This window comes from Bradyrhizobium sp. NDS-1 (genome assembly GCF_032918005.1).
Classification (GTDB): Bacteria; Pseudomonadota; Alphaproteobacteria; order Rhizobiales; family Xanthobacteraceae; genus Bradyrhizobium; species Bradyrhizobium tunisiense.
On sequence record NZ_CP136628.1, the window covers coordinates 6,478,526 to 6,707,784 of the forward strand.

The window sequence follows — 229,259 nt, forward strand, 5'->3', positions numbered from 1 at the left end:
GGTAGCGAGGTGCGCCTCGGCGGCGGTGTCGACTGCGACGGCGGCGGCATCGGCGTTGCACTGTCGAAGGACGACAAGTCGGCGATCGTGCGGCTCGAAGGTGTCAGGGTCTGGCAGAACAACAAGCCGGACGACGAGGCCGAGCATTCGCTGACGGCCGGCGCCGACGACAAGATCTTCCGGCTCGACCGCGCCGACAACAGCGAGTGCGCCTCGCTGGTGGCGGACCGCAAGGATCTCGCCGCGCTGCGCTCGAAGTGATATCTGTTCGGCGTCCAGTCGAAGGGAGATCGCCATGAACCGCCGAAACATCCTGTGGAGTGCCGTCTCGGCTTTGGGCGCGGCCTTTGGCGTCTCGCGTGCGCAAGCGGCCACGGAAGCCGGCGCGGGCAACAAGCTCAAGGTGGTCTACCATCTCAGCGACGCCGAGAAGGTCAATTTCGTGCTCGGCAACATCCAGAACCACTTCGACGGGGTCGGCGGCCCCGAGCATGTCACGATCGCTCTTGTCATCCACGGGCCGGCGCTGAAGGCATTTCACTGGGCGCAGGCCAACCCCGATGTCACCAAGCGCATCGGCGACTTTTCCAAAGGCGGCGTCGAGCTCGCCGCTTGCGGCAACACGATGAAGGTGCAGAACGTCACGCTGACTGATCTGTTGCCCGGCTTCGTGAGCGCGGAGCAAGGCGGCGTGGTCCGCATCGTGGAGTTGCAGTCCCAGGGGTATTTGTACTTGCGACCGTAGCCGTGTGCACGGGGCACCCGTATCTCCCCGTCATGCGAGCGCGGCGAAGCGATCCAGAATGCCACCGCCGAGCCAGTCCGGATTGCTTCGCCGCAAGGGCTCCTCGCCCATGCGGCGGGGCGAGCTGCGCGCGGTATGATCCTTTCCCTCGTTCGGACTTGACTCACCCATAACTCCACAGTTATGAATTAATCCATAACTTCCTGGTTATGGATCTCCATGTCTCCCGCCCCCGATCTCCTGTTCAGAACGCTCGCCGACCCCACGAGGCGGGCGATCTTCGAGCGGCTTTGCCGCGAGGGCGAGCAGACGGTCGGGGCGCTGACGGCGCGATCGGGCGTTTCCCAGCCCGCGGTCTCCAAGCATCTCGGCGCGCTGAAGCAGGCCGGCCTCGTACGTGACCGCCATGAAGGACGGCAGACCCATTACAGCGCGCTGCCCGGTGCGCTCGATCCGCTGATCGACTGGACCAGCCAGATGGCCGGCTTCTGGCAAAGGCGGCTCGACGCACTCGACGATCTCCTGAAGAGGATGGACCAATGACTGAAACTTCAAACGAGACGCGCTCCGTGGTCGTCGAGCGCGAATTTGCCTTTCCGCCCGAGCGGCTCTGGCGCGCGCTGACGCAGCCGCATCTGATCGAGGAATGGCTGATGAAGAACGACTTCAAGCCGTCAGTGGGCCATCGTTTCAACCTGCGCGGCGAATGGGGCGGCGTGCTGGACTGCGAGGTACTCACCATCGAGCCGCAGAAGAGCCTCGCCTATACATGGAATTTCTCGCATGAGGATTCCGCCTTCGACCTCAAAAGCGTCGTGACCTTCACGCTGACGCCGACGAGCGCAGGCACGCATTTGCGGGTGGAGCAGGCGGGCTTCGGCCCGACGCAGAAGCAGGCCTATGGCGGCGCGCACGCCGGCTGGAAGCAGTTCTTCAACAAGCTGGACGAACTGCTCGCGCGGGCCGACTAGCTCCATCCGCTTCCATTCCGATCAATATCAACGGAGGTCCCTAGTGAGCACGCATATGTGGGTTCGGCAGATTCATCGCTGGCTGTCGATGGCTTTCACGATCGCGGTCATCGCCAACATCGTGGCGATGACCGTGCAGGTCCAGGCCGTGTGGATCGGCTTCCTGGCACTCATCCCGCTCATTCCGTTGCTCGCGACGGGGCTCTATCTGTTCGCGCTGCCTTATCTCGGCCGGCGTGGCGGCGCGCACGGTGAGGCAGGCTCGTGAAGAAGGCGGCAGCGAAGAAGAGCAGCGCGAAGGAAACAGGCGCAGCGTCAGCCTCGAAACTGATCGACGGCAGGATCAGGGAGCTCGGCGATTGGCGCGGCGAGATGCTGGGGCGGATCCGCGACCTGATCAAGCAGGCCGATCCCGACGTGGTCGAGGCGTGGAAATGGCGCGGCGTTCCCGTATGGGAGCATGACGGCATCATCTGCACCGGCGAGACCTACAAGGAAGTGGTGAAGATGACCTTTGCCAAGGGCGCGGCGCTGGAGGATCCGGCGGGCCTGTTCAACTCCAGCCTCGACGGAAACGTGCGCCGTGCGATCGATATTCGCGAAGGCGACAAGATCGACGCGAAGGCGTTGAAGGCGCTGATCCGTGCGGCGGTGGAGCTGAATGCGAGCAAGAAGCCGGCGAAGAAGCGGCCGGCGTAGAACAGCCATCGCGCAGCCACGAACGCCTTCCTTTTCCCCTTGTGGGAGAAGGTGGTGCGAAGCGCCGGATGAGGGGTATCTATCGGCACTGAGAGTGCGGAGAGATACCCCTCACCCAAGTGAGCTTGTATCTGCCGGCGTCGCTGCCCTCTCCCACAAGGGGCGAGGGCACATCAATGCGCATCGCTCCGTGTGGCCGGCCGCCTCAAGCCACCGCCGCCGCAATCGGGCGCGGGCTCACGACGTATTCGCGCAGGACCTTGTCGTTGGCGTCGACCTCGATCAGCGCGACGTCGTAGGTCCAGAGATCGGCCAGATGCTGCAGCACCCGCTTGGCATCGGTCTCGTTGAGCTGCGAGCCCTTGATGACGTGATGGTGCAGGATCAGGCGGCGATCGCCGGAGAGATCGACGTCGACCACCTCGATGTTGGCGTCGATGTAGCCGACATCATGCTGCCGTGCCAGCTCGCGGCGAACGCGGCGGAAGCCGCGCTCGTCATGAATGGCATCGACCCGGATACCGGCGCGCTCTTCGGGATCGTCATGCAGGTGGAACATGCGGAAGTGCCGCATCAGCTTCGGGCTCAGGAACTGCGCAATGAAGCTTTCATCGCGGTAGTTGGCCCAGACGTCGCGCAGCACGCCCATGACGTCGTTCTTGCCGGCGATATCGGGAAACCATTCGCGGTCCTCGTCCTCCGGACGGGTAACGATGCGCTCGATGTCCTGCATCACGGCAAAACCGAGCGCATAGGGATTGAAGCCGGAGAAGCGTGGGTCGTCGAATTCGGGCTGGAACACCACGTTGGTGTGCGAGCCCAGGAATTCCAGGAAGTTTCCGTCGGTGATGCGGCCCTGCTGGTGCAGCTTGGTCATGATGCGATAGTGGACGTAGGTCGCCGTCCCCTCGTTCATCACCTTGGTCTGGCTCTGCGGGTAAAAATACTGCGCAATGTGGCGGACGATGCGGAGCAGCTCACGCTGCCACGGCGCCAGACGCGGCGCGCTCTTTTCCAGGAAGTAGAGCAAATTCTCCTGCGGCAGGCCGAGCAGCTTGCGGCGGCGCTCGATGCTGAGCGCAGAGCGGGTCTTGCTCTTGCCGGCCGGCACGGTGCGCCAGAGATCGTTGAAGACCTCTTCCTCATGCTGACGGCGGCGCCCTGCTCGCTTTTCCTCGGCGCGCAGATCGAGCTTCTTCTTGCCGGGATAGCGGTCGATGCCGTGCGACATCAGCGCATGCGCGGCATCCAGCGTGCGTTCGACCTCGACGCGGCCGTAACGCTCCTCGCATTGCATGACGTAGTTCTTGGCGAAATCGAGATAATCCAGGATGCCGTCGGCATCGGTCCACTGCTTGAACAGATAATTGTTCTTGAAGAAGTGGTTATGGCCGAAGGCGGCGTGGGCGATCACCAGCGTCTGCATCGTCGCCGTGTTCTCCTCCATCAGGTAGGAGATGCAGGGCGAGGAGTTGATGACGATCTCGTAGGCGAGCCCCATCAGGCCCTTGCGATAGGACGCCTCGTGGTACGCAAAATGCTTGCCGAACGACCAGTGCTTGTAGAACAGCGGCATGCCGACCGACGAATAGGCGTCCAGCATCTGCTCGGCGGTGATGACCTCGATCTGGTTCGGATAGACGTCGAGCCCGAGATCCTTCAGCGCCACCTCCTCGCAGGCATCGGTGATGCGCTGCAAGGTGTGGAAATCCCAATCCGCGCCTTCGAACAATCGTTCCGTCATGGAGCGGCTTTCTCCTGGGCAGTCTCGCGACGCTGAAACAAATCGTGGAACACCGGAAAGATCTCGCTGCGTTCCGAGACCTTGCGCATCGAGAGCGGTGCGCCGCTGTTGCGCAGACGCTCATAGAGGGTCCAGAGCGAGGAATCGGAGAGATCGAACGCGCTGCCGCCGGATTCCCCGACCTCGAGATAGGCGAAGAACTGGCAGACCGGCAGGATCTTGTCGGTCAACAGCATGCCTGTGAGCTCGCCGTCGGAATAGGAATTGTCGCCGTCGGAGGCTTGCGCGGCATAGATGTTCCAGTCAGACGGGTTGAAGCGCTCGCGCACGATCTCGTGCATCGCCTGCAGCGCGCTGGAGACGAGCGTGCCGCCCGAGGCCGGCCCATAGAAGAAGGTCTGCTCGTCGACCTCCTCGGCGCGGTCGGTGTGGCGAATGAAGACGATCTCGACATGCTTGTAGCGGCGCTTCAGGAACACGTAGAGCAGCATGTAGAATCGCTTGGCGAGATCCTTCATGTGCTCGGACATCGAGCCCGAGACGTCCATCAGGCAGAACATCACCGCCTGCGCCACCGGCCGAGGCACCGTCTCGAAGCGGCGGTAGCGGATGTCGAGCGGATCGATGAAGGGAATGCGCTTGGTCTTCGCCTTCAGCTTTTCGAGCTGGTCGAGCAGCTCCAAACGCTCGTCCTCGTCGGTGCATGCGGCGATCGCGGCCTCCAGCTCTTCGACCTCCTCCTTGCGGGGACGCTTGAGCGCGATGCGGCGGGCCAGCGCCAGCTTCACCGTCCGGCTCACCGAGATGTTGGCGGGCGAGCCCGAGGTCGTGTAGCCGGCGCGCTGGATGCCCTCGCTCTCGGTCTGCGCGATCTTGCGCTTGGCGAGATCCGGCAGTTCGAGATCGTCGAGGAAGAGATCGACGAACTCGTCACGGCTCAGCACGAAACGGAAGGCGTCCTCGCTGTCGCCTTCGCCCGGGCCCGAATCCTTGGCGCTGCCCTGGCCGGAGCGCTGGAGGTAGTCGCCCTCGATGAACTTCTTGTTGCCGGGCAACACCATGTCGCGCGTTCCGCCCTCGCGGCGGAAGCGCGGCTCGTGCATGCCGTCGAGGGGGATCGTGACTTCGCCCCCCTCCAGGACGTCCTTGATGTCTCGTTCCTGCGAGGTCTTCTTGACGGCGCCCTGCACCAGGGACTTGGCCCGACGCAAGAACCGCTGGCGGTTCTCAAGACTCTTGCCGCCTGGATTCAGGCGCCTGTCAATAATGTGAATGGGCACTTGACCATTCGCCTCCCATTCCGCCTCAACCGGCCTGCTTCACACGCATGTACCATTCGACGAGCCGGCGAACCTGACGCTCGGTGTAGCCGCGCTCCACCATGCGTGCGACGAACTCGCCATGCTTCTTCTCCGTCTCGCCGTCCTTCTTCGACCCGAAGGAGATGACCGGAAGCAGATCCTCGACCTGGGAGAATATCCTCTTTTCGATCACGTCGCGAATCTTCTCGTAGGAGGTCCAGGTCGGATTTTTGCCGCCGTTCTGGGCCCGCGACCGTAACGAGAATTTGACAACCTCGTTGCGGAAGTCCTTGGGGTTGGCGATGCCCGCCGGCTTCTCGATTTTCGTCAGCTCCTGGTTCAAAAGCTCGCGATCCAGCAGCTGGCCGGTGTCGGGATCCTTGAAATCCTGGTCCTCGATCCAGGCGTCGGCATAGTCGACGTAGCGATCGAACAGATTCTGGCCGTAATCGGAGTAGGATTCCAGATAGGCCTTCTGGATCTCGTTACCGATGAACTCGGCATAACGCGGCGCGAGATCCGCCTTGATGAATTCGAGATAGCGCTTCTCGACTTCCTCCGGCAGCTGCTCGCGGCGGATCGACTGCTCCAGCGCGTACATCAGATGCACGGCGTCGGCGGCGACCTCCTGCGGGTCGTGGTTGAAGGTCGCAGCCAGGATCTTGAAGGCGAAGCGGGTGGAGACGCCGTCCATGCCCTCGTCGACGCCGGCGGCGTCGCGATATTCCTGGACGCTGCGCGCCTTCGGATCGGATTCCTTCAGGCTCTCGCCGTCGTAAACCCGCATCTTGGCGAACACCGTGGAATTCTCGTGCTTGCGCAGGCGCGACATCACCGAGAACCGCGCCAGCGTCTCCAGCGTCGAGGGCGCGCAAGGCGCCGACGCGAGCTCGGAGCCCTGGATCAGCTTCTCGTAGATCTTCTGCTCCTCCGTGATCCTCAGGCAGTACGGCACCTTGATCACGCAGATGCGGTCGATGAAGGCTTCGTTGTTCTTGTTCGCCTTGAAGCTCGCCCATTCGGCCTCGTTGGAGTGCGCCAGGATCACGCCGGTGAACGGAATCGCGCCGATGTTCTCGGTGCCGATATAGTTGCCTTCCTGCGTCGCGGTGAGCAGCGGGTGCAGCATCTTGATCGGCGCCTTGAACATCTCGACGAACTCGAGCACGCCCTGGTTGGCGCGGTTGAGGCCGCCGGAATAGCTGTAGGCGTCGGGATCGTTTTGCGCGTAGGTCTCGAGCTTGCGGATATCGACCTTGCCCACCAGCGAGGAGATGTCCTGGTTGTTCTCGTCACCGGGCTCGGTCTTGGCGATGCCGATCTGCCGCAGCCGCGACGGCTGGATCTTTGCGACGCGGAACTGGGAAATGTCGCCGCCGAAGGCTTCCAGCCGCTTGTAGCACCACGGGCTCATCAGTCCGGTCAGACGGCGGCGCGGAATGCCGTATTTCTCTTCCAGCATCGGCCCGAGCTGATCGGGGTCGAACAGGCTGAGCGGGCTCTCGAACACCGGCGAGAGTTCATCGCCGGCCTTGAGCACGTAGATCGGATGCACTTCCATCAGCGACTTCAGCCGCTCGGCAAGCGAGGATTTGCCACCGCCGACCGGCCCGAGCAGATAGAGGATCTGCTTGCGCTCTTCGAGACCTTGCGCGGCATGGCGGAAGAAACCGACGATGCGCTCGATGGTTTCTTCCATGCCGTAGAAGCCGGCGAAGGCCGGATAGGTGCGGATCGTGCGGTTCAAAAAAATACGGCCAAGGCGTGGGTCCTTGGCCGTGTCGATCGTCTGGGGTTCGCCGATGGCAGCTAGCAGTCGTTCGGCCGCGTTCGCGTATTTCATGGGATCGCTTCGACACGATTCCAGATATTCCGCCATCGACATGTCGTGCTGGCTTCTCGCCTCGAACGACCGAGCGAAAGCGTTGAATAGAGAATCGTTGTACATGATCCCTCTCCGCGTGAGTTCCGCTACAAGCTGAAACGAAAGCAGTTACCGGACCGTTCCTCAGGCCGTTTCGAATCAGCGTGAGCACATGACGATCATTGGACACCCGGGTGCCGACACGACGCAACGCACAACGTAGGCACTCGATGAGTTACGAACAGGCACCTGCCTGTAATTTGTGCGAATCTCTGTCTATATTGGCTCATTTCCAGAAATTGTCACTTGGTCGCAACATCCGGGCGATACCGGGGATGAGGCCATCCGGCGCTGCAACATAGATATCGACGAGCGGCGATCTTATGACGCTTGTACGGCGAAGCCTTGGGTGTCTTTGAAGCCCTGGGCGCCTTGGGTGCCGCGTTCATCTTCCTGCTGCAATGCGGTGCGCGGACTGCCGACGGCATTGTGACAGTCGCGACAAGCGCGCAGCAATGTATCAAAATCGGTCGCCAGGCCGTCCGACCGGATGACGATTCGATTGTTCTGCGCAAGGCGCGCCAGATTGCGGATGCTGCAGAGCTGCCGCTGCAAGCCCTGCGTCGGCGTCAGCACGACCATGTTGTGACCGTCGCGTTGTTCAGCCGAAATCTCCGCGATCGAATCCCACGGCAGAAATTCATTGCCGATGCGGAGATCGCGGATGCCGTAGGGCGTGACCACCACCACCGGTCCCCGCTCGGCGGGGAGCATCCAGATCAGCCGGATTGTGATCAGGGCGAACACCACGACGCCGACAAATCCGGCCATCACGTCGTACTCGCCAAGACCATCCCACCAGTTGAAGGCGAGGCTGGCACTGAGCAGGGTCATGGCAAAGCCCGCCGCGACCAGCAGTCGCAGCGAGGTCGTACAGGAGCCGATTTCGAGGTCGGGCGATGCGTCGACGCATCCGGCCGGCGGCGGACTGTTGGCGACGGCGAACGCGACACCGTCATTTTGAGCCTGCATGCTTTTCCCCAGCGTGGCCATTCGCGGCCAGCCACGTACCAGACGGATCGGAATCCACCGATGGCCCTCAACGCAGCCACCGGTTGATAACCAAGCGGCCGACGTTACGCAACAAGACCGGCCGAACCTCGGCCAACGACTTTTTACGCAACAACGGCTGCTGCCGCCGGATCGCCATGATCGCGACGGAGTTACACCGGAGGGTATGACGCCTGTACCCTTGATTGGTTCCCTCCCGGGAGCATGTAAGTTAGAGGATAGCGCGTCAGGACCGGCGCGGAAACCCCTCGCCCGCAGGCTTGGAGATAAATAGGCATCATGAATCCCGTCAAAGAACTGGAAAAGCACGGCCAGGCCGTCTGGCTGGACTTCCTCGCCCGCGGCTTCATCGCCAAGGGCGACCTGAAGCGGCTGATCGACACCGACGGCGTCAAGGGCGTCACCTCCAATCCCTCGATCTTCGAGAAGGCGATCGGCAGCTCGGACGAATACGACGCCCCGATCGGCAGGGCGCTGAAGCGCGGCGACCGGAACGTGGCCGATTTGTTCGAGGCGGTCGCGGTCGAGGACATTCAGAACGCCGCCGACGTACTGCGCCCGGTCTATGACCGCCTCAAGGGCGGCGACGGCTACGTCAGCCTGGAAGTCTCGCCCTATCTCGCCATGGACACCGCCGGAACCGTTGCCGAGGCGCGGCGGCTCTGGAAGGACGTGGCCCGCAAGAACCTGATGGTGAAGGTGCCGGCGACGCCCGAGGGCCTGCCGGCGATCGAGACGCTGATCAGCGACGGGATCAGCATCAACATCACGCTGCTGTTCTCCAAGGCGGTCTACCTGGAGGTGGCCGAAGCCTACATCGCCGGTCTCGAAAAATACGTCGCCGGCGGCGGCGATCCCTCTCACGTCGCGAGCGTGGCGAGCTTTTTCGTCAGCCGCATCGACTCGGTGGTCGACAAGCAACTCGACGAGAAGATCGCCCGCGCCAACGATCCATCCGAGAAGGAGCGGCTCGCCGCGCTCAAGGGCAAGGTCGCGATCGCCAACGCCAAGGTCGCCTACCAGGATTACAAGCGCCTGTTCTCGGGTCCGCGCTGGGACAAGCTCGCCGCCAAGGGCGCCAAGCCACAGCGCATGTTGTGGGCCTCGACCGGCACGAAGAACAAGGAGTACAGCGACGTTCTCTATGTCGAGGAGCTGATCGGCCCCGACACCATCAACACCGTGCCGCCGGCAACGCTGGACGCCTTCCGCGACCACGGCACGCCGCGCGACAGCCTGGAAGAGAATGTCGACGACGCCAGGCGCGTGCTGGAAGAGCTGGAGCGCTCCGGCATCTCGCTCGATGCGATCACCGAGGAGCTGGTCAAGGACGGCGTGAAGCAATTTGCCGATGCCGCCGACAAGCTCTACGGCGCCGTCGCCCACAAGCGCGCGACCGTACTGGGGCCCGCACTCGACCGCCAGTCTCTCTCGCTCGGCGAGGGGCTCGGCAAGACGGTCGCCAAGAGTACCGAGGAATGGCGCGCATCGGCAAAAATCCGCAGGCTCTGGCAGCGCGACAAGTCGGTGTGGACCGGCGCGGACGAGGACAAATGGCTCGGCTGGCTCGACAGCGCAGCCAAGGCCGACATTGCCGACTACGAGGACTATGCAGGCCGGGTGAAGGGCCAGAAATTCTCCGACGCCGTCGTGCTCGGCATGGGCGGATCGAGCCTCGGGCCGGAGGTGCTGGCCGAGACGTTTGGCAAGAAGCCGGGCTTTCCGAAGCTGCACGTGCTGGATTCCACCGATCCGGCGCAGGTGCGGGCGATGGAAGCGAAGATCGACATCGCCAACACGGTGTTCATCGTCTCCAGCAAGTCCGGCGGTACCACCGAGCCGAACGCGATGAAGGACTATTTTCATGAGCAGGTCGCCAAGGCGGTCGGGCCGAACTCGAAGACCGGCCACCGCTTCATCGCGGTGACCGATCCGGGCTCGTCGCTGGAGAAGGCGGCCAAGAAGCTGAACTACGCCCGCATCTTCCATGGCGAGCCATCGATCGGCGGACGCTACTCCGTGCTCTCGCCGTTCGGCCTGGTGCCGGCCGCAACGGCCGGCATCGACGTCAAGACCTTCGTCAAGCACGCGCTGGCGATGGCCCGCTCCTGCGGCCCGGACGTGCCACCGAGTGAGAACCCCGGCGTGCAGCTCGGCCTCGCCATGGGCCTCGCCGGCCTCGAAGGACGCGACAAGGTGACGATCCTGGCCTCGAAGAAGATCGCCGATTTCGGCGCCTGGGCCGAGCAGCTGATCGCGGAATCGACCGGCAAGGAAGGCAAGGGCCTGATCCCGATCGAGGGCGAGCCCCTGGGCGATCCCTCAGTGTACGGCAACGACCGATTCTTCATCGATATCCGCATCGACGGCGAGGCGGACGCCGCCCACGACTCCCAGCTTGCCGCGATCGAAGCGGCCGGCCATCCCGTGGTGCGCATCGTCATGAAGTCGATCGAGCATCTCGGCCAGGAGTTCTTCCGCTTCGAGATGGCAACGGCGGTGGCGGGCTCGATCCTCGGCATCAACCCGTTCGACCAGCCGGACGTGGAAGCGGCCAAGATCAAGACCCGCGAGCTCACCGCGTCGTTCGAGAAGACCGGCGCGCTGCCGAAAGAAGAGCCGGTGGTCAGCACCGACGAAGCCGATCTCTATACCGACGAGGCGAACGCCACGGCGCTCCGCGCCGCCGGCGCCAACGGCGATCTCACCTCCTGGCTGAAGGCGCATCTGTCGCGATCGGGCGACGGCGACTATGTCGCCCTGCTCGGCTACATCGCGCGCGACAAGGCCACGATCGACGCACTCCAGGCCATGCGACTGGAGGTGCGTGAGAAGCGTCAGGTCGCGACCTGCGCCGAGTTCGGACCACGCTTCCTGCACTCGACCGGGCAGGCCTACAAGGGCGGGCCGGACAGCGGCGTGTTCCTTCAGATCACGGCAGACGATGCCAAGGACTTGCCCGTGCCCGGTCAGAAGGCGAGCTTCGGCGTGATCAAGGCGGCACAGGCGCGCGGCGATTTCGACGTACTCACCGAGCGCGGCCGACGCGCGCTTCGGGTGCACCTCAAGGGCGGCCTCAAGAAGGGTCTTGCGGCGCTCAATGCCGCGCTCAACGACGCGCTGAATTAAGGGAATATTGCAAATGCAACTCGGCATGATCGGCCTCGGCCGAATGGGCGGCAACATCGTTCGCCGCCTGATGCGCCAGGGACATTCGACCGTGGTCTATGACAAGGACGCCAAGGCCGTCGCGGGCCTTGCCGCCGACGGCGCGGTCGGCTCGGCGACGCTCGAGGAATTCATCTCGAAACTCGAACGTCCCCGCACCGCCTGGGTGATGCTGCCTGCGGGGCGCATCACCGAGACCACGATCGAGACGATCGCAGCCGTGATGCAGGCAGGCGACGTCATCATCGATGGCGGCAACACCTTCTGGCAGGACGACGTCCGCCGCGGCAAGGCACTGAAGGCGCGCGGCATCCATTATGTCGACGTCGGCACCTCCGGCGGGGTCTGGGGGCTCGACCGCGGCTATTGCATGATGATCGGCGGCGAGAAGCAGGTGGTCGACCGGCTCGATCCGATCTTCGCCGCGCTTGCGCCCGGCGCCGGCGACATTCCGCGCACGGAGGGACGCGAGGGCCGCGATCCCCGCATCGAGCAGGGCTACATCCATGCCGGCCCCGTCGGCGCCGGCCATTTCGTCAAGATGATCCACAACGGCATCGAATACGGCCTGATGCAGGCCTATGCCGAAGGCTTCGACATTCTCAAGAACGCCAACATCGACGCCTTGCCCGCGGATCATCGCTATGATTTCGATCTCGCCGACATCGCGGAGGTCTGGCGGCGCGGCAGCGTGATCCCGTCCTGGCTGCTCGACCTCACCTCGGCTGCGCTCGCCGACAGCCCGCAGCTCACAGAATATTCCGGCTTCGTCGAGGATTCCGGCGAGGGACGCTGGACCGTGAACGCGGCGATCGACGAGGCCGTGCCGGCCGAGGTCCTCACCGCGGCGCTCTACACACGTTTCCGTTCCCGTCGGGAACACACCTTCGCCGAAAAAATTCTCTCCGCGATGCGCGCAGGGTTCGGCGGCCACAGGGAGCCGAAGCAACCGGGTGCTTCGAAACCCAAATAAGCGTAACAAGCCAAGGCCAATCATTCGTGACAAAAGACCCGCAAGCCAAGCGCAAGCCGGAAAATTGCGCCTTCGTCATCTTTGGCGTGACCGGAGACCTCACCCATCGGCTGGTGATGCCGTCGCTCTACAATCTTGCCGCCGACAACCTGCTGCCGGAAAAATTCTGCGTCGTCGGTGTGGGCCGCAAGGCGCAGTCGGATGACGAGCTGCGCGACAGTCTGATGAAGGGCCTGCGCGAGTTCGCCACCCGCCCCGTCGACGACGTCGTCGCGAAACAGCTCCTGCAATGCGTGACCTTCGTCGAAGCCGATCCGAAGGATCCGCCGTCGTTCGATCGCCTGCGCGAGCACCTGGATTCATTGGAATGCTCCGAAGGGACCGGCGGCAACAGGCTGTTCTATCTCGCCACCCCGCCCGCCGCATTCGCGCCGACCGCGCGCGAGCTTGGCCGCACCGGCCTGACCAGGGAGAACGGCGCCTGGCGGCGCCTCGTGATCGAGAAGCCGTTCGGCACCGACCTCGCCTCGGCGCGCGCGCTCAACGCCGAGCTGCTGAAGATCATGGACGAGCACCAGATCTACCGGATCGATCACTATCTCGGCAAGGAGACGGTGCAGAACATCCTGGTGCTGCGCTTCGCCAACGGCATGTTCGAGCCGATTTGGAATCGCAACCACATCGACCACGTCCAGATCACGGTCGAGGAGAAGCTCGGCGTCGGCCATCGCGGCGGCTTCTACGATGCCACCGGCGCGCTCCGCGACATGGTGCCGAACCATCTGTTCCAGCTCATGTCGCTGGTCGCGATGGAGCCGCCTGCGCGGTTCGACGCGCATTCCGTGCGCTCCGAGAAGGCGGAAGTGCTCACGTCGATCCAGCAGCCGAGCCGCGACGAAGCGCTGAAGAACTCGGTCCGTGCGCAATATCTCGCAGGGCGCGTCGGCGACGAGGAGATCCCGGACTATCGCAAGACCGAGGACGTCACGCCCGGCAGCACCACCGAGACCTTTGTCGCGCTGAAGCTGATGATCGACAATTGGCGCTGGGCCGGCGTTCCCTTCTATTTGCGCACCGGCAAGGCGCTCGGCCACAAGCGCACCGAAGTCGCGATCAAGTTCAAGCAGGCGCCGCTGTCGATGTTCTCAGGCACGACGGTCGACCGCTTGTCGCAGAATTTCCTGACCATCGGCATCGCGCCGACCGAAACCATCGAGCTGCAGTTCAACGCCAAGATTCCGGGGCCGAGCGTGACCATCGATGGTGTCGAGATGAAGTTCCGCTACGGCGACTATTTCCGCGCCGATCCCTCGACCGGCTACGAGACGCTGATCTACGACTGCATGACCGGCGACAACATTCTGTTCCAGCGCGCCGATGGCATCGAGGCGGGATGGCAGGCGGTGCAGCCGTTCCTCGACGCCTGGAAAAGCGCGGGCACCAACGGCATCGAGACCTATGAGGCCGGCAGCGATGGCCCTGCCTGCGCCGACGAGCTGCTCAGGCGCGACGGGCGAAGCTGGCGGAAGTTTTCGTGATGGCAGCGGCGGACCAGCCGAAGCTGATCGTCACGTCCGACGCACAAGCGCTGGCGCAGGCCGCGGCGGAACGGGTGATGGCGCGTATCGCCGCCAATCCTGGCCGCATTGCGATTTGCCTCACCGGCGGCTCCAGCCCGAAGAAGCTGTATCAATTGCTCGGCAGCGATGCCTGGCGCGACAGGATCCCGTGGGAGCGCGTGCATTGGTTCATCGGTGACGAGCGCTTGGTCGACGAGGGCGATCCGCTCAACAACATGTCGGTCGCGCGCGCGAAGTTTCTCGACCGCTATGCGCCTCCCGGCCATGTCCATCCGATCCCGACGATGGTTGAAACTCCCGATCGCAGCGCGGAGGCCTATGCGCGCGAGCTGCGAGCCTTTTACGGCGCCGAGAACCTCGATCCGGCACGGCCGCTGTTCGACCTCGTTCTGATGGGTGTCGGCCCCGACGGCCACACTGCCTCGCTGTTTCCCGGCTTCCCCGAAATCGAGGAGACTGAACGCTGGGTCATCGGAGTGCCCAAGGCCAATGTCGCGCCCTTCGTGCCCCGGGTTTCGCTCACCCTGCCCGCCCTGGCCTCCTGCCGCGAAATGCTGTTCGAGATTGCCGGGCACGACAAGCAGCCGATCTTGACGCGCATGCTCAATGGCGAGACTCTGCCGGCGTTACGCGCGCGCTCGAACGGCGAGACCGTCTGGCTGGTCGATAGGGCCGCGCTTCCGGAGGGCATTTGTGGCGGGCGTTGAAGCACCTTGTGCATTGATCGTGATGGGCGTGTCGGGCTCGGGCAAGAGCACGGTTGCGAAGGCGCTGGGCGAGCGGCTCGGCTGGCGCTTCGAAGACGGCGACAGCTTCCATCCCGCGAGCAATGTCGAGAAGATGCGGGCGGGCCATCCGCTCACCGACGAGGACCGCTGGCCCTGGCTCAACGCCATCGCCGACGAGATCGGGCGGGTCTGCGGAGATGGCGGACACATCATCATCGCCTGCTCGGCGCTGAAGCACACCTATCGTGACGTGCTGCTGCGCGGACGCGACGACGTGCGCTTCGTTTTCCTGAAGGGCACGAAAGAACTGATCGCCGAACGGCTCGCGCAACGCAAAGGCCATTTCATGCCGCCCGAGCTATTGAAGAGCCAGTTCGACACGCTGGAGCCTCCGGAGGCTGGGGAGCACGTCATCACTGTTTCGATCGATGAAACCGTGGAGGCGATCGTGGATGGCATCGTGCGGCAACTGAAACTGGGCCGCGCGAAACGCTGAAACAAGAATAGTTAGGTCCTGCCATGACGCAAATCTCACTGGTCATCTCCGACGTCGACGGCACGCTGCTGACCAAGGACAAGACGCTGACGGAGCGCGCGAGGAGTGCGGTGCAGCGATTGCACCAGGCCGGCATCGGCTTCACCATCACCTCCAGCCGTCCCGCCATCGGCATGCGCTTTTTGATCGAGCCGTTGGCGCTGTGGCTTCCGGTCGGTCCGTTCAACGGCTCCTCGATCGTCGATCCCGAGATGAGGCCGGTCGAGCAGCATCTGATTCCGCCGGGTGCGGCGGAGCGATCCTTGCAGATCCTGCGCGAATTCGGCGCCGACATCTGGCTGTTCACCACCGACAAATGGCTGATCGACAACCCGGACGGCAAGTACGTCGCGCATGAGCAGCACACGATCCGCTCCGATCCGACCATCGTGGCCGACTTCTCGCCTTACCTTGCCAGTGCCTGCAAGATCGTCGGCGCCAGCGCCGATGCAGCCGGCCTTGCGGCGTGCGAGAAGGCGATGCAGGAAGCGCTCGGCGCTGAGGCCACCGCCGTGCGCTCGCAGACCTATTATCTCGACATCACCCCGCCCGGCTTCAACAAGGGCACCTTCGTCAAGGCGATGGCCAAGCGCTTAGGGATTGCCACCGACGCCGTCGCCACCATCGGCGACATGCAGAATGACCTTGCAATGTTCGCCGTCAGCGGCACCTCGATCGCCATGGGCAACGCCGCCGACAACGTCAAGGACCAGGCCACCCACGTCACCGCGACCAACGAGCAGGACGGTTTTGCGGAAGCGATGGAGATGATCCTGAAGCGGAATGGGGTGAGCTAGCTGAAGTGTCACGCGCTCGTCCAAGTCGCTACTTCGACCGCTGCATCGCAGGCTTCTCGCTCTTTTGCCTTGCCGCCGACAGATTATGAGCGGTGTTGATCAGCGCGATGTGGGTCAGCGCCTGCGGGAAATTTCCGGTCTGGCGGCGAGCGACTGAATCGTATTCCTCGGCCAGGAGGCCGACATCGTTGGCAATGCCGGCCACACGGTCGAGCAAGCCTTGCGCCTTGTCGAGATCGCCCGACAGCACATGGGCATCGGCCAGCCACAATGTGCAGGCCAGGAACGCGCCTTCGAGCGGCGGCCGCCCCGCGGGCAATTCGCGCGGATCGTGCCGCAGCACGAAGCCGTCGCGCATCAAGCGTGTCTCCACCGCCGCGATGGTGCCGCGGATGCGCGGATCGTCCGCCGGCAGGAAGCCAACAGAGGGCAGCAGCAACACGCTGGCATCGAGCAGTTTCGAGCCGTAGGATTCGACGAAGGCGTTTTCCTCCGCGTCAAATCCCCTGTTGCAGACGTCACGATGAATGGCCTCTCGCAAGGCGCGCCAGTGCAGCAGCGGCGCCTTGAAGCCGAAGGTCTCCGCGCTCTTGATGCCGCGATCGAAGGCAACCCAGGTCATCACCTTGGAGAAGACGTAGTGCTTCGGCTGCCCGCGCCGCTCCCAGATGCCGTGATCGGGCTGGTCCCACACTTCGGCGAGATGATCGAGCACGGCGCATTCCAGCGCCCAGGTCTCCTCGTCGAGCTGGAGCTTGGCCATGCGCGACTGGTGGAAGGCGTCGATCAACTCGCCGTAGACGTCGAGCTGAAGCTGCGCGTGCGCGGCATTGCCGACGCGCACCGGACGGGCGCCCTCATAGCCATCGAGCCAGCCTGCCTCCCATTCCAGGAGCCGCCGCTGGCCCCAGATGCCGTACATGATCTGCATGTTCGCCGGCGAGCCGGCGGCCGCGCGCAACAGCCAATTGTGCCAGGCCGACGCTTCCTCGGTGTAGCCCGAGTTCATCAGCGCCAGCAGCGTGAAGGTGGCATCGCGCAGCCAGCAGAAGCGATAATCCCAATTCCTGCTGCCCCCGAGCTTCTCCGGCAATGAGGTGGTGGGGGCTGCGACGATGCCGCCGGTCGGGTTGAAAGTCAGCGCTTTCAGCGTGATCAGCGAGCGCATGATCAGGTCGCGATAGTCGCCGTCGCGGGTGCAATGGCCGCACCAATCCTTCCAGAACTCCTCGGTGTCCCCAAGCGCGGTCTCCGGATCGATCGGCGCGGGCGGGTCGAGATGCGAGGGGCCGTAAGTCAGCACGAACGGCACGGTCTCGCCGGCCTTCGCCTCGAAGTCGGAGACCGTGGTCAGGTCCTCGCCGCGGGTTTTCACCGGCGTGCGCAGCACGGTCATGTCCTGGCCGGCGATCGCCATCAGGGAATGATCGATCCGCCGCACCCAGGGAATGTCCGCGCCGAAACCGAAGCGGATGACGAGCTCCATCCGCATCTTCACCGTGCCCTCGAGGCCGCGCACCAGCCGCACGATATCGGACGCCTTGCCGCGCGGCGGCATGAAGTCGATCAGCGCAATGGTGCCGCTCTTCGTTTCGAAGCGCGTCTCGAGGATGAGGGTGTCGCCGAGATAGCGACGCGAAATCCTCACGATTTCGTCGCTCGGTGCGATCAGCCAGCGGCCGTTCTTGTGGTTGCCGAGGATGGCAGCGAAGCAGGCGTCGGAATCAAAGGCCGGCCAGCACAGCCAGTCGATCGAGCCGTTGCGCCCGACCAGCGCCGCGGTCTCGCAATCACCGATCAGCGCATAGTCCTCGATCTTCTGTGACAATGTCGTGCGAGCCTGAGAAGTCCCCTTCCGATCAACTACCGCCGTTCAATGAACGTTCCCGGGTTGCCGCTCGCAAGGCCGTGAGGTCGACCTTGGAGGCGATCTTGTCGAGCGCGACGGGAAGGCGCTGGCGCCAGTTCGGATGTTCGTCGATCGTGCCGGGAATGTTGGGCTGGTCGATCACGCCGAGCAGATCCTCCATCGACACCGCGAGCAGCCGCGACGGAGTGCGCGACAGGAACGCCAGCACCGAATAGAGGTCATTGGCCTTGATGCCGTTCTGGCGCAGGATCTCGTCGAGCCTGCCGAGCGCGTCCCAGCGCGCCTGGTCGTTCTCGCCGGGATCGAGCCCGAGCGAGCGCTTCATCTTGAGATCGCTGAAGGAGCGCCAGCCGGCATAGGTCGACAGGTCATGTGTGTTCAGCGTGACCAGCGCATTGGGCCGGTAATGGTCGACGTTGCGGAAATGGCCGGCATCGTCGCGCTCGAACATCATGACGAGATAGGACCAGATGCCGAAATCCTGCATCATCTCGCGAAAACCTTCCGGCACGGTGCCGAGGTCCTCGCCGATCACGATGCATTTGTGGGCCGCGCTCTCGCGCGCCACGGCTCCGAGCAGCGCCTCGAACGGCATCTGCACATAGGCGCCGTTGTCAGGCTTGAAGCCGCGCGGCACCAGATAAAGCCGCTTCAGGCCGAGTACGTGGTCGAGCCTGATGGCGCCGGCATGGCGCATCGAAGCCGCGAGCATGTCGGCGAACGGCACGAAGGATTGCGCTTCGAGGCCGCCGGCGTTGAAGCCGGCAAGGCCCCAGTCCTGGCCGACGGTGTTGAGCACGTCGGGCGGCGCGCCGACGGCGAGATGACGCGAGATCGCCATCTGCTCGTTCCAGGCATCGAATCCGTTGGACTGCACGCCGACGGCAACGTCGAGATAGAGCCCGACGCGCATGCCGAGCTGGCTGGCGAGCTCCTTGGCCGCATGCAACTGGCTGTCGGCCGTCCATTGCACGAACTCGACGAACTCGACCTCGCGCTTGTCAGGGCCGTTGCGCAGCCCTGCGCATTTGGCCTCGTCCGGCTGCTGCCATTCCACCGGCCATTCCCACCACGGCGCGGCGAAGCGATGGCGCAGCACCTCGAAGCAGGCAAAGCGCGACAACAGCGGTGCGCGGGCAGCACGGAAGGCGTCGAACGCCTTGCGGCGCGCTTCGCTCGCGCTCGTCACAAAGCTGCTAAAGGCGGCGCGCAGGGCCAGCCATTTCAGCGCCGCCATGTCGGCATAGGGCACGCGATCGCCTTCACGCAGACGGGCGGCGGTTGCGGCCGCGTCGGGAACGAGGTCCGCGGAGAATTCGGGGATGGCCTCGACATCGATATAGAGCGGATTGAGGAACAGCCGGCTGTTCGGCGAATAGGGGCTGCAATCGGCCGGCTGGTCGTCGAACAGGACGTGCAGCGGATTGAGCCCGACGCCGTCGGCCCCGAGCTGCTTGGCGAGCCGCACCAGATCGGCAAGGTCGGTGAAATCGCCGATGCCCCAATTGCGGTCCGAGCGGACGCTGTAGAGCTGCACGGCGAGCAGCCAGCCCCGGTCGAAATCGCCGCCGAAGGCCCGCTCGGGCGCCACGATCATCGGCACCTCTTCCGTCACACCTTCGGCATCGGTCAGTGTCAATCGGTGATAGCCGAGCGGCAGGCCGGCGGGCCAGGCGATCACGGGCTCGCGGGTCTCGCCTTGAGCGATCGATTTGCCGTTGGCGGCCAATGTCCATTTCAGGGGCGGCGCGCCAATGGCCGCCAATTCGGTGCGCGGGTGTCCGAGCGCGCGAACCACGACCGGCCCGCTGACGAAACGGTAAACCCGCTTCTCCGGCAGGGCATCGAGGATCGATTTAAGGGCCACGGGGTCTGTGACCCGCAGCTTCCCCAAGGCATCGACGAATTCGGATTGAACGCCCTTGATCCGGGCTTGAGCTAAAAGATCCATTCGGCACGCAGCTTGCAGGCCACCCGGTTGCCGGGGGCATCCATTTTAACGAGGCAGCGGAAGACGTTAGTCTGGGGCAACTCACAGACCCTGCCTGCCGTTCCCAGGGGGAACTAATGACACACAAGCGGCTTTCTATATAGGTATCAAGCGTAGGTTCCCGACAAGGGAAACGGGCTCCTGCTTTCTTGTCAATGGCATCACCGTGAACAAGACAATTCAAACTGTCGAAAGTGCCGCAGCCGGCAGCGCTTTCCTCATCGAAGACGTCTATCCCGCGATCGATGGCGGCCGCTTCGCCGTGAAGCGGATCGCGGGCGAACGGGTCGAGGTGTGGGCCGATGTTTACCGCGATGGCGAGGCCGTGGTCAGCGCCGCGCTGCTCTGGCGTCCTGAGCAGGACCGGGACTGGCGGCGCGAGCCGATGATCCATCATGGCAATGACCGCTGGTCCGGTGCGTTCACGCCAGCCGAGCCCGGCCACTACGTCTATGCGGTCGAGGCCTGGACCGACGAGTTCGCCACCTGGTCCCATGGGGTCGTGCGCAAGCAGCGAACCGGCGCCGATGTCAGCCTCGATGCCATCGAGGGTGCCGGGCTCCTGACCAAGGCGCACGGCGCGCCGCAGGCCGCAGCAGAGATCATCGTCAGGCAATGCGAGGATTATCTTCAAACCGGCGACGTCACCTCGCTGCTTGCGACCGAGCTCGGCGATGCCATGGCCGAGAGCCAGTCCCGGCCCGACCTCACCCGCTCACAGCCCTTCCTGCTGAGCGTCGACCGCGACAGGGCGCGGCTTGGCGCCTGGTATCAGATGATGCCGCGCAGCCAGAGCCGGATCCCCGGCCGGCACGGCACGCTCCGCGACTGCATCGCCCGCGTGCCCGATATCGCGGCGATGGGTTTTGACGTGCTCTATTTCACGCCGATCCACCCGATCGGCCGTCACCGCCGCAAGGGTCGCAACAATGCGCCGGTGGCGACCGAAGGCGAACCCGGCTCGCCCTATGCCATCGGAGCCGCCGAGGGCGGCCACGATGCATTGCATCCCGAGCTCGGCACCATCGAGGATTTTCGCGCGCTGGTCGCAACCTGCCTGGAATACGGCGTTGAGCTGGCGCTCGATTTCGCCGTGCAATGCTCGCCGGACCATCCTTGGCTGACGCAGCATCCGGAATGGTTCAAATGGCGGCCGGACCGCTCGGTGCGGACGGCGGATGGACCCTATTCCGACATCGTGATCCCGGATTTCGCCTCGGTCGACCGCGTCGGCCTGTGGAACGCCTTTCGCGATGCCATGCTGTTCTGGATCGACCATGGCGTCACCATCTTCGCCATCGACAACCACGACACTGCGCCGATTGCGTTCTGGGACTGGCTGATCCGCGACATCCGCCGCCGGCATCCCGAGGTGATCCTGTTCTCCAAGACCTTTGCGCGGCCGAAGCTGATGAAGGGCCTCGCCAAGCTCGGCTTTGCGCAGTCCTTTACCTATTTCCCCTGGCGCACCTCGCGCTGGGAGCTGGAGCAATATCTCGGCGAGCTGACGCGCTATCCCGAACGCGACTTCTACCGCCCAAACTTGTTCGTCAACACGCCCGATTTGCTGCCCTATCATCTCCAGGGCGGAGAAGCCTGGGCGTTCAAGTCACGCGTCGCGCTGGCGGCGAGCTTGTCGGGCAGCTACGGCGTTTACAGCGGGTTCGAGCTGCTCGAACACGAGGCGATCCCCGGCCGCGAGGAATATCTCGATTCCGAGAAATACCAGATCAAGCAGCGCGACTGGGACAAGCCAGGCAACATCAAGGACTACATTGCAGCACTCAATCGCATCCGCAACGACAACGCCGCGCTTCAGCAGACCGCGAACTTGCGCTTTCTCGGCATCGACGACGGCGAGACGATCGCCTTCGTCAAGGAGGCGGCCGAGCCCGCCAACACGGTCGTGATCGTGATCGCGCTCTCAGGCCACGCGCGCGAATGCTGGCTGCCGCTCGGCGACGTCACGGTTGACGCCGGCGGGCAGCGACACCATGTGACGACACTCGAAAACCTCCTCACCGGCGAACGGTCCCGCATCGAGTGGGGCGGGATCAGGTTGCACATCGATCCCGACCGCGATCCGGCGCATCTGTTCCGCTGCCTGGCGTAAGGGGCCACGCCATGAATGTTCTATCTTCCGTCGACACCAAGAAGGCCGAGTCTGCCGAGGTCGTGGATGAGCTCTGGTACAAGGACGCCATCATCTACCAGCTCCACGTCAAGGCCTTCGCCGACAGCAACAATGACGGCATCGGCGACTTCGCAGGATTGACCGAGAAGCTGCCCTATCTGCAGGAGCTCGGCGTCACCGCGCTGTGGCTGTTGCCGTTCTACCCCTCGCCCGGCCGCGACGACGGCTACGACATCGCCGATTACGGCTCGGTCAATCCCGATTTCGGGACGATGAAGGACTTCAAGCGCTTCATCCAGGAAGCGCAGAAGCGCGGCTTGCGCGTCATCACAGAGCTCGTCGTCAACCACACCTCGGACCAACACAAATGGTTCAAGCGCGCGCGCCGCAGCCATCCCGGCTCGAGCGCCCGCAACTGGTATGTCTGGAGCGACACCGACCAGAAATACCAGGGCACGCGCATCATCTTCACCGACACCGAGAAGTCGAACTGGACCTGGGATCACGAGGCCGGGGCGTTCTACTGGCACCGGTTCTTCTCGCACCAGCCGGACCTCAATTTCGACAATCCGCGCGTCGTCAGCGCGCTGATCCAGGTGATGAAGCGCTGGCTCGATGCCGGCGTGGACGGCTTCCGCCTGGACGCGATTCCCTATCTGTGCGAACGCGACGGCACCAACAACGAGAATCTCCCCGAGACGCACGCCATCATCAAGCGTCTGCGCCACGAGCTGGACTCCTACTCCAAGGGCAAGCTGCTGCTCGCCGAGGCCAATCAATGGCCCGAGGACGTGCAGGAATATTTCGGGCGTGGCGACGAGTGCCACATGGCCTATCATTTCCCGCTGATGCCGCGCATCTACATGGCGATCGCCCAGGAGGACCGCTTCCCGATCACGGACATCCTGCGCCAGACGCCGGACATTCCGGCGAGCTGCCAATGGGCGCTATTCCTGCGCAATCATGACGAGCTGACGCTGGAGATGGTCACCGACGTCGAGCGCGACTATCTCTGGACCACCTACGCCAACGACCCCCGCGCCCGCATCAATGTCGGCATCCGCCGGCGCCTCGCGCCACTGATGGACAACGATCGCCGCAAGATCGAGTTGATGAACTCGCTGCTGCTGTCCTTCCCCGGCACGCCGATCATCTATTACGGCGACGAGATCGGGATGGGCGACAACATCTATCTCGGCGACCGCAACGGCGTGCGCACGCCGATGCAGTGGAGTCCGGACCGCAATGGCGGCTTCTCCCGCTGCGACCCGGCCCGCCTCTACGCGCCGCTGATCATGGACCCGGTCTACGGCTACGAGTCGGTGAACGTGGAGGCGCAGTCGCGCAGCCTGTCCTCGTTGCTCAGCGCCACCAAGCGGCTGATCTCGGTGCGCAAGTCGACGCTCGCCTTCGGCCGCGGCACCATGACCTTCATCCGCCCGGCCAACCGCGCCGTGCTGGCCTATGTCCGCCAGTATCACGACGAGGTGATCCTGTGCGTCGCCAATCTGTCGCGTGCCGCGCAGGCGACCGAGCTCGACCTGTCGCCGTGGAAGGACCGCATCCCGCAGGAGATGCTCGGCCGCACCCGCTTCCCCGCGATCGGCGAGCTGCCTTACATGATCACGCTGGGGCCCTACGGCTTCTACTGGTTCCAGCTCCAGGAGCGCGACAAGTCCGAGCCGGTGACGCCGCGCGCGGTGCCGGAGTTCGAGACGCTGGTGGTGCCGGTGAATTCCAACTGGGTATCGCTCGCCCGCGAGCGCGGCGTGTTCGAGCGCGACGTGCTGCCGGGCTTTTTGTCACGGACACGGTGGTATCCCGAGCACAATCCCAAGCAGATCAAGACCACGCTGACCTCGGCCGTGCCGTTCTGCGACATCGGCGACAACAGGCCCTGGATCGCGTTCTTTGAGAGGACGGACCAGGACGTCGCACGTCGTTACGTGCTCCCGATGCAGATCGAGTGGGTGCGCTTCGATCGGGAGCGCTTCAACCCCAAGGCGCTCGCTGCCGTGCGCCAGGGTGCACGCGAAGGCACGTTGCTCGACGTCGCGACCGACCAGATCTTCATCGGCCTGTTCCTGCGCAACCTGTCGCAGAACCTGGTGGTTGAGGAGAACAATCTGCGGCTCGAGTTCAAGGCCACCAGCCGGTTCGCCGACTACACCATCAAGGAGCCCGAACGCATCCGCGCGATCGAGCAGTCGAACAGCACTGCGCTGGTCGACAACCAGTACGTCGCCAAGCTCTATCGTCAGCTCGAGAGCGGCATCAATCCCGAGATCGAGATCGGCCATTATCTGACGGAGGTCGCGCGCTTTGCCAATACGCCGGCGCTGCTCGGCAGCGTCGAGCTGGTCGAGGGCGATCAGCGCAGCGCGCTGGGCGTGCTGCATGCCTATGTCGAGAACCAGGGGGACGGCTGGACCGTGACTACGGGTTATCTCGATCGCTATATCGACGAGCAGCGCGTGTTGTCGGCGGGCGAAGCACCCCGCGAGACGCAGGAGCAGGCGCCCTATCTGCATTTCATCGCGCAGATCGGTAGGCGGCTCGCCGAGATGCACGTCGCCCTGGCCGCGGCGAAGACGAAGGATCTCGCTCCGGAGCCGGTCGGCCCTGCGCACGTCAAACGATGTGTGTCCGACCTCAAGGCGCGGGCCGAACGGGTTTTCGAGCGGCTGGCGGACATCCGCGACGGCTTGCGGGAGGCGGACCGGCCGCTGATCGACCGGCTCGCCGCAGTGCGCACGACCCTGCCCGACCACCTCGATGCGCTATTGCCTTCCGGGATCGGCGGGCTGAACATCCGTCATCATGGCGACTTCCGCCTCGGGCAAACTCTGATCGTGAAGGACGATATCTTCATCATCGACTTCGACGGCGACCCGCGCCAGCCGCTGGCCGATAAGCGGCGCAAGCTGCCCGCCGCGCGCGACGTTGCCGGCCTGATCCGTTCGATCGATGTTTCGGTCAACGCAGCGCTGAGCCGCGCGCTCACGGGAGCCTCCGACGAGCAAGGCCGGCTCACGGCCGCGCTCGACGAATGGCGCGAGCGCGCCGCCGCAACCTTCCTGTCCGCTTATCGCGACGCCATGACCGACCGGCGGCTTTGGCCGGAAGATCCGCAATCCGCGGAAGGCCTGTTGAGGTTCTTTTTGCTTGATCATGCGTTCAATGAAGTAGAGTACGAGCTGTCCCACCGGCCTGAGGGGCTCCATGCGCCGCTGACCGGACTGCTTCGCATTCTGTCCAGCACCGAGAGCGAAGCCCATGCCTAAACTGCCTGCCGAGGCCTACGCGATCATCGAGGGCCGCCACTCCGACCCCTTCCACTATCTCGGGCTGCACCCCGAAGGCGGCAAGAGCGTGGTCCGCGCGTTTCTGCCCGAAGCCTCCAATGTCGAGGCGGTCGGTGAACATGGTGAAGTCGCCTCGCTCGACCGCGTGCACGATGCCGGGCTGTTCGTCGGCGCCCTGCCCAACGGCTCCAAGCACTATCAGCTCCGCGCAAAATTCGGCGGCAACGTCGTCGAGTTCGAGGACGCCTATCGCTTTCCGCCGATCCTGACCGATTTCGACCTTTACCTGCTCGGCGAAGGCACCCACCAGCGCCTCTATGACAAGCTCGGCGCTCACCCGATGCGGCACGAAGGCGTCGATGGCATCGGCTTCGTCGTGCTGGCGCCGAATGCGCGGCGCGTGTCCGTGGTCGGCGATTTCAATTTCTGGGACGGGCGGCGCCATCCCATGCGGGTGCGCGGCGCCGGCTATTGGGAATTGTTCATCCCGCATGCCAAGGCCGGCGATCACTACAAGTTCGAGATCATCGGGCCGCATGGCCATCTGCTGCCGTTGAAGTCGGACCCCATGGCGTTCGCCAGTGAAATGCGGCCGAAGACGGCCTCCATCGTGTTCGACGAGGCGCATCTGCCGCGGCCGCGCCCGGCACCCGACGGCATCAACGCGCTGTCAGCGCCGATGTCGATCTACGAGGTTCATCTCGGCTCATGGCGCCGCAAGAACGGCGAGGAATGGCTGACCTATCGCGAACTGGCCGAGCAGCTGCCGGCCTATGCCCGCGACATGGGTTTTACCCATCTCGAATTCCTGCCCGTGAGCGAGCATCCGTTCGACGGCTCCTGGGGCTATCAGCCGACCGGCCTCTATGCGCCGACCAGCCGCTTCGGCACGCCGGAAGATTTTGCCGCCCTGGTCGATGCCTGCCACCGCGAAGGCGTCGGCGTGTTGCTCGACTGGGTACCCGGGCACTTCCCGGACGATCCGCACGGGCTCGGCAGTTTCGACGGCACCGCGCTGTATGAGCACGCCAACCCGCTTCAGGGCCGTCACCTCGACTGGGGCACGCTGATCTACAATTACGGCCGCACCGAAGTGACGAACTTCCTGGTGTCGAACGCCCTGTTCTGGCTTGAGCGCTACGCCATCGACGGGCTGCGCGTCGATGCGGTGGCATCCATGCTCTATCTCGACTACAGCCGCCCGCCGGGCGCGTGGGTTCCAAACCAGTATGGCGGCCGCGAGAACATCGAGGCCATCAACTTCCTGCGCCGCTTCAACACCGAACTGTTCGCCCGCTTCCCGCAGGCCACCACGGCTGCGGAAGAATCCACCGCCTGGCCGCAGGTCTCGCGCCCCGTCGAATTTGGCGGGCTCGGCTTCGGCTACAAGTGGAACATGGGCTGGATGCACGATACGCTGAACTACATCAGCAAGGATCCGATCCACCGCAAGCACCATCACGGCGACATCCTGTTCGGCCTGCACTACGCCTTCTCGGAAAACTTCATCCTGCCGCTCTCGCACGACGAAGTCGTGCACGGCAAGCGCTCGATCCTCGGCCGCATGCCCGGCGACGAATGGCAGCGCTTTGCGAACTTGCGCGCCTATTACAGCTTCATGTTCGGCCATCCCGGCAAGAAGCTGTTGTTCATGGGCGCCGAAATCGCACAGAGCCGCGAATGGAATCACGACCAGTCGCTCGACTGGCACTTGCTCGAGTACAAATACCATTCCGGCATCCAGGCACTGATCCGCGACCTCAACCGGCTCTACCGCGCGGTGCCGGCGCTGCATCAGATGGACTGCGACCAGGCCGGTTTCGAATGGCTGATCACGGACGATGCCAATCGCAACGTATTCGCCTGGCTGCGCAAGGGATTTGACGAGCACGCCCGATGCATGGTGATCGTCAACTTCTCGCCGAACGTCTACCAGAACTATCGGGTCCGCGTTCCCTTTGGCGGCAAGTGGAAGGAAGTGCTCAACTCGGATTCCGCCCATTATGGCGGCAGCAATGTCGGGAACATCGGCGAAGTCCATGCCGAGGGCGGCGAAATCCGCCTCACCATTCCACCGCTCGCCGCGATCTTCCTCGTTCCGGAAAGCTGACACATGCGCCTGACTGCTGGATCGCCCGCACGCCTCGGCGCAAGCTGGGACGGACGCGGCACCAATTTCGCGCTGTTCTCCGCCAACGCACAGAAGGTCGAGCTCTGCCTGTTCGACACCCAGGGCCGCCGCGAGCTCGAGCGCATCGAACTGCCGGAAAAAACCGAGGACGTCTGGCATGGCTATCTCAACGACGTCTCGCCCGGTCAGCTCTACGGCTATCGCGTTCACGGCCCCTATGAGCCCGAGCACGGCCATCGCTTCAACGCCAACAAGCTGCTGCTCGACCCCTATGCCAAGCGGCTCTCGGGACGGCTGGTCTGGAGCGATGCGCATTTTGCGTACCGCACCGGGAGCCCGCGAGAGGATCTCTCCTTCGACCGCCGCGACAACGCGCGCGGCATGCCCAAGGCCGTCGTGGTCGACGAGACCTTCAACTGGGGCCGCCGCGAGATCCGTCCCAACATTCCCTGGGAAGACACCGTCATCTACGAGGCTCACGTCAAGGGTCTGACGCAGAAGCGCGACGACGTGCCGCCGAACCTGCGAGGCACCTATGGCGGCCTGTCCTCGCCGGCGATGATCGAGCACCTGAAGAAGCTCGGCGTCACCACGGTCGAGTTGCTGCCGGTGCACAGCTTCGTCGACGACCGCATTCTGGTGGAGAAGAAGCTCGTCAATTACTGGGGCTACAACACGCTGTCTTTCTTCGCGCCCGAGCCGCGCTATGCCCAGGACAACGCGCTCGACTCCTTCCGCACCACGGTGGCGCGCCTGCACGATGCCGGCATCGAGGTGATGCTCGACGTCGTCTACAATCACACAGCCGAGGGCAATCACCTCGGCCCGACGCTATGCTACCGCGGCATCGACAACGCCTCCTATTACTGGCTGAACCGCCAAAACCCGCGCTATTACGACGACTTCACCGGCTGCGGCTCGTCGGTGAACCTCACCCATCCGCGCGTGCTGCAGATGGTGATGGACTCGCTGCGATACTGGGTCGAGGTCTGCCATGTCGACGGCTTCCGCTTCGACCTCGCCACCACGCTCGCGCGGGGCCCGAACGGCTTTGATCGCGGCATCTCATTCCTGACCGCGATCCGGCAGGATCCGGTGCTGGCGACCGTCAAGCTCGTCGCCGAGCCCTGGGACCTCGGCCTCGGCGGTTACCAGGTCGGCGCATTTCCCTCGCAATGGTCGGAATGGAACGATCGCTATCGCAGCGCCATGCGCCGCTACTGGAGCGGCGAAGGCAGCCTGATCGGTGACATTTCCAGCCGCATGACAGCGTCCTCCGACTTGTTCAACCATGACGGACGGCGGCCGCGCGCAAGCATCAACCACATCACCGTCCACGACGGCTTCACGCTCGCCGACCTCTTCAGCTACAACGAGAAGCATAACGCGGCCAACGGCGAGGACAATCGCGACGGCTCCAACGACAACCACAGCAACAATTGCGGTGTCGAGGGCCCGACCGACGATCCTGAAATCATCGGCCTGCGCCGCCAGCTTCGCAAGAACGTGCTCGCCTGTCTGATGCTTGCGCAGGGCGTTCCACTGATCCTCGCCGGCGACGAGGTCGGCAACTCGCAATCCGGCAACAACAACGCCTATTGCCAGGACAACGAGATCGGCTGGGTCGGCTGGGACAATCTCGGCAAGGAGGGCGACGACATGGTCGATTTCGTCGCTCATCTTGCCCAGATCCGCCGCCGGTTCTCGCAGCTTCGCAGCCATCGCTGGCTCGACGGGCGGCCGGCGGACGGCCTCTCCTACGGCGCGCTGTGGTTGACGCCCGCCGGCGACGAGATGACAGAGAACGACTGGAAATTCCCGGAAGGCAGGTTTCTCTCCTATGTGATGGGACCGATGGAACCCGGTAGCGCCGCGATCTTTATCGTACTGAACGCCGCCCCCGAAGAGATCACATTCAAATTGCCCAAAATGACCGAATACAAAAGCTGGCAGCAGATCCTGAACACGACGGATGCCAAGCTGAACACGATCGACTTCCCGCCCGGAAGCGACAGCAAGGCGCCGCCACGCTCCGTGCTCGCCTTCGCGGGGGCGCTATGAGACCATCCTTCGGGGCGAAGCCGACGAAGGACGGCGTGTCGTTCCGGCTGTGGGCGCCCGCCGCGCGCCGCGTCGACCTTCTGCTCGACCGAAGGCACGCGATGCAGCGCCGCCAGGATGGCTGGTATGTCGCCGATATTGCCGGCCTTCCCGTGGGCAGTCGTTACGCGTTCAGGATCAACGACGAACTCGACGTGCCCGATCCGGCTTCGGCTTTTCAGCCCGAGGATGTGTTCGGCCCGAGCGAGGTGATCGATCACGATGCCTTTTCATGGCGTGCGCGGGACTGGCGCGGTCGCCCGTGGGAAGAAACGGTGCTGATCGAGACCCATGTCGGCACCTTCACGCCTGCAGGTTCTTACCGCGCCATGATCGATAAGCTCGATCATCTCGCGGCAACCGGCATCACCGCGCTGGAGCTGATGCCGCTGGCCGATTTCGCAGGACGCCGCGGCTGGGGCTATGACGGCGTGCTGTGGTATGCGCCCGACAGCGCCTACGGCCGCCCCGAAGACCTGAAGACGCTGATCGACGAGGCGCATCTGCGCGGGCTGATGGTGTTCCTCGACGTCGTCTACAATCATTTCGGCCCCGAAGGGAATTATCTCGGCCGCTATGCGCCGGCCTTCTTCACCGACGCGCACACGCCGTGGGGCAGCGCGATCGACTATCGCGTGCCGCAGGTGCGCGCGTTCGCGGTCGAGAACGCGCTGTCCTGGCTCGGCGACTACCGTTTCGACGGCCTGAGGCTGGATGCCGCAAACCACATCATGGCGATCCCCGGCGAGCAGTCGATGCTGCAGGACCTCAGCGTCGCCGCCGGCGAGCTCGCCAAGGCGACGGGGCGGCAGATCCATCTCGTGCTGGAGAACGGCGACAATCGCGCCAGCCTGCTCGACGCCGCGCAGAATCCACCAAACGGAAAATATCGCGCGCAGTGGAACGACGACTATCACCACGTCTGGCACGTGATGCTCACGGGCGAGCTCGCCGGCTACTACGCGGATTATCAAACGCCGCGCCTCGATCTGGCGCGCGCGCTGGCGTCCGGCTTCGTCTATCAGGGCGAGGTCTCGGAGTTCTGGGGCAAGAAGCCGCGCGGTGAGCCGAGCGGCGAGCTGCCGCCGGCGACCTTCGTCAACTTCCTGCAGAACCACGATCAGATCGGCAACCGTCCGCTCGGCGATCGGCTCGAAAGCCTGGCATCGCCCCAGCAGATCGAAGCCGCGCTCGCGGTGACCCTGCTCGCGCCGATGGTGCCGATGCTGTTTCAGGGCGAGGAATGGGGCTCGACGGTGCCCTTCCCGTTCTTCTGCGATTTCCAGGGCGGACTGGCCGACGCCGTCCGCAAGGGTCGCAAGCAGGAATATGCCTGGGCCTACGAGAAATACGGCGAGGAGGTGCCCGACCCGCTCGATCCGGCCACGCTGCAATCCGCCATGCTCGACTGGACCGGCCGCACTGCGGGGCAGGACGCACGGCTCACCCTGGTGCGGCAACTGCTCGCGGTTCGCCGCAAGGAGATCATGCCACGACTGAAGGGAGCGGCTTTCGGCGAGGCCAATGCTGCCGACAACGGCCTGCTCACCGCGCATTGGCGCATGGGGGACGGCTTGACTTTGGGCCTGACCGCCAATCTGTCGGACCAGGAGATCACGTCCGATGTCAGCGCCGGCAGGCCGATCTGGGGCGGTGAAGCCGGCGAGCGGCTTCCGCCCTGGTCGGTGGTCTGGCGCCTCGGAGGTTGACATGCCTCCCGCCATTCCTCTCGCGACCTACCGGCTTCAACTCACCGCCGATTTCGACTTCGACAAGGCAACCGCGGTCGTTCCTTACCTCAAGGCGCTGGGCATCACGCATCTCTACGCCTCGCCGGTGATGAAGGCCCGCAAGGGCTCGACCCATGGTTACGACACCGTCGATCACGGCCTGTTCAATCCGGAGCTCGGCGGCGAAGCCGGCTTCGCGCGGCTGAGCGAGGCCCTCAGGCAAAACGATCTCGGCCTCATCATCGACTTCGTGCCCAACCATGTCGGCGTGCATTTCGCCGACAATCCCTGGTGGCTGGACGTGCTGGAATGGGGCCAGGCCTCACCGCACGCGGTCTCGTTCGACATCGACTGGGATCAGCTCGCCTACCGCGCCCGCGGCGGCGTGCTGCTGCCGATCCTCGGCTCGTCCTACGGCGAGGCGCTCGAGCGCGGCGACATCGAGCTGCGCTATGATCCGGATCAGGGAAGCTTCTCCGCCTGGTATTTCGAGCATCGCCTGCCCATCGCGCCCGAGCGCTATGGCGAGATGCTGCGCATGATCGTGAAGGAAGCCGATGCCGCCGAGACGGAGGCCGGTCAAAGCCTGCTCGCGCTCGCGGCGCGCTACACTGGATTGCGCCGACCCAACCGCAAGGAAGCTCCCGCCTTCAAGTCGGAGCTCAGGGAGATCGGGGGAGCCGCCGGGATCATCGCACGCGGCCTTGCAGCCTATCGGGCCGCCAAGGATCGCCCCGCGCAGACGCTGGCGCTGCATCATTTACTGGAGCGCCAGCATTACAAGCTCGGGCATTGGCGGCTCGCCTCCAGCGACATCAACTATCGCCGCTTCTTCGACGTCAACGGACTGGCAGGTCTGCGCGTCGAGGATGCGAGCACATTTGCCGCCACGCACCGGCTGGTGAAGCAGCTCATCGTCGATGGCAAATTGCAGGGAATTCGGCTCGATCACATCGACGGCCTGCGCGATCCTGCCCAATATTGCCAGCGCCTGCGCCGGCTGGTGCGCGACGCGCAAGGCAACACGAAGCCGTTCTATACGGTGATCGAGAAGATCCTGTGCGAGCACGAACGCCTGCCACACTTCGCCGGCGTCCAGGGCACCACCGGTTATGAATGGATGAACGTCATCACCCAGGTTCTGGTCGACGCCAAGGGGCTGGCGGCGCTGGACGAGACCTGGCGGCAGATCAGCAACCGGCCGCCGCGGCTTGCGCCTTACGTCAAGGACGCCAAGCGGCGCGTGCTGGAGACGCTGCTCACCAGCGAATTCACCGTGCTGACGCGCCTGCTCGCCCGCATCGCCAACGGGCATTACTCGACCCGCGATTTCTCCGCCGACAGCCTGCGGCAGGCGCTGGAACTCTATGTGCTGCATTTCCCGGTTTACCGCACCTATCTGACCCACAGCGGCCCAACAGCCCCCGACCGCAAGCTGATCGACGACACCATCGCGCGCGCCCGTTCGGAATGGTTCGCCGCGGACGAAGGCATCTTCGATTTCCTGCGCGACGCGCTGACCATGGACCTGCTCAAGCCCGGCCGCCCGCCACACAGCGTCCCGCGTGTCCGCCGCTTCGCGCTGAAGGTGCAGCAATTCACAGGTCCCGTGATGGCGAAGTCGCTGGAGGACACTGCCTTCTACCAGTTCCACCGGCTGCTCGCCCTGAACGAAGTCGGCGGCGATCCCGCCAGCAACGGGCTCACCATTCCCGCTTTCCACGAGGCCCTCCAGGCCCGCGCCAAGGAATGGCCGATGGGAATGACGGCAACCGCCACGCATGACACCAAACGCGGCGAGGACGCCCGCGCGCGGATCGCGGCACTCAGCGAAATTTCCGGCGAATGGACCAGCGCGGTTTCGCGGTGGAAGGTGTTGAACGCGCCGCACCTCGCGCTCCACGGCAATCTCCGCGCGCCGTCGGCGACGTTCGAGTACATGCTCTACCAGACGCTGCTCGGGGCCTGGCCGCTGGGCGAGACGATCGATGCCGGCTTCGTCGAGCGCATCCAGGCCTATGCGCTGAAGGCCGCGCGCGAGGGCAAGGAGGAGACCAGCTGGCTCAATCCGCACGAGGCCTACGAGAACGGCGTGAAGAGCTTCGTCGACAAGATTCTCGACCCCGCGCTGTCAGGCGAATTCCTGGAGGCGCTGCAAACGCTGGCGCGCCGCCTCGCACTGCTCGGCCTGTTGAATTCGCTGACCCAGCTCACCCTGAAGGCGACGCTGCCCGGCGTGCCCGACTTCTATCAGGGCACCGAGTTCTGGGACCTGTCGCTGGTCGACCCGGACAACCGTCGCCCGGTGGACTTTGCCGCGCGGCATGCGGCGCTGGGCGCGCTGGAAGATCCGGATTGGCGGGGCCTGATCAAGAGCTGGCCGGACGGCCTGATCAAGCTGGCCTGGACACGGCGCCTTCTCAAGCTGCGCAACGAACTCGCCGACGTTTTCGCTCAAGGCGACTACGAGCCGCTGGCGGTGCGCGGCGCACATGCCGATCATGTCATTGCCTTCGCCCGCCGCCACGGCCGCGCTGCCGCAATCATCGTGGTCGGGCGTCATTTCGCACCCTTCACGCAAGCGGGGCGGGAGTGGCCCACGCTCGAGGGATTCGACGCGACCGTCGATGTCACGGGCTATGCTGCGGCGGGTTTTGCCGGCAACGAGCTGCCGCTCTCGCAGGCCTTCCGTGATTTTCCCGCCTCCGTCATCGAGGCCCGCACGGCGGATGCCATCAGGCGCGCACGGCCCCGCGTGCGCGCCTGAATTACTTTCCCTCGCCCTTGGTCAGCAGCAACTGCCCGCGCTTCTTGATCGTGGCCTGCGCCATCTCGGCAAAGCGCTGCAATAGCCAGGGCAGCACCACCTCGACCCGGACCTGATCATCGCCGACGTCGACCTGACCCGTCGCGACCTGTCCGAGCGCGCGGATTCGGAAATTCATCGTGTCTCCGCTCCACCGCTCCTCCTCAACCTGCATCACCGGAATGCTGGCGGCGGCGCGGCCAAGCCCGGTCTTGAGCCGGCGCACCGCCTCCTCGCGGCCGAGACGGTGCGGAATTGAAACGACAAGCGGTGCTGACATGGCTCGGCCCTGTGAGACTGATCTCACATAATCATGCCGGCTGGAACGTCAAACGTTCCATGCAACCCGATCCTGCAACCGCTGTTTCCATGGTCGGAACTTTAAAACCTGCGGCAAGTTGCCCTCGCACCACGGGACAGGTGCAAACGACCCTTTCATCAAAGGGCTGGAGGAGATTCGCATGTCAATCGGTACGATCATTCTGATCATTTTGGTCATCGCCCTGCTTGGCGGCTTCAGCGGCATCGGCGGCGGCCCGTTCTATGGCACCGGCTATTACGGCGGCGGCGGCCTCGGGCTCGTCATCGTCATCCTGCTGATCCTGCTGCTGATGGGAAGGATCTAGCGGCACAACGAGGATTGCGTAGGGTGGGCAAAGGCGCTCTCGCGCCGTGCCCACCTATTCGTCGCAAAGAAAAAGATCGTGGGCACGCTTACGCTTTGCCCTCCCTACGAGAGTTGCGCCCAGCAAGGACCTACTTCATCTTCCCCGCGAGTTTCTTGATCGCGGACTTGATCGAAGCGGCCGCATCATCATAGCCCTCCCACGCCTTCGACCGCGGCAGCGAGCCCGGCACGGTTCGCACCGTATATCGCTTCGGATCGAGATCGCTCTTCACCTGGGCCCAGGTGACCGGCATCGACACCGTGGCCCCCGCGCGCGCCCGCGGCGATAACGGCGCCACTGCCGTCGACATGCGATCGTTGCGGAGATAGTCGAGGAAGATCTTCCCCTTGCGCAGCTTCTTCGACATGTTGAGCAGATAGCGCTCAGGATCGTCATCGGCCATCCACTGGCAGACGCCTTGCGCGAAAGCCTTGGCTTCCTTCCAGCTCACCTTGTCGCGTGCGCCGTGGCGCAGCGGCACGACGACGTGCAGGCCCTTGCCGCCCGTGGTCTTGCAGAAGCTCTCCATGCCGATGTCGATCAGCCGCTGCCGCATCTCCTTGGCCGCCTCGACGACGTCGGCGAACTCGACATCCGGCGCCGGATCGAGATCGAACACCAGCCGACCCGGCGTATCATAGGCGTCTGGCGCGCAGTTCCAGGGATGCAGCTCGACGCCGCCGATCTGTGCAACGGCGGCAAGCCCTTCAACGCGATCAATTTGCAAATAGGGTTTACGATCGCCCGAGACCTTGGCCAGTTCGTGCAAATTCGAGGTGCCCTGCATGGCATGGCGCTGGAAGAACGTCTCGCCACCGATGCCGTCGGGCGCCCGCACGATCGAGCACGGGCGGCCCTTCAGATGTTCGATCATCCAGGTCCCGACCGCCTCGAAATAGCGGGCGAGATCAAGCTTCGTCACGCCCTCGCCATCTCCGACATCCGGCCACAGCTCCTTGTCCGGCTTGGAGATGACGACGCCCATCACCTTGGCCGTGCCAGCGTCCTTCGATCGCTTGGCCGCCTTCGTCGCGCGCTTTCTGGCCGTGGGCTCGGCGAGCTCGGTGTCGACGGGCGTCTCCGCCTCGACCTCCTCGGCGGGCTTGTCCTGCCGCAGGCCCTTGAACGCCGCCTGGCGAATATTGCCGTCCGCGGTGAAGCCGGCGAACTCGATCTCCGCGACCAGCTCCGGCTTCAGCCAGTGCACCTCGCGCGTCTTCTTCGGGGCATTCTTGCCGCCGAACGGGCTATCCTTCGCCGCCATCGCCTTCAACGACGGCATGATGCGCTTGACCTTGTCGGCGCCGAAGCCGGTGCCGACCATGCCGACGAAGGCGAGATGATCGCCGCGCTGCACGCCCGCCATCAGGGAGCGGAATTTGCCGTTGGTGGTCTTGTAGCCGCCGATCACCACTTCGTGGCCGGCGCGACATTTCGATTTGACCCAGCTCTCGGTGCGCCCCGAACGATAGGGCGCATCCAGCTTCTTCGACACCACGCCTTCAAGCTCGAGCTTGCAGGCCGATTGCAGCACCGCGTCGCCGCCGCTCTCGAAGTGCTCGACATAGCGGATCTGGGTCGATTTCCGCTTGCTCTTCTCCAGCAACTTCTTGAGCTGGGCCTTGCGCTCGCCGAGCGGCAGCCGGCGGTAATCCTGGCCCTCGGCGAAGAGAAGGTCGAAGGCAAAGAAAATCAACTCGTCGGTCTTGCCGTCCGACAGCGCAGCCTGCAGCGAGGAGAAGTTCGGCGCGCCATTGTGGTCGAGCGCGACGATCTCGCCGTCGATCATCACGTCCGGCAGCGCAGCCGCTTCCTTGGCGATGGACCCGAACTTTTCCGTCCAGTCGAGGCCCTTGCGCGTCTTGAGCGTCGCCTCGCCGTCCTCGACCCGGAGCTGCACGCGATAGCCGTCGAACTTGATCTCGTGGCACCAGCCCTCGCCGGCCGGCGGCCGCTCCACCAGCGTGCAGAGTTGCGGCGCCACGAAGTCCGGCATCGCCGCAACCTTCTTCGCATTCGTCGCCGTCGTGGCCCTTTTCTTTGCCGCCTTGGCTTTGGAGATCTTGTCGGCCTTCAACATCGCGCGCGGCGCCGGCTTGATCGCACGCCCCTTCGCCTCGTCAGCCCGATTGGATTGCCAGACCGCGTCGGCCTTGGTCCTGGCACCTTTCGCCAGCATGAACGGTTTTGGCGCGCGGCCCCTGCCTTCGGCGATCTGCTCCATCGCACGGCCGGAGGCGACCGATCTGTCCTCGTCGAGAATGTCGTTGTCCTTGCCCTCGCGGACAAATTCGTCGCGGTGCTTGATCAGGAGCCAGTTGGTGCGCTTCTCGCCCCCGCGGTTGCGCATGCGCACCAGCACCCAGCTGCCGTGCAGTTTCTCGCCATGCAGGGTGAACTTCAAATCGCCCTTCTTGAAGCCATGCTCGGCGTCTTCCGATTCCCAGGTCCCGCGGTCCCACAGCATCACCGTGCCGCCGCCATACTGTCCTTCCGGAATCGTGCCTTCGAAATCGCCATAGTCGAGTGGATGGTCTTCCACCTCGACCGCCAGCCGCTTGTCGTGCGGGTCGAGCGAGGGTCCTTTCGTCACGGCCCAGGACTTGAACACGCCGTCGAATTCGAGCCTGAGATCGTAGTGCAGCCGGCTCGCATCGTGCTTCTGGATCACGAAGCGCCGCTGCTTCGATGACGTCACTGCGGTCTTGCCCGACGGCTCGGGCGTCTTCTCGAAGTCACGCTTCTGTCGGTAAGTGGAGAGTTTTTGCAGCACGACCGGTCCCGCTTCTCTTTCGGCGTTCAGCCTATCACGGCCAAAGTCCCACCCGGAACCAAAACCCAACGGGAGGGTTGGGGTTCCAAATCGCCTTGAGAACGCTGGAGAATTGCATGGCCCCCCGCGCCTATTGGAAGGGAACGTTGAAGCTGTCGCTGGTCGGCTGTCCCGTCGTGCTCTACCCCGCGACAACGTCAGCCGAGAAGACGCGATTTCACCTGATCAACCGCGAGACCGGGAACCGGCTCAAGCAGCAGATGATCGATGCCGAGACCGGCGACATCGTCGAGAGCGACCAGAAGGGCCGCGGTTACGAGCTGCGCAAGGGCAAATATGTCGAGATCGAACCGGAGGAGCTCGAGGCCGTCCAGATCGAGAGCAATCACACCATCGACATCGAGAGCTTCGTGCCGAGCGAGGAGATCGACCAGCGCTATCTCAACCATCCCTATTACATCGCGCCCGATGGCAAGGCCGCGGTCGATGCGTTCGCGGTGATCCGCGACGCCATGAAGGACCAGGAGCGCGTGGCGCTCGCCAAGATCGTGCTCACCAACCGCGAACACATCATGGCGATCGAGCCACTCGGCAAGGGCCTGCTCGGCACCACGCTGCGCTTTCCCTACGAGCTCCGCGACGAGGGTGAGTTCTTCGGCGACATCAAGAGCCCGAAGATCACCAAGGACATGGTCGAGCTCGCCGGCCACATCCTCCAGACCAAGGCCGCGCATTTCGATCCCGGCAAGTTCAAGGACGAGTACGAGACCGCGCTGAAGGCGCTGGTGAAGCGCAAGGCCAGCGGCAAGACAATCGAACCGCCTGAGCGCGCGGAGCGACCGAGCAACGTGGTCAACCTGATGGACGCACTGAAGCAGAGCCTGAAGGGGCGTGGCGGGAAAAAGACGGCGGCCAAGTCCCACGCGCGGCGGACGACCGGGCGACAACGCGCCGCGCGAAAGACGCACCGATCGACCGCGCGGCAGAGGAAGGCGGGATAGCTTGTCATTCCGGGGCGATGCGAAGCATCGAACCCGGAATCCATCATCCCAAATGCGACGAGCGGAGAAATGGATTCCGGGCTCGCGCCAAGGGGCGCGCCCGGGAATGGCAGCGAGACTAATCCCCCGCCCTCAACCGATACCCGATCCCCGTCTCCGTCAGCACATATTGCGGCCGTTCCGGATCTGCTTCGATCTTCTGCCGGAGCTGACGGACGTAGACGCGTAAGTATTGCGCGTCGGTCAGCTCGTCCCAGAGTTCCCTCAGCAGGAAACGATGGGTCAGCACCTTGCCGGCGTGCTGCACGAGCACGCGCAGAAGGTCATATTCCTTCGGCGACAGCTTGACGTCACGATCGCCGACCTTGACGATGCGGCGGACGAGATCGACCGAGAGATCGCCGGTACGGAATACCGGACGCTCTCCCTGGACCTGAAGCTGATGCCGCAGCGCGGCGCGCAGGCGGGCCAGCAGCTCGTCCATGCCGAACGGCTTGGTCAGATAGTCGTCGGCACCGAGATCGAGCGCCTGCACTTTGCCGGCCTCGTCGCCGCGGCTCGACAATACCACGATCGGTACGGCCTCGTTGCGGGCGCGGAGGGTGCGCAGCAGTTCATGCCCCTGAACGTCGGGCAGGCCGAGATCGAGAATGATCAGCGCCGGCTCCTCAACGAGCTTCTCCAGCGCAATCTTGCCGTTCGACGCCTCCAGGATTTCATAGCCTTGCGTCGTCAGCCCCATCCGCAGCAATTTGCGGATCGGCGGCTCGTCGTCGATGACCAGGACCTTGATCGGCGCAGCGCTCATGCGGCGGTATCCAATGCGCGGCTTAGTGCCGGAACGGGAAGACGGATGGTGAGGACAGCGCCGCTGCGGTCGCTGCGGCTCGCGGCCGAGATCGTGCCGCGCATCGCCTCGACGAAGCCGCGCGAGATGGCAAGGCCAAGGCCCGTACCGGGGCGGACATGGTCGCCCTTCTGCACGCGGTAGAACTTGTCGAACACGCTCTCGAGCTCGTCCGGCGGGATGCCGGCCCCCTCGTCCGAGATCTCGAGCACGACATGATCGCCGTCGCGCCGGCCGCGGATCGAGATCGTGGTGTCGGGCGGCGAATATTTGGCGGCGTTGTCGAGCAGGTTGAACAGCACCTGCTCGAACAGCACGGCATCGAGCTGCAGCATCGGCAGATCGGCGGCCAGCACCAGCTCGACCTTGTGGTCTTCAAGGATCTTGGCTGCCCTGCGCAGCGCGCTGCCCACGATCTCGCCGAGATCGTGCAGCGCCGTGTTGGGCACGACGGCGCCGGATTCGAGCTTGGTCATGTCGAGCAGGTTGGCGATGAAGCGGTTGAGCCGCTCGGATTCGTCGATGACGGTGGCGAGCAGGTCGCGCTTCTCGGCGTCGGACAAGGCCGCGGCGAGATCGCGCATAGTCGAGGCCGCGCCCAGCACCGAGGCGAGCGGTGTCTTCAAATCGTGCGAGATCGAGGTCAGGAGCGCGGAGCGCAAACGTTCGGATTCGACGGTGCGCTTGACGCGGTCCATATCCTCGACCAGCAGCACGCGCTCGATCGCCAGCGCACCCTGATCGACCAGCGCATCGAGCAGCCGGCGCTGGTCCGGCGTCAGCAGCGGCCCGCTGCGGTCGTCGTCGATGCCGATGACGCCGATCGGGCCGCGCCCCGTACGCATCGGCAGGAACAGCCGTTTTGCACCGGGCAACGTATCCGAGCCACGGCCGGCGGGGCGGTCGTTGCTCCAGGCCCAGTTGGCCGCGGCGAGATCAGCCTGGTCGAGCTCGTCTTCGGGCGGATAGCCGGATTTCACCGTGAGCAAGCCTTCTTCCGGCAGCAGAAGCACCACGCGGACCTTCAGCATCAATGCGATCTGGTAGGCTGTCGCCCACAGCACGTCGTCGAGCGTCGCGGTGCCCGCGAGCTTGCGACTGAAAGCGTAGAGGTGCTCGGACATCCTGATCCGGCCGATGGCGGCGTCGGCTTGCGTGCGCACGCGCGCCGCGAGATTGGAGATCAGTATGGCGATCAACATGAAGAAGAAGAACGCCGCAACGTTGGTCGGATCGGTGATCGTGAAAGTGTAGACCGGCGGAAGGAAGAAGAAATTGTAGGCAAGCGAGGCTGCAATGCTGGCAAGCAGCGACGGCCACAATCCATACCGCACCGCGACCGCAACCACCGCGGTCAACAGCACGAGGTCGACGTTCTCGATGCCGAACCGCGGCTGGAGCAGTACGGCGGCGCCGAGGCCGATCAGGACGATGCCCAGCGCCTTCAGATGGGGCAGCGGATTGAACGGCTCGGATCGCGCAGCGGTCTGTACCGACGTCTTGGGCGCCCCCTCGGCCGAAAGTTCTTCGCCCGGGATCACGTGAACGCTGATATTGCCCGCGCGGCGAACCAGGTCATGGACGACAGAGCCGCGCGTCATCTCGAACCAGCGCGAACGGGTGGACTTGCCGATCACGATCTGGGTGACGTTGTTGCCTTGCGCGAAGCCGACAACGTCATCGGCGATACGGCGGCCGGCGGCCGGAATGGTCAGCGCCTCGCCGCCGAGCGATTCGGCGAGCCGCAGCGTATCGGCCAGCCGGTCGCGCTGCTCGTCGGACAGTTGCAGGGATCGCCGCGTCTCGATCGATATCGCGGTGAACGGCGCATGCAGCCGGTCCGCCAGCCGCTTGGTGTAGCGCACGAGGCCAGCCGCGCGCGGATCCTCGCTGACGCAGACGAGGATGCGCTCGCCCGCGGCCCACGGCCCGGGAATCGCATTCGCCTGCATGTGGGTGAGCAGCTGTTCGTCGACCCGCTCGGCGGTGCGCCGCAAAGCGAGCTCGCGCAAGGCGGTCAGATTGCCCGGCGAGAAATAGTGCTCCAGCGCCCGCTCGGCTTGCCGTGGCACATAGACCTTGCCCTCTTTCAGGCGCTGGATCAGATCGTCGGGCGTGAGGTCGATCAGCTCGATCGCATCGGCGCGGTCGAACACGGAATCGGGCACCGTCTCGCGCACCCGGACATGGGTGATCTGGGCAACGACGTCGTTCAGGCTCTCGATGTGCTGGATGTTGACGGCGGTGTAGACGTCGATGCCGTGGGACAGCAACTCCTCGACGTCGAGATACCGCTTGGGATGGCGGCTGCCGGCCGCGTTGGTGTGGGCGAGCTCGTCGACCAGCGCGATCCTTGGCCGCCGCGCGATCACGGCATCGAGGTCCATCTCCTCCACGATCTGGCCGCGGTAGTCAAACTTCTTGCGCGGGACAACTTCGAGGTCGCGCACCAACGCTTCGGTCTCGGCGCGGCCATGGGTCTCGACGAAGCCGACCACGACATCGACGCCGGCCTTGCGCTTGGCGTGGGCGCTCTGCAGCATCTCGTAGGTCTTGCCGACGCCGGGGGCGGCGCCGACGAAGATCTTCAGCTTGCCGGTCGCATCCTCCTCCCGGCGCGCTGCCTCCAGCAGCGCCTCCGGGGACGGACGTTGTTCGGGATCGCGGCGCTCTCGGACCATCTTTCCAATATAATCATCTGGGCACGGCGAGCCTAGACCGCTACTTCGCCGCCGCCCGATCGAGCGCGAGATTCAGCGCCAATACGTTAACCCGGGGTTCGCCGAGCAGGCCGAGCAGCCGGCCCTCGGTGTTCGCAGCAACGAGCTGCTTGAGCACGTCCTCCGGCAGATTTCGCGCCTTCGCCACCCGTGGCACCTGGAATTGCGCCGCTTCGGGCGAGATATTCGGATCGAGACCGCTGGCCGAGGTCGTCACGAGATCGACCGGCGCCGGCCGGTTCGGATTCTCAGCCTCGCGCTTCTCAACATCCTCCTTCAGCCGGTCGGCCAGCGCCTTGCTGGTCGGGCCGAGATTGGAGCCGCCCGAATTGGCGGCGTTGTAGGGAGCCGACACCGTCTTGGTCGCATCATTGGGGTCCGGGGCCAGGGTTGCCGACGGGCGGCCGTGGAAGTACTTGTCGTCTCTGAACTCCTGCCCGATCAGGGTTGAGCCGACGACCTTGCCGTCCTTCTCGATCAGACTGCCCTCTGCCTGCGCCGGAAACAGCGCGCCGGCGATGGCGGTCATCGCCAGGGGATAGGCCAGACCCGTGATGGCGGTGAGAACCAGGAGGAGGACGACGGCGGGGCGGATTTCTCTGAGCATGTTAGGTCTCCGATTTCTTCGTCATTGCGAGGAGCGAAGCGACGAAGCAATCCAGGCTGTGGGCTGAGGAGGCATTTCTGAATTGCTTCGCTGCCCTCGCAATGGCGGGGTTAGGCCAGGTGCAAGGCGGTCACGACGAGATCAATCGCCTTGATACCGATGAAGGGAATGACGATGCCGCCGAGGCCGTAGATCAAGAGGTTGCGCCGCAGCAGCGCGCCGGCACCGACGGCGCGATAGGCGACGCCTTTCAGCGCGAGCGGAATCAGCGCGATGATGACGAGCGCGTTGAAGATGATCGCCGACAGGATGGCGCTCTGTGGGCTCGACAGGTTCATGACGTTGAGCACGGTGAGCTGGGGGTAGAACGCGAGAAACATCGCCGGGATGATCGCAAAATACTTGGCGACGTCGTTGGCGATCGAGAACGTCGTCAGCGCGCCGCGCGTCATCAAGAGCTGCTTGCCGATCTCGACCACCTCGATCAGCTTGGTCGGATTGGAATCGAGGTCGACCATGTTGCCGGCCTCGCGGGCGGCCTGGGTGCCGGTGTTCATGGCGACGCCGACATCGGCCTGCGCCAACGCCGGCGCGTCGTTGGTGCCGTCGCCGCACATGGCGACCAGCTTGCCCTTGGCCTGCTCGTCGCGGATCAGCCTGAGCTTGTCCTCGGGAGTTGCCTGCGCCAGGAAGTCGTCGACGCCGGCCTCCGCCGCGATCGCCGCCGCCGTCATCGGATTGTCGCCAGTGATCATGATGGTGCGGATGCCCATGCGGCGCAGCTCGGCGAAACGCTCGCGGATGCCGCCCTTGACGATGTCCTTGAGCTGGACGATTCCGAGCAGCTTGCCGTCCCTGGCGACAGCCAGCGGCGTGCCGCCGGCCTTCGATATCTCGTCGGCGATCGTCTGAAGCTCGCGGCCGGTCTCCGAGAGCGTCGCGGGCTGGATGGCACGGGCGGTGTTGCCTGAGGCCAACGCCAGCGGCGCGCCGCCGCCGACATAGTTCAGCATGGCATCGACCGCGCCCTTGCGCACGGACGAGCCGCCGGCATCGACGCCGCTCATGCGGGTCTGTGCCGTAAACGGGATGAAGGTGGCGCCAAGCTCGGCCATGTCGCGGCCGCGGATGCCGTATTTGTCCTTGGCCAGCACGACGATCGACCGGCCCTCCGGCGTCTCGTCCGCGAGCGATGCGAGCTGGGCCGCGTCCGCAAGCTCCTGCTCGGTGACACCGCGCAGGGGACGGAACGCGGTCGCCTGCCGGTTGCCGAGCGTGATGGTCCCGGTCTTGTCGAGCAGGAGCGTATCGACGTCGCCGGCGGCCTCGACGGCGCGGCCCGACATCGCCAGCACGTTGAAGCGCACCAGACGGTCCATGCCGGCAATGCCGATGGCGGACAACAGCGCGCCAATGGTGGTCGGGATCAGCGTCACGAACAGCGCGACCAGCACGACCACCGAGATCGAGCCGCCGGCATAGGCCGCATAGCTCGGGATCGTCACGGTGGCGAACACGAAGATGATGGTGAGTCCGGCAAGCAGGATGTTGAGCGCGATCTCGTTCGGCGTCTTCTGCCGCTCGGCGCCCTCGACCAGCTTGATCATGCGATCGATGAAGGTCGAGCCCTGGGCTGCCGTGATGCGGACGCGGATCCAGTCCGACAGCACCTGCGTGCCGCCCGTGACTGCAGAGCGGTCGCCGCCGGATTCGCGGATGACGGGAGCGGACTCGCCGGTGATGGCGGCCTCATTGACCGATGCGACGCCTTCGATCACCTCGCCGTCCGAGGGAATCGTGTCGCCCGCCTCGACCAGCACGAGATCGCCGACCTTCAGGCTCGTGCCCGGCACGAGCTCGAAGGCGGCGCCGGCGCCGGTCAGGAGCTTGGCCTGGCTTTCGGTACGGGTCTTGCGCAGCGTCTCGGCCTGCGCCTTGCCGCGGCCCTCGGCCACCGCCTCGGCGAAATTGGCGAACAGCACCGTGAACCAGAGCCAGACGATGATCTGGAAGGTGAAGCCGAGATTGTTCTCGGCGGTGACGAGGTCGCGCAGGAAGATCAATGTGGTCAGCGCAGCGACGATCTCGACCACGAACATCACGGGGTTCTTGATCATCAGTCGCGGATCGAGCTTGGTGAAGGAGGCGCGAATCGCGGGCACCACGATCCTGGGATCGAGCATTGCCGACGTCGGCGCCTTTTTGTGCGGATTGGTCGTATCCATGGCGGTCACTCCAGACGATCAGAACAGGTTGCCGGCGTTCATCGCCAGATGCTCGACGATCGGACCGAGCGCGAGTGCCGGGAAGAAAGTCAGGCCGCCCACGATCAGGATGACGCCGACGACGAGGCCGACGAACAGGCCGCCGGTGGTCGGGAACGTGCCCATGGACGGCGGGATCGATTTCTTCGCCGCGAGCGACCCCGCGATCGCCATCGCCGGCACGATCATGAAGAAGCGACCGACGAACATCGCGCTGGCGAGCGTGAGATTGTAGAAGAGGGTATTGCCCGTGAGACCTGCGAAGGCGGAGCCGTTGTTCCCGGCCGCCGACGTATAGGCGTAGAGCACTTCGGTGAAGCCATGCGGTCCGGCATTTGCCATCGAGGCGACGGCTGCCGGATAGACCACACCGACGGCGGTCCAGCCGAGGATCATCAGCGGCAGCACCAGGATGGCCAGCATCGCCATCTTGACCTCGCGCGCCTCGATCTTCTTGCCGACATATTCCGGCGTGCGGCCGACCATCAGGCCTGCGACGAAGATCGCGAGGATGACGAACAGCAGCATGCCGTACATGCCGGCGCCGACACCGCCGACGATGATCTCGCCGAGCTCGATGTTGATCAGCGGGATCATGCCGCCGAGCGCTGTGAAGCTGTCGTGCATGGCGTTGACGGCGCCGCACGAGGCAGCGGTGGTGATGACGGCGAACAGCGAGGACGCAACGATGCCGAAGCGGACCTCCTTGCCCTCCATGTTGCCGCCGGTCAGGCCCAGCGCGTGGAGCGTCGAGGTGCCGCTGGCCTCCGCCCAGTAGGTGACGGCAACACCGGCCAGGAACAGCACGCCCATGACGGCGAGGATCGCCCAACCCTGGCGCTGGTTGCCGACCATGCGGCCGAACACGTTGGTCATCGCAGCTCCGATCGCGAAGATCGACAGCATCTGCACGAAGTTCGACAGCGCGGTCGGATTCTCGAACGGATGCGCGGCGTTGGCGTTGAAGAAGCCGCCGCCATTGGTGCCCAGCATCTTGATCGCGACCTGGGATGCCACCGGGCCGACCGCGATGGTCTGCTTGGCGCCTTCAAGCGTAGTCGCCTCGACGTAGGCTCCCAGCGTCTGCGGGATGCCCTGCCAGACCAGGAACAGTGTGTAGACGACGCAAATCGGCAGCAGCACGTAAAGTGTGCAGCGTGTGACGTCGACCCAGAAATTGCCGACCGTACGCATCGACGCACGCGAGAAGCCGCGGATCAGCGCCACCGCCAACGCGATTCCGGTTGCCGCCGACAGGAAGTTCTGATGGGTCAATCCGAGCATCTGGACGAGATAAGACAGCGTGCTCTCGCCGCCGTAGTTCTGCCAGTTGGTGTTGGTGAGAAAGGAGATCGCCGTGTTGAAGGAAAGGTCCGGAGCGACTGCGCCCTGCCCGGCCGGATTGAAGGGCAACACGGCCTGGAGCCTCATCACGCCGTAGATGACGAGGAAGCCGCCGACGTGGAACAGCAGCATGGCGACCGTGTAGGTCATCCAATGCTGCTCGCGCTTCTCGTCGACACCGCATATCCAATATATGCCGGCCTCGATCGGACGCAGGACGGGCGACAGGAACGTCCGCTCGCCGCCGAACACCCGCGTCATGTACCAGCCGAGCGGTTTTGTGAGTGCGACGATGATGATGCAGAACACGATGATCTGGAGCCAACCGACCATAGTCATGGAATCAACCCTTCAAGCTTGGTGCCTGCCACAGCAGCGGCAGGAGCACCGTCAGCAGGCCGGCGACGAGCACGGCGTCGGCCAGCAGCAATTCGACGAGCAGCAACACGGGTCAGAACCGCTCGGGCCGCAGCAGCGCGTAGGTGAGATAGGCCAGCAGGCCGAACGAGACGGCGCCGGCGAGCGCATAATCGAAGATCATGATCCGCGTCCTCAAAGCCGTTCGCAGGCGAAGGCGTAGCCGATCGCGAGCGCAAAGAAGCCGCATCCCAGCGCCAGCATCAGAATGTCCATCATGGCGATACTCCTCGTTGCACCCAGTTTTGGCGCAACTATTCCTCAGGCTCGGACGGGCAGTTCGTAACCAGACGATCCATGCAACCTCGGCGCCCGGCCGGATCTTCACCACGCTGAAGTGCCACCAGGGGCATAGGTTTTCGAGATGAGGGCTGTGGCGAAGTTATAGGAATCTCATAAAGACTGGCGCAGACGACGCGTTGACCCGCACCCGCAAGGCGCCCGGCCCGCTGCGTCCCTCAGCCACCTCTCCTGACGCCCGTGATCACGCTTGTCGCGCGCGGGCTCGGCGTCTAGCTCCTCGCTTCGCTCTCGATCAGCCGGGCCAATTCCGCCGCCGTGACCTCGATCGGCCGACCGCTGCGCTCGACGCGGGCCTGGATCAGCGCACCCTGGAGCGCCGAGGTGCAGAGCACGGCCAGCGCTTCGGCGCGGGATCTGCCGAAGCCGTCCGCGACCAGCTTGTCGCGCAGGATCGATATTCGCGCCGCGTAGGCCTTGCGACCGGCATCGGACACGGCACGTTCGCGCGGTGCCAGCTCGAGCAGCACGGTCGTGATCGGGCAGCCATTGCGAAAGCCGGAGCCCTGCATCCAGCCCGCCAACAGTCTTGCATGGGCACGCAAGAGATCGGCGGTCGAGCCGCATTCTTCCGCGAGCTTGGCGACCGTGGCGGCGACGCGGCGGCCCGCCTCCTCCACCGCCGCCACCGCGATCGAGGATTTTCCGTCCGGAAAGTAATGGTAGAGCGATCCTTTTGGCGCACCGCTGACGTCGACGATGTCGTTCAGCCCGGTCCGGGCGAAGCCCTGGCGGCGGAACAGCGTCACCGCGGCATTGATGATGGGCTGGCGGTGTCTTGGCACGGCCGGCATGGCGTCCTCCGGTGAAAATTATATTGATTGGTCTACATCAGCCTTCGACAGTCAAGCCGTAACCACAACAAGGAGCGGTCAATGGCCAAGGCAGTAAGCTACCAGTTGGAGGACGGAGTCGCGCGGATCGGGCTCGACGACGGCAAGGTCAATGTGATGTCGGCCGCGATGCTGGCGGAGATCGGCGCCGCCTTCGACCGGGCCGAAGGGAAAGCCGAGGTCGTGGTGCTGCGCTCGGCACGGCCCGGCATCTTCTCTGCCGGCTTCGATCTCAAGGTCTTCGCCTCGGGCGATGCCGCCAGGAGCCTCGAAATGGTCCGCGCCGGCGCGGAGCTTGCGCTGCGGCTGATGTCGTTTCCGCATCCGACGATCGGCGTGATGGAAGGCCACGCATATCCCATGGGAACGTTCCTGCTGCTCGCCTGCGACGTCAGGCTTGGCGCGCGCGGGCCGCATCGCATGGGGCTGAACGAGGTCGCGATCGGCATCGCGCCGCCGAGCTTTGCCATCGAACTCGCGCGCAGCCGCCTGCATCCGGCCTGGCTCAGCCGCACCGCGGCGCTCGGTGAAATGTACGAGCCGGAGGAGGCGCTGACCGCCGGCTTCCTCGACCGCGCGGTTGCACCGGAAGCCATCGAGGGCGCGCTTGCGGAGACCGTCGCCGCGTTGCGAGCCATCCACAAGCCATCACATGCGACCGCGAAGAAGCGCCTGCGTCAGGCCACGATGGACGCGATGCGTATTGCGATCGACCGTGAATTGACCATGGCTGCCTATGCGGCAAGCAACCGGGCCCGCAGCGCGGTGGCAATGCCCGGCTGACGTCAGCTGGCCCTGCGGAAACCACCCAGCCGATCTGGCGCAACTCCAGGGAACCGTGTAGATCGGTTTCATGAGCAGCAACGTCAACGTCGTCACCCACCCCTTGGTCCAGCACAAGCTCTCCCTGATGCGGGAGAAGGACCGTTCGACCAAGAGCTTTCGCGAGATCCTGAACGAGATCGGGATGCTGCTCGGCTACGAGGTGACGCGCGATTTGCCGCTGGAGCTGGTGGATATCGAGACGCCGATCGCGGCGATGCAGGCACCCAAGATCGCCGGCAAGAAGCTCACGCTGGCGCCGATCCTGCGCGCCGGCGTCGGCTTCCTCGACGGCATGCTGGCGCTGATGCCCTCGGCGCGCATCGCCCATATCGGGCTCTACCGCGACCCCGAGACGTTGCAGGCCGTGGAATATTACTTCAAGGCGCCGCAGGATCTGTCCGACCGCACCGTGATCCTGATGGACCCGATGCTGGCGACCGGAAATTCGGCCTGCGCCGGCGCCTCCCTGCTCAAGGCGCGCGGCGCCCGCGACATCCGCTTCGTCTGCCTTCTGGCCGCGCCCGAGGGCATCGCGCAGTTCGAGAGCGAACATCCGGACGTGCCGATCTGGACCGCTGCGATCGACGAGCGGCTCAACGACCACGGCTATATCGTGCCGGGCCTCGGCGATGCCGGCGACCGGATGTTCGGTACCAAGTAGACAGATTTGCGCGGTCGGGTTACTCCGCTTGCCATGAGTGCCTTGCCATGAGTGCCAACGCGTTTTCGCTGCAATCGCTGATCCGGCTGGAGCCCGCCGCCGATCCCGCCTTCGTATTCGACGACACGCCAGTGTCGCGCGCCGGGTTCTCCGATAGGATCGAGCAATCCGCGGCTTGGCTTGCAGCACAGGGCATCGGCAAGGACGACGTGATCGCGGTCTGGCTGGTCAACCGGATCGAATGGCTCACGCTGCTGTTCGCCGCCGCCCGCCTTGGCGCCGTCGTCGCCGCTGTCAACACGCGCTACCGCAGCGGAGACGTCGCGCATCTGCTTCGCGTGTCGGGCGCGAGGCTGCTGGTGGTCGAAGCCGCTTTCCGCTCGATCGATTTTGCCGCAATCCTGGCCGACCTCGCCAAGGACGAGGTGCCCGCGCTACAACGGCTCGCGGTGATCGGCGCGGATGCGATCCCGGCGCATTGGCCCTGCGTGCGTTTCGACGCCTTCGACAGGGCTTATCCTCCCGCCCCGCCGGCTCAGGACGATATCGACCTGCCTGTCCTGCTCTACACGACGTCGGGCACCACCAAGGGACCGAAGCTCGTCGTGCATTCGCAGCGCACGCTGGCGAGCCACGCCGTCGCCGTTGCCAAGGCGCTCAGGCTCGATCCGCAGCGTCACGCGCTGCTGGCCATGCTGCCGTTCTGCGGCACCTTTGGCATGACGAGCCTGCTCGGCTTCGTCGCGGCGGGCGCGACCGTCCACGTGCTCGACGCCTTCGAGGCGGCACCGGCGCTGAGGATCCTCAGCGCGCACAAGATCACGCATTCGTTCGGCTCGGACGAGATGTTTCGCCGCATCCTCGCCCTCACCGACGCGCCCCGGCCGTTTCCGCATCTCGAACTCTGCGGCTTCGCTGCGTTCCAGCCCGGCTGGCGCGAGCTGGCCGCGGAGGCCGAGACCCGCGGCCTGCCACTGTTCGGCCTTTACGGGTCGAGCGAGGTCCAGGCCTTGTTCTCGATCGCGCAGCCTGGTGATGCCTTCGCCGACCGCATCGAGGGCGGCGGCTGGCCGATGTCACCTGACACGAAAGTGCGCGTGCGCGACACCGAAACCGGCGAGCTTGCGCCGTTCGGCGTTTCCGGCGAGATCGAGATCAGTGCGCCGTCACGCTTCCTCCGCTATTTCAACAATCCGGAGGCGACGCGGGAGGCGATCACCGCCGACGGATTCTTCCGCACCGGCGACATCGGCCGGCTGCGCGGCGACGGCTCCTTCGTCTACGAGACCCGCGCCGGCGATGCCATGCGGCTCGGCGGTTTCCTCGTCGCGCCCGGCGAGATCGAGGACGAACTCAAATCCTGCCCTGGCGTTACCGACGCCCAGGTGGTCGCCGTCGATCTGAAGGGCCAGGCGCGCTGCGTCGCGTTCGTGATCCCGGCGAAGGAGCCATCGATGCCGGAGACGCTGATCGCGCACCTGCGCGACCGGCTCGCTGGCTACAAGGTCCCGGCGCGAATCTATGTCGTGGATGCCTTCCCCGTCACCGACAGCGCCAACGGCGTGAAGATCCAGCGGGCCCGGCTTCGCACCATGGCGATGGAACGGATCGCTTCCGAATAGCTGTTCGCGCCGCAAGAGCCGTTCAGTAGGACTTGGCGAGGCCGAGGACCTTCTCCGCGATGAAGCTGAGCGCGAGCTGCGGGCTGACCGGAGCGATGCGCGGGATCAGAACCTCGCGCAGATAGCGCTCGACATGGAATTCCTTGGCGTAGCCGAAGCCGCCATGGGTCATCACCGCCTGCTCGCAGGCGTGATATCCGGCCTCGCCTGCGAAGTATTTCGCGGCGTTCGCGCCAGCGCCGCAGGGCAGGCCCTTGTCGTATTGCCAGGCCGCCTGCATCACCATCAGCCAGGCCGCCTCGAGCTCGACCCAGTTCACCGCGAGCGGATGCTGGATGCCCTGGTTCTTGCCGATCGGCCGGTTGAACACCACGCGCGTTTTGGCGTACTCGGTCGCACGCGACAGCGCGAGCTTGCCGAGCCCCACGGCCTCGGCAGCAATCAGAATGCGCTCCGGGTTCATCCCTTCGAGGATGTACTGGAAGCCCTTGCCTTCCTCGCCGATCCGGTCCTCCATCGGGATTTCGAAATCCTCGAAGAACAGCTCGTTGGAATCGACGATCTTGCGGCCCATCTTCTCGATCTCGTGGACCTTGATCTTCTGGCGATCGAAGTCCGTGTAGAACAGGCTGAGGCCGTGGGTGGGCGAGCGCACCTCCTCCAGTGGCGTGGTGCGCGCCAGCAGCAGGATCTTGTGCGCGACCTGCGCGGTCGAGATCCACACCTTCTGGCCGTTGACGATGTAGCGGTCGTTCTTGGCGACCGCGCGGGTCTTCAGCTGGGTGGTGTTGAGGCCGGTGTTGGGCTCGGTGACGGCGAAGCAGGCCTTCTCGCGGCCCTCCACCATCGGCGGCAGCATGCGCTTGCGCTGCTCCTCGGTGCCGAACACGACGACGGGATTGAGGCCGAACACGTTGATATGGACCGCAGAGGCGCCGGACATGCCCGCACCGGATTCCGCGATAGTCCGCATCATGATCGCAGCTTCAGTGATGCCGAGTCCCGAGCCGCCATAGGCTTCCGGCACGCAGATGCCGAGCCAGCCGGCGTCGGCTAAGGCCTTGTGGAAGTCGTGCGGGAAGCCGCCGTCGTGGTCCTTCTTCAGCCAATAGGCGTCGGGAAAGCCCTCGCAGATCTTGGCAATGGCGTCGCGAATGGCTTCCTGCTGATCGGTGAGCGCGAAATCCATGGTCTTGATCTCCCTTCGCCAAGCGTCTTTAGCTCGAAAAACTGCATGCAGATACGTGAATTTGCCCGCGAAGTGTGTCTACCATGCATGGGGTCATGCGGCGCAACGCAACGAGCGCGCCGTTATTTCGCAGGGAGGAAACCGCGATGGCCGGACTTTATTTCGAGGAGTTTTCCGTGGGCCAGGAGTTCAGGCATCCGCTGACCCGGACCGTCACGGAGATGGACAACACCATGTTCAGCCTGCTGACGCTCAATCCGCAGCCGCTACACATCGACGCGCATTTCGCCGAGAAGACCGAGTTCGGCCAGCGCATTTTCAACAGCCTTTACACCCTCGGCATCATGATCGGCATGACGGTCTATGATACGACCATGGGGACCACCGTCGCCAATCTCGGCATGACCGACGTCACCTTTCCAAAGCCCGTCTTCCATGGCGACACCTTGCGGGCAACGACAAAGGTACTCTCGTTGAGGGAATCCAAATCGCGCCCGAGCGCGGGCATCGTCGAGTTCGAGCACCATGCCCTGAATCAGAACGACGAAATCGTCGGCAAATGCCGCCGCATGGCGATGATGCACAAGAGGCCGGTCTGATGCGCTCGATGCTGTTCGTGCCGGGCGATTCCCCGCGCAAATTCGAGAAGGCGAGCGAAGGCAAGGCCGACGCGCTGATCGTCGATCTCGAGGATTCCGTCGTCGCGGAGAAGAAGCCGGAGGCGCGCGGGCTGACGCTCCAGATGCTGAAGGGCTCTCGCGGCCCGCATCAGCTCTACGTTCGCGTCAACGCCCTCGATACCGGCATGACGCTGGCCGATCTCGCCGCGGTGATGCCCGGCAGGCCCGACGGCATCGTCCTGCCGAAATCGCAGGGCGGCGATGACGTCCGCCAGGTCGCGACCTGGCTCGAAGCCTTGGAAGCCGCAAGCGGCATCGCAGTCGGCGCAACGCGCATCATCTGCGTCGCGACCGAAACCGCCGGCTCGATCTTCGGCCTCGGCAGCTACAAGGGATGCTCCCCCCGCCTCGCCGGCCTGATGTGGGGCGCGGAGGATCTCTCCGCCTCGCTCGGCGCGACCGAGAAAGCCTCGGGCGGGGTCTTCCACAGCCCTTATCGCCTCGCGCGCGATCTCTGCCTGATGGCGGCCGCCGCGGCGGAGGTCGCGCCGATCGACACCGTCTATACGGACATCGACAATCTCGCAGGCCTTGAGGCGGAAACGCGCGCCGCACGACGCGATGGCTTCTCAGCCAAGGCGCTGATCCATCCCAAACATGTCGATGTCGTCAACGCTGCCTTCGCGCCGACGGAGGCCGAGCGCATATGGGCGGAGAAGGTGATCGCGGCATTTGCGAGCAATCCCAATTCCGGCACGCTGCGGCTCGACGGCCAGATGATCGACAAGCCGCATCTACGCGCCGCGAAGAAGATCCTGGGGCAACCCTAGAACGTGACACAAGCCTTCGCTGGCGAAAGGCGAAGCGCGGCGAGATCGCCGCGCTGATGGCACGGACGGTCGACCGGCTGCGTCGCAGGAGCTTGAACCTCAGTCGAACGCCTGAACAGGCGGCGCTGACGTTTGCGCCGAAACGGCCGGCGCGGCTTGAACGGGCGGAGCCGGATTGGGGGTCGGTCGCATCTGGCCGTTGGCATTCATCGCCTCGCGCGTGCGCGGTGGAACGCGGGTCGCGGCGGCGCGGCGTGGCGGCGACCGGTGTCTTGCCGATTGCGAACCTCTCAGGCCCCAGGAGCGGGCGATCGAAGGTCCGGCCGTGTAGCCGATCAAGGCTCCGGCAACCGCACCGACCGGGCCCAGCACTACCGCGCCGGATACCGCGCCGAGCGCTGCGTCGCCCGCGCGCTCCTGTGCGACCGCGGTCACGGGCACACAGGCCAGCATCGCGACAGCAGTGATCAATACCTTGTTCATCAGAGCGCCTCCCTCATGGGAAATCACTCCTGCTCAAATATGGCGGCACGACGTTTGTATGTTGCCCATAGCGGGGCAATCGGCCGTTGGAACTTGGATGGAGTGGACCTCCCGCCCGGCCACCAGGATCACCCCGCGCTGCGAGCCTGCTAACGAACGAGACGATTGCCGCCGGCGACGGCACCGCTCGTTTCGGCCGCGGGAGCGATCCTCACCGCGGCCGCGAGCGGTGCGCCATTGCGCAAGAAAGTGAGCTTCACCTCGTCGCCGACGCGAGCAAGGCCGATCGTGTTGCGGAGCTGGGCGGCGGTGCGGATCTGGCGGTCGTCGGCCCGGGTGATGATATCGCCCTTGCGCAGGCCCGCCTGTTCCGCTGGCGAATCCACCGCAATCTCCGCGATGACGGCACCTTGGTTCAATCCTTTGTTGACCGACGGATGCAGGTCCTTCAGCGAAACCCCGATCCGGCCGCGCTCGACGCGGCCCTTGGCGATGATCTGCTCCATCACCTTGCGAGCCATGTTGACGGGAATTGCAAAGCCGATGCCGACATTGCCGCCGGCGGGTGAGATGATGGCCGAGTTGATGCCGACCAGTTCGCCGCGCAGGCTGACCAACGCCCCGCCGGAATTGCCGGGATTGATCGCGGCATCGGTCTGGATGAAGTCCTCGTAACCCTGCTTGCCGAGTCCGGTCCGCCCCAGCGCGCTGACGAGGCCGGACGTCACGGTCTGGCCAAGGCCGAAAGGGTTGCCGATCGCAAGCACGAAGTCGCCGACCTCGAGCGCGTCGCTGTCGCCGAAGGAAAGCGCCTTGAGCCCGGCCGGGTTCTGGATCTGCAGCACCGCTACATCGGTCGGCGGATCGCGGCCGACGACCTTGGCGGAGAACTGCCGGCCGTCCTTGGTGGTGACCTGAACGACGGAGGTGCCTTCGACCACATGATTGTTGGTCAGCACATAGCCGCGCTGGGCATCGACGATGACGCCGGAGCCGGTCGCATTGACCTCCTTCTCGATCTGCCGGGGGACGTCGAAGAACTCGCGGAACAACGGGTCGCGGTAGAGCGGATTGTCCTCCCGCACGCGGCCATGCACGGAAATGTTGACGACGGCCGGCGTCACCTGGCGCACCAGGGGCGCCAGCGTCGGCACCGAGCCGCCCGTCCTCAGGTCTGGAATTTGGCCAGCGGCCGGCTGCGATGCCGTGAGCGCGAGCACCAGCAGCGCCAGCGAAAGCAAACGCACGATATTCATCTTGGTCACCTGCCGCTGAACCGGGATGTGGATGAAAGAACCTTGCGGCCTCAGTCACGCGGTGCGGCGACAAGACCGTGCATGGCAAGAAACGGAACGGCAAAGGCCGCCGAGGCCTGGCCGAGCAGCACGAGCGCTAGGACGGTGTGGGTGATGATCATGCGGCGCGCCTCTCTGCGGCGGCCCAGGGCCGCCGCAACCGCATCGGGACGCCGCCCCCGCGTGGCGGGTCGTCATTGTCATTGTCGCCGTCGAGCTTGCGCAACGCCGCCAGAACATCGGCAAGCCGGATGGTGCGGCTCATGCCCGGTATCTCGCGCAAAGCGGGACAGGATTCGACCGCGTACATGTCGGAGGCCCAGGACGACAGGATGATCCGCTTCTCCGGCGCGGAGAGCTCCTCCGCGTTCAGGACGTCGGCGGGCGACTCGTAATGGGCAGCGGGATGAAACAGCGGGTTGAGTGTTCCGGCATTGGTATTCGCTTTGGTCATGGCGTGTCTCCCTGATGCTCCTTTCCGTGGGGGACGGGTTTGTTGACGTTGAGACGGCGGCGTCGATCGCCGCCGTCTCGCTTGGCACTAATGCGTGTTGATCGCGATGCGCTTGACGCCTTCGCGCGCCTTCTCCGATTTCGGCAGCGACACGGTCAGGACGCCGTTGCTGAACGACGCCTCGGCCTTGTCTTCCTCGACGCCCTCCAGCGGAATCTGCCGCTCGAACGCGCCGTAATAGCGCTCGGTGAAGTACCTGCCTTCGCCGTTGCGCTCCGCCTTCTTCTCGCCGCGGACTGTCAGGACGCCATTGGCGATCTCAACCTGCACGTCCTTCTCCGTGAGGCCGGGAAGCTCTGCGGAGACCGTCAGCGTCTTGTCGGTCTCGCTGAGCTCGACCTTCGGCCAGCCGAATCGGCCTTCCATCAGTGGGGACAGGCCGGTTCCGCCGAACCCACGGAAGACGTCGTCGAACAGACGGTTCATCTCACGGTGAAGCGTCAGGAAGTGATCGAAATTGTCGCGCGCCGGCGCAAGCTCCTGGTTTCTCGACCAGGGAATGAGATCACGAAAACCCATGGTTCTCTCCTTCATGCATCGGGAGCGCGGCCCGCGCATCCGCGCGCCGCGTTCCGCTACCAACTCGATCGAGCGTTCAAGCTGCTTTCTTTTGCTCGATCTGCGATGCCGCAGGAGCGCCGCCCGCAATGGGAATCCGGCGCGGCTTCATGGCTTCCGGAACCTCGCGGACGAGGTCGATGATCAGGAGCCCGTCCTGGAACGAGGCCTGCTTCACCTGGACATAGTCGGCAAGATTAAACACGCGCCGGAACGGACGCGCGGCGATGCCCTGATACAGGTATTCGCGCGCAGCCGTCTCGGGCTTCCTGCCCTCGATGGTGAGCGCGTTCTGTTCGGCCGTCACCGTGATGTCGCTGGCGCCGAACCCCGCCACAGCAACGCTGATCCGGTAATGGTCTTCGCCGGAACGCTCGATATTGTAGGGGGGATAATTGTCCTCGGTCGCCTGGCGCAGGGTGGTGTCGACGAGGTCGGCCAGGTGGTCGAAGCCGATGGTGGAACGCCACAGGGGCGCGAAGTCAAAACTGGTCCTCATAACCAAGTCCTCCAAAGAGCAAGATGGATACGAAGGAGCGCAAGGCAGGGGGACCCCGGCCAGACGCCCGTACCGGACCCGGGTTTGGCATCCGGCACACCGCTCTCGCGGCGAAAAACGACTTAGAAGATCGGAAGTCGGTTTCAAGGGGCCGGCTCAAAATTTTTTTGCCGCCGGGCGTCCCCCCGGCGGGCGGGCTGCCCCTCAGGATCTGAGCGCGGCGCGCGCCGTCTCCGGCGCCATCAACGTAGCGATGATCGTGATGAGCGACAACGCGATGATGTAGACCGACACCGCCCAGTAGGAACCGGCCCATGCGAGCAGCGCTGCGGCGATCAGCGGCGAGAAGCCGCCGCTCAGTGCTGCCGCGACATTGGCGCCCAGCGAGGCCCCGCTGTAGCGAACCTGGGTGCGGAACAGCTCCGGCATGAAGGCAGCCTTCGGTCCGAACAACAGGGCGTGCGTTAGCGTCATCGTCACCACGAGTGCCAGCGTGATCAGCGCCGGCTCCCTGCTGTCGAGGAACCAGAACAGCGGAAACGCCAGCGCCACCGAGAAGACGCCGCCGGCAAGATAGAGCGCCTTGCGGCCGAAGATGTCGGACAGCCACCCGGCGAGCGGCAGCGTCGCGAACTCGACGATGGCGGCCCAGACGACCGCGTCCAGGATCACCTGACGCGGCAGGCCCAGTTTCGTCGTGGCGTAAACCACGGTGAAGACGGTGAGCAGATAAGCGAGCCCAACCTCCGACACCGTGATGCCGATCGCCAGCAGAAAGCTCCGCCAGTCCCGGCGCAGCACTTCGAGCACCGGCTGCGCCAGCACCTCCCTGCGCTCGACCACCTCCTTGAAGTGCGGCGTCTCCGCAAGCTTGAGCCGCACGATGAAGCCGACACCGACGAGCAGGATGCTGATCAGGAACGGCACGCGCCAACCCCAGCTCAGGAAATCCGCCTCGGGCAGCTGCGTCATCAGACCGAAGATGCCGGTGGAGGCGGCGACGCCGACGGGAAAGCCGATCTGCACCAGGCTGCCGTAGAAGCCGCGGCGATTGCCGGCATGTTCGATCACCATGACGACCGCGCCGCTCCATTCGCCTCCCAAGCCGATGCCCTGGACGAAGCGCAGCACGACGAGCAGGATCGGTGCCCAGACGCCGATCTGATCGTAGGTCGGCAGGCAGCCGATCAGGAAGGTGCCGAGCCCCATCGCGATCATGGTTGCGACCAGCATGGTCTTGCGGCCGAGCCGGTCGCCGTAATGCCCGATGATGGCGCCGCCGATGGGCCGCGCCACGAAGCCGACCGCATAAGTCGAGAACGCCGCCAGCGTTCCGACGAAGGGATCGAAGCTCGGAAAGAACAGCTTGTTGAAGACCAGCGCCGCCGCCGTGCCGTAGATCAGGAAATCGTACCACTCGATCGCGGTGCCAAGCGCGCTCGCCCACACCACATGCGCCGTCGTCGATTTCTCCGCCCCCGCGGAAATCCCCATTGCTGTCGTCATGCCCTGCCCCAAGATTCCGCATGCATCATGGCCAATCGCAACGACGGTTGCAACCTGCGGGCGTGTCGACGCTGAGGACTACGTTGCGGGATTTCGCGAGGTTGCCTCAGCACCCGTCATTGCGAGGAGCCCTTGCGACGACGCAATCCAGAATGCATCCGGCGAAAGCTTCTGGATTGCTTCGCTTCGCTCGCAATGACGGTGTTGGAGCGCTCCCCACCCCGCTTACTCACCACCGCGGAACAGGACCTACTCCACTATTCACCATTGACAAACTCATTAGCCATTATCTAATTTGCCGCCACAACAACCCTGCCGCGCCAAGCGGCCAATAAGAGAGGAAACGGCAATGAAAGGGCTCCTGGCCCGCGTGCTCGCGGCCATGACTTCGGCAGCCACGACCACAGCGGCCACCGCGCAAGTCTCCGACGACGCGGTGCGGATCGGCGTGCTGACGGATCTGTCGAGCTGGGGCCGCGACAATTCCGGGCCCGGCTCGGTCGAAGCCGCGAAGATGGCGGTGGAGGAATTCGGGCCGACCGTGCTCGGCAAGCCCATCGAGATCATCAGCGCCGACCACCAGATGAAGACCGATGTCGGCGTGCAGATCGTGCGCGGCTGGTTCGACAACGGCAAGCTCGACGCCGTGGTCGACATCCCCAATTCCGGCATCGCGATCGCCGTCCACAACATGGTGCGCGAGCGAGGCAAGGTCGCGCTGCTGTCGGGTCCGGGCGCGAGCTCGCTGACCGACGAGCTGTGCAGCCCAAACACCGTGCATTTCACCTATGATACCTACGCACTGTCGAAGGTGACGGCCTCGGCTGTCATCAAGGAAGGCGGCAAGTCCTGGTACTTCATCACGGCCGATTACGCCTTCGGCCATCAACTCGAGAAGGACGCAACGCGCTTCGTCAACGAGATGGGCGGCAAGGTCGTCGGCGGCGTCAAGCATCCGACCAACACCGCGGACTTCTCCTCGTTTGCGCTGCAGGCGCAGAGCTCGAAATCCGACGTGGTCGCTTTCGCCAATGCCGGCCAGGACACCGACAACGCGATCAAGCAATCCGGCGAGTTTGGCCTGGTGCAGGGCGGCCAGAAGCTGGTCGGTCTCCTGATGTTCGACACCGACGTGCACGCGATCGGCCTCAAGGCCGCGCAGGGCACCTACATGACCACGGCGTCGTACTGGGCCATGGACGAGGCCACCCGCGCCTGGTCGAAGAAGTTCTACGAGCGCACCAAGGTGATGCCGACCATGATCCAGACCGGCGTCTACGGTTCGGTGCTGCATTATCTCAAGGCGATCAAGGCCGCCGGAACCGACGATTCCGCAAAGGTGATGGCGAAGATGCGCGAGCTGCCGATCGAGGATACATTCGTCCATGGCGGCAAGTTGCGGGAGGACGGCCGCGTCATCCGCGACATGTATCTCGCCAAGGTGAAGAAGCCCGAGCAGTCCAAAGAGCCATGGGACTATCTGGACATCGTCAAGACCGTAAAGGGCGAGGACGCCTTCCGCCCGGTCTCCGAGTCCAAATGCCCACTCCTGAAGAAGTGAGATCCAGATGACCGGCAACGAGCAAAGCGCAATTGAGACCTACGAGTGCGACGTGCTCGTGGCCGGATCGGGTTGCTCCGGCATGTCGGCCGCGATCATCGCGCGCCATCGCGGCCTCGACGTGCTGGTCGTGGAGAAGGAGCCGCGCTTCGGCGGCACCACCGCCCGCTCCGGCGGCTGGCTCTGGATCCCCGGCACGTCGCTGGCGAAGGCCTACGGCATTGAAGAGACGCCGGAGCAGGCCCGCACTTACTTGCGGCACGAGGCCGGCAACAATTTCGATGCCGCGCGCGTCGATGCATTTCTGTCGGCCGGGCCGGAAGCGGTGGACTTCTTTACCACCAAGACGGCGCTGCGCTTCGACATGCCGCTGGTCTTTCCCGACTACCACGCCGAGGCACCCGGCGGGACGCAAGGCGGCCGCTCCATGGTGACGCGCCCGTTTGACGGCCGCGAGCTCGGCGACCTCATCAAGTCGCTCGGCATGCCGCTCCCCGAGCTTACGGTGTTCGGCATGATGCTCGGAAGCGGCAAGGAGATCATCCACTTCATGCGGGTGACGAAGTCGTTGACCTCGGCGGTCTACGTCGCCAAGCGCCTGTCGCGACACCTGATGGACGTGCTGCGCTACGGCCGCGGCATGACGCTGACGAACGGCAATGCGCTGGCGGGGCGCCTCGCAAAATCCGCGCTCGATCTGAAGATTCCGATGTGGCTGTCCTCGCCGGTGCGCGAGCTGACGGTCGAGAACGGGACGGTGACAGGCGCGATCGTTTCGCGCGAGGGACGCGACGTCCGGATCCGCGCGAGGCAAGGCGTCGTGCTCGCTTGCGGCGGCTTTCCGCATGATGTTGAGCGGCGCAAGAGGATGTTTCCGCATGCGCCGACCGGCCAGGAGCATTATTCCCCCGGGCCCGCGGGCAACACCGGCGACGGCCTGCGCCTTGCGGAAAGCGCCGGCGGTCATATCGAGGACCGCCTGCCGAATGCGGCAGCCTGGGTGCCGGTGTCGCTGACCACGCGCAAGGACGGATCGAAGGGCGTGATGCCGCACTTCATCGACCGTGCCAAGCCCGGCGTGATCGCGGTGATGCGCGACGGCCGGCGCTTCGCCAATGAGGGCAATTCCTATCACGACTTCGTCCAGGCCATGGTCAAGGCCGCGAGGCCCGGTGAGGAGATCGCGGCCTATCTCGTGTGCGATCACAAGACGCTGCGGAAATACGGCCTCGGCTGCGTGCCGCCCTTCCCGATGCCGCTGGGTCACCACTTGAATACAGGCTATCTCATGCGCGGCGATACGTTGGAGGCACTTGCGGCGAAGGCCGGCATCGATCCCAAGGCCTTCGTCGAGACCGTCGGGCAGTTCAATGCGACCGCGCCGCTGGGACACGACGCCGCCTTCGGCAAGGGCTCGAAGGCCTACAACCGCTACCAGGGCGATGCCATGCACGGCCCGAACCCCTGCGTCGCACCGATCGAGAACGGGCCGTTCTATGCCATCAAGATGATGGTCGGCGATCTCGGCACCTATGCCGGCATCGTCACCGACGAGAATGCGCGGGCGCTCGACGCCGAGGGCCGGGTCATTCCCGGGCTCTATGCGGCCGGCAACGACATGGCGAGCATCATGGGCGGCAATTATCCCGGGGCCGGCATCACGCTTGGGCCGGCGCTGACCTTCGGCTACATTGCCGGACGACATCTTGCCGACAGCGCCGTCAAGCGCGACGCGGCATAGCGCGATCGGAGGCGCATGAAGAGGGAAAGCCGCGGCATCCAGTCGATCGAGGTCGGCGGAGAACTGCTCCGCGCGCTCGCAAGGTGCGGCGAGCCGATGATGCTGCGCGATCTCGCGCGCGAGGCCGGCATGACGCCGGCCAAGGCGCATCCTTATCTCGCCAGCTTCTCCCGCATCGGCCTGATCGAGCAGGACGAGAGTACCGGCCGCTACGAGATCGGCGCGCTGGCGCTGGAGCTCGGCCTGATCAGCCTGCGCCGGCTCTCCGGCGTGCGCATCGCAAGGCCGAAGATCGCGGCGCTCGCGAGCCAGATCGGACATGCGGTCTCGCTCGCGGTGTGGGGCACGCACGGCCCGACCGTGGTGCAGCTCGAAGAACCGGCCCAGCCGGTGCACATCGTCATGCGCGCCGGCTCGGTGATGGCGCTGCTGGAGACCGCGACGGGCCGCGCCTTCGCCGCGTTCCTGCCGGAGAAGACGATCAGCGCCGCGCTCGACAGCGGCCTCGACCGCCACGGTGTCGGCTACAACCCGAAGCGCGCCGTGAAAGGCGCCAAGCTCACCGACATGCTCGCGGAGGTCCGAAAGCACGGCCTCGCCCGCGCGCTCGGCGATCCCCTGCCCGGCGTCAACGCGTTCTCCGCCCCGGTGTTCGATCATTCCGGCCATGTCGCGCTGGTCATCACCGCGATGGGACCGGAAGGCACCTTCGATGCCCGTTGGGACAGCCCGATCGCGCATGCGCTGCGCGACTGCGCGGGAGGAATCTCGAAGCGGCTCGGCCATGGGATCGCCGTCGCGGCGGAGTGAAGCGGCGGACTGCCCGCCTCGCAACAGGTGTCATTCCCCGCGAAAGCGGGGAATCCAGTACGCCGCGGCAGATGTAGCGAGAGCGAGTTCTTCAACGCCTGCCTCTGGGATACTGGATCGCCCGCCTTCGCGGGCGATGACAGCGAATGTGGAGCGACGCCTTCCCCCTACTTCTCCTTCACCGGCACCGTGTAGTTCAGGACCAGCCTTCCGCCATCCGGATAGATCGTCTGCCCCGTGATGTAGGACGCGTCCTCGCTGGCAAGGAACGCGACCACGGACGCCACCTCGCTCGGCTCGCCGCCGCGGCCCGCCGGCGTGCGTGACAGCACGGTCTTGCGGGCATCCTCGGAAGTGTAGATGGATGACGCCACCATGTCGGTCAGGATCGTGCCGGGTCCGACCGCGACGACGCGGATATTGTGCGGGGCGAGCGCGACGGCCGCGACGGAGGTGAGCTGCTTCATGCCGCCCTTGGACATCGCGTAGGTCGCCAGCGCCGGGATCGCCAGCAGCGCATTCACCGAGGACATGTTGACGATGACGCCGCCGCTGCCTTGCGCGATCATCTGCCTGGCGGCCGCCTGCACGCCGAAGAACGCGCCTTTCAGATTGATGCCTATGATCTCGTCGAATTCCTCTTCGGTAATCTCGAGGATGTCCCGGTTGCGGGCGACGCCGGCGTTGTTGACCATGATGTCGAGCCGGCCGAATTCCTTCACGGCGGTGGCGACGAGCTGATCCACGTCCGCACGCCTGGCGACATTGCCGACGATCGTGCGCAAGGCATCGGGACGGCCGAGCTCGGCGGCGGTCGCCGCCAACCCATCGGCATCGACATCCGAAATCACCACCTTGACGCCATCGTCCAGGAATCTCTTTGCGCAGGCCTTGCCGATGCCCCGCGCCGCGCCGGTGATGGCGGCAACCTTGCCGGATAGCTTCATGGGTTCACTCCAGGACTTATGACAATAGGACTTGTGGCGATCTCGAGGACGCGTTCACGCAAAGACGCGCGGGCGCAGCCCGGCATGAAACCAGGTGATCATGGAATAGATGTCATAGACCGGCAACCCGACTTCCGCCTGAAGCGCGGCCGCATAGGGCGGCATGTTGGTGCATTCGAGCACGATGGCGCCGACGTCCGGGTTCTCAGCGACGAGCTGCTTGCCGGCCTCGACCACGTCGCGCTCGGCTTGCGCGATGTCCATGTCGTCCTTCTCGGCCCTGATCAGGACGCGGAAAAATTCCTTGCCGTTCTCGGTGCCGACCAGCGGCGTGTCGAGCGGCACGCCGGCGCCTTCGAGATGGGCCGGCGTCAAGGTCGAACCCGACACCGTGACGAGACCGACGCGCTTGCCGGGCGGCAAGGTCGCCTGCACCCAGGGCACCTGCATCAGCGAGGACGTCGCGACGGGAACGCCGACCGCAGCCGCGATCTCCTTCTGGAACAACGAGAGGAAGCCGCAATTCGTGGTGATGGCCTCGGCGCCGAGCCGCACCAGATCTTTCGCGGCATCGATGAAATCGGGCAGCAGGCCGGCCGCGCCCTTCAGCACCACCTTCTCCGGCGATGCCCCGCTCACCACGCGATAGAGCACGGGGAATGGCCAGGTCGTGCCGTTACCCATATCGCCGGGAATGCGGGGAAAGCGCGCCTCCAGCATCAGGATGCCGAGCGGCGCGCCATAGATGGCCTTGCCGCCACGGGCGATGCGGGAGGACGGATTGGCTGAACTGGTCATGCTGGACCTCAGAGGAACCGTTCGGGTGCAAACGGCGTCAGCGGAATCTCGGGCGGCTTGCCGCTGACGAGCTGGGCAACGAGCCGGCCGGTGCGGGCCGAACCGACCAGGCCGACATGGCCGTGGCCGAAGGCATAGACGACGTCGCGCGAGGCGCGCGCATAGCCGATGCAGGGACGTCCGTCGGGCATGCTCGGCCGATGCCCGAACCAGGTTTTGATGCGCGAGGTCGGGATGTCCCTCGGCAGCTTGGGGAACATGCTGACCAGGTGATTGCGCAGGATCTCGGCGCGTTTCCAGTTCGGCGCGGCCTCAAGGCCGGCGATCTCGACCGTGCCGGCGGCGCGCAGGCCCTTGTTGGTCCAGTTCACCACCATCTTGGCGTCCGACGCCATCATGGAGCTGCGCGGCCCCGATTCCGGATTCTCGATCATGACGTGATAACCGCGCTCGGTCTCCAGCGGCAGCGGATCGCCGATCGAGGCCGTGAGCTGCTTCGAGCGCGCGCCGGCGGCGACTACGACGGCATCGCAGGCAATCTCGCCGGTCTCTGTGATGACCGCGAGGAGCTTGTTGCCGTCGAGCTTCAGCCCCGTCGCCTTGGCGCGCACGTGCGTTGCACCATTCGCCAGCGCATGGTTGGCGAGCGCGGCGACATAGGCGCCGGGATCGCGGCAGCGGCCCGCCTCTTCCACCACCACGCCGAAGGTGTAGCGCGGATGCAGGTCCGGCTCGCGCTGGCGCATCTCGTCGGCGGAAAGCTCCAGCCACTGGACGCCGACCTTCCTGCGCAGGCGCCAGCCGAGATCGTTGTCGAAATTGCCGCGCGAAGGGAAGACATGCATCACGCCGTTGCGCTCGATCAGCTCAGGCACGCCGGCTTCCTCGGCGAGCTTCCGATGCAGCAGCGGTGCGTCCTTCAACAGATCGCGCAGCGCAAACGCCGTCGTCTCGACCCGCGCGGCGGTCCAGCCCGAGAGCAGGTACTTGATCAGCCAGGGCAGCGCCTTCGGCAGATAGGACCAGCGGATCGCGAGCGGGCCGAGCGGGTCCATCAGATAGCCCGGCACCTTCTTCCAGATGCCCGGCTCGGCCGGCGGGATCACCGAATGCGACGACAGCCAGCCGGCATTGCCGTAGCTCGCCGCCTGTTCGCCACCGGGCTCTCCCGGATCGATCAGCGTGACGCGATGGCCCTCGCGCAGCGCCTCGATGGCGCTGATCACACCGACCGCGCCGGCACCGATGATGGCGACGTGCCGGCCGGTCGCCATCGCTTACGCCTTCACCGTGGGCGCAAAGTCCTTGCCGACCGAGATCGCGCGCGGATCGATGATGCAGTGGAGGATCGACGGCTTGCCGGAGGCCAGCGCGCGCTCGAACGCCGGCGCGAATTCCTCGGTGCGCTCGACGCGCTCGCCATGACCGCCAAATGCCTTCGCGTACATCGCAAAATCCGGGTTCTTGAGCTGGGTGCCGACGACGCGGCCGGGATAGTCGCGCTCCTGGTGCATACGGATGGTGCCGTATTGCGAATTGTCGACGACGATGACCACCAGCGGCGCATCATATTGCACGGCGGTTGCGAACTCCTGGCCGTTCATCAGGAAGCAGCCGTCACCGGCAAAGGCGACGACGGTACGATCCGGATATTGCCGTTTCGCAAGCACCGCGGCCGGCACGCCATAGCCCATCGAGCCCGAGGTCGGCGCGAGCTGGGCCGCAAAACTGTGGAAGCGGTGATGGCGATGGATCCAGCCGGCGTAGTTGCCGGCGCCGTTGCAGACGATGGCATCCTTGGGCAGGCGGTCGCGCAGCCAGGTCATGACCTGGCCGTACTGGAACGCGCCCGGCAGCTCGCGCGCCTTGTCGGTCCAGGCGAGGTAATCGGCATGCGCCTTGGCGGCCTCGCCCTTCCAGGCAATTGCGCCCGCGGGCTTCAGCGTCTCGACGGCGGCAGCGAACGCGGCGGGCGTTGCCTGGATCGCCAGCGCCGGCTGATAGACGCGGCCGAGCTCTTCGGAGCCCGGATGCACATGGACCAGCTTCTGCTGCGGATTCGGAATGTCGAGCAACGTATAGGACGAGGACGGCATCTCCGACATGCGGCCGCCGATGAGCAGGACGACATCGGCCCCGTCGATGCGCGCCTTCAGCTCCGGGCTCGGCCCGATGCCGAGATCGCCGGCATAATGCGAATGATCGGCATCGATCAGCGAGGCCCGGCGGAACGAGGTTGCGACCGGCAGGTCGAACCGCTCGGCAAAGCGCGCGATGCTCCTGGTCGCCTCTTCGGTCCAGCGCGAGCCGCCGAGAATAACGAGCGGCGTCTTGGCGCCGGCAAGCATGGCGCCGAGCTTGTCGATGTCGGCCGGCGCTGGCCAGCTCACCGCCGGCTCGATGCGCATGGCATCGGCCACGGAAGCGGTCTCGGTCAGCATGTTCTCCGGCAGCGAGATCACAACGGGACCGGGGCGGCCCTGCATGGCGACGCGGAAGGCGCGCGCCACTAGCTCCGGAATACGATCGGGGCGATCGATCTCGACCGCCCATTTCGCCATCGTGCCGAACACCGCCTTGTAGTCGAGCTCCTGGAACGCCTCGCGCTCGCGCATGCCGGTGTCGACCTGGCCGACGAACAGGATCAGCGGCGTCGAATCCTGCATCGCGATGTGGACGCCGTGGCTGGCATTGGTAGCGCCGGGGCCGCGGGTGACGAAGCAGATCCCGGGCCGGCCGGTGAGCTTGCCATAGGCCTCCGCCATCATGGCAGCGCCACCCTCGGCGCGGCAGATCATGACGTCGATCGGACTGTCATGCAGCGCGTCGAGCGCGGCGAGATAGCTCTCGCCCGGCACGCAGGTCACGCGCTCGACGCCTTGGGCGACGAGCTGATCGATCAGGATCTGGCCCCCGGTGCGGGTGTTGCGGATGGTCATGTCGGCTCCCTCAGGGCTTTGGCAATGCGTCACTATTCGGAGACTGCGTAAGACAGCCCGGGAGGGCGCGCAAGGTCGAAAGGTCATCATAGCCTGCGCAGGCGTCATGCCCGTCCGTGCCGTTTGCACGACCGCCCATTCGCGATGATGCGACGGCGAGGATCGAGGCGTGCGGGGCGCGGCGTCCGGGGCACGAGCGGAGTGTGTGGCGCCTGCACTTTCCCCGTCATTGAGCGTGGCTGCGCTTCTCCTCCTCGACGGAGGTCTCGTGGGTGGGCAAAGGCGCACAACGCCGTGCCACCATCGCTCTCGATCGCGAAAAACGCGTGGGCTGACTCGCAGACATGCCTTCGCATCCTCGCGGCCCTTTGCGCCCGAGCTTTGCTGTCCTCTTCACGCCCTCATAACGAAAGGGCGCAGGGAAGGCCGGGCGCCGGCTGGCACCCGCTTGTCCGTCGTGCGATGAGAATGCACACGCAATGCACAACGGATGACAGGTGAAGCCGGAAACGTCCGGCCTTCCCTGCGCGATGTTTGACGGCGTATGGCGCGCTCTCCCCGGAGACGCGTGTCCTGTTTGTCTCCGTCACCTCGCGAATTGGCGGTGCGCTTCGCCCGGTCGGACGTCCCGCACCTCCGCAAGGCTTGGCTGTAGCAACGACAGCCAGGACCACGCGATTTGGCCGTACGCTTCAGCGCCGTTCGTCCGCACGCGGCCGAGACCTCACGGGTTCTCCCGCCCTGCTCCCGCCTGTCGTGCACGACGCTGCCGCCTCCACCGCTGCCCGATCCGCGGTTCAAAACGACGTACGACCGCCCCTTTCGCCGGATCAGGATGGACGACACATACGTCGAAACCGAATTTCGGTAAAGTGGAATGTTTTTACGGCGCCGGATTGACAGCGGCCGACACAGGCACGATGGCGTAGCCCGGTGGAGTGCCAGCGTCATCCAGACTAGGCAGGCTCAATTGGCGAAGCCAGACCGCGCCCCAACTCGCCTCCGTCAAGCGATGGCTACCGAGCCGCGACGTTTTCGTCTACGGTCGGGCCGAACTCACCGAGGACACGGAAATGCAGACCATCGGGCTGATCGGGGGCATGAGCTGGGAGAGCACCGCGCTTTACTACAGGCTCATCAATGAGCGGGTCCGCGATCGCATGGGCAAGCTGCATTCCGCCCCGCTGTTGCTGTATTCCTACGATTTCGAGGAAATCAAGCAGATGCAGTATGCGGGCCGCTGGAGCGAGGCGGCGGCCAGTCTGGCGCAGGTGGCGCGGCGCCTCGAAAGCGCCGGCGCGCGAGCTATCGTGTTGTGCACGAACACGATGCACAAGCTGGCGCCTGACATCATTTCGAACGTAACCGTTCCATTCATTCACCTTGGCGACGCGACGGCGCAGCGGATCCGCGCGAAAGGATACCGGCGGGTTGGCCTGCTCGGCACCAAGTTCACGATGGAGGAGGACTTTTACATCGATCGGCTGCGCGCGCATGATCTCGACGTGCTGGTTCCTCCGGCCGACGCGCGCGCGGATGTGAACCGGATCATCTACGACGAGCTGTGCCTCGGAATCGTCGCCGATCCCTCGCGCCAGCGCTATCGGGACGTCATGGCAGCGCTCATCGCCGCCGGCGCGGAGTGCATCATCCTCGGCTGCACCGAGATCACGATGCTGGTCGGCCCGGATGACACGTCCGTCGAAACGTTTGACACGACGGCCATTCACGCCGAGACGGCGGCGGATTTCGCGATGGGAGCCTGAAGCAGAGCCGCGATGGCAGCGTGCCATCAAGGCAGCCGGTGTCAGGGTGCCTCACCGCTCTCTCCACGTCATTGCGAGCGCAGCGAAGCAATCCAGAGTCTTTCCACGGAGGGATTCTGGATTGCTTCGTCGCAAGGGCTCCTCGCAATGACGGTGTGGAGAGACTTGCCCCTACCGGTGCTCGATCGCTCGGATAGCGCCCCGGAGCTCGGCGAGACCGCGCAGGCGGCCGATGGCGGTGTAGCCGGGGTTGGTGCGCTTGGTGGCGGCGAGATCATCCAGCATGCGGTGGCCGTGATCGGGACGGAACACGATCTGCCTGTCCGGCGCGCGCCGGGCGTTCTCCTTCAGAAGCGCCTTGAGCACCGCGACCATGTCGACATCGCCGTCGAGATGATCGGACTCGTAGAACGAAAGCCCGTCGGCCTCCCGTTTGGTCGCGCGCAGATGGGCAAAGGCAATGCGCGGGCCGAAGCGCTCGGCCATCTCGGGCAGGTTGTTCTCAGGCCGCACGCCGAGCGAGCCCGTGCACAGGCAGATGCCGTTGGCCCTGGACGGCACGGCGTCGAACAGCGCCTGATAATCGTCGGCTGACGAGGCAATGCGCGGCAGGCCGAACAACGGGCGCGGCGGATCGTCCGGATGCAGGGTCAGCGACACCCCAAGCTGCTCGGCCACCGGCGTCACGCGCGCGAGGAATTCGGCAAGATGGTGCCGTAGAATCCTCGGCGTGATGTCGCGATAGGTTTCGAGCCGGTCGCGGAATTGCGGAATGGTCATCGGCTCGGTGGTCGAGCCCGGCAGCGCGCTGGCGATCACCATGACGAGATAATCGATATCGGCCTGGCTCATCTGCTCGAACAGCTTTTTCGCGCGAGCCTGTTGTTCAGGCGAATATTCCTGCGCGGCAGCCGGGCGCTCGAGGATGTGCAGCTCGAAGGCGGCAAAGCGGTCCTGGTCGAAGCGCATGGCGCGGGCGCCGTTCGGCAGCTCCCATTCGAGGTCGGTGCGGCACCAGTCGACGACGGGCATGAAGTTGTAGCAGATGATCTTGATGCCGGCGGCGGCGACGGCCTCCAGGCTTGCGATCCACGCCTCGATGGACTTCGTCGCCTTCCCGCCCAGCCGCTTGACGTCGTCGGGAATCGGAATCGACTCCACCACCGACCAGCTTAGCTTCGAGCGGCCGGGCTGACCGCTCTCGATGAAATTCTTGCGCTCCTCGACCGCCTTGCGCGTCCAGGCTTCTCCGATCGGCACCTGATGCAGCGCCGAGACGATGTCGCTCGCCCCGGCCTGCCTGACGTCGTCGAGCGAGACCGGATCATCGGGCCCGTACCAGCGCCATCCTTCCAGCATCATGCATTGCCTCCCATCAATTCGCGGTCAGCACGACCTTGACGCTCTGCGAGCGGTCGAGCGCCAGCCTGAGCGCATCGGGCGCGGTCGACAGCGGACGCTCGGCGGTGACCAGCGACAGCACGTCGACGCTGCCGTTGGAGATCAGTTCCACCGCGGTTGCAAATTCGAAGCCGAAGCGGAACGAGCCGCGCAGGTCGATCTCCTTGGCCATCACCGCGTTCGACGGCGTCGGGATCTGGCCGCCCGGCAGATTGCCGATCTGCACCACCACGCCGCCGCGCCTGACAATGCCGATCGCGCTGGCAAGCCCTGCGGCCGTGCCCGAGACCTCGAACGCAACATCGTAAGGACGCGACGCAGCTTGTGCCTTCAGCCCCTCCTCGCCGCCCGAGACATTCTCGACATGCGAAGCGCCGAGCTTGGTGGCAAAAGCGAGCGGCGCCGACGCGATGTCGGCCACGGTGACATCAGCCATGCCGGCGCGGTGCGCGGCGAGCATGGTCAGCAGCCCGATCGGACCGGCGCCGAAGATGATGCCGCGCCTGCCCTCGATATTGCCGGCGCGCGCGACCGCGTGCAGGCAAACGGCGAGAGGTTCGGCCAGCGCGGCGGCTTGATACGACACGTGGTCGGGAATCTTCACGCACTGCGCGGGGATCGCGTCGAAATAGTTGGCAAAGCCGCCCTGCATGTGCGGCGTCTTCGAGGCCGAGCCCATGAAATAGATGTTCTCGCAGAGATTGGGCCGGCCTTCGCGGCAGGCGACGCAATGGCCGCACCAGCGCGACGGGTTGACGGCGACGCGGTCGCCGACCTTCGGGTTGGCGGCGGGCCCCGCGATCTCCACGACCTCGCCGGAGATCTCGTGGCCGAGTACGAGCGGCGACTTCACGACGAAATCGCCGGTCCGGGCATGGCGGAAATAGTGCATGTCCGAGCCGCAGATGCCGCCCGCACCGAAGCGGATGCGCACCATGCCGTCTGCGAGCTTGTCGAGCGGATGCTCGACCATGCGCAGATCTTCGGGACCAAACAGGGTTGCGGCGAGAGCGGTCGAGGTCATTTGGACAATCCCATGTATTTCGGCAGCCAGAGGGTGAGTTCAGGAATGAAGGTGATCGCGATCAGCGCGAGCATCAGCGGCACCAGCCAGGGCAGGATGGCCACCGTCGTGCGCTCGACCGAGAGCTTTGCCACGCGGGCGAGCACGAACAGCACCATGCCGAGCGGCGGATGCAACAGGCCGATCATCAGGTTCAGCGTCATGATCAGGCCGAAGTGGATCGGATCGATGCCGAGCTTGAGCACGATCGGCAGCAGGATCGGCACCAGAATGGTGATCGCCGCCGTGGTGTCGATGAAGCAGCCGACGAACAGGATCAGCACGTTGGCGAGCGCCAGGAACACCCATTTGTTCTGGGTGATGCTGAGCATCCAGTCCGACAGCATCTGGGCCGCCTGCGACACCGTCAGCAGCCAGGCGAAGATCGAGGCTGCCGTGACGATGAACAGCACCGAGGCGGTGGTCTCGATGGTGTCGAACGTCGCCTTGGCGACGGTCTGGAACGTCATGGTGCGGTAGCGCACGAGACCGAGGAACAGGGACCAGATCACGGCAGCGACCGCGGCTTCCGTCGGCGTGAACCAGCCGAGCGTCATGCCGCCGATCAGGATCACCGGCGCCATCAGCGCCATCACGGCTGAGAAGTCGAAATACCAGTCGATGATGAGCAGCGTGCCGAGGCCGATGACGACGGCCATGTTGACCGACATGCCGGCCATCACCATCAGCCAGATCGCCATCGGGAAGGACAGCACGATGGCGATCTCGAGCCCGGCCGAGCCGAGCTGCGGCCAGGAGAACGGGGTGTCGCTGCCCCATTTGTTCTTGTGCGCGAAATAGGTGACGGTCGCCATCATGAACAGCGTCAGCACCACGCCGGGAATGACGCCGCCGAGGAACAGCGCGCCGATCGAGACGTTCGCCATCATGCCGTAGATCACGAAGGGCAGCGACGGCGGGATGATCGGCCCCAGTGTCGCCGAGGCCGCGGTGACGCCAACCGAGAATTCGGTGGAGTAGCCGTGGTCCTTCATCGCCTTGATCTCGATGGTGCCGAGGCCGGCGGCATCCGCGATGGCGGTGCCGGACATGCCGGAAAAGATCACCGAACCGACGATGTTGACGTGGCCGAGGCCGCCGCGCATCCACCCCACCAGCGCGACGGCGAATTTGTAGATGCGCCCCGTGACGCCGGCGATATTCATGAGATTGCCGGCCAGGATGAAGAACGGCACGGCGAGCAGCGGAAAGCTCTCGACCCCGGCGATCATGCGCTGCGCCAGCGTGACGTCCGGCGTCACGCCGCTGACCAGGATGTAGAGCAGCGACGACGCGGCCATGGCAATCGCCACGGGAACGCCGAGCAGCATCAGGACGAGAAAGCCTCCGAGCAACAGCAGCATGGTGTTATCCTTCCGATCCGTCGTAGGCACCCGGACGTTCGAGGACCGAGTAGCCCTGCCGCCAGTTCTGGACGGCCACCTGCACGGAGCGTGCGAACATCAGCACGAAGCCGAACAGCACGGCGTAATAGACGTAGTCCTTGGGAAGATTGATCGTGGTCATCTGCTCGTCGCCGATGATCTGGATGTAGATCCAGACCAGCTTGATGGCGTAGCCGAAGAAGGCGATCCGGATCAGGTCGATCGCCGTCGACAGCACGCGGCCTGCGGCATGCGGCAGGTAGCGATAGACGAGGTCGACCTGGATGTGCCGCGACAGCCGCACGCACATCGCCGAGCCGATGAAGACCACGCCGATCAGGCAATAGGTCGCGATCTCCTCGGTCCAGGCGTAGCTGTCGTTGAGCACGTAGCGGGTGAAGAACTGCAGGAAGACGGCGAGCGCCATCACCCAGAAGATTGCCAGCGCCACCCAGTCCTCGAACGCGTACACGCCGAGATCGACCTTCGGCGTCGCCTCTTCCTCGAACGTATGGGCAATCTCATCCGCGGTGATCTGCCGGTGGATTTCGGCGGTCGACATGGGTTGCTCCCTCAAACCTCGCAGTCGTCATTCCGGGGCGGCTCGACGGGACCGCGCAAGCGCGGCCCGGCGAGACGAACCCGGAATCTCGAGGTTCCGGGTTCTCGCTTCGCGAGCCCCGGAACGACGGCGTGAATTATTTCACCGCCTGGATCTTTTCCCAGTCGGCCTTGCGATAGCCGAAGGTCTCGAACGCGACGTTCTTCAGCACGGTGTCACGGAACTCGTTCTTGTCGACCTCGGTGACGGTCAGGCCCTTGTCCTTGAAGAAGGCGACCAGCTTGGCTTCGTTCTGCTTGATCTCTCCGGTCGCCCTGGCTGCGGCTTCTTGGGCGACGTCGGTGAAGATCTTCTTGTCTTCGTCAGAGAGCTTCTTCCAAAGGGCGCCGGCGATCACGGTGTTGAGGTGATCGACGATGTGGCCGGTCAGCACGATGTGCTTCTGCACCTCATAGAACTTCTTGGCCTCGATCGTGGTCAGCGGGTTTTCCTGCGCCTCGACGGTGCCGTTCTGGAGCGCGAGATAGACTTCGGCGAAGGCGATCGGTGCGGTGTTGGCGCCGCAGGCGCGGGGCATGGCAAGATAGGCCGGCACGTCGGGCACGCGCATCTTCAGGCCCTTCATGTCCGCGCAGGTCTTGATCGGCTTGTTCGACGAGGTCTGGCGCACGCCGTAATAGGTCACCGCGACGATGTGGTGGCCGCTCTTGTCCTCATAGCCCTTGGCGAGCTCCTTGAAGATGTCGCTCTTGGTGTAGGCGAGCAGATGATCGGCATCGCGGAAGGTGTAGGGATAATAGGTCACGCCGATCGGCGGGAAGCTCTTGGCCGCGAAGCTCGAGCCGGAAATGATGATATCGACCGAGCCGAGCGATAGGCCCTGGTTGATGTCGGCCTCCTTGCCGAGCTGCGAGGCCGGATAGACGTCGATCGCATAGCGCCCGTTGGTGCGCTTGCCGATCTCCTGCGCGGCCCAGACCGAGGCGGTGTGGAACGGCTCCGAGGTCTCGTAGACATGAGCCCATTTGAGCTTGGTCTGCGCCATGCTTGCGCTGGTCGCGGCCAGCAGCGTAGCGGCGGAGACCATTGCTGCAATCGTCATTGTCTTCAACATCGACTTTTCCTCCATCGTTCAAGTCTGCTTCTTGTTCGCCCGCCCCGACACGGATGCGGGCCGTCCAATCTCATCGCCGCCGCGCGCCGCTGTCCGCAGTCCGCTTCTTCGGCGCATCTTTCGGTTTGGACGGCTTTGCCGCAGGTCGCGCCGCGCGGCCGCGTCCGGGCGACGATCCCGCCGCGTTCTCGGCGCCGAAATTCTGCGCAAAGCGCTCCTGCGAGCGCGCCAGATGAGCGCGCATCGCATCGCGCGCGGCGTCCGGATCGTGCGCCGCGATCGCCTCGCGCACGGCGCGATGCTCGTCGAGCGCGGTGCGCCAGGTGCCCGGGCTCTCGAAATAATGCGCAAGCTGCGCGAAATAGGGGTTGAGACGCTGGTCGAACAGCTCGCCCACCACGCGTACCAGAACGGCATTGCCGAGGCTTCCGGCGATCGCGACGTGAAACGCACGGTCGTGGACCATCGAGGCCTCGCCGGGATGCTCGACATTCTCCATCGCGAGAAGGGACGCATCGATGCGGGCGACATCGTCCTTGGTCGCGACGCGCGCGGCCTGCTCGGCGATCGCACTTTCCAGGAATTCGCGGGCGCGCAACAGCTCGAACGGACCTTCGATGCCGGCGGCTGGCGGCGCGGGTGCAGCGTCCGCGGGGTCGATCACATAGATGCCGGACCCGACGCGGATGCGGACGCGGCCTTCGACCTCGAGCGCGATCAGGGCTTCGCGCACCGTCGGCCGCGAGATCTTCAGCTGCTCGGCGAGCTCACGCTCAGTCGGCAAGCGGCTGCCGACCGCGTACTCGCCGCTGTCGATCAGGCTTCGCAATTGATCGGCGACCTGGCGATAGAGCCGTCTCGCCTCCACAGCTTCCAGCGGCACGCTGGTCCTCCCCGATAGGGTCGCGCGGGGTCTGACCAGACCCGCGGCCCGCCAATTTTGGATAATTGGCCTTACCAATTGACCGAAGCATTGACCTGATAAGGGCGCCATGTCAAGCAGCGGCAAAGCAAAGGGAGACGTCCATGCGCCCAGGTTCGACACGCCTTGGCCGCGCCAATCTCGACCGGCTGCCAGCGGCCATCCGCCGCCCGCGCTACGACCGTTCGCGCGTCACGCCCGGCATCGTGCATCTCGGTCTCGGCGCCTTTCATCGCGCACATCAAGCGGTTGTCATCGATGATTGCCTGACCGCCGGGGCCCCCTCCTGGGGCATCGTCGGCGCCAGCCTGCGCAGCCCGGATACGCGCGATGCTCTCGCCCCGCAGGATCACCTTTACACGGTTGCGATACGCGCCGCCGAAGGCACCGAGCACCGCGTCGTCGGCGCACTGCTCGACAGCGTCGTCGCACGCGAGAACCCGGGCCGGCTGGTCGAACGGATGGCCGATCCCGCCATTCGCATCGTCTCGCTGACGGTCACCGAGAAGGGCTATTGCCACACGCCGCAGACCGGCGATCTCGACGAGCGGCATCCCGACATCGTGCACGACCTCAACAATTTCGGCGCGCCACGCTCGGCGACCGGCTTCATCGTGGCCGCGCTGGCGCGGCGGCGGGCACAGGGCCTTCCGCCTTTCACCGTGCTGTGCTGCGACAATCTCGCCGCCAACGGCCACACCGTGCAGCGGATTGTGACGCAATTCGCCGCGCTGCGGTCGAAGGATCTCGGCAAATGGATCGCGGACACGGTCGCCTTCCCCTCCACCATGGTCGACCGCATCGTACCAGAGACGACGGATAGCGACCGCGATACGGTCGCGAACGCGCTCGGCATGCGCGACGCCTGGCCCGTGATGACCGAGCCTTTTACGCAATGGGTGGTCGAGGACCGTTTCACGGCGGGCCGGCCCGATCTCGCCGCCGCGGGCGTCGAGCTCGTCAGCGACGTCAAGCCGTTCGAGCTGATGAAGCTGCGGCTGCTCAACGCCAGCCATTCGGCGCTGGCCTATCTCGGCTATCTCTCTGGTTATGGGACCGTCGCGGACACGATGCAGGATCCGCATTTCGCGCGCCTCGCCGCGCGGGTGATGGAGGACGCCGCGGTGACGCTGACCATGCCATCAGGCACTGATCTCGCCGCTTATCGCGCCTCGCTGCTCGAGCGCTTTGCCAATCCGGCGCTGCATCACCGCACCTGGCAGATCGCGATGGACGGCTCGCAGAAGCTGCCGCAACGCCTGCTTGGCGCGATGCAGGATCGCCTGCGCAAGGATTTGCCGATCGCAACCCATGCGCTCGCGGTGGCCGGCTGGATGCGCTACGTCACCGCAACCGACGAGAAGGGCCGCGCCATTGACGTGCGCGATCCGCTCGCCGCCGAGTTCGCCGCGCTGGCGCGTGAGGCCGGACCCGTCGCCGAGCGGCTCGCGCCCGCACTGCTTGGGGTCGCGAAGGTGTTCGGGCCGCTCGGTTCCGAGCCGCGCCTGCGCGAGGCCGTGACCGCGGCGCTCGGCCAACTGTATCAGGGCGGCGCGCGGCGGGCGGTGGCGATGCTCGTCTCGGCCTGACCACAAAGCGGGCAAATGCTGCACTGCGGTCTGACCGACGGAAGTCGCGCTTGATTTTTGCCTGTCATTGCCCCACCCGAGAGGCATGGCAAAAGACAGCAAGATCATCGCCGCCAACGCGGCCTTCTACGCCGCTTTTTCAGCGGGCGACTTCGCCGGCATGGAACAGATGTGGGCGGATGACGACGGCATTTCCTGCATCCATCCCGGCTGGCCGGCGATCGTCGGACGCGCCACGGTGATCGGAAGCTGGCGCGACATCCTGCAAAATCCTGAAAGACCGCAGATCACCTGCGCCGAACCGCAGGCGATCGTCGACGGCGACAGCGCCCGCGTGCTCTGCATCGAGATCGTCGACGGCACCGCGTTGGCCGCCGCCAACCATTTCCGCCGCGTCGGCGACGACTGGCGCCTGGTGCATCACCAGTCGAGCCCGATCGCGCAGATCGTCGAACAGGATGACGACGATAGAATGAGCCACCGCGTCCACTGAACGGAGCAAGCGGGCGGGCGCGCTCTAAGTCGCGTGCTCACAATCGAGGCTGTTTCACCTTTGAGGGAGATCTCGAAGCGTCGTAGACCGATGACCGCCAAGGGCCACAAGCGGACCTCCCCCTTGCAGCTTGTCGTCCGATAGGCCAGCATCAAGACGGAAATGTCTCTCGATGCTTCTACTCGGCAATAGGGGCAAGTCATGTCGGTCCACGAACACTGGCAAATGGATGCCAGCGCGCCGGAACTGTACGAACGTTATTTGGTGCCAGCCATCACATCAGTATGGGCCAACGACCTGCTCGACCGCATCCCACCAGCGCGCGGCGACAGCGTACTCGACATCGCGTGTGGGACCGGCATTGTCGCGAGATTGATAGAGCAACGTGGCATCGTGAGACGTGTTGTCGGCCTTGACCTCAATTCAGCGATGCTCGCGATTGCGCGCGCGAAGTCTCCAGAGATTGAATGGATCGAGGGGAGTGCGCTTGACCTTCCGTTCGATTCAGACAGCTTCGACGTCGTACTCTGCCAACTCGGGCTACAATTCTTCCCGGATCGGCTTCTGGCGCTAAAGGAAATGATGAGAGTGCTTAAGCCCGCCGGCCGCGCTGGATTCAGCGTTTATGGCTCAATCGAGAAGACCCCGGCGGCGTACGCTTTCGTGCAGGCGCTCGATAAGTGTCTCGGAGAAGGGGCCTCACGCATTAAACGTTCTGAGCATCTTTCCTGCGATGCTCAGGAGATTGCTCGTTGGGCGAAGCAGGCCGGCTTTGACTTCGTCGAAGTGGTCCCCGTCACCAAACAGATCAGGTTTCCGTCAATGCTGGATTATGTGCGCTTTCAGCTCACGGCGACGCCGATGGCTGGTCTGTTGAACGATAAAGAGGCGCCTGAGCGGGAGCGGCTAATCATGTCGATTTCCGATGATGCTGCCTCTCGGCTCGACCATTCCATGCTGGCAGGTGGCAAGCTAACGTTTCCGCAGCAATCGTTCGTGGCGATTGCCTCGCTCCACTGAAGCCCGCTTCGCGTCATTCACGTCGATTCGGCCGCGTCACCACCACGTCCGGTCTGGCCTCGGCTTCTGACCTGTCGGGTGCCATCGCGATCTTCGCCTTCGCGCCAGCATTAGACGTCAGATCATCGAAGCAAATACAGACTTTTCGGCCTAAATTGGAACAGCCTCTATGATCTGGAAGTGCAAGCCTGCGCGAGCCGTGCCGCGCGTCTCAAATCCGGCCGTTCGACACAGCGCGCAATACTCGTCGTAAGTCCGTTCCAGCGCACCAAGCATGACGAGCATGTTGAGGTCACTGAGTTTCGAGATTGGCCCCTCGTTCGGCGGCTCCACAATGCGTTCAACGAGGAGCAGCCTCGCATTGGCTGTCATCGCGCGACGGCATGTAGTCAGGATAGAAATTGCTTCCTTGTCGTCCCAATCGTGAATGATCGCCCGCATCACATAGGCATCAGCCCCCTCCGGAATGGCTTCAAAGAAGCTGCCACCGACGATTTCGCATCTGTCGGCGACACCATCCCGCTTCAGAACTTCGGCCGCCTTCTCGACCACGTGCGGCTGATCAAACAGTGTTCCGCGCAAGCCCTTGTTTGCCGCGAGAATTCCCGCCAGCAATTGGCCTTGACCACCCCCGATGTCGGCCACGTGACGAAAGCGGCTAAAGTCGCAGGCGGCGATGATAGCCTCGATGGCGCCGCGAGAATTGGCTGTCATGGCTCGGTTAAAAATCGCGTTCTCATCGGGACGGGTGCTGCGATACTCCCATACGCTCTGACCATTGAGATGCCGAAAGGCACTCTCACCGGTGCGCACGCTATGTTCGAGATGGCCCCAAGCCTGCCAGGCATAAGGTCGCCCGACATATGCCGCCCAGCCGTCCAGTGGGGTCGGTGAATCAGAGCGAAGGCACTCGCTCATCGGGGCGAGCGAAAACGTTCTGTTCTCACCCTCATGGAAAACACCGACCGAAGCTAATGCCCGCAAGAGTCGATATAGTGTCCTCGGATGGGATCCGCTGAGCCGAGCAAGTTCGTTGCTGCTTAGCGGCCCATGGCTAAGGTGGTCGGCTATGCCAAGACGGGCCGCGACATGAATGGCTTGCGAAATTTGATAGCCGTTGATGAGCCGCGTCAGGTCCGAGAATGCATTCGTAGTCATGATCTCATCTCCTCCTGGACACGCGATGAAGATCGGGAAGACGTGGACGCAAACGAATTGTATCGGCAGAAATTGGGATACACGGTGTATCACGCCCAAGACGCTTCGCGGAACGATTTCAACAGAAGCAGAAGGAGCCTAGGTCGGCTTCGGGCCAATAGCTGACGTTTCCGCCCTGGTTGGCGAGCACATGCAGGCGCCAAATGATCGGATCCCAGGCGAAGGGGTCCCCGGCGTCTCAATCAGTTTAACAGCAAAGTTAGGCTTTTTGGCCGGCCTCCGCGGCATGCAATGTTGTCGGAGGAACAGAATGTGTCGAGCATTGGATGATGGGCGCCGCGAGATGACGGTCTGCGCGAGGTTAACAATCGCCTTCGTCATTACAAAGTTCGATTGCTGGCTTTGCGCTTAGGCGGCGCAGCCAGCCTGACCTACACCGATCTTGCGCTGCAGTTCCCTGCAGTATGCCTCAAGCTTGTGCGAGCCAAGTTCGCGCGCCACGAGCTGGGCGGCATGAACTTCCGCCGCGGCGCCGCGGACGTCGTCGCATTCGAGCTGCAGTGTTGCGATCCGCAGTCGAAGCCTCACGGCCTGGACCCGTCCTTCGATGCTCGACCAGAGCTGCCGAGCCAGGTGGAGGTGACGCAAAGCCGCTTCCAGATCACCGGCGGAATGCGCGAGCACAGATTGCGCTTCGTTGGTGAGCGCCCGGATCGACGGCATTGGCCATCGATCGGCACTGCCCGACAGCTCCTCAATCAAGACTACCGCTTGCTCGAGGCGGCCGGTATGCGCCGCGACCAGCGCCAGATGCGCGAACAGGATTCCGCGCCGCTGCAATGTCCACCAGGTCTTACCGATCAAGCTGCGCTCGAGGCTGGCATGGGCCGCTTCCGCCTCGCCCCGTTCCAGCAGCAGCATGGCGCGGCCGGGTTCGGGACACCAACCGAGCGAATAGGCTCGATCATAAGCTTCGAGCGCCGCGTCGTCATTGCCGATGGCGGACTGAATGTCGCCGAGGACGCGATTGGCATCGCCGATCGACCACGGCGCATCGCTGTTGAGACGGGACAGTGAATCCTCGATGCGGGTCAGAGCCTCGCCGAGCGATCCCCTGATGCCAAGGACTTCGGAACGGTGGAGCTGGCACGAGCCGGTCAGTTCGATCCCGCTCTCCGAGCAGAAGCCCTGGTAGCCCAACGTCCACTGGTCGGCTCTGGCCCAGTCCCCGAACATCCGCGAAGCCCACAGGATGTTGCAGTAGAGAATTCCCCCCATGACCGGATCGAGCTGGCTGCTGGAGAGCGCCAGGGTCGCCGCATGATCCTGGTCGGCCAGACCGGCCCGCGTGTCGCCAAGGCACAACCGGTAGAAGCCGCGATAGACGAGGCTCAGCGCCTCGATGCCGACCGCGTCCTTGTGGCGGACTGCGCTATAGGCCTCATCTGCCAGCGACAACGCCAGATCCGGCTCGCCGTCGAAGGCTGCGACCTTCGATTTCATCCAGAGAACCAGCGCCGCGGTCGCGGCATCCTCGATCTCGCCGGCCCAATCCTCTGCACGGGCGAGCCAGCCCTTGGCGATCGCGGCCTGGCCGCGCTCGAAGTAAAGGCCGGACAGGGCGACTGCATCAACGACGGCCGACGGCACATTGCCGGCTTCGATATGCGCCGCGATGGCGCGAGCCAGGACCGGCATGGCCGCATCGGTCCTGCCTGTGCATTGGAGCGCGAGGGCCCATTGATGCAGGTCCGCACCATCGAGAATCCCGGCGGCCTCGGCCGCTTCGAACAAGGCCGCGGCCTCGGTCCACACCTTCGCGGACGCCGCGCGTTGCGCCCGTGTCCGCATGTCTGTGGCATGCTCGCCAGGCGTCCCGGCAGCAGGAGCCTGCAGCTCCGGCTCATGGTCGATGCAGAAGCGATAGCCTTTGCCCGGGACATTGCGGATGGCGCCGTCCATGCCGCCCTCGCGCAAGACCGTACGGAGCAGGCTCACGGCCCGCTGCAACGAATTGTCGGTGACGGTCACGTGCGGCCAGATCGCGTCCAGCAGCTCGTCCTTTTCAATCACCCGGTCGCGGTTGCGCACGAGATAGGCCAGCAGATCGAACACCCTCGGCTGCAAGGCGACCTCGCGCCGCGCGCACAGAACGACGCGACTCGCTTCGTCGAGCTCGAAGGGTCCGAACCTGTGGATCATGTCGGTGTGTCCGCGCAGGACGGGAAAGGTTCAGCCAGGCATCAGGAAATGATCAGGCCCTGGTAAGGACGGTCAGCGCCGGCTGCGCCTATAGCTCCCAGGCGGTCGTTCTTGGCCCATCAGTCGACAACCACACCCCTGAGGAGATCTGACATGGAACTCTACGTCATTCGCCGCCCGAGCGCCTGGGCCAACCTCGCCGAGCTCGAAGCTGCAGGCGCGAAATCGGCCCGTATCGGCAATGAGCAGATGCCGGACCGCGTGCGCTGGATCCGCAGCTACGTGGTGCACGAGGCCGACGGCCGCATCGGCACTTTCTGCATCTATGAGGCGCGCGACGGCGAGTCCATCCGCGAGCATGCGCATCGCGTCGGCATGCCCGGCGAGGAATTCTACAAGGTCGCCGCCACCGTCGTCGTGCGGGCCGATCCCGCACAGCAGACGGCCGCCGCGGAATAGCGATCGGCGCGATCATCCGCCGATCATGCAACCGATCCAACGATAAGGAGCAACACTTGAACAAGCCCTTCTGGAAATCCCTTCTGCTCATCGCCGGTCTTGCGGCCAGCTCGGTTTTTAGTTCGGCCGGAACGGCCGATGCAGCGAAGATGAGTTGCATTCAGAAATACAGGCTCTGCAACCAGCGTTGCGCGGGAGCCGCAGGCAGGGGCGACTGGACTGCCTGCATCAATCGGACCTGCAACCGGCAATACGACAACTGCGCGTCTAGTTACTGACTACCAGCGCGGGCGTCATCGTCTCGAACCCATCGAAAGGAAATCACATGTCCATGCCCTCTCAGGCGTCCGCGCTGAGCCCGTCGCATCGATACCTCGCTGCCCTGCTTGTGCGGCTGCGCCGGTTCGTCAACCGGTCGGTTGCCGACATGCTGGCCAAGCGCGAGCGGGCGGCCACGCAATTCATGATGAAGAAGCTCCGCGACCGGCACGGCAACGATGCCCGCCGCCGCAGCGTTCCCGACGTCCGCGCCGCGATACTCGTTCTCATGGTTGCCAGCTCGCTCTCGCCCGCCGCGGCGAAGGCGGAGGATCCGGCCGTGCGCGATCATCGCGGCGGCCAGGTCAATCAGGCGCCGAGGACATTCTGCGACCCGCGCAGCCACACCCACACGCCAGATGGCGGCTGCGACACGGCGAGAGCCGAACCAAAGCTTCGCGACCATCGCGCGCGCTGAGTAACACCTCTTCAAGGCCCCATGGCCGGCGCCGTCAGCGTCGTGCCTCACCAACTCCGACCACGAAGGCAGATCCGCCTTCGCGGTCCGAGCCCGCACGTCCCTGCAACAAGATTTCCAACCTAGGAGAAAGCCATGAACTCGCTTTTCAAGTCCAAGCATGCATTCGACAGCAACGCCTCCAAGAAGACCGCCTTCAAGACGACGATCGCGCTGGCGATCGGAATGGCAGGCGTGGTGATGACGCTGACCACGGCTTCCGCCGCGACGAATGTCCGTGACCATCGCGACAAGCCGGTGGTTCGTGACCATCGCGAGGGACAACCGGAGGTCCGGGATCATCGCAGCGCAGGAGGCGGGGGCGTGACCGTCCGCGACACCCCGCCCAAACGAAAGCCGGTCGACTGCCTGGGCAACCTTTGCCACGTCAAGAAGGTCTGCATCGGGTTCGCCTGCATCTGAGCCGGCCCGACGGCCGCGGCAACGGATCGCCGTCGCCGCCGCCGTTATCCCACCAACCGCACATCCGGAGATCAGGACATGTCCATCACCCTGCAGAACGGGCCGGTTCAGGCCCAGAGCTCGCTCGCCGCACGAAGCCTCGTGCTCGGCTACGGCGTGGTTTCCTATTCCGTCTTTTTCGGCACGTTTCTCTATGCCGTCGGCTTCGTCTCACAGCTCATCGTTCCGAAGACGATTGACAGCGGTGCGGCGCCTTCGCCTGCCTATGCACTCGTCGTCAATCTCGGACTGATGTCGCTGTTCGCGGTCCAGCACAGCGGCATGGCGCGACAGGGCTTCAAGCGGCTGTTCGCCAGCGTCGCATCGCCTGCGCTCGAGCGCAGCACCTATGTGCTGTTGGCGAGCCTGAGCCTGACCCTGCTGTTCTGGCAGTGGCAGCCGATGCCGGCGGTGATCTGGTCGATCGAGACGCCGTCGCTCGCCTATGCCGCCGTTGCCGGCCACTTCACCGGCTGGCTCATCGTGCTCTACAGCACGTTCCTAATCAGCCATTTCGAGCTGTTCGGCCTGACGCAGGTCGTCTCGCATTTCCTGGGGCGGCTGGCCGCACCCATGAAGTTCAGGACGCCCGGGCTGTATGGCCTTATCCGGCATCCCATCTATCTCGGCTTCATCGTCGCGTTTTGGACGACGCCGACCATGACGGTCGGTCACCTGCTCTTCGCATCCGTGACGACCGCCTACATCCTTTTCGGCATCTGGCTCGAGGAACGCGATCTCGTGGCGCTGTTTGGCGATCAGTACCGGCACTACAAGGAAAAGGTCGCGATGCTGATCCCCGGCCTGTTATGACGCGCAGGCGGTCATTCGCAACGAAACGGCGGACTGCTGCACGTTCCCTCTTAGCTGGACGACCGGGTGTCGCGAAGTCACGACACCCGGCTCGTTGGGGACGCGATTGCGCCGCGAAGAAATCGATGCTTTGCTGTCCGTTGACGGTTCTACCTTGCCCATTCCGTTATGAATTGGCCGGCACTTCGACGTCCGCTATGGGTCACAAGCAGCGGTCCGGGCCGGCGCGGCACGGCGTCCGGCCTACTGCCAACAGCAGGCGTCCAGATCGGCTTGTCCTTTTCAGCTGACCCCGCCGACAACGGAATTATTGGCTTGCCGCCGCGGCAGCAGTCGCCACGTACTTCGTGTAGAATTCGGCGACCCGGCCGCGCCACATTCCGACGAACGCCTCTGACGTCACGTTCTCGACCGATTTCCAGGTGCGCTTGAAGGCCGGAAGTGTATTGCCCCAGATTGCGCGTTTGCACCACCGCTCGCCCTTCTCCTTGCCTTCGCTGCTGGCGCACATGGATTTCCAGGCGAGCCGAGCGGGCTTGCTGATGTGCTCGGCGGCGCCTTCCCAGCCCTGCTGATGGATCAGGTAGAGATCGCTCATGTCCGGCGTCCGATGCGTGATCCATCCGAACTGGACGCCTTCAGTGATGATCTTGTAGGCGGCCGCGACGGCGTTATCCCGCGGGCTGCGAATCTGCCCGTAGCCGAACTTGCCGAACTCATAGTGGCTGAGCTGAAAAAGCCCGATATACGACCCTGTGCGTTGATTGGGGTTGAAGCCGGACTCGATCTTGGCAACCGCCATCATGAAATTGAAATCGAGGCCAAACGCGTCGGAGGCGCGCTTGATCTCTTCGGCCGGCGTTCCGACCGGAATGTCCTTGAACGCACGCAAGACGATCTCCGCCGGTTTCTCGACGGGCGGCAATTCGGACCAGACATAGTAGACCAGATGACGAAAATCCTGCGTCGACGCCGCTTTCGGAGCCTCGTTGGACGCATCGCGTTCCGGCGGCAGCGGTTGGACGACATCCTGTCCCAACGACGCCAGTTTTGGCGCGACGGGTTCATCGACGATCTCCGCTTCGGTGCTCGACGGACTGGAACCTGCTGACGTCTCCGAGCCAGGCGCTACACTTTCTGACCGAAGCGCTGCCGCAAGTCTGGCGGATGCCTCCGCGTACAAGGCAGGCGTCACCGTGTTCGCAGGCGACGCCATGCTCGCTGCCGCTTCGGGCAGGAGGTCCGGCGCCGTGGCGGCCGGTCTGTTACCGGCGGCCAGGTAAAGTCCCGCGGATGCGATCACAGCCACGATGCAGCTGGTCTGCCAAACCTTCATTGCCCGAAGTCTACGGATGGCTTCTGTACGAAGGCTGTTTGCATGTTCCCCGGCCCGTAGCTGAGTCCTCTTCGTAGAATCTTAAGGTTTAAATGTGGTGAACGAGGGCAGGCTCTCTGCCTCGCAGCTCGATGTATCCCCCCTGGGGTTCCCCGTTCTTTGCCCGGAGGCGAGTTCCGACAGATCATCCAGAACAGCCCGCGCCTCGCTGAAATCATCCTCCGCAAAGAACATGCTGCGGGTGATCAGAACGGGGATGCCGGCGCGTGAGGCGGCGATCAGGCCGTTGGCGGAATCCTCGATCGCGACGCAGTCCGCCGCACCCAGCTTCAGCCGCGCCAGCGTTTCGAGATAGACGTCCGGCGCGGGCTTCTTGTGCCCGACGTCGTCGCCGGCAACGATCGCGTCGAACTCCGCAGCCCAGCTCGCCCCCAGCGCCTGGGCCAGCAGCGCATCGATGTTGCCGTGCGAGGTCGTGGTCGCAATCGCAAGCCGCTGGCCGCGCGACTTCGCCGCAGCGAGCAGCTCGATCACTCCCGGTCTTAAAGGGCAGCAGCCGGTTTCGACCAGCTCGGCGTAACGCGCGGTCTTGATGCGGTGAAGCGCGGCGATGTCCTCATCGGACAATGGCGCTGCGCTCCGCAGCCTTGCGTGGTAGGCGCGCATACGCTCCTTGCCGCCGGTCACCCGCAGCAGGTCCTTGTAGACGGCGCGGTCCCACTGCCAGTCGAGACCTTGGCGGATGAAGGCATGGTTGAAGGCCTGCCGATGCAGTTCCTCGGTTTCGGCCAGGGTGCCGTCGATGTCGAAAATCAGCGCGGCGGCGCGCCGGATCAGTTCCGCGGCACCGGATGGCGCAATCGTGGCTGTTGCTGCCTGCATGATCAGGACGCCCCTCGGTGACGAGCAACCATCGCCCGAGGTGGAGGGCGAGACAAATCGCAATATCTTTTGCCGGACCCAAAAATCTCTTATGAGCGGGGACGCGCAGCAGGCGCGAAGGGAACTCCGACCGGCACGGCAGAGACATGCGCCTCTTCATTCTGGGCTTGGGCTACAGCGCGAGGCATTTCGTGGGGAAGTTCGGCGGCACCTTCTCGCATGTTGCCGGCACCGTGCGGGATCCTGCGCAGCAGGATGATATCGCCGGCATCGAGGTGCATCCTTTTTCCGGGAGCGATCCGGATCGCATGACGGCCGAACGTATCGGCGAAGCCGATGTCCTTCTCATCTCGATCCCACCCGGCAACGCCGGCGATCCCGCAATCGCCGCGTTCGGCGACGTGCTGGCGGCGGGCCGGCGCAAAATCGTCTATCTCTCCACCATCGGCGTCTACGGCGATCACGGCGGCGGCTGGGTCGACGAGAGCACTCCGCCGCAGGCCACCCTCGAGCGCGCGCGCATGCGGATTGCTGCCGAGCAGGCCTGGATGGAGGCGGCGCGCGGCGATGCCGCGATCCTGCGGCTTGCCGGCATCTACGGCCCCGGCCGCAACGCGCTGGCGACGCTGCGCGCGGGAACGGCCAGGCGCATCATCAAGCCCGGACAGGTCTTCAACCGCATCCATGCCGACGATATCGCGAGCGCGATCATGGCCGCCGTCCGCCACCGAAGCGGCGGCATCTGGAACGTCTGCGACGACGAGCCCGCGCCGCCGCAGGACGTGATCGCCTATGCCGCTGAGCTGATGGGCGTTGCACCACCACCGGAAGAGGCGTTCGCGACGGCCGACATGTCGGCGATGGCCCGCAGCTTCTATGCCAGCAGCGCCCGTGTCTCCAACGCGAAGCTGAAGCGTGAGCTCGGCGGCGCGCTGATCCACCCGACCTATCGTCACGGCCTCGATGCGCTGTGGCGCGCCGGCGAAGGGCGATAGGGTTCCGCAAATCCCGGTGCGCCCCTGTCATGCTGCGCCCGTGCTTGACTTCACGTGAGTGCGGACGTGTTCTTGGCGTCGTGGGCCTGCACATAACGAGCCCGCCCTGGGAGGACACAATGAACAAGACGATCGCTGTGATCGCGACGGCGGCTGCCGTCATCACGCTCGGTGCGGCGCGCGCCGCACCGCTGCCCGAAGCCAACCCCGACGATGTCGGCTTTTCCAGTCAGGGCCTTGCGCGCCTCGACAATTTCTTCGCGCGCGAGATCGCCGCCAAGCGCGTGCCCGGTGCGGTCGTTGCCGTCGCGCGCAATGGCAAGCTGGTGCACTACAAGGCCTACGGCCTGCTCGATCCGGACAAGGGCACGCCGATGCCGGTCGACGCGATCTTCGCGCTGGCCTCGATGACCAAGCCGATGGCGGCGGTCGCGGGCCTGACGCTGATGGAAAAAGGCCAGTTGCCGCTGCAGGCCAAGCTGTCCAATTACTATCCCGGCTTTGCCGACATGAAGGTCGGCGTGCGCCAGAGCGACGGCTCGCTCAAGCTCGAACCGCTGGCCTCGCCGATCTTCATCCATGATCTCTACCGGCATACGTCCGGATTGATGTATGGCGGCCGTCCCGACAGTTCGAGCCCGGTGGCGCGGCAATATCCCGACGGCATTGCGCCCGCGATCGAAGGCGACACCCAGGCCTTTATCGACCGCATCACCAAGCTGCCGCTGGCGCAGCAACCCTCGACCGAGTTCGAGTACGGCTTTTCGATCGACGTGCTCGGCGCGGTGATCGAGAAGGTGAGCGAGCAGAAGCTCGGCGATTATCTCGCTGCCAATGTGTGGCAACCGCTCGGCATGAAGGACGCGACTTTCCATCCGACCGATGCGCAGCGCCCTCGCCTCGCCCGCCCCTTTGCCAACGATCCGCTGACCGGCAAGCCGCAGGCGATCAAGCTCCTGGATACGCCGACCAAGTTCGACTGCGGCGGCGCCTGCGCGTTCGCGACGATCGGCGACTACCTCCGCTTCGGGCAGATGCTGCTTAATGGCGGTGAGCTCGACGGCCAGCGCATTCTTGGACCGAAGACCGTGCACCACATGACCTCCAACCATCTCGGCCCCGAGATCAAGAACAACGTCGCCAGGGTCGAACCGCATCGCGGCGGCTTCGGCTTTGGGCTGTCGGTCGCAGTCCGCACCAGCGACGGCCTGTCGGCGGTCCCCGGCAATCCCGGCGAGTTCACCTGGAACGGCGCTTACGGAACGCAGTTCTTCTGCGATCCCAAGGAGCGTCTCGTCGTCGTCGTGGGGACGGCAGCGCCCGGTGAGCTCAGGAAATACTACCGCGAGCAGGTTCAGGACATCGTCTATGGCGCGATGGTGAAGTGAGGCCGTTGCGCTGGAATGAAAAGGGCGACCGATCAGGCCGCCCTTCGAAACAAGAGATTAGCTCAGGACGCCATATTTCCTGAACCAGGCCTGCGCCTGCTTCCAGGCATCTTCCGCCGCGTCCTTGCGGTAGCTGCCGCGATAGTCGGCATGGAAGCCGTGCGGCGCTTCGGGATAGATCTTGAATTCGGCCGTCCTTTTGTTCTGCTCGAGCGCGGCCTTCATCTGCTCGACCTGCGCGACGGGAATGCCAGTGTCGGCCCCGCCATAGAGGCCGAGCACCGGCGCCTTCATCTCGGGTGCAAGCCGCATTGGGCTCTTCGGCCATAGCGGATTGGCGGGATCGACCACCGTGCCGTAGAAGGCAACACCTGCCTTGAGCGTGCCGCTGTGGGCAGCATATTCCCAGACCGTACGGCCGCCCCGGCAGAAGCCGACGATCCCGAGCCGGCCAGTATCGCGGCCTTGCGCTCCCGCCCATGCCACCGTCGCATCGAGATCCGACAACAGTTCGGCATCCGGCTTGGCGTTGACGATCGGCAGCAGGTCCTTGATGTCCGCGATCTTGGTGAGATCGGTGCCCTTGCGGAAGTAATAGTCCGGCGCGATCGCGAAGGCACCGAGCTTGGCGAGGCGCCGCGTCACGTCCTTGATGTATTCGTGCAGGCCGAAGATCTCCATCGCCACGATGATCACCGGCGCCTTGGTGTTGCCGGCCGGGCGGGCGAAATAGGCAGGCATCTCCTCGGAGCCGACCTTGATCCTGACGTCGCCAGCCTGGAGACCATTTGTGTCGGTCGTGATCACCTCGGCGCGCACGGGCCCGGCCGCAAGGGTGTAACCGGCGGCGACTGCCGCGGTGGCGGTCATGAATCCGCGGCGCGAGACCGGCGCGACTTTCGTCAATCCGACGACGTCGGAGGTCATGGTGTCTTCGAAGCTCATCGGTCGGTCCCTTGCTGCTGCCTATCGTGCCCCGAGCGCTGCGCATTCGCCAATAGTTGCCGGGGAAACGCAAATCACCAGCCTGCGAGCAAATGGCCTTGGGCCATGTGCGAGCTTTCCGGATCGATCGTGTGTCCGATTTAACCGCCCGGCCGCGCTGCGACGCAACATCCATTAACCGAAAATGGGGGTTCTTCCGCCGCTCGCGCACGGTCCAACGTTGCGGAGACTTCGCTCCCTGGCGCCAATCGAAACATTCGCCCGCTACAAATGGGCTCGATGGTGGCCGCAACGATACATCATGTTGCCCCGATACCGTGCGCGACCGGAATCCAGCACGCGAACCACCGTCATTTGTTTGAAATTTTCAGATGATTCGCGCTGTGCGATTTACTCGAACTTTCTGTGTGACGCCCTAGTTCCACGTCCGGAAGTTCCATCTCTCGAAACCGAGAGCTTCTTCCCCACGCGCAATCCGACCGTTCGGCACGGACGAAGGCTGCCCGCGGGCTTCATTCTCGTCCACTCAGATTGCGCTGCCCAAGGCTCAATTGAATAAAGCTTTATGCGACCGGAACTGAAATGACATTGGCTCGTGAATCGATTGAACTGTTGGAGCAGGTCGCACGGATCCTGTGGTTCGAGGGCACCAAGCACGGCTTGCGCGACCGCGAGTGGATGGCGCTGCGTTTCCTCTCCCGCGCCAACCGCTTTTCCCGGACGCCTTCGGCGCTGGCGAGTTACGTCGGCACCACGCGCGGCACCGCCTCGTTCATCATCGGGGAGCTCGAGCGGCTCGGTTATCTCGAGCGAAAACGCTCGGCCACCGACAAGCGCTCTGTGATGCTGAGTGTGACGCAGCAGGGCAAGAAGTTCCTGGTGCGCGACCCCGTCAACGTTCTGGTCGAGGCGATTGCCGTCCTCGACGACGAGGTCAAGACCCGCTTCCGTGACACGTTCCGGTACGTGCTGGATCAGTCCGACGCGGCCGAGCAGCGGCACCATACCGACGTTTGCAAGCGATGCATCTTCCTCCGGGAGGAGCGCGTCACCACCGACAGCAAGGCCACGGCCGAGTTCAGCTGCCGCCTGTTCCGCTCGCCGATCGCGGAGGCGGAGGTCGATCTGCTATGCACCAGCTTCGAGCATCACCGCCAATAGAAGCCGGCGTTCGATCAGGGCGTCGCCTTGCGCGACGAATAGATGACGCCCCCGCTCGACTCCACCACGAGACGCCCGTTCTCGCTCCTGATCTCCTCGATGCGGCCAAGGCCGGGCACCTGCTGTCCAAGCACGACCTCGATGACGCCGTTCGGGCTCTGCAGGATCGCAATTCCTTCGTAGGCCTGGCGGACCGACCACCCCTTGATCACCTTCCGCGGCACCGGCGCGCGCTCGGACGGGGCGACTGAGCCCGTGAACTCGGGCGCCGCGACCGAGGCCACCATCGCCGTTTGCTGCGGCGCGGGCTGCGATTGCACCGTCGCCGGTGCCGGCGCCTGGACTTGAGCTTGGGCAAGCCTGTCGAGCTTCACCGTCGAGGACGAACTCACCCGCTCGATGCGGTCCAGGTTCTCGGCGAACCGGCCGAAGCGGTCATTGGTCGCCTTGCTCGATTGATCGACCGCGGTGCGCAGGCCATCGAGATTTTCGGACACGCCCGACATTTGCTTGCGCAATTGCGCAACGGTCTCGCGCAAATTTCTGATCTCCGTATTGGCCGCAACGTTGTTCTGGGCGGGCTGCGTGGCGAGATAGGCGATCACGCCGGTGCACGCGCACACCACGAGCATGGCGGCGACCGCCAATGTTGCGAGCGGCGCAACCCATGTCGGGCGGGGCGGCGGCGGCTTGGCCACGATCACGGCCGGCTTGATGACGGTGGTCGCAGGCTTGGGTATCGCCATCTTGTCGAGACGGGCCTTGGCGCGAATACGTTTCAGCCCCTCGAGCGCCTCCTTCGCGAGAACCTCGTCGCTCGCCGCGGCCGACACACGCTTTGCGCCCGCAACAGGCCTGGCCGCGTGCGCCGCATCGTCCTTTGTGTCGCGTGGCTCGGGAGCAGGCTTGGCCGTTGCGGAAACATCAGCGGTCGCGTTGGGACGAGCTTGTCCATCGGACAACATGTGAAAATGCTCCGTTCGGTTCGATCTGTCGAACGACGACGTTATTTGCCAAAGCTTGCGCGAGACGTGCGCATCGAAAGATTTTCATCACGCGCGATGCGACGCTCCATGGCCTCAACGCGCCATGCACGTGGCGAGAGTGCGACTCGAAAGACACACCCTCGCCAAGATTTCGCCAAGCTGAAGTCCAGTCGCCACATGTGAGTCGAATTGTCGCATGTGGAAACAGACGCGAGTGGGTCAATCCCGGGTTGAAAACCGTTCGATATGCGTGATCCCCAGCACCACCTGAAATGGCTGTAATTGTACGGGGATGCGGAACCATAGAACCGTTACGGTGCAGAACTAGTTCAGTTATCAAATCAACTGATACGATTGAATTTATCAAGAAACAACCCGAAACAAACCAACAGCATCAAGCACACGTAGCAATCGCTTTGTGGCGCACGCTTGATCGGAAATCGGCAATCGTTACGGTCCTAGTCAAGTGATTCTCGCCAGTTGGCGAGGAGATCGACACAGTTTCAGTAGTGTTCGGACGCGATGAGCAACTTGGCGCAACTGTTCTAGGTCGTTTCTCAATCCGCTCCGCGAGGTGATCCGTAAGACACCCGCCGGGCCTCACGCAGTAAGCGTTCAGTATCGAGTCGAAGTAACAGGCCTGCGAGACGCAGGCACTGAATGCGTAGGGCTGCCCGCGAATATCGAAACCATAACAACGGTTCGCGGGAAGGAATGTCGTCAAACAGCATCGTTGCCGAGCCGGGGCATCACAACAAACAACCGGCCGCAACAAGTGCGAAACAGGGGCGAAAGACTGATGTATATTATCGTTGATGATCGCGAGAGCGTCGCGAACAGCTACGTTGGAGGGCTCGTTCGCGAAGGCGTATCGTCGATCGGTTTCTCCTCCGGGGAATTCTGGGACTGGCTGCAATCCGCAAGCGAATCGGATCTGGCAGCGGTCGACGCCTTCCTCCTCGGGGATTGCGATGCCCGCGGAAGCCTGCCGCGGGCGATGCGCAAGCGTTCCTCGGCTCCCATCATCGCGGTGAGCGGCCAGAAAATGCTCAAGAACACGCTCGAGCTGTTCGAGTCGGGCGTCGACGACGTCGTGCACGTTCCGATTCATCTGCGCGAGATCCTCGCCCGAACGGCCGCGATCGCGCGACGCCGGGTGGGCGAGCTGCCCAGGCCCTGCGAGACCAGGATCCAGGTCTTCTTCAACGGCCGTGACCCCGAGATCGCGGGGCACGCCCTCACCCTGCCCCGCCGCGAGCTGCGCATTCTCGAATATATGGTCAGCAATCACGGCAAGTGGATCACCAAGACGCAGATCTTCAACGCGGTCTACGGCATCTTCGAGTCCACTTTCGACGAGAGCGTGATCGAGAGCCACGTCAGCAAGCTGCGCAAGAAGCTCCGCGACCGCCTGGGCTTCGACGCGATCGTGGCCCGGCGCTACGTCGGATATCGCCTCAACATCCCCGCCGGCGAGGCCCTCGACGTGCCCATGCAGGAGCTCGGCGAGGTTGGCATTCTCCTCAACAGAGCGCATGCCGCGCCGGCAGCGTATCCGGCCGGAAACTGACACGGCGCAAGCCTGCTGCTCCGAACCGACAACGGCCTCCGCGAAGCACCTTCGCGGAGGCCGTTGCAGTTTCAGCGGGCGAAACGGCAGGCAGCCGTTCAAGCGGGCGTCTCGAAGGATGGCCGCAGGGAATGCCCTCAACCGCGACTACGCTGCGCCACGCACTACGGCTTCGACTGGAATTCTTCCTTGGAGACGTAGTTGAAGTCCTCGACCAGGACATCCTGGACGACGTCAGCCTGCATCCGCTCGTTGACGCGCTGCTTGATGGCTGTCGTCAGGATGGAAAGGTCGTAACGAGCGAGCTTCCTGAAGTCGAGACGGTCGTCGGCATAGATCCTGCGGAAGGCCTCGTCGACGACGAACGGCTCCGGCGGAACGCTGAGCTGGTGCATGGTCCGCGCCTCCACGGTGTAGACGAAGCGCGCGACGATGTAGCCCTGCACGTTGCCGTTCTCGACCATGGGCACGCTGAGGGCCCGCGTCTTCTGATACTGCAGCCCGTCCAGATATTCGTCCTTTGCCGGCAAGAGGCTGCCGTTCTCCTTCCAATAGGCCACGGCGTAGCTCGTGCCCGCGGTGAGGATGCATACCCAGAGCCCGGCCAGCACCAGTCTGATCATTTTCCGTCCTGTGCTGCGCGACCGGTATAGGTGCCGTCCGACTCGGCCTCCTTGATGGCCTTGACGATGATGCCCGCGACCTCGCGCACCGCGTCGTAGTGCATTTCGAGGATCGCACGATTGCGCTCGAGCTTCTCGCGCAGTCGCTGAATCTCCGCGGTGACCTCGCCTTCGGCGCCGAGATGCATCCCCGCCCGCATCAGCCGGACGAATTCGAGCATGCTCCGGCTCTTGCGCGCGCTGAAGTCGTCGAAATCGATCTTCTGACCCGTCGCGAGCGCGACCGTCTCCTCCTCGACGATGCTCTCGAGCCGGCGGATTGCCGCCAGCAGGCCGCTTACCTCGTCAGATCTCGCCGCATCCGCGCCGCCGACCACGGCTTCGCTGCCTACGCTCGGCAGCAGCACCGGCAGCAGCGCATCGGCCGCCGCGGCTTCCGTCATCACCTCGGTGTCAGCGACGGGCTGTTCGACCACCATGGCCGCCGCGCTTTCTCGTGCCTGCATCGGAAATTCACCCTTCGATTTCTGTCATTCATTCGCGGATCATCATCCGGCCTTGCCCGTACCGTTCGGTCCGGGCGGATGCGCGGCGACGGCGAGCCGCTCGGCGATGCCGATGCCCTTGCCCTTTGCCAGCTGGTTGCCAAGCTGCTCCGCCAGCATCGACTTCCAGACGCCGCCGGCCGTGCCCTTGCCAAACACCTCCTCCGAGTCCTTCGGCAACATCGTCTCAACGAAGGTCTGGAGGATGAAAGCTTCGAACTTCCGGTACACCTCGCCGGATGCCGGCGCCTTGATCACCCGCACCGGCTCCCCGTTCACCGCATCCGAGTGCACCTCCGAAACCTTCGCCGCAGATTCGGTGGCCGCCGCCTTGCCGGCCTCCGCATCCATCGTGGCGGCGAAGTCCGCATCGGAGGATTTCAGCGCATCGAGCTTCGCGGTCGCCGCGCGCTGCGTCACGGGATCGGCGGCTTCGAGGACGTCGAGAACGAGGTCGGGTGTGGCTGTCACGATCATGGCTTGTTCCGGTTGGCTGGCCGCGGCGTCCAGGCGCGCACGGCAGGGCTTCGTCCCGTCATCTCCTCGAGAACGCGCTTCTCCGCATCGCGACGCTTGCCGGCCAGCGCCGCCTTCGCCACCTCCTCGAGCTGCTTCACGCGGCGGTTCTCGCTGCGAACCTGGTCGAGCTGCTGCGCGGCTTCCGCCCGAATCTCGCGCGCGCCGACGCTCGTCCGGTTCAGGCGCCGCGCGATCGATTCGCTCGACGAGCCCGCGGGCGGCTTGCCATCGTTGAGGGCGCCCACCAGCCATTCCTGCTCGTCCTGCAGGCTTCTCTCCTGCTGCTGCAACTGCGCGAGCTGCCATTCGGACAGCCGGAGCTGCAGCTTCATGAGCGAAACCATCCGGCCGAGCTTGTCCACGCGCGAGGCCATACCGGTCACCCCGCCAGCCACGACGAGACGCCGAGCATGAATTGCGTTAGCAGTTCGTCACTGGTGAGATAGAGCAGCAGGAAGCCGCCGAACAGCACGAACGGCACCGAGATGAAATAGACCGGAATTGCCGGCGTCAGCTTGTTGATCAGGCCGACCGCCAGGTTGACGATTACCGAATAGACGATGAAGGGGCTGGTGATCCGCAGCGTCAGCACGAACGCGTCGGACAGACGGCCGACCAGCTGGTCGAGCGCCATGTTGCCGCCGAGCCTGCTGCCGGGATGCCAGACGTCGTAGGAGTTCATCAGCCCGCGCAGGACCTGCCAATGCTGGTCGGTCATGAAGAACAGTGTGGTGACGGACACCATGATCAGCGGCGCCAGCGCCGGCGCCGGATCGCTGTCGGCGACCGGCGTCCCCGGGATGTTGCTGAGGCCGATGGCGCTCGCCATCATGGTCGCCATGGTCTGGAGCGCGAGGAAGAAGACGCGGCCGCCGAGCCCGATGACGCTGCCGACCAGGAGCTCCGAGCCGATCAGGAGCGCCAGCGTCAGCGGCGCCGCGTTGTCCGTGAGGGGTTTCAGCACCGCGATCAGGATCGGCGCCAGCGCAAACGTCGTGACCAGCGCGACGAACAGGCGGACCTGGGCCGGAACATTGACGCTGGAATAGCCGGGCACCAGCATCAGGCAGGCGCCGATGCGGCAGAACACGATGAACGTCACCAGCACGCTGTCGGCAAGACCGCTGATCACGAGACCGCCCCGAGCGCCCTGATCTCGGCACTGCGCGCGACTTCGACATGCGACAGCACCGGCAATGTCGGGAACACCCGCTCCAGGATCATCCGGACATAGGGGCGCGCTTCCGGGGTGACCGCCAGCACCACGCTGGTGCCGCTCTCGGTGAACTTGCGGATCGCGGCGCTGGCTTCGGTCGCGAACTGTTCGATCAGGCGCGGATCGGCGTCGAACTCGACGACGTCGCCCTTGGCGTCGCGCTTCAGGCTCTGGTGAAACGCGAGGTCCCAGCGGTTGCCGAGACGGACGACGTTGAGCGCGCCGTTGTCCGAAAGGTCGCCGCAGATCTGCTGGGCGAGCCGCGTCCGCACGTGCTCTGCGACCTGCTCGGAGCGCCGCACATGGGGCGCGATCTCGGCGATCGCCTCGAGGATCAGGTGAAGGTTGCGAATGGAGACGCGCTCGGCCAGCAGGATCTTCAGGATCGCCAGCAGGCCCGAATAAGAGATCTGCGACGGGCAGAGATCCTCGACGAGGCGCTTGTATTCGGGATCGAGACGGTCGAGCAGCGCGCGCATGTCCTTGTAGGACAGGAGCTGGGCGAGGTTCGCCCTGATCACTTCGCTCAGATGGGTGAGCAGCACCGACAGATTGTCGACCGGCTTGCACCCCTGCCGCTTGACTTCGTCCGTGAAGGCTTCCGTCACCCAGAGCGCTTTCATGCCGAAAGCGGGTTCGATCACCTCTTCGCCCGGCACGTCGGGCTTGCCGTCCTTGTCGACCAGCACGAGCACTTCGCCGAGCCTGAGCTCGCCGTGGGCGACGCGGGTGTCGTGAATGCGGATCTGGTAGCCCTTGGGGTCGATCGACAGATTGTCGGTGAGCTTGATCTCGGGAACGACGAAGCCGTACTGCTTGGCGAATTTCTTGCGGATCTTGGCGACGCGGTGCGCAAGCTCGGTGCGCGAGCCCAGGAGATGGACCGAAAGGTGGCCACCGAGCGCCAGCTCGATCTCGGCGGTCTTGAGCTGCTCCTTGACGGATTCCTTGGCCTCGGTCTGGGCACGCTCGTCGGCCTTGAGGGCCGCTTCCTTGCGCTCCCGGTCCGCCTGCCGCCTCGGCAGCGAGTAGCCGACGAAGGCCATGACGCCGCCGAGCAGCAGGAAGGGCGCCATCGGCAGACCCGGCATCAAGGCGAGCACGAACATCATCAGCGCGGCGGCCGACACCGCGCGCGGATAGCCGCTGAGCTGACGCAGCACGGCCTGCTCTGCCGACCCCCTGGTGCCGCCCTTGGAGACCAGAAGGCCCGCCGACAGCGACACGATCAGCGCCGGCATCTGCGACACCAGGCCATCGCCGACGGAGAGCTTGGTGTAGACGTCGGCGGCACGCGACAGCGTCAGCCCGTGATGGGTGACGCCGATGATGATGCCGCCGAAGATGTTGATCGCGGTGATGAGCAGGCCGGCGATGGCATCGCCGCGAACGAATTTCGAGGCTCCGTCCATGGCGCCGAAGAACGCGCTCTCCTCTTCGAGCTCGCGGCGCCGACGCTGGGCTTCCTTGTCGTCGATCAGCCCCGCCGACAGATCCGCGTCGATCGCCATCTGCTTGCCGGGAATTGCGTCGAGAGTGAAGCGGGCGCCGACTTCGGCGATGCGCGTCGCACCCTTGGTGATCACGACGAAGTTCACCGTGACCAGGATGGCGAAGATGATCAGGCCGATGACGAAGTCGCCGCCCATGACGAACTTGGAGAAGCCGGCGACGACGTGGCCGGCAGCATGCTCGCCCTCCCCGCCGCGCGACAGGATCAGGCGGGTGGTCGCCACGTTCAGCGCCAGGCGCAGGATCGTCGCGATCAGAAGCACGGTCGGGAAGGCCGAGAAGTCGAGCGGCCGCTGGATCCACAGCGCCACCATCAGGATCAGCGCAGACAGCGCGATCGAGAACGCAAGGCCGAGATCGATCAGGATCGGCGGGATCGGCAGGAACAGGATCGTGAGCATGGCCACGATGCCGCCGGCGAAAAATGCGTCGGCCCCCACTCGTCGTGGGGTCGGCAGGCTAGCAGCTAACGTATCGGCCATGGGTCACCGGCAGAGGGGTCCGGCCTGCAATCTGCCGCGCAAAGCTTACGCGAGGGTGGTGGCAGGCCGCTGCCCGGGTCAGAAGCCGTGCTCGATCCGCGAATAGACCATCTCGGTGAAGGTGGAGAGATGCGCGCCGATGAATGAGCCGGAGACGGCAACGACCAGCAGAATGACGATGATCTTCGGAACGAAGGTCAGCGTCATCTCCTGGATCTGGGTCAGGGCCTGGATCAGCGCGATGACGGTGCCGACCAGCATGGCGGCGCCGACGGCGGGCCCGGAGGCGACGATGATGGTCCAGATCGCCGCCTGGACGATATCGAGAGCGTCCCGCTCGTTCATGACTGGCTGATCGTGAGACCGGGCCCGACCGCGACCTTGGTGCCGTCCTGAAGGGTCGCGATGGAGCCGTCGCTGTTGATGGAGACCGAAACGACCTTGCCGCTGAAGGTGGCTCCGGTGGCGTCGGTGAAGCTGACGGTTTTCCCGATCAGGCCGTTGGCCTGCGACAACGACTGCGACGACAGCAGCGCATCCAGCTTCGAATTGGTCTGCATCGCCTGCTCGACCGTCGAGAGCTGCGCGAACTGGCTCATATATTCCGAGGTTTCCATCGGATTGGTCGGATCCTGGTTCTTCATCTGGGCGATGAGGAGCTGAAGAAACGTGTTGTAGTCGACGCCGCTGCTCGACGCCGTGGTCTGGTCGGCCGCATTGGACTTGCCGGTCGTGTCGGTCACGCCTGTGACGTTCATGTGTCTCTCCGCTGTCAGGCAGCTTCGACGGGGGAAATGGGTACGGCGCCGGCCAGGATGGCCTGCTCCACCGGGAACAGGGCCCGGATCCGCTTGAGCGCCTCGAAGTAGCGGGTCGCCTGCACCAGTTCGTCGACCGCGCCAAGCCCGTCCAGCATCTCGCGGCTCTCGCACACGGAACACAGGACCGCGTGATGCTGCGCGTAGAGCGCCGCGGCATCGCGGATGTCGGTCGGGTTCATCAGCATGAGCTGGACGATGAAGTAGAGCTGCCGCAGCGCCGTGGTGGCGTCGGACGCCTGCATGACCTGCCCTTCGAGCAGGAACATCACGTCGTTGACGAGTTCGACGGAGACCTTGCGGTCCACGCGCAGCACCGCGCCGTTGATGTAGATGCGTTCGCCCGCGCGCAAGGAGACTTTCATCAAAGAGCGTCTCGGATCAGGCGGTTGATTTCGATGAGTTGCATCACGTCGTTCGATCTCTCCTCGCGAAGGCGATCGGCTTCCTTGACGACCCACAGGCCGATCGAGATGATGTCGGCGCGCAGCTTTTCCGGCAGTCCGTTTTCAGGGTGCGAGAGATCCTCGATGAAGATCGTCCACAGCCGCCGCACATAGAGCAGGCTCTCGACCAGATCCTCGAAGCTGAAGTGGCCCTCCCGGAGACGCTCGAGCCGGTCGATGCCGAGGCTGAGCGCCTGCCGCTCCCGGCCCCGCGCCTCAAAACCACTTTCGTCGACGACGGCTTCATAGGCTTCAAACGTCATCAGAACCACTCTGCGCAGGAGACCGGATAACAGGACAAAGGTTGCGAGCTCCGACTTCAGAGATAGTTGATGAGGCTGATCTGCTGGAGCTGCGACGTCAGCGCGAGCGCCGTCTTGATCTGGGTCTGCAAGGTGGTGACGCGGACCGAGGCCTCGGTCGGATCGACCGCCTCCAGCTTGACGATCTGGTTGTTGAGGATGTCCTTCTGGATCTTCAGCTTTTCGGATGCGCCGGTGACCCGTTGCTGGATCGAGCCGACGGTACCGCCGAGCACGGCGAGATCGTTGATCGCGCCGCTGACGAGACTGATGGCCTTGTCGACGACGACCTGAAACGTGGCCTTGCTCAGGCTGGTATTGCCGAGATCGGTGAGCATGGTGTAGGCCTCGGCCAGCTTGCGGAAGCCGGGCTGGTTGGCGCTGATCGAGCTGTCGACGACCTCGGTCGTGGAGATGCGGCTCGACAGCGTCTGGTCCGTGGCCGCCGACCAATTGGTGTTCCAGGCCGGACTTGCGAACTCGGCATCGAGGATGTTGTCGAGAAAGTTCTGCATCTGCGCCGGCGTGATCGTGCTCACGCCGGCCGCCGACTGCGAGAAGCCGAACGTCGCCAGAAAGTCCGCATCGACCTGGTTCTTGCTGGCCGAGCCGGCCGTGTAGTTCGTGACCGGCACGGTCTGCGTATTGATGCCGCCGAACAGATACGCGCCATTGTAGGAGACGTTGAGCGCGCCGATGAGGTCCTGAAGGTTGGCGGACGCGCTCGGCAGGATGATCTTCGCGCCGCTGTCGGCGTCACGGGCCGCGATCAGGTTCTTGAGGAATTCCGAGGCGGTCGTGCCAAGCTGCGTGATCCGGTTCTGGGTCACGTCGAGGCGTCCCGAAACCAGCTCGTTGGTGTCGACCAGCTGATCGGCGAAGTTGAAATCGGCCCGTAGCGCCACGTCGCGGCCCATCCCCGTACCGAGCTCGAGGCCGACATCGGCGAAACGGCCGGTGGTCGCCTCCTTCGAGGCCTTGGTCAGCGCGGCCTGGTTATTCGTGATCGACGACCTCAACGAGGACGACATCATCAGGGTCGAGATGTAGTTGGCGCTCATCATGACTTAATTCCCCACGGCAGCCAGCAGGCTCTGCAACATCTCGTCGACGGTCGAGATGATCTTCGACGACGCCGAATAGGTGCGCTCGACCTGGAGCATCAACGACATCTCGTCGTCCATGTTGACGCCGCTGACATTCGACAGCGCCGCGGTGCTGCGGTCGAGCAGCGTGTTCTGGTACTGGACGTTGGCGTCGGCGGTCTTGCGCTGGCTTTCGATCCAACTCGCCGAAGACGAGGCGAACTCGATCACGCTGCCGCTCGGCTTGCCCTGAGCCGCCGGGGCGAACGGCTGCGGCGCCTCCATGTTGTTGATGAGCTGCTGGAGCCGCGTCGAAAAGCCGGCATTGCCGGTCGTGTTGTAATTATAGGCGGGAACGCCGCTGATCGCGCCGTCGCGCAGCAGATTCGGGTTTCCGCCCGCGGCCGGATCGACCGACGCGGCAACCGCGATCGTACCGGCGAGTCCGACCGAGATCGTGGCGCTCGCGGGCATCGCCGGTGCGCCGGGATAGGTGAACAGGCCGGGCCTGTCCGCCAGCGTCGGAACGGCTGACTGATCGCTTTCCTTGAAGGCATTGATCAAGCCACGCGCAATTTCGTCGAGCTGGCTCTGGTACGTGACGGTGGCATTGTCGCGCAATTCGGCGAGGCCCGAAAGCTTTCCGGTCTTGAGCGGCATCACGGAATTGGCTCCCGTGACCGGGACGCCGTCGATATAGACCGCATTGCCCGTGGTGCCGGGCGTGTAGACGTTGGTCGCCGCGAAGCTGACCGTTCGCGCCGTCTTGTCGAACAGCACGACGCCGCTGTCGGTGTAGAGCGCCGCGTCGCCGTTGGCACGGAGCGACATCGAGACGCCAACCTCCTCCGACAGCCTGGAGACGATGCCGTCGCGCTGGTCGAGATAGTCGGTGATGTCGTCGCCGGAGATCGTTCCCTTCACGATCGCGGTGTTGACCTCGTCGAATTGGGCGAGCAGCTGGTTGATGTTGGCGACCGACGTCGCCATGTCGGCGTCCGCGCCCTCGCGGACGGACTGGACGGTCCTGGTCGCCTGGTTGAGCGTCGTCGCCATGTCCTTGGCGGACGTCACCGCGGCCTGCGCCAGGGTCGCATTGTCGGTGGAGTTGGCGAATTGCTGCAGCGCTTGCTTGAGCTTGTTGAGCTGGGCGGTCGGCGACTGTTCGAGCTCGGGATCGTCGATCGTCGCGGCCGAGATTTTCTGCAGACCTTCGTAGATCACGCCCTGCTTGGCGGACGCCGACGTCGCGGTGAGGACGTTCGTGAACAGGCCGCCGCTTGCCGCGCGCTGGATCGCCGCAACATAGACGCCGGCGCCTGGAAGATTGTCCAGCACGGCGATCTTGCGCGAATAGCCGGTGGCGCTGGCCCCGGCAATGTTGCGCGAGATCGTCGACGACTGGATGCTCGACGCCATGAGCGAGGAGCGGGCCGAGTTGAGGGCGGCGGTAAGGGACATGATCTGCTCTTGCCCGGGATGGGACTTAACGCTTCAGGTTGACGACGACGTCGAGCAGGTCAGAGCCGGTCTGGAACGATTTCGAGTTCGCGGTGAAGCCGCGCTGCGCCTCGATCATGCCGGTGAGTTCGTCCGCAAGGTCGACGTTGGAGTCCTCCAGGGCGCCGGACTGGATCGCGCCGAGGCCACCCGTGCCGGCATTTCCGACCTGCGCGTTGCCGGAATTCATGTTGGTCGAATAGACGTTGCCCGGCTCGGGCGTCAGATTGTCGGGGCTCGCGACGTCGGCGAGCATGATGGTGTAGAGCGTCAGCTGCTGCCCGTTCTTGAGGATAGCCGTCACGTGGCCGGCATCATCGACATCGACCTTGTCGATGGCCGCAGGGACGCTGCCATTGACGGTGGCCTTGAAGCTGAACTCGGAGCCGACCTGCGTCATATTCGACAGATCCATGGTCATCGCCGCGCCCCCGGGGACGGTGAAGCTGAGACCGGTCGGGCTCGCTCCGGCGAGCGCGCCCCTGCCGGCCGCCGTCGTGTCGAAGGTGAAAGTGGTGGCAGCGGCGAGCGAGGTACCCGTCGCGGAATCGTAGACCTGAACCTGCCAGGTATCCGAGCCGGCAGCCGTCGCCGTGTGGGACATATAGACGTCGAGCGTAACGGCCTGGCCGATATTGTTGTAGGCCACGATCGAGCTCTTCGATGAATATGACGCCGGGCCGGGCGGACCGGCAATGACGGCCGCCTTCGGATCCAGATTGCCGGTCGTGAGCGTCCCCGCCGTCGACGGCACGGGCACCTGCGAAACCTGGGCAATGTTGACGATCTGCATGCCGGACAGACTGTTCTGCGAGAAGTTCGTCACAAGACCGGGCTGGCCCAGAAGATAGTAGCCGGCCCCGTTGACCAGATTGCCCTGGCTGTCAGGCACGAACGAGCCGGCGCGCGTCAGAAATTGCTGCGTGTTATTGGCGTTCGACACCACGAAGAAGCCATTGCCCTGGACGCGAAGGTCCGTGGTCGACGTGGTGTACTGCGTGTTGCCCGCATCGCTGATGGCATAGCGAACCTTGGTCTCAACCGCGCCGGAATCATAGTTGCCGGAGCCGCTCTTCAGGATCAGCGAAGAGAATTCCGTGGAAGCCCGCTTGTAGCCGGTCGTGTTGACGTTGGCGATGTTGTCCGAGACCGTCGACAGCTTGTTGGACTGCGCGTTCATTCCGGAAACACCGGTGCGCATAACACCATACAGGCTCATGAAGTAGGCTCCTTTGGTAGGTTGCAGCTACAATGGGGGTTCTTGCTTGCGCGGGGCTGATGATTGGGAGCGATGCACAACTTGTCGTCGTCCCGTCAGTCGTTTCTTCAGCTCGTCACGTCATGTCGTTTTCGGCTGACAGAACGAGCGCGCCTTGTCGGTCCACGCGCCGAAACCGCTCGAAACGAGATGGGCGACGATGTGGCAGACGTAGCGCTTCTGTGCCGGCTGATTGTTGGGCCCCGCATTGTAGCGGGCGACTGCCATGGTCCAGCTTCCCTCGCGCTGCTTCAGCTCTTTCAGGAAGCGCGCGGCATATTCGACGTTCCCGGCAGGATCGAACATCGCGCGCACGGAGGCGAACTTGTCGCTGTGATAATAATGGTTGATCTGCATGCAGCCGAGGTCGATCAGCTTGATGCCCTTGCTTCTCATCGCTTCGAAGTTTGCGATCGCATCATTGGCGTCCCTGGCGAACACGGTCTGGCCGTCGGCGCCGAGCGCGTAAGGATGCAGCGCGCCGCGGCGCCCGGTCTCGGTGAGGCCGACCGCATAGAGAATGCCGAGCGGAATCCCGTGCTGCCGGGCCGCACGCGCCATCTCGCGCTCGCAAGGCCGCGCGCCGTCGGCGGCCGCTTCGGCAGCGCCCGCGTTACAGATAAACAGGGCCGCGACGAAGCTGCGGCGCCACGTCCTGGTCATGACGCGTCTCCTGGTTGGACTGGCGCTCCTGGCGGGCCTGTTTCGCGTCGCCGCCGGATTGCTCCGACGACGTGCTGCCGCCGCCGAACGAGCCTTGCGACTGCGACGACGGCTGCTGCTGGCTCGAAAGCTGCGACTGCGACTGGCCGGATCCGCCCTGAAATCCGTCCAGCGAACCGTGCTGGACCGGCGCGACGTCGGCGACATAGCCCGCCGACTGCATGAGATCGCGGATCTGGTCGCGCTGCTGGTCCAGCATCTGGCTGGTGTCCCTGCGTTCCGCCGCGAGGTGGACCGACACTTCGGTGCCGACGAGACGCAGGCGCACGGTGACGTTGCCGAGCGCGGGCGGCTCGAGATTGATGGTCAGGATCTTGAGCGGCTGATCCGGGGCATTGGCCTGCGACGCGGCGAGATCGGGTGCTGCAGCCGCCGCGGGGCCTGCAGATTCCTTCAGCTCGGCGACCACTGCATTGGCGACCTGTTGTGGGGCGTTGAACTGCGCGGGCGGCAGATGGGTTTCCTGCTGGACCACGGTGACCCTGGTCGTCTCGGGCACTGCGTCGCGCCCCGCGGCCTTGGCAGCGCGCTCGACATTGGCCGTGACCGCCTCGAAGCCTGATGTTGCGGGCATAGGTTTCGACGCCTCGCCGCCTTGCGCCGGTGTCGATCGCGGCGCGGCCATCGCTTGCGAAGCCGCGGCCTGCGAGCGCGCGGCGATCGGAGCGACACCGGATGGGACGGCATCGGCCATCGCCGCATCCCGCACGTCGCGCTTCGTCGTGGAGGCTCGCTCGTCGCGTCCGGGCGCGTCCCTGCCGGCGGACTGCGTTTGCTTCTGCGACTCGACGGCAGGCGCGGCCGTGGTCTCCGGTCCGATGACCATGGCCATGCCCGGCTGGTCCTGAACGTCCACCTTGGCGGCATGGTCGGCCGGATGTCGTCTCTCCGACGACCTCTCGGCCTTCTTGTCGGATGACTCCTCCGTGGACTTTTCTCGCTCGGACACCGCGATGCGCTCGTGCACCATCGTATCCTTCGGCGTTTCCTTCTCGGTCGAATGAGCCAGGCGCGGGCACAGCGTTCCGGCCTTCCCGGTCGTCTCGCCGCCGCCTTCGTTCAGGGCCTGCCTGGCGAGATTCGAGACGGTGTGGAGCAGATCGTTGAACGACGAGCTTGCCTGCGATTTGGCTCCGGCGCTCTTTGCCGAACGCGACGTCCCGCGCATGTTGAGGCTCTCGGCGAGACCCGAGAAAGTCTGTCCGGAGGTTCCGGTAAGCTTGGTCATGGACGGCGGTCCCTGGTGAGGAGTTCGAGTTCGCCGAGCTGCTTCCGCGCGCGTGCGAGCGCCGCGGTCGACGACGCCAGATCGAGACGCGCCGGCGTTGCCGGAGGCTTGTCGGCCGGCGCGGCGGATCCGCCCGAAAACGGCTTGCGAACGTCGAGCGCGAGCTGCACCGTGGCATTCAAAAGGGGGACGTCGCGCTCGGGCAGCTTCGACCGGTCGAGCGCCTTCAGCTCTGCGAGACCGCCGTCATATTCGTCGGTGAGCGCCCGCGAGGCGCCGCGGAAGAAATGCGCCCGCTCTCGATCAGCGGAGGCGTCGGCGCTGAGCGTCAACGCCCGCTCGCCGGCAAGCCGCGTCACGGCCAGCTGTCCCCGCAGCATGGCCGCGCGCGCGATCACGAGATAGAGCTTGAGGCGGCTGGTGCGATCGATCTGCTCCAGCAGGGCAGCGATCCGCGCGAAGCGGCGCCCGTCGAGCGCCAGGCTCGATTGCGTCAGGCCCGTGGAGAAGCGCTGCCAGAAATCGCCGGCATAGATCGAGTTGCGGTAATGGCGGATATAGGCCAGCGTCAGGAACTCGAACTTGTCGAAATCCTCCGCCTGCCCCACCAGCAGGATCTCACGCCGCAGCGCCGCCTCCTCCACGAGCGTGCCGGGCAGCAGCAGGCGCGCATCGTCCAGGCGCTCGATCGCGAACGATGCCTCGGCACGCGCAAACAACGCGCCCTGGACCAGCGCGACCTGTCCGCCGAGGCCCGAGGGAAGCGTTCGCGGCTTGACGTCCTTGAGCTGCTCCCGCGCTTCCTCCTGACGACCCTCGACATAGGCAAGCGCACCGTTGAACAGCCGCTCGTCCACATTCATCTTGTCGCGCGGCAGCTTGCGGACGATTTGCGGCGCGCCGCCGCTGAGCAGATAGATGACCACCGCCTGGCTGTTCTGCGGATTGCTCCACGTGGTGGGATCGGCGGCGAGAAACTTCTCTCCGATCTGCCGGATCAGCGCGACGTGGCTGCCATGGGCGGCGGTATCGCCGTTGGCGATGCCGTCCTGCACCGCCTGCAGCGCGCGGACGAGCTCGTACGGCTCGCCGCCCTGGCGCACGGGCTCGGCAAGCGCGCTGGCCGCCATGAACGGCAGGAGCAGCAGGACGATGCGGAGCCGTGGCCTGATCAAGGGCGCTTCTCACGGATCAGGATCTCGATCCGGCGATTTTGCGCGGCAGCGGGATCGTTCGGAAGCTTCGGCCTCCGGTCGGCGTAACCTTCGACATGCTCGATCCGCTGCGCGTCGACGCCGGAGCGCACCAGCATGTAATAGGCCATTTGGGCGCGAGCGGTCGACAGCCGCCAATTGTCGTAAGTCTCCGAACGATACGGCCGGTTGTCGGTATGGCCGCGGACGATGATCATGCCCTGGCGTTTCGTCAGCAGCGGGCCGATCTTGTCGATCACGCGGATGAGTTCGGGTCGCGGCTCGGCCGAGCCGACCGCGAACATGCCGAAGCTCGCATCGTCGGTCAGGCTGATCAGAAGACCCTCCTCGACCTGGCGCACCTCGGCCGCCGGCCCGGCGCCGGCCTTGATGTCCGACAGCGCGTCCGCGATCGCGGCCTGAAGCTGCTTGACGGTCGGCTGCTGGGTTTGCGCCGCATCGCGCGGTTCGCTCTCCTTCGTCGTATCAGCGGTGCGCGCCTGCGCGGCGGCGTTGGCTTGGACAGTCGTTTGGGCGCTTCCCTCGCGGGGCGATTGCGCTGGCGCCGGCGGCAGCAGCGGCGACAGATTTGCGGACGATGCATCCGCGCTCGGAGCCGGGCTTCCACCGGCATCGTCTGCCCTGGCACGATGCGCCTGCGGCTCGCTCTGATGCGTGCCGGACGCGCCGTTGCGCGCGGAGGCATTCGGCTTGGACTCACTCTCGATCATGCGATCGGCGTCCTTGGACGCTTGCGGCGCCAGCTTCCAATAGCCGGGATCGAAGGGATCGCGGTAGGCATCGCCGCCCTTGAGACCATCCTCTTCGGCGGATGTCAGCGCGCCGGCGCGCCGCTGGCCCGAGGCCTGGTTCGCGCTGCTCGCGATCTCGGCGAGCGTGGCATAGGGATCGCGAAACAGCACCTTCTCTTCATAGAAGGGCGGCTTCTCGGCCGTCGGGGAATCGCCGCGACGTTCTTCGTTCGGACCGGCCGGCTGACGCCGGCCGTCCTGACCTTCGAACGACGACGGCTCCTTCTTGGCAAGGTCCTTGAGGCCCTTCGGGGCAGGCGCGTTCTCCGCGAGCTTGATCGGGTTGAAATAGCTCGCGACCACCTGCTTCTGGTCCTGGTTGAGCGCGTTGAGCAGCCACATGACCAGGAAAAACGCCATCATCGCGGTCATGAAATCCGCATAGGCGATCTTCCAGACGCCGCCGTGATGCGCTTCCTCGGCGAAGGCGCTGCGGCGGCGAACGATCACCAGCTCATGCTTGACCTCTTCCATGGCGGGCTACCGGCGCGCTTCCTTGAGGCGTTCGCTCCAGACCGACATCTGCGTCTCGATCACGGTCTGGTCGGCCACGACGCGGACCTCCAGTGCCTCAGCCGCCTCGTATTCGATGCCGGTTCGCCTGGAAGCATCGAGCTGCGTCTTCACGAGGTCGAGCAGCTCGCGCGGGCCGGTGACCTTGAAAGCCGGTACCGACGAGTTGCCGGTCAGCGCCGAAATCTGCTCGACCAGCGATCCGATCGCCTTGTCGCGGACCGCGTCGGCGAGGAACGGCAGCAATATCCGCGCAACGGAGCTTGCGATGTTGGTCTCGATCTCACGGCAGGCCGCCTCGAATCCGCCGACGATCGCGACCGCCTGCTGGTCGGACCATTTGGCGCGCTCCTCGCCGAGCCGGATCGCGCTGCGGACGCGCTCCTCGGCAAGCCTGGCATCGCCCTCCGCGACGCCGGCCGAATGGCCACGCCGGTAAGCGTCGTCCAGGAGATTGGTCGCCGGGGCTTCCGCCGTCGGCGCCGCAGGCGGCGACTGGGGCAGTGGCTGCGGGTGAGCCTGAGGCTGCGGCTCGCGCACGAGCTCCTTCGGCCTTGTCAGCAGGTCCTGTATCCCGAGCGGCGGAGGCGGCGGCGCCTTGGCCCGGCCGTTCGCGTCGAACTGCGTCAGGAGCTTTCCGATTGCCGCGTTCATGCCGCCTCCTCGCGTCGCATCCAGTCCTTAAGGATCGCCGCCGCCTGCGTCTGATCGAGCCGGACGATCTGCTCCAGCCGCTTCTGCGGCGTTCGCTGCATCTTGCCTTCGAGGTCTTCGACCAGATTGAGCTCGGGGTCCTGGCTCTCGGCCAATGCGAGGGCGGTAGCAGCTTCGAGCTCCGCGGCCTCGGCGGCCTCGACCTGCTCCTGCTCCGCGCGATGGGTCAGAATGCCGTTGACGGCCGGCCGCAAGCCGAACCAGACCAGCATCGAAGCAACGGCCAGGATCGTCACCGCGTTGATGACGCTGCCGAGCTGCTTGTTGATCATCTCGACGAAGCTGATCGGAGGTACCGGCGCCAGTTCGCGCGATCCCTCCATGAAATCGACGGCCGTCACCTGGATCTGGTCGCCGCGCGCCTTGTCCAGTCCGCCGGCCGTCGCGGCAAGCTGGCTGATCTCGGCGAGCTTGCTGTCGACGATGGCCTGGTTGCTCTTGTCGCCGAGATCGGCGACCAGCCGTGCGCGATTGACCAGAACGGCGATGAAGAGCTTCTTCACCGAATATCCGTCACTCACAGTCGTCGTGGTCTTGGACGAGACCTCGAAATTGGTGACGTCCTCGCGGCGGGTCTTGTCCTCGCTGGAATTCTTGCCGCCGGCGGCGTTCACCTGCTGATCGGGAAGATTCTGCTGCACCGTCGTCGGCGTCGAGCGGTCTGCGTTCTGCGACGATTCCTTCTCGCGCACGTTCCGCACCGAACGTTCGGCACGGCTCTCCGGATCGTAGACGGTCTCGTTGATCTGCCGCTTGTCGGTGGAGAGCTGCGGCGCGACGCTGACCTCGAAATTGTCGAGACCCAGATACGGCGTAAGCGCCTTGCGGATGTTCTCCTGCACCATGCCGCCGACCGTCTTCTGAAGGCTCGCCATCTTGGTCGGGGCGGCGCTGGCCTCGTCCTCTTCGGCGAGCAGCATCGAGCCGTCGGCGTCCAGCACCGTCACCTTGTCGCGGCTCATGCCCGGAATCGCGGCGGCGACGAGGTGACGGATCGACTGCGCGGTGCGCGCCTCGATCGCGCCGTCGGTGCGCAGCACGACCGAGGCCGAAGGCGGCTGCTGCGTCGCCCGGAACGAGCCGCGCACCGGCATCACGATATGCACCCGCGCCGCCTTGACGCCCTTCATCAACTGGACCGTGCGCGCGATCTCGCCCTCCAGCGCCCGGAGCTTGGTAACTTCCTGCATGAAGGAGGTGAGGCCGAGCGAGCCGATCTTGTCGAACAGCTCGTAGCCGGAATTGGCGCTGGTCGGCAGCCCCTTCTCGGCGAGCAGCATCCGCGCCTGCATGGTCTGGCTCGGACGCACCGAGAGCGCATCGCCGGCGGTATTGACGTCGAAGGTGACGTTCTGCTCGCGCAGCGCCGCGCCCATGCGCGTCACATCTTCGCGGGTGAGGCCAGTATAGAGCGTCTCGAATTCAGGCCGGCTCAGATAGTACGCGCCGCCGACGACGGTGACGAGAACGGCAAAGCCGATCAGCCCCAGGGCCATCAGGCGTCGCGGCCCGAGCTCCAGCAGATTGTTGAGCAGTTGCTGTATCTGCGCGCGACTGAGCATATGACCTCGTAGCAATGCGAACGTATGCGACACTCCGCTGCCAACCTTGCCTGAGGGTTGCGGGAGAGCGCAGGCGCGCCGGTTCGCGGACGAGGCGTTGCAATTTTACAAGAATGCGGTGATGCGATTGAACGCAGCCCGACGGGCCGGGCGCGGCTCGAACGGCCGCGACGTGTCGCATCTGGCGCGCAGAAGTCGGTGTCCGGGCACGCGCGGTGGCTTCATATCCACCGTTCGCGGCGGTGACCGTGCTCCCTGGGGAGCACGGTCGTCTTCGAGAGCGTCGCTTAGCCGCGGAACAGCGACAGGATGCTCTGGCTGTTCTGGTTGGCGATCGAGAGCGCCTGAACGCCGAGCTGCTGCTGGGTCTGCAGCGCCTGGAGCCGGGTCGATTCCGCGTTCATGTCGGCGTCGACGAGCTGGCCGATACCGCGATCCACCGAGTCCATCAGCGACTTCACGAATTCCGTGTTGTTCGAGATGCGGTTCTTGATGGCGCCGAGGTTGGCGGCGGACTGGCTGACCGTGTTGATCGCGCCGGTGACCTGCGCGATGTAGGCGTCGATCGTGGTCTGGTCGGCCGCCGAGTCCGTCAGCGCACCGATGTTGATGGTGTCGACCGACGCGCTGCCGCTCACCGTGTCCAGGATGCCGGCCGTGGCCGAGGTGTAGAGCGAGTAGTTGGCAACCGTCACCGTGATGGTGTTGATCGTGGGCGTGCCGCCGACGCGCGAGAACGACGACACCAGGTTGACCGTCGCCGGGGTGGAGGCGTTGGTGCTCAGCCAGTTCACGCCGTTGAACGTCGCCGCGTTGGCGACGTTCTTCATGTCCTGCTGGATCTGGGTGATTTCAGCCTGGATCTTGGTGCGGTCGATGCCGGCGGTCTTGGCTTCGACCAGCAGCGCCTGGAGCTTGGTCAGGCCGGAGTTCTGGTCGCCGATGACCTTGTTCAGAGCGGTGTATTCGGTGTCCACGGTCGCGGCCGACAGACCGAGCGAGTCGGAGACGGCGGAGAGCGCGGCGTTGTCGGCGCGCATCGAGGTCGCGATCGACCAATAGGCCGAGTTGTCCGAAGCGGTCGCGACGCGCTGGCCGGTCGAGATGCGGTTTTCGGTGGTCTGCAGGCTGGCGCTGACATTCCGGAGGGTCTGGAGCGCGGTCATTGCAGCGGAGTTGGTAAGCAGGCTGGAAGCCATCTTCGATGTCCCTTTGAAAGCAGATTGGATTTTGGGGACATACCGGGCTTGCACCGGTACGACAGGGCGGCATCATGCCTTTGGGCTGCGGAAATGCGCGTGAGCCCAACCCGTCGTAGCGGCGAGGATAGCCAGCGAAGCTTGTGCGAGGCTTGTGGCGCCGTGGTCCCTCTGCAACAGGACTGGCGAATCACGGCGGCAGCATCGTGCCAAACGAAAGGCCGCGCTTCGCGAGAAGCGCGGCCTTCCCGAGATCGTCCTGGACTTAACGGAACAGCGACAGGATGCTCTGGCTGTTGTTGTTGGCGATCGAGAGCGCCTGAACGCCGAGCTGCTGCTGGACCTGGAGAGCCGCCAGGCGGGTGGACTCCTGGTTCATGTCGGCGTCGACGAGCTGGCCGATACCGCGATCCACCGAGTCCATCAGCGACTTCACGAACTCCGAGTTGTTCGAGATGCGGTTCTTGATGGCACCGAGGTTGGCGGCACCCGAAGCGACCGTGCCGATCGCCGCGGTGACCTGCGCGATGTAGCCATCGAGCGTGGTCTGGTCGGCCGCCGAGTCGGTCAGCGCACCGATGTTGATGGTGTCGACCGACGCGCTGCCGCTCACCGTGTCGAGGATGCCGCTCGTGGTCGAGGTGTAGAGCGAGTAGTTGGCGACGGTCACGGTGATCGAGCTGGTGGTCGGCGTGGCGCCGACGCGCGAGAACGACGACACCAGGTTGACGGTCGCCGGCGTGGAGGCGTTGGTGCTCAGCCAGTTCACGCCGTTGAACGTCGCGGCGCCGGCCACGTTCTTCATGTCCTGCTGGATCTGCGTGATTTCAGACTGGATCTTGCTGCGATCGACACCGGCCGTCTTGGCCTGGACCAGCAGCGACTGCAGCTTGGTCAGGCCGGAGTTGCTGTCGCCGATGACCTTGTTCAGAGCGGTGTACTCGGTGTCGACGGTCGCGGCCGACAGACCGAGCGAGTCGGAGACGGCGGAGAGCGCGGCGTTGTCGGCACGCATCGAGGTCGCGATCGACCAGTAGGCGGCGTTGTCCGAGGCCGTGGCGACGCGCTGGCCGGTGGAGATCCGGCTCTGCGTCGTGGAGAGTTGCGAGCTGACAGACCGCAGGGTCTGGAGCGCGGTCATGGCGGACGAGTTCGTGAGCAGGCTTGACATTGCGAATGTCCCTTTATGTACGCGTTACATTTTCATCAGGGGACATACCGGGCTTGCACCGGTACGGAGGGGCGGCATCATGCCTTTGGACTGCTGTGGGTGGGGTCCAACCCGCCGTGACGCTTTGCTAGCACGCCGAATCTTGCCGCCGGATTAAGGCCGGCTTGAATTCGGCAGCAATATCATATGGTTAATATTACTTTCCGCTAACCATAACCGGCCGGCCGGCGGCGCGCCGCGGTTTACGAGAACGAGCGCACCAGTCCGGAGGCGAGCAGATTCCAGCCGTCGATCAGCACGAAGAACAGCATCTTGAACGGCAGCGCGAGGATGGTCGGCGGCATCATCATCATGCCCATCGACATGGTCAGCGTCGCCACGATCATGTCGATCACGAGGAAAGGCAGGATGATGAGGAATCCGATCTCGAACGAACGCCTCAGCTCGGAGATCATGAAGGCGGGGATGATGACGCGCAAATCGACGCGCTTGTCGTCGAACTTCTTGCGAAAGCTCTCCGCGGCGAGCGACTCGAAGGTCTGCAGATCCTTGTCGCGGACATGGGCCAGCATGAACTCGCGGAACGGATCCGTGATCTTCAGATAGGCCTGCTCTTCCGAGATCTCGTTCTTCATCAGCGGCTGGACGCCGGTCTCCCAGGCGCGGTCGAAGGTCGGCGCCATCACGTAGAAGGTCATGAACAGCGCGAGGCTGATCAGCACCAGATTGGCGGGCGTGGTCTGCAGGCCGAGACCGGCGCGCAGGAACGACAGCGCCACCGCAAATCGCGTGAAGCTCGTCACCATGATGAGCAGTCCCGGCGCCACCGACAGCACCGTGATCAGCGCCATCAGCTGGATGATCCGGCCGCTGGTCGAACCGTTTCCGGGCGGCAACAGCGAATTGAGGTCCGGGATCTGGGCGAGCGCAACCTCGGGCAGCGCCACCATGATCAACGCGAGCAGCAGGACTTTCACTCTCACTGGATCACCAACGTCTCAATGATCAATTCGCGGACCTTGCCGGACGAGCGGATGTTGGCGCGTTCGGTCAGGTCGTCGCGCAGATGCTGGAGCCCGCGCGATCCCTCGAACTGCGCGACCGAGGCGGACCGCAAGTAGGTGACGATGTCCTCGCTGATATGCGCGGCCAGGATGCCGGCCTCCTCGTCGTTCATGCTCTCGGTCACCATGGAGGCCTCGATGCGAGCCCAATTGTTGGCTGGCGCTGCGAGATTGGTCACGATCGGGGACAATTTCCGCAAGCGCGCGCTGCCGGCGTAGCTCGACGCCAGCGGCGGCGGGGTCGCGCTCTTCTTCGCATCGGCGGCGCGCTCGGCGGCCGCGAACAGATGCAGGCCGGCTAGCGCGCCCGCGCCGATCGCGACCAGGGTCAGCACCACGATGGCCGCAATCAGCCGCATGATGTCCCCTGCCCTCGCGCGGCCTCGCCCGCGCAGATCTCAGAACGGTGCCACGGCATCATAGATCCGGTGTCCCCATCCAGGCTGCTGCACGTCGGACAGATTTCCGCGGCCGCCATAGGACACGCGCGCCTCGGCGATCTTGTCGTAAGTGATCGTGTTGGCCCGCGAGATGTCGCGCGGACGCACGATGCCGCCGACGTTGAGCACGCGCATCTCGGTATTGACGCGAAACTCCTGCGAGCCGCTGATCATCATATTGCCGTTCGGCAACACATCGGTGACGATGGCCGCGATGGACAGCTTGATGTCCTCGGTGCGGTCGATCTGGCCGTTGCCCTTGATCTGGGTGTTGGTGCTGAGATTGGCGCTAGCCGAGCCGGCGTCGTTCCACCCTGCGACGTCCATCAGCCAGTCCAGCCCGAACTTGACCTGCGAATCGCGCGAGCGTCCTGTCTTGTTGTCGAGCTTGGCCTTGTCCTGCATCGAGATGATCACCGTCACGACGTCGCCGGTGCGACGGGCGCGGGGATCGCGGTAGAGATCGGTGCCGTCGTCCCAGGTCGAGCGATAGCTGACGGGCGTGCGCATGCGCGGCGTCACCGGGATCGGATCGGCCTGGGTCCGGAGGCCGCTGCCGACCGGCGACATTTGCGGGCCGGTCAGGACCTCGGCCGGGTCATGGAAGCATCCGGCCAGCAGCACGGACACCAGCGGGAGGATGAGGATCGGCTTCTTCATCTATTTGGTCTTTCCGTCATCCACGCGGCGCATTCCGCCCAGGAGGTCGGCGAGGTGCGCCGCGCGTGCCGTCTCCATCTCGTTGAAGATTGCGCTCGAGCTTCTCGGGCTGAGCTTGGCGAGCACGGCGGCGGCGGTCTCGTCCGCCATGCCGGCGATCTGGGTCGCCGCGGCTTCTGGCTTCATGCGCGAATAGATCTCGACGACGCTCGCTTCGGCCTTCTTCAGGAAGTCGTCGCGCAACGCCATCCACTTCTCGTATTCGGCGCGCTTGGCCTCGACCTCGGCGATCCGCTCGCGGAGCAGGTTCTCGGCCTTTTCCAGCTCCTTGAGTTGCCAGGCCAGCCTCGCATCGACGGCGGGATCGGCGACGTTGCTGCAGAACAGGGCGACTTCGTTGTCGGCGGCCGCCGCAGCCTGCGGCGGCGCAGGCTTCGGCGGCGCCGTCACGCTGCCGGGCTTGGCCAGACGGACCGGGGCGGGTGCGGGCGCAGCAGCAGGAGCAGGCGTCTCGGCGGCGGGCACTGCGCCGGTGATTGCGGGTCCCGACTCTTCGGCCGCCCATGCCGTCGCCCGGATCGACGCATTCTCGCCCGGCATCGCCGCAACCGGCTGCGGCTTCTGCGGTCCGGACGCGCGGGCGCGCGCGAAGGAGAGCAGGTTGAGCGGCCTCGACGGCTTGGCTTCGTCCAGGGCAAGCAGGGGCGAGGTGCTCGCGAGCACTGATGCCGCGACCAGCAGGAAAAGTTTGGCTTTGTGATCCAGCTTCAGCATCGGGCCGCGCGCGATTCTCGGTCGAGACCCGAGCATTGAGCGACCAAGCTTGCACGACGCTTATGCATCATTGCACGATGACATCGGCCTGGAGCGCACCGGCCGTCTTGATCGCCTGCAGGATCGCGATGATACCCGACGGTTTCAGGCCGATCTGGTTCAGTCCGCGCACCAGGCGCTGGAGATCGACCCCGCTGAGGATCGCCACCTGCGCTCCGGCCTCGTTGGCCTCGACCACGGTCTGCGGGACGACCACGGTCTGGCCTCGCGAGAACGGCGCCGGCTGCGACACCACGGGCATCTCCGTGACACGGACCGTCAAATTGCCGTGTGTCACCGCGACGGTCGAGATTCGCACGTCGCGCCCGATCACCACCGTGCCGGTGCGCTCGTTGATCACCACCCGGGCCGGGGTATCAGGCTCGACCGTTAGTTCGCCGATCTCGGCAAGGAATCGGACCGGGCCGATATGGCGCGGCTTCGACAGCACGATGTTGCGGTAGTCTCGCTCGAAGGCGATCTGGGCGCGGTAGCGTCCGCCGGCGTAGCGGTTGATGGCGTCGAGGATGCGCGTTGCGGTGACGAAGTCGGGGTTCTTCAGCTCCAGCACCAGGAACTGCATTTCGTGGAGGCTTCCCTGCACCTCGCGCTCGACCAGCGCACCGTTCGGGATGCGCCCGGCCGTCGGCGTGCCCTGGCTAACGTTCTGCGCCTGGCCTCCGACGCTGAAACCGGCAACCGTGATCGCCCCCTGCGCCACCGCATAAACGGCGCCGTCCGCCGCGCGCAGCGACGTCATGACCAGCGTGCCGCCGAGCAGCGAGGTCGCATCGCCGAGCGACGACACGGTGACGTCCATGCGCTCGCCGGGGCCGATCGAGGGCGGCAGGTCCGCCGTCACCATCACGGCCGCGACGTTGCGCGTTCGCAGCGTCGTCGGACGCGTGGGATTGTTGGTGCTCGTGGTCTCGTTCCTGACATTGATGCCCATGTTCTCGAGCATCGATTGCAGGGACTGCTCCGTGAACGGAGCATTGCGGAGCGTGTCGCCGGTGCCGTTCAGGCCGATGACGAGGCCGTAGCCGACGATCTGGTTTTCGCGCAAACCCTTGATGTCCGCGATGTCCTTGATGCGGACGGCGGCATGGGCGCTGGTGGCGGAAAGCAGCAGGACGAGCGCAACGAGGATCCTGGTCATGACCCGTCCACGACCTTGACGGTGCCGTCCGGCTGGACGATGCCCCTGATAATCACCCCGGTATCGGTATTGCGCACCGGAATGAGCGCACCGGCCGCACCCGACTGCATCGCCGCGCCGTAAGTGACGATCGACAGGCCGCTGTCTTCCACCACGACCTTGACCTGGGCGCCGCGGGCGACGGTCCAGGGGTCTTCCACCGCATTGCTGGGAATGGGCTGGCCCGGCAACAGCGCGCGCCGTGCCATGCGGCCGACCAGCACCTGGCGCCCTTCGATGAACATGGCAACGCCGAGCAGGCTCGGCGCGAAGGCGCGCTCGGTGATCATGTCGTCCCGGATCAACTCGCCGGCGCGGATCGAAACCGCCGGCACGGGAAGCCGCTTCTCCTCGGCCACGGCGAGCCGCATTGAGGCCAGAATCAGCAACACGGCGGCCAATCCGCGCATGATCAGGTCCACCCTGTTCAACATCGAGACACCGGAACTAGCGCATGCCCTTCGAGACGGTCTGGGCCATTTCGTCCGAGGCCTGGATGACCTTGGCATTCATTTCGTAGGCGCGCTGCGCCGAGATCAACTCGGTGATTTCCTTCACCGGATCGACGTTCGACGCCTCGAGCCATTTCTGGTTGATCTTGCCGTAACCGGAATCGCCCGGCAGGCCGACGACCGGCGTGCCGGATGCCGTCGTCTCCTTGTAGAGATTGCTGCCGAGCGGCTCGAGGCCCGCTTCGTTGGCGAAATTGGCGAGGTTGAGCTGGCCGATCTGCCGCGGGTTGATTTCTGTGTCCAGCTTGGCGAACACCTGCCCGGTCTGGTTGACCGTGACCTCGACGGTTCCCTGCGGTATCGTAATCGCGGGATCCAGCAGATAGCCGTCGGTCGTGACGAGCTGGCCGTTGGCGTTGGGGGTGAACGACCCTGCGCGGGTGTATTGCACCTCGTTGTTGGGGCCGAGCACCTGAAACCAGCCGCGGCCGTTGATCGCGAGGTCGTAAGGGTTGCCGGTCTGCGTGAGCGCGCCCTGGATGTGCAGCTTGCGGATCGCCGCCGACTTGACGCCGAGACCGAGATTGGCGCCCTCCGGCACCGGCGAGGAACCGTTGACGTTCGCCACGCCCTGCATGCGGTCCATCTGGTAGAACAGATCGGTGAACTCCGCGCGCGCCCGCTTGTACGACGTCGAATTGATGTTGGCGATGTTGTTCGCGATGACTTCGATGTTGGTCTGCTGGGCGTTCATGCCCGTGGCCGCAATGGCGAGCGATTTCACTTATCCCACTCCTTCAGATCAGATCGACATCCGGACGACTTCCTGGTAGGCCTGCACGACCTTGTCGCGAACCGCGACCGCCGTCTGCAGGGCCTGCTCGGCCGACATCAGCGCCTCCACGACGCGCCGCGTCGATTCCTTGCCCTGCATTGCCGAGATCGACGCCGCTTCGCCCGCCTTCAGCGTCCCGATCGCGTCCGTCGTCACCTGCTTCATCACCGATTCGAAGCCGACATCGTCGGAGGGCTGGATCGCGGTCGGCGCCGCAGGCGCGATCGCCTGCGTCTCGGTTGCGCGAGCCGCCGCCTGTCCTGCAGAGATCGCCGTGGATGAAATCGCCTCAAGCATTGTCAGCTCCTTAGGAGATCGATGGTCATGCCGAGCATCGACCTGACCTGTTTCACGACCTGGAGATTTGCTTCATAGGACCGGTTGACTTCGCGCATGTCGGCCATCTCGATCATCATGTTGACGTTCGGCAGCTTGACGTAGCCGGCCTTGTCTGCGGCGGGATGTCCGGGATCGTACTCGACGCGGTAGGGCGTGGTGTCGACGCCGATTTCCTTGACCTTGGCGAGCTGCGAGCCCGACGCGCGATCCATCGCGGCATCGAAGGTGATCGTCTTGCGCTGGTAGGGATCGGCGCCGGCGGTGCGTCCCGTCGAGGTCGCGTTGGCGAGGTTTTCCGAGACGATGCGCATGCGCGTCGATTGCGCTTCGAGCCCGGAGCTCGCGACCGTCAGCGAGGCGCTCAGTGAGTCCAGCATGTCAATTCACCTCAGGCTTTCGCACCGGCCAGGACCATGCGGTGGAACGACCGCACGATGGCCAAATTCATCGAATAGTCGCGGCTGACGTCGCTGCCCTTGATCATTTCCTGCTCGAGGCTGACGGAATTGCCGGAGTGAACCACTTCCCAGCTGTCCTTCTTCGCGGTCGCGCGCGTGTCGGTCTCGGCCGCGGCCAATTGCAGGTGCGAGGGCGACGTCGTGGCGAGCCTCACCGGCATGCCGTCGAGCACCTTGTTGAAGGGCTCGACGTCGCGCGCCCTGAAGCCCGGCGTGTTGGCGTTGGCGACGTTGGTGGCGATGGTCGACTGGCGGAGCTCAAGATAGCGCGCCTGCGACGATGCGAGTTCGAAGAGATAAAGCGGTCCCACGACAGCCCCGTTCTGGTCCATTCGGGAGAAGCCTAGGGCGTTAAGCTTTCGTCAAGCTGTTGGGCCGGAGGTCGTCCTCGGAATTCTACTGGACCTTCTCGGTGCGCGGAGTCTGTTTCGACTGGAGGAAGTAGATGATCTCGGCGACGGGCCGGAAGAACTCCGCCGGAATCACCTGATCGACCTGCACCGCCTCGTAGAGTGCGCGCGCCAGCGCCTTGTTCTCGATGACGGGAATCCGGTTCTGCTCGGCGACCTCGCGGATCTTCAGCGCGATCACGTCCATGCCCTTGGCCACCACGAGCGGCGCGGGGTTTTCCTCGCGATTGTAACGCAGCGCGATCGCGAAATGCGTCGGGTTCGCGATCACCAGGGTCGCGCGCGATGCGGACGCGATCATCCGCTGCCGCGAGCGGTCGCGCGCCAGCGAGCGCAGGCGCGCCTTGATCAGCGGATCGCCCTCCGCCTGCTTGTGCTCGTCCTTGATCTCCTGCTTGGTCATGCGCAGCTCACGCCGCCAGTGGAAGCGCGCCCAGGCCAGATCGATCGCCACCAAGACGATGGTCGCGATGCAGATCGCCGAGACGATCCGCATCGCGATGTTGAGAATCATCTCCGGCAGCGCGACCGGATCGGTGTACATCGCCTCGAACGCCTTCGCTTCCGATGCGCGCAGCACGAAGACGACCACGGAGGTCACTGCGGCGAGCTTGAACAGCGACTTGGCGAACTCGACGAGCCCCTGCGTTCCGAAGATCCGGCTCCAGCCGCTGATCGGAGAGATTCGCGACAGATTCGGCTTGATGCGGTCGAGCACCAGGCGCGGCGCATTTTGCAGCAGCGAGGCGGCCAGCCCGAATACCATGAGGATGACGACCAGCGGCACCAGAAATCGCAGCGCCTGGAGGCCGACCACGGCGAGCAGGTTCTGCGCATCCGCGCCGTTGCTGAGCGGGAAGCCTTCGGGGTCGTCCAGCAGGCTCGTCAATGTCGGCGTCAATTGCTGCACGCCCTGACCGATCAGGAACGCCTGAATGACCAGCAGCGCGGCCATCGACGCAAAAATAGAGGCCTCCCGAGAGACCGGGATCTTGCCCTGTTCGAGCGCATCTCGGACTTTCTTCTCGGTCGGCTCTTCTGTCTTGCTCTCCTGATCGGATGATTCTGCCATGCCCGTTCAGCGGTCAGCGGAAGACCAGCTCATCCTCCTGCTCGGGGTTGAGCTCGATTTCGCCCTTCTCCGCGAGCTCGAGCGCGAGATCGGTGATCACGCGCCGCGCCTCAAGCACGTCGCGCTGGTTCGAAGGCTCGCCGATGGCGAGCTCGTGCTCGACGACGCGGCGGACGCGCGAGGCGACCGAGGACAGGATCAGCTCGCGGAAATGCTTGTCGGTCCCCTTCAGCGCGACGACGATGCGATCGGTCGGCACCTGGTCGAAGATCATGGTGCGCGCCTTCGGCGTCAGGTTGGTCACGTCGTCGAAGGTGAACAGCAGCTCCTTCAGTACTTCGGCCGATTTCGGCCGCTTTTCCGACAGGCTCTTCAGCATGTCCTCGATGTGTCCGCGCTCCATCTTGTTGATGATGTCGGCGACGCGCGCATAGGTGTCGGCGCCGAGATTGCGGGCGAAATTGAGCGTCAGGTCTTCGTGCAGCGTCTTCTCGAGCACCTTCATGGCGTCGTCGACGATCGGCTTGAGGCTCAGCACGCGCCGCATCAACTCGTTGCGCAGGCTCGAGGGGAGCTGGCTCATCACCTTGGCGGCGCAAGACGGCTTGACCTTGGACAGGATCAGCGCCGCGGTCTGCGGATGCTCCTTGGAGAGGTAGGTCGCCAGCGAATTTTCCGACACCGACGAGACGCGATCCCACACCGACCGGCTCGAATTGCCGAGCAGGTCCGACATGATCGCCGACACTTGGTCGGCGGGAAGCACGTCGCCTAGCACGGCCTCCAGGCCACCGAGAGTCCCCAGAATGTTCGCGCCCATCGAGAATTGCTGGGCGAACTCCTCGACGATGGATTCGAGCTCCTGCGCCGTGATCGGCCGCAGCTCGGCCGCGGCCTTGGTGACGATGCGAATGTCCTGCGGCTCGAATTGCGCGAGCACGCTCGCGGCCGCCTGCCGGCCCATGGCCAGCAGGAGCGCGGCGACCTTTTCCGTTCCGCCCAGCGCGGCAACGCCTCGCTGCTTGACGGGAGCGATGCCGACCTGTGCCGCCATGGTCAGCTATCGCCCTGCCCCAGCGGTCCTACGATCTCCGTGAGCGAGACGCCGAAGCGGGAATTGTCCTCTTCAACGACGACCACCTCGCCGCGGGCGACAATGCGCCCGTTGACGACGACGTCGACGGGCTCGCCGACCCGGTGATCGAGCGGAACCACCGCGCCGCGGCCGAGCTTCATCAGGTTGGCCACCGGAATGGTCGCCGATCCCAGCACCACCTGCATGGTGACGGGAATGCGCAGGATCGCATCGACATTGGCGAACTTCCCGCTCTCCTCCGCCGTGCGCGCTGCAATCTCCGCCAGCCGCTCCAGCGGAGACGTCTCGGTGTGGCCCTCGTCGGAGTCCGGGGCTCGCGCGGCAGATTCGTAGTCGAAGGATTGCGCCATCTGGTATCGCCTCTTGGTATTTCCGCTCCCGGAGCGTCGTGACGTTCCGATCGTGTTGGTTCCGCCGGCTTCGGCTTCAGTGCTTGTTCACCTCGGTGCCGCCCACGGTCGCGGCCGGCGCGAGCCCGCTGCGGGCATCGAGCGCCGCGATCGCGTCGTGGGCCTGATCGATCTTGGTGCTCAGCACGTTGGCGAGCCGTCCGAGATTGGCCGTGGAATCATGCGCCGCGGTGATGACCGTGTCGAAGGCGCCCGCCGTCTCGTGGACGATGGTCGAGAATTCGCCCTGATAGCTGCGCAGCCGCGCCAGCTCGCGGTGCATCCGGGTTACCCGCAGGCTGGTGAAGGCCAGCGCCATCAGCAGCACGACATCAACGAGATAGGATATCATCGACGAACTCCCGTTTCTGATCGACGGGATCGGCCACCTGCATGGCGTAATAGCCATCGAGCTGGCCGATCTGACACCAGAACAGCACCTGATTGTTGCTTTCGAGCCGGGCGAGCGTGCGCGGCGTCGCTTCGAGCTCGAGCACCTGCCCAACCCTGAACTTCACGACGTCTTCCAGGGATATCATCTTCTCGTCGAGCACCGCGCTCAGCGTCACCTCGGTGCGGTGAACCTCGCTCTCCATCTGCTCGCGCCAGCGCGGATCGGAGGCGCGACCGTCGCTGACGACGACATGAGCCAGCTTCTGCCGGAGTGGGTTGAGCGCCGAGTGCGGAATGATGAGGAACATCTGACCGCCGCGGTAGAGCGCCTGCACCATCATGTTGGCGCAGATCGACATGTTGCTGGCGCGCCCGATCGCCAGCGAGGCCATCGCGGTCTCGACCCGCTCCACGCGGAAGGTAACGTTCGACGTGCCGGCAAAGGCGTTCTGCAGCGCCTTGGCGAACCGCTCGAACAGCGCCTGGACCAGGCGGATCTCGATGTTCGAGAACGTTCGTTCGACATCGAGCGGCGGTTCCGCCCCGTCGGATCCGAACATCGCCTCGACCATCGTAAAGACGAAGTCGCGGTCCAGCACGATGATGACGCGCGAGTCCCACTGCTCGGCATAGAGCACCGCAGCGACCGCGTTGCCCTCGTAGTCCTTGATGATGTCGCCGAGCGGATCGTTGGTGATGCCGTTGACCGAGAAATAGCAGGGCGTTCCAGCCATCGGCTGCAGGCTGTCGGTGCAGGATGCCGCCATGCGATCGAAGATCACATTGAGCATCGGCATGCGTTCGATCGATATGCCGGCGGCATCCAGCAGGTAGTTCGGGAGCTGCTTCTTCTGACCGACGCCGGCGTCTTCCATCATCATGCGCGGGCAGCCTTGGGTTCGGGCTCGGTGGCGACGGCCTTGGGACCTGCGATCGTCTCGTTCTCCACGACGTCGATCGACGGCCGCTCGCTGCTCGCGATCATCTTGCGGCCGTGCTCGACGGCGATCTGCGGCATGGCGCCGTTCATGAACGCCAGCAGCGTCTGCTTGACGATGATATAGGGCCGGCACTTCTTCTCGCGCGTCATTTTGATCTTGATCGCGAAGGGCGAAAGGACGCCGTAGGACAGGAAGATGCCGGCGAAGGTGCCGACCAGGGCCGCGCCGATGAAGCCGCCCAGCAGCTTGGGCGACTGGTCGAGCGCGCCCATCGCCTTGATGACGCCGAGCACGGCGGCGACGATGCCCAGCGCCGGCAACGCCTCGGATACCGTCACCAGCGCATGATAGGGCGCCAGCTTGCCCTTCACGATGGTGTGGATCTCCTCGTCCATCAACGCTTCGATCTCATGTGTGCGCGCGTTGCCCATGATGATGAGGCGAACATAGTCGCAGATGAACTGGAGCAGCGAGGGATCCGCGAGCACGCTCGGGAACGCCTTGAAGATCTCGGATGACGAGGGATCGTCGATATGCGCCTCGACTTCGTTGCGGCCCTTGCCGCGAAGCTCGCGCATCAGGGCGTGAAGTGCCCCGAGCAGATCAAGGTAGTAGCGCTGGCCGGGCACCGCGCCGGTGACGGCCTGCATGCAGGCCACCCCGGTGTCCACGACCGTCTTCCACGGATTGGCCACGATGAAGGTGCCGACCGCGGTCCCCATGATGATCACGAACTCCCAGGGCTGCATGAGCACGGCCAGATGCCCGCCCATGGCGGCAAATCCGCCGAGCAGCGCCGCCACCGTGATGAAAATCCCCACGAAACTGAGCAACGCGCCACTCCATCGCCGATCCCACCGGGAATATCTAGTCGGCGAGCCTTGCGCGAAGCTGGCTTCCCGCATCGCCAGCCTCACGCAAGCAATTGGCGGCAGCTTGGGACGGCGTCGCAACAGCGGCCAGAGAGGGCGCGTGTCATGCTATCCACCATCGCGGACTACACCAGGCTGACCAGGGACATGGGCAAGTCGCTGACGCAGGTCGCAAGACAGCCGGATGTCAGCCGCGAGACCGATTACTTCCTGAGCCATATCGGCAACGTGAAGACGATCGACGACTTCCTGAAGGACTATCGCCTCTACTCCTACGCGATGAAGGCCTACGGCCTCAGCGACATGACCTATGCCAAAGCGTTCATGCGCAAGGTGCTGACCGAGGGCGTCGCGAACAAGAACACCTTCGCCAACAAGCTGACCGACACGCGTTACCGGGAATTCGCCACCGCCTTCAATTTCGCCGCGCTCGGCAGCAATGCGACGAAGACCGCCCAGGCCACGACCGGGACGGCGACCCACTATGTCACGCAGACGATGGAGCAGAAGGCCGGCGACCAGAACGAGGGCCTGCGGCTGGCGCTCTATTTCACCCGCAAAGCATCCACGATCACGACCGCCTACCAGGTCCTCGCGGACAAGGCGCTGACGCAGGTGGTTCAGACCGCGCTCGGCCTGCCCTCGACGATCAGCGCGGCCGACATCGACGCCCAGGCCAAGATGATCACCAACAGGGTCAAGCTCACCGATTTCCAGGACCCGGCCAAGGTCACCAAGTTCGTGCAGCGCTTTGCGGCGATGTGGGATGCGACCCGGGCCCAGAGCGACGGCTCGACCAGTCCCGCGCTGGTCCTGATCGGCGGCGCATCCTCGGCCGGCATGGATATCGACATGCTCTCGAAACTTCAGTCCCTCCGGCTCGGAAAGTAGCTCATGCAATCGGCCCTCTATGTGGGATTGTCGGCGCAGGTCGCGCTCGAAAGGCGTCTCCAGACGATCGCCAACAACGTCGCCAACGTCAACACGGCGGCGTTCCGCACCGACGTGGTGAAGTTCGAAACGGTGCTGTCCAAGGCTGGCCCGAACCCCGTTGCCTTCTCCTCGCCCGGCGACAACATCATCTCCCGCGAGATGGGCAACATCACCGAAAGCGGCAACCCGCTGGACGTCGCCGTGGTCGGACAGGGTTGGATAGCCTTCGCCGGTCCCAACGGCACGGTCTATACCCGGGACGGCCGGCTCCAGATCGCCTCCAACGGCGACCTTCAGACCGTGAGCGGCTTCCCCGTCGTCGATTCCGGCGGCGCGCAGATCACGCTGGACCCGAACGGCGGACCGATCTCGATCGCGCGCAACGGCGCGATCACCCAGGACAACAACGAGATCGGCACCATCGGCCTGTTCAACATTCCCACTGACGCCAATCTCGAGCGCTACGGCAATTCCGGCGTGACGCCGGACCGGCCCGCGACCGCCATCGCCGACTTCTCCCGCGACGGCTTCAAGCAAGGCTACGTCGAGGGCTCCGGCGCCAACCCGATGATGGAATTGACCAAGCTTATCGCGGCCTCGCGCGCCTTCGACGGCGCCAATTCGATGATCGAGGGCACCGAGAGCTCGCTGCAGAATGCCATCCGGACGCTGGGCGAACCCGGCAAATAGCCCGCGCCTCGCGCGAACTGACTTTGAGGTTGGACTGATACCTTGAACGCTCTTCGGCAACTCGAGTGGGCGCTGCTGGAGCTTCAGCAGAACACTCCCCTGGCAAGCGTCAGCGGCGCGATCTCCGAGATCGCGCCGACGCATTTCCGTGTCTCCGGCCTGTCGCGCTTCGTCAGGCTCGGCGAGCTCATCGGCGTCGATTCGGGCGGCAAGGCCCAGATCGGCGAAGTGGTGCGGATCGACAGCGAGGGCATCGTTGCCAAGCCGTTCGACCGGCAATTTGCCGGCGGCCTCGGCTCGGTCGCCTACCGGATGCCGCCCTTGTCCTTTGCCCCCGATCCGAGCTGGAAGGGCCGCGTCATCAACGCCCTCGGCGCACCGCTGGACGGGCTCGGCCCCCTCACCCCGGGACCCCGGGCGGTCTCGGCGGAGGCTGAGGCGCCGTCGGCCATGAAGCGCGCACGCGTGCACAAGCCGCTGCGCACCGGAGTGCGCGTCATCGATCTGTTCGCGCCGATCTGCGCCGGTCAGCGTGTCGGCATCTTTGCCGGCTCCGGCGTCGGCAAATCGACGCTGCTTGCGATGCTCGCCCGCAGCCAGGGTTTCGACACCGTCGTGCTGGCGCTGGTCGGCGAGCGGGGCCGCGAGGTGCGCGAGTTCATCGAGGACGTGCTGGGCAATGATCGTCAGCGCGCCGTAACCATCGTGTCGACGGGTGACGAAAGCCCGATGATGCGGCGGCTGGCGCCGAAGACGGCCATGGCGGTCGCCGAATATTTCCGCGACCGCGGCGAATCGGTCCTGCTGATGGTCGATTCGATCACCCGTTTCGCCCACGCCGCCCGCGAGGTCGCGCTGGCCGCCGGCGAGCCCGCGGTCGCGCGCGGTTACGCACCGACGGTTTTCACTGATCTGCCGCGCCTGTTGGAACGCGCCGGCCCCGGCGAGGAAGGTAGCGGCACGATCACCGGGATCTTCTCCGTGCTGGTCGATGGCGACGATCACAACGAGCCGATCGCCGACACCATCCGCAGCACGCTCGACGGGCACATCGTGCTCTCCAGGCACATCGCCGATCAGGCGCGCTATCCGGCCGTCGACGTTCTGGCCTCGGTGTCGCGCCTCGCCCATAACGTCTGGGACCCCGAGGAGCGCGAATTGGTGAGCAAGCTGCGCGCCATGATCGCCAAGTACGAAGATACGCGCGACCTTCGCCTGATGGGCGGATATCAGACGGGACGTGATTCGGGCCTCGACCAGGCGGTCGACATGGTTCCGAGAATCTACGGCGCGATGCGGCAAGACACTTCGGCTCCTCCGAGCGCCGATCCGTTCCGCGAGCTCCGGGACATGCTCAGGGGCGACTAGCAGGTCGAGAGGTCTGGCCGGCGCGCCACGCCCTCGCCCATCGCTCCTCGTTATCGACAGACGATTGCGCATGCGCCCACGCTTCCAGCGCATGCACGCACATGGCTGCCTGTGATTTCCATCGTCCGCACGTTCCACCGTTCGGGTGAGAGGATGGGACGGTGGCGATGGAAGGGGGCGATTCGGGTCAAGATCTACAACAACCGCCGCGTGCATTTCCTGTGAGTTCCCCTTGTCGCTCCACGACGGATCGTACTAGTTGTGGATGACCCGGCGATATACGCCGTCGTCATGCACAAGCTTCGATCAACTTGCATCAACGACAGACAATCACGCGCCGTGCAATCAAACCGTCGCATAGTTGCGTACATGCTGCTCGTCGCGAAACGTATGGCGTTCACCGCGTTCACCATCATGTGTTCTGGTGAGCGAGATTGTCTTGAACGTTACATTCGGCTGCAACGACATCGATCTGCGCGAGTGTCTTGACTTGATTTTGTTGAGAAGCTCAGTCATCGTTTTGGTTGATACAAGAAACGTCTGCTCGTGACTTGAACTTTAGGGGCCTCGGTTGAACTACTCCGATCCATCGTCTGCTCGCGGCGGCGACTCGGGCTCCCATGTGGCGACGACGCTAGAGCTGGACACGATTTGCTCATCGGACATCTTCAGCCGTCCGGTGTCTCTCGACGAATCCGTGAGCCATGGCGCATCGCGGCTTCGGAACGCCGCGGACGAAGTTCCGGGGACGAGGTAGATCCATGCCGTTGGCACGAGAGGCCGTCGAGCTGCTGGTTCAGGCGGCGAGGGCCTGGTATTTCGAAGGCAATCAGCATGGATTGCGCGATCGGGAATGGATGGCGCTGCGTTTTCTCGGCCGCGCCAACAGGTTTTCGCGCACGCCGTCCGCGCTCGCCGGCTTCATCGGCGCGACCAGGGCGACTGCGTCGCAGATCGTGAAGACGCTGGAGAGCAGGTCGTTTCTGGTGCGGAAGCCGTCGCACGAGGACAAGCGTTCCGTCGTCCTGCACGTCACCGCCCAGGGCGAGAAATGCCTCAGTCAGCACGACCCGATCAATCACGTGGTGAATGCGGTTACGGCGCTCGGGACCGACGAATGCGTCAGGCTGCGCGACTCGCTCCGCCAAGTCCTCAATCACCTCGATGCAGCGCATCAGCGGCTCGATGCCAGCATCTGCCGGGACTGCATGTTTCTCGCCGAGCGCGGCCCGGGCACCGGCAAGGGACGCGCAAGCGCCGAATTCATGTGCCGGCTGTATCGCGCTCCTGTCTCGCTCGAAGAAACGGAACTGCTGTGCACTAGTTTCGAGCGCACCCGTGACCGCCCGAAGATCGAAGGGCATCTCGACCGCGCGCGAATGGCGAGCCAGGGCTGAGACGCGGGCCGCGACGCCGCCGGCGAGATGCACATCTTTGTCACCGTCGTATGACCGCAGGCCCGGCCCCGCGTTTCGACCGGCTCGCGGACCGCCTTATTCGTCCGGCCAGGCGACCTATGCCGCAATTCCGAATTTCGCCAAGGAAGAATATTCTTGCGAGTTGACTGGTGGCACCACAACCACCTTGCGGAGCCCGAACGGCCCAGCCTGATCCGGGACGGTGCGAGCTGCCAAGTGCGGGCAACCAGGTGCGGGGCAACCTGGATCCCGGCAGCTCCTTGTATGCATTATCCCAGTTGCCATCCCCGCGCACTTCGCTTTACATGCCGGCAACTCGCCCGCGGATGACGGCCGGGGCTGAAAAATCGCATACATTGTCAAAGGGACGGAGCATGGCGCGCAACATATTGATTCTCGGGGCTTCTTACGGCTCGCTGCTGGGCACGAAGCTCTTGATGGCGGGGCACAACGTGACCCTGGTCTGCCGCGCCAAGACCGCGGAGCTGATCAACCGCGAAGGTACCGAGGTGCGCATCAAATTGCGTGACGAGGCGGTGCATCGGGCGATTTTTTCGCGCAACCTGCCCGGCAAGCTCGACGCCGTGACCCCCGCCAATGTCGATCTCTCCCGCTACGACCTGGTCGGCCTTGCGATGCAGGAGCCGCAATATACCAACCACACAGTGCGCGTGCTCATGGTCAAGATCGCCGCAGCGAAGCTGCCGTGCCTGTCGATCATGAACATGCCGCCGCTGCCCTATCTGAAGCGGATCCCGGCGCTCGCCGACATGGACCTCGAAGAGGCCTACACCAATGCACAGGTGTGGGAGCGGTTCGAGCCGGGCCTCGTGACGCTGTGCTCACCCGACCCGCAGGCCTTCCGTCCGCCGGAAGAAGCCGCGAACGTGCTGCATGTCGGCCTGCCCACCAATTTCAAGGCGTCGGTTTTCGCCGACGAGAAGCACAACAAGGTGCTGCGCGAGCTGGAGGCTGACATCGACGCGGTGACGCTCGACGGTCACGACGTGCCGGTGAAGCTGAAAGTGTTCGAGTCCCTGTTCGTGCCGCTGGCGAAATGGTCGATGCTGCTGACCGGCAACTACCGCTGCATCACGCCGAGCGAGCCGCAGTCGATCCGCGACGCCGTGCACGGCGACCTCCAGCGCTCGCAGACGATCTACGATCATGTCGATGCCATCGCGCGCCGCCTCGGCGCCGATCCGCAGGACCAGGTGCCGTTCGCGAAATACGCCAAGGCCGCCGAAAGCCTGCTCAAGCCGTCGTCGGCGGCGCGCGCGGTCGCGAGCGGCGCGCCCTTCATCGAGCGCGTCGATCTGCTGGTGAAGCTGATCTCGCATCAGCTCGGCGTGCCCAATCCCGAGATCGACCGCACGGTCGACACCGTGGACCAGAAGCTGAACGAGAAGATCGTGCAGGGCGGATCCGGCGCGCAATAAGCGCGCCGTTTCGACGCTTCAAGCCGTCAGGAACGATTGAAGCCAGACGAGGCCGGTCACCGCCACAAGCGTGACCGCGCCGGCGCGCGGGACCAGGTCGGGATGCCCGAGGCGACGGGCGCCGCGGCCGAGCGTTGCGCCCAGAGTGATCCACGCAGCGCCAGCCGTGAGAATCTGAAGCGCGATCACGCCGAACCAGGGCAATAGCTCGAGCGGCCCGGCCTCGAGCGGCAGGAGCAGGAAAGCGAAGACGAGCGCTTTCGGGTTGAGCAGCGTGGCAAGCAGCACCTGGCCGAACGTCACCGGCGCGCCATCGCGCAGCTCGCGCGTGTTGACCCGCCAGAGCATGAAGGCAAGGCACAGGATGTAAACGGTCACCGCGACGCGAAGTACGAGCGCCGCGATCGGGATGTCGCTGACGACGGAGCCGAGGGCCAGCCGCAGCAGGGCAATCGCCAACAGATAGCCGGCGAGCTCGGCGATGAGCAGACGAAGCGAGCGCGCAACGCCGATCCCGGCGCCCGAGGTCGCGAGCAAGGTATTGGTCGGCCCGGGCACGGCCAGCAGGACGTAGGTCGCTCCGAAGAGGGTCAGGAAGCTCATGCGGCTCGATTAGCAGGCAGGGGCCCGGATGGATTTGATCTTCGTCATCGAATCCGGCCCAAAGAGCCGGAACCGGCGCATCCGGTCAGAACCCGGTTGCCATTTTGCGAAAACGTTGCATCCCCGCACATCTACGGCAATCCAATGCGCTTGAACGCCGCCGTGGGCAACGCTGCATGATCCGTCCCGTGCCGCTCGACGCGCCGCGGCAGGGTTGATAAGCCCCTGTCCGCAGATGACGGGGACTTGAGTCGGGACATGACGGTTGCGATCGAGATGGGGCAGACCACGGCGGGCGCCCCGGCCGCCATGGACCTCGAGGAACTCCTGGCGACCCGCCTCCTCGTGCAGGGCAATTCGGGCTCCGGCAAATCGCATCTCTTGCGACGGCTGCTGGAGCAGAGCGCGCCCTGGGTGCAGCAGGCCATCATCGACCCCGAAGGCGATTTCGTCACGCTCGCCGAGCACTTCGGCCATCTCGTGATCGAGGCCGAGGATCACACCGAGCGCGGCCTTCAGGTCGCCGGAGAGCGCGCGCGGCTGCATCGCGTCTCTACCGTGCTCAATCTCGAAGGCCTCGACGCGGAGAATCAGATGCGCCGTGCGGCTGCGTTTCTCGGCGGCCTGTTCGACGTCAGCCGCGACCATTGGTATCCGATGCTGGTGGTCGTCGACGAGGCGCAGCTGTTCGCTCCGGCGGTTGCAGGCGAAGTCTCGGATGAGGCGCGAAAACTCTCGCTCGGCGCGATGACCAATCTGATGTGCCGCGGCCGCAAGCGTGGTCTCGCCGGCATCATCGCGACCCAGCGGCTGGCGAAGCTCGCCAAGAACGTCGCGGCGGAAGCCTCCAACTTCCTGATGGGCCGGACCTTCCTCGACATCGACATGGCGCGTGCCGCCGATCTGCTCGGCATGGAACGGCGGCAGGCCGAAGCCTTTCGCGACCTCGAGCGCGGACAGTTCATGGCACTGGGACCTGCGCTGGCGCGCCGTCCGCTACGCCTGAACATCGGCCCGACCGCGACCAGCCCGCGCAATTCCACACCGCGGCTGATGCCGTTGCCGGAGGCCGCGCTCGAGGACATGCGCGCGGTGATCCTGGCCGCCCCGCCGCCCGATGCCAGCCGGCCGCAGCGGCGGCCGGCGCCGGATCTGCTCGAGCAGCTCCGCGCCGCGAAGGCCGCAGCGCCGGAGATCCCGCCCAAAATGACCGACGCGGCGGTCAGCGCCGAGGAGCTCGCGGAGCGGCGCGAGCGCGTGGATCGTACGCTGCGTGCCGTGCTCGCCGAACCCGACGCCGGCTTCCGCGCCATCGGCGTGCTCTATCAGGAGTTCGTGGTCCGCTGCCGCATCGAGGGACTCGGCGCGGCCGTGCCCGATCTCAACGAATTCCGCCGCATGCTGACGCGCGCGCGCGCAGGGCTCGGCGCCGAACATGCCGAAGACGACGCATGGCAGGACGTGTCGCTGCGCGCCTCGATCCTGCCCGACGACATGCAAGGCGTGTTCATGATGATCGCGCGTGCCGCGAAGGAAGGCTGGCCGTGTCCCGGTGACGCCGCAATCGCGCGGGCCTATGGTTCGCATTCGCTGCGAAGGGCGCAGCGGCTGCTCGGCTATATGGAGGAGCAGGGCCTGATCGTGGTCCAGCTCGATGGCGGTGGGCGCCGGATCGTGACGCTGGTCGAGCTGGCCTGGGCCACGGCCCCTGGCGATCCCAATGGCGATGATCTGCCGGCAGAGCCAGCGCGGAGCGCGGCTTCGGCCTGAACGTCAGGCGGCCTCCGAGCCGCCGAGATAGGCGTCGCGGATGCGGGGGTCATCCTTTAGCGCCCGCGCCGGGCCTGACAGCACGATCTTGCCGGTCTGGAGCACATAGGCCTCATGCGCGATCTCGAGTGCGAGGCTGGCGTTCTGCTCGACCATGAACACCGAAACGCCTTCCTGGTTGATGGTGCGGATCAGCTCCAGCACGCGGTCGACATAGAGCGGCGACAGGCCCATGGTCGGCTCGTCCATGACGATCATCCGCGGCCTGCTCATCAGTGCCCGCGCCATCGCCACCATCTGCTGCTCGCCGCCGGAGAGCGAGCCGGCGCGCTGCGATAGCCGCTGGCCGAGCTTCGGAAACAGCGTCAGCATCTTGTCGAGGTCCTGCGCGATCGCCTCGCTGTCGCTGCGTACGAAGGCTCCCATCAGGATATTTTCGCGCACGCTCATGTCCGCGAACAGCCGCCGCGCTTCCGGCACCGAGGCGATGCCGCGGCGGACGATCTGCGGCGTGGAGAGGCCGAGCAGCGAGGCGCCGTCGAAGCTCACCTCGCCGGAGCGCGGCTTTACGAGGCCGAGGATGATCTTCATCGTGGTCGATTTGCCGCTGGCATTGCCGCCGAGCAGGCAGACGATGTGACCGCGTGCGACCGATATCGAGAGGTCGAAATGCACCTGGGCCTGGCCATAGAAGGTGTTGACGTTCGACAGCGCCAGCAGCGGTTCGGGAGAAACGTTCGTCATGCGGCGCTCTCCTGCTTTGTCGCGAGGCCGTGGCCGAGATAGGCCTCGATCACCTTGGGATCGCCCCGCACCTGTTCGCCCGGCCCTTCCGCGATCTTCTTGCCCTCGTCCATGACGATGACGCGGTCGGACAGGCGCATCACCATCTCCAGCTTGTGCTCGATCAGGAGAATGGTCAGGCCTTCCGCCTTGAGCTCGGAGACGAGACCCTGCATCTCCGCGGTCTCGGTCGGATTCATGCCGGCGGTCGGCTCGTCGAGCAGAAGCAGGCGCGGCTTCAGCGCGAGCGCACGCGCGATCTCGACACGGCGGCGGTTGGCATAGGAGAGACTATAGGCCGGCTGGTCGATCCGCGGCAGCAGCCGCTCGCCGAAGCGGACGAGAATGGCTTTCACCTCCTCGCGCAGTTGCTCCTCTTCGGCCTTGACGCTCGCGGGGCGCAGCAGCGCGAGACCCAGCTCCAGCAGCGGGCCGATCACCGGCACGGCCGGCTTCACCGCGCGCAGCCGCGTGTGAGCGCCGATCAGGACGTTGTCCATGACGCTGAGATTGCCGAAGACGCGGCCGAGCTGAAACGTGCGCGCGATGCCTTCGGCCGCGAGTCGTTCCGGCGCCAGACCCGTGACGTCCCGCCCTTCGAAGCTGACTGTGCCGGCATCGGGCCGGTCGAGCCCGGTCACGAGATTGAACAAGGTCGTCTTGCCGGCGCCGTTCGGGCCGATGATGCTGATGAGCTCGCCTTTGGCGAGATCGAGATCGATGGCGTCGACCGCGGTGAGACCGCCGAAGCGCCGCGTCAGCCCCCGCAAGGACAGCATCGAGTTGAGCTGCTCCGCCATCACACCGTCCCCAACAGACCCTGCGGCCTGAACCGCACCAGCAGCAGCAACACGACGCCGTAGATCAGGATGCGATACTCCGCCGCGATCCGGAACACTTCGGGCAGCCCGACCAGCGCGAGCGACCCGACAATCGCGCCGACGACGTTGCCGAGGCCGCCGAGAATGACGACGGTCAGCGCCAGGATCGATTGCTGGGTGTTGAAGGTCTCGTGGTTGATGTAGGAATACAGATGCGCCGCGATGCCGCCGCTGATGCCGGCGGCGAAGCCACCGAAGATGAAGGCCAGCGATTTGTAGCGGTTCAGACTGAGACCGTAGGCGCGCGCCGCAATGTCGTCGTCGCGGATGGCGCGGAAGCTGCGGCCGAGATGCGAGGTAAGCAAGCGTCCCTGCAGCAGCGCGAGCACGATCATCACGCCAAGGCTGAACCAGTAGACCGACGCCGGGCTGATCAGATCGTAGCCGAACAGCGACAGCGGCGGGATGCCGGAGATGCCGATCGGCCCGCGCGTGACGCTCTCCCAGTTCAAGATCACCAGTGCCACGATCTCGCCGATGGCGAGCGTCGCGATCGACACGTAGTGTCCGCGCAGGCGGAACGACGGCGAGATCAACAGCGTGCCGAGCGCCGCGCTCATCAGGCCTCCGCCGATGATGGCAAGGCCGACCGGAACGGCCAATGTCAGCGACAGCAGCGCGGAGGTGTAGGCGCCGATCGCGAGCAGCGCTGCATGACCGAGCGAAACCTGGCCCATCGTGCCCGCAACCAGCGTCAGGCTGAGCGCGAGCATTCCGAGCAGCCAGGCGTTGATCAGGGTCTGGAGCACGTAGAAGGACACCGGGAGCAGCGGCAGGATCGCAAACCCGCCAGCGGCAATGAGTAACGCCCAGCTCGGAATGCGCACCGGGCGGCTCGGGGCGATGAAGGTGCCGGTGAGCGGCTCGGGCGGCGCCTGCCGCGCGCTGACGAACAGGCCGTTCGGCCGCAGCACGAGCACGACGACCAGCAGCAGGAAGGCAAACAGATTGCGGTAGCTGGTGCCGAGCACGGCAACGCCGTAGCTTTCGACCAGCCCCAGCAGCAAGCTGCCGATCACCGCGCCCGGCACGTTGCCGGCGCCGCCGACGACTTCGGCGACCACGCCCTTGAGCGTCGCCTGAAGGCTCATCGCGGTATCGATCTGGTTGTAGTACATGCCGACCAGCAGGCCCGACACGCCCCCGAGCGCCGCCGCGATGCCGAACACGGCTTGATTGACGCGGTTGACGTCGACGCCCATCTGCATGGCGGCGTCGCGGTCCTGCGCGGTGGCCCGCACCGCCCAGCCGAGCTTAGTGTAACGCAGGAACACGAACAGCAGCAGCGCGCTGCTGAGGCCAACGCCGGCGATGAGCAGATCGAGCGGTCCGATCGTCCCACCACCGACCTGGAAGCGGATATCGGGCAACTGGCTCGGCAGCGCGCGCGGGTTGGGTGAGAAGGTCAGCATCACGAGCTGATCGAGCACGAAGCTGATGCCGATGGTCGCGAGCAGCGGCGCAATGCGCACGGAGTTCTGAAGCGGCCGCAGGCCGAACCGCTCGATGATCAGCCCGACGATTGCAGCCGCCGCGGCGACTACGATGATGGTGAGTGGCAGCGGCGTATGCAGCTGCACCACCGCCACCCAACCGACATAGGCGCCGACGAGATAGATCGAGCCTTGCGCGAAGTTGATCAGTCGGCTGACGCCGAAAATCAGCGCAAGCCCGACCGCAACGAGCGCGTAGACATTGCCGACGATCAGCCCGTTGATGGTGTAGTCGAGCCAGGAAGACAAACGCTGGTCCCCGCAGTGAAAGGAAGGCGGCCGGAGCGGCTGCTCCGGCCATCAGGTCAGCTCGGCTTGCCGTCCCACAGCGCGAACTGGCCCTTGCGCACGACCAGCTCGGCGTTCATCGCGCCCTTGACGCGGCGGCTCTCGACGTCGAACGTCGCGGCGCCGAAGATCACGCTGGAGACGTCCTTCACCTTGGCGAAAGCATCGCGGATGGCACGGCGATCGGTGCCGCCGATCTTCACCACGGCGGCAGCCATGTTCATCGCGTCATAGGAATAGGCGTTGAAGGCGTCGGGCTCCTGCCCGCCATACTTCGCCTTGAAGCCCGCGATGAACTTCTGCACCTCGGGCCTGGGATCCTGCGGGAAGTAGCGGGTGCCGAGATGAACGTCCTCGACCGCCTCGCCGCCGAGCTCGATGAATTTCGGCGAGTAGACCGAGCTTGCGGCGCACATCTTCTGCTTAAGGCCGACCTGACGGGCCTGGCGCGCGATCAGCGCACCGTCGGAATAATAGGAGATCAGGATCAGCCCGTCGGGACCAGCGTCGCGCACGCGCACCAGGGTGGAGCGGAAGTCGCGCTCCTCCGCGATGTAGCCCTCGGTCACCGCGATCTCGGCGCCGTATTCCTTGGCCGCCTTGACGAAATAGTCGCGGCTGGTGCGGCCCCAATCGGTGTTGAGGTGCAACACCGCGAGCTTCTTCAGGCCGAGACGCTTCACCGCATAGGCCGCCAGCAGCGGCTGCTCGTCGGCCTGGCTGACCGAGGTACTCCACATGAAGTCGCCGCCCTTGGTGAAATCGGGGTGCGAATTGGTGAAGCCGAACTGCACGAGGCCGCCGCGCTGGTAGATGGGCGAGGCCGCCATCGAGGCGGGGCTGGAGAAGTCGCCGAGCTCCATGACGATGCGGGGATCGGAGACGAACTTCTGGGCGATCGCCACCGACTGGCGCGGATCGCTCTGGCTGTCCTCGAATTGGTAGGCGAGCTTGCGCCCGTTGATGCCGCCGGCAGCCAGGATCTCGTCGAGCGCGAGATCAAAGCCCTGCTTCCACTGCATGCCATATTGCGCGTTCGGTCCCGTGAGCGGACCGCTGACGCCGAGCACGATCGGCTCGGACGCCTGTGCGATGGCGGCGCGCGAGAAGGCTGCTCCCGCCATGATGGCGGTCAGCGAGCCCTTGACCAGGGTACGACGATCGATGTTGCTCATGCACGGCTCCATCCACTCAGGTGTTGAACAAGCAGCAATTCTCGTGCCGCTGAGATTGCCTATTTCGAGGGCTCGCCGAGCGACAGCATCAGCCGGTTCGCCCAGTTGAAGAACGACGCGCCGTTGATGACGTCGACGATCTCGGCATCGTCGAGCCCGGCGCGGCGCAACTCGGCGATATTGTCAGGGCCGAATGAGATCGGCGTCGCGGACAGTGCCACGGAGGCCTTGACCACTGCGTTCCAGCGTTCGCCGAGATCGGCCTTGATGCCTTCGTTGAGCAGGCGCTGCACGTCGTCACGGCGCTTGGAATAGGTGCTGGCAAAGCGCGCATGCACGGAGGCGCAATAGATGCAGCCATTGTAGCGCGACGTCGCAGCCGCCGCGAGCTCGCGCTCGGCGCGCGGCAGGCCGTCGGCGACATTGTAGAAGATGTCCTTGTCGGTTTTGGTGCGGGCCTCCAGCACTTCGGGATCGCGCACCAGGAGGCGGAAATAGTCCGACTTGGCGCGGGCGCGATCGACCAGGCCATTGAAGTGCCGTTCGGTCAGCTCGGCCTCGGGCAGCGGATCGATCCACGACACCCAACCCAGTTCGTCCTGGGTGAAGACGACGGGGGGATTGACGGTGGCGCTCATGATACAGCCTCCTCTTATGCGTTCACTGCGGCGAGCGTGCGCAGGCCGCTGACGACGCGCAACTGAAACGACAGGAACGCGACGAGCTGGGAGAACGTGACGATGCCGGTGTCCGACCAGCCGGCGTCCAGCAGCGCCTTCATGTCGGCGGAGGCGGCATCGCGCGGACGAAACACCAGGAGATGCGCATGTTCGAGGGCGGCTGCTAGTCGGGCGCCAAGCGCCGGCTTGCTCGCCGCGCTCACGTGGTAGATCAGGCCGGCAGTGTTCTCGATCGACAGCGGGCCGGCCGGATACGAGCCATAGGGACCCGAGGTCCTGCCCTGCGCGATCTCGGCGTCGATCGCCTCCAGCAGACGGGCGCCATCGGCGTTTGCCGTTAGCTTCTCGCGATAGAAGGCGGCGACCGGGGATTCGCCATGAAGTCCGGTCACGAAGGCAGCGACCGCGGCGCGTTCGGCCAGCGAAAAGTCGCTCGCGTCGATCGGCTCGAACAGGGAGAGATAGCTCTTCTGCGCATTCTCACGCGCCTGCAGGCGGCGGGCGCGGATGGCATCGAGAGCGGAGCCCGGCTCGATCCCGGCGAGCGTGTCGATAATATCCTGCGTACTCATCATTCAGCCTCGTGCAACGCGATGCTCTTCACTTCCGGTCAACCCGCCAGCGCCACTTCGGGTGCCGTCCGGGTCCAGCCCAGCGCCGGGGCAACCTTCTCCGCGACCAGATCGATCGAGCGCAGGACATGGGGATGCGGCGCGTCGACCGAATGCACTTGGAAGACGAGATCGGTCACTCGCTCCAGCGTCGCGTCGGCACGCAGCGAGGCGATGACGTGGTCGGCATCACCGACATGGGTGTCGAACGCGGTGATCATCTCCTCCAGCGTCTCGCCCGGCTTGGCGTGGCCGCCCTTGAGGAATTGCGGCAGCGCGCGGCGCAGCCCGATATCCGCAAGGCGCATCGCTTCGCCGTGGTCGTCGGCGACGAAGACGCTGCGCGAGGCCATGATGCGCGGCTCGGCTCCCTTCGGCAGCGCTTCCAGATAGGCATCGATCACCGGGTTCTGGATTTCGGCGAGCGTGGCCTTCGGCGCCTCCCTGGTGCGCGGCTGGGTGCGCGACAGCAACAGGCCATCGCCCGCCTTGCCGGCCCGGGCGCCGCCGGCGACCGAGAAGGTCGCCTGCCAGATGCGCTTGTCCAGTTGCGGCCGCTGCGGGTAGATCGTATCGCCGCCATCGAGCGGCTTGCCGACCAGGGCAGTGCGGACCACCTCCAGATTGCGCGCAAAAATCTCGTTGCGCTGGGCGCTGTCGAGGCCGAAGGCGGCGAAGGCCGACGGATTGCCGCCGGTGCCGACGCCGAGCTCGAAGCGGCCGTTGCAGATGAGATCGAGCACCGCGGCGTCCTCCGCCACCCGCACCGCGTTCTCCAGCGGCAGCGTGACGATGCCGGTGCCGAGGCGGATGCGCGAGGTTTGGGCGGCGACGTAACCGAGGAACGTGAAGGGCGACGGCAGGCCGCCTTCACGCTCGTGGAAATGATGCTGCGCGATCCACGCGGAATCGAGCCCCGCCTTTTCGGCGCGCACGATCTGCTCGGCCGCGAAGCGGTAACGGTCGGCCGGCGGGGCCTCGTCGAGAAGCCGCGTGAAGAAGCCCAGGCGTTTCAGATTTGCAAAGCGTTTCATGCGACCCCTGTCGGGCTGGGATGGCCAGGCTGCCGATGATGTCGGTTACTGCTGCTCCAGACAAGCCGCCATTGCGCAAGGCTCATACGCAAAGCTCATGCGCAAGCTGCCCGCCGGATCGTTCCTGCGTCGGAGCTGGGCAGACTGCCTACCAGCTCGGCAGCACCGCGCCCTTGAACTTGGTGAGGACGAACTCCTTGACTTCGGCCGTGTGATAGCTGTCGACGAGGATCTTGACCCAGGGCTTGTCCTTGTCGGCGGCGCGCACGGCGATCAGGTTGACGTAGGGGCCTTTGGGATCCTCGCGCAGGATCGGATCCTTGACGGGATCGAGGCCGGCCTGGGTTGCATAATTGGTGTTGATCGCGGCGGCATCGACATCGTCCAGCGCTCGCGGCGCCTGTGCCGCATCGACCTCGATGAATTTCAGCTTCTTCGTGTTCTCGGTGATGTCGAGCACCGTCGGCTTGAAGCCGACGCCGTCCTTCAGCTTGATCACGCCCTTGTCGCGAAGCAGCAGCAGCACGCGGCCGCCATTGGTCGGATCGTTCGGGATCGAGACCTTGCCGCCCTCGGGAATGTCGGCGAAGGCCTTGTGCTTCTTCGAGTAGACGCCGATCGGGAAGTTCACGGTGAGGCCGACGGCCTCGATCTTGTAGCCGCGGTCGGCCTTCTGGTTGTCCAGGTAAGGCTGGTTCTGGAACGAATTGGCCTGGATATCGCCGGCGTCGAGCGCGGCGTTGGGCACGACATAATCCGAGAACTCGATGAGCTGGATGTCGAGCCCCCGCCTGGCGGCGATCGGCTTCACCGCCTCGAAGATCTGCGCATGCGGCCCCGGCGTCACGCCGATCTTGATGGTCTCGGCCGCAGCATTCGCCGACCACGCGGCCAGGATGGTTGCAAGGATCAGGGGGAAGCGAAGCGACATCTTGGTCTCCGAAGGTCTAAGCATCGAGTGGAACCGTATTCGCTTCTCCGCGGGCCGAAATCAATGAAATGGATATCCATATTGAGCGTCGGTGGCGGGCGCGCCTTCTCCATACGGCAGCAAACGCGAAATGAATTCACGGCGGCCGCGAGGCCGTCTGATCGGCGCGGCCAACATCCGGTGACAGCACGCCGCAGCGCGAAAGCAACCGCATCTTTGACACCGCCGGGCCCGACGTGCTGAGCTAGGCCGCATGCAGCCGACGTCGTTTCTACGCAAGGGTGGAGGGTCTGATGAACGAGAATGACATCCGGAATCTGGTCGCGGAGGTGAAGCAAGGCACGCTGTCGCGGCGCTCGTTCATCCAGAAGGTGGCCGCGGTCGGTATAGCAGCTCCCATCGCGAGCCAGATCCTGGTCTGGAACGACGTCGCGATGGCGGATGCCACCCTGCCGTACAAACCGACCAAGGCCGGCGGCGGCGGCACGCTCAAGGTCCTGCTGTGGCAGGCGCCCACGCTGCTCAATCCGCATTTCGCGCTCGGAACCAAGGACCAGATCGCTTCGCGCGTCTTCTTCGAGCCGCTCGCCGGCTGGGACAAGGACGGCAACCTGATTCCGTGCCTTGCCGCCGAGACCCCGACCAAGGCCAATGGCGGCCTTTCGGCCGACGGCCTGACCGTGATCTGGAAGCTGAAGCAAGGCGTCAAATGGCATGACGGCAAGCCCTTCACCGCCGACGACGTCGTCTTCACCTGGCAATACGCCGCGGATCTGGCGACAGCGGCCTATACCACCGGATCCTACAAGGACATCAAGGTCGAGAAGATCGACGACTACGCCGTCAAGGTGATCTTCAAGGCGCCGACGCCGTTCTGGGCCGATCCGTTCGTCGGCTCGGTCGGGATGATCCTGCCAAGACATCTTTTCGGCGACTATGTCGGCGCCAAGTCGCGCGAAGCGCCGGGCAATCTGAAGCCGGTCGGCACCGGTCCGTACAAATTCCTCGAGTTCAAGCCCGGGGACCTGATTCGCGCCGAGCGCAATCCCGACTACCACATCAAGAACCAGCCGCATTTCGACACGCTCGAGATCAAGGGCGGCGGCGACGCCGTATCCGCGGCGCGCACCGTGCTGCAGACCGGCGAATACGACTTCGCCTGGAACATGCAGGTCGAGGAGGAGGTGCTCAAGCGCATGGAGGCGGGCGGCAAGGGCAAGCTCGACATCACGCCGTCCGGCAACGTCGAGTTCATCATCCTCAACACGACGGACCCGTGGACCGAGGTCGACGGCGAGCGCTCGAACGCCAAGACCAAGCACCCGACGCTGTCCGATCCCGCCGTGCGCCGTGCGATCAATCTGTTGATTGACCGCGATTCGATCCAGAAGTTCATCTACGGACGTGGCGCGCTCGCGACCGCGAGCTTCGTCAACGCGCCCAAGCAGTTCAAGTCGCCGAAGCTGAAATACGAATTCAGCATCGACAAGGCCAACAAGCTGCTCGACGAAGCCGGCTGGAAGAAGGGTGCGGACGGCATCCGCGAGAAGGACGGCAAGAAGCTCAAATACGTGTTCCAGACCTCGACCAATGCCCCGCGCCAGAAGACCCAGGCCATCATCAAGCAGGCCTGCGAGAAGGCCGGCATCGACATCGAGATCAAGGCGGTCACCGCCTCGGTGTTCTTCTCCTCCGACGTCGGCAATCCCGATACCTATTCGAAATTCTATGCCGACATGGAGATGTACAACACGACGCAGCCGCAACCCGATCCGGAGCGCCTGCTGAACCAGTGCGTGTCCTGGGAGATTGCCAGCAAGGACAACAAATGGCTCGGCCGCAACAATTCGCGCTATTCCGATCCCGAAGCCGACAAGGCCTACAAGGCCGCTCAAAACGAGCTCGATCCCGTCAAGCGCGCCGCGCTGCTGATGAAGGTCGACGAGATCTTCTGCGAGGCCAACGTCTTCCTGCCGCTGCTCTCGCGCCACATCGTCAACGCCGGCGCCAACAATTTGATGATCGACATCTCCGGCTGGGACACCATCACGTGGAATCTGGCGGCGTGGCATCGGGTGTGAGGGGATGCTCGCGTCCCGGACAAGCTGCAACGCGTTGAGCGTTGCAGCGCAGAGCCGGGACCCAGGGCGACACGGGAAGATGTGGAGAGAGGCGCACGCTCTCTCCACATCGTCATTGCGAGCGCAGCGACTTGTCCGCCGAAGCCTTGGCGAAGGCGGAAGCAATCCAGAATCTTTCCGCGGAGGGACTTTGAATTGCTTCGTCGCATCAGCGCAAATTGCTACGCAATTTTGTCGCGAGCTCCTCGCAGTGACGGCGTGTGAGGCGATAGCTTGTTCTCCAGTGTCGCTGTCATTCCCCGCGCATGCGGGGAATCCAGTACACCGCGGCTTCTCGGTTCAATCACGGCCGTCTCGGCGTACTGGATCGCCCGGTCAAGCCGGGCGATGACACCGCGTGTGTGGTTGCGGGCATGGCTTTTCGACCTCGCGGCGCGTTTCGCCCGAGCTTTGCTTCATCTCCCACCCTCTTCAAGCCAAGAGGGCACAGGGAAGGCCGGGTGCCGGCTGGCACCCGCGGTCCGCTGCGCGAATGATGCGCAAAGGAGACCGCACAGCAGCATACAGGTGTCGCCGATCACTCGGCCTTCCCTGCGCAGTGGCCGGACGGCTTATGCCGTGCTCTCCCGGGAGCCGAACTTTCCTTTGGCCTCCCTCGCCGTTCGAATTGGATGATGCCGTCTGCCCGGTTGGGCTCGCGCACATCTTCGATCCGGCTTGACCGTAGCAACGACGGCCAGGACCACACGGTTTTGCCGTACGCACGGCCCGCCATGTCGCCCGCAGTATTTCCAGCCCTGTCGACGAAGCTGCGAAACTTACAGACGAGACGAACCTAGCAGCGCCGCTCGTCCGCACGAAGCCTCGGGCTCACAGGGACTACCCGCCCTGCCCGCACCTCTCGTGCCAACGCTGCCGCGTCCACCGCAAGCCCGGCTCGCGAAAATGACGACCTCAGGATCGCCCCTCTTGGATGAGCCGGGATGAGCGACACATACGATAAAACCGAATTTCGGTAAAGTGGAATATTTTTGTGGGGAGGGGTTGACGGAGGGCGACACAGGGTCGGGATTGGGGCTGGAGGGTCAATCATCGCAGTCGCTAGACACAGCACCCAGCTTCCATGGCCCCCTCACCCCGCCTCAAACGCCCCCCGCGCCGCCTTCACCGAGGCCGCAATGAACCGGTGCACCTCCTGCACCCGCCGCATGCCGTGCGTGTCGGGATGTGACGTCAGCCAGTAGCTCCGCACGAAGCGCACCTCGGGGAGCAGGCGGCGCAGTTCGGGGTAACGGCTGGCGGCGTAGTCGTGCAGGATGCCGATGCCGTGGCCGGCGCGGACGGCCTCGATCTGCGCGACGATGCTGCCGCATTCGTAGCGGCGGGACATCAGGCGGCCGAGGGCTGCGGCATAGTCGAGGGCGCGGCTGTAGGCGAAATCCTCGATGTGGGTGACGAACAGGCGGCCGGCGAGATCGGCCTGTGTCTCGATCGGTCCCTCGCGCTTCAGATAGGCTTTCGAGGCGTAGACGCTGAGGCTGTAGTCGGTGAGCTTGGACAGGATGAGCCGGCCCTGCTTCGGCCGGTCCAGCGTGATCGCGATATCCGCCTCGCGGCGCGACAGCGAGAAGGTGCGCGGCAGCGGCACGAGCTGGATGATCAGTCCCGGATGGCGCGCGGCCAGTGCGCCGAGATGCTCGGCGAGGAAGAAATTGCCAAGGCCGTCAGGCGCGCCGACGCGCACCGTGCCGCTGATGGTGTCCGCGCTGCCGCCGATGCTGGCGCCGACCTTGAGAAACTCGCTTTCGGCGCGCTCGGCCGCCTGGACCAGCGCCTCGCCGGCGGCGGTCAGCGTGCAGCCGGCGGTGTGCCGCTCCAGCAGCTTTGCCTTCAGGCTCTTCTCCAGCGCGGTGAGCTGACGCGCCACCGTGGTGTGGTTCAGGCGCAAATTCTTCGACGCCTTGAGGATCTGCCCGGCGCGCGCGACCTCCAGAAAAATCCTCACCCGCTCCCAATCCATCGACGGCCCCCCTCGGACCACTGTGGCGATACGACGCGTCTTGCACAAGAGAGGCATATGGGAGCGCGGCGACGAGGCCGATTTCACGCACGGCTGCCCTCTCATCTCTTTTCCACTGTGTGCTTCAGATCACAGCAGAATCGTGCGCCTGCGCCTACGATGACCGGGCATGGCCGCAAACAAGGTAACGGCGGTACGCGCGAGGCTGCGGAGGCGATCAACAGCTATAGACTTTTCGAGGCCGCCAGGGTGAAGAGCCCGGCGGCTTTTTTTCTTGCCACGCCCGCTCCAAGCTCCGCTTCTATTGTTTCGGCGACGCGTCGGACGACTTCCGCTCCTCGCGTTCAACCTCCATCTGCCGTTCCGCTTCGAGCCAGAACTCCAGCTCGCGACCCGAAGGCCGGCCAGCCTGCTCCCAGAGCTCATAGGCACGCGCGCGCACCTGGCCGCGCCGCATCAGCCGGCGGAGCTTTCGCCTCAGTTCCTCGGCAAAACTCCTGAAGCGCTGGCCGGTGGTTTCGTCCTTGACCAGCGCGGCCGCTCGCGTCGCGAATTCGATCTGGTGCTCGATTTTTTTCTGCTCGTCCACCGCCGACACTGCCGTGGGATAAGGATTGCCTTGAAGGCCCGTGCTGGTCAGACACTGAATTCATTGCCGGGGTCGTCTGTTCCCCGCGATGCGCTGCGCAGGGTTGGTTAGCCCTGCGCACCATCACGTCGGGTCAACGCCGTCAGTGCCACGTCGTGTCGGGCTGGACGATCACCACGCGTATCCCGGGATCTTCGGTGGTGTTGCAGATGCAGGGCATGCCCTCACCGCAACGGCAGCCCCCGAGCTGTTCGCTCCAGACCCGGAGCGAATGGTTTTCGCAGACCCATCCCAGTCCCTGGCAGAATGGGCAATTGCTGTCGGTCACAACGTATCCGGCGTCCGCAACGTGTTCGACTTGTCCGCGTTGCGCAGCTCCTGCTCGGCGGCGTGCCAGAATTCGTCTTCGCGGCCTTCGGGCTTGCCGGCCTGCTCCCACAGGCGGTGCGCGCACTCTCTGATCTCTTGTTCGGTGATCTCTTGCTCGGTCGGCTCGGACAATTGCATCTCCTGCTTGTGAAGCACGGCCCCACCCTGGGGGGTATGGGGGGGCTTGGAGGCGGGGCCGTGCAGGCCAGCGATCGGCGGCGAGGCTGGCCCGCTGATTCAAGTTTCGACCAGGTGCAAGAGTTCCTGCGCTTCTGACCGCGCCGGATGGCCCGGCTTGTCGCGGGCCTGCCCGCCTTTCGGCCCGGCATTGTGCCGATGTCGGATGCACATCGGCCGTTTACGTCATGCGAACCCAGACGCCCTTGCCCGCGGATGACCTCACCGCCGCATCGATCAACTTCACGCCGGCGAGGCCATCCTCGACCGTCGGGAAGACGACGTCGGGATGCAGCTTTTCGCCGGCCGCTGCCGCGCGGATGGCACGCGCCGCCTCGGCATAGATCGTCGCGAAACCTTCGAGGTAGCCCTCGGGGTGCCCCGATGGGATGCGGGTGACCCGACCCGCCTCGCCCGATGCACCGGCCCCGCCGCGGGCCAGGAGCTGCCTGGGCTTGCCGTAGGGCGTGAACCAGAGCTGGTTCGGATTCTCCTGCGCCCATTCGAGGCCGCCTTTGCTGCCGTAGACGCGCAGCGTGAGCCCGTTCTCATGGCCGACGGCAACCTGGCTCGCCCACAGCATGCCCCTGGCGCCGCCCTTCCACTTGAGGAGAATCTGGACATCATCGTCGAGCCGCCGCCCTTCGACGAAGGTCGACAATTGCGCAAGCAATTCGTCGAGCTCGAGCCCGCTGACGAAGCAGGCCAGATTGTAGGCATGGGTGCCGATGTCGCCGATGCAGCCGCCGGCGCCGGACCGGGAGGGGTCGGTGCGCCACGCCGCCTGCTTCTGGCCGGTGGTTTCCAATGGCTCGGTCAGCCAATCCTGCAGATACTCGGCCTTGACGAGACGGATCTCGCCGAGATCGCCGTTCCCGACCATCGCGCGCGCCTGCCGGACCATGGGATAGCCGGTGTAATTCTGCGTGAGGACGAAGATCCTGCCGGTCCTCCTGACCAGCGCCACCAGTTCCTCGGCCTCGGCAAGTGTCGTCGTCAGCGGTTTGTCGCAGATGACGTGGATGCCGGCTTCGAGGAAGGCTTTCGCGACCGGGCTGTGCATGTGATTGGGTGTCACGATCGAGACCACCTCGATGCCGTCTGCTCTTGCCGCTTCAGCCCGCGCCATCTCCTCGAAGGAGCCATAGGCACGGTCGTCGGCGATGCCGAGCTCCTTTGCGGAGGCCTTGGCGCGAATTGGATCTGACGACAGCGCGCCGGCCACCAGCTCGAACTGGTCGTCGATACGCGCGGCAATGCGGTGGACGGCACCGATGAAGGCACCCTGGCCGCCGCCGACCATGCCGAGACGGATGCGGCGATGGCCGCCGGTTTCATTGCTTGCTTCGATCGCCATGTTGCACTCTCTGTTCAGGAGATGCCGAGCATCTTGCGGTTGGCAGCGGCATCCGTGCCGCTGCCGGCGAAATCGTCGAAGGCCTTCTCCGTCACCCGGATGATATGGTTTCGGATGAACTCGGCGCCTTCGGCCGCGCCTTGCTCGGGATGTTTCAGGGCGCACTCCCACTCCAGCACCGCCCAGCTGTCGTAGTCGTACTGGGTGAGCTTGGAGAAAATGGCGCCGAAATCGACCTGACCATCGCCGAGGGAGCGGAAGCGGCCGGCGCGGTCGACCCAGCTCTGGAACCCGCCATAGACGCCCTGGCGGCCGGTCGGATTGAATTCGGCGTCCTTGACGTGAAACGCCTTGATGCGCTGGTGGTAGATGTCGATGTAGTCGAGATAATTGAGCTGTTGCAGCACGAAGTGCGAGGGGTCGTAGAGCAGGTTCGCGCGCGGATGGTTGTTCACCCGTTCCAGGAACATCTCGTAGGTGACGCCGTCGTGAAGGTCCTCGCCCGGGTGGATCTCATAGGCGACATCGACACCGTGCTCGTCGGCATGGTCGAGGATCGGCCGCCAGCGCCTGGCGAGTTCGTCGAACGCGGTCTCGATCAGGCCGGCGGGACGCTGCGGCCAAGGATAGACGTAGGGCCAGGCAAGCGCGCCGGAGAACGTCGCCTGGGCACTGAGCCCGAGCCGCCGGGACGCCAGGATGGCACGCTTGACCTGGTCGACGGCCCATTCGGTGCGGGCCTTCGCGTTGCCACGCACCTCCGGCGCTGCGAAGCCGTCGAATGCCGCATCATAGGCCGGGTGAACGGCGACGAGCTGGCCTTGCAGATGGGTCGAAAGCTCGGTGATCGCAAGGCCATGCCGCGCCGCAACGCCCTTCACCTCGTCGGCATAGGTCTGGGATTCCGAGGCCTTGTTCAGATCGAAGAGCCGTCCATCCCAACTCGGAATCTGAATCCCCTTGTAGCCCAGCGAGGCCGCCCATCCGCACATCGCATCGAGCGAGTTGAACGGCGCCGCATCGCCAGCGAATTGAGCGAGGAATATCGCCGGCCCTTTGATCATCTTCATCGCGTGCTTCCTTCCTTGGACGTTTTTTTTGGCGCATGCCGCTATGGTGTGAGCGCACAATTTGGTGCGAGGATGCCGGCCATCAAGGGAGAGAGCAATACCGGTCTGCGCGACGGGGCTATCGCATCTGGGAGTCTTTTCCCTGCGGCCATCCTTCGAGACGCCCGCTTGGGGCGGGCTCCTCAGGACGAGGACGGAGTTTGCAGCAGCAGTTTCAACGAGCGCTGACGTTAGATCAGCCTCATCCTGAGGAGGCGCGTAGGCGCCGTCTCGAAGGAAGAGGCGTGCGCGCAGGCCGCCGCCACAAGTCATATGCGATGGCCCGACGCTGCGCGCGGGGGGAGCCGCTAGAGCGAGATCGGCTACGTGAGCGAAAGCAATCGTACGGACGCAGCTCCGCATTCTCGCGGCTGAATTCGCCCGAGTTGTGCCTGGTCACTCCACCCTCTGAAAGCCAAGAGGGCACAGGGAAGGCCGGGTGCTGACATCGCACCCGCGGTCTGCTGCGCGAAATGCACACGCAGAAGAACCGCACAGCAGCATACAGGTGGTGCCGATCACTCGGCCTTCCCTGCGCGATGGTCGGACGACTTATGCCGCGCTCTCCCGGGAGCCGAGTTCCTTCTGGCCTCCCTCGCGCCCGCGGAATTCACCGGCCTTCGCGCCGGTTGACGCGATTGCCGCCTCCGCAAGAGCTTGACCGTAGCAACGACGGCCAGGACCACACGGTTTTGCCGTACGCACGGCCCGCCATTTCGCCGCAGTTTTCCCTGACACCGTCGACAGCGCCGGAAACTTACAGACGAGACGAGACCTAGCAGCGCCGTTCGTCCGCGCGCGGTTTCGAGCTCTCCGGGGACTACCCTCCCTGCCCGCACCTTTCGCGCCCGACGCTGCCGCGTCCACCGCAAGCCCGGCTCGCGATCAAGACGACGACGCGATCGCCCCTCAAGGATGAGCCGGGATGGAGGGGGATATACGATATTTCCGAATTTCGGTAAAGAGGAATATTTTTGTGGGGAGGGGTTGACGGGGTGGCGGGTGTTTTGCCCGACGGAACTTGTTATAACTAACCCGACCAGCGAGGGCTGCCCTAACCTCCAGCCAATCAAGCTGCTTTCGACCGCTTATTAGACACTACTTTGTCAAATAACTGCCGACACACACGGACTCCGCATGAGATCGCAAGACACTCTAAGCTATATAAAACAAGTCAAGGGGCGAGCGATGGGGCACCCCTCGCTAAGCAAGATTGAAATTGACCGCCTGAGCGATGCGTGGACTGGACTCAAAGAGCGCCCTCTCGCCACTGAACTAGTTCCGGTTCGTATTGTTACAATATTGGAGGTCTTTGTTCGCGATTGGGTAGAGCAGATTATCGACCAAGGCTTCCCTTATGTAGAACGCGCCGCAACGCTTAAGCTGGACCTGAAATTTGATTGGACGCTAACAAGCAATGTACGTTTAGGGACCGTGACATTGGGTCAACTTGTTGCCCACAATATCTCAACGAGCCGCCTCGAAACGATCAAGTCGGCATTAGACACTCTCATTTCAGATGACCTCTTTGCTCGGATCTCACTGGTCGTCAATAGATGGGAAGTGGAAGTGATGGGATCTCCTCCGATTCCGATTATCGCGGATAATGACAAACTCAGACGCGACTTGTTTAGACTCTTCGAGGTACGACACATCCTCGTTCACGAGTTGCCGAAAGGGCCTATTGTTTCAAGTGATGATGTTGAAAGTTTCCTTCAATCCGCCAAGCTATTTGTCGAAGCTACAGATGAATTTCTCTCGGAGTTGCTATGGGGAAAGTATCCCCTCACACAGCGCGACATGAATGCAACAGCGGCAGAACGAAATAAATCGGCACTCGAAGATTTAGCAAAAGTCTGCTCCGAGATTGAGAGCGAATACGAAGAGTGGGGCTCAGATTTATGGACGGTGCAGAAGCAATGGAATCAATTCCGCGAGGCGGACGCGGAATGGCAGTCGAGAGAGGCTGAAGGCGGAAGCATGCAATCCATGCTGTATTCCATGGCATCAGAAGCCCACGCTAAGGCTCGCACCAAAGAGCTCAGGGACTGGTTAAATCGAGGTCGACAAAATCGATAGCCGATAGGATAGATCCGGTTAACTGAACCCATGAAGTCTTCTCCCTGAGAAACGCGCCAATCACGATCCGATGGCCAATAACTCAACGCGCTTCGTCAGATGGTCAGCCGAGAAGTACAATGCTGTTGGCCACTGCATCTATTGCGGTTCGACGGAAAATCTATCTGACGAGCACATCGTACCTCTCGGGCTTCAGCCTAAGGGCGGAGATTGGTTCTTGCCACAGGCGAGTTGCGGCGAATGCGCTGATGTTACGAAGCGGTTTGAAGGACTATGCCTGCAGGGCACTCTTGGGCCTCTGCGCGCGAAATTGAATTTGAGGAGCCGGCGTAAGCTGAAAACTACCGTCGAGTTGACCACCAATCACCGCGACGATGGCTGCGTAGAAACACGAGTGGTGCCGCTCGACGAATTCCCGATGGTCTGCTTAGGCTTTGACTTGGAGCCTGCTGGGCTACTTCGTCACATCCAACCTGCAAAGGAATTCGTTGGTCGCAACGTCGTTCGATATCAAAAAGGAGAACTAGAGAAGCATCTGCAGGAAGGTGTCGCTCTCAAGCTCGGCCGCGTCGGACCACTCGACTACGCAAGGATGCTTGCGAAGATTGCTCATAGTTACGCGATTGCTAGATTTGGTGAAGCTTCGTTTGTCCCTTTCTTGCCCGAAATCATCCTTGGCAAGAGCGACTACGCGCCGCATTTCGTAGGCGGGGATAGGAGCGGCGTACCTTTGATCGACGAGCCTAACGTTCTACACCGCGTCTACGGTCAGGCTTGCGATCTGAATGGCCAACCTTACCTGCTTGTTGCAGTAAGGCTGTTCGCGTTCATGGGCATGCCAAGATACCTTGTCGTTGTAGGCAAAATAGCTGACGGCAGCTTAGAGCGACTACGTCGAATACCGCTTTAGACTTGCTTGGGGCCGTTCGCGCCGGTGCGGAAGGTAAGGTGCTTACGACGTTGCTGATCTTTCTCGGAAATCCGCTAAGTCGATCGCTGGCCTTCGACCAATGGATCTGGATAATGGTAGCGGGGGAGGGACTCGAACCCCCGACCCCAGGATTATGATTCCCGTGCTCTAACCAGCTGAGCTACCCCGCCACAGGGATCGCGGCGGCGACTGGAGGCCGATCTCGCGAACGCGCGGCATATAAGGAAGGGGGCGGGGGTAAGTCAACGCTAAAAGCTTCCGCCTTCGCCAGGGCTTCGGCGGGACAAGTCGGCGAGAAAAGCACGATTTCGGCGCTCGATCTGCCGAATTTCGGTACCGGATTCGTGGAGGGTCCCCCTCACCCGGAATCCGCGCGGCGCGCGGATTTCGGCCTCTCCCCGGCGGGGAGAGGCGAAGGAAGGCGGCCCTTATTTCGGCCTCACATTCGGATCGCCGCCGGGGCTGCCGGGGGGCGGGATCACAGGGGTGTTGGCGCCGGTGCTGGGTGCGGGGGCGTGCATGTCGGGATCGACGCCCGCGGGCGGGCAGAGCACGCCGTCGGTCTTGGCGAGCTTGTCGCCGAGCGGTTCCCGGGACTGGCCGGTGGTGGTGCCGTCCTGGGTGGTGGCGAGCCGATCGGATGGGGCACAGCCGGTGGCGCGTTGCGGGGATGGCGGCGCGGTCGCTTGCGGCGGCGTCACCGGGGCGGGCGGAGCCTGCGCGATCGCACTGCCGGAGGCGGCGATGAGGAGGCTGGCCAGGATGATGTTCGATGTCGTGCGCATGGGAAGGGAACGCGCCGGCCTCGGCGCATGTTCCCGCGGCATGATCACGATTTGCGGTAGCGGATCAGCGAAAAGTGCCCCATCGGCGGCATCGGGCGGCGCTCGGCGAGTGTGACGCCGCCGTGCCCGGCCGCCCAGCCCTCGAGGCGGGCCCACGGGAATTCCGGGCGCCAGCCGAGGCGGCGGGCGATGGGCGCGAAGGCGAGCTCGAACAGTTTTCGCGGGCCGCTCTCGGCCCCGATGTGGTTGACGAGGATCAGCTCGCCCCCCGGCTTGAGCACGCGCACGAATTCGTCGAGCGTGCCTTCGGGATCGGGCACGGCGGTGATGACGTATTGCGCCACCACCGCGTCGAAGAAGTTTTCGGGGAAGGCGAGGTTCTTCGCGTCCATCACCGAGAGCACTTCGACATTCGAGAGGCGAAGCGAGCGCACGCGCGCCTGCGCCTTGCGCAGCATCGGCTCGGAAATGTCGACGCCGCAGATCTTCGTGGTGCGCGCGTATTCGGAGAGCGAGAGGCCGGTGCCGACGCCGACGTCGAGGACGCGGCCGCCGATGCGGTCGGCCTCGGCGATAGTCGACTGCCGGCCGGCGTCGAACACCTTGCCGAACACGAGATCATACACCGGCGCCCAGCGGCCATAGGCCTTCTCAACCCCGGCCCGCGAGATGTCTGCTGCCATGCCCCTGCCCTGCGCGTTCCTAGAGTGTGATGCCTGGTGGTGAAATCAAATCTCGCCCCGAAATTGGTCTAGTGCCTCTCCCGCAGGCGGGAGAGGGAATGCACTGCCTTCGCGGTAGCAGTTGAATTTATCGTCGGCAAGATTAGCCGCGCACGGCTTCGGCGAGCGGGCGCGAGGTCGCGGGTCCGACCTTCGCGGCGGCGCTCTGGATGAAACCGCCGCCGAGCACGCGCGCCTGCCCGCTGGGCGCGTCGTAGAACACGCAGGCCTGGCCAGGCGAGACGCCCTCCTCGCCTGCGACGAGCTCGACCTCGTAATGGCCGTCTCCGCCGCGCAGCCAGGCCGGCTGAGGGCTGCGGGTCGAGCGCACGCGCACGAACAGCTCGAGGCCCCCGCCGATGGCGCGGTCGATGTCACCCTCGCCGATCCAGTTGACGTCGCGCAACGAGATGCGGTGCATCTTCAGCGCATCGCGCGGGCCGACGACGACGCGGCGGTTAACTGCCTCCAGCCGCACCACGTAGAGCGGTGCGTGAGCTGCGATGCCGAGGCCGCGGCGCTGGCCGACGGTGAAATTGGCGATGCCGTTGTGCCGGCCGAGCACGCGTCCCTCGAGATCGACGATGTCGCCGGGGTCCATCGCGTTCGGACGCAGGCGCGTGATGATGTCGGTGTAGCGGCCGGTCGGCACGAAGCAGATGTCCTGGCTGTCGTGCTTGTCGGCGACGGACAGGCCATAGCGCCGCGCCAGCTCGCGCGTCTCCGGCTTGGTCATGTCGCCGAGCGGGAAGCGCAGGAAGTCGAGCTGCTCCTGCGTGGTCGCGAACAGGAAGTAGCTCTGGTCGCGATCGGCATCGGCGGCGCAGACCAGCGCGCGCGAGCCGTCTGCGCGGCGGCGCGAGGCGACATAATGGCCGGTGGCGAGCGCCTGTGCGCCGAGCTCGCGCGCGGTCTTCAGCAGGTCGCGGAATTTTACGCTGCGGTTGCACTCGATGCACGGCACCGGCGTTTCACCGAGGGCATAGGAGTCGGCGAAATTGTCGATGACGGATTCGCGAAAGCGGTCCTCGTAGTCAAGCACGTAATGGGGAATGCCGAGCTTGGCCGCGACGTCGCGGGCGTCGTGGATGTCCTGGCCGGCGCAGCAGGCGCCCTTGCGATGGGTCGCCGCACCGTGGTCGTAGAGCTGCAGCGTGATGCCGACGACGTCGTAGCCTTCCGCCTTCAGAAGCGCAGCCGTCGTCGAGGAATCGACGCCGCCCGACATGGCGACAACGACCCTGGTGTCCTCAGGACGGCCTTCGAGATCCAGACTGTTGAGCATGGGCCTTCAGGGGTTGTGGCGGCGGCGTGCGGCGATCCGCGATGTCGTGCTTCTCGCGGGACATCGGCGATCCCCGGGAACTTCAGTTCCCGAAAGGCACGATTGCCCGGTCGAAAGCGGCTGAGAGTAACCTCTTTAATATAGGCGGCATTCCGGTGAAGCAATCACAGGGGCGGCCAGCTTAGGGCAATTCTTGCCGGGGAGGCAGAAATGGCGGGGTCGCGGCAGCTCCCGCGGCGGCAGGCCAAAATCGTCAAGCTGTTGATTATTATATGGAAAACCACACCGAGCGACGCTGGCCCGCTCCTTGCTCCCCTGATCGGGAAGATATTCCGAGGGGTTGCCTGTGGTCGGTCGTACGTCAGATGTCGTGGCAAGCGTGCAGGTTTCGAGCGCGCAGCAAAAGCCTGCCCGGTCGCAGAACGCCAAGGAGCCGTCCGCGAACGATAGCTTCGGGTCGCTGGTCGACGGCAACAGCCAGGCGATCAGCACCAATGCGGCCGCCCAGGCCCAGTCCCAAGCTCAGGGCAGCGCGCCGCGGCGCAGCGATTCCTCCTCGTCCTCCCGGGACAAGGGCCCGCGCGACACCTCGTCCACGGATCAATCCTCGCAGAGCAAGGCGAACGACGACACCGACGCAGCGGCGCCGACCAGGAACGACAAGACGAGCGATACGGCCACCGAACCGGCCGAGGACGCGGACAAGGCCGAGGATAAGGTCAAGGACAAGTCCGAAACGTCCGACGCCAAATCGGCTGATGCGTCCGAGGAGACCAAGGGCGACAAGACCGAGACCGCCGACGGGCTCGCCGCCGCCGCCGTCGTCGATGCCGCGGCGACCGCGCCGACCGATACGGCGCAGGCCGCCATGCCCGATCCCAACGCGATCGTGGTGGCAGCGCCTGGCGTCCCGGCCGATCCGAGCGCGACGGCAAACCAAGCCGCCACGGCGTCGCCGCTGGCGATTGCCGCAGCCGGCATCGCCGCCAGCGCCTCGATCGCGGCCCAGATCGCGGGCCCCAAGACCGACACCGCAACGCCCGGCGACAAGAGTGCCAAGACCGCCGGCGCCATCGTCGATGCCGACATGTCGGCAACGCTGGCCGATGCCGCAACCGGCGTAACCGAGGAGGCCGCGACCGAGGCCAAGCCGACCGGCGGGCTGATCCCCGCCAATCCCGGCACGCCGAAGACCTCGTTCCAGGCCGTCGCTGCCATGCAAGGACAGGCCGACGTCTCCAATATCGGCCAGGACAACGGCAAGGTGGACGCGGCCACGACGCCAGCGCCGGGGGCTGCGACCGCCAATGCCGCCGCGCATCCGCAAAGCGGCAAGCCGCAGGCGGATGGCAGTGCGACCGAGGGCAAGCCCGGCGCCGCTGACCGCAACCCCGAGGCGATCCCGGCCGCACCGGCCGCCCACGCCCATGCCAATGCGCATGCCGCTTTCAACACCACCGACACAAGCGCGCAGGCCGCCTCCGCCATGCAGGCGCCGCTGACCAACACGACCTCGACCGCCTCCGCATCGACCGCGACGCTGACCGCGACCGCGGCCGCCGCCACGGCGGTGCCGATCAACGGCATTCCGGTCGAGATCGCGGCCGCCATCCGCTCCGGCAGGTCCCGCTTCGACATCAGCCTCGATCCGGCCGAGCTCGGCCGCATCGACGTCCGCATCAACGTCGACCGCGCCGGCAACGTCACTTCGCATCTCACCGTGGAGAAGCCGGAGACGCTGCAGATGCTGCGCCAGGACGCGCCGCAATTGCAGCGCGCGCTCGACGATGCAGGCCTCAAGACCGGCAGCAACGGGCTGTCCTTCAGCCTGCGCGACCAGAATTCATCGGGCCAGAACTCCGGCCAGAACAACGACAATGGCGGCAATGCCCGCCGGCTGATCATCAGCGAGGACGAGAATGTTGCTGCCGCACCCGTCGGGCGCGGCTATGGCCGCATGTACGGGCCGAGCAGCGGCGTCGACATCAGAGTGTAAGGAGTATTGGACATGACCACGACTGGCGCCACCGCCCCTTCCGTCGTCTCCGGGACGACCGACCTCCCGAAATCCTCTTCGTCGAACTCGCTGGGCTCAACCACGGGATCGACGCTCGCCGGCAACTTCCAGACCTTCCTGACGCTGCTGACCACGCAGCTGCAGAACCAGAACCCGCTGGATCCGCTCGACACCAACCAGTTCACCCAGCAGCTGGTGCAGTTCGCCGGCGTCGAGCAGCAGCTCAAGACCAACGATTCGCTGGCCCAGCTCGTCACCCTGCAGCAGACCACGCAGGCGACCCAGGCGCTGGGCTTCGTCGGCAAGACCGCCCTGGTCGACGGCTCGACCGCGACCATGAAGAACTCGTCGGCGACCTGGCATCTCAACGTGCCGACCGACTCGACCGTCGACATCACCGTCGCCAATGCCAGCGGCCAGACCGTGTTCACCGGCAAATACACCGCCGCCGCCGGCCCGGACATTCCCTTCACGTGGAACGGCATGGGCAATGACGGCACGCAATGGCCCGACGGCAAGTACACGATCTCGGCGACAGGCAAGGATGTCGCGAACAACAATGTCGGCATCGCCGCGCAGGTGCAGGGCGTGGTGTCGTCGGTGGACCTGACCCAGTCGCCGCCGCTGCTCACCATCGACGGCGCCAGCTACACGCTGAGCCAGGTGAAGAGCATCATCGCGACCAGCAGCAATTAAGGGCGGACACGCACGCCACAAATCCAGTGTCATCCCCGCGGACGCGGGGATCCACAACCACAGGAAGTCTTTTTAGCGTGAGGTCGTAACCCCGAGTCCTCGTCAAACCACTCCCTGGGGTTATGGATCCTCAGATGCGCAATTGCGCATCATAGCTCGCGCTGCGCGCGCCCCGGGATGACAGTTGAGAGCTTCGCAGCGCCCGCGTGCTGGCTCTATTCGTTAGTAAAGTATTAACGAAGACCCCCTCGACCGGCCTTCACGCCGGCCGGGAGAAGCGCGTTCCAGCCATTTTCAACGAGAATTGTATTGAAGCCTTAGGCTTAGCGGATTTTTAAGCCGCCGGGCGTAGGGTTACCGGTGTGAGTTCAGTGGTTGAGAGTTTGTGAGTACGCCATGACAGAACCCCATCGCCCGAGGGTAAAATACGTCATCGGGCCGGACGGTAGTCCGTTGACGATCGCGGATTTGCCTGCACCCGGCACCAAACGCTGGGTCATCCGCCGCAAGGCCGAAGTCGTCGCCGCTGTCCGTGGTGGACTTCTTTCGCTCGAGGAGGCTTGCAGCCGTTACACCCTGACGGTCGACGAATTCCTCTCCTGGCAGTTTTCCATCGACCAGCATGGTCTGGCGGGTCTTCGCACCACCCGTATCCAGCAATATCGCCAGTAAGGCGATCCGGAAAACTGCGGCTTTTGACGAAAATCGGCCTCGCCCTGCGAGGCCGATTTTTTTCATATCGCTCTTTGTCGCTGTTTGGCGCTACTTTTGTCCGACCTCTTAACCTTCGTTAACCATATCGAAACCATCCCCTAGGCAATAATTGCCCAGTCGGCCTTTCCGGTGAAAGCGGCCGAATCTGTTGGGGCGGTTGCTTGCAAGGTCTTGCGGACTTTCTGAAGAGTATCGGCGCCGCCCGGTTCGGGGCGATGATCGCGGTCACCGCCGCGCTCATCGGCTTCTTCGCGTTCGTCATCATGCGCGTCACCACGCCGCAGATGACGACGCTGTTCACCGACCTCAGCGTCGAGGATTCCTCCGGCATCATCAAGGACCTGGAACGCCAGGGCATCCAGTTCGAGATCCGCAACGAGGGCTCCATCATCATGGTGCCCAAGGACAAGGTCACGCGCCTGCGGATGAAGCTCGCCGAGGGCGGCCTGCCCAAGGGCGGCAGCGTCGGCTATGAAGTGTTCGACAAGTCGGACGCGCTCGGCACCACCTCTTTCGTCCAGAACATCAACCACCTCCGCGCACTGGAAGGCGAGCTCGCCCGCACCATCCGCGCCATCGACCGCATCCAGAACGCCCGCGTCCATCTGGTGCTGCCCGAGCGCCCGCTGTTCGCGCGCGAGGCGCCGGAGCCGTCGGCCTCGATCGTGGTCCGCGTCCGCGGCGCGCTGGAAGCCCAGCAGATCCGCGCCATCCGCCATCTCGTCGCCTCCGCCGTCAACGGCCTGAAGCCGCAGCGGGTCTCGATCGTCGACGAGGCCGGCCAACTGCTCGCCGACGGCGCAGCGAACGATCCGGAGCAGGCGATCGGCGACGAGCGCCGCATCTCCTTCGAGAAGCGGATGCGCAAGCAGGTCGAGGACATCGTTTCCTCCGTGGTCGGATCGGGCCGCGCCCGCGTGCAGCTCTCCGCCGATTTCGACTTCAACAAGGTGACACAGACCTCGGACAAGTACGATCCCGAAGGCCGGGTGCTGCGCTCGAGCCAGACCCGCGAAGAGCAGAGCATGACCGCCGACAACAACGGCCAGGTCACGGTCAACAACGAGCTGCCCGGCAACCAGCAGAACAACGGCGCCGCGGCCAAGGACCAGAGCAAGAAGACCGAAGAGACCAACAATTACGAGATCTCCCGCACCACCAAGACCGAGGTGACCGAGGCCGGCCGGGTCAACCGCATCTCGGTCGCGGTGCTGGTCGACGGGATCTATTCCAAGAACGACAAGGGCGAGCTGGCCTATCAGGACCGCACCAAGGAGCAGCTCGACCGCATCTCCGCGCTGGTCCGCTCGGCCATCGGCTTCGACCAGAAGCGCGGCGACCAGGTCGAGGTGGTCAATCTGCGCTTTGCCGACGCGCCCTCCACCGCCCCGATCGGCGAGCCTGGCGGCCTGCTCGGCATGCTCCAGTTCACCAAGGACGACGTCATGTACTTCGTCGAGCTCGGCGTGATGATGCTGCTCGGCCTGATCGTGCTGTTCCTGGTGATCCGCCCGCTGGTCAAGCGCATCCTCGCCTCCGACGAGGTCGCCGCCGCCATCTCCGGCGTGCTCACCGGCCCGGCGGTTTCCGAAGAGGCCGCGCCGGCCGCCCAGTCGCTGCTGCCGAGCGGCGCCGCCAGCGCGATCGACGTCGCCACCATTCAGGGCCAGGTCCACGCCCAGTCCGTTCATCGCGTCGGCGAGCTCGCCGAACGCAACCCCAACGAAACCGTCGCCATCGTCCGCCAATGGCTGAGCGAATCCGCAAAGTAATACGAGAAGTGAACTGACATGGCCGCCGCACTGCAAAACGCCAACAGCAACGACATCACCAGCGTGATCTCCACGCTTGGTCAGCGTGCCAATACAAGGGCAAAGGACGGCAAGCCGGCCGAACAATTGTCCGGACCGAAGCGCGCCGCGATCCTGATGCTCGCGCTCGGCGAGCAATATGGCGGCAAGATCTGGGGCCTGCTCGACGACGACGAGGTGCGCCAGCTCTCGCTGGAAATGTCGACGCTCGGCACCGTCGAGGTCGACACCGTCGAGGACATGCTGCTCGAATTCGTCTCGCGCATGTCGGCCTCCGGCGCGCTGATGGGCAATTTCGACGCCACCGAGCGGCTGCTCCAGCAATATCTGCCGCCGGAGCGGGTCAACGGCATCATGGACGAGATCCGCGGCCCTGCCGGCCGCAACATGTGGGAGAAGCTCTCCAACGTGCAGGAAGAGGTCCTCGCGAACTACCTCAAGAACGAGTATCCGCAAACCATCGCGGTGGTGCTGTCGAAGCTGAAGCCGGAACACGCCGCGCGGGTGCTCGGCATCTTCCCCGAGGAGCTCGCACTCGACGTCGTCAACCGCATGCTGAAGATGGAAGCGGTGCAGAAGGAGGTGATCGAGAGCGTGGAGAAGACGCTGCGCACCGAGTTCATGTCCAATCTGTCGCAGACCCGACGCCGCGACGCCCACGAGGTGATGGCCGAAATCTTCAACAATTTCGACCGCCAGACCGAAACCCGCTTCATCACCTCGCTGGAAGAGGACAACCGCGAATCGGCCGAGCGCATCAAGGCGCTGATGTTCACCTTCGACGACCTCGTGAAGCTCGACTCCGGATCGGCCCAGACCCTGATGCGCAACGTCGACAAGGACAAGCTCGGCGTCGCGCTCAAGAGCGCCAACGAGGACGTCCGCAACTTCTTCTTCGGCAACATGTCCTCGCGGGCGGCCAAGATGCTCCAGGACGACATGGCAGCGATGGGCCCGGTCCGCCTGCGCGACGTCGACGAGGCCCAGGCGCTTCTGGTCAACCTGGCCAAGGACCTCGCCGCCAAGGGCGAGATCATGCTGACCAAGAACCGCGCCGACGACGAACTGGTGTATTGATGGCCGCTCCGGCGAAATTCCTGTTCGATACCGACTTCGCGGCGCCCGAGCGGGCGACGCGCGAGAAGGCCGCGACCGCCGCCGAGATCGCCCAGAAGGTCGCGGAAGCCGAAGCGCGCGCCTACCAGGACGGCTTTGCCGCCGGCCAGCGCGAAGCCAAGGCCGAGAGCGACCGCCGCGTCGCACTCGCCATGGAAGAGATCAACATCGGCATTCGCGGCATCGCGACCGGTATCAGCAACATCGAATCCAAGATGGAAACCGAAGCCGTCGACGTCGCGGTCGCGGTCGCGCGCAAGCTGTGCGCCGACCTCGTCGCCGCGGAGCCGCTCGGCGAGATCGTCGCGCTGGTCAAGGACTGTTTCTCGCATCTGGTCGCGACGCCGCATCTCGTCGTCCGCGTCAACGATGCGCTCTACGACGCGGCCCGCGACAAGATCGAGCGGCTTGCCAAGCAGAGCGGCTTCGAAGGCCGGCTGGTGATCCTGGCCGAGCCGGAAATTGCCACCGGCGACTGCCGGATCGAATGGGCCGATGGCGGCGTCGTGCTGGAGCGCGGCGCCATCGCGGCCAAGATCGACGAAATGGTCGGACGCTACGTCGCGTCCCGCAGGGGGAGTTAACCCATGAGCGACACCGACGGACAGGTCCCGCTGCCCGATCTCAACGGCCCGATGCCGCCTGCCAGCACGGACGTCGGCTACAACGAGGACGAATATGCGGCACGTGCCGCCGCCGACCTCGAGGCCGTGTTCGACGTGCCGGTCCAGGTCTCGGCGGTGCTCGGCCGCTCCAAGATGGACGTCAGCGAGTTGTTGAAGCTCGGGCCCGGCACCGTGCTCGAGCTCGACCGCCGCGTCGGCGAGGCCATCGACATCTACGTCAACAACAAGCTGGTCGCCCGCGGCGAAGTCGTCCTGGTCGAGGACAAGCTCGGCGTGACCATGACCGAAATCATCAAGACCGAACGCACGTAATAGGCGCGAACAGGGAATGACGCGCGGCAGCGCGACCAGACGGACAGGAGACTGACATGCGGCTTCTCATCGTTGGCACATTGAAGGGCCAGCTCACCACCGCCACCAAGATCGCGATGGACAACGGCGCCACCGTGACCCACGCCGAGGATCACGAGCAGGCGATGCGCGTGCTGCGCGGCGGCAAGGGCGCCGACCTCCTGCTGGTCGACGTCGCCCTCGACATCCGCGACCTCGTGATGCGGCTCGAAGCCGAGCACATCCATGCCCCGATCGTCGCCTGCGGCATCACCAACGACGCCCGCGCCGCGGTCGCCGCGATCCACGCGGGGGCCAAGGAATACATCCCGCTGCCGCCCGACCCCGAGCTGATCGCCGCGGTGCTCGCGGCCGTCGCCAACGATTCCCGCGAGCTGGTCTATCGCGACGAAGCCATGGCGAAGGTGATCAAGCTGGCGCAGCAGATTGCGGGCTCCGACGCCTCGGTGATGATCACGGGCGAATCCGGCACCGGCAAGGAAGTGCTGGCCCGCTACGTCCACACCCGCTCGGCGCGCGCCAAGCGCCCCTTCATCTCGATCAACTGCGCCGCGATCCCCGAGCATCTCCTGGAATCCGAGCTGTTCGGCCACGAGAAGGGCGCCTTCACCGGCGCGGTCGCGCGCCGCATCGGCAAGTTCGAGGAAGCAACCGGCGGCACGCTGCTGCTCGACGAAATCTCGGAGATGGACGTTCGCCTGCAATCGAAATTGCTGCGCGCGATCCAGGAGCGCGTGATCGACCGCGTCGGCGGCACCAAGCCCGTGCCGGTGGACATTCGCATCATCGCGACATCGAACCGCAATCTCGCCGAGGCCGTGCGCGAAGGCACCTTCCGCGAGGACCTCCTGTTCCGCCTCAACGTCGTGAATCTGAAGATCCCGCCGCTGCGCGAACGCCCCGCCGACATTCTGGAGCTGGCCCAGCATTTCGTGAAAAAATATGCCGAGGCCAACGGCGTGCCGATGCGCCCGGTCTCGGCGGAGGCCCGCCGCGTGCTCACGGCGAACCGCTGGCAGGGCAACGTTCGCGAACTCGAAAACACCATGCACCGCGCGGTGCTGATGGCGCAGGGCGACGAGATCGGCGCGGACGCAATCATCACCCCGGACGGCGACCGCCTCGACCTCGCCAAGACGGCGCCGGCGGTGGCGCATGCCACGATGGCCGCCGAACAGGTGACGCGCGCATTGGTGGGACGCACCGTGGCCGATGTCGAGCGCGACCTGATCCTGGAGACGCTGAAGCATTGCCTCGGCAATCGCACCCATGCCGCCAACATCCTGGGGATATCGATCCGCACGCTGCGCAACAAGCTCAACGAATACTCCGACGGCGGCATCCCGATCCCGCCGGCGGGCACGCCCGGCGAATATCCGCGGATGCCGATGATGGGGGCGTAAGCCGCGCCTTCGAAGCTCAAGAGATGCGAGTGCCCGGGCTGGTCCCGGGCATTTTCTTTTTGCGGTGAGGCGAATGCTGGCGCCACGCCTCACCGTCGTCCGCGCCTGATGCACAATTGCGTACTCGGCGGGGACGATAGCGGTGGGCATGGCCGCACCGCGTTCTCCGACTAGGTCCGGCCCGCGCAACGCCCTATAACCCGCCTGACAACCACGCGAGGGACCACATGTCTGAAGCTCAAATCACGGACTGGCTGGCGTCGCAGAAGCAGGCGATGATCGATCTGCTCCGCGATGTCGTGAACATCGATTCCGGCTCCTATGACAAGGAAGGCGTCGATGCGGTCGGTGCGCGGTTCGAGCGGCATTTTGCCGAGCACGGCATTCCGTTCCGGCGCGAGGACCACGACGCCTTCGGCGACGCGATCCATGCCGAGGTGGCAAAGCCCGGCAGCAACGAGAGGCCGGTGCTGTTGATGGGACATCGCGACACCGTGTTCGGCAAGGGTGAGGCCGGGCGGCGGCCGTTCACGATTCGAGACGGACGCGCCTACGGTCCCGGCGTCGCCGACATGAAGTCCGGCGTCGTGATGAACATCTTCGTGGCGACCGCCTTCCACAAATTCGGCGGCAACCCGCATCCGATCAAGCTGCTGATCACCTCGGACGAGGAGATCGGCTCGCCCTCCTCCCGGCCGGTGATCGAGCGCGAAGGCCGTGCCGCCCGCGCCGTGTTCAATTCAGAGCCGGGCCGCCCCACGGGCAACGTCGTGACGGGGCGCAAGGGCGGCATCTTCATGCATTTGGCCATTACCGGCAAAGCCGCGCATTCCGGCGCCAATTTCGCCGCGGGCGTCAGCGCGATCGGCGAGCTGGCGCACAAGATCGTCCAGATCCACGCGCTCACCGATCTCGACAAGGGCATCACGCTGAATGTCGGCCTGGTCTCGGGCGGGCAGTCCGTCAACACCACGGCGCCTTTTGCCGAAGGTCAGATCGACCTGCGCTATGTCGATCCGGCCGATCGTGCGCGGGTGATGGGAGCGATCGAGACGATCGTCGCGAAATCTTACGTGCCGGGCACGAGCGCAACGCTGACCATCAAGGGCGAGTTCGTGCCGGTGGTGCAGAGCGCGGAGTCGAAAGCCCTGTTCGAAAGCTACCAGGCGGCCGCAAGGCGGGCCGGCCTCACCACGCTCCAGGGCGAATTCTCCGGCGGCTGCGCCGATTCCGGCTTCACCGCCGCCGTTGGCACGCCGACCATCTGCGGCCTCGGACCGGTCGGCGGGCTCGCACACACGCCGGAGGAATATCTCGAGCTCGACAGCATCGTGCCGCGCGCGCAGGCGCTGGCGCTGGCGATCTTGCGGGGGTGAAGCCGCTCCCCGTCATGCCCGGGCTTGCCCCCACGTATCTCCGAAACCGCCGATGCACGTGAATGGCCGGGTCAAGCCCGGCCATGACGAGGAGAGAGTGTCGTCACGAATAACTCGGCGCGTCGGGCTTGCGGAAGATGTGGATGGGATCGCCCGGCACGATCGGCGATCCCGAAAACATCGCATAGGCATAGAGCGCGAGATAGGCGATCGCGAGCGCGCCGACGGCGTAGAAGGCGAAGGTCGCGATGCGCTTCATCGATCCGCTCCATGGCCGTCCCGAACGGGACGCTCAGGGCGCTTCTAGAGCGATGACGAGAAAAAGGCCAGCCTCTGCGCCCCCTTCGGGCGGCGATCAAACGCCGCGGCGGCCGCGCGCGGGAAGGCTGACATCGGCGAGCCTGGCCGCGTCCTCGTCCTGGTCGACCGCCACGTACCGGCCGTGCCAATAGGCGAGCGCGGCGGTGCGAGCCGAGCTCTTGATGTCCCTGACGCGGCCGATGACGATGCCGTGCGAGTGGCGCTCGACGATCTCCTCGACCTCGCAATCGAAGGCCGACAGCGCGCCCGCCAGGAGCGGAACGCCCGAGACCGCCGTCACCCACCGGCTGCCTGCGAAACGATCAGCGCCCTTCAGCCCGCCCTTGCCGGAAAAGCGCTCGGCGACATCCAGCTGGTCGGCATTGAGGATGTTGACGCCGAAGGCGCCATGGCGGCGGATCAGCGGAAAGGAGGAGGCGTCGCGGCTGATGCTGACCAGCAGCGTCGGCGGCTCGACCGACAGCGAGGTCACCGAGGTCACCGTCATGCCGGTGATGTCCTTGCCCCTGCCGGCGGTGATGATGCTGACGCCGCCGGTGAGATGGCGCATGGCGCCGCGGAAATCGGCGGACGAGACGGGGATTTCAGTCATGAGATCGCGGGGCACTACATTCATGGCATTGCTCCCCGAAGCGGGGTTCCCTGCATTTAGGTACGATCGTCCGCCGATAACAGGTGGCTCAGGATCGAGCCTTCGAGGCCGGCGAGCTCGGCCGAGCCGCGCTGGCGCGGCCGGACGGCGTTGACCGTGACATCGTGGGCGATGCGACCATCCTCGATCACGAGCACGCGATCCGCCAGCGCGACCGCTTCGGCGACATCGTGGGTGACGAGGATCGCGGTAAAGCCCTGGTCGCGCCAGACCCGCTCCAGAAGGCGCTGCATCGAGATGCGGGTCAGCGCATCCAGCGCGCCGAGCGGCTCGTCGAAGGCGAGCACCCGCGGACGGGAGACCAGCGCGCGGGCGAGCGCAACGCGCTGCTTCTGGCCGCCCGACAGCACTGATGGCCATTGGTCGCGCTTGTCGGCGAGGCCGACCTCCGTCAACGCCTTCTCGGCGCGCGCGTGCGCGTCTTGCGACGCGCGATCGCGGCCGAGGCCGACCTCGACGTTGGCGAGCACGCGCGCCCAGGGCAGGAGCCGCGGCTCCTGGAACATGACGCGGATGTCCTCGGGCTGGATATCCTGGCCGAAGTTGATGCTGCCGGCGTCGATCTTGTCCAGACCGGCGATGAGGCGCAGCAGCGTGCTCTTTCCGCAACCGCTTTTTCCCACGATGGCGACGAACTGGCCCGCTGGGATGTGCAGGTCGATGCCGCGCAGCACCTCGTTATCGCCGAAGGATTTGCGCAAGGCCCGGATGCTGAGCGGCAGGCCGGTGGTTTGCGCAGCGCGTTCCTCGCGCACCACGCGGGCGTGAGGTGCGAAATTCGCGCGGCTGCCAAGTTCAGACTCGGGAAGGGAGGTACGAAGCGCTGTTTGCATGTGATTCCCAGTCTTTCTGCTCAACGTTTCTGGAAGGCGGGGTGCCAGGAGAGCGTCAGGCGCTCCAGCACGCGGGAGGCGCTGTCGGCGAGCTTGCCGAGCAGGGCATAGATCAGGATCGAGAGCACGACGACGTCGATCAGCATGAACTCGCGCGCCTGCATCGCCATGTAGCCGAGGCCGGAGGACGCCGCGATGGTCTCGGCGACGATCAGGGTCAGCCACATGATGCCGAGCGCGAAGCGGATGCCGACGAAGATCGACGGCAGCGCGCCCGGGAAGATCACGCGGCGGAACAATTCGCCGTCGGTCATGCCGTAGATGCGTCCCATCTCGATCAACTGCGGATCGACGGTGCGGATGCCGTGCAGCGTGTTGAGGTAGATCGGGAAGAAAACGCCGAGCGCCACCAGGAACAGTTTTGCGCTCTCGTCGATGCCGAACCAGAGGATGACCAGCGGGATCAGCGCCAGATGCGGCACGTTGCGCACCATCTGCAGCGTGGTGTCGGTCAGCCTGGCCGAGAGCTGCGACAGGCCGTTGGCGAGGCCGAAGGCGAAGCCGATGCTGCCGCCGATCAAAAAGCCGATCGAGGCGCGCCAGAACGAAACCCAGATGTTGCGGACGAGCTCGCCCGAGAGCAGCAGCTTCCAGCCCGCGAGCAGGACGTCGCTCGGCGCCGGCAGCACGCGGGTCGGCACGAAGCCGGTGACGCTCGCGATTTGCCAGATCGCGATGATGGCGAGCGGCACGATCCATTGGACCAGGCCGTCGACCCGCGGCAGGCGGATGCTGCGCGGAAGCGAGATGCTGTCGATCAGGCTCATGACTGCGACACCCGGTGCTGCGGACGGAAATCGCTGCCGACCGTCTCGCCGAACGGACCGCCGTTGAAGTGCAGCTTGGTGACGTTGGAAGGTTGCTCCAGCGCAAGCAGCGGGAACACCAGCTCGGCGAAACGGTAGGCCTCCTCCAAATGAGGGTAGCCCGACATGATGAAGGTATCGATGCCGAGATCCTGATACTCCCTGATACGGGCCGCCACGGTCTGGGCGTCGCCGACCAGCGCCGTGCCGGCGCCGCCACGCACGAGGCCGACGCCGGCCCACAGGTTCGGCGCGATCTCGAGCTTGTCGCGCTTGCCGCCGTGGAGCTGCGCCATCCGCTGCTGGCCGACGGAATCCATGCGGGCAAAGTTCTTCTGCGCCAGCGCAATGGTGTCGTCGCTGACATGCCTGATCAGCTCGTTGGCATCGCGCCAGGCCGCTTCATTGGTCTCGCGGACGATCACGTGAAGGCGAATGCCGAAGGAAAGCTTTCTGCCGCGCGCGGCTGCGACCTCCCTCACCTTCGCGATCTTCTCGGCCACCAGCGCCGGCGGCTCGCCCCAGGTGAGATATTTGTCAACGGTATCGACCGCGACGTCGATGCCGGCATCGGAGGAGCCACCGAAATACAGCGGCGGCCGCGGCGACTGCACCGGCGGGAACAAGAGCTTGCCGCCCTCGACATGGATGTGCTTGCCCTCGACATTGACGGTCTTGCCGGCGAGCAGGTCGCTATAGACGCCCAGGAACTCGCGGGTGACCTCGTAGCGCTCGTCATGGCCGAGGAAGATGCCGTCGCCCTTGTTCTCGACGGGATCGCCGCCGGTGACGACGTTGACGAGCAGCCGGCCATTGCTTACGCGATCCAGCGTCGCGGTCATGCGCGCAGCGACGCTGGGCGATTGCAGGCCGGGCCTGACGGCGACGAGGTAGCGCAGCCGCTCGGTGAACGGCGCGACGGACGAGGCAACGATCCAGGAATCCTCGCAGGAGCGCCCGGTCGGCAGCAGCACGCCGAAATAGCCGAGCTGGTCGGCGGCCTGCGCGATCTGGCGCAGATAGTTGAAATTGACCTCGCGGCCACCGATGCCGGTGCCGAGATAGCGGCCGTCGCCGTGGGTCGGCAGGAACCAGAGGATGTTGGCGTTGGATTGCTTGCTCATGACTATGCTCACGATCCAGACTTCCGGGTGACGTCGGAGATCCTGATGGATTTCGGGATGAGGCCGAGCGCGAAGAACGCATCAGCCACCCGCTGCTGATCGGCGATAACGGCGTCGGTGATCGGCTTGATGCCGTAGGACTGTCGCTTCAAGGCGACCTCGACCACGGGGACCGAAAGGCCGATCGTCGGGGCCAGCTGCTCGGCGACCGCGTGGATGTCACCCTTGGCCCAGTCGTCAACGGTGCTGAGCTCGGCGAGCACGACGTCCACGACTTTCGGGTTGGCATCTAGAAACTTCTTCGAAGAGAAATAGAACTGGTAATTGGCGACGATGCCGGAGCCGTCAGCCAGCGTACGGGCGCCGGTGGCGGCTTCTGCGGCGGCCTGGAAGGGATCCCAGATCACCCAGGCATCGACCGCGCCGCGCTCGAAGGCCGCGCGCGCATCGGCGGGGGCCAGGAATACCTGCTCGACTTCCGAGTATTTCACGCCCGCCTTCTCCAGCGCCTTGACCAGGAGATAGTGGACGTTGGAGCCCTTGTTCAGCGCGACCTTCTTGCCTTTGAGTTCGGCTACCGATTTCAGCGGGCTATCCTTCGGCACCAGGATCGCCTCGCCTTGTGGGGCCGGCGGTTCATAGGCGACGTACTGGATCGGCGCGCCGGCGGCCTGCGCGAAGATCGGCGGGGCTTCGCCGGTGTTGCCGAAATCGATGGCGCCGACATTGAGCGCCTCGAGCAGCGGCGGGCCCGACGGGAATTCGGTCCACACCACCTTGTAGCCGTCGGCGGCGAGCTTCGGCTCCAGCGTGCCCTTGCTCTTCAGCAGCACCAGCTTGCCGTATTTCTGGTAGCCGATGCGGATCACCTTGTCCTGTCCGTAAGAGGTGCCGACGGCGGCGGCGACGATGCCGATCGACAGCACGATGGCCGCGATCAGACGCTGGATGATACGCCTCATGTTCAGACCTTTTGAAATGGGGAGAGTGGTCGGCACGATCAGGCTGCCGGGTTGCGCCAGACGATGTCGCGAATCGCGATCGGCTTTGGGATCAGGCCGAGCTTGTAGAAGCGGTCGGCGACGCCCTGCTGGGTTGCGACGATCTCGTCGGTGACGGGACCGACCACGAAGTTGGCGCGGTTGGCGGCGACGGTCTGGATGTCCAGCGGGACGCCGGTGATCGCAGCGAGCGATCTGGCGACCTCGTCGCGGTGCTGTTCAGCCCAACTGCCCGCGGCGGTCGTCACGTCGACGATCTGCCGCAGGATCGTTCCATGGTTCTTCGCGAAATCGCGATTGGCGATGTAGAAGGAATTCGTCTTGGTGACCTCGCGCGCATTGATCAGGATGCGGCCGTTCTGCCTGGTCTCGCCGATCGCGAAGTACGGATCCCAGATCGCCCAGGCTTCGATGCTGCCATTGGCAAAGGCCGGGCCCGCATCCGGCGGCGTCAGATAGACCGGCGTGATGTCGGCATAGGTGAGACCGGCCTTCTCCAGCGTCTGCACCACGACGTTGTGGGCGCTGGAGCCCTTGGTGAAGCCGACGCGCTTGCCCTTGAGGCCGGCGATGTCGCGGATCGCCGAGTCCTTCGGCACCAGGATGCCCTGCCCGTTGGTGATGGGCTGGCCCGCGGCATAGACGATCGCAGCCCCGGCGGCTTGCGCGAACACCGGCGGAGAGTCGCCGACCGCGCCGAAATCCACGCTGCCGACATTCATCGCTTCCATCATCGGCGGGCCCGAGGAGAACTCGATCCATTTCACGTCGACGCCCAAGGCAGTGAAATGTTTTTCCAAGCTCGCCTGCTGGCGCGCGATCACCAGCACGCCGGTCTTCTGATAGCCGATACGAATTTCCTTCACAGTGCCTTGCGCGATTGCAGGCGCGGCGATCGCTGCGGCAGCCGCAGTTCCGATCGATAGTTTGAGAAAGTCACGACGCTGCATTCCACACTCCCGGCCACGTGCGGCCGTTGTTCATCTTCGTGTGGAGGATGATGGTGCGGGTTGTTGGAGGTGTCGAGACGTCCGGAAAAATAGCGATGCGCGCACTGCGTGCGCGGCCGTGCGCATGATTAATCTTTCAAGCGCGCGCGATGGTGCAGAGAGATTCTTTTCGCACGCGAATGTGAGCGCACGGTTCCGGTTCGTGATCGCGAAGCACCGAACTGCGAAATGTCGAAAACAACCCCATGCACAGTAGCCGGCGGCAAGGAGATCAATGACTTACGCCTGAAGCGATCTGGTCTGGCAAAACCTTTGCTCCGTCGGGCAAAACAGGCGCATGATGAAATGATCAGCATGGCGCGCGCACGTCTGCGGGCTCAGTGCCCCCATCTCACCGGCAGATTCTGCAGGCCGCGAAAGGCCCAGCCGCCGATCCGCACCGGCTCATCATCGGCGATCTCCAGCTTCTTCGCCCGCGCAAACACGGTCGGTAGCGCGACATCGGCGATCATGGCGCGGGACGCCCAGGCGCCGGCGCAAAAATGCGGGCCGGCGCCGAACGCGACGCTCTTGGTCAGGTCGCGGCGCACGTCGAACTGATCGGCGCGGTCGAAATGCTTTTCGTCCCGATTGGCGGAGCCGAACATCAGGAACACGCGCTCATCAAGCTCGAATGCGACGTCGCGAATGCTCCAGGGCTTTGCAATACGGCGCGGCGACATGCCGATCGGCGAGATCCAGCGGGCATATTCCTCGAACGCCTGCAACCAGGTCACCTCTCCCCTGCGCACGAGGTCGAGCTGCTCGGGATGGGTCAGCAGCGCCCATACCGTGCCGGCGATCGCCTTGCGCGGTTCGTTCTGGCCGCCGGAGATCGCAAGTTTTACATTTGCGCGCACGCTCTCCATCGGCATGCCGGAGGCGAGAAGGACGCCGAGGATGCTCTGGTCGGGATGCTTGTGCATCACCGGCAGGATGTCGTCGATCGCAGCGTCGATTCCCGACGTCGCGGCATGGCAGCGCGCCTCGACGGCGGGATCGCCGGCGTAATTGGCGATGCCCTCGATCATGCCTTGCGACCACGCGTCCATGTCCTCATAGCGGATGTTGGTGAGTCCGGTGATCGACTTCAGGCATTCGCCGGAGAACGGCAGCGCGAAGTCGCGCATGAAATCAGTCCGGCCCGGCTCGATCGCGTCGATGATGCGATCCGCATGCGCCTGGAATTGCGCGGTCCAATGCGCCTTCACCGTCCTCGGCGACACCGTCGGGAACATCGCGCGGCGCTCGACCTGGTGCGCCTCGCCGTCCTTGCGCATCATGTTGTGGCCCATCAGCCGGTTCATCAGGCCGGCGGGCTGGTGCGAGGAGAACACGTCGATCTGCTTCTCGGAGATCGAGATGTCGTCGCGGCTCGTCAGCAGCGTCGAGCCGAGCTGCGGCACGAAGGCGATCGGCGCGTCCTTCCGCATCTTCGCAAGCATCGGATAAGGGTCGGCCCAGAACGCGGCCGGGTCGATGTCGATGCGCGGCGCGGTGCTCAAGACGGTCTTCCCTTGGTTCCCGAGATGTCAGGACAGACTAGCTGGCCACGCGGCCGCCGTCTGTCCCCCACGATAGGGACAGGCCATATTTTGAAGCGCGTGTTCAGAAGCCGGGTGCGCGGGGACATCGCGCGGGCATGGCATGGATGCCGGCGAACCCACTTGTGTCAAGAAGATCGGTCGGTCATTCGTCGCCGGCGTCTGTCCCTAGCGATAGAGACGAACAGAACTGAGCTACTGCGCCTCGGCGATCTTCGCTCCAGACGGCAGCATCTGCGCGTTGGCTGCCAAGGGCCGCTTCGACGGCGGTGCCGGGTCCGGGAATCGGAAAGCGGCGTCGGACGGCGCTCCCTGGGATGGGCGACGGGCGGCACTTGCCGGAAGCACGATCACTTTCGCGCCGACCTTCACCCTCTCGTAGAGGTCCACGACGTCGTCATTGGTCAGCCGGATACAGCCGGACGACACGCGCTTGCCGATCGTATCGGGCTTGTTGGTGCCGTGAATTCGATATTCGGTCTCGCCCAGATACATCGCCCGCGCGCCGAGCGGATTGCCGGGACCGCCAGCCATGAACCGCGGCAGATAAGGCTGACGCGAGACCATCTCCACAGGCGGATGCCAATCCGGCCATTCTGCCTTGCGGGCTACGGTCTGCTCACCGGACCATGTGAAACCTTCGCGGCCGACACCGATGCCGTAGCGCATCGCCTGCCTGTCGTTCAGGACGAGATAAAGGAATGTGTTCCCGGTATCGATGATCACCGTGCCCGGCACCTGCCGGCTGGCGTAGTCAACCACCTGCCGGACCAATGCTCCGGGACCATCGGCGTCGGCTTTGGGCGGTTCGACCAGAGGCGCCGGGGCGGGGATCGGAGCCGGAGTTGGCGCCGATGCATGAACGGGAGGCGCCACGTAAACTGCGCTGGACGATGCCCGGGCTTCCTGCGCGGGCGGCTTCCGCACCGGTTGCACGCTCGCCGGGCGAGACAGCAAGCCATATCCCAATGCGGCGACGGCCAGAGAGCCAATTGCAACCCTCGCGGCCATCGGGATTGCGATCGTCTCTGCCTTCTTGCCGCGCTTGGCCCGCTTGCTCATGTCTTTTCCCAGGTCACCATGCCCAAGAGAGGTAACCAGCAAGTTTTAAGAAACTTCGAAGCGATTGCGCCCGGGGCGGAACCGGCAGCGATGGTTAATACCGGACTTCGGCTCGGCAGTTTAGAATAGCGCCTGCTCGTCAGGTCACGACGTAGACGGCGAACTCCTCATCGCGAAAAGCCGAGGTCCGTATCGCCCGGCGGAACGGACACGCTCCGCTCGTTCGTTAATGGCGGCTTCGGGCCATTAACGGACCTGCTCCCGGCGTGACGACATCGAGCCGATTCTGCCAATGGGGCAACCAGAGCTCTTCGACGAGCGGTCTGCCCCACGCGTCCTCCTTGATCGACGGTTCGAAAAGCAGCGTCAACCGGCGCTCCCGCGGCCAATCGACACGCCATTGGTCTTCCGAAAGGATTTCGACGTCCTTCAAGCGGCGACACCTTCAGTTCAGGCCGCGAGGCCCCGCTAGCAGACCCAGCACGATCGCGAACAATTCGTTCTGCGATGAGATGCCGAGACGCTCATAGGCACGCTTGCGGTAGGTCAGGGTCGAATGCAGGCTGATGCCGAGTGCTTGCGAGATCGCCTCGGAGCTGAAGCCGAGCAAGATGCGGCGGCAGACCTCCTGCTCGCGCGGCGTCAGCGCGGAGAGTGGCGCGCGCCCCGCGAACAGTGCGGCGAGGTTCTGGTCGGGCGTCGCGGTCGAATCCTGCTGGAAATGACGTGCGACACTGGCACCGATCGCGGGCGCGATCGTTTGAAGCCGCGCACGCTCGGCGTCGCTGAAGCGGCCTTGCGCGGCGATGCGGTAGAAATTGACGTAGAAGCAGGTGCCGCCAGTCCAGATCGCGGTCGCGCATTTGTCGACGATGCCGGAATCGTGGAAGAAAAGCTTGCGGTAGCGCGCGCTATACATGCGCGGCGCGAAGGCCGGTAGCATGATGGGCGCATCGCCGTCGCTTTCGAGCAGGGCGTCCCGGTTGGGATCGATCGCGTGGAACTGGCCGGCATAGGCCGCGCCGAGATCTCCGCCGATCGGAATGTTGCCGGCATCGAGCAGGCAGCTTGCCGCACCCGCGCGGCTCAGGGCGAACACCATGCAGTGGCCGACGCCGGCCTGCCGCCGCAAGGTGTCGATCAGGACATTTGGAAAATCGGAGCGGCCGATGGCGAGCACGGCGGGCGTGACGTCGCCAGCCGCCAGGCTCGGGCCTGTTCCGTGGGGCCGCATCATTTCCTCCGTCAGACGCCCTTTTGCCGGAGGATAGCAGCAAGGGGATTTCACCGGAAGGAGGGAGCGGCAGCGCCGTTGAGCCTCCAGGGGTCCGGTCCGGCGCCCCAACGCCTTCTCGCCGGCCGCCTCACAAGGCCGCCCTGTGCACTCAATGGTGGTGGCGCATCTTGTGGCCATTGTGCCCGCCATAGCCGCGGAGCTCGGCGTATCTTCGCATCTGGTCCGGGCTGAGAAGGTCGGCGGTCGCCAAATGATATTTAAGGTGCGCTTCCCGCAGATCGCCCTGCGTGGCGGCAATTGCCGCGGTCGATGCTTTGAGGCTGGCCGGCGTGACGGTGCGGCTTGCGAACAGCCGGTCCAGCTCGGCCTCCTGCGCAATCAGCCGCGCCCCCAGAGGCTGCGCTTCCGCCTTCATGGAGTCGAACATTGCCTTGACGCGATCGCGCTGGCCCGCGTTGAGCTCCAGCTTGTCGGCCAATTCGAGAACGTGAGACGGACCCGGGTAACCGTTCAGCTCAGCCGCGAGCGCCAAACCCATGCCGCGCCCGGCATCGAGGTCCGAGACCTGCTGTTCGGACAGCGCCTTGATCTGGCGTGCCTGCATCCCGGCGTAAGGGGTCTGGGCGAAGACGGAAGCCGACGCCAGCAAGAGCGCGCCGGTCAAGAAAAGTCGCCGCATGGGTCCTCCCGCTCATATCGCTGCAAGATCTTGACGGGGAGCTTAGCCGCCACGGGACGAAGGCGGCAATCACGTTCTGGGGAATTCGGCGGCTCCGTCGCCGGGGCCGCTGAAGACGGAAACAGTCATGGCGCCGCGATGCCGACTGGACGCCGGAAGACGCAGCATTGCGTTGGTTTGCCCGTCGAACCAGACTCGCGAACGAGCCTTGCGTTGGATTAAATGGACGTGCCGCGTCGCTGAACCGACGCGCGTCGGCTCGCGGCAAGAGGTATGTGCGCGCGCCCTACCCCGCCCGCGCCACGTTGATCGCGAGCTTGCCGTAGCGATCCGTGAAGGCCTCGGTGTCGATCTCCTCCAGCTCGATCTCGCCGTTCATGACGCCCTGCTTCCAGGCTGCCTGCGCCGGATCGTTCTGGAACTCCGGCATCACCTCGCGGCCGAACAGCTCGAGCGATTCACAGATGTGCTCGTGGCTGTTCTTGCCGGCCTGGTTGAGCAGGATGACCTGGTCGATATGCGAGGACTGGAAGCGCTTCAGCTTCTTTCGGATCGTCTCGGGCGAGCCGATCAGACCGCCGCGCAAGGCCGCCTCCTGCGCCTCGGGGTTGTCGCGCTTCCACTTGTTGTACTCGTCCCACATGTTGACGGTGTAGGGCGCGGGCCGCTGGCGGTTCTGCGAGGCGCCGTAGAAGCGCAGCGCAAACTGGAAGAAGGTGGCGCCGTCGGCGCGCGCACGCGCCTCCTCGTCGGTCTTGGCGCACATGAAGAACGAGACCAGCGCCATGTTCGGGTTGATCTCGTAATCGGCGAGCTTGTGCAGCCGCTTGGTCATGGCGTTGTAGTAGGCGTGCACCCAGGCATGGGCAGCATCGGCGCTGACGAACTGGAAGCCGAGCGCGCCAAAACCGTGACGGCCGGCGCGCTCGATGGTCGGCAGTTGCGAGCAGGCCATCCACAGCGGCGGATGCGGCTTCTGCACCGGCTTCGGCACCACATTGCGCAAGGGAATGTCGAAATACTTGCCGTGATGCTCGCTGCCGGCATCCCTGAACATCGGGAAGATCGCGGCCACGGCCTCCTCGAACACCTCCTTCTTGGTCTCCATGTCGCGGCCGAACGGGGTGAGCTCGGTGATGGACGCGCTCTCGCCCATGCCGAACTCGCAGCGGCCGTTGCTGAGCAGATCGAGCACCGCGACACGCTCGGCGACGCGCGCGGGATGATTGGTGGTGAGCTGCAGGATGCCGTGGCCGAGCCGGATGTTTTTCGTGCGCTGACTTGCCGCGGCGAGGAAGGATTCCGGCGAGGGCGAGTGCGAATACTCCTCGAGGAAGTGGTGCTCGACCACCCAGGCGTGGTCGTAGCCAAGCTTGTCGGCGAGTTCCATCTGCGAGAGCGCGTTCTGGTAGAGGGCGAGCTCGTCGCCGGCCACCCAGGGCCGCGGCAGTTGCAGCTCGTAGAAGATGCCGAATTTCATGGCGTCGCTCTCCCGCATTCTTGTTGTTGACGTCATCTTAATGCGCGAGGCGGCGCTGTCTACGAAGTCCCAATTCCGCTCCGCGGACATCGCTCGGGGGGGCGCACGATCACACGACGCTGATGGTGCGGTGTGCAACGCAGCGTTCGCTCTGAGCAGGTTGATCTAGATCAAGGCACCAAGACCTCGTCCACCTAAGGTGCCGGCAAGGCAACGGCCCGGATGCCGTCCCGATTCCCACATCATTTCGAAGAGACCGAATATGTCGGCCCCTGACGACACGACCGCGCGCGTGCGCCGTAGGCGCATGGAGATTTTCGCTTTCCTGTTTCTGACCGCAGTCGTGATGCCCGTCCTCGCGGTCGGAACGGTCGGCTCCTACGGGCTCGGCGTCTGGATCTACCAGATGTTCGCCGGCCCTCCCGGCCCGCCCTCCCGCCATTGACTCCCCCAGAGCGAAAGACAGCCATCATGGCCCAGGTCTCACTCGACAACGCCACACTGAACCGCCGCGCATTGATCACCGGACGGCTGCTCAGCGCCGACCGTATCGTGCCGCCGCCGGGCGCCGAGATCGCCAGCATCATCGTGCAGGCGCGCCCCGAGCGTCTCGCCGAGCTCGAGGCCGAGATCACCGCGTTGCCCGGCTGCGAGATCCACGGCCGGGATCCCCGCGGCAAGCTCGTCGTCGTGACCGAAGCGCCCGATGCCGGCAGCCTCGGCACCATGCTCAACACCATCCAGTCGCTGCAACACGTCTATTCCGCGGCACTGGTCTTCCACGCCATCGAAACCGCCTGAGTCAGGAAGAGCCATCATGACATCGCCCAAGCTCGACCGCCGCCAGATGCTGAAGCTCGAGGCCGCCGCAATCGCGGCCGCCGCCGCCGGCATGCCGGTTCCTGCGCTCGCCGCCAATCTCGTCACCGAGCGCAGCAGTGCCGAAATGAAATGGGACAAGGCCGCCTGCCGCTTCTGCGGCACCGGCTGCTCGGTGATGGTCGGGACCAAGGACAATCGCGTCGTCGCCACTCACGGCGACATCAAGTCCGAGGTCAATCGCGGCCTCAACTGCGTCAAGGGCTACTTCCTCTCCAAGATCATGTACGGCCACGACCGCCTGACCCAGCCGATGCTGCGCAAGACGGGCGGCAAATACGACAAGGACGGCGAGTTCACGCCCGTGTCCTGGACCGAAGCCTTCGACATCATGGAGCTGAAGTGGAAGGAGGCGATCAAGAAGCGCGGGCCGAACGGCGTCGCGATGTTCGGCTCCGGCCAGTGGACGATCTGGGAAGGCTACGCGGCCTCGAAACTGTTCAAGGCCGGCTTCCGCACCAACAACATCGACCCCAATGCACGTCACTGCATGGCCTCCGCCGTTGCCGGCATGATGCGCACCTTCGGCATCGACGAGCCGCCCGGCTGCTATGACGACATCGAGGCGACCGACGCCTTCGTGCTGTGGGGCTCCAACATGGCGGAGATGCACCCGATCCTGTGGACGCGTCTGGCCGACCGCCGTCTGTCTGCGCCGCATGTCCGTGTCGCCGTGCTCTCGACCTTCGAGCACCGCTCGTTCGACCTCGCCGACATCGGCATGGTGTTCAAGCCGCACACCGACCTCTACATCCTCAACGCCATCGCCAACCACATCATCAAGACCGGCCGGGTCAACAAGGACTTCATCGCCAAGCATACCGTGTTCAAGCGCGGCCAGACCGACATCGGCTATGGCCTGCGGCCCGAGCATCCGCTGCAGAAGAAGGCAACCGGCGCGGCGAAACCCAACGACGCCACGGACATGAGCTATGACGAGTTCGTCAAGTTCGTGTCGGAATACACGCTGGAGAAGGCCGCCGAGATGTCGGGCGTGCCGCTCAACCGGCTGGAGGCGCTCGCCGAGCTCTATGCCGATCCCAAGACCAAGGTGGTCTCGTTCTGGACCATGGGCTTCAACCAGCACACCCGCGGTGTCTGGTGCAACAACCTCGTCTACAACATCCATCTTCTGACCGGAAAGATCTCCTCGCCCGGCAACAGCCCGTTCTCGCTGACCGGCCAGCCCTCGGCCTGCGGCACCGCGCGCGAGGTCGGCACCTTCTCGCACCGCCTGCCCGCCGACATGGTCGTGACCAACAAGGCGCATCGCGATCACGCCGAGCACATCTGGCAGCTGCCCGAAGGCACCATTCCGGACAAGAACGGCGCCCACGCCGTGCTGCAGAGCCGGATGCTGAAGGACGGCCTGATCAACGCCTATTGGGTGCAGGTCAACAACAACCTCCAGGCCGGGCCCAACATCAACGAAGAGACTTATCCCGGTTTCCGCAACCCCGACAATTTCATCGTGGTCTCGGACGCCTACCCTTCCGTGACCGCGCTTGCCGCCGACCTGATCCTGCCCACCGCGATGTGGGTGGAGAAGGAGGGCGCCTACGGCAACGCCGAGCGGCGCACCCAGTTCTGGCATCAACTCGTCCCCGCGCCGGGCGAGTCGAAGTCCGATCTCTGGCAGCTGATGGAGTTCTCCAAGCGCTTCAAGATCGAGGAGGTCTGGCCCGCGGAGCTGATCGCCAAGAAGCCGGACGTTCGCGGCAAGACGCTGTTCGACGTGCTCTACAGGAACGGGCAGGTCGACAAATTCCCTGTTACCGACATCGAGGCGGGCTACGCCAACGACGAATCCAAGGCCTTCGGCTTCTACGTCCACAAGGGCCTGTTCGAGGAATATGCCCAGTTCGGCCGCGGCCATGGCCACGACCTCGCGCCGTTCGACACCTATCACCGCGAGCGCGGCCTGCGCTGGCCGGTGGTCAACGGCCAGGAGACGAAGTGGCGCTTCCGCGAGGGTAGCGACCCCTACGTCAAGCAGGGCACCGACGTGCAGTTCTACGGCCATGCCGACGGCAAGGCGCGCATCTTCGCGCTGCCCTACGAGCCGCCGGCGGAATCGCCGGACAACGACTATCCGTACTGGCTCTCGACCGGCCGCGTGCTGGAGCACTGGCACTCCGGCACCATGACGCGCCGCGTGCCCGAGCTCTTCAAGGCCTTCCCCGAAGCCGTCTGCTTCATCCATCCCGACGACGCACAGGACATGAAGCTCCGGCGCGGCGACGAGGTAAAGGTCGTGTCCCGCCGCGGCTTCATCCGCGCCCGGGTCGAAACGCGCGGTCGCGACCGGCCGCCGCGCGGCCTCGTCTTCGTGCCCTGGTTCGACGAATCCAAGCTGATCAACAAGGTGACGCTGGACGCGACCGATCCGATCTCGCTGCAGACCGACTTCAAGAAATGCGCCGTGCGCATCGAGCGGGTGAGCCTGTCATGATGAAAAGATTTGCAATAGTCCTGCTCGCGGTCGCAATCGCCGCGGGTACGGGTTCACTGACCGCGCAGACGGTGACGTCCGGCCTGCGCGGCCCGACACCGCTCAACGACGAGGGACCGGCACCGCCGATGCTGCCGAACCGCAACACCTCCGAAAAGGAGGTGCGCAACTATCCGGAACAGCCGCCGGTGATCCCGCACAGCATCGACGGCTACCAGATCGACCTCAACGGCAACAAATGCCTGTCCTGCCACGCACGGGCGCGCACGGCGGAATCGCAGGCGCCGATGGTCTCGATCACGCACTTCATGGACCGCGACGGCCAGTTCCTGGCCTCGGTCTCGCCGCGACGCTTCTTCTGCACGGAATGCCACGTGCCGCAGAACACCGCCAATCCGCCGGTCAGCAACGACTTCATCGACATCGACACGCTGCTGTCGCGCGCCAGCCCCGGTGGCCGGCGATGACGACGACCGCTGACGGGCCCAAGGCCGAGCTGAAGACCAAGCGCGGCTTCCTGGCGCGAAGCCGGGAGTTTGCGTTGGAGCTCTGGCAGGTGCTGACCCGGCCGAGCTCGGTATTCGCCCTCGGCACGCTGGTGTTGGCCGGTTTCGTTGCCGGCGTGATCTTCTGGGGCGGCTTCAACACCGCGCTGGAAATCACCAACACCGAGAAGTTCTGCACCGGCTGCCACGAGATGAAGGACAACGTCTACGCCGAGCTGAAGTCGACCATCCACTTCAGCAACCGCTCCGGCGTGCGCGCGACATGCCCGGACTGCCACGTGCCGCACAACTGGACCGACAAGATCGCGCGCAAGATGCAGGCCTCCAAGGAGGTCTGGGGCAAGATCTTCGGCACCATCGACACCCGCGAGAAATTCCAGGACCACCGGCTCGAACTGGCGGCGCATGAATGGGCCCGCTTCAAGGCCAACGATTCGCTGGAGTGCCGCAACTGCCACAGCGCCGATTCCATGGACATCACCAAGCAGTCGCCGCGCGCATCAGTGGCGCACCAGCGCTTCCTGTTCACCAAGGAGAAGACCTGCATCGACTGCCACAAGGGCATCGCCCATCAGCTGCCCGACATGCGCGGCGTTCCCGGCTGGCAGTAAGGCCAGGCCGGCGGCTTGAACGGGCGGAGCGAATGGTTAGTTTTGGGGGATAGCGAATCGCCTCGTTTCGCACCTCTCAAGACAGACATGGCCACCTTCACCCCGCATCAGGATGCCGCCCTCAAGGCCGTCGGCGACTGGCTGAAAGCAAAACCCGGCCGTAACGGCACGCCGCCGGTGTTCCGCCTGTTCGGCTTCGCCGGGACGGGCAAGACAACGCTGGCGCGGCACATCGCCGAAGGCGTCGATGGCGAGGTGAAGTTCGCCGCCTTCACCGGCAAGGCCGCCCTTGTCATGCGCAACAAGGGTTGCGACGAGGCCTCTACCATCCATTCGCTGATCTACCGCGCCCGCGAATCCGGCGAGGAACAGCCGAGCTTCGAATTGTGGGACGACGCGCCGGCCTCGAAGGCCAAGCTGATCGTGATCGACGAATGCTCGATGGTCGATGCCGAACTCGGGCGCGACCTGATGTCGTTCGATTGCCCGCTGCTGGTGCTGGGAGATCCCGCGCAGCTGCCGCCCATCCAGGGCGGCGGCTTCTTCACCAATACCGAACCGGACGCGATGCTGACCGAGGTGCATCGCCAGGCGCAGGACGATCCGATCGTGCGGATGTCGATGGATGTCCGCGAGGGACGCGAACTCGACATCGGCCGCTATGGCGAGAGCGAGGTGGTTTCCCGCAAGGAGCTCGACCCCGACCGCGTCATGGGCGCCGACCAGGTGCTGGTCGGCCGCAACAACACGAGGCGCGCGTACAACATGCGGGTGCGCCAGCGCCAGAACATCGAGGACGTCTTTCCGGTCGCCGGCGACAAGCTGGTGTGCCTGCGCAACAACCGCAAGAAGGGCCTGTTCAACGGCGGCCTGTGGCGGGTGAAGTCGCGCAACACCTCGCGCTCGAAGTCGCGCATCCTCTCGATGCGGCTGTCTCCGGACGAGGATTTCGGACACAAGGTGACCAAGGTCTCGGTGCGCGCCGATTGCTTCGAAGGCGGCGTCGAGCAGATCGCCTGGGAGCAGCGCAAGCCCTATGACGAGTTCGACTATGGCTACGTGCTGACCGTGCACAAGTCGCAGGGCTCGCAATGGGACGACGTCGTGCTGTTCGACGAGAGCTTCGCGTTTCAGGAGTCCAGGGCACGCTGGCTGTACACGGGAATCACGCGCGCGGCGAAGAGGCTGAGTATCGTCGTTTAGATTCGCTGCCGTCGGGTGGGCAAAAGCGCAACGCGCCGTCCCCGCGCCCTCCCTCCGCAAGTCAAAAATCGTGGGCGCTTCGCTTTGCCCGCCCTACGGCACTCTGTCACTTCCCCGCGACAAAATAAAAGTCCTCCCGGCCCGGCGGCGAGCCGTAAGTGAACGGCTGCTGGGCGTGCCTGGTCGCGGCCCAGACGTCGTCGCGGATGATGTCGAACAGTTTCCGGATTTCGACGCGCGGCTGCTTGATCTCGCGGGCGAGCGCCGTGGCGAACGGGCTGTTGGCGGCACCATCGCCGTCCATCGCGGTCTCGCCATGCTTGGCGGCGTAGACCACCATGAAGCCGGCGCCGGGCTCGATGTTGGAAAAGCCCCTGTCGACCAGTTTCAGCGACAGCGTGCGTTGCATGGCCGGCGCGAACGGATTGTCGCGGCAGGCATCCAGCACCACGAGACGCACCTTTCGCGCGGCCCCGACGGCGGCGATCACCTGCTCCAGCGCGACGGCCTCGGCCTCGGCGTCCTTGTCGGCGGTGAGCCTGGCGTCGACCGGAACGAGGTAGTTCACCCCGCCGATCTCGAAACCGTGGCCGGCATAGTAGACCACCGCCCAATCGGCCTTTTCCGCTTCCTCGGCGAAGGCTTTCAGCGTCCGGAAGAACGTGTCGCGGGTGAGGTCTTTGGCATCCATCACGCTCTGGAAGCCGAGATCGCGCAGCACGCCTGCGATCAGCTTCGCATCGCGCGGCGGATTCGGCAGCGCATGGACGTTCTTGTAGGCGCCGTTGCCGATCACCAGCGCAACGCGGCGGCCGGTGGACGCGCCTCCCGGCGTCTGCGGCATCAGCGCGGCGAGCCGCTCCTGCGCCTTGGCGCGGGCGCGCGCGACATCGGGCTCGTCGAACTTCGTCAGCGAATAGGCCGCCGCCCGATAGTCGGCGCGCGCCTGGGCGAAATCGCGCCTCATCTCATAGATCTGGCCGCGGCCGGAATGGGCGCGGACGTTGTTCGGATTGATCTGGATGGCCGTGTTGTAGTCCTTCAGGGCGGCGTCGAGGTCGCCCTTCATCATGCTGACGTCGGCGCGATTGTTGACCGCGAATACGTTCTTCGGCTGTTTCTCGATCAGGCGGTTGCAGTCGGCAAAGGCCTGATCGAACTTGCCCATCATGCCGTAGGTGATGCAGCGGTTGCCGGCGATCTGCGGCGCGGCCGGGTCGATCTTCTCAGCCTCCGCGAAATCGGCGAGCGCACCGTCGAAATCCTTCATCAGCGTGCGCGTGCGGGCACGATTGGTCCAGGCGAGCAGGAATTTCGGCGTGTATTTGATCGACAGGCTGAAATCATCGAGCGCACTTTGCTGCGCGCCTCTGCGCGCGTGGATGACGCCCCGATTGTTGTAGGGGACACCATAGGTCGGGCGCTTCTGGAGGGCGAGATTGTAGTCCGCCATGGCGAGGTCGTCCTGGCCCTTGCGCTCATAGGCGAGGCCGCGCAGGTTGAGGGCAATGACGTAGTCCGGATCGAGATCGAGCGCGATGGACAGGGTCTCGATCGCATGGTCGTAGTCGCGCCTGTTGATCAGCGAGCTGCCGCGCGCGGAGAGCGCAATGGCCTTGTCCTTGCCAGTGAGCTTGTCGGCCTTCAGCAGATTTTCGCAGGCATTGGCGCGGGCCTGCACGTCGGCCTGGCGGTCGCGGCAGGTGGCGAGCTCGTCGGCTTGCGGGTCGGCCGCGGCGCTCGACACGCCGGCGGCCAGGAGGACGAGGATCAGGGAAACCACGCGCAGCATGTTGTCGGGCCTGCTCCAGCCGAATTCCTCTTGAGTCGATCATCGATCGCCCCGGTTCATCTAGCGCCGAGTTCCCGGTCTCGCCAAGCGGGCGCTCGCCGGACCGTGCCGCCCGGCTCATTTCACAGACTCGTGTCCGTCCCGCCGTAACAATCGGCGGCTGCGCCCGTATCTCGGGTGATGCGAAAAGGCGGCCGGGCAACTGTTCGTCCGGCCGCGACCGCCCTAGACTGTCAGACCTTCCGAAAGAGGATCCGCCATGCGCCGACCTGCCCTCGCCTCCCTGCTGGCCGCAACCACCGCCCTCTCGCTCACCTTTGCGCTGGCCTTTGCCACGCCGTCCCGGGCCGCCGAGGATGCGGTCGTGATCCCCGCCCCAGCCGTGGATGCGGCACAAGCGAGCGGGATCCAGACCGCGGTGGTCGCCGGCGGCTGCTTCTGGGGCGTGCAGGGCGTCTTCCAGCACACCGCAGGCGTCGTCAACGCGGTCTCCGGCTATGCCGGCGGCACCAAGGCGACCGCCGACTACAAGGCGGTCTCGAGCGGCCGGACCGGCCACGCCGAGGTCGTCGAGATCAAGTACGATCCGAAGAAGATTTCCTACGGCAAGATCCTCCAGATCTACTTCTCGGTGGTGCACGACCCGACCCAGCTCAACCGGCAGGGCCCCGACGTCGGCCCGCAATATCGCTCGGCGATCTTCGCCACCTCCGACGAGCAGAAGAAGGTGGCGGAGGCCTATATCGCCCAGCTCAATGGCGCCAAGGTCTTCAGCAAGCCGATCGTGACCAAGGTCGGCCCGCTGGAGGCGTTCTACCCGGCGGAGGCCTACCACCAGGACTATCTGACGCTGCACCCGAACCAGCCTTACATCGCCTATAACGACCTGCCGAAGGTCGAGAACCTGAAAAAGCTGTTCGCGGATAACTACATTGAAAAGCCGACGCTGGTCAGTGCCAGCAAGGCCACCAACTGATCGCGAGATCATCTCAGGAACGGGAGACCCATGCCCGAAACCAAGACGAAAACCACAGACGACAAGGTCATCAAGAGCGAAGAGCAGTGGCGGCAAGAACTGACGCCGATGCAGTACGCGGTGCTGCGCGAGAAGGCGACCGAGCGGCCGTTCTCCGGCGAGTATGAGCACGACCACCGCGCCGGCACCTATGTCTGCGCCGGCTGCGGCAATCAGCTGTTCTCTTCCGACGCCAAGTTCGATTCCGGCTGCGGCTGGCCGAGCTTCACCGCGCCTGCCGTCGAGAGCCATATCGACGAGGAAAGGGACGTCAGCCACGGCATGATCCGCACCGAAGTGCTCTGCTCCAAATGCAGCGGTCATCTCGGCCACGTCTTCCCCGACGGCCCCGGGCCGACCGGCCTGCGCTACTGCATCAACTCGGCGGCGCTGAAGCTGGAGCCTAAATAATCAGCATGCGGCGTCGGGTTCCCTCGTGGAACCCGACTCCGGGATGTGCTTTCTTCTCTGGCGGTGCGGTGAGGCCGATCACGCATTTTGGCGACCGCCAGGGAGGAAGCCATGTCACTCGGGACCATCCTGATCATCCTGGTGATCATCTATCTTCTCGGGGGCCTGTCCGGCCGCCTGGGGGGTTACGGCTATGGCCTGGGCCATTCCGGCATGGGGATCGGCGGCGTCGTGCTCGTGGTGCTGGTCCTGCTGTTGCTTCTTGGCAAACTGTAAGCCAAATAAGGCATTGAAATTACAAGGTTTATCGCGCGTGCGGGGCTGCCATGCGCGGATTCATCATCTCCCATCGCGGGGGTCGCATTTTTGTCAAAACGGCCTATATTAGAGGTCGAAAATGGCATGTGCGGCGGGCCCGCTTGATTGCGGCCCTGCCCTCCCAAACCCCACGCGCTTAAAGCCCCAGACAAGATCACGAGGTCTTTGACCATGCGTCCACTGCGTCCGTTCAACTTCAACACCTCCGCCGAACTCTTCCCCGCCGCGATCCGCAAGAAGAAGCGTGCAGGCTTCACCTATCGCCGGTTCGGCACCGCGGCCGAAGCCGTGCAGTTCGCGATGGAGCAGTTGCCGACGGATTCGCTGAACGGCGCCTATCTCCAGGTCGAGGAAGCGCGCTTCGACCAGAACGGCATCCGCTCGCTCTATGAGAGCGAAGCTTTCCCGTTGCCCCGTCGTCCCAAGCCGGCGCAGCCGGCCGAAGCCGACGCCGACGCGGCGTAAGTTTTTCGCAAGCATCCGATGTGCGTGGAAAGCGCGATGGCCGAAAGGCCGTCGCGCTTTTTGCGTTTTGAGGCTTTCGTGCTTCCACAGCGTCATGGCCTGGCTTGTCCGGGCATGACGAACCGCTGGGGCAATTGCGCACCTACATCCGCGGCTGCTTGTCGAGCCAGCGCTGCAGCAGACGGACGTTGCGCATGTTGGCGCGGAACATGACGTCGAAAGCGTCGCCCGCGAACGGGACGATGCCGACCACGCCGTCGAGCGCGACATTGCCCAGCATGCGCGCGGTAATGTACCAGGGTGCGCCCAGCGCGCGGGCCTCGCGCACCAGCCACAGCGAGATCGCCGTCGTGATGATGTCGCCGACGACAGGGATCAGGCCGATCAGCCCGTCGATGCCGTAGCGGATGTTGGTGCCGGGCACGATGAAGGCAACGTCGAGCAGCTTTGCGATCGCCTCGAGCCGCGCGATCCGCTGCTCGCGCGTCAAATTGCCGAACGGATTGCCAGCAAACGGATTGTCCTTGCCGAGATCGAAGCGGAACTCGCGAGATCCCGGCTCCAGCGCCTCGGGGCGGACCTCATGGCCCTCCTGATCGATGATCGGCGCGCGCGCCGCCTTGCCTGAGGCTGCACGCGAGCCGCTGCCCGAACGGGATCGGCGCGGAGCAATGATATCGTCGTCGGACATGGTCATGGCCTCGAAGGAACGCGCCGCCGCGGCGAAAGGTTGCTGCGCCGCGCTCTAAAGTCGCGCGCTCAGGTCGGCGCCGCCACTGCTTGCGGCTCCTTGACGTATCTGTGCACGAGCCAGGACGAAATCACCGCCGGCACGAACCCGACGAGGCCGTACAGGATGAACTGCACCGCGCCCGAGTCCGGCCCGCGCGAACTGTAGGTGAGCGAAGCCAGCACGAAGGCGAACAGGCCGACCAGCAGCATCCGCAAGCCAGGGCCGATGCGCCTGATATGGACCAGGATGTCGTCGACCGCGCCGATCATCAGCGCGGGCAGGAAGCCGAAGAGATAGCTGTATTGCAGGGTCTTGAAGAACACTGCGAACAGCTTGCCGACCTCGCCGAGACTGGTCTGGGTCCAATAGCCGGACTGATAGGTCGTCGTCAGCAGCAGCAGGAACCCGCCGACGAACGGGCCGACCAGCGCAAACACCAGATAGCGTTTCATCGAACACCCTCACACTTCTTCAGGGTTATAGCAGCGCCGTGGGAACCTTGAATAGCGGGGCGGACCTGCCTTTGCGGGAACAAGTGACACAGCGACGAGTTCAGACAGGACCTGAATTGTCCCTGTCACATTGGAGCCGCCCATGGCCCGCAAATTTCTTCTGGCGACAGTCACGCTGGCGGCCCTGACCGGCCTGTCGAACCCGCCCGCCCTTGCGCAAGGCCATATGGGAACGCCGCAGGAACAGCAGGCCTGCTCGCGAGACGCGCAGCGCTTCTGTCGCAAGGACCTCGGCAATGACGGCGCCGTGCAGAGCTGCCTGCAAGCCAACCGGGCCAAGCTGTCGAAGTCGTGCAGCAAGGTCTTTCAGAGCCACGGCATGTGAGGACTAGGACCATCCCCGGCGAATGGAGAGTGAAGCCATGTTGCGCGACGAACAGCTCTCGATCCTGCGGGACATCAGCCAATCCGTTGCCTTCGCCGACGATCGGCAAGGCAAGATGGGGCAACTGATCGCGGACGGTTACGTGATGAAGGACGGCGACCTGTTCGAGCTCACCGCCAAGGGCGTCACCGCCATCGAGGAACACGCAGCCGCGCTCGGCACCACCGATGCGGAACAAGCGAGCGCGTCCTCTGATCGGCTGATTTGATCGCGCGCACGCTCTGTGCGTGACGTCGATGCAACAACTGCAAATTCCTTCATGTCGACCATTGCAGCCGCTCGACAATGGCGCATACTTCGCTCGGGCGGCGCAGCACTTTTCGATTCGAGCATCAAGAAATCGAGCGACCACATGCGGGACAAGGTTCCCGACGTGAAGGCTGTGACATGCGGCAGATCAAGTCGCGTGCGGCGCCCCAAAAAACCAAGTGGCTCAAGCCCAGGGACATCGGGGACCCATTCTGCATGACACGCACTCAGACCATCGCTTCGCTTTTCGTCGTCGCAACCACCGCCATCGCACTCCAGACCTCACCCGGCCTCGCCTTCTCGTCCGAAGCGCAGCAGATGTGCACGGGCGATGCGATGCGGCTGTGCTCCGGTGAAATCCCGGACATCCCCAGGGTCAGGGCCTGCATGGTGCGGAACAAGGCGCAAGTCAGCCCCGGCTGCCGCGCCGTGATGGACCGCGAGGCCGGCGCCGCAACTGCATCGCGCAAGCGGGAAGCGGCGGCGCAGTAGCGCCGGACCATCCGGTTGTCATTCCGGGCGACGCGACGGGACCGCGCAAAGCGCGGCCCGGAAACGTCGAACCCGGAATCCATTTCTCGACGTCACCCGCTGCACGATGGATTCCGGGTTCGTGCTTCGCACGCCCCGGAATGACAGCAGCAGCTCAATCGCCCCACTGCGCGAAGGCGTCGTTGAAGGCGCGTTCGCCGGGGGCGCCCTTCTCGATGGCGATGATGGCGCGGCGCTGGTTGGCATAGACCAGCGGCACGTCGAACCACGAGCGCTCCTTCAGGAGCTGGACGTTGCGGGAGCGGTCGGCGTCGACATTCGACAGGCCGACCAGGAAGAAGCCGTCGGTGACCTTGACCGCGAGCCCTGCGAGCGGCGTGCCGCGGGCCTGCTCGTTCGACTTCATCAGGATGCCCGGCACGTTGGAGACGCTGCCGCCGGGAAAATCCGGCGGCAGGATGAAGGTCAGCTCCGCCGTGTGGCTCGCCGGCAGCGAGGAATCGGTGTTGCGGCGGAACGACATCGTCATCTTGAACTTGCGGTCGGGAATCTCGATGTCGGCGCGCACGGCGACGTCGGCCTTCTGGTTGCCCGACGCCTTGATCGGCTCCAGCCGCCACACCACCGAGCCGACATATTGCTTGCCCTTCGGATCGGACGGATCCTCGTCGTAGAGCACCACCTTCTGCGCCACCGGCGCGACGGGCTGGTCGCTGGCCGAAGGCTGCCCGACGCGATCGGGGATCTTCGGCTTGCTCTGCGGCTGCGCCGGAGCGGGCGTGTCCGCCACCTGCGTCGCGGATGGCTTGATAAAGCCGTTGACGATCTGGACCAGCTGCTTGCCCCAGAGGATGCCGGCGCCGACCAGGATGAGCACGATGCCGACGGCGATCGCGCTCTTGAACGGGAAGGCGGAGCCGGTGCGGACGCGCTTCTTGGCCTCGCGCTCGGGCGCGATGCGCGGCCGCGGCGAAGACGGCTGCGGCGCGTAGCGCTCCGCCTCCTCGATCGACTCGTCGTAGGAATAGGGCGCCTCGGACTCGCCGGCGCGGTTTTCCAGGCTCGGCTCGAGCCGGTCGAATTCCGGCGTGGGCGAGGGCACGTTGGCGTAGGTGCGGCGTGCGGCGCGGCTGGCCTGCGCGGCAGCGCCGCCGAGATCATTGGCATCGGCCGTGATGTCGCGGAAGCCGCGCACGCCGGGTGCCGGCGGCAGCGGCGGTCCGGCATCAGGCGGACGGCGCGCACCGGTGCGATCGCGTCCGGCCGGCTCCGGCATAGGTGGCGGGGCAGACGGTCCCGGTTGGCGCGGGGCGTCGAAACGGGGCGCGCGCGGCGGACGCTGCGCCTCGCCCTGGTCATCGACGTTGAAGGACGGACGGTCGGCCCGGGGCGGCGGCGGAGCCGGACGCGTACGCGGCGGAGGCGGCGAGGCCGCAGCCGCGTTGCCTTCAGTGGCTCTTGTGCTGGCGCGACGAAAGGCGTCGCCGCTGCTGCCGCTGCGCCCGCCCCCACCGGGGCGCGAGGCCTCGCGGGCACGCTGGGCAGCCTCCGATTCGACCTTGCGGACGGCCTCCTCCAGCGACAACCTTTCGCGGGTGATCTCGGATTCGGAGAGCGGCGGCTGTACGCTCCGCAACTGCGCGATCAGGGCCGTGCGCGCCCGCTCATAGAGCGCGCGACGGCTTTCGCCGGGAGCGTTCGGGTCCAGGGCGGCAATAGCGCGGGCGATCAGCGGATAGTAATCAGCCATTTCAACTCAACTATACCCGCGTCCTGGTAAGAGATCGTTAAGCCTCAAACGGGTTTTGCACCAGGATAGTATCCTCGCGTTCGGGGCTGGTGGAAAGCAGTGCGACCGGGCACCCCACCAATTCCTCGATCCGCCGGACATATTTGATGGCCTGGGCCGGCAGGTCGGCCCAGGATCGCGCGCTCGCGGTCGGCTCCTTCCAGCCCTCGATGGTCTCGTAGATCGGCTCGACCCGGGCCTGGGCGCCCTCGCCGGCCGGGAAATGGTCGATCTCCTTGCCGTCGAGCTTGTAGCCGGTGCAGACCTCGATCGTGTCGAAGCCGTCGAGGATGTCGAGCTTGGTCAGCGCCAGGCCGTTGATGCCGCAGGTGCGGACCGCCTGGCGGACCAGCACGGCATCGAACCAGCCGCAGCGGCGCGGGCGGCCGGTATTGGTGCCGAACTCGCGGCCGCGCTCGCCGATCTTGCGGCCGGTCTCGTTGTCCTGCTCGGTCGGGAACGGGCCTTGGCCGACGCGGGTCGTGTAGGCCTTGCACAGGCCGAGCACGTAGCCGACCGCAGCCGGCCCGAGGCCGGCGCCGGTCGCGGCCTGCGCCGCCACCGTGTTGGACGAGGTGACGTAAGGATAGGTTCCGTGGTCGACGTCGAGCAGCGCGCCCTGCGCGCCCTCGAACAGCATGCGCTTGCCTTCGCGACGCTTGATGTCGAGCAGCCGCCACACCGTCTCGGCGTAGGGCAGAAGCTGCGGCGCCAGCGCGGTCAGTTCCTTCAGGATATCCTTGCCATCGAACTCCGGCAGGTTGAGGCCACGGCGCAGCGCGTTGTGATGCGCCAGCAACCGGTCGATCTTGTGCGGGAGCGTGTCGAGGTCGGCGAGATCCATCAGGCGGATGGCGCGGCGGCCGACCTTGTCTTCATAGGCCGGGCCGATGCCGCGGCGCGTGGTGCCGATTGCGGTCGCCGCGCTGGCGGATTCGCGGTGCGCATCGAGCTCGCGGTGCAGCGGCAGGATCAATGTGACGTTTTCCGCAACGCGCAGGTTGTCGGGGCTGATATCGACGCCCTGCGAGCGCAACTTGGTGACCTCGTCGAGGAAGGCGGCAGGATCGAACACCACGCCATTGCCGATCACCGATAGCTTGCCCTCGCGGAGCACGCCGGACGGCAGCAGCGCGAGCTTGTAGGTCTTGCCGTTGATGACGAGCGTGTGGCCGGCGTTATGGCCGCCCTGGAAGCGGACGACGATGTCCGCCTGCTCCGACAACCAGTCGACGATCTTGCCCTTCCCTTCGTCGCCCCATTGGGCGCCGACGACGACAACATTGGCCATTCGCGGGTAATCCTTCGAAGATTTCTCTGTAGGTGGTATGATCCGAACAGAAAACCGGGACCCACTTTTCCGGGATCATGCCTGCGCCCAGCCCAATTCCCGGCCCAAGGCCGATCACACGCGAGGCAGCCCAACCGGATAAAGGAAGCAGCCTCTCTAGGCAAGCAAGAACCGGACTTTTTCAGGGCTTCGAGGCCGCTCCAAGCCTTTGATATCCCCGGAAAATCCAGAAACCTTCGCCGTCGGCGCGCTCCCTTCGACCAAAGCGTAAGAGGCTCGATCCGCCGCTGCATGGTCGCGATGCATCCGGCCCCGTTGAAGCAACTTCGATTTCCGTGTCTTTGGACAGCGCCGGGCGATCAGCCGGCCCGGATCCCGCCGGGCCGGAAGCCTCGGTGTACGCGGGGCCCACCAGACACAATGTCCGCCACCGGTCAAACTACCAGCGCGGAAACATCCGGTCATAGCTGGATCGCCAACCAGCCTTATCTGCTGCTCAGCATCACCGCGCTGTGCTGGGCCGGCAACGCCATCGTCGGGCGCCTCGCCGCCGGCCACATCCCGCCGGTCACGCTGTCGTTCCTGCGCTGGTTCTTCGCCTTCCTGCTGGTGCTGCCGTTCGCCTGGAAGCATCTCGCGCAGGACTGGCCCGCGATCCGCGGCAAGCTCGGCCTGATGGTCACGCTGTCTGTCGCCGGCATCGGCGCCTTCAACACGCTGCAATATTGGGCGCTGGAACATACCCAGGCCCTCAACACGCTGCTGCTGCAGTCATCCGCGCCGCTGATCGTGGCGCTGTGGTCGCTGGCCATCCTCGGCATCAGGCTCACCGCGGCGCAGGCGTTCGGCGTGCTGCTGTCGATGTGCGGCGTGCTCACGATCCTGCTGCACGGCGATTTCACCACGCTTTCGAGCATCGAGTTCAACAAGGGCGATCTCATCTTCATCGGCGCGCTAGTGATCTTCGGGCTGTATTCGGTGCTGAGCCTGAAGCGTCCGCCGATGCACGGCCTGTCGTTCCTCGCCTTCACCTTCGGGGTCGGCGCCGCCTGCCTCATTCCGCTGGAGATCTGGGAATTGTACGCGCGCCCGGTCATGAAGCTCGACGGGCCGAATCTCTTGACGCTGTTCTACGTCGCGGTGTTTCCCTCGACGCTCGCCTATCTCTGCTTCAATCGCGGCGTGCGCCTGATCGGCGCCAACCGCGCCGCGCCGTTCTTCCACGTCGTGCCGGTGTTCGGCTCGATCATGGCGATGTTTTTTCTGGGCGAACTCCCCCAGGCGTTCCACTTCATCGGTTTTGCATTGGTGCTGTCGGGCGTGTTCGTGGCGTCGCGGACGCAGGCGAGTTGAATTCTTCCTTCTCCCCTTGCGGGAGAAGGTGGCGCGAAGCGCCGGATGAGGGGTTCTCTCCACTCGCGCGATTGTCCGTGAGGAGAGAACCCCTCACCCGTCTCGCCGCTATCGCGGCGAGCCACCCTCTCCCACAAGGGGAGAGGGAAAGAGCCGCGCCACAGACATTCCTACTTCGTCCTGAACTTGCTGTACGCCTCGCTGGTCGCAATGATCACGTGCTGGGCGCAGCCATTGAGGCGGTGCGGGTCGGCTTCGCGCTCGTAGGCTTCGGAGGTCATCATGTCGAGGAAGGCCGCGACGGTCGGATAATAGACCAGCGCCACAAAGTCCCAGTCGTTGCCGGCGTGCGGTCCGAGCGCGATGGCCTTCGCCTCGCCGGTCCAGAGCAAGGTGCCGCCGCGCGCCTTGATCATCGGGACGGTGATCGCGCTGTAGCGCAAGTATGCGTCCCAGCCGGATCCGTCGCCGTCACGCGAGCGCGCGTGGAAACGCATCAGGTTCAACATCACCACCGGCGACTGTGGATCGATCTGCTCCAGCCCCTCGATGTTCAACATATTAACCGCCAAAGCCACCTCCTCGGGTCATGCCTGCATTGTAGCATTGCGGCGCTGTGACTTGTGCCACGACGCCAATCCGGCGCAAGCTCGTAAGCAACGCCAATGACGATCGCTTCGCCCGCGCCAAAGGCCTCCAATCCGGCCAATTGGCTCAACAACCAGCCTTACTTGCTGCTGAGCCTGACCTCGCTGTTCTGGGCCGGCAATATCGTGCTCGCGCGCCATGTCGGCGCACATGTGCCGCCGCTGACGGTGACTACGATTCGCTGGTTCGGCGTGTTCCTGATCCTGTTGCCGTTCGCCTGGCCGCACCTGAAGAGCGACTGGCCTGCCTTGCGCAGGAGCCTGCCTCTGATGCTGTTCCTGTCGCTGGTGGGCTTTGCCTTCAACAACGCGATCTCGTACTGGGCGATGCAGTACACGGAGGCGTTGAACGCGCTGCTGATCCAGTCGGCAGGCCCCCTGTTCGTGGCGCTGTGGTCGCTGGTGCTGTTCGGCGTGCGGCTGACGGGTGCGCAGCTCGCCGGCATCGCAATCTCGCTGCTCGGCGTGCTCGTCATCATCCTGCGCGGCGATTTCGCCGCGCTCGCGAGCATCAGCTTCAACCGGGGCGACCTCATGTTCGCCTCCTCGCTGGTGGCGTTCGGACTCTACTCGGTGTTCATCCCGCGGCGGCCGAAGATCCACCAGCTCTCCTTTCTGGCCTTCACCACCTGCTGCGGCGCGACGATGCTGCTGCCCACAGCGATATGGGAGGCGGCCAGCGGCCGCGTGCTGCATTTCGACGGGATCACGCTGGCGACGATGGGCTACATCCTGATCTTCCCTTCGACGCTGGCCTATCTCTTCTTCAACCGCGGTGTGGCGCTGATCGGGCCGAACCGGGCGGCGCCGTTCTTCCATCTGGTGCCGGTGTTCGGCTCCGCGATGGCGATCCTGCTGCTCGGCGAAGCGCTGCGGCCGTTCCACCTGATCGGCTACGCGCTGGTGCTCGCCGGCGTCGTGATCGCCTCGCGCCAGGGTTCGGCGTGAAATAATTCCGCGGGGCGGACGCTGCGGGCTCGTGTCCCGGACGCGCTGCAGCGTGCAACGCTGCTGCGCCGCGTCCGGGGCACGAGACAAACTCCCGTCTTCCGGTTTCGGATCAGAGAAGCTAGGTTCCCGGCTAACCAAGAAGAGGGAACGTCCAGACATGATTTCAGCGTTGATTCGAAACCTGCGCGCCGTGGCCACGGCCGCGCTCTGTCTCGCCGCCGCATCCGCGGCTCAGGCCGACAATTATCCCAGCCGCAACATCACGCTGGTGCTGCCGTTCGCGGCCGGCAGCGGCACCGACACCACGACGCGGCTGATTTCGCAGCAACTGTCGCAGGCGCTCGGCGTCGGTATCGTGATCGAGAACAAGGCCGGCGCCAACGGCATGCTGGCCGCGACCTATGTCGCAAAGGCCGCCCCCGACGGCTACACGCTGCTGGTGACCACCAACACCACGCATTCGGCCAATCCCTATTTGCTCAAGAGCCTCACTTACGATCCGGTCAAGGATTTTACCCCGATCGCGCGCACCGGCGATCTGCCCTTCATGCTGGTGGTCAATCCGGAAGTGCCGGCCAAGACCGTCGGCGAGCTCGTCGCCTATGGCAAGGCCAATCCGGGCAAGCTGAGCTACGCCTCGGGATCGTCCTCGGCGATCGTGTCGGGCGCAACCTTTGCGCATAATGCCGGGCTCGACCTGCTGCACGTGCCCTACAAGAGCTCGCCGCCGGCGCTCAACGACGTCATGGGCGGCCGCGTGTCGATGATGTTCGTGGACATCCTGACAGGCCTGCCGCACGTCAACGGGAATGCGCTGCGCGCGCTCGCGGTCACCACCAAGGACCGCTCGCCACTGGTGCCGCATCTGCCCTCGATGCAGGAGGCCGGCGTGCCTGATTTCGACATCTCGTCCTGGCAAGGCTATTTCGGTCCCGCCGGCATGCCCAAGGAGATCGTGGTGCGCCTCAACGCCGAGATCAGGAAGATCGTCGAGAATCCCGAGATCAAGGCCAAGCTCGCCACGCTCGGCATGGACGCGTTCTCAGGGACGCCGGAGCAGCTCGGCACGTTCGTCAACGAGCAGCTCGTGCTGTGGGAGAAGCTGATCACCAACGCGAAGATCGAGAAGCAGTAGAGTCCGCCACTGCTACTGTCATCGCCCGCGTAGGCGGGCGATCCAGTACTCCGAGACGGCGCGGCTGGAACCGAGAAGCTGCGGCGTACTGGATGCCCCGCCTTCGCGGGGCATGACGGGCGAGAGGATGGAAAAAGGTGGGCACGATGCTTTCGCGTCTTTGCCCACCTTACGAATTCAGCGCAGGAAACTTACGCCGCACGCACCTTGGCGAGGAAGCCGTCCACCGCGTTGCGCAAGGCGCCGGACTGGCTGTCCAGCTCGCGGGCATTGGTGAGCACGTCGGTGGCCGCGCTGCCGGTCGCTTCCGCTGCCGAGGTGACGCTGCCGATATTGGCGTTGATCTCGCTCGAGCCGGTTGCGACCGACTGAATGTTGCGGGCGATCTCGCGGGTCGCCTCCCCCTGCTGCTCGATCGATGCGGAAATGCCCGCGGTGATCTCGCTCATCTCGGCGATGGTCTGGGTGATGCCGGAGATGGCCGTGACCGCATCGCTGGTCGAGGTCTGCATCGCCGCGACCTGCGCGGAGATCTCCTCGGTCGCCTTGGCGGTCTGGTTGGCGAGCGCCTTGACCTCGGAGGCGACGACGGCGAAGCCACGCCCGGACTCACCGGCGCGGGCCGCTTCGATGGTGGCATTGAGCGCGAGCAGATTGGTCTGCGCCGCGATCGAGTGGATCAGCTTGACGACCTCGCCGATCTTCTCGGCGCCGGTCGAGAGCACCTGCACCGTGGCATTGGTGCGTTCGGCGTCGCTGACGGCGCGGCTCGCGACTTCCGTCGAGCGCGTCACCTGGCGGGAGATTTCCGCAACCGAGCTCGACAGCTCTTCGGCGGCCGCGGCGACCGTGCCGACATTGCCGGAGGCCTTTTGCGAGGCAGCGCCGACCGTCGCCGCACGCGACGAGGCATCACTGGCGGTCGCGGTCATCGACTGCGCCGTCGTCTGCATGCCGGCCGCGGCCGAGGAGACCGAGCGGACGATGCCGTTGACGCTGCGTTCGAAGTCGTTGGCCAGCTCCTCCATCGCATTGCGGCGTTCCGCCGCGGCCCGCTGCTGTGCAGCCGCCTCGGTCTGCTCGAGCTCGCGAATCTTCTCCGCATTGGTCTTGAAGATCTGGACCGTCGCGGCCATCGCGCCGATCTCGTCGCCGCGGCCGACGCCCGGGATATCCCCCTCCAGTCTGCCGTCGGCGAGCTCCTTCATGCGGGTCCCGAGCAGGCTCAGCGGCCGGCTGATACTGCGGCCGATCAGCCAGGCGACGGCGCCGGCCACGAGCATGATGCCCATCAGGGAGAGACCGAGCAGCCAGGCCACCGGCGCCAGCTTGGCATCGAGGTCATCGAGATATGCCCCTGTGCCGACGAACATGTTCCAGCCGGGAATCGCCACGGCATAGGACAGCTTGCGGGTAACTTCCTTCTCGCCGGGGCGATTATATTCGTACCGCAGCGTGACGTCGCCTTTGGCAGCGACACCGTCGCGCAGCTCGCGCGCGAGCTTGCGGCCGTTGGTTTCGATGTCGAGGCGGTTGGTGCCGTGCTGCTTCGGGTCGGGCGTCAGCACGGCGACCCCTTCCATCGTATAGGCGAATATGTAGCCCGAGCCTTTATCATAGGTCATCGAGCTGCCGCGACGGACGAACTCCGCGATCGCCGCGTCCTTGGTGAGCTGACCAGCATCGACCTGCTTTTGCAGACCGAGCGCCATGTTCCGCGACATTTCGACCATGGCTCTGGTCTGCTCCAAGCGGGCGTCGACCAATTCCCGCCGCATCAAGTGCGCTGCCAACAGGCCAGCGACGCAGAGTCCGAGCAGGGCCACGCCGACAAGGATGCCCAGCTTGGGGGCGATCTTCAGATTGCTCAACTTCACGGGATGGCTCCGGCAATAAGGGGATACGGGCACGCGACCAGATCGATCAAAATCAAATCAACTTTTATTGGCCGACCCCTTAGCAAGTTACTTACGCGCCTCCGTAGAAGCCCGGACGCAGGCGCGGAAACCGGCAACTTATCTCCGGCCCGACAACCGGGAATTGTAGGCCATCACCTCGATTTCGCGTAAAAGACGTAAAGACCCACCCGCGGAGGCGGGTCACAACAAGAACCGACAAACCAAATCGGGAGCAAGAAATGCCGAAATACAGGGTGGTGACGCCGAAGGGCGCGAGCTTCACGGTCGCGGGCAGCGACTATTCCTTCGAGCGCGAAGCGCTCGATCCGATCGATGCCGAGATCGTCGAGGCGCCCGCTGACGAAGCCGGGTTCATTGCCGCCGCGAAGTCCGCCGACGCGATCTACGCCAAGGGCATCCCCATCACCAAGACCATCATCGACGCGCTGGAGGGCTGCAAGGTCATCACGCTCGGCTCGGTCGGCGTCGACAGCGTCGACGTCAAGGCCGCCACGGCGCGCGGCATTCCCGTCACCAACATCCCCGACACCTTCATCGAGGAGGTCGCCGATCACGCCATGATGCTCCTGCTCGCCGGCTTCCGCCGTCTGGTCGAGCAGGACCGCATGGTGCGCGACGGCCGCTGGGCCGAGGGCCGGCCGGCGCTGCTCAAGGTCCCCAGGCTGATGGGCCAGACGCTCGGCTTCGTCTCGTTCGGCCGCGTGGCCCGTGCCGTTGCGAAGCGCGCGGCACCATTCGGCCTGCGCATGATGGCCTACGATCCCTTCATTCAGGAAACACTGATGTACGACCACGGCGTGATCCCGGCGACGCTGAACGAGGTGCTGTCGCAATCCGACTTCGTCTCGATGCATGCCCCGGCAAGGCCGGAGGTCCATCACATGCTGACCGAGAAGCACTTTCGGCAGATGAAGAAGGGCTCGATCTTCGTCAACACCGGGCGCGGCGCCACCGTGGACGAGGAGAGCCTGATCAAGGCGCTGCAGGAGGGCTGGATAGCCCACGCCGCCCTCGACGTGCTGGAGAAGGAACCGCCCTCGCACAACAATCCCCTGCTCGGCATGGAGAACGTGACCCTGACCGCCCATGTGGCGTCGGCCTCGGCACGGTTTGACGAAGCGCGCAAGCGCCGGGTGGGCTACGAATTGTCACTGGTGCTGCAGGGCATGTGGCCGGTAAGCTGTGTCAATCCGTCGGTGCTGCAGACCACCACGCTCCGTCGCTGGCAACCCGTCAGCATGGATCGGGGGCCGAACAGCTAGGCGGTCGGCGCGAACGCGCCGACGACCGAAACGACCCTTCACCGGCGATCAACGCCGGGAAGGGAGACATCAAAGGGAGGTACTGATGAGGAACGACATCACACGTCGTGATGCCTTGGCGCTGGGCCTGTCCGCTGCAACGCTCGCGGCCACCGGTGCTGCAGCGCAAACATCCAATATCAAGGCCGCGGACGTGGCGGCGCCCAAGCGCGAGATCGAGAAGGGTGCATCCTTGCGGATGCTGCGCCCGGTGCGTTTCGTCCAGGCCGACGAGGATGTGTTCCGCGCAAATGCGGCAAAGTTCACCAAGGAGACCGGGGTCGAGGTCAAGGTCGACTTCGTCGGCTGGGAGGACATCAACCAGCAGACCGCGGTCACCTCGAACTCCGGCGCCGGCCCCGACATCATCATCGGCTTCTCCGACGCTCCCCACATCTACGTCGACAAGCTGATCGACCTGACCGACGTCGCCGACTATCTCGGCAAGAAGTATGGCGGCTGGCAAAATCTTGCGATGGCCTACGGCAAGAAGGCCAAGAGCGACACCTGGATCGGAATCCCGTTCGGGGCTACGGCCGGGCCTCTGATCTATCGCAAGTCGGTCCTCAAATCCGTTGGGTTCGACAAGGTCCCGGAAGATCCTGCCGGCTTTCTCGATCTGTGCAAGAAGCTGCAGCAGGCCGGAAAACCGGCCGGCTTTGCGCTCGGCAATGCGGTGGGCGACGGGAACGGCTTCGCGGACTGGATGATGTGGTCGCACAACGCCGCGCTGCTGGACGAGGAAGGCAATGTCACCATCAACAGCAAGGAAACTGTCGCGGCGCTGAAATACGTGAAGGAGCTCTATCCAACCTTCATCGCCGGCACACCGTCCTGGAACGACGTCAGCAACAATCGCGCCTATTCATCGCAAGAGATCGCACTGACCGCAAACGGCGTCTCGCTCTATTTTTCGCTGAAGAACGATCCGGCCACGGCTCCGATTGCCGAAGATTCAGAACATCAATTGTTGCCGAAGTTCCACGCACAGGCCTCGCCAATGTCGGGACTGACGCTGAATGCCATGGTGTTCAAGCACAGCCAGTACCCAAATGCCGCAAAGGCCTTCTTGCAGTTCATGCTGGAAAAGGAACAGTACGAGCCGTGGCTCAACGCCAACAGCGGCTACTGGTCGCAATCGCTCGCGGCTTACGCCGATGCGGCAGTGTGGAAGAGCGATCCCAAGGTCGCGATCTTCAAGAATACCATGAACAGCAAGTACTACGCCGGCTACAAGGGCCCGATCTCGACTGCTACCGGCGCTGTTCGTGCGGATTATGTGACGGTGCAGATGTTCGCCTCGGTCGCGACCGGGGCGGCGACGCCGGAGGCCGCCGCCGCGGAAGCGGAGCAGCGCTGCAAACGGTACTTCCGGCGGCAGCGGTAAGGGCCGTCATTGCGAGCGAAGCGAAGCACTCCAGAAGCCCTCCGCGGATACAGTCTGGATTGCTTCGTCGCACCAGTGCAAAATTGCTTCGCAATTTTGTCACGGGCTCCTCGCAATGACGGTGGAGTGACTTCCTAGAACAGGGCAACAAACTGATGTCCGTGACCACCCTCTCCTCCACCGGCCTCGCGCACCGGCAGCCGTCCTGGCTGGTGCGGCTGTTCGACTACAAGCCGTTCCTGATCGTGATGTGCCTGGCGCCCGCGATCGGGTTGCTCTCGGTGTTCCTCACCTATCCGCTCGGCCTCGGCATCTGGCTCGCCTTCACCGACACCACGATCGGGCGGCGCGGTATCTTCGTCGGCCTCGAGAATTTCCAATATCTGCTCACCGATCCCTTGTGGTGGAACGCGGTGTTCTACAGCGTGGTCTATACGGGGATAGCGACCTTCGGGAAGTTCGCGCTCGGCTTCTGGCTCGCGTTGCTACTCAACAACCATTTTCCGTTCAAGAGCATCCTGCGTGCGATCATCCTGCTGCCCTGGATCGTGCCGACCGTGCTCTCGGCGCTGGCGTTCTGGTGGATCTACGATCCGCAGTTCTCGATCATCTCCTATCTTCTCGTCGACGTGCTGGGTTGGCGTTCGAGCAATATCGACTTCCTCGGCTCGCCATGGCCGGCACGCTTCTCGCTGATCGTCGCCAACATCTGGCGCGGCATCCCCTTCGTCGCGATCTCGCTGCTGGCGGGCCTGCAGACCATCTCGCCCTCGCTCTACGAGGCCGCGATGCTGGATGGGGCCAGCGCCTGGCAGCGCTTCCGCTACATCACCTTCCCGATGATGATGCCGATCCTCGCCATCGTCATGACCTTCTCGATCATCTTCACCTTCACCGACTTCCAGCTGGTCTACGCCATCACCCGCGGCGGGCCGGTCAACTCGACCCATCTGCTGGCGACGCTGGCGTTTCAGCGCGGTATTGCCGGCGGTGAGCTGGGCGAAGGTGCCGCGATCGCGGTGTCGATGATCCCGTTCCTGGTGTTCGCGACGCTGTTCTCTTACTTCGGCCTAGCGCGCCGCAAATGGCAGCAGGGAGAGAGCAATGACTGATACCGTCGCCCGAGCGGCTGTCGCCGACGCCAAGGCCGTACCCGACACCATGGCCTGGGATTCCGGGCTGCGGCGGCTGATGATGATCTATTTGCCGCTCGGCTGCTTCGTGCTGATCCTGCTGTTTCCGTTCTACTGGATGGCGATCACCTCGTTCAAGCCGAATGCGGAGCTGCTGAACTACAAGGCGCACAACCCGTTCTGGATCACGTCGCCGACGCTGGCGCACATCAAGCATCTGCTGTTCGACACCGCCTATCCGCGCTGGCTGTGGACGACGATGACGGTGGCGATCGGCTCGACGACGCTGTCCTTGATCGCGTCGACGCTCGCCGCCTATGCGATCGAACGCCTGCGCTTCCGAGGGAGCCCCTATGTCGGCCTCGGCATCTATCTCGCCTATCTCGTGCCGCCATCGATCCTGTTCATTCCGCTGGCCACCGTGATCGTGCAGTTCGGTCTCTTCGACTCACCTCTGGCCCTGATCCTGGTCTATCCGACCTTCCTGGTGCCGTTCTGCACCTGGCTCCTGATCGGCTATTTCAAGTCGATCCCCTACGAGCTCGAGGAATGCGCGCTGGTCGACGGCGCAACGCGCCTGCAGATCCTGCGGCGGATCACGCTGCCGCTGGCCGTGCCCGGGCTGATCTCGGCCGGCATCTTCTCCTTCACGCTGTCCTGGAACGAGTTCATCTATGCGCTCGCCTTCATCCAGAGCGGCGCCAACAAGACCGTGCCGGTCGCGATCCTGACCGAGCTCGTCACCGGCGACGTCTACCAGTGGGGCGCGCTGATGGCGGGATCGCTGCTGGGATCGCTGCCGGTTGCGATCTTCTACTCGCTGTTCGTCGATTACTACGTGTCCTCGCTGACGGGCGCGGTGAAGGAGTAGCCGGCCACCGCGGCGTTTGGCCCGGCTTCACAAAACTGCAACACGCGATCCGCATAAGACGTGCTCCGCCAACAGGAGACGCACATGCGCGCGACTTTTCTTGCCACCGTCGCAACGATCATTTTCACCGCGAGCCCCGCGCTCGCGCAGAGCGAAGGCGAATTCCCGGCCAAGCTTGCCGGCCACGCAGTGATGCCGGCCGCCACCTTCATCGACGCTCCCGCAGATGCCCCCGCCGATCTCAAGATTTCGGGCAAATACACCACCGGCAAGCGCGTCGACGCGCTCGGCACGGTGATGGGCAAGTCCTATGAACGTCCGACCGGCGTGTCGCTGCCGTTCAAGGGACAGCCGCTGCAGGGCCATTCCGGTATCAAGACCATGCCCGACGGCAGCTTCTGGGTCATCACCGACAACGGCATGGGCGCGCGCGCCAACTCGCCGGATTCGATGCTGTATCTCAACCGCTACAAGATGGACTGGGCCGGGGGCAAGATCGAGCGGCTGGAGACCATCTTCCTGCACGATCCCGACAAGAAGGTGCCCTTCCGCATCGTGCATGAAGACACGCAGAAGCGCTACCTCACCGGCTCCGATTTCGACACCGAAGGCTTCCAGATCATCGGCGACACCTTCTGGATCGGCGACGAGTTCGGCCCCTACATCCTGAAGGCCGACAAGACAGGCAAGATCCTCGGCGTGTTCGATACGGTCGCGGACGGCAAGCCGGTGCGCTCGCCGGACAATTGGGCGGTGGGAACGCCGGCCGCGCCGGGCGCGACCTACACCAACGTCAACCTCCGCCGCTCCAAGGGCTATGAGGGCTTTGCGTCGTCCAAGGACGGAAAATTCCTCTACGGCCTGCTCGAAGGACCGCTGTGGGACGCCGACAAGAAGGACTGGGAGAAGGTCGACGGCAAGGAAGCCGCCCGCATCCTCGAATTCGACGTCGCCGCGGAAAAATTCACCGGCCGCCACTGGCAGTATGTGTTCGAGCAGAACGGCAACGCCATCGGCGATTTCAACATGATCGATCAGGCCTCCGGCCTGATCATCGAGCGCGACAATGGCGAAGGCACCGCCGACAAGGCCTGTCCGCAAGGCCAGCGCGGCGAGAACTGCTTTCCTGACCTTGCCAAGTTCAAGCGCATCTACAAGATCGAGCTGACCGACGCCAATGTCGGCAAGCCCGTGCGCAAGATCGGCTATATCGACCTGATGAAGATCAGGGATCCCGACAAGAAGGCGAAGAAGCCGCTCAACGACGGCGTCTACACCTTCCCGTTCTTCACCATCGAGAACGTCGATCGCGTCGACGACACCCACATCGTCGTCGGCAACGACAACAATCTGCCGTTCTCCTCCAGCCGCGATCCCAACAAGGCCGACGACGACGAGTTCATGCTGCTCGAAGTCGCGGATTTCCTGAAGGCCAAGTGAGCCTGTGTCAGCTCCTCTCCCGCTTGTCGCGGGGGAGGAGCTCCTTCACCTCCCGAAGTTTACCGGGATGTTGATAGGAACCATTGAATATGTGATCTCGGGCGGCATTGCCGGGAACGGTTGGGCTTGACGCATCATCGCTGCGGCCTGGGCGTCAAGCGCCGCAACACCCGACGATCCGCTGACTCGGCTGGACAGGACCTGGCCGCCGCGGCCGAGCGTGAAGCTCAGCCTGACGACGCCTTTCTGACCATTGGCACCGGCCGGATACTGATGAAAGCGCATCAGATGCGCGCGGACGCGCTGGTAATAGGTCGCCATCGCGGATGCGACGGCACCAGCACTCACCGCCGAGGCAAGCGGAGCTTCGCGCTCCGCACGCGGCGGTGCGCTGGTGCGGGGCGCGGGGGGCGCCTCGGACGGCTTCCGGGCATCGGGGCGCACCAACTTGGGCTTGGCCGGCGCCGGTTTCTCGACGGGCACGACTTTCGCGGGCTCGGGCTTCGGCGGAACTGGCTCGAGCTTCTGCTCCGGCGGCGCAACCACATCCGGCTTTTCCTGCGGCGGCGTCGGCGGAATCATGTCTTCGACGGCCTGCTGTTGCACCGGCTCCGGCGGCGAGGCGTCCGCCTGCTGCATCACCGGTCCGGGCGCGATATCGAGCGGTGTTGCCTGCGGTGCCGACGTCTCCGGCGTCATATCGACGAGGACGGCCGGCATGTTGACGCCCTGCTCCGGCACGTGTTTCAGCCAGTTCATCGCCAGCATTGCGGCCGCGATGTGCAACGCCACGATCGCCGCCGCCGAAGCGCCCCAGCGCGCGCCCTCACGCTCGCCGAGCGGCTTATGCAGGGCGAAGGCGTTCGCGGTCATCAGCTGCGTCCGTCGAGGCCGACCAGCGCGACCTTGAGATAGCCGGCGTTGCGCAAGGCGTTCATCACCTCCATCAGGTCTCCATAAGAGACGGCCTTGTCGGCGCGCAGATAGATGCGTTCATCCTTGCGGCCCTTGGTGGCCGCATCGAGCGCCGTGACGAGGCCTTCGCGTGCCATTGTCTCCTCACCGACGGCCACGGTGAGATCCGGCTTCACCGTCACGAAGGTCGGCTTGTCCGGCCGCGGCGCCGGCTCGGCGGCGGTGGCGGGCAGCTCAACGCCGATATCGACGGTTGCGAGTGGGGCTGCCACCATGAAGATGATCAGCAGCACCAGCATCACGTCGATGAACGGCGTGACGTTGATCTCGTGGGTGACGTCGAGATCGCTCGCGTCGCCGCGCGAGCCGAGCCTCGATGCGCCGAGCTTTGCGGCCATGGCCCTACTCCGCCGCCCGCGCCAGACGGAATTGCCGGTGGTCGCGCTGCCGGCTGACCAGCAGCATGAGCTGCGCCGAGGCGTCGCCGAGCAGCGCGCGATAATTGGCGATGCCTCGGACGAGGTGATTGTAGATCACGACCGCGGGGATTGCGGTGACGAGACCAAGCGCGGTGGCGAGCAGCGCTTCGGCGATGCCAGGCGCGACCACCGCGAGGCTGGTGGTGTGGCTCTCGGAGATGCCGATGAAGGCGTTCATGATGCCCCAGACCGTGCCGAACAGGCCGACGAAGGGCGCGGTGGCGCCGATGGTGGCGAGCACGCCGGTGCCGCGCGCGATCTGCCGTGACATCGCAGCCTCCACCCGCTCCAGCCGCAGCGCAACGCGCTCCTGAAGACCATCGTCGAGCACGCCGCCGGACAGCTCCGCCTCCTTCGCGCAGGACTGGATGAGCTGGGCGACCGCATCATGCGCATCGCCGGCCCGTTCGGCCGCCTCTGTCAGCTTGATATTGCCCTCGAGCGCGCGCGTCCGGCGCAAGGCAAGCGCGCCCTTGCGGCGCAGCTCGATGCTCTTGGCCAGCCACACCGTCCATGTCATCAGCGAGGCGACGGCCAATCCCACCATCACAGTCTTCACGACGATGTCGGCACCGAGGAACATGCCCCAAGGCGACAGATTGCGCGGCAACAGCGCCTCGTCGATCGCGAAGGCCGGCGCCGGCGCGAGCGCCAGTGCGATTGTCATGACCACATGCCGAAGCCAAAGATTGCCCTGCATCCCGATCTCCCGACAGATAGAGAAAGCTAAGTGGCCGGCTTTGCCGTAAGACGGTCCGCGAGTTGCCGAAACCGCGCCAACTGATCCGCACGCAGCGCCCGCGTCTCGTCGCGGCCGACGAAAACCTTGAACATGATGCCGCCGTCGGCGTTCACGAAGGCGACGAAGGCCGAAGTCTTCCCCATGAAGGGCCGCTCGACGAAGGCAACGGCCGCACAGCGCTCGTGGCGAAGATGGCCGTGCAATCCCTTCGGCTGCATCAGGTTGAAATAGCCGCGGCCGATCTCGCCCGCGGGAATGCTACCAGTGAACTCGAATATCGCATCGTCCGTATGCACGATCAGCGTGACCTCGCCCCATTCGGCGATGTCCCGCATGGCGGCGGCGAAATGCTCCCCGCCGCCGATGCGCACCATGGAGGACGGCAGCGCCTCGATCACCGCGCGCGGGGTGACGTTGCGCTCGCGCGCAACGTCCTCGATCACCGCACCGGGATTGTCGGCCATATGCGCCTTGAGATCGGCGAGATCGGTGCTCAGCATGTCCGGCTCCCTATCGTGATCAGCCGCGATCTAAGCGGCCGCGTTCGTCTTGCGCTCGGTCAGGATGACCTCGAAGCCTTCGAACTTGGGATGGCCGAGATAGAGGCTTTCGCCGGTCTTGTTGTCGGCGCGGGCATGTGCGCGGCGGAATTCCTCTGAGCGCGTCCAAGCCTCGAAAGCTGCCTTGTCGACCCACACTGTGTGCGAGGAGTACAGCGTGTGATCCTCGAGCACCGGCCCCTTGAGCAAATGGAATTCAACGAAGCCGGCCATGCTGCCGAGATAAGACTCCCGGGTGCGCCAGACGGTCTCGAAGGCGGCTTCCGAGCCGAGCTTCACCTGAAAGCGATTCATTGCGATGAACATTCGATTTTTCTCCTGTGTCTTGTAAATCGGCGATTGCCGGTCGGATATTCTGGAACGTACAGAAGCCACGCTGAGATATCAGCGTGGCTCTGGAGATCAGCGGGGCATTTCCGGAGGACCTCGGGTCCTCTGTTTAGGTACCGCCAAAGTGGTACTTGAGGCCTCCCTTGATCACGAGCCCGGCACCGGCGCTCGCCCATTTCACGTCGTTTTGCGTATCACCCGTGCTGCCGACCGGAATGGCGTAGGGCCGATAGTACTGATTGAGAAGATTTTCGACCGAGAAGTTGAGCGTGAGATCGGGCGTTGGCTGATACTGCGCATAGAAATTCACGAGCTCGTACGAGGTAGCCGGTGTGTAGGTCCGCGGAATGTCGTAGTTCGCAAGCACCGACGTCCACATCACCGACAGAACCAGGGCTCGGTCGAGCAGGCGGACGCCCGCAGTCGTGGTGACCTTCTGCGGCGGGATGCTGTAGAGGCCAAACCCGGTCTGCAGGTTCTTGCCAGTCTGGTAGGTGCCCGACAGGCCGAAGAACCAGAGGTTGGCGTCGTACATCGCCTCGGCCTCCACACCCTGGATGCGCGCCGAGGCGATGTTCTGATATTGCAGGAACGGCAACACCGTGATGCTGGGCGCCGGCGGCGGCCCGGTCGGCACCACGAGCGGATTTCCGTAGGCGACCTGATCGATGAAGTCGCTGACGTCGTTGCGGAAGACGTTGATCTTGCCGCGCAGCGTGTCGCCCGACGTGAAGAGATCGTTCTTCTTGATGTTGAAGCCGATTTCCTTGTTCTTGCCGACCTCAGCTCGCAGGTTTGGATTCGGCACGAAGCAGAAGGTCGAATCCGCGCCCGGCCCCGGCGTGCCCGACGGACAGCGGAAGAACGAATCGTTGACCGTCGCGCCGGAATGCGGCCCGCTGACCAGCGTTTCCGTGATCGAGGGAGCCCGATAGCCTTCGGCGTAGCTGGCATAAGGGGTCACGACCGCGGTCGGAACCAGGGCGACCGTGATCTTTGGCGACAGGCGATCGCCGCCCGACGACGAGGTTGCAGAGGAAAGCTGATAATTGTCGTAGCGCAAGGCGCCGATCACCTCGAGCATCGAGGTGTAATTTGCCTTCCACTGCACGAAGCCGCCGGAGACAGTGCGCTGGCCGCCAGGCGTGGTGACTTCGGCGGTGCCTGTCCTGTCCCGCGTGGAGACCTTGTCCTGGAAAGCGTCCAGGCCATACGTCACCGCGTGGCGCCAGCTTCCGGTGTCGAACCGCGTCGTGTTGTGCACGTCGATACCGATCGTATCGAGCAGATATCCGCGGTTGCTGCCGATGCAACCGGACACGGGATTGCCGGGCACGCCGCCGCAATAGACGGACGGGGTGGCGCTGGTATGTCTCGTCTTGATCTGATCGTTCTCGGTACGATTCCAGTAGATCTTCGCATCCCAGTCGAACCATTGATCGTCCGGCTGCGAGTATTTCCAGCCGAGCGTCGTGGTGTAGTTCTTCACATTGGATGCGTAGATCGACGTTCCGTTCAGATTGTTGGTGCCGTTCGCATTGGTCGAATTGGGATCGCCGGCGCGCCGCGGCGGCTGGCCCAGGCTGTAGATGTCTTCCTGGAAGATGGCGCCGAGCTTGACCTCGTGGCCGTCCGCCGGCCGTACCGTCAGCTTCGCGATGCCGCTGCTGAGCCGATTGCCGGTGTTGGCGACCTCGAAGCCGGTGCCGTCCTTGTAATTCTCCTGCGTGGAGTAGGTGCCGCCCGCGAACACGTCGACATTCGGGTTGACGTGAACGCCGCCGAAGGCCGAGCCGAGCGCGCGGCCATAATTGCTGCCAAGGATGGTCTTGACGTCGACACCCCAGCGCTCGCCCACGCGGACAACGTCCTCAATGTCCTTGGTCCGGAACGATGCCACGCCGCCGATCGCGCCCGAGCCGTAAATATTGGCGGTCGGTCCTCGTACGATGTCGATGCCGCTGATCAGTTCGGGGTTGAGGAAGAAGGACCCGTTGGCGAAGTGGCCCGTGCGCTGGTAATTCTGCCGCGCGCCATCGACGATGACCGCGACGCGGCCGAAATCCTGCAGGCCGCGGATATTGATCGAAGTCGATGGTTCATCTCCGCGATTCTGAACCCACACGCCCGGCACATTATAGATGAGATCGCCGACCGTGCTGGCCTGGCGCCCCTCGATCTGCGCCGAGGTCACGACGCTGACCGGTGCCAGCGCATCCACGGCACGCTCCTCGGTCTTCGTTGCCGCGACAGTAATCGCATCGAGCGTTTGCACGGGCGCTACGCCCCCGGCCTGCGCTCTGGCGTTCATCGCCTCAGGCGTCGCCTGCTGTGCAACAGGCTGCGGCTTGGCCTGCTTGCGCTTCGCCTGCTTCGGCCGCTCCGAGGATGCACTTTCAGTCTGCGGCTCGGCGGTCTGCGCAACACCGCGCTCCGCCGTCATTGCCGCGATTGTCACCACCGACGCGCCCAAAATCAGGACGCGCGAATACCTAGCCCCGTCAGCCATATCAGCCCCAGCCTGCACTTCACTTCTAAATTTGGCGTCTTTGGCTGGCGTGCGTTCGCAACGCGAACGGCTGGCTGGCTAATTTCTCAAGTCTCGGGACAAGTTCCCCGCCGCCATAATTGGTTACGTGGCAACACTCTGACGGTCAATGACATCAGGTTACAGTTTATATCGATTGTAAATTGCAGCCGTTGGAATGCGCTTCGTGCCGCTTATACAACAAGCAGCACTCCAGGATTTAGAAAGCGCATCACACCTCACATGTCAGCAATGTCCGGAGACGGCAACGGCGGCGCGGCAGAGTCGGCAGGAAGCCCTTCTGCGACAACGAGAACCCTCACCATGCGGGGGACCCGGATCGACAGCCGCGAGCTGTTTGCGGCCGAGCGCGAGATCATCATCGCGCATGGTGAGGACAGTTACCGGCTTCGCCTGACCTCGCAGAACAAGCTGATCCTGACGAAATAATCCGTAATGACACTTTGTCGCACCATCGCCAACCTCCTGCTTTCCAGCGGAATCGCGCTCGGGTCTCCCGCGCACGCCGCCGGCATCACAGTGCATGACGCGCGCAATCGCGACGTCGCCGTGACCGATTTCGCACGCACGGTCTCGATCGGCGGCGCCATCACCGAGATCCTCTATGCCCTCGGGCTCGAGAACCGGTTGGTCGGCGTCGACACAACGAGCCTTTATCCGCCAGCGGCGCTGCACGACAAACCCAATGTCGGCTACATGCGCCAGATCTCTGCCGAAGGCGTGCTGGGTCTCAATCCCACCCTGATCCTGGCGATCCAGGGCTCGGGTCCGCGCGAGACCATGGAGATCCTGGAAACCGCGAAAGTGCCGTTGGTGCTGGTGCCCGAGACCTTCACCGAGGACGGCTTGATCGAGAAAATAAAGCTCGTCGGCCATGCCATGGGCGTCGACGCACGCGCCGAGTGCCTGAGCGCCGCGGTCGGCGCCGATCTCGCGCAACTCCGAAGGCTGCGCGCCAAGGTGACCAGGCCGGTGCGCGTGATGTTCGTGATGTCGCTCCAGAACGGGCGGGCCATGGTGGCCGGCCGGAAGACAGCGGCCGACGAAATCATCCAGCTCGCCGGCGCCGCCAACGCCGTCGACGATTTCGACGGCTACAAGATCATTGGCGACGAGGCGATCGCGGCGGCAAGACCCGAATTCGCGCTGTCGATCGAACGCGGCAAGGACTCGCTGCAGGCCGACGCGATCTATGCCCATCCCGGCTTTGCGCTGACACCGGTCGCGGCCAACAAGAGCTTCATCACGATGGATGGGCTCTATCTGCTCGGCTTCGGCCCCCGGACGGCGGCGGCGGCGCGCGATCTGTCCGTAAGACTCTATCCGGCCTTGGCCGGACCGGGCGATGCGTTCACGTCGGCGCTTTCGGCGGCGAATTGCCGGCAATGAGCGTGGCGATCGGCACCGAAGCGCGCAGCCCGGAACGACGCGCCAGCGCAAGACGACGGTCCGCATCGTTCGCAATTCCGCTCCTGATCGCCGTGCTCGCGGTCACCGCGGGCGGCGCGCTGACCCTCGGCGCCGCCGGCATCCCCCTCTCCCGCCTGCCTGCCGCACTCGGGCTATCAGGCGAGAGCACGGCCATGACGAGCCGCGACCAGCTCGTGCTGTGGTCGATCCGCATTCCCCGGATCGCGGCGGCAGCAATGGTCGGCGGCCTGCTCGCTGCGGCCGGTGCGATCATGCAGGGACTGTTTCGCAACCCGCTGGCCGATCCCGCGCTGGTCGGCGTCTCCAGCGGCGGCGCGCTCGCAGCCGCAAGCGCGATCGTCTTCACCGATTCGCGCTTCGGCGAGACGCTTCGCTTTCTCCAGACCGAGCTGCTGCCGCTCGCGGCATTCGCCGGATCCCTGGCCACGACCGTCATCCTCTACGGCATATCGAGCCGATCGGGCCGCACCTCGATCGCGATCTTCCTGCTTGCCGGCGTCGCCATCACCGCCATCGCCAATGCCGGCATCGGGCTGCTGGTGTTCGTCGCCGATGACCGCCAGCTCCGCGACATCACGTTCTGGCTGCTGGGCTCGATGAGCGGCGCGACCTGGACCAAGGCCGCCGTGCTCGCGCCGATCCTCATCATCGGACTTGCCGCCTGTGCCTTCGTCGCACGCGGTCTCGATCTCCTGGTGCTCGGCGAGGCCGATGCCTTTCACGGTGGGGTCGATGTCGAGCGTCTCAAGCGGATCTCGATCGTCATGGTCTCCGCCATGACCGGCGTCGCGGTGTCGATCAGCGGCGTCATCGGCTTCGTCGGCATCGTCGTGCCGCATCTGCTCCGCCTCGTCATCGGACCGACACACCGGCTGCTATTGCCGGCTTCGGTCCTGCTCGGCGCGATCCTGATGGTCGGCGCCGACACGCTGGCGCGCACGATCGTGGCGCCGGCGGAGATGCCGATCGGCATTCTGACCGCGGCGGTCGGCGCACCGGTCTTCCTCGCCATCCTGCTGCGGCAGCGCGGCCTCGCCTCGCTATGAGTGCCGTGATCGAGGCGCGATCCCTCAGCAAGCGCGCCGGCCGCGCGACGCTGCTCGATGGCGTCGGCCTGACGGTTGCGGCCGGCGAGATGGTCGCCATCATCGGCCCGAACGGCGCCGGCAAATCGACGCTGCTGCGGCTGCTCTCCGGCGATCTCCGGCCGAATGCAGGCGAGGTCCGGCTGAAGCAGCGCGACATCGGCAGCTTCACGCCGCGCGAGCTCGCCGCGCGCCGCGCGATGCTGTCCCAGCACATCAACGTCACCTTTCCCTTCACGGTCGAGGAAATCGTGCTGATGGGCGCGGGCGAGCGCAGCGCGCGTGAAGCAGGCTTGCTCGTCGATGCGGCCCTGGACGAGGTTGGCTTATCGCATTTCCGCGAACGGCAGTTGCCGACGCTGTCAGGCGGCGAGCAGCAGCGCACCCATTTCGCCCGCGTCCTGGTGCAGCTCGCCTGCGGCGAAGCCGAGCATGGCCCCGGACTTCTGTTGCTGGACGAGCCGACCTCGAGCCTCGATCTGCGTCACCAGATCGACCTCGTCGAAGCGGCGCGCCGGCGCGCCGCCGGCGGCACGGCGGTAATCGCGATCCTGCACGACCTCAATCTCGCAATCCGCTTCGCCGACCGGCTCGTCGTGCTGGCCGGCGGCAAGCTCGCCGCCGACGGCTCGCGCGTGGATGTCGTCACGCGCGAGATCATCCGCGACATCTTCGAAATCGACGCCGTGGTGCACCGGGACGGCGACGGCGTGCCGTACGTGCTGCCTCAGTCGATGCGGGCGACCGTACCGCCGCGGTGAAGTGCGCTCCCCCGTGTGCGCAGGGCTATGGCTCTCGGTAACAGCCGAGTGCACGCCTCGTCCTTCGAAACGCGCGCTAGAGAGGGAGCGCACCTCATTTGTGGCCAGCAACCTACCCCGCCGGCACGATCACCATGCCCTTGTCCTTCGGCCAGCGGACGCGCCAGGCGAAGTTGATGTCGCGGACCTCGCCGGGCTTGGCGTCGAACGACCATTCCAGCACGCCACGCTTGTCACGGATATCCTTGGCCGTGGGCGGCGTGGTCGCGGGCAGCATCTCGACGACGATGTCCTCGCTCTCGCTGACCGGCAACTGGTCCTCGATCGCGACCTTGATCGGGAAATCATGCCCGTTGCGGATGGTGGTCTTGAACGAACGCTCGTCGGTCTTGGACGTCGTGACCAGCAGGCCGGCCGAGCCTTCGTTGCGCTTGAGCACGGCGCGCTCGATTTTGATCTTGTCGTCGGCGCCGAAGCCGAGCCGCACGATGTCGTCCTTGGCAGAGGCCGAGATCTTGCCGCGTCCGACAAAGACGCCGTCGCGGTAGATCGCGACTTTGCCGGGCAGCAAGGTCGTGTCATCCGTCTGCTTGAAGCTGGCCTCGAGGAAAGCGGTCGGGTCCAACACCGGCGCGGCGCGCGCAGCGAGATCGGCCGGCACGGTCATTGCCGCGATGCGCAGGCTCTTGGCGCCCTCGGCAGCGCCGAGGCTGACGCGCCCCGGAATTCTGAAGGTGGCCTGGAAGTCGCCGATCTCGGCGACTGCCTGCTGTTCCTCGGCGCGTTCGCGCGGTTCGGCCGACTCTGCAACCTTGGCCATCGCGGGCGATTGTGCCTGACGCGTCATCGGCGCAGGCCGCGCCATATCGGAGGCCGCGCCGAGCGCCATTGGCCTCTGCGGTTGCGGATATTGCGCCACGAGCGAGCCCAGCTCCGGCGCGCTGCCGCCGCGGCTGATGCGAACCGTGGAGACGCCGAGCGTGACGTTGGACCAGTCCTCGCCGGTCGATTGCGTGATCTCGGCGCGGCGGACCAGCTCCAGTTGCGGCTTGCGGTCCTTGGCGCCGGTATCGAGCCGGGCGTCGTAGAGCGGCAGCCAGCGCGCATTGCGCACATTGTAGGTGACCCGCAACGTCGCCTTGGTCGCGGCCGGCGCGGCAATGTCCATGCGAACCTCGAGCTTGCTCGCCGGCTTGGCCTTGCGCTCGACTTCGAGTTGGGCGATCTGACGATCGATCTCGCGCAATTTGCGCGTCGCATCACGGATGGCCGTATCGGCGCTCGCAATTTCGTCACCGACCGCCGCAAAGGCCGTGCGCCATTCGGCGATCGGCCGCGCCTCGCCCTTCTCGCCGATGCCCACGGGGGCGGCTTCCGCAAAGTGCTCCGCGAACTTGCGGCGGGCGTTGGCCGAGTCGATCGCGCCTTGCAGGTCGGCGCGCTGGTCGTTCAGAGCTTCGATCCGTTTTTCCAGCTCGGGCAGGTTGACCGGCGCCGCGCGCGGCGGCCGCGCGTCGATCGTGCCGATGACGAGTTTGGCTCCGCCTTCACCCTCGACCCGGATCGAGGACGTATCGAGGGTGAGCGGAAAATCCTTGGCGACGAGGGTCGAGTCCCCGGACGGCAGGTCGACCGTGATGATGCGGCTGACGGTGGCGCCATCGGGATAGACCGTGACGGTATCGATCGCCGAATTGGTGGCCAATTCTGCGGCCCATGACGGCGATGCCGTCGCCATGGTGACCAGAACCAGGCTCGTCGTCGCCAAACATCTTGCGGTGATGCGCATAAAGTCCCTCCTGCCGGTATCGCCGCGCCGCCAGCCGGACGCACGCGATCAAATGCCTCGCCAACATGGTTGGACGCGGCAGGGAAGGAACTGGTTCGATTGGGGTTTCCGTGGGGCACCGCTGCGGCGGCACCAAGGCCGCAGAACGTACGACGATCCCGCGGCGGCCTCACGCCTGGGTCGGCGAGCCCTGGCCGAAGATGCGCCGCAGCAGATCGGTCACGTTCTTCGCACCAGCCTTCTTCAGGATGCCGGCGCGGTAGCCTTCGACCGTCCGCGCGCTCAGATGCATACGGCGGGCGATCTCCTTGTTGGTCAGGCCGGCGGCAAGGTGCTCGAGCACGTCGACTTCGCGCGCTGTCAACGGCTCGCAGCCGGGCAGCCAGCGCTGCCGGCTCGCGCCGGGCTGCGTGAATTCGTCGATGGCGGCGTCGATCCGGCCGACGATGTCGTGGGTGCGGAACGGCTTCTCGATGAAGTCGGCCGCGCCGCTCTTGATGGCGTCGACCGCCATGGCGATGCTGCCGTTCGCCGAGGTCACCAGCACCGGCGCCATGCAGTTTTCCTCACGCAGGCGCCTGAGCATGTCGAGGCCGGAGCGATCGGGCGGCAGTTCCATCAGCACGCAGGCCGGCATCCGCGCCTTTGCCTCGGATAACAGAGATGCACCGTCAGCGAAGCAGATCACCTCATAGGCGCTCTGCTGGAGCGCAGCCGAAAGTTGTTCGCGGGAGGCCGCGTCGGTGTCGATGACGAATACCTCACCCTTGGAAAGCGTGTTTCCCGGCATAATCCCGATCCAGCAATGTCTTGGTCAAATGGCCCGAGACGACAGCGGGCCCCGTCGCCCAGCCGCACCGTCGTGAGCACGGCATTCACGCCAGTGCTTCGGTTTCCCTTATGTATGTTCGGCCCGGTTCCTTGATTTGACGGATGGAGACAGAAACTTTACATTTCGGGACATCTGCGGGAATGGCTGGCAGGAACGGTTCGCATGACCGACCTCGTTCGCAGCGCAGGCTTGAGCTATTACCCGGAGATCGCCCGGTCGGTCGGACTCGATCCCAAACAGATGATGCGCAAGGCCAAGCTGCCGCTGGCCTGCCTCGACAAGCCGGACACCCCCATTGCCGTCGCCGGCCTGCGCCGTCTGCTCGAATTGTCGGCAGAGGCGTCCGGCGCCGAGGATTTCGGCTTGCGTCTCGCCGAGCGCGGCGGCCTGACCAATTTCGGTGCGGTCGGCCTGATCGTGCGCGAACAGGCGACCGTCGGCGAGGCAATCGAGGCGTTCTCGCGCTTCATCCATATCCATCATGACGGCATGCGGCTGGAGGTCGCGCGCGGCAAGCAGACCGTGACCGTCACGCTGCACCTGCGCGGCCGTCAGCCGATCGCGCCGCGTCAGTCGATCGACATGGCGCTCGGCAGCGTCCACCGCATCATCCAGTCGCTGTACGGGCATGACTGGCGGCCGCAGGAGGTTCACCTGCATTATCCGCCGCCGCGTGATCGCAAGCGCTATCGCGACTTCTTCGGCTGCCGCGTCACCTTCAACGCCGAGGACGATGCGATCCTGCTGCCGGCGCACGACATGGAGCGCCGGATCCCGAGCGCGCATCCGCTGATTGCGACTTATCTGCGCAAGCGGATCGAGGCGATCGAGTCACGGCCCGCGAGTTGGGAGGGGAAGGTCGACGAGGTCGTGCGGACTCTGCTCGCCGGCGGCGACTGCACGGTCGAGCGCGTCGCCGAGCATCTGGCCTGCACCCGCCGCACCATCCACCGCCATCTCGCCGCTTCGGGCACCAGTTTCTCGGCCATCCTGGATGCGCAACGCGCGGGTCTCGTGACCCAACTGATCGACGACCCCGACCGGCCGCTGGCCGACATCGCGGTGCAGCTTGGTTTCTCCGCGCAGAGCGCCATGGCGCGCTGGTTCCGCGGTCGATTCGGCTGCACCATCACCGACTGGCGCAAGGGCGTGCGGCCAGCGCCGCCCGATGCGCACTCGGCGACCGCAGCCTGAGTTCAGCGCGCCGGCACGGGCACGCCCATCGTGGCGAGGGCACGCCGCCGGCTGCCGGCAAGCAGCGGGCCGAACGCGACGGCAAATCCGAGGAACGCGATGAGCCAGCCGCAGGCGGCGACGTGCAACAGCACATCGCTATGCGCGGGCAGCACCACGGCGGCGACCCGCGCCAGAGCTCCGACGACGATCGCAGCATAGATTCCCTGGATCGCCGGCGAAGCCGTCAACGCCTGGCCGGTATGGCCGAGACTCGCGCGGGTCATCACGGCGAGCGTCATGGTTCCCGCCGCACCCGCCATCCAGGCGTGGATGCCGGCGCTTGGCGGCAACGTTCCGAAAACAGCCAGGGCATGCAGAATGAAGCCGAACGGCACGAAGACGTAGCCGACATGCAGGATCACGAGCAGCCGCTCGCGGAAAGTGCGATCGCCGGCCCAGCGCGCAAGCCGCACCAGATGCAGCCCGCCGACCAGCGCCATCAGAACACCGGTGACGGCATTCAACGGTGCTGCGACCCACGAGATGAGCGCGAGCGCGCTCAATCCGATCACCGCGCCGTCGAAGCGTCCGAACGGCACCGGGAGCCGACCGGGATTGAACTTGACCAGCCAGTTGCGGGTGAAGCTCGGAATGATGCGGCCGCCGATCAGCGCGATCAGAAGCACGACGACGCCGATGCCGACGCGGACGCTGACATCGGCCGCGCCCTGGTCATGCGCCTCGATATGAAAAGCGACATTGCCGGCGAGCAGAATGGACACCAGCACCACGACGGGCAGGTTGCGCCAGTTGCCGCCGGCGATGATCTCGCGCGCGGCGGCGGCGACGACCAGCGCCAGGAAGGCGGTGTCAACGACCAGTGCAAACGCCCAGCCGACATCGGCCGACAACGTCACCGCGACACGCCCCGCAAGCCAGACGGTCAAGAGCGCCCCCAGCGAGGTGCCCTGGATCGGCAGCCGCCCGGTCCAGTTCGGAATGGCCGTGAACAGGAACCCCGTGATCACCGCCGGCAGGAAGCCATAGAGCATCTCGTGGACGTGCCAGTCGCGCGGCGCGAATGCGGAACTCACCGACAGTTCGCCATAGAACATCGGCAGCCAGGCCAGGATCGCCAGCCCCGCCTGGATCGCGGCGAACAGGAAAAAGGGCCGAAAACTGTTCGCAAACAGCGGCCAGCCCTGAAAGTTGCGGGATCGGGCTCCAGCCATGGGGTCAACTCCAATAAATTTCAAACCGTTGTCTGGAAAAATACTGCCGCCCGGCGGTCCCGTTTTGCGCTATCGCAAACTATCGGACGATCGCAGGTGCCATCACACTCCCCGGTGCCAAGGAGGCAGAATGGCCAAGGTCGACACATCGCTGGTTGCGCATTTGCCGCTGTTTGCCGGGGTCACGCCGGAAGCCCTGGACGAAATCCTGCGTGAGGCCCGTTCGGCGCGTTATCCCAAGAACAGCGCCATCTTCGAGCAGGGCGCGGACGCACAGTCCTTCTTCCTGCTGCTGCACGGCCATGTCCGCGCGGCCAAGACCACGCCGACCGGCGAGCAGATCGTGGTACGCTATGTCGCGCCCGGCGAAACCTTTGGGCTGGCCATGGCGATCGGTGCCGCGCGATATCCGGCGACCGCGATCGCGATCGACGACAGCGTGGTGCTGATCTGGCCGACTTCGGCCTGGCCACGGCTGGTCGAGCGGTTTCCCTCGCTTGCCGCCAACACGCTCCAGACCGTGGGCACGCGCCTCCAGGAGAGCCACACCCGCATCCTGGAAATGTCGACCCAGCAAGTCGAGCAGCGCATCGCCCATGCGCTGCTGCGCCTCGCCAAGCAGTCCGGCAAGAAGCTCGACCACGGCATCGAGATCGATTTCCCAATCAGCCGCCAGGACATCGCGCAGATGACCGGCACCACGCTGCACACCGTCAGCCGCATCCTCAGCGGCTGGGAAAGCCAGGGCCTCGTCGAGAGCGGACGCCAGCGCATCATCCTGCGCGACCCGCACGGGATCGTCGTGCTGGCAGAGCGGAACGCCGACAGCCGGCCGGCGTGAGCCGCCCCGGAACGTCTCCGCCAAGGATAGGGGTGAGGGCGCTTCCGCTTACGGCGAAAGCCCTCCCTCACCCGGGACTCCACGCGCGCCCGCACGAAGTCCGGACCACTTCACGCCGGCACGCAATCGTACAACGCGGCGAGGAACTTCTCGCGGTCGATGCCATGCTCGCGGCAGGCGTCATCCACCGTGTGGAAGGTTGCTATCGGGCAACCGACACAAGCCATCCTGAAGGCCAGAAATACGCGGATCGTGTGCGGCGCCGTACGCATGATGTCATCGACCAGATCGTCGGATCCAAAAGACATGGACAACTCCGTTCCGATAAGACGATAGCGGAGGGGAGCGAAGTTTCTTTGTGGAAGCGCAAGCTGGTTGTCATTCCGGGGCGCGCCTCTTGGCGCGAACCCGGAAATCCATCAGCCGGCGGATGACGTACAGAAATGGATTCTCAGATACGCAATTGCGCATCATAGCTCGCGCTGCGCGCGCCCCGGAATGACGAACTACACCGCCCTGCTATGCAGCTGCTTTGCCGGATTGAGATGCGCGTCGAACGCCGCGGCGACGCTGCGAACCAGGAAGCGCGAGTCATTTGCGACCGCGAGGCGATTGCCTTCCAGCCTGACGACGCCGTCGGAGATCAGCGGTTTCAGACGCGCCGCCGAGTTCAGCATCGCTCCCGCCTCCGCGCCATGGCGCGCGCAGATGTCACCGAGGTCGGCACTGAAGTCGCACATGATCCGTTCGATGATGTCGGCGCGCAGCCGGTCGTCGTCGGTCAGCCCATAGCCCTTCGCGGTGGCGAGACGGCCGGCGGCGATGTTCTGCGCATAGGCACCGATCTGCACCTCGTTCTGGACGTAACCCTGCGGCAGATGGCCAATCGCGCTCGCACCGAAACCGAGCAAGACTTCACCCTTGTCGGTGGTGTAGCCCTGAAAATTGCGCCGCAGCGTCCGCTCCTCCAAGGCCACGGCCATGGCATCGCCGGGCCGTGCGAAATGATCGAGCCCGATCTGCACGTAGCCGGCCTCCTTCAACGCGTTGGCGATCGCGCAGGCCTGGTCGTGGCGAGCAAGGCCGTCAGGCAGCACGCCCTCGTTGATCATGCGCTGGTGCTTCTTGAAATCCGGCACATGAGCATAGCCGAACACGGAGAAGCGGTCGGGGGCGAGCGCGAGGCTGCGCCGAACGGTATCCAGGCACGACGCGACGGTCTGGTGCGGCAACCCGTAGATCAGGTCGAAATTGAGCCCCCCGATGCCGGCGCGCCGAAGCATGTCGACCACGGACGCCGTCTGCTCGTAGCTCTGCACGCGGTTGATCGCCCGCTGCACCACGGGATCGAAGCTCTGCACGCCAAGGCTCGCGCGGTTGACGCCGGAAAGCCGCATCGCCTCGACCATGTCGGCCGTCAATGTGCGGGGATCGATCTCGACCGCAATCTCGGCGGAGGGCAGCACGAAGAACTTCTGGCGCATCGTCGCCATCAACTCGGCGAAAGCCTCCGGCGCCATGATCGTCGGCGTACCGCCTCCGAAATGAATGTGCTCCACCTTGATACGGCGGCCGATGGTTTCGGCGGTCAGGGCGATCTCGTTGCGCAGCGTCCGCTGATAGCCGGCGATGAGTTCGTCGCGGCGGACGATCTGGGTATGACAACCGCAATACCAGCACATCTCCCGGCAGAACGGCACGTGGAGATAGAGTGATGCGCTGGCGCCCGCCGGCAGCTCCGCCAGCCACCGGGCATAGGCGCCTTCTCCGATCGCCGGCGAGAAATGCGGCGCGGTCGGATAGCTCGTGTAGCGCGGCAATCGCTCCTCGCCGTAGCTCGCCGCAAGATCAGCTCTCATGTCTTACCCATTCGTAAACTTCCGCCGTGTGCAGTCGTCACGGCAAATCACGGAATACACTCCAATACCCTGCATCCGCAGAGGCGACCTTGCGCTCGCGCAAAGTCGGTCGGGAGGACCGCGGACGTTGCGCTCGCGCAAAGCGCAGCGGCCGGTTCCGGGCCAGACTGAGGCAATTCGCACGGCATCCGGAGCGTTTGCCCATGAGGCTTCTCGCACTCGAACTGATCTTCTCCTTGCTCGACATCCGCGGCCATATCCCGCGTTTCGACGACTTCCGGCCGGCCCCGGTCGCACCGGCCTCGACGGGTGCCGCGCGCGCTCTGGCCGCCGTTATCGCTGCCTTCGCCGCACTGTCGCTGGCGGTCTGGCTCGCCATCCAACTTTTCTAGCCGCGAGTTCGCGAAAGCTCCGGTCGGCGCACAAGGCTCCGGAAGGGCGACGACGGCCGCGCCCGCAGTGGTATCCGAAGCGAGAGATTGTCCAATCATCTCCATGCCGAAACAGCCGCAGCGAACATCCTCGGACCTCGTCGGCGCGCCGCTCCGGTCTAAATCCAACCCGAAGATGCAAACGAATTGCGCCGAGCGCTGATGCGGTTGCGCTCGCGCCCGGCAATCAACGTGACAGCACCTATCCTGCTCTGTTGAGACGCTCGGGCTGTCGAGAAGCTGAATCCGGCAATAGCTTGTCGCAGCGCAAACACTCTTGCCGTAAGAGGCGCACACTGCATCCGTCATCAAAACCTTTTCACATGAAGGATGCTTCCGATGTTCACCCGCAGAGCCGCATTGATCAGCGCCGCCGCGACCGCCTTGATGTTGGCGGCCCCGGCTTTCGCCGCCAGCGATCTCAAGCTGCCGCGGCAGAAGGTGGAGCTGGTCGCTCCGCCCTTCGTGCACGCGCACGAGCAGGCCACGGCGCAGGGCCCCAAGATCGTCGAGTTCAAGATGACGGTCGAGGAGAAGAAGGTCGTCATCGACGACAAGGGCACCACATTCCAGGCGATGACGTTCAACGGCTCGATGCCGGGACCGCTCATGGTCGTACACGAGGGTGACTACGTCGAGCTGACGCTGGTCAATCCCGCGACCAACACCATGCCGCACAACATCGACTTCCATTCCGCAACCGGCGCCCTCGGCGGCGGCGAGCTCACGCTGATCAATCCCGGCGAGGAGGTGGTGCTGCGCTGGAAGGCGACCAAGACCGGCGTGTTCGTCTATCACTGCGCCCCGGGCGGCCCGATGATCCCCTGGCACGTCGTTTCCGGCATGAACGGCGCGGTGATGGTGCTGCCGCGCGAGGGCCTCAACGACGGCAAGGGCCACGCGCTGAAGTACGACAAGGTCTACTATGTCGGCGAGCAGGACATGTATGTGCCGCGCGACGAGAAGGGCAATTTCAAGTCCTACGATTCGCCGGGCGAAGCCTACACCGAGACCGAAGAGGTGATGAAGAAGCTGATTCCCACGCACGTCGTGTTCAACGGCAAGGTCGGCGCGCTGACCGGCAAGAACGCACTGACTGCCAAGGTCGGCGAGAACGTGCTGATCGTGCATTCGCAGGCCAATCGCGACAGCCGTCCGCATCTGATCGGCGGTCATGGCGACTATGTCTGGGAGACCGGCAAGTTCGGCAATGCACCTGAAGTCGGGCTCGAAACCTGGTTCATCCGCGGCGGCTCGGCGGGAGCTGCGCTGTACAAGTTCCTGCAGCCCGGCATCTACGCCTATGTCACGCATAACTTGATCGAGGCCGCGAATCTCGGCGCCACCGCGCACTTCAAGGTCGAAGGCAAGTGGAACGACGATCTGATGACCCAGGTGAAGGCGCCTTCCGAAATACCGGCTCCCAAAACCAACTAGACGCAATGAGGGGCCGGTCACCACCGGCCCCTTTTTTCTTCTTCGGGGAATGACCATGCTGATCGCGTTCAAGCTCAAACTGGCACTCGCTTGCGTCGCCGGACTTGCAGGGCCGATCGCGGTGGCGCCACTGGTCGCGAACATGGCTGTCCACGACACGGCGGCTGAGCCTGCGATCGTCAGGGTCGCGCCGGGCAGCCTGTCCTATCGCGAGGCCGGTGATTTCACGCGCGGCGGGCAGCAGGCGGAAGCGCCGCTACGCGCGCTGCGGATCGACCGGCCACTGCACATCATGCGAAACCAGGTCTCGTCGTCCAGCTATCAGCTTTGCGTGCGGGATGGCGCCTGCCCCGCGCTGGATCGCGACGTGGCGATCGCCGCTGATCGCCCCGCGGTGCAGGTGAGCTGGCACGATGCCGAGGCCTATGCGGGCTGGCTGTCGCGCAAGACGGGCCACCATTACCGCCTGCCGAGCGACGAGGAATGGGCCTTTGCGGCGGGCACCAGGTTTAGGGATGACGGCGTGCCGGTCGACGCGGACGATCCTTCGAAGCGCTGGATCAGCCGCTATGAACGCGAATCCGAACGAGACCTCTCGGACACCACGGCGTACCCGTTCGGCAAGTTCGGCCCGAACGAGCACGGCGTCGAAGATCTCGCCGGCAACGTCTGGGAGTGGACCTCGACCTGCTTCGTGCGGTCGCGGGTCGACGCTTCGAGCAATGCGATCCGTCCGACTGTGAATTGCGGCGTGCGCATCGCCGAAGGTGCCCACCGCGCCTATGTCACCGATTTCATCCGCGATGCCCGCGCCGGGGGCTGCGCCCAAGGCGTGCCGCCCGCCAATCTCGGCTTCCGCCTGGTGCGCGAGGAGACGTCGTGGCTGGTCAGCCTCTCCCAGCGCCTGAGCAAGACGAGACCGGCGAGATCATAGGGGCACCAGTGGGCTCGCTTGACCGCTCATGTCATTAGAACGAGTCTAAAGAGTAGATTGGAATTACTCTAAGCTCATGCCGTCGCGACATCGCGTCGCTGACTTTGCCCCAACGCCTGCGCTACTCAATTCGCATTCAATCGCGCGCCTGGGAGCAGCCTCTTATGATTAATCTTCGCGTCCTCGCCGCGTCTGCGGCGGTGTTGAGCCTGACCACGTTTTTCGTGTCGGAAGCAGCCGCCAATGGCGAGGTCAACGTCTATACCTACCGCGAGACCAAGCTGATCCAGCCGCTGTTCGATGCGTTCACCAAGGACACGGGCATCAAGGTCAACGTCGTCTCCGCAAGCTCCGGTCTGGAGCAGCGCATGAAGGCGGAAGGCGCCAACAGTCCGGCCGACGTGCTGCTGACGGTGGACATCGGCCGCATCGACGAGGCCGTGCAGGTCGGCGTCACCCAGCCGATCAAGTCGGAGGTGGTCGACAAGGTCGTGCCGGCGCAGTATCGGGATCCGGACGGACACTGGGCCGGTATCTCCATGCGCGCGCGCGTGATCTATGCCTCGAAGGATCGCGTCAAGCAGGACAAGATCACCTATGAGGAGCTCGCCGATCCCAAGTGGAAGGGCAAGATCTGCATTCGCTCGGGCCAGCACATCTACAACAACGCACTGTTCGCGGCCTACACGGCCAAGTACGGTGAGGCCAAGGCCGAGGAATGGCTGCGCGGCGTGAAGGCCAATCTCGCGCAGAAGCCGTCGGGCGGCGATCGCGAAGCCGCGCGTGACGTTGCTGCCGGCAAGTGCGACATCGGCATCGGCAACACCTATTACTGGGCGCTGATGATGAACAACGATCCCGAGAAGAAACCGTGGGCGGAAGCGACCCGCGTCGTCCTGCCGACCTTCGAAGGCGGCGGCACCCACGTCAACCTCTCCGGCGTGCTGCTCGCCAAGCACGCTCCCAACAAGGCCAACGGCATCAAGTTGATCGACTGGCTCGTGAGCGAGCAGGCGCAGCAGATGTATGCCGACCAGAACTACGAATATCCGGTTCGTGCCGGTGTCGCCATCAACCCCACCATCGCGGGCTACGGCAAGCTCGGTCCGGATCCGTTGCCGATCGCAAAGATCGCCGCCAACCGCAAGGCTGCGGCCTCGCTGGTGGACAAGGTCGGCTTTGACAACTGATCTCTGGCGACCCTCCTCTGTCGAACCAGTAGAAGCTACGGGGGCGCGGCTTCGTTCGAGAGGCCGCGCCCACGCCGGGCGCGCCGCAACCGCTATCGCGATCGCAACCGCGATCCTGGTCGCGGCGCCCGTGATCTCGATCGTTTCGCTGGCTCTTCAGCCGGCGCCCGACGTGTGGCACGACCTGATCAACTACGTGCTGCCGGCCGCGCTGCTGGATACCGCCCTCCTGCTCGTGGGGGTCGGCATGCTCACGCTTCTGATCGGCGCCGGGACTGCGTGGGTGATGTCGCGCCACGATTTTCCCGGCCGGGGCATGCTCCTGTGGCTGATACCGCTGCCGCTGGCGATTCCGACCTATCTTGCGGCTTACGTCTATGCCGACCTGTTCGAGCCGCTCGGCCTGGTGCATCGCACCCTGGCGATCTGGCTGCCGCTGCGCGATGCCCTCGGCTATCTGCCCAACCTGCGCTCGCTGCCGGGCGCCGTCTTCGTGATCGGGCTCGTGCTCTACCCTTACGTCTATCTGTCGGCGCGCGCGACGTTCCAGGTTCAGTCCGCCGAATTCGCCGAGGCGGCCAAGACGCTGGGCGCCGGCCGATGGACCGTATTCTGGCGCGTTTCACTGCCGATGGCGCGGCCGGCGCTCGCGGTCGGCGTGGCGCTGGTCGCGCTGGAAACGCTCAACGATATCGGCGCCAGCGAATATCTCGGCATCCGCACCCTGACGGTCTCGATCTTCACCACCTGGCTCAACCGCGGCAGCCTAGCGGGTGCGGCGCAACTCGCATGCCTGATGCTTGCGATCGTCGCCGGCCTGATCGCGATGGAGCGATACGGCCGCCGCAATGCCAACACCGAATTCTCGGCCGAAAGCCCGCATATGAGGCAGCGGACACTGCTTTCGGGCGCAAGAGCGTGGATCGCGTTCGCGGTCTGCGGGCTGCCGGTGCTGATCGGCTTCGTCGTGCCGCTGCTCTACCTGGTGCATCAGGCTTTCGGTCGCGGACTGCTTGCAAATTTCGACCCGCTCCTGTGGCGCCACACCTTCCATTCGTTTGCCTTTGCCGCGCTCGCGACGCTCATGGCGCTGTTGCTCGCGCTCGCCACGACGATCGCGCATCGCTTTCGGCCGGATCCTCTGCGATATTTGGCGATGAGCATTGCGCAGACCGGATACGCGCTGCCGGGTCTCGTGATTGCCCTCGGTCTGCTGACCCCGGTACTGGCCGTCGATAACGCGATGAGCGTGGTCGCCAGCGCGATGGGACGCCCTCTCCCCGGGCTGATCCTGGTCGGCTCCGGGATGGCCGTCGTCATCGCCTATACAATCCGTTTTCTGGCCGTGCCGGTCGGCATGATCAAGGCCGGATTGGACAGCATTCCGCGCGACTATGACGAGAGCGCGCGGACGGTCGGCGCCGGCCAGGCGGTCATGTTGAGGCAGATCTATCTGCCGTTGCTCCGGCCCGCGATGCTTGGCGCCGTCATCATCATGTTCGTCGACTGCCTGAAGGAGCTCCCGGCAACGCTGCTCTTGCGGCCCCTCAACGTCGAGACACTGTCGACGTCGATCTACCAGTTCGCGAGCCGCGGGAATTTCGAGGACGGCGCGCTCGCGGCCCTCCTGATCATCGCCGCCAGCATCGGCCCGGTCGCGTGGCTGACCCGCTTCTCCGAGGTGCCGAGTGGCCCCGCTTGACGGCCAAGGCCCAACGTTCGCGCATTCGCGCCAACAAGGATGATCAAATCGTCCGCGCGAACATGCGAAAGCCGGGAGCGCCGATGATCGCCTCGAAAGCCGGATCGCGCTTCTCTTCCGCAAAGCTGAAGCCAGCCTTGGCATAAGCACGCTCGGCCGGCTCATTGCCGATCAGGAACGAGATCGTCGCCCGTGCAAAACCGGCCGCTCGCCCTTTGTCCAGCGCATCGGCGATCAAGGCCTGCACCAAGCCGCGACCGCGGTGAGCCGGATCGGCCGCGACATGCTCGATCATCCAATCACCCTCGCCGCCCTGCACCCAGCAGGCACGCGTGTAGGTGCCGCGTTTGCGGATCGCCTCCAGTTCCGGCGCAGCAAGCTCCGTCGCGGCGGCAACTTCCTCGATCGCGCGCCAGGCCGCGGGTCCCGTGCCCGCCGCCGGCAAGGCACAAAGCGCCGCCGCCGGCTTGCCGTCGATTTCGGCGACGAGAAATTGCGAGACGTGCCACATCGACGCCGCATCCGCGGTCGCGATGCGCGCGATGAAGTCGCGGCTCTGCGCTTCTGGCCAGCCGAGCGCAACATCGAACCAGCCGCGCGGACGATAGCCGCGCTGCGACGACAGGATCGTTTGGGCGATGAATTCGGCGCCTTCGAGACGCGCAGACCGTATCGTCATGCGCGCCCCATTCTCGAGGCCTTAGGTGTTCTTCAGCGCGACGCGGAATTCGGCTTCGGTCTTGGACTTGACCTCGTCCAGCGAGACGCCGTCGGCGAGCTCGATCAGGGCCATGCCGCCGCTGCCGTGCTTGTCGATGGTGAACACGGCGAGATCAGTAACGACCATGTCGACCACGCGCTCGCCCGTCAGCGGCAGGTTGCACGTCTTCAGCAGCTTCGGGCCGTCCTTGGCCGAATGCTCCATCACCACGATGACGCGCTTGACGCCGGCGACAAGGTCCATCGCGCCGCCCATGCCCTTGACCATCTTGCCGGGGATCATCCAGTTGGCGAGATCGCCGTTCTGGGCCACCTGCATGGCGCCGAGGATGGACAGATCCATGTGGCCGCCGCGGATCATGCCGAAGGAATCCGCGCTCGAGAAATAGGAGGTCGAGGGCAGCTCGCTCACGGTCTGCTTGCCCGCGTTGATCAGGTCCGCATCTTCTTCGCCCTCGTAGGGGAACGGACCCATGCCGAGCATGCCGTTCTCGCTCTGAAGGCTGACGTCCATGCCGTCGGGGATGTAATTCGAGACCAGCGTCGGGATGCCGATGCCGAGATTGACGTAATAGCCGTCACGCAACTCCTTCGCGGCGCGCGCGGCCATCTGTTCACGGGTCCAGGCCATCTTAGTCTCCTGATCTCAAGCTGCCGTGCGCGGGCGGGTGTTGCGGAATTCGATGCGCTTCTTGGCCGAGCCGACCTCGACGATGCGCTTCACGAAAATGCCGGGCGTGTGGATATGATCAGGGTTGAGTTCACCGGCGGGAACCAGATGCTCGACCTCGGCCACCGTGATCTTGGCGGCGGTCGCCATCATCGGGTTAAAGTTGCGCGCGGTCTTGCGGTAGATGAGGTTGCCGGCGGTGTCGCCCTTCCAGGCGTGCACGATGGCGAGGTCGGCGAACAGGCCGCGCTCCATCAGGTACTTCTCGCCGTCGAACTCCTTCACTTCCTTGCCTTCGGCGATCAGCGTGCCGACGCCGGTCTTGGTGTAGAAGGCCGGGATGCCGGCGCCGCCGGCGCGGATGCGCTCGGCCAGCGTGCCCTGCGGGTTGAATTCGAGTTCCAGCTCGCCGGCGAGGAATTGCTGGGCGAACAGCTTGTTCTCCCCGACGTAGGACGAGATCATCTTCTTGATCTGGCGGGTTTCCAGGAGGCGGCTGAGCCCGATGCCGTCGACGCCGGCATTGTTGGAGACCACCGTCAGGCCCTTGACGCCGGACTCGCGGATCGCATCCGACAGTTCCTCGGCGATGCCGCAGAGGCCAAAGCCTCCCGACATGATCATCATGTTGTCCTTCAAGATGCCTGACAGAGCCGATTTGGCGTCGGGATAGACCTTGTTCATGGAAAAAACCTTCGACTGAACCTTCGGCTTGGGAGGCGTCTCGCCGTGTTGGCGGCGATTATTAGGCGAAATCCTCCAAAGCCGTCAATGATACGGGGTTCTCCCCACCGCGCCCGGGTGATAGAAGCTGCCCACGCCGTGGGCAGAACCGTCCGCGGCCTTGAAAGCGACAAGAAAACCCATCAAGTTGCGGGACTTAACACAATAGGGCTTGGGCGTGGGCACGCATGTTTCCCGGCCCGCCCTTCTGGCTCCAGCGACCAACCCGATCAGGACATGCCATTGACCATGGCCCAAGGAATGAAGCGCCTCGGGACGCCGATCGCGGTGCTGCTCGGCGTGACGTTGATCGCCCTGATCGCGACCTCCTGGCTTATCAACCGCGACGCGCTGCGCAAGGCGGTCGAAGCGCAGATCCGCGACGTCACCGGGCTCGAGCTCAATATTGCGGGCAGCATCGACATCTCGGTGCTGCCGGCAAGCTACATCTCCTTCCGCGATGTCGGCCTCAAGGGCGGCGGCACCAGCGATCCCGCGCTCCGTGTCGACGTGCTCACCGCCAATCTGCGGCTGCTGCCCTTGCTGATGCAACGTTTCGAGATCGCCGACCTGACGCTGCTGCGGCCGCGCATCCATGTCAGCCTGAAGCCGGACGGCGAGAGCAACTGGACGCCCTTCATCCAGACCATCGCGCGCACCATGAAGCCCGGGGCCGAGAACCAGATCTCGTTCTCCGAAATCCGGCTCCAGGACGGCGTGCTCGAATACGAGGACGCCGCTACGCACGCCACCGAGCAGTTCAGCGACATCGACCTGTCGCTGGCCTGGCCCTCGATCTCGCGCTCCTTCGCGGCGACCGGACAGTTCGACTGGCGCGGCGAGCGTGTCGACGGCACGATCAGCTTTTCCGATTTCGCCGCCGCACTCTCCGGCGAGCGCTCGGGCTTAAAGGCGCGGATCGCCAGCGCACCGCTCAAGCTCGCCTTCGACGGCAGCGTCGCCAACCGCACCAGCCCGATGATGGAAGGCACGCTCACGATCGACAGCCCCTCCTTGCGCAACGCGCTGCGCTGGACCGGGCAGCCGCAGCCCGCCAGCGGCGGTTTCGGCCGCTTTGTGCTGAAGGCGCGCGCCAACGTCGTCGGGGCCTCGATCGCGCTCACCAACGTCAATGTCGAGCTCGACGGCAACGCCGCCGAGGGCGTCATGACTTACGCCAATAACGGCCGGCAGATGCTGCAAGCCACGCTGGCCGCCGACGCGCTCGACTTCACACCTTATATCTCCACCTTCCGCCTGCTCGCGAGCGGCGCACGCGACTGGAACAGGCAGCTGTTCGATCTCAACGGATTGTCGACCACCGACCTCGACATGCGCCTGTCGGCGGCAAAGCTGACGGTCGGGTCGACGAAGCTCGGCCGCACCGCGATCGGCGCCAATTTGCGCAACGGCACGCTG

Annotated in this window: 217 protein-coding genes and 1 tRNA gene (2 of these 218 running past the window's edge); 91 read left to right on the forward strand and 127 right to left on the reverse strand. The window is 64.8% G+C overall.

The window, feature by feature from the left end:
- The 6 genes from RX330_RS30200 to RX330_RS30225 all read left to right on the forward strand — a co-directional run.
- Positions 1-261, forward strand: the final stretch of a protein-coding gene (locus tag RX330_RS30200; protein ID WP_317240910.1) for a hypothetical protein. It extends 357 nt beyond the left edge of the window; only the last 261 of its 618 coding nucleotides appear in the window; the start codon falls outside the window, past its left edge; its stop codon occupies positions 259-261.
- Between the two features lie 34 nt (positions 262-295).
- Positions 296-745 (forward strand): DsrE family protein, encoded by a 450-nt coding sequence (locus RX330_RS30205; protein ID WP_317240911.1) that lies wholly within the window; start codon positions 296-298, stop codon positions 743-745.
- A gap of 219 nt (positions 746-964) precedes the next feature.
- Entirely contained in the window at positions 965-1,288 is a 324-nt protein-coding gene (locus RX330_RS30210) for an ArsR/SmtB family transcription factor (RefSeq protein ID WP_212088737.1), read from the forward strand.
- The gene (locus RX330_RS30215) at positions 1,285-1,716 is read left to right on the forward strand and encodes an SRPBCC family protein (RefSeq protein WP_317240912.1); all 432 of its coding nucleotides are present in this window, start codon (positions 1,285-1,287) and stop codon (positions 1,714-1,716) included. The genes RX330_RS30210 and RX330_RS30215 overlap by 4 nt, the downstream gene beginning before the upstream one ends.
- Before the next feature lie 55 nt (positions 1,717-1,771).
- Positions 1,772-1,984, forward strand: coding sequence for a hypothetical protein (locus RX330_RS30220; protein ID WP_375848511.1), 213 nt, complete (start codon positions 1,772-1,774; stop codon positions 1,982-1,984).
- Positions 1,981-2,415 (forward strand): DUF1801 domain-containing protein, encoded by a 435-nt coding sequence (locus tag RX330_RS30225; RefSeq protein ID WP_317240914.1) that lies wholly within the window; start codon positions 1,981-1,983, stop codon positions 2,413-2,415. The genes RX330_RS30220 and RX330_RS30225 overlap by 4 nt, the downstream gene beginning before the upstream one ends.
- Positions 2,416-2,620: 205 nt before the next feature.
- On the opposite strand, the gene RX330_RS30230 is transcribed toward RX330_RS30225, so the two are convergent.
- From RX330_RS30230 to RX330_RS30245, 4 genes are all read right to left on the reverse strand, one after another.
- On the reverse strand, positions 2,621-4,159 hold the full coding sequence (locus RX330_RS30230) for a SpoVR family protein (protein ID WP_212088730.1): 1,539 nt from the start codon (positions 4,157-4,159) through the stop codon (positions 2,621-2,623).
- On the reverse strand, positions 4,156-5,433 hold the full coding sequence (locus tag RX330_RS30235) for a YeaH/YhbH family protein (protein ID WP_212089112.1): 1,278 nt from the start codon (positions 5,431-5,433) through the stop codon (positions 4,156-4,158). Before RX330_RS30235 ends, RX330_RS30230 begins: the two co-directional genes overlap by 4 nt.
- A gap of 31 nt (positions 5,434-5,464) precedes the next feature.
- Positions 5,465-7,408 (reverse strand): PrkA family serine protein kinase, encoded by a 1,944-nt coding sequence (locus RX330_RS30240; RefSeq protein WP_212088728.1) that lies wholly within the window; start codon positions 7,406-7,408, stop codon positions 5,465-5,467.
- 297 nt (positions 7,409-7,705) lie between these two features.
- Positions 7,706-8,377, reverse strand: coding sequence for an STM3941 family protein (locus tag RX330_RS30245; protein WP_317240915.1), 672 nt, complete (start codon positions 8,375-8,377; stop codon positions 7,706-7,708).
- 297 nt (positions 8,378-8,674) lie between these two features.
- On the opposite strand from RX330_RS30245, the gene RX330_RS30250 reads away from it, so the two are divergent.
- Genes RX330_RS30250 through RX330_RS30275 form a run of 6 tightly spaced genes read left to right on the forward strand, consistent with a single transcriptional unit; the run spans position 8,675 to position 16,176 of the window.
- The gene (locus tag RX330_RS30250) at positions 8,675-11,524 is read left to right on the forward strand and encodes a bifunctional transaldolase/phosoglucose isomerase (protein WP_317240916.1); all 2,850 of its coding nucleotides are present in this window, start codon (positions 8,675-8,677) and stop codon (positions 11,522-11,524) included.
- A gap of 13 nt (positions 11,525-11,537) precedes the next feature.
- Positions 11,538-12,536 (forward strand): phosphogluconate dehydrogenase (NAD(+)-dependent, decarboxylating), encoded by a 999-nt coding sequence (gene gnd, locus RX330_RS30255; protein ID WP_317240917.1) that lies wholly within the window; start codon positions 11,538-11,540, stop codon positions 12,534-12,536.
- A gap of 26 nt (positions 12,537-12,562) precedes the next feature.
- Positions 12,563-14,074, forward strand: a complete 1,512-nt coding sequence (gene zwf / locus RX330_RS30260; protein ID WP_317240918.1) for a glucose-6-phosphate dehydrogenase — start codon at positions 12,563-12,565, stop codon at positions 14,072-14,074.
- Positions 14,074-14,823, forward strand: a complete 750-nt coding sequence (gene pgl / locus RX330_RS30265; RefSeq protein WP_317244001.1) for a 6-phosphogluconolactonase — start codon at positions 14,074-14,076, stop codon at positions 14,821-14,823. The genes zwf and pgl overlap by 1 nt, the downstream gene beginning before the upstream one ends.
- Entirely contained in the window at positions 14,810-15,340 is a 531-nt protein-coding gene (locus RX330_RS30270; protein WP_212088718.1) for a gluconokinase, read from the forward strand. The genes pgl and RX330_RS30270 overlap by 14 nt, the downstream gene beginning before the upstream one ends.
- Before the next feature lie 23 nt (positions 15,341-15,363).
- Positions 15,364-16,176: an HAD family hydrolase gene (locus RX330_RS30275; RefSeq protein ID WP_317240919.1), complete on the forward strand. Its 813-nt coding sequence runs from the start codon at positions 15,364-15,366 to the stop codon at positions 16,174-16,176.
- A gap of 28 nt (positions 16,177-16,204) precedes the next feature.
- On the opposite strand, the gene RX330_RS30280 is transcribed toward RX330_RS30275, so the two are convergent.
- Both RX330_RS30280 and malQ read right to left on the reverse strand, forming a co-directional pair.
- The gene (locus RX330_RS30280; protein ID WP_317240920.1) at positions 16,205-18,004 is read right to left on the reverse strand and encodes a glycoside hydrolase family 15 protein; all 1,800 of its coding nucleotides are present in this window, start codon (positions 18,002-18,004) and stop codon (positions 16,205-16,207) included.
- 31 nt (positions 18,005-18,035) lie between these two features.
- Complete coding sequence (gene malQ, locus RX330_RS30285; RefSeq protein WP_212088712.1) at positions 18,036-19,997, reverse strand: 4-alpha-glucanotransferase; 1,962 nt, start codon at positions 19,995-19,997, stop codon at positions 18,036-18,038.
- Positions 19,998-20,202: 205 nt separating this feature from the next.
- Between malQ and RX330_RS30290 the strand changes: the two genes are divergently transcribed.
- From RX330_RS30290 to treY, 6 genes are read left to right on the forward strand one after another with little or no spacing between them, the layout of a single operon-like run.
- A complete protein-coding gene (locus tag RX330_RS30290; RefSeq protein ID WP_317240921.1) occupies positions 20,203-22,149 on the forward strand; it encodes a maltotransferase domain-containing protein in 1,947 nt (648 codons plus the stop codon).
- A gap of 11 nt (positions 22,150-22,160) precedes the next feature.
- Positions 22,161-25,454, forward strand: a complete 3,294-nt coding sequence (gene treS / locus RX330_RS30295; protein WP_317240922.1) for a maltose alpha-D-glucosyltransferase — start codon at positions 22,161-22,163, stop codon at positions 25,452-25,454.
- Positions 25,447-27,585, forward strand: coding sequence for a 1,4-alpha-glucan branching protein GlgB (gene glgB, locus RX330_RS30300; protein ID WP_212088700.1), 2,139 nt, complete (start codon positions 25,447-25,449; stop codon positions 27,583-27,585). Before treS ends, glgB begins: the two co-directional genes overlap by 8 nt.
- 3 nt (positions 27,586-27,588) lie before the next feature.
- Positions 27,589-29,667, forward strand: a complete 2,079-nt coding sequence (gene glgX / locus RX330_RS30305) for a glycogen debranching protein GlgX (protein ID WP_317240923.1) — start codon at positions 27,589-27,591, stop codon at positions 29,665-29,667.
- Positions 29,664-31,415 carry a malto-oligosyltrehalose trehalohydrolase gene (gene treZ / locus RX330_RS30310; RefSeq protein ID WP_317240924.1) on the forward strand — a complete coding sequence of 584 codons (1,752 nt, stop codon included), beginning with the start codon at positions 29,664-29,666 and terminating at the stop codon, positions 31,413-31,415. The genes glgX and treZ overlap by 4 nt, the downstream gene beginning before the upstream one ends.
- A 1-nt stretch (position 31,416) precedes the next feature.
- Positions 31,417-34,203: a malto-oligosyltrehalose synthase gene (gene treY, locus RX330_RS30315; RefSeq protein ID WP_317240925.1), complete on the forward strand. Its 2,787-nt coding sequence runs from the start codon at positions 31,417-31,419 to the stop codon at positions 34,201-34,203.
- 1 nt (position 34,204) lies between these two features.
- Here the strand turns inward: treY and RX330_RS30320 are convergent, their stop codons facing one another.
- Complete coding sequence (locus tag RX330_RS30320) at positions 34,205-34,522, reverse strand: polyhydroxyalkanoic acid system family protein (protein ID WP_212088686.1); 318 nt, start codon at positions 34,520-34,522, stop codon at positions 34,205-34,207.
- A gap of 181 nt (positions 34,523-34,703) precedes the next feature.
- Between RX330_RS30320 and RX330_RS30325 the strand changes: the two genes are divergently transcribed.
- Positions 34,704-34,868: a DUF3309 family protein gene (locus tag RX330_RS30325; RefSeq protein ID WP_018318514.1), complete on the forward strand. Its 165-nt coding sequence runs from the start codon at positions 34,704-34,706 to the stop codon at positions 34,866-34,868.
- Positions 34,869-34,998: 130 nt separating this feature from the next.
- Here RX330_RS30325 and ligD read toward each other — a convergent pair whose 3' ends face one another.
- Positions 34,999-37,683, reverse strand: a complete 2,685-nt coding sequence (gene ligD / locus RX330_RS30330) for a DNA ligase D (protein WP_317240926.1) — start codon at positions 37,681-37,683, stop codon at positions 34,999-35,001.
- A gap of 116 nt (positions 37,684-37,799) precedes the next feature.
- On the opposite strand from ligD, the gene RX330_RS30335 reads away from it, so the two are divergent.
- Positions 37,800-38,684 (forward strand): Ku protein, encoded by an 885-nt coding sequence (locus RX330_RS30335; RefSeq protein WP_212088682.1) that lies wholly within the window; start codon positions 37,800-37,802, stop codon positions 38,682-38,684.
- Between the two features lie 118 nt (positions 38,685-38,802).
- On the opposite strand, the gene RX330_RS30340 is transcribed toward RX330_RS30335, so the two are convergent.
- The 7 genes from RX330_RS30340 to RX330_RS30370 all read right to left on the reverse strand — a co-directional run bounded on the left by RX330_RS30340 (position 38,803) and on the right by RX330_RS30370 (position 47,977).
- A complete protein-coding gene (locus RX330_RS30340) occupies positions 38,803-39,492 on the reverse strand; it encodes a response regulator transcription factor (RefSeq protein WP_317240927.1) in 690 nt (229 codons plus the stop codon).
- The gene (locus RX330_RS30345) at positions 39,489-42,212 is read right to left on the reverse strand and encodes a sensor histidine kinase KdpD (protein WP_317240928.1); all 2,724 of its coding nucleotides are present in this window, start codon (positions 42,210-42,212) and stop codon (positions 39,489-39,491) included. The genes RX330_RS30340 and RX330_RS30345 overlap by 4 nt, the downstream gene beginning before the upstream one ends.
- Positions 42,213-42,252: 40 nt before the next feature.
- Entirely contained in the window at positions 42,253-42,858 is a 606-nt protein-coding gene (locus RX330_RS30350; protein ID WP_317240929.1) for a K(+)-transporting ATPase subunit C, read from the reverse strand.
- Between the two features lie 110 nt (positions 42,859-42,968).
- The gene (kdpB, locus tag RX330_RS30355) at positions 42,969-45,083 is read right to left on the reverse strand and encodes a potassium-transporting ATPase subunit KdpB (RefSeq protein WP_317240930.1); all 2,115 of its coding nucleotides are present in this window, start codon (positions 45,081-45,083) and stop codon (positions 42,969-42,971) included.
- 18 nt (positions 45,084-45,101) lie between these two features.
- Positions 45,102-46,805 (reverse strand): potassium-transporting ATPase subunit KdpA, encoded by a 1,704-nt coding sequence (kdpA, locus tag RX330_RS30360; protein ID WP_317240931.1) that lies wholly within the window; start codon positions 46,803-46,805, stop codon positions 45,102-45,104.
- A gap of 112 nt (positions 46,806-46,917) precedes the next feature.
- The gene (locus RX330_RS30365; RefSeq protein WP_049823729.1) at positions 46,918-47,007 is read right to left on the reverse strand and encodes a K(+)-transporting ATPase subunit F; all 90 of its coding nucleotides are present in this window, start codon (positions 47,005-47,007) and stop codon (positions 46,918-46,920) included.
- 388 nt (positions 47,008-47,395) lie between these two features.
- Entirely contained in the window at positions 47,396-47,977 is a 582-nt protein-coding gene (locus tag RX330_RS30370; RefSeq protein WP_317240932.1) for a TetR/AcrR family transcriptional regulator, read from the reverse strand.
- 81 nt (positions 47,978-48,058) lie between these two features.
- Between RX330_RS30370 and RX330_RS30375 the strand changes: the two genes are divergently transcribed.
- The 3 genes from RX330_RS30375 to RX330_RS30385 all read left to right on the forward strand — a co-directional run bounded on the left by RX330_RS30375 (position 48,059) and on the right by RX330_RS30385 (position 51,124).
- The gene (locus tag RX330_RS30375) at positions 48,059-48,799 is read left to right on the forward strand and encodes a crotonase/enoyl-CoA hydratase family protein (RefSeq protein ID WP_317240933.1); all 741 of its coding nucleotides are present in this window, start codon (positions 48,059-48,061) and stop codon (positions 48,797-48,799) included.
- A 70-nt stretch (positions 48,800-48,869) separates the two neighbouring features.
- The gene (upp, locus tag RX330_RS30380; protein WP_212088667.1) at positions 48,870-49,502 is read left to right on the forward strand and encodes a uracil phosphoribosyltransferase; all 633 of its coding nucleotides are present in this window, start codon (positions 48,870-48,872) and stop codon (positions 49,500-49,502) included.
- A 47-nt stretch (positions 49,503-49,549) separates the two neighbouring features.
- Positions 49,550-51,124 carry an AMP-binding protein gene (locus RX330_RS30385; RefSeq protein ID WP_212088666.1) on the forward strand — a complete coding sequence of 525 codons (1,575 nt, stop codon included), beginning with the start codon at positions 49,550-49,552 and terminating at the stop codon, positions 51,122-51,124.
- Positions 51,125-51,146: 22 nt separating this feature from the next.
- Here RX330_RS30385 and RX330_RS30390 read toward each other — a convergent pair whose 3' ends face one another.
- A complete protein-coding gene (locus tag RX330_RS30390; protein WP_212088664.1) occupies positions 51,147-52,313 on the reverse strand; it encodes an acyl-CoA dehydrogenase family protein in 1,167 nt (388 codons plus the stop codon).
- A 146-nt stretch (positions 52,314-52,459) separates the two neighbouring features.
- Between RX330_RS30390 and RX330_RS30395 the strand changes: the two genes are divergently transcribed.
- Positions 52,460-52,912 carry a MaoC family dehydratase gene (locus tag RX330_RS30395; protein WP_212088662.1) on the forward strand — a complete coding sequence of 151 codons (453 nt, stop codon included), beginning with the start codon at positions 52,460-52,462 and terminating at the stop codon, positions 52,910-52,912.
- Positions 52,912-53,763, forward strand: a complete 852-nt coding sequence (locus tag RX330_RS30400) for an HpcH/HpaI aldolase/citrate lyase family protein (RefSeq protein WP_317240934.1) — start codon at positions 52,912-52,914, stop codon at positions 53,761-53,763. The genes RX330_RS30395 and RX330_RS30400 overlap by 1 nt, the downstream gene beginning before the upstream one ends.
- 99 nt (positions 53,764-53,862) lie before the next feature.
- Here the strand turns inward: RX330_RS30400 and RX330_RS30405 are convergent, their stop codons facing one another.
- The 6 genes from RX330_RS30405 to RX330_RS30430 form a co-directional block, all read right to left on the reverse strand.
- Entirely contained in the window at positions 53,863-54,246 is a 384-nt protein-coding gene (locus tag RX330_RS30405) for a hypothetical protein (protein ID WP_317240935.1), read from the reverse strand.
- Positions 54,247-54,395: 149 nt separating this feature from the next.
- A complete protein-coding gene (locus tag RX330_RS30410) occupies positions 54,396-55,502 on the reverse strand; it encodes a trypsin-like peptidase domain-containing protein (protein ID WP_317240936.1) in 1,107 nt (368 codons plus the stop codon).
- 157 nt (positions 55,503-55,659) lie between these two features.
- Positions 55,660-55,995 (reverse strand): hypothetical protein, encoded by a 336-nt coding sequence (locus RX330_RS30415; protein WP_212088655.1) that lies wholly within the window; start codon positions 55,993-55,995, stop codon positions 55,660-55,662.
- Positions 55,996-56,082: 87 nt separating this feature from the next.
- Positions 56,083-56,574 carry an Hsp20/alpha crystallin family protein gene (locus tag RX330_RS30420; RefSeq protein ID WP_212088653.1) on the reverse strand — a complete coding sequence of 164 codons (492 nt, stop codon included), beginning with the start codon at positions 56,572-56,574 and terminating at the stop codon, positions 56,083-56,085.
- Positions 56,575-56,650: 76 nt separating this feature from the next.
- Positions 56,651-57,112 carry an Hsp20 family protein gene (locus tag RX330_RS30425; protein ID WP_212088651.1) on the reverse strand — a complete coding sequence of 154 codons (462 nt, stop codon included), beginning with the start codon at positions 57,110-57,112 and terminating at the stop codon, positions 56,651-56,653.
- Positions 57,113-57,316: 204 nt separating this feature from the next.
- Positions 57,317-58,618, reverse strand: coding sequence for an MFS transporter (locus RX330_RS30430; protein ID WP_317240937.1), 1,302 nt, complete (start codon positions 58,616-58,618; stop codon positions 57,317-57,319).
- Positions 58,619-58,967: 349 nt separating this feature from the next.
- Here RX330_RS30430 and RX330_RS30435 point away from each other — a divergent pair, with 349 nt between their 5' ends.
- Genes RX330_RS30435 through RX330_RS30445 form a run of 3 tightly spaced genes read left to right on the forward strand, consistent with a single transcriptional unit; the run spans position 58,968 to position 62,730 of the window.
- A complete protein-coding gene (locus tag RX330_RS30435) occupies positions 58,968-60,179 on the forward strand; it encodes an ABC transporter substrate-binding protein (protein WP_317240938.1) in 1,212 nt (403 codons plus the stop codon).
- 7 nt (positions 60,180-60,186) lie between these two features.
- Positions 60,187-61,920, forward strand: a complete 1,734-nt coding sequence (locus tag RX330_RS30440; RefSeq protein ID WP_317240939.1) for an FAD-dependent oxidoreductase — start codon at positions 60,187-60,189, stop codon at positions 61,918-61,920.
- Between the two features lie 15 nt (positions 61,921-61,935).
- Complete coding sequence (locus RX330_RS30445; RefSeq protein WP_212088636.1) at positions 61,936-62,730, forward strand: IclR family transcriptional regulator; 795 nt, start codon at positions 61,936-61,938, stop codon at positions 62,728-62,730.
- Positions 62,731-62,897: 167 nt separating this feature from the next.
- On the opposite strand, the gene RX330_RS30450 is transcribed toward RX330_RS30445, so the two are convergent.
- From RX330_RS30450 to RX330_RS30465, 4 genes are read right to left on the reverse strand one after another with little or no spacing between them, the layout of a single operon-like run.
- A complete protein-coding gene (locus tag RX330_RS30450; protein WP_317240940.1) occupies positions 62,898-63,677 on the reverse strand; it encodes an SDR family NAD(P)-dependent oxidoreductase in 780 nt (259 codons plus the stop codon).
- Between the two features lie 54 nt (positions 63,678-63,731).
- Positions 63,732-64,475 (reverse strand): aspartate/glutamate racemase family protein, encoded by a 744-nt coding sequence (locus RX330_RS30455; RefSeq protein ID WP_212088632.1) that lies wholly within the window; start codon positions 64,473-64,475, stop codon positions 63,732-63,734.
- 8 nt (positions 64,476-64,483) lie between these two features.
- Entirely contained in the window at positions 64,484-65,749 is a 1,266-nt protein-coding gene (locus RX330_RS30460; RefSeq protein WP_317240941.1) for an FAD-binding oxidoreductase, read from the reverse strand.
- A 3-nt stretch (positions 65,750-65,752) separates the two neighbouring features.
- On the reverse strand, positions 65,753-67,414 hold the full coding sequence (locus RX330_RS30465; protein ID WP_317240942.1) for a thiamine pyrophosphate-binding protein: 1,662 nt from the start codon (positions 67,412-67,414) through the stop codon (positions 65,753-65,755).
- Between the two features lie 1,073 nt (positions 67,415-68,487).
- Here RX330_RS30465 and RX330_RS30470 point away from each other — a divergent pair.
- Positions 68,488-69,180 carry an aspartate/glutamate racemase family protein gene (locus RX330_RS30470; protein WP_317240943.1) on the forward strand — a complete coding sequence of 231 codons (693 nt, stop codon included), beginning with the start codon at positions 68,488-68,490 and terminating at the stop codon, positions 69,178-69,180.
- A gap of 171 nt (positions 69,181-69,351) precedes the next feature.
- Here the strand turns inward: RX330_RS30470 and uxuA are convergent, their stop codons facing one another.
- The 6 genes from uxuA to RX330_RS30500 all read right to left on the reverse strand — a co-directional run bounded on the left by uxuA (position 69,352) and on the right by RX330_RS30500 (position 75,588).
- Positions 69,352-70,539, reverse strand: coding sequence for a mannonate dehydratase (uxuA, locus tag RX330_RS30475; protein WP_317244002.1), 1,188 nt, complete (start codon positions 70,537-70,539; stop codon positions 69,352-69,354).
- Between the two features lie 16 nt (positions 70,540-70,555).
- A complete protein-coding gene (locus tag RX330_RS30480) occupies positions 70,556-71,605 on the reverse strand; it encodes an L-idonate 5-dehydrogenase (protein ID WP_212088624.1) in 1,050 nt (349 codons plus the stop codon).
- A complete protein-coding gene (locus RX330_RS30485; protein WP_212088622.1) occupies positions 71,602-73,008 on the reverse strand; it encodes a TRAP transporter large permease in 1,407 nt (468 codons plus the stop codon). Before RX330_RS30485 ends, RX330_RS30480 begins: the two co-directional genes overlap by 4 nt.
- Before the next feature lie 4 nt (positions 73,009-73,012).
- Entirely contained in the window at positions 73,013-73,591 is a 579-nt protein-coding gene (locus tag RX330_RS30490) for a TRAP transporter small permease (protein ID WP_212088620.1), read from the reverse strand.
- Positions 73,592-73,727: 136 nt separating this feature from the next.
- Positions 73,728-74,693, reverse strand: a complete 966-nt coding sequence (locus RX330_RS30495) for a sialic acid TRAP transporter substrate-binding protein SiaP (RefSeq protein ID WP_375848508.1) — start codon at positions 74,691-74,693, stop codon at positions 73,728-73,730.
- Between the two features lie 82 nt (positions 74,694-74,775).
- Positions 74,776-75,588 (reverse strand): FadR/GntR family transcriptional regulator, encoded by an 813-nt coding sequence (locus RX330_RS30500; protein WP_317240944.1) that lies wholly within the window; start codon positions 75,586-75,588, stop codon positions 74,776-74,778.
- 143 nt (positions 75,589-75,731) lie between these two features.
- On the opposite strand from RX330_RS30500, the gene RX330_RS30505 reads away from it, so the two are divergent.
- From RX330_RS30505 to RX330_RS30515, 3 genes are all read left to right on the forward strand, one after another.
- Positions 75,732-77,216, forward strand: coding sequence for a mannitol dehydrogenase family protein (locus tag RX330_RS30505; RefSeq protein ID WP_317240945.1), 1,485 nt, complete (start codon positions 75,732-75,734; stop codon positions 77,214-77,216).
- An 85-nt stretch (positions 77,217-77,301) separates the two neighbouring features.
- The gene (locus RX330_RS30510) at positions 77,302-77,709 is read left to right on the forward strand and encodes a nuclear transport factor 2 family protein (protein ID WP_212088612.1); all 408 of its coding nucleotides are present in this window, start codon (positions 77,302-77,304) and stop codon (positions 77,707-77,709) included.
- Positions 77,710-77,910: 201 nt separating this feature from the next.
- On the forward strand, positions 77,911-78,729 hold the full coding sequence (locus RX330_RS30515; RefSeq protein ID WP_317240946.1) for a class I SAM-dependent methyltransferase: 819 nt from the start codon (positions 77,911-77,913) through the stop codon (positions 78,727-78,729).
- A 150-nt stretch (positions 78,730-78,879) separates the two neighbouring features.
- On the opposite strand, the gene RX330_RS30520 is transcribed toward RX330_RS30515, so the two are convergent.
- Positions 78,880-79,887 carry a methyltransferase gene (locus RX330_RS30520; RefSeq protein ID WP_317240947.1) on the reverse strand — a complete coding sequence of 336 codons (1,008 nt, stop codon included), beginning with the start codon at positions 79,885-79,887 and terminating at the stop codon, positions 78,880-78,882.
- A gap of 408 nt (positions 79,888-80,295) precedes the next feature.
- Positions 80,296-82,002, reverse strand: a complete 1,707-nt coding sequence (locus tag RX330_RS30525) for a winged helix-turn-helix domain-containing protein (protein WP_317240948.1) — start codon at positions 82,000-82,002, stop codon at positions 80,296-80,298.
- A gap of 240 nt (positions 82,003-82,242) precedes the next feature.
- Here RX330_RS30525 and RX330_RS30530 point away from each other — a divergent pair, with 240 nt between their 5' ends.
- The 4 genes from RX330_RS30530 to mddA all read left to right on the forward strand — a co-directional run bounded on the left by RX330_RS30530 (position 82,243) and on the right by mddA (position 84,598).
- Entirely contained in the window at positions 82,243-82,548 is a 306-nt protein-coding gene (locus tag RX330_RS30530) for a nickel-binding protein (protein WP_212088599.1), read from the forward strand.
- Positions 82,549-82,873: 325 nt separating this feature from the next.
- Positions 82,874-83,284 carry a hypothetical protein gene (locus tag RX330_RS30535; protein ID WP_212088596.1) on the forward strand — a complete coding sequence of 137 codons (411 nt, stop codon included), beginning with the start codon at positions 82,874-82,876 and terminating at the stop codon, positions 83,282-83,284.
- Positions 83,285-83,419: 135 nt separating this feature from the next.
- Positions 83,420-83,746, forward strand: coding sequence for a hypothetical protein (locus tag RX330_RS30540; protein WP_212088594.1), 327 nt, complete (start codon positions 83,420-83,422; stop codon positions 83,744-83,746).
- A 78-nt stretch (positions 83,747-83,824) separates the two neighbouring features.
- Positions 83,825-84,598 (forward strand): methanethiol S-methyltransferase, encoded by a 774-nt coding sequence (gene mddA / locus RX330_RS30545; RefSeq protein ID WP_212088592.1) that lies wholly within the window; start codon positions 83,825-83,827, stop codon positions 84,596-84,598.
- Positions 84,599-84,905: 307 nt separating this feature from the next.
- On the opposite strand, the gene RX330_RS30550 is transcribed toward mddA, so the two are convergent.
- Both RX330_RS30550 and RX330_RS30555 read right to left on the reverse strand, forming a co-directional pair.
- Positions 84,906-85,934, reverse strand: coding sequence for a transglycosylase SLT domain-containing protein (locus RX330_RS30550; RefSeq protein WP_212088590.1), 1,029 nt, complete (start codon positions 85,932-85,934; stop codon positions 84,906-84,908).
- A gap of 81 nt (positions 85,935-86,015) precedes the next feature.
- On the reverse strand, positions 86,016-86,816 hold the full coding sequence (locus RX330_RS30555; RefSeq protein ID WP_317240949.1) for an HAD family hydrolase: 801 nt from the start codon (positions 86,814-86,816) through the stop codon (positions 86,016-86,018).
- A 146-nt stretch (positions 86,817-86,962) separates the two neighbouring features.
- Here RX330_RS30555 and RX330_RS30560 point away from each other — a divergent pair, with 146 nt between their 5' ends.
- Positions 86,963-87,811 carry an SDR family oxidoreductase gene (locus RX330_RS30560; RefSeq protein WP_317240950.1) on the forward strand — a complete coding sequence of 283 codons (849 nt, stop codon included), beginning with the start codon at positions 86,963-86,965 and terminating at the stop codon, positions 87,809-87,811.
- Positions 87,812-87,930: 119 nt separating this feature from the next.
- Positions 87,931-89,199 carry a serine hydrolase domain-containing protein gene (locus tag RX330_RS30565; RefSeq protein ID WP_317240951.1) on the forward strand — a complete coding sequence of 423 codons (1,269 nt, stop codon included), beginning with the start codon at positions 87,931-87,933 and terminating at the stop codon, positions 89,197-89,199.
- 57 nt (positions 89,200-89,256) lie between these two features.
- Here the strand turns inward: RX330_RS30565 and RX330_RS30570 are convergent, their stop codons facing one another.
- Positions 89,257-90,144 (reverse strand): dienelactone hydrolase family protein, encoded by an 888-nt coding sequence (locus tag RX330_RS30570; protein ID WP_317240952.1) that lies wholly within the window; start codon positions 90,142-90,144, stop codon positions 89,257-89,259.
- A gap of 582 nt (positions 90,145-90,726) precedes the next feature.
- On the opposite strand from RX330_RS30570, the gene RX330_RS30575 reads away from it, so the two are divergent.
- Complete coding sequence (locus RX330_RS30575) at positions 90,727-91,305, forward strand: MarR family winged helix-turn-helix transcriptional regulator (protein ID WP_212088568.1); 579 nt, start codon at positions 90,727-90,729, stop codon at positions 91,303-91,305.
- 14 nt (positions 91,306-91,319) lie between these two features.
- Here the strand turns inward: RX330_RS30575 and RX330_RS30580 are convergent, their stop codons facing one another.
- Positions 91,320-92,270: a hypothetical protein gene (locus RX330_RS30580; RefSeq protein WP_317240953.1), complete on the reverse strand. Its 951-nt coding sequence runs from the start codon at positions 92,268-92,270 to the stop codon at positions 91,320-91,322.
- Between the two features lie 820 nt (positions 92,271-93,090).
- Between RX330_RS30580 and RX330_RS30585 the strand changes: the two genes are divergently transcribed.
- The gene (locus RX330_RS30585) at positions 93,091-93,861 is read left to right on the forward strand and encodes a response regulator transcription factor (protein WP_317240954.1); all 771 of its coding nucleotides are present in this window, start codon (positions 93,091-93,093) and stop codon (positions 93,859-93,861) included.
- Between the two features lie 164 nt (positions 93,862-94,025).
- Here RX330_RS30585 and RX330_RS30590 read toward each other — a convergent pair whose 3' ends face one another.
- The 37 genes from RX330_RS30590 to motA form a co-directional block, all read right to left on the reverse strand.
- Positions 94,026-94,484 (reverse strand): hypothetical protein, encoded by a 459-nt coding sequence (locus tag RX330_RS30590; RefSeq protein WP_212088558.1) that lies wholly within the window; start codon positions 94,482-94,484, stop codon positions 94,026-94,028.
- Positions 94,481-94,990 carry a flagellar biosynthesis protein FlgN gene (locus RX330_RS30595; protein WP_317240955.1) on the reverse strand — a complete coding sequence of 170 codons (510 nt, stop codon included), beginning with the start codon at positions 94,988-94,990 and terminating at the stop codon, positions 94,481-94,483. Before RX330_RS30595 ends, RX330_RS30590 begins: the two co-directional genes overlap by 4 nt.
- Positions 94,991-95,032: 42 nt before the next feature.
- The gene (locus RX330_RS30600) at positions 95,033-95,506 is read right to left on the reverse strand and encodes a rod-binding protein (protein ID WP_317240956.1); all 474 of its coding nucleotides are present in this window, start codon (positions 95,504-95,506) and stop codon (positions 95,033-95,035) included.
- Positions 95,503-95,922 carry a hypothetical protein gene (locus RX330_RS30605; RefSeq protein ID WP_317240957.1) on the reverse strand — a complete coding sequence of 140 codons (420 nt, stop codon included), beginning with the start codon at positions 95,920-95,922 and terminating at the stop codon, positions 95,503-95,505. The genes RX330_RS30600 and RX330_RS30605 overlap by 4 nt, the downstream gene beginning before the upstream one ends.
- Before the next feature lie 5 nt (positions 95,923-95,927).
- The gene (gene fliR / locus RX330_RS30610; protein ID WP_317240958.1) at positions 95,928-96,680 is read right to left on the reverse strand and encodes a flagellar biosynthesis protein FliR; all 753 of its coding nucleotides are present in this window, start codon (positions 96,678-96,680) and stop codon (positions 95,928-95,930) included.
- The gene (gene flhA, locus RX330_RS30615; RefSeq protein WP_317240959.1) at positions 96,677-98,758 is read right to left on the reverse strand and encodes a flagellar biosynthesis protein FlhA; all 2,082 of its coding nucleotides are present in this window, start codon (positions 98,756-98,758) and stop codon (positions 96,677-96,679) included. Before flhA ends, fliR begins: the two co-directional genes overlap by 4 nt.
- A gap of 78 nt (positions 98,759-98,836) precedes the next feature.
- The gene (fliQ, locus tag RX330_RS30620; protein WP_126255050.1) at positions 98,837-99,103 is read right to left on the reverse strand and encodes a flagellar biosynthesis protein FliQ; all 267 of its coding nucleotides are present in this window, start codon (positions 99,101-99,103) and stop codon (positions 98,837-98,839) included.
- A complete protein-coding gene (gene flgD, locus RX330_RS30625; RefSeq protein WP_317240960.1) occupies positions 99,100-99,516 on the reverse strand; it encodes a flagellar hook assembly protein FlgD in 417 nt (138 codons plus the stop codon). Before flgD ends, fliQ begins: the two co-directional genes overlap by 4 nt.
- A 14-nt stretch (positions 99,517-99,530) precedes the next feature.
- On the reverse strand, positions 99,531-99,941 hold the full coding sequence (gene flbT / locus RX330_RS30630) for a flagellar biosynthesis repressor FlbT (protein ID WP_317240961.1): 411 nt from the start codon (positions 99,939-99,941) through the stop codon (positions 99,531-99,533).
- Entirely contained in the window at positions 99,941-100,285 is a 345-nt protein-coding gene (gene flaF / locus RX330_RS30635) for a flagellar biosynthesis regulator FlaF (RefSeq protein ID WP_212089106.1), read from the reverse strand. Before flaF ends, flbT begins: the two co-directional genes overlap by 1 nt.
- Before the next feature lie 56 nt (positions 100,286-100,341).
- Positions 100,342-101,388: a flagellar hook-associated family protein gene (locus RX330_RS30640; protein ID WP_317240962.1), complete on the reverse strand. Its 1,047-nt coding sequence runs from the start codon at positions 101,386-101,388 to the stop codon at positions 100,342-100,344.
- Positions 101,389-101,391: 3 nt separating this feature from the next.
- Positions 101,392-102,870 carry a flagellar hook-associated protein FlgK gene (flgK, locus tag RX330_RS30645; protein WP_317240963.1) on the reverse strand — a complete coding sequence of 493 codons (1,479 nt, stop codon included), beginning with the start codon at positions 102,868-102,870 and terminating at the stop codon, positions 101,392-101,394.
- Between the two features lie 25 nt (positions 102,871-102,895).
- Positions 102,896-104,128: a flagellar hook protein FlgE gene (locus tag RX330_RS30650; protein ID WP_317240964.1), complete on the reverse strand. Its 1,233-nt coding sequence runs from the start codon at positions 104,126-104,128 to the stop codon at positions 102,896-102,898.
- A gap of 120 nt (positions 104,129-104,248) precedes the next feature.
- The gene (locus tag RX330_RS30655) at positions 104,249-104,830 is read right to left on the reverse strand and encodes a transglycosylase SLT domain-containing protein (protein WP_317240965.1); all 582 of its coding nucleotides are present in this window, start codon (positions 104,828-104,830) and stop codon (positions 104,249-104,251) included.
- A complete protein-coding gene (locus RX330_RS30660) occupies positions 104,781-106,118 on the reverse strand; it encodes a flagellar hook-length control protein FliK (RefSeq protein WP_317240966.1) in 1,338 nt (445 codons plus the stop codon). The genes RX330_RS30655 and RX330_RS30660 overlap by 50 nt, the downstream gene beginning before the upstream one ends.
- Positions 106,115-107,293, reverse strand: a complete 1,179-nt coding sequence (locus RX330_RS30665; RefSeq protein WP_317240967.1) for a chemotaxis protein — start codon at positions 107,291-107,293, stop codon at positions 106,115-106,117. Before RX330_RS30665 ends, RX330_RS30660 begins: the two co-directional genes overlap by 4 nt.
- Positions 107,290-108,597: a MotB family protein gene (locus tag RX330_RS30670; RefSeq protein ID WP_317240969.1), complete on the reverse strand. Its 1,308-nt coding sequence runs from the start codon at positions 108,595-108,597 to the stop codon at positions 107,290-107,292. Before RX330_RS30670 ends, RX330_RS30665 begins: the two co-directional genes overlap by 4 nt.
- A gap of 6 nt (positions 108,598-108,603) precedes the next feature.
- Positions 108,604-109,290 (reverse strand): hypothetical protein, encoded by a 687-nt coding sequence (locus RX330_RS30675; protein WP_317240970.1) that lies wholly within the window; start codon positions 109,288-109,290, stop codon positions 108,604-108,606.
- Positions 109,287-110,912 carry a flagellar basal-body MS-ring/collar protein FliF gene (gene fliF, locus RX330_RS30680; protein ID WP_212088504.1) on the reverse strand — a complete coding sequence of 542 codons (1,626 nt, stop codon included), beginning with the start codon at positions 110,910-110,912 and terminating at the stop codon, positions 109,287-109,289. Before fliF (RX330_RS30680) ends, RX330_RS30675 begins: the two co-directional genes overlap by 4 nt.
- 287 nt (positions 110,913-111,199) lie before the next feature.
- Positions 111,200-112,111, reverse strand: a complete 912-nt coding sequence (locus RX330_RS30685; protein ID WP_317240971.1) for a flagellin — start codon at positions 112,109-112,111, stop codon at positions 111,200-111,202.
- Positions 112,112-112,376: 265 nt separating this feature from the next.
- Entirely contained in the window at positions 112,377-113,282 is a 906-nt protein-coding gene (locus RX330_RS30690) for a flagellin (RefSeq protein ID WP_212088500.1), read from the reverse strand.
- 242 nt (positions 113,283-113,524) lie between these two features.
- Positions 113,525-114,265 (reverse strand): flagellar type III secretion system pore protein FliP, encoded by a 741-nt coding sequence (fliP, locus tag RX330_RS30695; RefSeq protein ID WP_317240972.1) that lies wholly within the window; start codon positions 114,263-114,265, stop codon positions 113,525-113,527.
- Positions 114,262-114,705: a flagellar basal body-associated FliL family protein gene (locus RX330_RS30700; protein WP_246928805.1), complete on the reverse strand. Its 444-nt coding sequence runs from the start codon at positions 114,703-114,705 to the stop codon at positions 114,262-114,264. The genes fliP and RX330_RS30700 overlap by 4 nt, the downstream gene beginning before the upstream one ends.
- Positions 114,706-114,744: 39 nt before the next feature.
- On the reverse strand, positions 114,745-115,446 hold the full coding sequence (flgH, locus tag RX330_RS30705) for a flagellar basal body L-ring protein FlgH (protein ID WP_317240973.1): 702 nt from the start codon (positions 115,444-115,446) through the stop codon (positions 114,745-114,747).
- The gene (locus RX330_RS30710; protein WP_317240974.1) at positions 115,447-116,220 is read right to left on the reverse strand and encodes a MotE family protein; all 774 of its coding nucleotides are present in this window, start codon (positions 116,218-116,220) and stop codon (positions 115,447-115,449) included. It abuts the gene before it with no gap.
- 67 nt (positions 116,221-116,287) lie between these two features.
- On the reverse strand, positions 116,288-117,418 hold the full coding sequence (flgI, locus tag RX330_RS30715) for a flagellar basal body P-ring protein FlgI (RefSeq protein ID WP_317240975.1): 1,131 nt from the start codon (positions 117,416-117,418) through the stop codon (positions 116,288-116,290).
- Positions 117,415-117,867, reverse strand: coding sequence for a flagellar basal body P-ring formation chaperone FlgA (gene flgA / locus RX330_RS30720; protein WP_249153386.1), 453 nt, complete (start codon positions 117,865-117,867; stop codon positions 117,415-117,417). Before flgA ends, flgI begins: the two co-directional genes overlap by 4 nt.
- Positions 117,868-117,904: 37 nt before the next feature.
- Entirely contained in the window at positions 117,905-118,693 is a 789-nt protein-coding gene (gene flgG / locus RX330_RS30725; RefSeq protein WP_212088468.1) for a flagellar basal-body rod protein FlgG, read from the reverse strand.
- Positions 118,694-118,711: 18 nt separating this feature from the next.
- Complete coding sequence (locus RX330_RS30730; RefSeq protein WP_212088466.1) at positions 118,712-119,041, reverse strand: flagellar hook-basal body complex protein FliE; 330 nt, start codon at positions 119,039-119,041, stop codon at positions 118,712-118,714.
- A 2-nt stretch (positions 119,042-119,043) separates the two neighbouring features.
- Complete coding sequence (gene flgC, locus RX330_RS30735) at positions 119,044-119,460, reverse strand: flagellar basal body rod protein FlgC (RefSeq protein WP_100174722.1); 417 nt, start codon at positions 119,458-119,460, stop codon at positions 119,044-119,046.
- An 11-nt stretch (positions 119,461-119,471) separates the two neighbouring features.
- Positions 119,472-119,873: a flagellar basal body rod protein FlgB gene (flgB, locus tag RX330_RS30740; protein WP_317240976.1), complete on the reverse strand. Its 402-nt coding sequence runs from the start codon at positions 119,871-119,873 to the stop codon at positions 119,472-119,474.
- A gap of 64 nt (positions 119,874-119,937) precedes the next feature.
- On the reverse strand, positions 119,938-121,023 hold the full coding sequence (flhB, locus tag RX330_RS30745; RefSeq protein WP_212088461.1) for a flagellar biosynthesis protein FlhB: 1,086 nt from the start codon (positions 121,021-121,023) through the stop codon (positions 119,938-119,940).
- Between the two features lie 13 nt (positions 121,024-121,036).
- Positions 121,037-122,077: a flagellar motor switch protein FliG gene (locus tag RX330_RS30750; protein ID WP_212088459.1), complete on the reverse strand. Its 1,041-nt coding sequence runs from the start codon at positions 122,075-122,077 to the stop codon at positions 121,037-121,039.
- A gap of 2 nt (positions 122,078-122,079) precedes the next feature.
- A complete protein-coding gene (gene fliN / locus RX330_RS30755; RefSeq protein ID WP_212088451.1) occupies positions 122,080-122,469 on the reverse strand; it encodes a flagellar motor switch protein FliN in 390 nt (129 codons plus the stop codon).
- Positions 122,470-122,545: 76 nt separating this feature from the next.
- The gene (locus tag RX330_RS30760; protein ID WP_212088448.1) at positions 122,546-122,860 is read right to left on the reverse strand and encodes a hypothetical protein; all 315 of its coding nucleotides are present in this window, start codon (positions 122,858-122,860) and stop codon (positions 122,546-122,548) included.
- Complete coding sequence (locus tag RX330_RS30765; RefSeq protein ID WP_212088446.1) at positions 122,841-123,782, reverse strand: flagellar motor switch protein FliM; 942 nt, start codon at positions 123,780-123,782, stop codon at positions 122,841-122,843. The genes RX330_RS30760 and RX330_RS30765 overlap by 20 nt, the downstream gene beginning before the upstream one ends.
- The gene (gene motA / locus RX330_RS30770) at positions 123,779-124,675 is read right to left on the reverse strand and encodes a flagellar motor stator protein MotA (RefSeq protein WP_212088444.1); all 897 of its coding nucleotides are present in this window, start codon (positions 124,673-124,675) and stop codon (positions 123,779-123,781) included. Before motA ends, RX330_RS30765 begins: the two co-directional genes overlap by 4 nt.
- Positions 124,676-124,819: 144 nt before the next feature.
- On the opposite strand from motA, the gene RX330_RS30775 reads away from it, so the two are divergent.
- The 5 genes from RX330_RS30775 to RX330_RS30795 all read left to right on the forward strand — a co-directional run bounded on the left by RX330_RS30775 (position 124,820) and on the right by RX330_RS30795 (position 130,562).
- On the forward strand, positions 124,820-125,605 hold the full coding sequence (locus tag RX330_RS30775; RefSeq protein ID WP_212088442.1) for a DUF1217 domain-containing protein: 786 nt from the start codon (positions 124,820-124,822) through the stop codon (positions 125,603-125,605).
- 3 nt (positions 125,606-125,608) lie between these two features.
- The gene (flgF, locus tag RX330_RS30780) at positions 125,609-126,337 is read left to right on the forward strand and encodes a flagellar basal-body rod protein FlgF (RefSeq protein WP_212088440.1); all 729 of its coding nucleotides are present in this window, start codon (positions 125,609-125,611) and stop codon (positions 126,335-126,337) included.
- A 42-nt stretch (positions 126,338-126,379) separates the two neighbouring features.
- Positions 126,380-127,705 carry a flagellar protein export ATPase FliI gene (gene fliI / locus RX330_RS30785; protein WP_212088431.1) on the forward strand — a complete coding sequence of 442 codons (1,326 nt, stop codon included), beginning with the start codon at positions 126,380-126,382 and terminating at the stop codon, positions 127,703-127,705.
- Positions 127,706-128,466: 761 nt separating this feature from the next.
- Positions 128,467-129,102, forward strand: a complete 636-nt coding sequence (locus RX330_RS30790) for a MarR family winged helix-turn-helix transcriptional regulator (RefSeq protein ID WP_212088429.1) — start codon at positions 128,467-128,469, stop codon at positions 129,100-129,102.
- A gap of 395 nt (positions 129,103-129,497) precedes the next feature.
- Complete coding sequence (locus tag RX330_RS30795; protein WP_317240978.1) at positions 129,498-130,562, forward strand: ketopantoate reductase family protein; 1,065 nt, start codon at positions 129,498-129,500, stop codon at positions 130,560-130,562.
- Between the two features lie 18 nt (positions 130,563-130,580).
- Here the strand turns inward: RX330_RS30795 and RX330_RS30800 are convergent, their stop codons facing one another.
- On the reverse strand, positions 130,581-131,165 hold the full coding sequence (locus tag RX330_RS30800) for a LysE family translocator (RefSeq protein WP_317240979.1): 585 nt from the start codon (positions 131,163-131,165) through the stop codon (positions 130,581-130,583).
- A gap of 258 nt (positions 131,166-131,423) precedes the next feature.
- On the opposite strand from RX330_RS30800, the gene RX330_RS30805 reads away from it, so the two are divergent.
- Complete coding sequence (locus tag RX330_RS30805; RefSeq protein ID WP_317240980.1) at positions 131,424-132,935, forward strand: ATP-binding protein; 1,512 nt, start codon at positions 131,424-131,426, stop codon at positions 132,933-132,935.
- Positions 132,936-132,938: 3 nt separating this feature from the next.
- Here the strand turns inward: RX330_RS30805 and RX330_RS30810 are convergent, their stop codons facing one another.
- From RX330_RS30810 to RX330_RS30845, 8 genes are all read right to left on the reverse strand, one after another.
- A complete protein-coding gene (locus tag RX330_RS30810; protein ID WP_317240981.1) occupies positions 132,939-133,679 on the reverse strand; it encodes an ABC transporter ATP-binding protein in 741 nt (246 codons plus the stop codon).
- Positions 133,676-134,518 (reverse strand): ABC transporter ATP-binding protein, encoded by an 843-nt coding sequence (locus tag RX330_RS30815; RefSeq protein WP_317240982.1) that lies wholly within the window; start codon positions 134,516-134,518, stop codon positions 133,676-133,678. The genes RX330_RS30810 and RX330_RS30815 overlap by 4 nt, the downstream gene beginning before the upstream one ends.
- A complete protein-coding gene (locus tag RX330_RS30820; protein WP_317240983.1) occupies positions 134,518-136,341 on the reverse strand; it encodes an ABC transporter permease in 1,824 nt (607 codons plus the stop codon). Before RX330_RS30820 ends, RX330_RS30815 begins: the two co-directional genes overlap by 1 nt.
- A 56-nt stretch (positions 136,342-136,397) precedes the next feature.
- Positions 136,398-137,555, reverse strand: coding sequence for an ABC transporter substrate-binding protein (locus RX330_RS30825; protein ID WP_317240984.1), 1,158 nt, complete (start codon positions 137,553-137,555; stop codon positions 136,398-136,400).
- Between the two features lie 59 nt (positions 137,556-137,614).
- Entirely contained in the window at positions 137,615-138,193 is a 579-nt protein-coding gene (locus RX330_RS30830) for an alkylhydroperoxidase domain protein (RefSeq protein WP_317240985.1), read from the reverse strand.
- A gap of 14 nt (positions 138,194-138,207) precedes the next feature.
- Positions 138,208-138,807 (reverse strand): CMD domain protein, encoded by a 600-nt coding sequence (locus tag RX330_RS30835; protein ID WP_375848506.1) that lies wholly within the window; start codon positions 138,805-138,807, stop codon positions 138,208-138,210.
- 38 nt (positions 138,808-138,845) lie between these two features.
- A complete protein-coding gene (locus RX330_RS30840) occupies positions 138,846-139,880 on the reverse strand; it encodes a putative FMN-dependent luciferase-like monooxygenase (RefSeq protein WP_317240987.1) in 1,035 nt (344 codons plus the stop codon).
- A gap of 148 nt (positions 139,881-140,028) precedes the next feature.
- Positions 140,029-140,811: a MetQ/NlpA family ABC transporter substrate-binding protein gene (locus RX330_RS30845; protein ID WP_212088410.1), complete on the reverse strand. Its 783-nt coding sequence runs from the start codon at positions 140,809-140,811 to the stop codon at positions 140,029-140,031.
- Between the two features lie 293 nt (positions 140,812-141,104).
- Between RX330_RS30845 and RX330_RS30850 the strand changes: the two genes are divergently transcribed.
- Positions 141,105-142,892, forward strand: coding sequence for a peptide ABC transporter substrate-binding protein (locus RX330_RS30850; protein WP_317240988.1), 1,788 nt, complete (start codon positions 141,105-141,107; stop codon positions 142,890-142,892).
- Positions 142,893-144,024: 1,132 nt separating this feature from the next.
- Here RX330_RS30850 and RX330_RS30855 read toward each other — a convergent pair.
- The 5 genes from RX330_RS30855 to RX330_RS30875 form a co-directional block, all read right to left on the reverse strand.
- Positions 144,025-144,912 (reverse strand): LysR family transcriptional regulator, encoded by an 888-nt coding sequence (locus RX330_RS30855; protein WP_317240989.1) that lies wholly within the window; start codon positions 144,910-144,912, stop codon positions 144,025-144,027.
- Between the two features lie 301 nt (positions 144,913-145,213).
- Entirely contained in the window at positions 145,214-145,510 is a 297-nt protein-coding gene (locus RX330_RS30860; protein WP_317240990.1) for a DUF2934 domain-containing protein, read from the reverse strand.
- 315 nt (positions 145,511-145,825) lie between these two features.
- A complete protein-coding gene (locus RX330_RS30865) occupies positions 145,826-146,008 on the reverse strand; it encodes a DUF2934 domain-containing protein (RefSeq protein ID WP_212089102.1) in 183 nt (60 codons plus the stop codon).
- A gap of 220 nt (positions 146,009-146,228) precedes the next feature.
- On the reverse strand, positions 146,229-147,404 hold the full coding sequence (locus tag RX330_RS30870; RefSeq protein WP_317240991.1) for a Gfo/Idh/MocA family protein: 1,176 nt from the start codon (positions 147,402-147,404) through the stop codon (positions 146,229-146,231).
- 14 nt (positions 147,405-147,418) lie between these two features.
- Positions 147,419-148,474 carry a sugar phosphate isomerase/epimerase family protein gene (locus RX330_RS30875; RefSeq protein WP_317240992.1) on the reverse strand — a complete coding sequence of 352 codons (1,056 nt, stop codon included), beginning with the start codon at positions 148,472-148,474 and terminating at the stop codon, positions 147,419-147,421.
- Positions 148,475-149,650: 1,176 nt separating this feature from the next.
- Here RX330_RS30875 and RX330_RS30880 point away from each other — a divergent pair.
- Positions 149,651-150,592: a lysozyme inhibitor LprI family protein gene (locus tag RX330_RS30880; protein ID WP_317240993.1), complete on the forward strand. Its 942-nt coding sequence runs from the start codon at positions 149,651-149,653 to the stop codon at positions 150,590-150,592.
- Positions 150,593-150,662: 70 nt separating this feature from the next.
- A complete protein-coding gene (locus tag RX330_RS30885; protein ID WP_317240994.1) occupies positions 150,663-151,502 on the forward strand; it encodes a hypothetical protein in 840 nt (279 codons plus the stop codon).
- Positions 151,503-151,616: 114 nt separating this feature from the next.
- Here RX330_RS30885 and RX330_RS30890 read toward each other — a convergent pair.
- The 4 genes from RX330_RS30890 to mnmA all read right to left on the reverse strand — a co-directional run bounded on the left by RX330_RS30890 (position 151,617) and on the right by mnmA (position 154,315).
- Positions 151,617-151,693, reverse strand: a tRNA-Met gene (locus tag RX330_RS30890).
- 258 nt (positions 151,694-151,951) lie between these two features.
- Entirely contained in the window at positions 151,952-152,308 is a 357-nt protein-coding gene (locus RX330_RS30895) for a hypothetical protein (RefSeq protein ID WP_317240995.1), read from the reverse strand.
- A gap of 44 nt (positions 152,309-152,352) precedes the next feature.
- Entirely contained in the window at positions 152,353-152,991 is a 639-nt protein-coding gene (locus RX330_RS30900; RefSeq protein WP_317240997.1) for a class I SAM-dependent methyltransferase, read from the reverse strand.
- A 142-nt stretch (positions 152,992-153,133) separates the two neighbouring features.
- Entirely contained in the window at positions 153,134-154,315 is a 1,182-nt protein-coding gene (gene mnmA, locus RX330_RS30905; RefSeq protein WP_317240998.1) for a tRNA 2-thiouridine(34) synthase MnmA, read from the reverse strand.
- A gap of 346 nt (positions 154,316-154,661) precedes the next feature.
- Here mnmA and RX330_RS30910 point away from each other — a divergent pair, with 346 nt between their 5' ends.
- From RX330_RS30910 to RX330_RS30950, 9 genes are all read left to right on the forward strand, one after another.
- Positions 154,662-156,311: a flagellar hook-length control protein FliK gene (locus RX330_RS30910; RefSeq protein WP_410707093.1), complete on the forward strand. Its 1,650-nt coding sequence runs from the start codon at positions 154,662-154,664 to the stop codon at positions 156,309-156,311.
- 12 nt (positions 156,312-156,323) lie between these two features.
- Positions 156,324-157,028 carry a flagellar hook assembly protein FlgD gene (locus RX330_RS30915; RefSeq protein WP_317241000.1) on the forward strand — a complete coding sequence of 235 codons (705 nt, stop codon included), beginning with the start codon at positions 156,324-156,326 and terminating at the stop codon, positions 157,026-157,028.
- A gap of 396 nt (positions 157,029-157,424) precedes the next feature.
- Positions 157,425-157,700 (forward strand): DUF1153 domain-containing protein, encoded by a 276-nt coding sequence (locus RX330_RS30920; RefSeq protein WP_002714638.1) that lies wholly within the window; start codon positions 157,425-157,427, stop codon positions 157,698-157,700.
- A 203-nt stretch (positions 157,701-157,903) separates the two neighbouring features.
- Entirely contained in the window at positions 157,904-159,514 is a 1,611-nt protein-coding gene (gene fliF, locus RX330_RS30925; RefSeq protein WP_317241009.1) for a flagellar basal-body MS-ring/collar protein FliF, read from the forward strand.
- Positions 159,515-159,532: 18 nt separating this feature from the next.
- Positions 159,533-160,630 carry a flagellar motor switch protein FliG gene (fliG, locus tag RX330_RS30930; RefSeq protein WP_212088382.1) on the forward strand — a complete coding sequence of 366 codons (1,098 nt, stop codon included), beginning with the start codon at positions 159,533-159,535 and terminating at the stop codon, positions 160,628-160,630.
- Positions 160,630-161,253: a FliH/SctL family protein gene (locus RX330_RS30935; RefSeq protein ID WP_317241010.1), complete on the forward strand. Its 624-nt coding sequence runs from the start codon at positions 160,630-160,632 to the stop codon at positions 161,251-161,253. Before fliG ends, RX330_RS30935 begins: the two co-directional genes overlap by 1 nt.
- 3 nt (positions 161,254-161,256) lie before the next feature.
- A complete protein-coding gene (fliN, locus tag RX330_RS30940) occupies positions 161,257-161,607 on the forward strand; it encodes a flagellar motor switch protein FliN (RefSeq protein WP_317241011.1) in 351 nt (116 codons plus the stop codon).
- Between the two features lie 56 nt (positions 161,608-161,663).
- Positions 161,664-163,049, forward strand: a complete 1,386-nt coding sequence (locus RX330_RS30945; RefSeq protein ID WP_317241012.1) for a sigma-54 interaction domain-containing protein — start codon at positions 161,664-161,666, stop codon at positions 163,047-163,049.
- 227 nt (positions 163,050-163,276) lie between these two features.
- Positions 163,277-164,425, forward strand: coding sequence for a M20 family metallopeptidase (locus tag RX330_RS30950; protein ID WP_317241013.1), 1,149 nt, complete (start codon positions 163,277-163,279; stop codon positions 164,423-164,425).
- Positions 164,426-164,528: 103 nt separating this feature from the next.
- Here RX330_RS30950 and RX330_RS30955 read toward each other — a convergent pair whose 3' ends face one another.
- The 13 genes from RX330_RS30955 to RX330_RS31015 all read right to left on the reverse strand — a co-directional run bounded on the left by RX330_RS30955 (position 164,529) and on the right by RX330_RS31015 (position 176,213).
- A complete protein-coding gene (locus RX330_RS30955; RefSeq protein ID WP_212088372.1) occupies positions 164,529-164,684 on the reverse strand; it encodes a hypothetical protein in 156 nt (51 codons plus the stop codon).
- 96 nt (positions 164,685-164,780) lie between these two features.
- Positions 164,781-165,362 carry a flavin reductase family protein gene (locus tag RX330_RS30960; RefSeq protein WP_317241014.1) on the reverse strand — a complete coding sequence of 194 codons (582 nt, stop codon included), beginning with the start codon at positions 165,360-165,362 and terminating at the stop codon, positions 164,781-164,783.
- 32 nt (positions 165,363-165,394) lie between these two features.
- The gene (locus RX330_RS30965; RefSeq protein WP_317241015.1) at positions 165,395-166,231 is read right to left on the reverse strand and encodes an ATP-binding cassette domain-containing protein; all 837 of its coding nucleotides are present in this window, start codon (positions 166,229-166,231) and stop codon (positions 165,395-165,397) included.
- Positions 166,232-166,251: 20 nt separating this feature from the next.
- Entirely contained in the window at positions 166,252-167,058 is an 807-nt protein-coding gene (gene ssuC, locus RX330_RS30970; RefSeq protein WP_317241016.1) for an aliphatic sulfonate ABC transporter permease SsuC, read from the reverse strand.
- The gene (gene ssuD / locus RX330_RS30975; RefSeq protein WP_317241017.1) at positions 167,055-168,221 is read right to left on the reverse strand and encodes an FMNH2-dependent alkanesulfonate monooxygenase; all 1,167 of its coding nucleotides are present in this window, start codon (positions 168,219-168,221) and stop codon (positions 167,055-167,057) included. Before ssuD ends, ssuC begins: the two co-directional genes overlap by 4 nt.
- Positions 168,222-168,229: 8 nt before the next feature.
- Complete coding sequence (locus tag RX330_RS30980; RefSeq protein ID WP_317241018.1) at positions 168,230-169,183, reverse strand: sulfonate ABC transporter substrate-binding protein; 954 nt, start codon at positions 169,181-169,183, stop codon at positions 168,230-168,232.
- A 38-nt stretch (positions 169,184-169,221) separates the two neighbouring features.
- Entirely contained in the window at positions 169,222-170,172 is a 951-nt protein-coding gene (locus RX330_RS30985) for a sulfonate ABC transporter substrate-binding protein (RefSeq protein WP_317241019.1), read from the reverse strand.
- A gap of 377 nt (positions 170,173-170,549) precedes the next feature.
- Positions 170,550-171,716, reverse strand: a complete 1,167-nt coding sequence (locus tag RX330_RS30990) for a cytochrome P450 (RefSeq protein ID WP_317241020.1) — start codon at positions 171,714-171,716, stop codon at positions 170,550-170,552.
- Between the two features lie 234 nt (positions 171,717-171,950).
- Entirely contained in the window at positions 171,951-172,817 is an 867-nt protein-coding gene (locus RX330_RS30995; RefSeq protein WP_212088352.1) for a L,D-transpeptidase, read from the reverse strand.
- A gap of 226 nt (positions 172,818-173,043) precedes the next feature.
- Complete coding sequence (locus RX330_RS31000) at positions 173,044-173,250, reverse strand: hypothetical protein (protein ID WP_317241021.1); 207 nt, start codon at positions 173,248-173,250, stop codon at positions 173,044-173,046.
- Positions 173,251-173,262: 12 nt separating this feature from the next.
- Positions 173,263-174,051: a helix-turn-helix transcriptional regulator gene (locus RX330_RS31005; RefSeq protein ID WP_212088350.1), complete on the reverse strand. Its 789-nt coding sequence runs from the start codon at positions 174,049-174,051 to the stop codon at positions 173,263-173,265.
- 151 nt (positions 174,052-174,202) lie between these two features.
- The gene (locus tag RX330_RS31010) at positions 174,203-174,718 is read right to left on the reverse strand and encodes a Spy/CpxP family protein refolding chaperone (RefSeq protein WP_249153351.1); all 516 of its coding nucleotides are present in this window, start codon (positions 174,716-174,718) and stop codon (positions 174,203-174,205) included.
- 301 nt (positions 174,719-175,019) lie between these two features.
- Positions 175,020-176,213, reverse strand: coding sequence for an LLM class flavin-dependent oxidoreductase (locus tag RX330_RS31015; RefSeq protein ID WP_317241022.1), 1,194 nt, complete (start codon positions 176,211-176,213; stop codon positions 175,020-175,022).
- A gap of 262 nt (positions 176,214-176,475) precedes the next feature.
- Between RX330_RS31015 and napE the strand changes: the two genes are divergently transcribed.
- The 6 genes from napE (at position 176,476) to RX330_RS31045 (ending at position 181,864) form a co-directional block, all read left to right on the forward strand.
- Positions 176,476-176,658: a periplasmic nitrate reductase, NapE protein gene (gene napE, locus RX330_RS31020; protein WP_212088344.1), complete on the forward strand. Its 183-nt coding sequence runs from the start codon at positions 176,476-176,478 to the stop codon at positions 176,656-176,658.
- A gap of 26 nt (positions 176,659-176,684) precedes the next feature.
- On the forward strand, positions 176,685-177,014 hold the full coding sequence (locus RX330_RS31025) for a chaperone NapD (protein WP_317241023.1): 330 nt from the start codon (positions 176,685-176,687) through the stop codon (positions 177,012-177,014).
- A gap of 16 nt (positions 177,015-177,030) precedes the next feature.
- Positions 177,031-179,544, forward strand: a complete 2,514-nt coding sequence (napA, locus tag RX330_RS31030; RefSeq protein WP_212088340.1) for a nitrate reductase catalytic subunit NapA — start codon at positions 177,031-177,033, stop codon at positions 179,542-179,544.
- The gene (locus RX330_RS31035) at positions 179,541-180,011 is read left to right on the forward strand and encodes a nitrate reductase cytochrome c-type subunit (protein WP_212088338.1); all 471 of its coding nucleotides are present in this window, start codon (positions 179,541-179,543) and stop codon (positions 180,009-180,011) included. The genes napA and RX330_RS31035 overlap by 4 nt, the downstream gene beginning before the upstream one ends.
- Positions 180,008-180,661, forward strand: coding sequence for a NapC/NirT family cytochrome c (locus RX330_RS31040; RefSeq protein WP_249153350.1), 654 nt, complete (start codon positions 180,008-180,010; stop codon positions 180,659-180,661). Before RX330_RS31035 ends, RX330_RS31040 begins: the two co-directional genes overlap by 4 nt.
- An 87-nt stretch (positions 180,662-180,748) precedes the next feature.
- On the forward strand, positions 180,749-181,864 hold the full coding sequence (locus tag RX330_RS31045; protein WP_212088336.1) for an ATP-dependent RecD-like DNA helicase: 1,116 nt from the start codon (positions 180,749-180,751) through the stop codon (positions 181,862-181,864).
- Positions 181,865-181,970: 106 nt separating this feature from the next.
- On the opposite strand, the gene RX330_RS31050 is transcribed toward RX330_RS31045, so the two are convergent.
- Positions 181,971-183,656, reverse strand: coding sequence for a tetratricopeptide repeat protein (locus RX330_RS31050; RefSeq protein WP_317241024.1), 1,686 nt, complete (start codon positions 183,654-183,656; stop codon positions 181,971-181,973).
- Positions 183,657-183,915: 259 nt separating this feature from the next.
- Here RX330_RS31050 and msrA point away from each other — a divergent pair, with 259 nt between their 5' ends.
- From msrA to RX330_RS31070, 4 genes are all read left to right on the forward strand, one after another.
- Positions 183,916-184,632 (forward strand): peptide-methionine (S)-S-oxide reductase MsrA, encoded by a 717-nt coding sequence (msrA, locus tag RX330_RS31055; protein ID WP_317241025.1) that lies wholly within the window; start codon positions 183,916-183,918, stop codon positions 184,630-184,632.
- Positions 184,633-184,662: 30 nt separating this feature from the next.
- A complete protein-coding gene (msrB, locus tag RX330_RS31060) occupies positions 184,663-185,082 on the forward strand; it encodes a peptide-methionine (R)-S-oxide reductase MsrB (protein WP_317241026.1) in 420 nt (139 codons plus the stop codon).
- A gap of 111 nt (positions 185,083-185,193) precedes the next feature.
- A complete protein-coding gene (locus RX330_RS31065) occupies positions 185,194-185,358 on the forward strand; it encodes a DUF3309 family protein (protein ID WP_212088327.1) in 165 nt (54 codons plus the stop codon).
- A 213-nt stretch (positions 185,359-185,571) separates the two neighbouring features.
- A complete protein-coding gene (locus tag RX330_RS31070) occupies positions 185,572-185,865 on the forward strand; it encodes a hypothetical protein (RefSeq protein WP_212088325.1) in 294 nt (97 codons plus the stop codon).
- Positions 185,866-186,007: 142 nt separating this feature from the next.
- Here the strand turns inward: RX330_RS31070 and RX330_RS31075 are convergent, their stop codons facing one another.
- Both RX330_RS31075 and RX330_RS31080 read right to left on the reverse strand, forming a co-directional pair.
- Positions 186,008-186,562 (reverse strand): DUF4112 domain-containing protein, encoded by a 555-nt coding sequence (locus RX330_RS31075; RefSeq protein ID WP_317241027.1) that lies wholly within the window; start codon positions 186,560-186,562, stop codon positions 186,008-186,010.
- Positions 186,563-186,624: 62 nt separating this feature from the next.
- Positions 186,625-187,050, reverse strand: a complete 426-nt coding sequence (locus RX330_RS31080; RefSeq protein ID WP_212088321.1) for a DUF5413 family protein — start codon at positions 187,048-187,050, stop codon at positions 186,625-186,627.
- Between the two features lie 142 nt (positions 187,051-187,192).
- On the opposite strand from RX330_RS31080, the gene RX330_RS31085 reads away from it, so the two are divergent.
- The 3 genes from RX330_RS31085 (at position 187,193) to RX330_RS31095 (ending at position 188,236) form a co-directional block, all read left to right on the forward strand.
- Positions 187,193-187,435, forward strand: coding sequence for a cysteine rich repeat-containing protein (locus RX330_RS31085; protein WP_212088319.1), 243 nt, complete (start codon positions 187,193-187,195; stop codon positions 187,433-187,435).
- A gap of 37 nt (positions 187,436-187,472) precedes the next feature.
- Positions 187,473-187,703, forward strand: a complete 231-nt coding sequence (locus RX330_RS31090) for a hypothetical protein (RefSeq protein ID WP_317241028.1) — start codon at positions 187,473-187,475, stop codon at positions 187,701-187,703.
- 257 nt (positions 187,704-187,960) lie between these two features.
- Complete coding sequence (locus RX330_RS31095; protein ID WP_212088315.1) at positions 187,961-188,236, forward strand: hypothetical protein; 276 nt, start codon at positions 187,961-187,963, stop codon at positions 188,234-188,236.
- A gap of 154 nt (positions 188,237-188,390) precedes the next feature.
- On the opposite strand, the gene RX330_RS31100 is transcribed toward RX330_RS31095, so the two are convergent.
- Together RX330_RS31100 and RX330_RS31105 are read right to left on the reverse strand one after the other, a co-directional pair.
- Positions 188,391-189,986, reverse strand: coding sequence for a hypothetical protein (locus tag RX330_RS31100; RefSeq protein WP_317241029.1), 1,596 nt, complete (start codon positions 189,984-189,986; stop codon positions 188,391-188,393).
- Between the two features lie 37 nt (positions 189,987-190,023).
- Positions 190,024-191,316 (reverse strand): adenylosuccinate synthase, encoded by a 1,293-nt coding sequence (locus RX330_RS31105; protein WP_212088305.1) that lies wholly within the window; start codon positions 191,314-191,316, stop codon positions 190,024-190,026.
- A 420-nt stretch (positions 191,317-191,736) separates the two neighbouring features.
- On the opposite strand from RX330_RS31105, the gene RX330_RS31110 reads away from it, so the two are divergent.
- A complete protein-coding gene (locus RX330_RS31110) occupies positions 191,737-192,669 on the forward strand; it encodes a DMT family transporter (protein WP_317241030.1) in 933 nt (310 codons plus the stop codon).
- A 170-nt stretch (positions 192,670-192,839) separates the two neighbouring features.
- Here RX330_RS31110 and RX330_RS31115 read toward each other — a convergent pair whose 3' ends face one another.
- Positions 192,840-193,229, reverse strand: a complete 390-nt coding sequence (locus RX330_RS31115; RefSeq protein WP_317241031.1) for a DUF1330 domain-containing protein — start codon at positions 193,227-193,229, stop codon at positions 192,840-192,842.
- A 105-nt stretch (positions 193,230-193,334) separates the two neighbouring features.
- Between RX330_RS31115 and RX330_RS31120 the strand changes: the two genes are divergently transcribed.
- Positions 193,335-194,264: a DMT family transporter gene (locus tag RX330_RS31120; protein ID WP_317241032.1), complete on the forward strand. Its 930-nt coding sequence runs from the start codon at positions 193,335-193,337 to the stop codon at positions 194,262-194,264.
- Between the two features lie 160 nt (positions 194,265-194,424).
- Positions 194,425-195,402 (forward strand): Bug family tripartite tricarboxylate transporter substrate binding protein, encoded by a 978-nt coding sequence (locus RX330_RS31125; RefSeq protein WP_212088297.1) that lies wholly within the window; start codon positions 194,425-194,427, stop codon positions 195,400-195,402.
- Positions 195,403-195,593: 191 nt separating this feature from the next.
- On the opposite strand, the gene RX330_RS31130 is transcribed toward RX330_RS31125, so the two are convergent.
- Entirely contained in the window at positions 195,594-197,279 is a 1,686-nt protein-coding gene (locus RX330_RS31130; RefSeq protein ID WP_317241033.1) for a methyl-accepting chemotaxis protein, read from the reverse strand.
- 260 nt (positions 197,280-197,539) lie between these two features.
- Between RX330_RS31130 and RX330_RS31135 the strand changes: the two genes are divergently transcribed.
- The 5 genes from RX330_RS31135 (at position 197,540) to RX330_RS31155 (ending at position 203,453) form a co-directional block, all read left to right on the forward strand.
- Complete coding sequence (locus RX330_RS31135) at positions 197,540-198,583, forward strand: C-terminal binding protein (protein WP_212088293.1); 1,044 nt, start codon at positions 197,540-197,542, stop codon at positions 198,581-198,583.
- A gap of 85 nt (positions 198,584-198,668) precedes the next feature.
- Positions 198,669-200,009, forward strand: a complete 1,341-nt coding sequence (locus RX330_RS31140) for an ABC transporter substrate-binding protein (protein ID WP_317241034.1) — start codon at positions 198,669-198,671, stop codon at positions 200,007-200,009.
- A 155-nt stretch (positions 200,010-200,164) separates the two neighbouring features.
- Positions 200,165-201,121, forward strand: coding sequence for a carbohydrate ABC transporter permease (locus RX330_RS31145; protein ID WP_317241035.1), 957 nt, complete (start codon positions 200,165-200,167; stop codon positions 201,119-201,121).
- Positions 201,114-202,013, forward strand: coding sequence for a carbohydrate ABC transporter permease (locus tag RX330_RS31150; RefSeq protein WP_375848412.1), 900 nt, complete (start codon positions 201,114-201,116; stop codon positions 202,011-202,013). The genes RX330_RS31145 and RX330_RS31150 overlap by 8 nt, the downstream gene beginning before the upstream one ends.
- 84 nt (positions 202,014-202,097) lie before the next feature.
- Entirely contained in the window at positions 202,098-203,453 is a 1,356-nt protein-coding gene (locus RX330_RS31155) for an esterase-like activity of phytase family protein (protein WP_317241036.1), read from the forward strand.
- A gap of 45 nt (positions 203,454-203,498) precedes the next feature.
- On the opposite strand, the gene RX330_RS31160 is transcribed toward RX330_RS31155, so the two are convergent.
- The 6 genes from RX330_RS31160 to RX330_RS31185 form a co-directional block, all read right to left on the reverse strand.
- Positions 203,499-204,326 carry a TonB family protein gene (locus tag RX330_RS31160; RefSeq protein ID WP_317241037.1) on the reverse strand — a complete coding sequence of 276 codons (828 nt, stop codon included), beginning with the start codon at positions 204,324-204,326 and terminating at the stop codon, positions 203,499-203,501.
- Complete coding sequence (gene exbD / locus RX330_RS31165; protein WP_212088281.1) at positions 204,326-204,766, reverse strand: TonB system transport protein ExbD; 441 nt, start codon at positions 204,764-204,766, stop codon at positions 204,326-204,328. The genes RX330_RS31160 and exbD overlap by 1 nt, the downstream gene beginning before the upstream one ends.
- Before the next feature lie 4 nt (positions 204,767-204,770).
- The gene (exbB, locus tag RX330_RS31170) at positions 204,771-205,547 is read right to left on the reverse strand and encodes a tonB-system energizer ExbB (RefSeq protein WP_375848409.1); all 777 of its coding nucleotides are present in this window, start codon (positions 205,545-205,547) and stop codon (positions 204,771-204,773) included.
- A gap of 26 nt (positions 205,548-205,573) precedes the next feature.
- Complete coding sequence (gene hutX / locus RX330_RS31175; RefSeq protein WP_317241039.1) at positions 205,574-206,089, reverse strand: heme utilization cystosolic carrier protein HutX; 516 nt, start codon at positions 206,087-206,089, stop codon at positions 205,574-205,576.
- Positions 206,090-206,119: 30 nt separating this feature from the next.
- Positions 206,120-206,455 (reverse strand): antibiotic biosynthesis monooxygenase family protein, encoded by a 336-nt coding sequence (locus tag RX330_RS31180; protein ID WP_008546138.1) that lies wholly within the window; start codon positions 206,453-206,455, stop codon positions 206,120-206,122.
- Positions 206,456-206,588: 133 nt separating this feature from the next.
- The gene (locus RX330_RS31185; RefSeq protein WP_317244004.1) at positions 206,589-208,988 is read right to left on the reverse strand and encodes a TonB-dependent hemoglobin/transferrin/lactoferrin family receptor; all 2,400 of its coding nucleotides are present in this window, start codon (positions 208,986-208,988) and stop codon (positions 206,589-206,591) included.
- A 261-nt stretch (positions 208,989-209,249) separates the two neighbouring features.
- Here RX330_RS31185 and RX330_RS31190 point away from each other — a divergent pair, with 261 nt between their 5' ends.
- The 4 genes from RX330_RS31190 to RX330_RS31205 are packed head-to-tail and all read left to right on the forward strand — an operon-like array spanning position 209,250 to position 212,304.
- A complete protein-coding gene (locus tag RX330_RS31190) occupies positions 209,250-209,456 on the forward strand; it encodes a hemin uptake protein HemP (RefSeq protein ID WP_375848405.1) in 207 nt (68 codons plus the stop codon).
- Positions 209,457-209,462: 6 nt separating this feature from the next.
- The gene (locus RX330_RS31195) at positions 209,463-210,416 is read left to right on the forward strand and encodes a hemin ABC transporter substrate-binding protein (protein ID WP_212088274.1); all 954 of its coding nucleotides are present in this window, start codon (positions 209,463-209,465) and stop codon (positions 210,414-210,416) included.
- Positions 210,413-211,504, forward strand: coding sequence for a FecCD family ABC transporter permease (locus tag RX330_RS31200; RefSeq protein ID WP_317241040.1), 1,092 nt, complete (start codon positions 210,413-210,415; stop codon positions 211,502-211,504). Before RX330_RS31195 ends, RX330_RS31200 begins: the two co-directional genes overlap by 4 nt.
- Positions 211,501-212,304: a heme ABC transporter ATP-binding protein gene (locus RX330_RS31205; RefSeq protein ID WP_317241041.1), complete on the forward strand. Its 804-nt coding sequence runs from the start codon at positions 211,501-211,503 to the stop codon at positions 212,302-212,304. Before RX330_RS31200 ends, RX330_RS31205 begins: the two co-directional genes overlap by 4 nt.
- Positions 212,305-212,416: 112 nt before the next feature.
- Here RX330_RS31205 and RX330_RS31210 read toward each other — a convergent pair whose 3' ends face one another.
- A complete protein-coding gene (locus RX330_RS31210; protein ID WP_317241042.1) occupies positions 212,417-214,093 on the reverse strand; it encodes a mucoidy inhibitor MuiA family protein in 1,677 nt (558 codons plus the stop codon).
- Between the two features lie 169 nt (positions 214,094-214,262).
- A complete protein-coding gene (locus tag RX330_RS31215; protein ID WP_212088267.1) occupies positions 214,263-214,883 on the reverse strand; it encodes a response regulator transcription factor in 621 nt (206 codons plus the stop codon).
- A 204-nt stretch (positions 214,884-215,087) separates the two neighbouring features.
- Here RX330_RS31215 and RX330_RS31220 point away from each other — a divergent pair, with 204 nt between their 5' ends.
- Positions 215,088-216,119 (forward strand): AraC family transcriptional regulator, encoded by a 1,032-nt coding sequence (locus RX330_RS31220; RefSeq protein ID WP_317241043.1) that lies wholly within the window; start codon positions 215,088-215,090, stop codon positions 216,117-216,119.
- Between the two features lie 2 nt (positions 216,120-216,121).
- Here the strand turns inward: RX330_RS31220 and RX330_RS31225 are convergent, their stop codons facing one another.
- Positions 216,122-217,333: an NnrS family protein gene (locus RX330_RS31225; protein WP_317241044.1), complete on the reverse strand. Its 1,212-nt coding sequence runs from the start codon at positions 217,331-217,333 to the stop codon at positions 216,122-216,124.
- Between the two features lie 130 nt (positions 217,334-217,463).
- On the opposite strand from RX330_RS31225, the gene RX330_RS31230 reads away from it, so the two are divergent.
- Positions 217,464-218,174: a Crp/Fnr family transcriptional regulator gene (locus RX330_RS31230; RefSeq protein WP_317241045.1), complete on the forward strand. Its 711-nt coding sequence runs from the start codon at positions 217,464-217,466 to the stop codon at positions 218,172-218,174.
- A 110-nt stretch (positions 218,175-218,284) separates the two neighbouring features.
- Here the strand turns inward: RX330_RS31230 and RX330_RS31235 are convergent, their stop codons facing one another.
- Together RX330_RS31235 and hemN are read right to left on the reverse strand one after the other, a co-directional pair.
- Entirely contained in the window at positions 218,285-218,482 is a 198-nt protein-coding gene (locus tag RX330_RS31235) for a DUF1858 domain-containing protein (protein WP_212088255.1), read from the reverse strand.
- Between the two features lie 198 nt (positions 218,483-218,680).
- Entirely contained in the window at positions 218,681-220,033 is a 1,353-nt protein-coding gene (gene hemN / locus RX330_RS31240) for an oxygen-independent coproporphyrinogen III oxidase (protein WP_317241046.1), read from the reverse strand.
- A 203-nt stretch (positions 220,034-220,236) separates the two neighbouring features.
- Between hemN and RX330_RS31245 the strand changes: the two genes are divergently transcribed.
- The 5 genes from RX330_RS31245 (at position 220,237) to RX330_RS31265 (ending at position 225,727) form a co-directional block, all read left to right on the forward strand.
- Positions 220,237-220,425 (forward strand): hypothetical protein, encoded by a 189-nt coding sequence (locus RX330_RS31245; protein WP_317241047.1) that lies wholly within the window; start codon positions 220,237-220,239, stop codon positions 220,423-220,425.
- Between the two features lie 378 nt (positions 220,426-220,803).
- Positions 220,804-221,901, forward strand: a complete 1,098-nt coding sequence (gene nirK, locus RX330_RS31250) for a copper-containing nitrite reductase (protein ID WP_317241048.1) — start codon at positions 220,804-220,806, stop codon at positions 221,899-221,901.
- Positions 221,902-221,956: 55 nt separating this feature from the next.
- Positions 221,957-222,835, forward strand: a complete 879-nt coding sequence (locus tag RX330_RS31255; RefSeq protein WP_317241049.1) for an SUMF1/EgtB/PvdO family nonheme iron enzyme — start codon at positions 221,957-221,959, stop codon at positions 222,833-222,835.
- Between the two features lie 164 nt (positions 222,836-222,999).
- Positions 223,000-224,025 (forward strand): Fe(3+) ABC transporter substrate-binding protein, encoded by a 1,026-nt coding sequence (locus RX330_RS31260; protein ID WP_317241050.1) that lies wholly within the window; start codon positions 223,000-223,002, stop codon positions 224,023-224,025.
- Between the two features lie 94 nt (positions 224,026-224,119).
- On the forward strand, positions 224,120-225,727 hold the full coding sequence (locus RX330_RS31265) for an ABC transporter permease (RefSeq protein ID WP_375848503.1): 1,608 nt from the start codon (positions 224,120-224,122) through the stop codon (positions 225,725-225,727).
- A 43-nt stretch (positions 225,728-225,770) separates the two neighbouring features.
- Here RX330_RS31265 and RX330_RS31270 read toward each other — a convergent pair whose 3' ends face one another.
- From RX330_RS31270 to RX330_RS31280, 3 genes are read right to left on the reverse strand one after another with little or no spacing between them, the layout of a single operon-like run.
- On the reverse strand, positions 225,771-226,406 hold the full coding sequence (locus RX330_RS31270) for a GNAT family N-acetyltransferase (protein WP_317241052.1): 636 nt from the start codon (positions 226,404-226,406) through the stop codon (positions 225,771-225,773).
- Positions 226,407-226,427: 21 nt separating this feature from the next.
- Positions 226,428-227,078 (reverse strand): CoA transferase subunit B, encoded by a 651-nt coding sequence (locus RX330_RS31275; RefSeq protein ID WP_212088235.1) that lies wholly within the window; start codon positions 227,076-227,078, stop codon positions 226,428-226,430.
- Positions 227,079-227,093: 15 nt separating this feature from the next.
- Positions 227,094-227,801: a CoA transferase subunit A gene (locus RX330_RS31280; protein ID WP_212088233.1), complete on the reverse strand. Its 708-nt coding sequence runs from the start codon at positions 227,799-227,801 to the stop codon at positions 227,094-227,096.
- A 288-nt stretch (positions 227,802-228,089) separates the two neighbouring features.
- On the opposite strand from RX330_RS31280, the gene RX330_RS31285 reads away from it, so the two are divergent.
- A protein-coding gene (locus RX330_RS31285) for an AsmA family protein (RefSeq protein ID WP_317244005.1) crosses the window boundary here: on the forward strand, positions 228,090-229,259 show its 5' portion. Its footprint extends 723 nt past the window's final position; only the first 1,170 of its 1,893 coding nucleotides appear in the window; the start codon lies at positions 228,090-228,092; its stop codon lies off the right edge, out of view.

Coding starts and splice junctions, on each gene's coding strand:
- RX330_RS30205 (WP_317240911.1), top strand. CDS start 296: ATGAACCGCCGAAACATCCTGTGGAGTGCCGTCTCGGCTTTGGGCGCG.
- RX330_RS30210 (WP_212088737.1), top strand. CDS start 965: ATGTCTCCCGCCCCCGATCTCCTGTTCAGAACGCTCGCCGACCCCACG.
- RX330_RS30215 (WP_317240912.1), top strand. CDS start 1,285: ATGACTGAAACTTCAAACGAGACGCGCTCCGTGGTCGTCGAGCGCGAA.
- RX330_RS30220 (WP_375848511.1), top strand. CDS start 1,772: ATGTGGGTTCGGCAGATTCATCGCTGGCTGTCGATGGCTTTCACGATC.
- RX330_RS30230 (WP_212088730.1), bottom strand. CDS start 4,159: ATGACGGAACGATTGTTCGAAGGCGCGGATTGGGATTTCCACACCTTG.
- RX330_RS30240 (WP_212088728.1), bottom strand. CDS start 7,408: ATGTACAACGATTCTCTATTCAACGCTTTCGCTCGGTCGTTCGAGGCG.
- RX330_RS30245 (WP_317240915.1), bottom strand. CDS start 8,377: ATGGCCACGCTGGGGAAAAGCATGCAGGCTCAAAATGACGGTGTCGCG.
- RX330_RS30250 (WP_317240916.1), top strand. CDS start 8,675: ATGAATCCCGTCAAAGAACTGGAAAAGCACGGCCAGGCCGTCTGGCTG.
- gnd (WP_317240917.1), top strand. CDS start 11,538: ATGCAACTCGGCATGATCGGCCTCGGCCGAATGGGCGGCAACATCGTT.
- pgl (WP_317244001.1), top strand. CDS start 14,074: ATGGCAGCGGCGGACCAGCCGAAGCTGATCGTCACGTCCGACGCACAA.
- RX330_RS30275 (WP_317240919.1), top strand. CDS start 15,364: ATGACGCAAATCTCACTGGTCATCTCCGACGTCGACGGCACGCTGCTG.
- malQ (WP_212088712.1), bottom strand. CDS start 19,997: ATGGATCTTTTAGCTCAAGCCCGGATCAAGGGCGTTCAATCCGAATTC.
- treS (WP_317240922.1), top strand. CDS start 22,161: ATGAATGTTCTATCTTCCGTCGACACCAAGAAGGCCGAGTCTGCCGAG.
- glgB (WP_212088700.1), top strand. CDS start 25,447: ATGCCTAAACTGCCTGCCGAGGCCTACGCGATCATCGAGGGCCGCCAC.
- glgX (WP_317240923.1), top strand. CDS start 27,589: ATGCGCCTGACTGCTGGATCGCCCGCACGCCTCGGCGCAAGCTGGGAC.
- treZ (WP_317240924.1), top strand. CDS start 29,664: ATGAGACCATCCTTCGGGGCGAAGCCGACGAAGGACGGCGTGTCGTTC.
- treY (WP_317240925.1), top strand. CDS start 31,417: ATGCCTCCCGCCATTCCTCTCGCGACCTACCGGCTTCAACTCACCGCC.
- RX330_RS30320 (WP_212088686.1), bottom strand. CDS start 34,522: ATGTCAGCACCGCTTGTCGTTTCAATTCCGCACCGTCTCGGCCGCGAG.
- RX330_RS30325 (WP_018318514.1), top strand. CDS start 34,704: ATGTCAATCGGTACGATCATTCTGATCATTTTGGTCATCGCCCTGCTT.
- RX330_RS30335 (WP_212088682.1), top strand. CDS start 37,800: ATGGCCCCCCGCGCCTATTGGAAGGGAACGTTGAAGCTGTCGCTGGTC.
- RX330_RS30340 (WP_317240927.1), bottom strand. CDS start 39,492: ATGAGCGCTGCGCCGATCAAGGTCCTGGTCATCGACGACGAGCCGCCG.
- RX330_RS30345 (WP_317240928.1), bottom strand. CDS start 42,212: ATGGTCCGAGAGCGCCGCGATCCCGAACAACGTCCGTCCCCGGAGGCG.
- RX330_RS30350 (WP_317240929.1), bottom strand. CDS start 42,858: ATGCTCAGAGAAATCCGCCCCGCCGTCGTCCTCCTCCTGGTTCTCACC.
- kdpB (WP_317240930.1), bottom strand. CDS start 45,083: ATGGATACGACCAATCCGCACAAAAAGGCGCCGACGTCGGCAATGCTC.
- kdpA (WP_317240931.1), bottom strand. CDS start 46,805: ATGACTATGGTCGGTTGGCTCCAGATCATCGTGTTCTGCATCATCATC.
- RX330_RS30365 (WP_049823729.1), bottom strand. CDS start 47,007: ATGATCTTCGATTATGCGCTCGCCGGCGCCGTCTCGTTCGGCCTGCTG.
- RX330_RS30370 (WP_317240932.1), bottom strand. CDS start 47,977: ATGCCGGCCGTGCCAAGACACCGCCAGCCCATCATCAATGCCGCGGTG.
- RX330_RS30375 (WP_317240933.1), top strand. CDS start 48,059: ATGGCCAAGGCAGTAAGCTACCAGTTGGAGGACGGAGTCGCGCGGATC.
- upp (WP_212088667.1), top strand. CDS start 48,870: ATGAGCAGCAACGTCAACGTCGTCACCCACCCCTTGGTCCAGCACAAG.
- RX330_RS30385 (WP_212088666.1), top strand. CDS start 49,550: ATGAGTGCCAACGCGTTTTCGCTGCAATCGCTGATCCGGCTGGAGCCC.
- RX330_RS30390 (WP_212088664.1), bottom strand. CDS start 52,313: ATGGATTTCGCGCTCACCGATCAGCAGGAAGCCATTCGCGACGCCATT.
- RX330_RS30395 (WP_212088662.1), top strand. CDS start 52,460: ATGGCCGGACTTTATTTCGAGGAGTTTTCCGTGGGCCAGGAGTTCAGG.
- RX330_RS30400 (WP_317240934.1), top strand. CDS start 52,912: ATGCGCTCGATGCTGTTCGTGCCGGGCGATTCCCCGCGCAAATTCGAG.
- RX330_RS30405 (WP_317240935.1), bottom strand. CDS start 54,246: ATGAACAAGGTATTGATCACTGCTGTCGCGATGCTGGCCTGTGTGCCC.
- RX330_RS30410 (WP_317240936.1), bottom strand. CDS start 55,502: ATGAATATCGTGCGTTTGCTTTCGCTGGCGCTGCTGGTGCTCGCGCTC.
- RX330_RS30415 (WP_212088655.1), bottom strand. CDS start 55,995: ATGACCAAAGCGAATACCAATGCCGGAACACTCAACCCGCTGTTTCAT.
- RX330_RS30420 (WP_212088653.1), bottom strand. CDS start 56,574: ATGGGTTTTCGTGATCTCATTCCCTGGTCGAGAAACCAGGAGCTTGCG.
- RX330_RS30425 (WP_212088651.1), bottom strand. CDS start 57,112: ATGAGGACCAGTTTTGACTTCGCGCCCCTGTGGCGTTCCACCATCGGC.
- RX330_RS30430 (WP_317240937.1), bottom strand. CDS start 58,618: ATGACGACAGCAATGGGGATTTCCGCGGGGGCGGAGAAATCGACGACG.
- RX330_RS30435 (WP_317240938.1), top strand. CDS start 58,968: ATGAAAGGGCTCCTGGCCCGCGTGCTCGCGGCCATGACTTCGGCAGCC.
- RX330_RS30440 (WP_317240939.1), top strand. CDS start 60,187: ATGACCGGCAACGAGCAAAGCGCAATTGAGACCTACGAGTGCGACGTG.
- RX330_RS30445 (WP_212088636.1), top strand. CDS start 61,936: ATGAAGAGGGAAAGCCGCGGCATCCAGTCGATCGAGGTCGGCGGAGAA.
- RX330_RS30450 (WP_317240940.1), bottom strand. CDS start 63,677: ATGAAGCTATCCGGCAAGGTTGCCGCCATCACCGGCGCGGCGCGGGGC.
- RX330_RS30455 (WP_212088632.1), bottom strand. CDS start 64,475: ATGACCAGTTCAGCCAATCCGTCCTCCCGCATCGCCCGTGGCGGCAAG.
- RX330_RS30460 (WP_317240941.1), bottom strand. CDS start 65,749: ATGGCGACCGGCCGGCACGTCGCCATCATCGGTGCCGGCGCGGTCGGT.
- RX330_RS30465 (WP_317240942.1), bottom strand. CDS start 67,414: ATGACCATCCGCAACACCCGCACCGGGGGCCAGATCCTGATCGATCAG.
- RX330_RS30470 (WP_317240943.1), top strand. CDS start 68,488: ATGCAGACCATCGGGCTGATCGGGGGCATGAGCTGGGAGAGCACCGCG.
- uxuA (WP_317244002.1), bottom strand. CDS start 70,539: ATGCTGGAAGGATGGCGCTGGTACGGGCCCGATGATCCGGTCTCGCTC.
- RX330_RS30480 (WP_212088624.1), bottom strand. CDS start 71,605: ATGACCTCGACCGCTCTCGCCGCAACCCTGTTTGGTCCCGAAGATCTG.
- RX330_RS30485 (WP_212088622.1), bottom strand. CDS start 73,008: ATGCTGCTGTTGCTCGGAGGCTTTCTCGTCCTGATGCTGCTCGGCGTT.
- RX330_RS30490 (WP_212088620.1), bottom strand. CDS start 73,591: ATGTCGACCGCCGAAATCCACCGGCAGATCACCGCGGATGAGATTGCC.
- RX330_RS30495 (WP_375848508.1), bottom strand. CDS start 74,693: ATGACGATTGCAGCAATGGTCTCCGCCGCTACGCTGCTGGCCGCGACC.
- RX330_RS30505 (WP_317240945.1), top strand. CDS start 75,732: ATGCGCCCAGGTTCGACACGCCTTGGCCGCGCCAATCTCGACCGGCTG.
- RX330_RS30510 (WP_212088612.1), top strand. CDS start 77,302: ATGGCAAAAGACAGCAAGATCATCGCCGCCAACGCGGCCTTCTACGCC.
- RX330_RS30515 (WP_317240946.1), top strand. CDS start 77,911: ATGTCGGTCCACGAACACTGGCAAATGGATGCCAGCGCGCCGGAACTG.
- RX330_RS30520 (WP_317240947.1), bottom strand. CDS start 79,887: ATGACTACGAATGCATTCTCGGACCTGACGCGGCTCATCAACGGCTAT.
- RX330_RS30530 (WP_212088599.1), top strand. CDS start 82,243: ATGGAACTCTACGTCATTCGCCGCCCGAGCGCCTGGGCCAACCTCGCC.
- RX330_RS30535 (WP_212088596.1), top strand. CDS start 82,874: ATGTCCATGCCCTCTCAGGCGTCCGCGCTGAGCCCGTCGCATCGATAC.
- RX330_RS30540 (WP_212088594.1), top strand. CDS start 83,420: ATGAACTCGCTTTTCAAGTCCAAGCATGCATTCGACAGCAACGCCTCC.
- mddA (WP_212088592.1), top strand. CDS start 83,825: ATGTCCATCACCCTGCAGAACGGGCCGGTTCAGGCCCAGAGCTCGCTC.
- RX330_RS30550 (WP_212088590.1), bottom strand. CDS start 85,934: ATGAAGGTTTGGCAGACCAGCTGCATCGTGGCTGTGATCGCATCCGCG.
- RX330_RS30555 (WP_317240949.1), bottom strand. CDS start 86,816: ATGCAGGCAGCAACAGCCACGATTGCGCCATCCGGTGCCGCGGAACTG.
- RX330_RS30560 (WP_317240950.1), top strand. CDS start 86,963: ATGCGCCTCTTCATTCTGGGCTTGGGCTACAGCGCGAGGCATTTCGTG.
- RX330_RS30565 (WP_317240951.1), top strand. CDS start 87,931: ATGAACAAGACGATCGCTGTGATCGCGACGGCGGCTGCCGTCATCACG.
- RX330_RS30570 (WP_317240952.1), bottom strand. CDS start 90,144: ATGAGCTTCGAAGACACCATGACCTCCGACGTCGTCGGATTGACGAAA.
- RX330_RS30575 (WP_212088568.1), top strand. CDS start 90,727: ATGACATTGGCTCGTGAATCGATTGAACTGTTGGAGCAGGTCGCACGG.
- RX330_RS30580 (WP_317240953.1), bottom strand. CDS start 92,270: ATGTTGTCCGATGGACAAGCTCGTCCCAACGCGACCGCTGATGTTTCC.
- RX330_RS30585 (WP_317240954.1), top strand. CDS start 93,091: ATGTATATTATCGTTGATGATCGCGAGAGCGTCGCGAACAGCTACGTT.
- RX330_RS30590 (WP_212088558.1), bottom strand. CDS start 94,484: ATGATCAGACTGGTGCTGGCCGGGCTCTGGGTATGCATCCTCACCGCG.
- RX330_RS30595 (WP_317240955.1), bottom strand. CDS start 94,990: ATGCAGGCACGAGAAAGCGCGGCGGCCATGGTGGTCGAACAGCCCGTC.
- RX330_RS30600 (WP_317240956.1), bottom strand. CDS start 95,506: ATGATCGTGACAGCCACACCCGACCTCGTTCTCGACGTCCTCGAAGCC.
- RX330_RS30605 (WP_317240957.1), bottom strand. CDS start 95,922: ATGGCCTCGCGCGTGGACAAGCTCGGCCGGATGGTTTCGCTCATGAAG.
- flhA (WP_317240959.1), bottom strand. CDS start 98,758: ATGGCCGATACGTTAGCTGCTAGCCTGCCGACCCCACGACGAGTGGGG.
- fliQ (WP_126255050.1), bottom strand. CDS start 99,103: ATGAACGAGCGGGACGCTCTCGATATCGTCCAGGCGGCGATCTGGACC.
- flgD (WP_317240960.1), bottom strand. CDS start 99,516: ATGAACGTCACAGGCGTGACCGACACGACCGGCAAGTCCAATGCGGCC.
- flbT (WP_317240961.1), bottom strand. CDS start 99,941: ATGAAAGTCTCCTTGCGCGCGGGCGAACGCATCTACATCAACGGCGCG.
- flaF (WP_212089106.1), bottom strand. CDS start 100,285: ATGACGTTTGAAGCCTATGAAGCCGTCGTCGACGAAAGTGGTTTTGAG.
- RX330_RS30640 (WP_317240962.1), bottom strand. CDS start 101,388: ATGATGAGCGCCAACTACATCTCGACCCTGATGATGTCGTCCTCGTTG.
- flgK (WP_317240963.1), bottom strand. CDS start 102,870: ATGTCCCTTACCGCCGCCCTCAACTCGGCCCGCTCCTCGCTCATGGCG.
- RX330_RS30650 (WP_317240964.1), bottom strand. CDS start 104,128: ATGAGCCTGTATGGTGTTATGCGCACCGGTGTTTCCGGAATGAACGCG.
- RX330_RS30655 (WP_317240965.1), bottom strand. CDS start 104,830: ATGACCAGGACGTGGCGCCGCAGCTTCGTCGCGGCCCTGTTTATCTGT.
- RX330_RS30660 (WP_317240966.1), bottom strand. CDS start 106,118: ATGACCAAGCTTACCGGAACCTCCGGACAGACTTTCTCGGGTCTCGCC.
- RX330_RS30670 (WP_317240969.1), bottom strand. CDS start 108,597: ATGGAAGAGGTCAAGCATGAGCTGGTGATCGTTCGCCGCCGCAGCGCC.
- RX330_RS30675 (WP_317240970.1), bottom strand. CDS start 109,290: ATGAACGCGGCAATCGGAAAGCTCCTGACGCAGTTCGACGCGAACGGC.
- fliF (WP_212088504.1), bottom strand. CDS start 110,912: ATGCTCAGTCGCGCGCAGATACAGCAACTGCTCAACAATCTGCTGGAG.
- RX330_RS30685 (WP_317240971.1), bottom strand. CDS start 112,111: ATGGCTTCCAGCCTGCTTACCAACTCCGCTGCAATGACCGCGCTCCAG.
- RX330_RS30690 (WP_212088500.1), bottom strand. CDS start 113,282: ATGTCAAGCCTGCTCACGAACTCGTCCGCCATGACCGCGCTCCAGACC.
- RX330_RS30700 (WP_246928805.1), bottom strand. CDS start 114,705: ATGCGGCTGATTGCGGCCATCGTGGTGCTGACCCTGGTCGCGATCGGC.
- flgH (WP_317240973.1), bottom strand. CDS start 115,446: ATGAAGAAGCCGATCCTCATCCTCCCGCTGGTGTCCGTGCTGCTGGCC.
- RX330_RS30710 (WP_317240974.1), bottom strand. CDS start 116,220: ATGCTGAAGCTGGATCACAAAGCCAAACTTTTCCTGCTGGTCGCGGCA.
- flgI (WP_317240975.1), bottom strand. CDS start 117,418: ATGACCAGGATCCTCGTTGCGCTCGTCCTGCTGCTTTCCGCCACCAGC.
- flgA (WP_249153386.1), bottom strand. CDS start 117,867: ATGCGCGGATTGGCCGCCGTGTTGCTGATTCTGGCCTCAATGCGGCTC.
- RX330_RS30730 (WP_212088466.1), bottom strand. CDS start 119,041: ATGCTTGAGGCGATTTCATCCACGGCGATCTCTGCAGGACAGGCGGCG.
- flgC (WP_100174722.1), bottom strand. CDS start 119,460: ATGCTGGACTCACTGAGCGCCTCGCTGACGGTCGCGAGCTCCGGGCTC.
- flgB (WP_317240976.1), bottom strand. CDS start 119,873: ATGGACCAGAACGGGGCTGTCGTGGGACCGCTTTATCTCTTCGAACTC.
- flhB (WP_212088461.1), bottom strand. CDS start 121,023: ATGGCAGAATCATCCGATCAGGAGAGCAAGACAGAAGAGCCGACCGAG.
- RX330_RS30750 (WP_212088459.1), bottom strand. CDS start 122,077: ATGGCGGCACAGGTCGGCATCGCTCCCGTCAAGCAGCGAGGCGTTGCC.
- fliN (WP_212088451.1), bottom strand. CDS start 122,469: ATGGCGCAATCCTTCGACTACGAATCTGCCGCGCGAGCCCCGGACTCC.
- RX330_RS30760 (WP_212088448.1), bottom strand. CDS start 122,860: ATGATATCCTATCTCGTTGATGTCGTGCTGCTGATGGCGCTGGCCTTC.
- RX330_RS30765 (WP_212088446.1), bottom strand. CDS start 123,782: ATGATGATGGAAGACGCCGGCGTCGGTCAGAAGAAGCAGCTCCCGAAC.
- RX330_RS30775 (WP_212088442.1), top strand. CDS start 124,820: ATGCTATCCACCATCGCGGACTACACCAGGCTGACCAGGGACATGGGC.
- flgF (WP_212088440.1), top strand. CDS start 125,609: ATGCAATCGGCCCTCTATGTGGGATTGTCGGCGCAGGTCGCGCTCGAA.
- RX330_RS30790 (WP_212088429.1), top strand. CDS start 128,467: ATGCCGTTGGCACGAGAGGCCGTCGAGCTGCTGGTTCAGGCGGCGAGG.
- RX330_RS30795 (WP_317240978.1), top strand. CDS start 129,498: ATGGCGCGCAACATATTGATTCTCGGGGCTTCTTACGGCTCGCTGCTG.
- RX330_RS30800 (WP_317240979.1), bottom strand. CDS start 131,165: ATGAGCTTCCTGACCCTCTTCGGAGCGACCTACGTCCTGCTGGCCGTG.
- RX330_RS30805 (WP_317240980.1), top strand. CDS start 131,424: ATGACGGTTGCGATCGAGATGGGGCAGACCACGGCGGGCGCCCCGGCC.
- RX330_RS30810 (WP_317240981.1), bottom strand. CDS start 133,679: ATGACGAACGTTTCTCCCGAACCGCTGCTGGCGCTGTCGAACGTCAAC.
- RX330_RS30815 (WP_317240982.1), bottom strand. CDS start 134,518: ATGGCGGAGCAGCTCAACTCGATGCTGTCCTTGCGGGGGCTGACGCGG.
- RX330_RS30825 (WP_317240984.1), bottom strand. CDS start 137,555: ATGAGCAACATCGATCGTCGTACCCTGGTCAAGGGCTCGCTGACCGCC.
- RX330_RS30830 (WP_317240985.1), bottom strand. CDS start 138,193: ATGAGCGCCACCGTCAATCCCCCCGTCGTCTTCACCCAGGACGAACTG.
- RX330_RS30835 (WP_375848506.1), bottom strand. CDS start 138,807: ATGAGTACGCAGGATATTATCGACACGCTCGCCGGGATCGAGCCGGGC.
- RX330_RS30840 (WP_317240987.1), bottom strand. CDS start 139,880: ATGAAACGCTTTGCAAATCTGAAACGCCTGGGCTTCTTCACGCGGCTT.
- RX330_RS30845 (WP_212088410.1), bottom strand. CDS start 140,811: ATGTCGCTTCGCTTCCCCCTGATCCTTGCAACCATCCTGGCCGCGTGG.
- RX330_RS30850 (WP_317240988.1), top strand. CDS start 141,105: ATGAACGAGAATGACATCCGGAATCTGGTCGCGGAGGTGAAGCAAGGC.
- RX330_RS30855 (WP_317240989.1), bottom strand. CDS start 144,912: ATGGATTGGGAGCGGGTGAGGATTTTTCTGGAGGTCGCGCGCGCCGGG.
- RX330_RS30865 (WP_212089102.1), bottom strand. CDS start 146,008: ATGCAATTGTCCGAGCCGACCGAGCAAGAGATCACCGAACAAGAGATC.
- RX330_RS30870 (WP_317240991.1), bottom strand. CDS start 147,404: ATGGCGATCGAAGCAAGCAATGAAACCGGCGGCCATCGCCGCATCCGT.
- RX330_RS30875 (WP_317240992.1), bottom strand. CDS start 148,474: ATGAAGATGATCAAAGGGCCGGCGATATTCCTCGCTCAATTCGCTGGC.
- RX330_RS30880 (WP_317240993.1), top strand. CDS start 149,651: ATGAGATCGCAAGACACTCTAAGCTATATAAAACAAGTCAAGGGGCGA.
- RX330_RS30885 (WP_317240994.1), top strand. CDS start 150,663: ATGGCCAATAACTCAACGCGCTTCGTCAGATGGTCAGCCGAGAAGTAC.
- RX330_RS30895 (WP_317240995.1), bottom strand. CDS start 152,308: ATGCGCACGACATCGAACATCATCCTGGCCAGCCTCCTCATCGCCGCC.
- RX330_RS30900 (WP_317240997.1), bottom strand. CDS start 152,991: ATGGCAGCAGACATCTCGCGGGCCGGGGTTGAGAAGGCCTATGGCCGC.
- mnmA (WP_317240998.1), bottom strand. CDS start 154,315: ATGCTCAACAGTCTGGATCTCGAAGGCCGTCCTGAGGACACCAGGGTC.
- RX330_RS30915 (WP_317241000.1), top strand. CDS start 156,324: ATGACCACGACTGGCGCCACCGCCCCTTCCGTCGTCTCCGGGACGACC.
- RX330_RS30920 (WP_002714638.1), top strand. CDS start 157,425: ATGACAGAACCCCATCGCCCGAGGGTAAAATACGTCATCGGGCCGGAC.
- fliG (WP_212088382.1), top strand. CDS start 159,533: ATGGCCGCCGCACTGCAAAACGCCAACAGCAACGACATCACCAGCGTG.
- RX330_RS30935 (WP_317241010.1), top strand. CDS start 160,630: ATGGCCGCTCCGGCGAAATTCCTGTTCGATACCGACTTCGCGGCGCCC.
- fliN (WP_317241011.1), top strand. CDS start 161,257: ATGAGCGACACCGACGGACAGGTCCCGCTGCCCGATCTCAACGGCCCG.
- RX330_RS30945 (WP_317241012.1), top strand. CDS start 161,664: ATGCGGCTTCTCATCGTTGGCACATTGAAGGGCCAGCTCACCACCGCC.
- RX330_RS30950 (WP_317241013.1), top strand. CDS start 163,277: ATGTCTGAAGCTCAAATCACGGACTGGCTGGCGTCGCAGAAGCAGGCG.
- RX330_RS30955 (WP_212088372.1), bottom strand. CDS start 164,684: ATGAAGCGCATCGCGACCTTCGCCTTCTACGCCGTCGGCGCGCTCGCG.
- RX330_RS30960 (WP_317241014.1), bottom strand. CDS start 165,362: ATGAATGTAGTGCCCCGCGATCTCATGACTGAAATCCCCGTCTCGTCC.
- RX330_RS30965 (WP_317241015.1), bottom strand. CDS start 166,231: ATGCAAACAGCGCTTCGTACCTCCCTTCCCGAGTCTGAACTTGGCAGC.
- ssuC (WP_317241016.1), bottom strand. CDS start 167,058: ATGAGCCTGATCGACAGCATCTCGCTTCCGCGCAGCATCCGCCTGCCG.
- ssuD (WP_317241017.1), bottom strand. CDS start 168,221: ATGAGCAAGCAATCCAACGCCAACATCCTCTGGTTCCTGCCGACCCAC.
- RX330_RS30980 (WP_317241018.1), bottom strand. CDS start 169,183: ATGAGGCGTATCATCCAGCGTCTGATCGCGGCCATCGTGCTGTCGATC.
- RX330_RS30985 (WP_317241019.1), bottom strand. CDS start 170,172: ATGCAGCGTCGTGACTTTCTCAAACTATCGATCGGAACTGCGGCTGCC.
- RX330_RS30995 (WP_212088352.1), bottom strand. CDS start 172,817: ATGAGCAAGCGGGCCAAGCGCGGCAAGAAGGCAGAGACGATCGCAATC.
- RX330_RS31005 (WP_212088350.1), bottom strand. CDS start 174,051: ATGCGGCCCCACGGAACAGGCCCGAGCCTGGCGGCTGGCGACGTCACG.
- RX330_RS31015 (WP_317241022.1), bottom strand. CDS start 176,213: ATGAAATTCGGCATCTTCTACGAGCTGCAACTGCCGCGGCCCTGGGTG.
- napE (WP_212088344.1), top strand. CDS start 176,476: ATGTCGGCCCCTGACGACACGACCGCGCGCGTGCGCCGTAGGCGCATG.
- RX330_RS31025 (WP_317241023.1), top strand. CDS start 176,685: ATGGCCCAGGTCTCACTCGACAACGCCACACTGAACCGCCGCGCATTG.
- napA (WP_212088340.1), top strand. CDS start 177,031: ATGACATCGCCCAAGCTCGACCGCCGCCAGATGCTGAAGCTCGAGGCC.
- RX330_RS31035 (WP_212088338.1), top strand. CDS start 179,541: ATGATGAAAAGATTTGCAATAGTCCTGCTCGCGGTCGCAATCGCCGCG.
- RX330_RS31040 (WP_249153350.1), top strand. CDS start 180,008: ATGACGACGACCGCTGACGGGCCCAAGGCCGAGCTGAAGACCAAGCGC.
- RX330_RS31045 (WP_212088336.1), top strand. CDS start 180,749: ATGGCCACCTTCACCCCGCATCAGGATGCCGCCCTCAAGGCCGTCGGC.
- RX330_RS31050 (WP_317241024.1), bottom strand. CDS start 183,656: ATGCTGCGCGTGGTTTCCCTGATCCTCGTCCTCCTGGCCGCCGGCGTG.
- msrA (WP_317241025.1), top strand. CDS start 183,916: ATGCGCCGACCTGCCCTCGCCTCCCTGCTGGCCGCAACCACCGCCCTC.
- msrB (WP_317241026.1), top strand. CDS start 184,663: ATGCCCGAAACCAAGACGAAAACCACAGACGACAAGGTCATCAAGAGC.
- RX330_RS31065 (WP_212088327.1), top strand. CDS start 185,194: ATGTCACTCGGGACCATCCTGATCATCCTGGTGATCATCTATCTTCTC.
- RX330_RS31070 (WP_212088325.1), top strand. CDS start 185,572: ATGCGTCCACTGCGTCCGTTCAACTTCAACACCTCCGCCGAACTCTTC.
- RX330_RS31075 (WP_317241027.1), bottom strand. CDS start 186,562: ATGACCATGTCCGACGACGATATCATTGCTCCGCGCCGATCCCGTTCG.
- RX330_RS31080 (WP_212088321.1), bottom strand. CDS start 187,050: ATGAAACGCTATCTGGTGTTTGCGCTGGTCGGCCCGTTCGTCGGCGGG.
- RX330_RS31085 (WP_212088319.1), top strand. CDS start 187,193: ATGGCCCGCAAATTTCTTCTGGCGACAGTCACGCTGGCGGCCCTGACC.
- RX330_RS31090 (WP_317241028.1), top strand. CDS start 187,473: ATGTTGCGCGACGAACAGCTCTCGATCCTGCGGGACATCAGCCAATCC.
- RX330_RS31095 (WP_212088315.1), top strand. CDS start 187,961: ATGACACGCACTCAGACCATCGCTTCGCTTTTCGTCGTCGCAACCACC.
- RX330_RS31100 (WP_317241029.1), bottom strand. CDS start 189,986: ATGGCTGATTACTATCCGCTGATCGCCCGCGCTATTGCCGCCCTGGAC.
- RX330_RS31105 (WP_212088305.1), bottom strand. CDS start 191,316: ATGGCCAATGTTGTCGTCGTCGGCGCCCAATGGGGCGACGAAGGGAAG.
- RX330_RS31110 (WP_317241030.1), top strand. CDS start 191,737: ATGTCCGCCACCGGTCAAACTACCAGCGCGGAAACATCCGGTCATAGC.
- RX330_RS31115 (WP_317241031.1), bottom strand. CDS start 193,229: ATGTTGAACATCGAGGGGCTGGAGCAGATCGATCCACAGTCGCCGGTG.
- RX330_RS31120 (WP_317241032.1), top strand. CDS start 193,335: ATGACGATCGCTTCGCCCGCGCCAAAGGCCTCCAATCCGGCCAATTGG.
- RX330_RS31125 (WP_212088297.1), top strand. CDS start 194,425: ATGATTTCAGCGTTGATTCGAAACCTGCGCGCCGTGGCCACGGCCGCG.
- RX330_RS31135 (WP_212088293.1), top strand. CDS start 197,540: ATGCCGAAATACAGGGTGGTGACGCCGAAGGGCGCGAGCTTCACGGTC.
- RX330_RS31140 (WP_317241034.1), top strand. CDS start 198,669: ATGAGGAACGACATCACACGTCGTGATGCCTTGGCGCTGGGCCTGTCC.
- RX330_RS31145 (WP_317241035.1), top strand. CDS start 200,165: ATGTCCGTGACCACCCTCTCCTCCACCGGCCTCGCGCACCGGCAGCCG.
- RX330_RS31150 (WP_375848412.1), top strand. CDS start 201,114: ATGACTGATACCGTCGCCCGAGCGGCTGTCGCCGACGCCAAGGCCGTA.
- RX330_RS31155 (WP_317241036.1), top strand. CDS start 202,098: ATGCGCGCGACTTTTCTTGCCACCGTCGCAACGATCATTTTCACCGCG.
- RX330_RS31160 (WP_317241037.1), bottom strand. CDS start 204,326: ATGACCGCGAACGCCTTCGCCCTGCATAAGCCGCTCGGCGAGCGTGAG.
- exbD (WP_212088281.1), bottom strand. CDS start 204,766: ATGGCCGCAAAGCTCGGCGCATCGAGGCTCGGCTCGCGCGGCGACGCG.
- exbB (WP_375848409.1), bottom strand. CDS start 205,547: ATGCAGGGCAATCTTTGGCTTCGGCATGTGGTCATGACAATCGCACTG.
- hutX (WP_317241039.1), bottom strand. CDS start 206,089: ATGCTGAGCACCGATCTCGCCGATCTCAAGGCGCATATGGCCGACAAT.
- RX330_RS31180 (WP_008546138.1), bottom strand. CDS start 206,455: ATGTTCATCGCAATGAATCGCTTTCAGGTGAAGCTCGGCTCGGAAGCC.
- RX330_RS31185 (WP_317244004.1), bottom strand. CDS start 208,988: ATGGCTGACGGGGCTAGGTATTCGCGCGTCCTGATTTTGGGCGCGTCG.
- RX330_RS31190 (WP_375848405.1), top strand. CDS start 209,250: ATGTCAGCAATGTCCGGAGACGGCAACGGCGGCGCGGCAGAGTCGGCA.
- RX330_RS31195 (WP_212088274.1), top strand. CDS start 209,463: ATGACACTTTGTCGCACCATCGCCAACCTCCTGCTTTCCAGCGGAATC.
- RX330_RS31200 (WP_317241040.1), top strand. CDS start 210,413: ATGAGCGTGGCGATCGGCACCGAAGCGCGCAGCCCGGAACGACGCGCC.
- RX330_RS31205 (WP_317241041.1), top strand. CDS start 211,501: ATGAGTGCCGTGATCGAGGCGCGATCCCTCAGCAAGCGCGCCGGCCGC.
- RX330_RS31210 (WP_317241042.1), bottom strand. CDS start 214,093: ATGCGCATCACCGCAAGATGTTTGGCGACGACGAGCCTGGTTCTGGTC.
- RX330_RS31215 (WP_212088267.1), bottom strand. CDS start 214,883: ATGCCGGGAAACACGCTTTCCAAGGGTGAGGTATTCGTCATCGACACC.
- RX330_RS31220 (WP_317241043.1), top strand. CDS start 215,088: ATGACCGACCTCGTTCGCAGCGCAGGCTTGAGCTATTACCCGGAGATC.
- RX330_RS31225 (WP_317241044.1), bottom strand. CDS start 217,333: ATGGCTGGAGCCCGATCCCGCAACTTTCAGGGCTGGCCGCTGTTTGCG.
- RX330_RS31230 (WP_317241045.1), top strand. CDS start 217,464: ATGGCCAAGGTCGACACATCGCTGGTTGCGCATTTGCCGCTGTTTGCC.
- RX330_RS31235 (WP_212088255.1), bottom strand. CDS start 218,482: ATGTCTTTTGGATCCGACGATCTGGTCGATGACATCATGCGTACGGCG.
- hemN (WP_317241046.1), bottom strand. CDS start 220,033: ATGAGAGCTGATCTTGCGGCGAGCTACGGCGAGGAGCGATTGCCGCGC.
- RX330_RS31245 (WP_317241047.1), top strand. CDS start 220,237: ATGAGGCTTCTCGCACTCGAACTGATCTTCTCCTTGCTCGACATCCGC.
- nirK (WP_317241048.1), top strand. CDS start 220,804: ATGTTCACCCGCAGAGCCGCATTGATCAGCGCCGCCGCGACCGCCTTG.
- RX330_RS31255 (WP_317241049.1), top strand. CDS start 221,957: ATGCTGATCGCGTTCAAGCTCAAACTGGCACTCGCTTGCGTCGCCGGA.
- RX330_RS31260 (WP_317241050.1), top strand. CDS start 223,000: ATGATTAATCTTCGCGTCCTCGCCGCGTCTGCGGCGGTGTTGAGCCTG.
- RX330_RS31270 (WP_317241052.1), bottom strand. CDS start 226,406: ATGACGATACGGTCTGCGCGTCTCGAAGGCGCCGAATTCATCGCCCAA.
- RX330_RS31275 (WP_212088235.1), bottom strand. CDS start 227,078: ATGGCCTGGACCCGTGAACAGATGGCCGCGCGCGCCGCGAAGGAGTTG.
- RX330_RS31280 (WP_212088233.1), bottom strand. CDS start 227,801: ATGAACAAGGTCTATCCCGACGCCAAATCGGCTCTGTCAGGCATCTTG.